Origin of the sequence: Rhizobium sp. B230/85, from assembly GCF_019355735.1 — a bacterium.
Taxonomy (GTDB): domain Bacteria; phylum Pseudomonadota; class Alphaproteobacteria; order Rhizobiales; family Rhizobiaceae; genus Rhizobium; species Rhizobium rhododendri.
This window is the reverse complement of record NZ_CP072157.1, coordinates 1095047-1325732: the sequence shown is the minus strand read 5'-3', so window position 1 is coordinate 1325732 and position 230686 is coordinate 1095047. Positions and strand designations below refer to the sequence as shown.

The window sequence follows — 230686 nt, the reverse complement described above, 5'->3', positions numbered from 1 at the left end:
CATGAGGACCAGCATGATCACGACGGGCACCGGCACCGGACCGAGATAGCCCTGGCCGAGAATGGAGAAAGCATCGGGCGGCGTCGGCGTGACAGGAACCCCGTGGGTGATCATGTACATAAGGCCACGCCCGATGCTGAGGGTTCCAAGCGTCGCGATGAATGGCGGCAGCCCGATCATGGTGATCAGTGCGCCATTGATAAACCCGAACGCCACGCCGACCGAAAGGCCGGCAGCGACACTGCCGCCGGTCGAAAAACCGGCTTCGAAGCACAGGGCGGTCACCAGCGAGGCGAGACCCATTGCCGAGCCGACCGATAGATCGATGCCGCCGGTGATGATGACCATAACCATGCCGATGCTCATGATCGCCGTCAGCGAGAATGCGCGAAATACGCCCATCAGATTATTGGTCGTCAGGAAATACGGCGTGTACAGGCTGATGAGCGCGCCGACGACCACGAGGGCGACGAGCACGTTGACCTCTCGCACATGACGCAATTTCGCCAACTGGGCAAGAAAGCCCGATGACGAGTTACGGGGCGACGGTTCGTCATTGACGAGTCCGGACATGAAATCTCCTCCCTATCGCCGCTGCTCGCGTGAGCTGTCAGCATATCCGTTGTCTATCGTCACCACAGATCGCAACCTCCAGATGCTTTCGGCGGTGATGGGGTACGCAAGGCCAGCTATTCAAAGACTACCTTGAAATGTTATGGCAGCGCTGCCATAACTTCTGCCAATTCCGCCATCTGTCAAGCTCGTTTTCGATTTAATGTAAGATGGAATGAATTTATCGGTATTATGGGGTCAGGGTTGAGTGTGCGCGGTTATTCCCTGCGTCTTCCGGGCCTGAAATCCGCAGAATTTATTGAATGAATGGCAGCGCTGTTAGTCAGCATGGTGGCTATTCACTGACTGCATCCCTAATGGCGAAAGGTCGCCAGCCATCCAAGGCCTTCGATCGTGCCGCGTGCCGGGCGGTACTCGCAGCCGACAAAACCGTCATATCCCAGCCGATCGAGTTCACGCAGGACGGTAAAGTCGTCGAGCTCTCCCGTTCCAGGCTCGTGGCGGAGGGGTACCGATGCGATCTGAACGTGGCCTATGATGGGAATCATCGTTCGCAGCCCAGAGAGCACATCGCCATGGATGATCTGGCGATGGTAGATATCGAACTGTAATTTCAGGTTTGGATAGCCAAGAGCTGCGATCAAATCCGCTGCGAAATTGAAATTATTGAGGAAATATCCGGGCATGTCGCGCCCGTTGATCGGCTCCAGAACAATATCCAGCCCGGTCTCGCCCGCCTTGTCGCATGCGTAGGCGATTGACTGGCGATACGCAGCGACAGCGGCCGGGTCCGACCGCTCGGCCAGACCGCTCATCACGTGCAACCGCTTCACGCCTGTTGCCGCAGCATATCTGAGCGCTGTCTCGACAGACGCGCGAAATTCATCTGTCCGGTCTGGCAGCGCTGCGAGACCTCTCTCGCCCGATGCCCAATCGCCCGGCGGCAAATTGAAAAGCGCCTGCGAGAGCTTGAGTCGATGCAATCGCTCGGCGATATCGGCTGGGTCGAAATCGTATGGGAACAGATATTCCACCGCATCGAATCCGGCAGCAGCAGCAGCAGCGAACCGGTCGAGGAAGCCTACTTCTGTGAACATCATGGTCAAATTGGCCGCAAAACGTGGCATATCAGGCCTCCAGGCCGGGAAGATCGAGCCCCGTCAGGTTCGCGATCATACGCGCGATCGATGCATCGTCGTCGCGCCCCATGCCGGCGGCAGCCGTCATGACGAACATCTGCAGGGCAGTCGATGCTATGGGCGTGGGAAATTTGAGTTTGCGGGCGATATCCGAGACGATGCCGAGATCCTTGGTGAAGATATCGACAGCACTGCGCGGACGGTAATCGCCCTCCAGGATATGCGGAACCCTGTTCTCAAACATCCAGGAATTGCCGGCGGAGGCCGAGATAACCTCGTAAACCTTGGCAATATCCAGGTCCATGGCCTTCGCGAAGGTCACGGCCTCGCAGGCAGCGGCGATATGCACGCCGGCCAGCAACTGGTTGACGATCTTGAACGCAGCACCGACCCCAGCGGCGTCGCCAAGTTCGTAGATCTTGGTGGCAATGCAGTCGAGGGCAGGACGTGCCGAGGCGAAGGCCTCTTTCGCACCGGATGCCATGATCGTCAGCTCACCAGCGGCAGCACGCGTGGCGCCGCCGCTGATCGGGGCATCGATGTAAAGTAAATTAAGAGCTTGGGCGCGACGCTCAAAATCCCGCGCAGCCTCCGGCGACATGGTGGCACAAGACAAAACGGTGCCGCGCTTGCCCATTTCGGTCACCGCGCCATTCTCACCGAATAGGACGGCATCGGTCTGCGCCGCGTTGACCACGACCGAAATCACGATCTGCGCGTCCCGCCCGGCATCGATCGGCAGTCCTGCAACCCTGCCGCCGAGCGCCTCGAACCGCGCCATCGCGTCCGCACTGACATCGCAGCCGACGACATCGAAGCCGCCGCGAAGAAGAGAGGCCGCTATCCCGAACCCCATGGATCCCAACCCGATCACGCAGGCAGTCTGTTGAGGTTTTGTCGTCATCTGAGCTTCCTTGCCGAATGGAGTGCGGCCGATACCGCAGGATTAAACACGCGCTTGTGCTCGTCAAATTCAAATGATAGCGTTGCCATAAACACAGTTAGCGCGCGTCGGAAAAGCAATGCAAGGGCTTTTTGCGCTGAAGCAACAACAGGGTCGGGCGCGAACAGGAAGGCGCGGAGGAAATTCGATGCTACCGTCGGATGTATCCTCGCTTACACCCTGGGAGCAGCATACCGGCTGGCAGAATGAGGAACGAACGTGCTGATAGGCGCAATTGCGGACGACATTACCGGTGCTACCGATCTCTGCCTGATGCTTTCGCGCGCGGGTCTGCGAACGGTGCAGCGCATCGGCGTACCCGCGCCGGGTGAAAAGTTCGCCGATGCGGATGCTGTCGTTGTTGCCCTCAAGTCACGATCGATTCCAGTCGATGAGGCGGTTGATATGTCTTGCGCAGCAGCCCGGGCCCTGCTTGCTGCGGGGGCGGAAAAGTTTCTATTCAAATACTGCTCGACCTTCGACAGCACGGACGAGGGAAATATCGGGCCGGTCACCGAAGCGCTGATGACGCTCCTCGATGTCGATTTCACAATCGCCTGTCCATCTTTTCCGGCAGCGGGCCGGACCGTTTACAAAGGCCACCTGTTCGTCGGAGATCAGCTGCTGTCGGACAGCCCCCTGAAAGATCATCCGCTGAACCCGATGACCGATGCGAATATCGTGCGGGTGTTGGGCCGTCAGACGTCGCTGGCCGTAGGACTGGTCGATATCAATATCGTAAGGTCCGGACAGGACGCGATATCAGGGGCCTTCGCAGCAGAAAAAGCAGCCGGGCGCCGGATCGTGATCGTGGACACCCTTGCAGACACCGATCTGCATGCCATCGGACAAGCGTGTGCGGAGATGCGGCTTGTAACAGGCGGCTCAGGCATCGGCTTGGGCCTTGCGGAAGATCTCGTTGCCAAGGGCCGCGTCGCACGCCGGCAGGAACAAGTGCAAATGGCGGCGCCAGCGGGTCGGGCAGCCATTCTGGCAGGATCCTGCTCGGTCGCAACCCGCGGCCAGATTGAGGCGGCGCGGCACAGCGGCATGCCGACGCTAGCGCTCGATGTAAACGCAATTTCGGACGGGAGGCAGACGGCTTCGGAGATAGCAGACTGGGCTCTTGCGCAGGACAGCTCTGCGCCGGTGCTTATCTATTCGAGCGCAGATCCGGCCGCCCTTGCAGACATTCAGGCATCGATGGGCAGGCACCAATCCGGCGCATTGGTCGAAACGACGCTGGCCGAAGTCGCAAACCATTTGAAGAACAGAGGATTTACGAAGTTTCTGGTTGCCGGTGGCGAAACATCCGGTGCTATCGTTGCTGGGCTGCAGGTGGCGATGCTCGAGATCGGGCCGGAGATCGATCCCGGCGTCCCCTGGACCCGCAGCATCAACGGCCCGGACTTGGCATTGGCGCTGAAATCGGGAAACTTCGGTGCAGAGGATTTCTTTCTGAAGGCTTGGCATCTGTTACGAGCGGAGCGCGGGAATGCGTGAGATCAACAAAGCGCGCGACGAAATCTGCCGCGTCGGCGCCTCGCTGTTCAATCGCGGCCTGACTGCCGGCTCAAGCGGAAACATCTCGGTGCGCCTTGCCGATGGCGGATGGTTGATGACGCCGACGAACGCCTCGCTGGGAAACCTCGAGCCAGATCGGCTTTCACATTTCGACGCATCCGGCCAGCTCTTGTCGGGGGACAAGCCGACCAAGGAAGCCTTCCTGCATTTTTCGATGTATGATGAACGGTCAGAAGCGGCAGCCGTCGTCCACCTGCATTCGAGCCATGCCACAGCCGTCAGCATCCTTGCCAACGTCGATCCCAACGATGTGCTTCCAGCGCTGACGGCATATTATGTGATGCGCATCGGCCGCTTGCCGCTGGTGCCCTATTTCGCGCCGGGAGATCCGGAATTGGCGCACGCCGTAAAGGCGCTGGCCGGCAAGCATCACGCGATGCTTCTGGCAAATCACGGTCCTGTCGTCGCCGGAACTTCGCTTGCCAACGCCCAGTATGCCACCGAGGAGCTTGAGGAAACAGCCAAGCTGTTCCTGATGCTGCAAAACCACGTGTTGCGCGCGCTGACGCCGCAGCAGGTAGACGAGCTGCGCAGCAAATTCAATTTGTCATGATCGCCGACCATTTACGTTCAGGGAGAGAGTAAAATGAGCAATACCACTGAGACCATCGGGTTTGTCGGCACCGGGCTGATGGGCCATGGCATGGCAAAGAATATCGTTGAAAAGGGCTACGCGCTGCAGGTCGTCGCCCATCGAAACCGGGTGCCGGTCGACGATCTGGTTTCAAGGGGAGCCACCGAGGCAAAGTCTCTCGAGGAACTGGCCCGTCACTCCACCATCGTCTTTCTTTGCCTGACCGGCTCGCCGGAAGTTGCCGCTGCCGTCGCGGCCATGAAACCGGGCCTTGGCGCCGGGACCGTCATCGTCGATTGCTCGACCGGCGAGCCCACGGTGACACAGACGCTGGCCGCAGAGATGGCCGAGATCGGCGTTCTCTACGCCGACGCCCCCTTGAGCCGCACGCCGAAAGAAGCGTGGGCGGGTACTCTCGATTGCATGGTCGGCGCCGATGCGGCGGTTTTTGAGCGCATCAAGCCGGTGATCTCGACATGGGCGGGCAAGATCGTCCACATCGGCGGCGTCGCCGACGGCCATCGGATGAAGCTCCTGAACAATTTCATCTCGCTCGGCTATGCCGCGCTCTATTCCGAGGCCCTAGCGCTGTCGAAAAAAATCGGCATCTCCATAGAGACATTCGACCAGGTGATCCGCGGAGGACGTATGGACTGCGGCTTCTATCAGACCTTCATGGGCTATGCGCTGGAAGGCAACCGGGAAGCCCACAAGTTCACTCTCAGCAATGCTTACAAAGACATGCGCTACGTGGAATCGATGGCAAATGCCGTGACCGTCACCACTACAATGTCGAGCGCAGTGAAGAACTCGTTCGCCGTGGCTATGGCAAATGGCGGTGCCGGGGCAGAAGACTATGTTCCGCACCTTACTGACTTCATAGCCAAGGCAAATGGCGCCAGCTAAGCCTGAAATGACAATGCTTCGGCGGCCGTGTGGTCGCCGGGCACTTGCTGGCGACGACGGGGTTAGTCGAGGCCATCGATAAACGCCAGGATCTCCGCCTCGGAGACGACGTCGGCATATTTTGCGTTCATATCGAAAAGATTGGCCTCGTGCGGAGCCGAATGACGGTCGCCACAGGCGTCGCGCACCACCGTCGTGATGAAGCCATGCGACATGGCATCCACGCAGGAAGCGCGCACGCAGCCGCTGGTGGTCAGCCCGGTGAGGATGACGTTGTCGACACCCATCGCGGTCAGCATCGGCGCCAGAGACGTGCCGAAGAACGCGCTGGGGTATTGCTTCGTGACAATAAACTCATCAGCCCGGGGCTCGAGCCCCTTCGGCCAGGCGCCGAGAGGATTGCCGGCGGTAAAGCTTGCCAGCGGCTTTGCCTTCTGGAAAAACCGGCCGCCATCCAGACCGCTCGGATGCAGGACGACGCCGGTCAGAATGACGGGAAGATTGTTGCCATGCGCTACAGCACGGATGCGCAGGGCACTTTCCAGCGCCGCATCGACACCTGCGAACAGCGGGCTGTCGGGCTCGAAATAGGCCTGGACGAAATCGACAAGCACCAGGGCAGGCTTCCTGCCGAAGCCGATGCGGTTATCATAGGCTTTGGCATAGTTTGCATGCAGGTCGGCTTCGCTCACGGACGGCTCCCTCGAAATTCATGGACAGTCTCGACGACAGAGGCTCTGGTACTCAGGACGGCGGCAATCCGGTCGGCATGAGCCAGAAGATGGCTGTCGGCAAAGCGCGGCGCGATCAGCGTGACCCCGATCGGCAGCGATGGTCCGTCGGAATATGCAGGCAGTAGCACTGGAATATTCACGCAGGGCACGCCGAGCAGCGTCCACGAGGCATTGAACACGGGATCGCCGGGTTTGCGGCCGACGGGTGCAAACCCGGCAGCACTCGGCGCGATCACCACATCGTAGTTGGCCGCGATCTCGTCGAAAGCGATCCGCGCCAGCGCCATCCCGTCATAGGCGTCTCTCAGTTCGGCGAGCGTCGTACCATCGCGATTTTCCACCCTGTGATGGAAATCGTCATGCAGCGCGGCGCCATTTCGACGGGCAAGATTGCGAAACGCTGCCTGGCCTTCGCGATGCAGAATGACCCGGTGATAGCGATCGAGCGCTTCGAAGGGCGGCGGAAGTTCGAGCTCATGGACCTGATGGCCGGCCTGTCGCAGGCTGTCCGCGGCTGATGTCATTGCCCGCAGGCTCTCGTCCTGCAGGCGGTCATGGTAGGGGCCTGTGGTCACTGCTATTCTCAGCGCAGCCGGGCGACTGTCCGACCCGCAAGGTTCGTCCAGACCGAAGACATTCGCCAGCAATGCGAGGTCCGCAACCGAACGGCCATACCAGCCCACGGTGTCAAAGCTGATGGAATAGAGCCTCACACCCTCCCGGCTGACACGAGCGTAGCTCGGCTTGAAGGCATAGACGCCGCAGAAGGAAGCCGGGCGAATGGTCGAACCGCCAGTCTGGGTGGCGAGCGCCAGCGGCACGTGAAAGTCGGCAACGGCTGCAGCCGAACCAGCAGACGAACCGCCGGGCGTGCGCGCAAGATCGTGCGGATTGCCGGTTCTGGCATCCTGCCCGGCGGCGGCAAATTCCGTCGTGTCGGTCTTGCCGAGAACGATGGCACCTTCCGCGCGCAGCAGATCGACAGCCGCAGCATCCGCCGCAGGCTGGAAGCCACCGTAAAGCGGCGAGTTGTAGGTTGTCGGCAGGTCGTGGGTGTCGAACACATCCTTGACAGCAATCGGCAGACCATGCAGCCGGCCACGCTTTTCCCTCGGCAAGGCATCCAGACGGGCAGCCTCGGCCAGCGCTTGCGGATTGATGGCGAGCCAAGCCTTAACATCGCCATCCCGTTCGCGGATGCGCTCAAGGCACGCGGCTACCACATCGCCCGCGCTCAACCTGTCATCGGCCAGCATCGCCAGCAAATCCGTGGCAGTCATCTGGTTCGGCAAGGCCACAAGCGGAGGATCAGCGCTCATATCGCCAATCCCGGCGGCATCAGGCGGTGGAACTCGGTCGCGCGCTGAAAAGCGGCCCCAAGGGAAAGGCACATCGCATCGGCCTGGGGCCTGCCGACGATCTGTATACCGGTCGGCAGGCCGCCGCGACCGAGGCCGGACGGCAGCATCAGGGCTGGCAGGCCGGTGATGTCGAAAATCATCGTATTTCGCGAAATCATCGACTGGAAGGTATGCGAGATCCCGTTCACGTCGACGGTCAGCCCATCGAGCACGCCAGCCTCGCCACCGATGCCGGGCGTAACGACCAGATCGACATCGGCCATGGCGTCGAGGAAGCCGGTTTGTGCCTCGGCGCGCATCTGGAGCGCACGCCCGTAATCGACCGCGGAATAGGTGAGGCCGTTCTTCAGCCTGTGAACAAGGCCCGCGTCGAACATCTCCACACGATCGAGACGGGGAGAATGCAGCGTTGCCAATTCACTTTGGAGGATGACCCAGCCGGCCTCATGCCAAGGGGCGATATCGATGGCAGGGAGCGGAATGCAGATGCATCCAAGCCTCTCCATCGTCTTCAGCGCAGCCTCCCAATTGGCGAGAACGGCGTCGTCAACCACATCCGTGAACCAGTTGACGGGCACGCCGATGCGAAGACCCTCTAAAGTCTCGCCCGCCAGAATGGCAGCACATTGCGCAGCCAAGGATGGCTCCCGCTGGGCGGTCATGAAAGACAATACGCGGGCGATGTCCCTTGCCGAGCGGGCCATCGGACCGACATGGTCGAGTGTCCAGGACAGGGGCGCGACACCTTTTCGGGACACGCGGTCCCGGCTCGGCTTCAGGCCCGTCGTGCCACACCAGCAGGATGGGACCCGGATTGATCCACCGGTGTCCGTGCCGAGCGCAAGCGGCATCAGCTGCGCGGCCAGTGCTGCAGCGGATCCCGTCGACGATCCACCCGTCCAGCGGCTTTGATCCCACGGATTGCGCACCGTACCGAAGCGCGGGTTGTGCGGTGAACCGGTGGCAAACTCGGTGGTCGCAGTCATGGCAAAGGGAATGGCGCCGGCGGCACGCAAGCCGGCCACGACATCGGCATCGGCCGGCGCGACGCGATCGCCTGTAAAATGGGAGCCGGATGTGGTGATCGTATCGGCGACATCGATGATGTCCTTGACGCCGAACGGAATGCCTTCCAGCGGCCGCACCGTTCCATTGCGCCAACGCTCGTCGCTTTCACAGGCGGCCTTTTCAGCCTGCGGCACGAAGCGAAGGATAGCCTCGCCACCTGCGGTGCAGGATCGCGACGCACTGATAAGCGAGCGCAGGGCGTGCGAAGGCAACAGTCTCCCACCGGCATACGCGGAAAGAAGCGCGTCCACGCCGGCGTTCCTTATTGGCAAATCTTCGATCGCGGGCTCGACATCAGGGCTTGGCAACGGCTCGCCTGAGGGTGCCAAACGGGCGTAGGGGCGATCTGCGACGCCGGGGTCGACCAGCGTCAGTGGATCGAGGAGGTCGCGGGGGCCGACAAGCGGTGCTGCGGCCCCGGCATCTGGCAGAAGGCGATGCACCTTATTCGGCCGCCATCTGGCTCGGCATGCGCGACGCCATCAACGGCTGGATGCGCTCGCCAAACTTGTCGAGACCGACCAGGAAGTCGTCGAAGGTCAGCATGATGCCCTTTGTACCGGGAACGCTGCCGGCCTCCTCCAGCATCCGGGCGACGCTGGCATAAGAGCCTACCAGGGTGCCCATGTTGAAATTGACAGCACCTTCCGGCAGGTTGATGTGCTTGGCGGTCGAGTTGCTGTCGGCAGTTGCATCCTTGCTGCCCTGGTCCGCCATCCACGCGAGGGCGTCGACATCGGCCCCTTCGCGGTAGCTCTCCCACTTTGCCTTTGCCAGTTCGTCGGTCTCTTCGGCGATCACCATGAACAGCACGTAGGCGCCGACATCGCGGCCGGTCTTGGCAGCCGCTTCAACCAGCTTGGCGTTGTTCGGCGCATAGGCGGTCGGCGTATTGATGCCCGAGCCCATGACGAAGTTGTAATCGGCGTACTCTGCCGCGAATTCCATGCCGCGCGGACTCTGACCTGCGGCCACGATCTCGATCTTGTTCGCCGGCATCGGCTTCATCATGCAATCCTTCATGGTGAAGTGCTTGCCTTCGAAGGAGCATTCGCCCTTGGCCCAAAGCTCTTTCATGATGTGGACGTATTCGGTCGAATAATCGTAGCGGTAGCCGAAATAGTCATTTCCCGGCCACATGCCCATCTGGTCATATTCCGCCATCTGCCAGCCCGACACGATATTGACCCCGAAACGGCCGGGCGCCACGCTGTCGATCGTCGTCGCCATGCGCGCGACAATGGCCGGCGGCAGAGTCAGCACGGCCGTCGAGGCAAACAGCTTGATGCGCTTGGTGACAGCCGCCAGGCTGGCCATAAGCGTGAAGCTCTCAAGATTGTAGTCCCAGAACTCGGCCTTGCCGCCGAAGCCTCTCAGCTTGATCATCGAGAGCGCAAACTCGAGCCCGTATCCCTCTGCTTTCTGGACGATCTGCTTGTTGAGCTCGAAGCTCGGCATGTACTGCGGCGAGGTAGTGGAGATCAGCCAGCCATTGTTTCCGATGGGAATGAAAACACCGATATCCATGTGGTTCCCCTTTTATCTGATGGACATGCAAGGCAGTATGTACGAACTAATGCAAAATTTTTCGGGCCTGTAAAGCCAAAAATGACGCATCTTTAGGCGCGCCTCTTTATTAATCAAAAGGCTGATTTGCACGCAGAAGTTTGGCGGCGGGAAATTATCCAAACGGCGAATGACGAGGCAGAAAGCCAATCAGAAAGGCAATTACAGGCGGAATGGGCAGACGAATCATGGCGCCGGCAAAGGCGGGAACCATTCACGCGGCTGTCAGCCTCAGCTCTCGGCGCGCAGGGTCGTGGTGAAGGTAAAGCGCTCTGCCGGCAGAACCTGGAAAGCATATTCCAGCAGGCGGCGACCGGAGCCGTAGTAGCGGCGCGTGACGACGAGCGCGAGATCGCCCGGGCTGACGCCGAGCTTGTCGGCAATCACCTCATCGAGCGCGATAGGCTTGATTTCCTGCTGGATTTCCTGGATTTTTTCGCCGGTAAACTGTTCGATATAGTGAAAAATAGCACTTCTCGCGACCGTGATGTCCTTCACGGCGCCAGCAAGCCTGGAATCGACGTAGACCTCGTTCCACGAAAACGGCCTGCTTCGATTGCCGGGATAACGGATACCGGCCATGTGGAAGAACTTTCGGCCAGGACGGCAACCCAGCTCGATCGCAAGTTTACCCTGCGCCGAGACCTCCTCCTTCGTGTCGATTACAAATTCGGTCTCGGCGGCGATTTCAAAAAGTTCGGAGCGCGAGTGAGCGATGAAGCGTTTGCGTTCCGGATCGAAGCCGGCCTCAACACGGGTGCCTACCCCCTTGCGCGCCGAAAGACGCCCCTTGTTGCGCAGGGTCCCGATTGCCTGACGCACGGTCTGGCGACTGACGCCCAGCGCTGCGGCAATCTCGTTCTCTGTTGGCAAAAGGGTGCCAACCGGGTAGTCGCCATTGCTGATGCGAGACTCCAGGTGATGGGCGACCTGCAGATAGAGCGGTGCCGTATCCAGCTCGGGCTTCCAATCATTGCTTTTCTGATCCAAGCACCCCACCCCTTGCCAGCTAAAATCACTGGCGCATCTCCGTTGTAAAGGTTTCAATCGTCTTTCCCGGCGAAAGGCAATCGAATTTCAGCATGTCCGCAAACGCATCCTGACCCGCTTGTGCCAGCAAAGCAAATCTATTAGTACGTACATATCCCAGCTATAATTTCCCAGGATATTGAGACGCATGTCGGACCTGATTGCCGGAGAGGCCACGCAAACGCGCCGCGCTTCTTCGCTTATGCAAACCCTTGTGGCAGCAACGCTGATCCAGATCGTGGCAACCGCGAGCGTCCTTGCACTCACGGCCATTGCGCCAACGGTGGCAGCAGATCTCGATATCGGCGCCTACTGGATCGGCTATCAGATCAGCCTGATCTATGCCTCTGGCATGTTCTCCTCCGCAATCGCCGGCACGCTGGTCCAGCGCTTCGGGCCGATCCGAATTGAACAGGCTGCACTTGTCTGCTGCGTGATCGGCTTTGCCGGCATTGCCACCGCCAGTATTCCGCTGATCGTCCTTGCGTCGCTTTTTATCGGTATCGGCTACGGCCTGAACAATCCGGCGTCTTCCGAAATGCTGAGCCGAGTCACCCCGCAGAACAAGCGGAACATCGTATTTTCGCTGAAGCAATCCGGCGTCCCGCTGGGCGGCATCCTCGCAAGCTTCGCCTTCCCCTATCTCTCCCGCTATGTCGACTGGAATATCGCACTGCTGATCGGGGCGGCCGCACCGCTGTTGACGATGGGGTTGCTGGCGATGACGCACGCGGCTGAACCCGTCGTAGTCAGCAAGCGCCGATCCCTGTTGCGCGGGTTGATCGAGGAACAATCGACGATCTGGCGCAGCCCGCGTCTGCTGACGCTGAGCGGCCTGGGCTTTGCATATTCCGCCATGCAACTGTCGGTTTCCGCCTTCGCTGTGGTCACGCTTGTGCACGACGCCGGCTGGTCCTTGCTCGCCGCAGGGTCCGTTGCCGCAGCCATGCAGTTCGCTGGCGCCTTCGGTCGCATCTTCTGGGGCGTGGTCGCCGATCGCATCGGCGGCGGCTTCATCACCCTGTCACTGCTTGGCCTACTCGGTGGCGCCGGCTATGCCTTGCTCTACTGGCTGCCCGGCCTGCCACCAGTCGCGCAGGTCGCCCTCTTTGTCTGCATGGGCGGCGTGACGATTGGATGGAACGGCGTGTTGCTCGCAGAGGTGGCCCACAATGCCCCGGAAGGCAGGGTCGGCGCGATCACCGGGGGCGTTCTGGTCTACACCTTCATCGGGGTCATCGTCGGTCCGTCGTCCTTTGCCAGTCTTTATGCTTTGACTGGCCACTATGGTGCGAGCTTCATGGTCTTTTCCCTGTTCGGTTTCGGCGGCATGATCATCGCATGGCGAGCCCATCGCTCAAGCCACTGACCTGAAAATCTCTCCATATGTACTGACATACTGATGACGCATGCGTGCGGCGCCGCTTGCTGCAGGCGCTCGCTATAGGCTGACGATTGGCTCCGATGTGCAATTGAACACGATTCAAGCGCCTATCTGATATGGTTTTTAGCAATCGCCGTATAAATGTGCAGTGCAAAAAAATAGGCAAAATCCGGTTGACGTTTCCTTGAGTATGTACGTACTTTAAGTTTAGATAGCTGATCGAAAGCTACGTTGTAGGACCCCGGGCAGACCGGGATCACAGAGGGGAATGTTGATCATGCGCCTGCTTTTCGTGAGTACAATGCTGGCGGTCTCCGCCTTCGCCGGCCTGTCCACAACCGCGATGGCCGACCCCATGGAGGATGCCAAGGCGATCATCACGCAGCACCGCGCCATGCCGGTATTCACGCCCCCGGGCGAACCGTTCAACGCCAAGCAGTGCATGGCCGGCAAGAAGGTTTTGTCGATCCCGATCTCGATGACCATCCCGTTCAATGTCGAATTGCAGAAGGCAATGGCATCGGCTGCAGCCGAAGTGGGCTTCACCTACACCACCTGGGACAACCAGTTGAAGATCGACCAGTGGGTGCAGGGTATCTCGCAGGCGATCAGCCAGAAATATGACGCTCTCGACCTGGCGGGCGGCCTGAACCCGCAAGTTCTCGGTCCGCAACTGGGCGAAGCGCGCGCCGCCGGCCTGAAGATATCGACGACGCATTTCTACGACGTGACCCAGCCGGCAATCGACACCGTCGACTATTCCGGCAAGATCGACTTTAGCGGCGCCGGCAAGCTGCTGGCAGCCTGGGCCTATGTCCAGACCGAAGGTAAACCAAATGTACTGATCATCGGCTCGTCCGACGTCCTCCCCTCGATCCCCTTCGTCAAATCGATCCAGGATGAACTCAAAACGCTTTGCCCGAGCTGCAAGATGAAGCATCTGGACGTGCCCGTTTCCGAATGGGCAACGAAGATCCAGTCGGGCACGCAATCCGCTCTGCTGGCCGATCCCTCGATCAACTACATCCTGCCGATCTACGACTCCATGTCGCAGTTCGTCATCCCGGCGCTCCGCATCACCGGCTCGGAAGGCAGCGTCAAGCTTGCCAGTTTCAATGGCACGCCATTCGTTCTCGACATGGTGCGCGGAGGCCAGGTGCAGATGGATGTTGGCGAAAGCCTCGGCTGGGCCGGCTATGCGGCGATCGACAACATCATGCGGATGCTGTGCGGCAAGCCTGAAGTCGCCAAGCTCAACGTGCCGCTGCTGGTCTTCGACGACACCAATATCCAGACCGCCGGCATACCTGCCAATTTCAACGACGGCTATGGCGACGCCCACCTCGACGGCTTCCGCAAACTCTGGATGATGAAGTAGGTCAACGCGAACGCAGCAGGAGCGCCTCATGGTCGAAAATGCCGTCCTCACCATGAACAACATCCGTATGCGCTTCGGCAGCTACTATGCGCTCAAGGGTGTTTCGCTGTCGATACGGCGGGGCGAGGTATTCGGCCTTCTCGGCCAGAACGGCTCCGGCAAATCCACCATGATCAAGGTGCTGGCCGGCTTTCACCAGCCGGAAGAGGGCAGCGAGGTCATCCTCTGGGGGCAGAAAATGTCTCTGCCGCTCGATCCGATGGAGATCAAGAAGCGAGGAGTAGCTTTCGTCCACCAGCACCTCGGTCTCGTGCCATCCCTGACGGTGCTCGAGAATATGCGGGTCACAGCGCTTGGCCAGAAGACGCCTTGGTTCGTCAACTGGAAGAAGGAAGCAGCCGCCATCTCCAGGCTGTTTTCCGAATTCGACCTGTCGATCGATCCGTTCCAGACGGTGGCGAACCTTGCGCCGGTGGAGCGGGCCTTTGTCGCCATCATCCGTGCGTTCGAGGACCTCAGGGCGTCCGATGCCGGCTATGGCGGCGAAGGCATCCTGGTCCTCGACGAACCGACGCCATTCCTGCCGGCCGACGACGTGCTGCGACTTTTTGCGCTGATCCGCTCCATCGTCAAGACCGGCGCCTCCGTCGTCATCGTCACGCATGATATCGACGAGGTCCGAGATATCACCGACCGTGTCGCGGTGCTGCGCGACGGAGAGCTGGTCGATATCCTCGATACCCGTACATCACAGCGGCAGTCTATCCTCGACACCATCGTCGGCTCGCGGATCGACGCGTTCGAAAAGAAGCGCATGGCCAGGACAGGCGTGCCGGCGGCGGTCAGCGTGCGCGGTATTTCCAATGGCACCAGCGCACCTTTCGATTTCGAGATCCGGGAGGGCGAGACGCTGGGTGTGACTGGCCTGATCGGCTCCGGCTTTGCAGCCCTCCCCTACCTGCTCTATGGTGCGAGACGGGGCAGCGGTGAAATCACCATCGGGGGCAAATCGGCGAAGGTCAGCGCGGTGACGCCGCTTGCTGCGCAGAAGCTGGGCATCGCCTTCCTGCCCGGAGATCGCCTGGGTGCTGCCGGCATCGGCACACTGTCGGTGACCGACAATATCACGCTCCCCATGCTGGATGGCCTCACCAGGCCTTACGGACTCGATCGTCCCGGAATGACGCGTGCAGCGGCAGCGCTCGTCCAGAGTTACGACGTCAGGCCAGACAATCCGCATCTCCCGCTCGGCTCGCTGTCCGGAGGTAATCAGCAAAAGGTGCTGCTGGCCAAATGGCTGCAGACTAAGCCGAAGCTTCTGATGCTCGACGAACCGACGCAGGGCGTCGATTTCGGCGCTCGCCAGCAGATTTTCAGGGCGCTGGACCGGGCGGCGGCGGATGGCACGGCGATACTTTGCGCCTCGACCGACAATGAACAACTCGAACAGATCTGCGACCGCATCATCGTCTTTTCGCGCGGTCGCCCGGTGATCGAACTCAAGGGCGCCGAGATCAGCCGCAAGGCAATCACCGAAGCCTGTTTCCACAGCCATGACGCGGAGGCCGCAGAATGACGACGCTGGATATGCCGACGACCAAGACCTCGATGCCGGCAAGGAGCCGCTTCACGATAAAAACCGAGGGCGAGCGCTTCGCCCTTGTGGGCGCATGGTTGCTGCTCATCGTGATTTTCGGAACGCTGATGCCGGATTCGTTCCTGAGCTGGCGAAGCTTCTCCACCCTGTTCGGCTCACAGGCCGTGCTCGTGGTGCTGACGCTTGCCATCATCATTCCGCTGACATCGGGCGATTTCGACCTGTCTGGGGCCTCGACCCTGACGATGAGCACCATGCTGATCGCCGTGCTCAACGTCAAATTCGGCTGGCCGATCGTCCCCGTGATCGTCATCGCGCTGGTGAGCGGTATCGTCATCGGCGCGGTCAATGCATTCTTCGTCCTCTATTTCCGCATCCATTCGCTGATCGTCACGCTCGGTGTCGGTACGTTCGTGAACGGGCTGATCCTCTGGGTCAGCAATTCGCAGACGATATCAGGCGTCTCCATGGGCCTGGTCAAATGGGTCATCATCAACCGGCTGTTCGGCATTCCCCTCGCCTTCTTCTATGCCCTGATCCTCGCCGTCATCCTTTGGTACGCGCTGGAATTCACCATTGCCGGCCGCAAGCTGCTGTTCGTCGGCCGCGGGCGCGAAGTGTCCCGGCTGAACGGCATCAATGTCGACAGGGTGCGCGCCACCTCCTTCGTGCTCTCCGGGCTGATCTCCGCCTTTGCCGGCATGCTCTATGCCGGCATGACGGGATCAGCCGATCCGCTGTCCGGCCTCAACCTTCTGCTTCCGGCGTTCGCCGCAGCATTCCTCGGCGCAACGACAATCTCGCCCGGCCGCTTCAATGCCTTCGGCGCGGTGATCAGCGTTTATTTCCTCGTGACCGGCATCACCGGCCTGACCATGCTCGGGGCGGATGCCTATGTGCAGAACCTATTCTACGGAGGCGCCCTGGTCATCGCCGTGTCGCTCAGCCAGCTCGTGCGCAATCGCCAGCCACAGGATTTCAGCTGATGGACCTGATGAAGATCATGGCTGCCCTTGCCGAGACCTATTGGGATCGCCCGGCCGACGAGGCGGAGCTTGTGGCCATGGCCGGTGAAGCCATGCGCGACAAGACCAGCATCGCCAAGCCACTTACCGATAAGGCAGGCGCGTTGTTCAACACCGAACCAGCCCATTTCGAAGCTGTCTTGCGCGTTGAGGCCGGACGATGAGCCTCGATAACCCGACCACGCTCAAGGAGGCTGCGGAGGCGATCCTCGCCGGCCGGATTACTTCCGTCGAGATGACAACCGCCGCACTCGCCCGCGCAAAGTCCAGCCACGAGCGGCTGAACGCCTTTATCGAGATCGAGGAAGGCCCCGTGCTCGAGGCAGCCCGTGCCGCCGATGTTGCGCTTGCCGCCGGCCGGACGGTAGGGCCGCTGCATGGTGTGCCACTCGCCCACAAGGATATGTATGACCGCGCCGGCTTCGTGACCGGTTGCGGCTCGAAGATCCGCAAGGGTCATGTGGCGACCTCGACGTCCACAGTCATGCAGCGTCTGCAAGCAGCGGGTGCGCTCTCCATCGGCCGGCTCAACATGAGCGAATTCGCCATGGGACCGACGGGGCACAATTTTCACCACGGCAGGGCGCTGAACCCGATCGATGCTGCGCGGATCACCGGCGGCTCTTCCTCCGGGTCCGGATCTGCCGTTGGCGGCGGGGTGGTGCTGGCGGCTCTCGGCTCAGACACGGGCGGCTCCATCCGTCTGCCGGCCGCCTGTTGTGGCACGGTCGGGATCAAGCCGACACAGGGACGCGTCAGCCGTCATGGGGCGATGCCGCTATCATTCTCGCAGGATTGCGTCGGCCCTCTGGCGCGCTCCGTCGCAGACGCCTACCTGCTGTTGCAGCTGATCGCCGGCCCGGACGGACACGACACGACCTGCATGGATGCAGACAAGCCCGGTGCGCTGCTTTCCGACCTGTCATCGCTGCGGATCGGAATTGCCGGCGGTCCGTTTGCCGACGGACTGGAAAGCGACGTTGCAGGCGGGATGGAGACGGCAATCAGGGCTTTGTCGCCAGATGTAGCCGGCATCGCTGCTGCACCCCTGCCCGATCTCTCCGCCATCGCTGAACTCGCCAATGCAGTGGCCATGGCAGAAGCGGGTACGGTGCATTTCGACTGGATGCGCGAGCGTCCGGAAGATTACGGCCCGCAGATCCGCATGCGACTTTCGCAGTCGCTGGCGATCCCGGCGCCGATCTATCTGCGTGCCCTGCAGATGAGGTCGGTGATGCTGAGAGAGTTTCTCGAGACAACCTTTGCCGGCATCGATGTCCTGATTGCGCCGACAATGCCGTTCATTCCACCGCTGTCCAGCGAGGTCGACGTCGGGACGAGCCCGACGATGAACGCTGTCGTCAGCGCGATGACCGCGTTCACGAGACCGTTCAGCTATCTCGGCCTGCCGGTGGTCACCGTGCCGGTTTCGATGTCCGCTGGCGGGCTACCCATTGCGCTGCAGATCGTCGCGCGTCCATGGCGCGAGGATCTGGCCGCCAGCGTCGCCCTGAGGCTCGAACGAGCAGTTGGCCTGACGGCCTTCACCGACCCATCGCTTGCGCGGCCGGCCGCCTGAGCAAAACATGCAACCCGCCGGAACGGGCGGACACCCCATGAAGGATCATACCGATGGACGCCACGACCCAGATCGAAACCATTGAAGACGTAAGCCCGCAGGTCTTTCGCGACGCAATGGCGAAGATGGGCGCGGCCGTGAACATCATCACGACGGATGGTCCGGCCGGCAAGGCAGGCTTTGCAGCGACCGCTGTCTGCAGCGTCACCGACAGCCCCGCCACCTTGCTCATCTGTCTCAACCGGACGGCGTCGGTATTCAATGCGGTCATGGGCAACAAGGCGCTCTGCGTCAATGTCCTGACCGCCGGGCACGAAGGGCTTTCAGGCCTGTTTGGCGGCAAGACCCCCGTCGAACAGCGCTTTGCCGCAGCCAACTGGCACTATGGGGTTACGGGCGCTCCGGTGCTGGAGGATGCCATGGTATCGTTCGAATGCGTGCTCACCGACATGGTCGATGTCGGCACCCACCGGGTGCTGTTCTGCTCGGTAAAGGCTATCCGCGAAAGCGCTGCGGAAAAGGCGCTGGTCTACTACAAGCGTGCCTACCACCATCTCGGCGCCTGACGATGGCAGGCCTTGCGTCAGCCCAGTTTCACTCCGTTCGCCGTCACGTAGACCGCGTATAGCGATGTTGTTCCGGTGATGAACAGCCGATTGCCTTTCGGACCGCCGAAGGTGAGGTTGGACACGCCTTCGGGGATCCGGACCTTGCCGATCAGGGTGCCGTCGGAATCGTAGACGTGAACGCCGTCACTCGCACTGGCCCAGATACGGCCCCTGCGATCGACCCTGAAGCCGTCGAACAGACCTGACGTGCACCCTGCAAAGACGCCGATATTTTCGAGCTTGCCATCGGCGGATACGGCAAGCTTACGGATATGACGCGGTCCGCCGCTGAGATGCGAAACGCCGGTGTCGGAAACGTAGAGAATGGATTCGTCCGGCGAGAATGCCAGCCCGTTCGGCTTGACGAAATCGGCGGCGACACGACGCGTTCCGGTCCGCGGATCATGGCAATAGACATGGCAACCGCCGATCTCCTCCTCGCCATAATCACCTTCGTAATCGGTCAGGATGCCGTAGGTCGGATCGGTGAACCAGATCGTGCCATCCGACTTCACGGTCACATCGTTCGGAGAATTCAGACGCTTGCCGTCGACCTGATCGGCGATGACAGTAATCTTGCCGTCGAAATCCGTCCGGGTGACCCGTCGCGTCAGATGCTCGCAGGTCACGAGCCGACCTTCGTTGTCGACGGTATTGCCGTTGGAATTGTTCGATGGCGACCGAAATACGGAGGTCTGACCGCTGGCTTCATCGTAGCGCATCATCCGATTGTTCGGAATGTCGGAGAACACCAGGTAACGTCCGGGGGCAAACCAGGCAGGCCCCTCCAGCCAGCGGCCTCCTGTCCAGAGCCGCTCAACCCGCGCATGGCCGACAAAGCAGGCCTCGAAACGAGGATCGATAACTTCAAAGCCGCTGCCTTCGATTTCACCAAACATCGTCACCTCCATCTGCATTTCGGTTATCGATATCATTTTCTCCCGTCCAGCCAAGACCCTGCCGTTGTTGGCGTCAAATTAGTTTGAGACAGATAACACAAGACCCTCAGAGATAGCCCTCTTGGCAATGCGCGCAGCGCGAGAGTGCGCAACTTTGCGATTGTGCGATGGTAGCGATAACTTTATTGTTGAACCTTGCTCGAAGCCGCGCGGTGTTTGGGGCAACCGATACGTATGGGGACACAGTGAAAAAACCAGCCGGGGGCAGGCCGAACGGCGCGCCGCGAGACATCCAGAAGCTGACGATGGCCGAGGTCGCCAAATATGTCGGCGTATCCGCGATGACAGTCTCGCGGGCTTTTCGGCAGGATGCCAGCGTCTCGGAGGAAACGCGCAAGCGGATCATGGATGCCGTCGATGCACTCGGCTACGTGCTTGACCAGTCGGCCGGCAGCCTGTCGTCCCGGCGCACCGGCTTCATTGCGGCGCTGGTGCCATCGATCAACAATTCCAACTTTTCCGACACCGCGCGGGGCATCACCGACGCGCTCGAAAATACCGGCCTGCAGCTGCTTCTCGGCTACACCGACTACGCGGCGGACAAGGAAGAAAAGCTTATCGAGGCGATGCTGCGCCGGCGCCCGGAAGGCATCATCCTGACCGGTGGATCGCACACGATGCGCGCGAGGCGCATGCTGGAAAATGCCAATATCCCGGTTGTCGAGACCTGGGAAATCCCGGAGAAGCCGCTCGGCCATGTCGTCGGTTTCTCGAATGGCGAGGCCATGTCGATGCTTGTGCGCGCGCTCGCCGACAAGGGTTACCGCAAGTTCGGCTATATCGGCGGCACCACGGCGCGCGACACGCGCGGCAGCCAGCGGCGCAGCGGATTCCTGAAGACGGTCGAGGAACTCGGGCTAGGACCTGGCCGCGTCATCTCCTTCGGCGTCCCGCCGATCACCATGCAGCAGGGCGCGCAGGCCATCGTCAGCATGCTCGAAAGCTGGCCCGACACGGAAGTCGTACTGTGCGTTTCCGACCTGTCGGCCTTCGGTGCGATGATGGAATGCCAGCGCCGCGGCATGCGCGTACCGGAAGACATTGCCATCGCCGGCTTCGGTGACTACGAGATCTCGTCGATCTGCCACCCGCGCATCACAACGATCAATGCCGATTGCTATGGCATCGGCAGCCAGGCGGCGGCAAAGCTGCTCGAAGCCATCCAGGGCGGAGAGCCGAAAGGCGACGAGATCACTCTCACCAGCTGCCGCGTCGTGTTGCGCGAAAGCGCCTGAGGCAAATCTAGAAGGCGATCTGCACCTTCATGGCCTTGCTTCGATCGTTCGCCGCCTCGAAGGCTGCCACCGCATCCTCGATCGGGAAAACCGCCGTCAGCAGCGGCTTCAGATCGACGCGCCCGCTGTTGATCAGATCGACCGCCAGAGCGAACTCCTCGTGGAACCGGAAGGTCCCGCGTATCTCGATTTCCTTGGCGACGATCATGTTCTGTGGCAGCGAGATGTCGCCGCCGAGGCCGAGCTGAACCAGCACGGCGCGCGGCGCCAACGCCTCCAGCCCCGCCCTGACCGCCCGTTCATTGCCGGACGCTTCGAACATCACATCGAAATAACCCTTGTCGGCACCATAGGCGGACAGATCTTGCGGGTTGGAAGCGACATTGATCGTCCGGTCAGCACCGATGGTCCGCGCCAGATTGAGAACATTGTCGACGACATCGGTGACGACGATTTCGCGGGCGCCGTGTGCCCGTGCCGCAATGATTGCGAGCGCGCCGATCGGTCCGCAGCCGGTCACCAGCACCCGCTTGCCGAGCAGCGAGCCTGCGCGGTTGACCGCATGCAGGACGACCGCGAACGGTTCGGCGAAGGCCGCTTCCTCGATGGAAACGCCGTCCTTGACCTTGTGGCACTGCCAGCCTTCCGCCACCAGTTGCTGGCGAAAGCCGCCCTGGATATGCGGCATCGGCATCGCGCTGCCGTAGAACTGCATGTTGAGGCATTGGTTCTGCTGCCCCTTGAGGCAATACCGGCAATGATTGCAAGGTCTGCTGGGCGAAACGGCGACGCGGTCGCCGACAGAGAGGCCAGTCACTCCTTCGCCGATGGCGTTGATGGTGCCGGCAATCTCATGCCCGAGGATCATCGGTTCGCGCAGCCGCACGGTGCCGAAGCCACCGTGATTGTAATAGTGCAGGTCGGAACCACAGATGCCGCCGGCCTGAATGGCAATGCCCACCTGTCCCGGCCCCGGCAATCCCGCCTGTACTTCCTCGATCCGAAGATCCTTGGCGGCGTGAATGACAAGTGCTTTCATCGTCTTACCTCAAACAATGGAGTAGGCCTCAAACAACCGGGGTGAGCAGTGTTGCGCCGGAGAAATGCGCCGCGAGATTGTCGCGAACGAGTTGGCCCATCGCCTGCCGCGTTTCCACCGTCCCGGACCCATGATGCGGATGCAGGACGATATTGTCGAGCGTCATGAAACGCGCGTCGATGTTGGGCTCGTTCCAGAACACATCGAGGCCCGCGGCCTGGATGGTTTTTTCCTGCAAGGCAGCAATCAAGGCCGCCTCATCGACGGTGGAACCCCTTGAGACATTAACAAGTATCCCTTGAGCTCCGAGGGCTGCCAGCACCGCGCCATCGACCAGATTTCGGGTAGCCTCCCCACCGGGAACGATGACCACCAGGAAATCGGCCCATTTCGCCAGCGCGATCAGGTCCGGTTCGAACGCGAAGGCAACGTCCGGGCGCTGGTTGCGGGAAAAGTATGCGATATCGCAGCCGAAGGCCGCGCCGCGCCGGGCGATGGCCTGGCCGATGCGCCCCATGCCGACGAGACCGAGCTTCTTGCCCGACACCCGCGTCACCAAAGGCATCGCGCCGTTGCGCCAGTCTCCGGCGCGCACGAACACATCTGCTTGCGCGATGCGCCTGGCTGCGGCCAGCAGCAATCCAATGGCAATATCGGCGACGTCATCGGTGAGAACATCGGGCGTATTGGTGACGCGAATGCCGCGGTCGCGGGCATAGGAAAGATCGATGGCGTCGGTGCCGACGCCGTAGCACGACACGATCTCGAGGTTCGGCAACGCCGCCATGAGTTCGGCGGAGGCGCCAAGCTCGCCCTTGGTGGCGATGGCACGAATGTCCTTGCCGACAGCCTTCAGCAGGGCCTGCCTGTCTTCGGCCTCCCACAGCCGATGGACGACATAATTTTCCTCCAGCGCCGTCATGTCCCAATCCGGATACACGCCGGTCATCAGGATATCTGCCTTCGGCATGTCTTGTCTCCCGTGAATTGTCGATTGATTATGTTATCGATAACATATAGTTCGGTTGGTCATGTCAAGGGATGATTTCTGCCCTGTCGATGCTAAACATTTCCAGATGACCGCAAGAATTGAAGGAGACGAGATGAGGAACCTGTTCGATCTGACCGGCCGGCGCGCGCTGATTACCGGGTCCAGCCAAGGCATCGGATACGCCCTGGCCGAGGGCCTCGCGAGCTATGGCGCGGAGGTGGTGATCAACGGCCGGACTTCATCGGCAGTGGCTGCCGCCGTCGAAACTCTGAGGGCAAAGGGCTTTGTTGCCCATGCATCCGTCTTCGACGTCACCAAAAAGGATGCGACGGATCAGGGCGTTGCGGAAATCGAGGCTGGCATCGGCGCCATCGACATCCTCATCAACAACGCCGGGATGCAGTTTCGCTCGCCACTGGAAGAGTTTCCGGCCGACAAGTGGGAGCTTTTGCTGGCAACAAACATTTCCAGCGTCTTCTACGTGGGCCAGGCGGTCGCCAAGGGCATGATCGCGCGCAAAGAGGGCAAGATCATCAACATCGCTTCGGTCCAGAGCGAGCTGGCAAGGCCCGGTATCGCGCCCTACACCGCAACCAAGGGCGCCGTGCGCAACCTGACGAGAGGGATGTGCGCCGACTGGGCAAAGCACGGCCTGCAGATCAACGCCATTGCCCCCGGCTACTTCAAGACACCGCTGAACCAGGCGCTGGTCGACAATCCGGAGTTCACATCGTGGCTCGAAAAGCGCACGCCGGCCGGACGCTGGGGCGATGTCGAGGAACTGATCGGCGCTGCCGTGTTCCTGTCCGGCAAAAGCTCTTCCTTCGTCAACGGCCACACGCTCTATGTCGATGGCGGCATCACCACTTGCCTTTGAGGTGAGGTATCGCCTGTAGAGGCAACGACGTTGGATTGCAAAGGAGGACATGATGGATAGTGACAGGGCAAGCGTTGCAATGATCGGCGCCGGCATCATGGGAACGGCGATCGCCACCCGCCTGCTCGAGACGGGCCATGCGACATCTGCTTTCGATCTCGATCCTGATAAAGTCGCGGCCCTCGCAGACAAGGGCGCAACTCCCGCAAAGTCTGTCCGGGCCGCCGTCGAGACGAGCGCATTCTGCATTCTCAGCCTCAACCACGCCGACATCGTGCGGTCCGTCGTGTTCGGCGAGGACGGCGTGGCTGCTGCCGCCAGTGCCGACAAACTGGTGATCGACATGTCGTCCATCGATCCCGCCGAGACGACCTCGATAGCAACCCGACTGCGAGATGAGACAGGCATGGGCTGGGTGGACTGCCCGCTGTCCGGGGGGGTGCCGGGCGCGCTATCGGGACGGCTGACGATCATGGCGGGCGGCAGCGAGACCGATTTCGAGCGGGCCCGCGTCGTCATGCAGCATCTGGCTGCCAACTATACGCTGATGGGCGGATCAGGAGCCGGCCAGACAACGAAGCTCATTAACCAGCTCTTCTGCGCAGTGCTTTTCCAGGCCGTCGCGGAGGCTGTGAAGCTCGCCGAAGCCGGCGGAGTCGATCCGGCGGCAATCCCTGCGGCGTTGGCAGGCGGCAGGGCGGACAGCCGCATTCTGCAGGAATTCATGGGCAAGTTTGCCCAGCGGGATTTCTCGCCGACCGGGCGGATCGACAATATGTTGAAAGACCTGGATTCGCTGCAGGCCTTCGCACTGAAGACGAAAACACCCCTTCCGATGACGGGCGCTGTGGTGGAGATTCACCGGCTGCTGTGTGCCGCCGGTCTCGGCAGCCGCGACTCCGCAGAGATGATCCGCCTGCTCGACGGCTTCTCCGCCGCACCGTAAATTTCCACGCCGCAGGACGTTTTCCGTCGAGAACGGATTTTCGCTTGACCGGTTATCGATGTTATCGATAACATAAAACTCTGCATACGCGTGGCTTTGGGAGGAGCATCGGTGGAAGCGAAAAAACTACTGGAGTTCCAGACGATCACCAAGACGTTTGGCGGAACCCAAGCGCTCTGTGACGTCTCCTTCGATTTGCGCGAAGGCGAGATCCTGGCCCTGCTGGGCGAAAACGGCGCCGGCAAGTCGACGCTGATCAAGACGCTCGCCGGCATCTACAAGCCCGATACCGGCGACATCCTCTTTCGTGGCGAAAGCTATCATCACCGTCCGTCGCGGCCCAACCAACGCCAGCCGGTCGCCTTCATCCACCAGGATCTCGGCTTGATCGAGTGGATGACGGTCGGCGAGAACATGGGCCTGGCGCAAGGGTTCTCCATGCGTCGCGGCGTGATCGACTGGAAGCGGACGCAGGCGCGCGCCGAGGATGCGCTGAAACTGGTGGGCTGCCACTTCGATCCGACGACCCGGGTCTCGTCCCTCAGCAGGACGGAGAAGTCCCTCGTGGCGATTGCCCGCGCCCTTGCCGTCGAAGCCGACGTCCTTGTGCTCGACGAACCCACGGCAAGCCTGCCGGCAGACGAGGTCGAGCGGCTGTTCGACGCCATCAGGCCCCTCAAGGAGCGCGGCGTCGGGATGATCTACGTCTCGCACCGGCTGGACGAGATTTTCCGCATTGCCGACCGCGTCGCCGTCCTTCGAGATGGCAAGATGGTCGGCCAGAAGGCTGTCGCCGACACGACGCCCGACGAGCTCGTAACGATGATCATCGGCCGCGCCAATCACGACCTGTTTGCCAAAAAGCCGGCCGTCGCCGGCAAGGCGATCGTCAAGGTCCGCGACCTCGCCTGCGCCGGCACCAGCCCGGTCTCTTTCGATATCCGTGAGGGCGAATTGCTCGGGCTGGTGGGATTGCGGGGCGGCGGACAGGAGTTGATCGGCCGCGCGCTGTTTGGCTGCGAGGGTTTTGCCGGCAGCGTGCTGCTGCATGACCAGACACCCGACCTGTCGAGCCCCCGAAGCGCCATGGCATCCGGAATCGGCCTGATCGCCCGCGACCGGACGGAGGAATCGGTCGCCATGCCGTTATCGGTGCGCGAAAACACCTACCTCAATCCCGGTGCATCCGGCCGGGGATTGCGGTCCTTTCTCTCCCCCCGACGCGAAGCCGATCTTGCCTCGGCCATCGGTCGTTCCGTCGGCCTGCGACCCAACGATCCCGACTTGCCTGTCGAAGCTCTATCCGGCGGCAATCAGCAGAAGGTCGTCGTCGCCCGCTGGCTGGCGACCGGGCGTAAGTTGCTGGTTGCCGAGGATCCGACCGCTGGTGTCGATGTCGGCGCCCGTGCCGATATCTACCGCCTTATCACCCAGGCGCTGGATGCCGGGCTTGCCGTCGTCGTCGTTTCCACCGATTTCGAGGAAATCGCCCACATCTGCCACAGAGCCCTTGTCTTTTCGCGCGGCAGGATCGTCAGCGAACTGGCCGGCAATGCGCTGACGACGGAAGCGGTCATCACAGCTGCGTCCGCGTCCGAAGCCGCATGAACATTCAGGAGGAAAGCCATGCAATCCATTGAATCAACCGCGCTGGAGCCGACGAAGGGCGAAATGGCGGGATTGTCGACCAGCCAGAAGATCGGCCGGCTTATCCCCGTCTACGGACTGGTAATCCTGACCGTCGTGCTGATCCTGCTGTTCTCGCTGCTGCTGCCGGCGACTTTCCCGACACTTCTCAACGTTCGCTCCATCGTGTCGGACAAGGCGATCATCGCGCTGCTGTCGCTGGCCGCGATGATCCCGATGGCGTCGGGCCGCATAGACCTGACCGTCGGTTACGGCATCGTGCTCTGGCACATCCTTGCCATCAGTCTGCAGACCGCCTACGGCCTTCCCTGGCCAGTGGCCGTCCTCATCGTGCTGGCGCTCGGCACCATCACGGGCTTCCTGAACGGACTGCTGGTGGAGGTCGCCAAGATCGACAGCTTTATCGCGACGCTCGGAACAGGCACCGTCCTCTACGCGCTGGCGCTTTGGCACACCGGCGGCCGCCAGGTTGTCGGCGTCCTGCCGCACGGCTTTTATGCACTGAACGGAACGATGCTGTTCGGCCTGCCGATCACTGGCTTTTACGTCCTCGGCATCGCCATCTGCATGTGGGTCGTGCTCGAATACCTGCCGGTCGGGCGATATCTCTACGCAATCGGTGCCAACCCGAAGGCCGCAGCCCTCAATGGCATTCCGGTGCGCAAGTTCGTGATCGGTGCCTTCGTGACGTCGGGACTGTTGGCGGCGCTCACCGGCGTACTTCTGGCCTCGAAGCTGCGCATCGGCCAGGCGAGCGTCGGGCTCGAATATCTGCTGCCGGCCCTCGTCGGCGCCTTCCTCGGCTCGACGACGATCAAGCCCGGACGCGTCAACGTCTGGGGGACGCTCATCGGCGTCATCATCCTGGCGGTCGGGATTTCCGGCATCCAGCAATTCGGCGGCTCCTTCTTCATCGAGCCGCTCTTCAACGGGGTCACCCTGCTTATTGCCATCGGCATAGCCGGTTACGCCCAGCGCAAGCGCGGCGCCGTGAGGAGGATCACGCCCGCGCCCAAGTAGACTACGCCGGGATCAACACCGGTACATCAAAACCAAAATGGAGGAGTGAACATGAAGCGTAGAACGATGTTGCAGGCGACGGTCGCAGCGCTTGCCCTGATGACCAGCCTGCCGGCGCTTGCCGACCCTATGTCCGATGCGAAAGCGGTCGTCGACAAATATGCATCCAAGGCGAGTGCATGGGATGGCCCGACCACCGGGCCCAAGGGCGCAGCCGGCAAGTCGATCGTCATCCTTGCCGGCGACATGAAGAACGGCGGCATTCTCGGCGTCGTCAACGGCGTCCAGGAGGCGGCAGGATCGCTCGGCTGGAAAGTGACCGCGCTCGACGGCGCCGGCTCGATCGGCGGCCGGACGGCAGCCTTCGGCCAGGCGATGGCGCTGAAGCCGGATGGCATCATCATCGACGGTTTCGACGCTATCGAGCAGAAGCCGGCGATGGAGCAGGCAAAGGCTGCCGGCATTCCGATGGTCTCCTGGCATGCGGCATCGAATGTCGGTCCCGTCCCGGAAGTCGGCGTGTTCGCCAATGTCACCACCGACGCCATGGAGGTCTCCAAGGCTGCGGCCGACTGGGCATTCGTCGATGCAGGCGGCAAGCCCGGCGTCGTCATCTTCACGGACAGCACCTATGCGATTGCCATCGCCAAGGCCGACCGGATGAAGAAGGAAATCGAGAGCCTCGGCGGCACCGTGCTCGAATATGTCGATACGCCGATCGCCGAAACCTCGCAACGCATGCCGCAGCTGACGACATCGCTGCTGCAGAAATACGGGGAGAAGTGGACGCATTCGCTGGCGATCAATGACCTTTATTTCGACTTCATGGGTCCCTCGCTGGCATCGGCCGGCATCGAGGGAGACGGCAAGCCGGTGAATGTCGCCGCCGGCGACGGCTCGGAAAGCGCCTACCAGCGCATTCGCGCCAAGCAATACCAGGCAGTCACGGTGGCCGAGCCGCTCACCCTGCAGGGATGGCAACTGGTCGACGAACTAAACCGCGCCTTCGCCGGGGTCGCATGGTCCGGCTACGTTTCGCCGCTGCATGTGGTCACGACAGCCAATGTCGAATTCGACGGAGGCCCGAAGAACAGCTTCGATCCCGACAACGGCTATCGGGATCACTACAAGGCAATCTGGGGCAAATAACGTCGCCATGCGGGGCGCGGCCGATGCCTGCGCCCCGCGCTCCGGGCACAGACGGAGCCGCGCCCTCACATCAACCAATTTGGAAAAGTCGATGATCGTTCGATATGCTTTGTTCGAAGGCGAAATCCATGCCGGCAAGGAGGCCGAATTCCGTGCCTTCGTGAAAGAAAAACTGGTGCCGCTCTGGACGCAATTCCCGGGCGCCAAGGAAGTTCGCGTCCTCGATGGCTTCGATCGCGATGAAGGGGCGCCGGTCTATGCAATGGCCCTTGCAGTTCGCTACCCCGACATGGATGCCGTTGATGCCGCACTTCGCTCGGATGTCCGCTACCAAAGCCGCGAGGTCAGTGGCGAACTTCTGAAGATGTTCACAGGCCGGGTACACCACCACCTGTTTACCGCAAACGATTATGCGCCGGCGAGCCTTTGAGCTAACATGACACATACCGCATCGTTTACAGGATGAAAGCATGATGGATGGCCGGGTTGCAGTTGTCACGGGCGCAGGTTCAGGGATCGGAAGAGCGGTAGCGCTGGCGCTCCTGGGGGATGGCTACGTCGTTGCGCTCGCCGGTCGCCGTGCGGAGCCGCTGGAAGAAACAGCCTCTCTGGCCATGGCGGGCATACCGTTGATCGTTCCGACAGATGTCACCGACCCGGCGTCGGTCGACGCGCTCTTTGCCGAACTGGAGGCTAAGGCAGGGCGGCTGGACGTGCTGTTCAACAATGCCGGCGTGGGTGCGCCCACGACGAATTTCGGCGACGTGACGTTCGAGCAATGGCAAGCCGTCATTTCCGTCAACATCAACGGAATGTTTCTCTGTGCCAACCGGGCCTACCGCATGATGCGCGACCAGACGCCACGGGGCGGACGCATCATCAACAACGGCTCGATCTCGGCCCACACGCCGCGGCCAGGCTCAGCACCCTATACGGCCTCCAAGCACGCTGTGACCGGCCTCACCAAATCGATCAGCCTCGACGGGCGCATCCACAACATCGTTGCCTCGCAGATCGATATCGGCAACGCCGCCACGGATATGACGACGCGCATGGCCAAGGGCGTGCCACAGGCGGATGGCACGATTGCTGTCGAACCCACCATGGACGTCGCAACCGTGGGTGCCACCGTCCTCAATATGGCGAAAATGAGCCTCGACGCCAACGTCCAGTTCATCACCATCATGGCCTCGAGCATGCCGTTCATAGGGCGGGGATAAGGCTCGGAACCCTCCGCACCTGGGTCGATGGTGACGGGATACGACTGCCAGCAAAAAAGATGGCGCCATGTTTTCACACAGGGCGCCATCGTGTTTTAGGTTGGTAATCTCGGGAGACCTAGCGCGCGGCGATTTGCTTCAGGAGCTTGCAGAGAGCAGCCAGACCGGGATCGGCATTTCCGGCTCCGAAGGTCTTGCAGCGGGTGAGGACGAGCTTCTGCTGAGTGGGCGACATCCCCTGGTACGCGATAGCAGCGCGTCGGGTTGCCGCCCGACCGCCCAGACCCGAGCCCACACCTGCATTGTTGCCAGATCCAAGACCAGTCCCGCTGGTGTTGCCGCCGCCGATGGATCCGGTGCTGCCACCGCCGGTGGATGCGTTGCCGCCGCCGCCGGTGGATGCGTTGCCGCCGCCGCCGGTGGATCCATTGCCGCCGCCGGTGGATCCGTTGCCGCCGCCGCCAGTGGATCCATTGCCGCCGCCGCCGGATCCACCAATTGACGCTCCGACACCCGCACTGACGCCATTGCCGCCTCCAACCGACGCACCGACACCAGCATTGACACCGCTTGACCCACCAATCGAGGCAGTTGCTCCCGCGTTCACGCCTTGCGCACCACCGATCGATGCTCCGGCTCCGGCATTAACACCGTTGGAACCGCCTACATTTGCGCCGACACCGGCATTCACACCGGTGGAGCCGCCGACGTTCGCACCGACGCCGGCATTAATGCCGCCGACGGAAGCGCCCACGCCGACGCCCAGTCCACGACCTCCGCCGAGTGATACCCCGCCGCCGAGGCCAAGGCCTCCGCGGTTGGAGCCGCCCTGTTGGGCCTGTACGGATACCACAGTTGCCGCAGATAGAAGAACGGCAAGCGAAATGCTCTTTCTGAGATTCTGCATGATTATCATCCTCGTTGGTTTAGCCCGTGACTGATGTCACTGGCGGGACTAGGTCGAGGAGCGCGCGCTTCCTGTTGAAACGGACTGATAGCGGGTGCTATCGATCCGTCACAATGTAAACGTGTTATGCATTACTAATGTTTCACTCTCTTATGGACCTGAGAGCGCTTCAGTCGATCATGGTGAACTCAGCATTAACAGTCCTTCGGAACGCTCCAGAGTGGGACGTTCTCAACACTTGGCCCTCGCGGCTCCTCTGTGGCGGTTGCCCCAGATACCGCCAGCTTTCCGGCCGTCATAACGTAGCACTGGTCGAAGACGCCCGACGGCGGCTTTGCGTGCGTGGCAAGGATGACCGTTTTTCCTGTCGCCAGATTGCAGAGATCCTCGAAAAACGCGCGCTCTGTCTCCGGATCGAGATTGGACGTCGGTTCGTCCAAAACGAGGATTTGAGCTTTCGAGAGAAGCGCGCGCGCAAGACACAGGCGACGCGCCTGTCCGGCGGACAGTGTCCAGCCCTTTTCGCCGACATAGCCATCCAGCTGGTCTGGCAGCCGCCGGACGACGTCGCCGAGGCGGACCGCGTCGAGCATGTGCCAGAGACGCTCGCTGCTTGCGCCGGGATCGCCCATCAGCAGATTGTCTCGCAGGCTTCCCATGAAGACTTGCGTATCCTGGGTCAGAAGCGCGATGCGCCGATGCAGTTCGTCCTGCCTCAGCCAACGAAGATCGACATCGCCGAGTGTGATCGTGCCAGCCTGCGGATCGAAGAGGCGAAGCAGCAGCGCCATCAACGTCGACTTGCCGGAGCCGCTGGCACCGAGGATCACGACGCGGGACCCTGTGGCGACCTTAAAACTGACATCCGCCAGGATCGTCTTGTCGGCATGATGCCCGAAACGCACGCCGTGGAAGGCGATGTCGTTGCCTTCCGGCATTGCCACCGGTCGCCCGGGATCAACCACCGCAGGCGGGCTGTCGGCGACTGCCCGTATCTGTTCGGCCGCAGCAATAGAGGAGCTCAGGCGCGAGACGCTGCGAACGATTGCACCGGTCGCCTCGAAGCTTGCAAGCGTCGCCAGCAGCAGACCGACCAGCAGCGGGCCGCCGATATCGCCACGCTGAAAGCTCTGGATGCCGAACCACAGCACGCCGACCAGCGCCGTGCCGGCCAGAAGCTGGACCATGGCGCTGGCAATGCTTCCCCGTAACGCGAGACGCCGCCGCGCCGATCCCACGGCGTTCGCGGCATCGTCGAACTGCTTCTCTGCCATGGCGATCTGGTCGAAGACGATGAAGTCCGCCAGCCCGTCCATGCTTTGCAGGGCGGCGCTGCGGACTGCAGCCGATGCCGCGATCACGGACCGCCCCTGCGCCAGTGTCGCTCCAACGAGGACGGCGGGCACCGCCAGGGTCGCAGTTGCAAGCGTCACCGCATAGACCACTGCCCCCGCGGGTATGTACCAGCCGAGGATCGCACTCATCGTCGCCCCGAGCACCAGCGCCGTCAGCATCGGGCCAATGGCCACCAGAAACGCCGTGTCGAGCGTATCGATGTCGGCCGTCAGCCGGCTGACGAGGTCGCCGTGGCTGATACCGGTGTCCTTGAGCGGCATACGGGGTATCAGCCGCGAAAACAGCCAACCCCGGAGATCGGCAAGCAGCCACAGCGTTGCATCGTGACCGACGAGCTTTTCTCCATAGCGGGCGCCGATGCGGATCAATGAAAAGCCGCGGATCAGCGACGACGGCCCGAACAGGTTGAAACTCGCAGCTGCGGTCGTCAGGGCAGCCGCAGTCAGGAACCATCCGGAAACGCCAAGCAGTGCCATGCCGGCAACGAGCGTCAGCGCACCAAGGCCGAAGGCGAGGCCGAACCGCAGTGCCCGGGTGCGAAACAGCGGCAGGAAGGACATGAGGGCTATCATGCGGCATTCTCCTCGAACGCGAGCAATACCTTCGGCCTTGGCTTTACGACCGGCACGATATCGCCGCCGGCGACGCGGAATACATGGAAGAAGCGCTCGGCCACGGCGAGCGAATGGGTGGCGACCAGCAGGGTTCGACCGCGTGCAAAGACCTGCAGCGCATCGAGAACGCGGCTCTCGGTTTCGCGGTCGAGATGCGCCGTCGGCTCATCGAGAACAATCAGGCCGGGGTCGCGCAGGAAAATCCTTGCCAGAGCGATCCGCTGCGCCTCGCCGCCGGACACGCCCCGCCCGCCCGCGCCGATTGCCGTATTGAGCCCGTCGGGCAGGGCGTTGGTGAATCCAAGGACGCCCGCGAGTTCTGCCGCGCGGGAAAGATCGCTTTCGCTTGCCAGTCGCGCGCCGAAACGAATGTTATCGGCGATTGTCCCCGCAAACAGCATAGGCCGCTGGCCAAGGAAGGCCACCGCATTGCGCAGCCCGGCGGGGTCAATAGACTGTAGCTCATGTCCTTCAAGACAGATGCGTCCCTCGAAGGCCCTGAGCCCGACAATGGCTTCCAGTAACGTCGACTTTCCGATGCCGCTCTCGCCGAGGAGCGCCGCATGGCTGCCGGCAGCAAGGGACAGGGTGGCATTTTCAAGCAGCCGCCGCCCGCCGTCCGGGGTGGCAAGCCCGAGATGGGAAGCGGCAACAGCGATCGCCCCTCCCCTCAGCGGCATCGAGGCCGGCCGGCTGGATGTTTCGACGCCGTTTTCCGGGAGATCGCCAAACAGCGCGGCGATCTCGACGATGGCCGCCTTGGCGGATTGCCGGTCGTGATAGTGGGCAGCGAGCAGCCGCAGCGGCTGATAGACCTCGGGCGCCATCAGCAGACAGAACAAACCTGCCTGCAGCGTAAAAGGCGCCACCCTGATATGGACGAAGCCGAGATAGCTGAGGCCGACATAGAGGGCGACGCCGGCGACGCCGAGCGCCGCAAAGAATTCCAGCACAGCCGACGAAAGGAACGCGATGCGCAGCACGCGCAAGGTCCGCAGCCGCAGGTCATGGCTAGCATCCAGCACCTTCGTCGTCTCACTCTCGGCCCGGCCGAACAGTTTGAGCGTCACGATACCGCGCAAACGGTCGGCGAAGAAGCCGGACAGGCGGGACATCGCCTGCGCCTGGGCATCGGTGGCTGCCTGCGCGCCCCATCCGACCAGTGCCATGAAGATGGGAATGAGCGGCGCAGTCAGCAGGAACAACAGTGCCACGGTCCAGTCGACCGGCATGACGGCCATGGCAAAGACGATGGGCAGCACAGCCGCCTGGATCATCGCCGGGACAAACCGGGCGAAATAGCCATCCAGCGCATCCGTCTGGTCGATGACTGCGGAACTGAGTGCACCCGAGGAGCGCAGCGCCATCCAGTCCGGCCGCTGATCGAAGATGTGGCGATGCAGCAGTCGGCGCAGATACAGCTTGATACGTTCGGCGGCGACGATACCGGCGCTCTCGGCGCCGAGCCCCAGCCCGATCCGCGCGATGAAGATGCCGATGAACAAGCCGACAGCCGGAAGCACCTCCGTGACAGACTGCCGCGACACGATGACCCGACCGAGGATCTCGGAAAGCAGCAGGGCCTGCCCCACCAGCAGCATCCCGGATAACATCGGCAGGGCACAGGCAACCACCATGGCCTTGCCGCCATGCCGCTGAAGCCGGGATAACCACTGTCTTTGATTGATACCGTGTTCTGCCGTCATCGCTGCCCTCAACCGCCGCAGCAGGCTCTCTATCCTGCGAAGGCCATGCCGTTTTCACTGTCACAGTCAGTGCCCGAGCCGCCGGGGGGAGGCATTGACATAAATCAATGCGTGTCCTCGGGGCTGGGCGTAGCAACCTGCAGGCCCGGCATCCGGCCGGCACACTGATAGGAACGCGCGCATGATCGACTTCACCGTTGTGGATTTGGCACGCCTGCAATTTGCGGCGACCGCACTTTACCATTTTCTCTTTGTCCCGCTGACGCTGGGACTGTCCTTCCTCATGGCGATCATGGAAAGCGTCTACGTGATGACCGGCCGTGAAGTCTGGCGGCGCATGACGCTCTTCTGGGGCACCCTGTTCGGCATCAACTTTGCAATGGGCGTCGCGACAGGCATAGTCATGGAGTTCCAGTTCGGCATGAACTGGAGCTATTACAGCCATTATGTCGGCGACGTCTTCGGTGCGCCGCTTGCCATCGAGGGGCTGATGGCCTTCTTCCTGGAGGCAACCTTTATCGGCCTCTTCTTCTTCGGCTGGGACCGTTTGCCGAAGGCCGGCCATCTGGTCGTCACCTGGCTGGTCGCGCTCGGCGCCAATTTCTCGGCCCTGTGGATCCTGATCGCCAACGGCTGGATGCAGAACCCGGTCGGCTCCACCTTCAATCCAGACACGATGCGCATGGAAGTGTCCGATTTCGCCGCCGTGCTGTTCAATCCGGTGGCACAGGCAAAATTCGTTCATACCGTTAGTGCCGGCTATACCACGGGGGCCATGTTCGTCATGGCTGTCAGCGCCTGGTTCATGCTGCGCGGCCGCCACCTCGACCTTGCCAAGCGCTCCATGGCCGTCGCCGCCAGCTTCGGCATCGCCTCGGCCTTATCGGTCGTCGTGCTCGGTGACGAAAGCGGCTATGTCGCCACAGAACACCAGAAGATGAAGATCGCCGCCATCGAGGCGATGTGGCACACCGAGCCTGCACCGGCCGGCCTCACCCTGTTCGCGATACCCGGCAAGGACGGCAACCGCTTCGAGGTCAAGATCCCCTGGGTGCTGGGACTCATGACGACGCGTAGCCTCAATACCGAAGTCCAGGGCATCCTGCCGCTGGTCGACCATGCCAAAGAGCGTATCCGCAACGGCCTGCTGGCGTCCGCCGATCTCGACGCGATCCGCAAGGATCCGAAGGACCAGGCCGCACGGGCAGCCTTTGCCAAGAACTGGCCGGATCTCGGCTATGCCCTGCTGCTCAAGCGCTACCGCGAGGACATCGTCAACGCCACGCCCGATGAGATCGACCAGGCCGCCCGCGATACCATCCCCGACGTCGGCACGCTGTTCTGGACGTTCCGCATCATGGTGGCGCTCGGCCTCTACATGATCGTGTTCTTCGCCACCGCTTTTGTGCTCAGCAGCCTCCACAAGCTTGGAAACAACAGGACGCTGCTCAGGATAGCGCTCTGGAGCATGCCGGTCCCGTGGCTCGCCATCGAATCCGGCTGGCTGGTGGCGGAATATGGCCGTCAGCCCTGGGCTATCGAGGGTGTGCTGCCGACATTCTATGCCGCCTCGGGTCTCAGCGTGATCGACATGCTGATCAGCCTCGGCTTCTTCCTGGTCCTCTATACCGCCCTTCTGGTCGTCATGATCATTCTGATGCTGAAGACCATCAAGGCCGGCCCCGGGGACTACGCCATGCTCGACGGATCCGCCGAACCAATTCAGATGCCTAAAAGCGCGGCCGCCTAACCTCAAGCGCAGAGAGAACGATGATGAACACGATTCCCCTCGACTATGAAATACTGCGAATGATCTGGTGGGCCCTGCTCGGCATCCTGTTGATGGGCTTTGCCATCATGGGCGGCAACGATCTCGGCGTCGGCGCCCTGCTCCCCTTCGTTGCCCGCACGGACGAAGAGCGGCGCGTCGTCATCAACCTTCTCGGCCCGACCTGGGAAGGCAACCAGGTCTGGTTGGTGCTGGGTGGCGGCGCCATCTTCGCCGCCTGGCCGGCCCTCTATGCCGTCTCCTTCTCCGGCTTCTATCTCGCCATGATCGCTATTCTTCTGGCACTCATCCTGCGTCCGGTCGCCTTCAAGTTCCGCGGCAAGATGAAAGATCCGACATGGCGGGCAACCTGGGACTGGGCTCTGTTCATCGGCGGCTTTGTGCCGGCGCTGATCTTCGGCGTGGCCGTAGGCAATGTCCTGCTCGGCGTCCCCTTCGACCTCGACGGAACCCTGCGCGCCAGCTACACCGGCAACTTCTTCGGGCTGCTGCGTCCCTTCGCGCTGCTCGCAGGCCTGCTTAGCGTCTCCATGCTGGTTGCCCATGGCGCAGCGCTCATCACGCTGAGGACAGAGGGCCAGGTTGCAGAGCGGGCGCGCCTCTATGGTCGTGCGGCTGCGCTGGCAAGCATTGTGCTGTTTGCTATGGGCGGTCTCTGGGTTGGCATTGGTATGGATGGCTATGTCGTATCCAGCGTCCAGGATGCGCTTGGCCCTTCCAATCCGCTGTCGAAGACGGTCGTCCTCGTCTCGGGCGGCTGGCTCAGCAACTACGGCACTCATCCCTGGATGATTGCGGCCCCCGCCCTTGGCTTCCTCGGCTCCCTGCTGGCACTCGTCTGCCTTTCCGGTGGAGCCTTGAAAACGGCATTGCTGGGCACGACAATCGCCATCGTCGGCATCATTTCGACGGCCGGCCTGTCGCTTTTTCCCTTCCTGCTGCCAAGCTCCATCCATCCGGCAGCCAGCCTGACGGTCTGGGATGCATCGTCGAGCCACCTGACGCTGTTCATCATGCTGATCGCCACGATTATCTTCCTGCCGATCATTCTCATCTACACGGGCTTCGTCTTCCGCGTCATGCGTGGCACGGTGACGACAGCCTCGCTCGGCCGCAACCCCAACGCCTACTAAGGAGACAACGATATGTGGTATTTCACCTGGATCCTCGGCGTCGGGCTGGCCTGTTCCTTCGCGATCCTCAATGCAATGTGGTTCGAGATGCGCGAGGATCGTCAGCTCGCGCTTGTCCCCGCCAAACCTGACCGGGACCGCGACGGGAAATGAGCAGCGGCGACGATATCGTACGGCGCTATGCAGCCCTTGCCGTGCCGCGCTATACATCCTACCCGACGGCTGCGGAATTTTCAGCGGCCGTCACTCCGGATCACCACGCCCGCTGGCTCGGGCGCGTGGGTGCCGGTCAACGAGTATCCGTCTACCTGCACGTCCCCTATTGCCGCGAGCTTTGTTTCTATTGCGGCTGCCATACCAAGCTTACCCGCCGCGAGGATGTCATCGACGCCTACAGGCGGGCGCTTGAGACGGAAATCGAGACGGTCGCCGGTCATCTCGGCGGCAGACCCAATGTTGTCCGGTTGCACTGGGGCGGCGGCACACCGAGCATTCTCGGTGCATCCGGCATGAAATCCGTGCTGGACGTCCTGCACAGGCACTTCACATTCGAGGAGGCCGGCGAACACGCTATCGAACTCGACCCACGCCATGTCGACCAAGCGCTGGCTGCCGACCTTCGTGCGATGGGCATCAACAGGGCCAGCCTCGGTGTCCAGGACACCGCCCCGCAGGTGCAGGCCGCGATCGGGCGCATCCAGCCGATCGAAACCGTGCAGTCCGCCGTCGCCCATCTGCGGACCGCTGGAATCGACCGACTGAATTTCGACCTTATCTACGGCCTCCCGAAGCAGACGGTATCCTCGTTGACGCGGACCTGTCAGGCAGTCGCCGAACTGCGTCCGGATCGCATCGCATGCTATGGTTACGCCCATATGCCGGACCGCCGGGCCAACCAGCGCCAGATAGACGGCAGCGCCCTCCCCACTTCGGCCGAGCGCATCGAGCAAGCGGCAACCGTCTTCTCGGAACTCCTGCGGCATGGCTATGAGGCAGTCGGGCTCGACCATTTCGCCAGGCCGGATGACAGCCTTGCCATCGCGTGCCACGGGCAGCGGCTGCACCGCAACTTCCAGGGCTATACCGATGACGACTGCCCGATGCTTCTCGGCTTCGGCGCCTCGGCGATATCGAGGCTTCCGGATGGATACGTCCAGAACATGGCGGACAATCCGCGCTATTGTCGAACGGTGGGAGAGAAAAAGCTGGCCAGCATCCGTGGCTGCCTGATGGACACCGATGACCAGGTACGGGCGCAAATCATCGAATCCCTGATGTGCAATTTTCGCGTCGACCTTGGCAAGGTCGCTGGCGGAAAGGATTTCGCGGACGAATTCACCGCACTTCAGCCAATGATCGACGACGGACTGGTCGTTGTGCAGGAGGGTGTTGTGGCAATGACCGCAGCAGGACGCGCTGTCGTTCGTGTCGCGGCAGCGATCTTCGACCGCCACCGATGGGACACAACCAGCCGCTTCAGTCTTGCAGTCTGAGGTCCGGGCACAGCATGCGGGTCTCTCGTCAGAATGGCTGGGCTGACGCTGTCTCTGCGGTCTGAGGGGTTTGGCCGCTCAGGCGGCCCATGCACTGGACGAACTCCGGATAAAGCGTCTGCACGCGCGACATTGGCACGGTCCAGTCCGGCTCATTTCCGGAAAACGTCAGCTGCACGTCGGGCCTGCCCTGAAACGCATCGGTGACCAGCCGCCTGATGGGACCGTCGCTGGTCTTGCCATCCTTGGTCCAGACCTGCAGCGTCCTGGCATCGAAAAAGGCGGCAGGCGCGACGATGCGTCGGGTGCCATCGACAATGGTGACGGTGGTCTTAGTTCCTGCGGGGATGGACCAGCCATCCCTGGAGACGAGCCAGCGCGTCGTATCGCGGCTTGCGCGGAATTCCACGGTCTTGCCGAGGTGACTGTCCCAGAGAAGCCGACAGTAAGGCGCATCCGTTCCGGCGTCGAAGCCGACGGACCACTGGTTGAGTTGCGCCGTCCACTGGGTCTCAGCGGCGGCGAGGCCCGGAAACACAAGCGACGCGATCATGACGGCATAACGGTAAAGGCGCATCGACATGTCCGGCTCCAGCGTGGTTTCGGGCAGGCTAGCGCAAAGGGGTCAACGTTTTGTCAATTCGCACCGAAAACGTCCGTCCAGCACCCCGCCGGTATCAGTCGAGCAATTCCCGCAGTCGCACCGCAAGTTCGCGTGCCGTGTAGGGCTTCTTCAGCCAGCTGGCGTCGTTCGACATTTCGCCCTCGGCGATTTGCGGCGACGCATAGCCGGAGGTGAACAGGATCCTGACGTCGGGCCGCAGCAGGCGCGCGCGCTCCGCCAGCTCGTCGCCCGTCATGCCACCCGGCATGGCGATATCGGTCAGGATCAGTGCGATATCGGGCGTCTTTTCGAACAGGGTGAGCGCATCCGGGCCGTTTGCAGCCTCCAGAACCCGGTAACCGGCCTCCTCCAGCCGCGCCACGACGATGCGGCGCACACGCGGATCGTCTTCGGCGACCAGGATAAGTTCGCTGCCGCGCGGGCCATCCCCGACCTCGGCCGCGACGGCCATCTCGGGAGGCTGCGCATCGCGCAATACGGGAAGGAATATCCGCACATTGGTGCCGGACCCCTCGATACTCTCAAGCTCTACATGCCCGCCCGACTGCTTGGCGAAACCATTGACCATGCTAAGGCCGAGACCCGTCCCTGCACCCATGGCCTTGGTCGTGAAAAACGGCTCGAATGCATGCTTGCGGATATCTTCTGGCATTCCCTCGCCGGTGTCAGCCACCGAGATCAGCACGTAATCGCCTGTGCGAACATGGGGATAGCGTGTGACGTAGTCTACATCCAGCCGGACGCGACTGATCTCGATCGTCAGCCGCCCGCCTTCGCTCATTGCATCCCGGGCGTTCAATGTCAGGTTCAAAAGCGCATTCTGCAGCTGCGATGTATCGACCCGCGCCAGATTGGAAGACCCGGAGACGACGGTGCGCAGTTCGACGGTTTCGCCGAGCGTCCTTCGCAAGAGGTCGGAAAAGCTGCCGACCAGCTTGCCGATGTCGGCGGGCTTTGGATGCAACGGCTGCCTTCGACCGAAGGCAAGCAGTTGCGCCGTGAGCTTCGCGCCGTCCTCGGCTGCATACTGCGCCTCGCGCAACAGCGACAGCTGCCCCTCGTCGTGCAGCTTGGCTTCCAGCATTTCGAGATTGCCGCTGATCACAGTCAGCAGATTGTTGAAATCGTGGGCAAGGCCGCCTGTCAGCTGCCCGACGGCTTCCATCTTCTGCGCCTGGCGCAATTCTTCCTCAATCCGGTGCCGGCTGGTCAGGTCGCGGATGAACCCGGTAAAAATCCGCTCGCCGTTCGAAATGGCCTCGCCAACGGAGAGCTCCATCGGAAACAGCGTTCCGTCCTTGCGCTGGCCGGTGACGACGCGCCCGTAGCCGATGATGCGCCGCTCGCCGGTGGTCATATAGTGAGACAGATATCCGTCATGGGCGTTGCGATCGGGCTGCGGCATGAGGTCGCGAACGTTCCGCCCGCAGATCTCTGCTGCTCCATAGCCGAAAAGGCGCTCGGCAGCGGCGCTGAAAGATGTGATCTTCCCGACGTCGTCGATGACCACCATGGCCTCCGGCACCGTCTCCAGAATGGAGCTGAGATGGACCTCCCGGCTTGCAAGCTCGCCCTGCGCATGGCGCAGGGCCGTAACGTCGTTGTTAGTCTGGAAAATGACGCGCGTGCCGTCTCCCTCCCGCACGGCGATCACGCAGCGACTTGCGACATGAAGCACCTGTCCGTCCTTGCGCCTCTGCCTGACTTCGCCGGTCCACACGCCGTTGGCGAGCAGGTCACGTTGCACCTTGTCGGCCGGGACTGCGAATTCCGTCGCCAGCAGTTCATGGACAAGCCGGCCGAGCGCCTCCTCGCGCTTCCAGCCGTATAGCTCCTCGCATCCGCCGGTCCAGCGGGTAACGACCCCATCCAGTCCGTGGACGATGATGGTCGCGCCGTCGAGGATGCGCTCGATCTCGCCTTTTCCCAGATCGTCGGAACCGCGATGTGCCGTGAAACTGTCTATCATGCCTCTATCCCGACGGTCAGCAATTGGCCAACTGGCGTCTCTTGTCATCCGGTGTGTTGTTATTGTCTGCATCGCAATCTCCCGCAAGCAAGGAAAGCCTGTTCAACCTCACTTCAATGCTGTGCCTGCCAACCGGACTGATGACGCCTGCTATCGTCAGTCTGGTGATGTTGCGCGAAACGGTCTCGATCGTCAGGCCCAGGAAGTCGGCTATGTCCTGGCGGCTCATGGGCAGGTCGACTGTCATTCTGGACTCTGCAGCGCGCTCGTGCCGGCGGGCCAGCATCAGGAAAAAGCTGCAAAGGCGCTCCTCGGCGGATTTCCGACCGAGCAGAACCATGTGATCCTGCGCTGCCGCCATTTCTTCGCACAACTTCGCAAACAGCTTCGGCTGCAGTCCGGCGTCCTCGTTGATTGCCTGCTGGAAATGGAGCCGCGAGCAGCGGCGTACCCTCGCCGATGTCACGGCCTCTGCCGTATACAGATAGAGATTGCGAAACGAGAGGCCGATGATGTCGCCGGGGAAGAGAAAGCCGGTAATGATGCGACGGCCATCGGCAATGATCTTGCAGACCCGAAACAGACCCTCGGTCACCTCGAAAATGTGGCTTGCCTTGTCACCCTCCCAGAACAGGGCATCGCCGGCATCGAGCATTTCCTGGGGCCGCCACTGGAAGGCGCAAGAGAGCGTCGAGGGGCCGCCCGGCGTCATTCGGACTACGTTGGTCGAAAGATGATGAGCACTTTCCGAAAACATGGGTCAAACCTCTGTTCATTTCACCAGAGCAATTGACCCGTCGCCCGTTACGTAGGAACGATGCCGCTGTGATAAACAGTGCCAAATTGTAACGGACTGTAACAGCCGCCCCGCGTTTACGATCGGCGACGCCATGCCTGATGATTTGATTTCGAAAATTCATATCCTTGTCGTCGATGACGACCCGCGAATTTGCCAGATGCTGCAGCGGTATTTCGAGGAAGAAGGCTACGGGGTCACCGTTGCCCATGACGGCAAATCGATGAAGCGGGCCATGACGACGATGGCATTCGACGCCATACTTCTCGACCTCGTGCTGCCCGGCGACGATGGACTGACGCTGGCGCGGGATATCCGGGCCGGCTCCGACATTCCGATCATCATGCTGACCGGCCGGGACGATGTCATCGACCGGATCGTCGGACTGGAGATCGGTGCCGACGATTACATCGCAAAACCCTTTCACCTGCGGGAAGTCCTTGCCCGCGTCCGGACGATCCTGCGCCGCCGTCGTCCAATGCCGGCAGCCCCGGTAGAGGTGAGGGAGCTGATCCGTTTCGACGGCTTTACACTGGACATCGACCGGCGCGTCCTGTCCTCGAGCGACCATGCCAACATCGAGTTGACGACGGGTGAGTTCGACATGCTCGCGGTTCTGGCGAGAAGCCCCCGACGGGTCCTGACGCGACAGGCCCTCATGGACATGACCCGGGGCCGCAATCTCGAAGCCTTCGACCGGACGATCGACGCCCAAATCGCCCGTCTGCGCAAGAAGATCGAGCGCGATCCGAAAAAGCCGGAAATTATCAAGTCGGTGCGGGGCATCGGCTACGTGTTCAGCGGCCGCGACGACAGCAGCGAATGAGGGCGACGGTCATTCGCTGCCATTATCTTGATGACTGCTAGTCCGACCAGACCCAATCCTTGATCTCGGGCAGGTCGTCGAAGTGCGCGCGGATATAGCGATCGTGCTCTTTTAGCATCTCGGTGCAGAGGGTCGCAATTTCTCCATGCTCGATCAGCGCGCCCGGCACATAGCGCAGGACATCCAGGCAGAGATGCAGCCTGCTGATCCTGTTCAGAACCACCATGTCGAATGGCGTCGTCGTCGTTCCCTCCTCGAGATAACCGCGAACGTGGAAGCGATCATGGGCGTCACGTCCATGCAGCAGATCGTGGATGACGCCGGGGTAGCCGTGGAAGGTGAAAATGACCGGCGCCGTCTGCGTGAAGATGTCGGTGAAATCGGCATCCGTCATGCCATGGGGATGGCGGTCAGCCGGTGACAGCCGCATCAGGTCGACCACGTTGACAACACGCACCTTGAGGCCGGGCGCGTGCTTCCGGAGCATCCAGGCAGCGGCTATCGTCTCCTGCGTCGGGATGTCGCCGGCGCAGGCCAGCACGACATCCGGTTCGTCCGGCTGGTTGCTGTACATGTCCCAGACGCTGGCGCCCTTGGCACAATGGACCTTGGCTTCGTCTATCGTCAGCCATTGCAACTGCGGCTGCTTGTCGATGACGATCAGGTTCAGGTAGTTGACGCTTCTGAGGCAATGATCGGCAATCGACAGCAGGCAATTGGCATCGGCCGGCAGATAGACGCGCGCTACGGTCGGCTTGCGGTGGATGACGGTATCGATGAAGCCGGGCCCCTGATGGCTGAAACCGTTATGATCGTTGCGCCAGCAGGTGGAGGTCAGCAAGTAATTGAGCGACGGAACGTCGGCGCGCCATGGTACCCGCTTTGCGTGTTCGAGCCACTTGCCGTGCTGCATCGACATGGAATCGACGATCATGGCGAAGGCCTCGTAAGTCGCAAACAGGCCGTGACGGCCGGTCAGCGTGTAGCCCTCCAGCCAGCCGTGGCAGCAGTGCTCGCTGAGTACTTCCATCACCCGCCCATCATGCGACACGTGATCGTCACCGGGCAGGATCTCGCTGACCAGGCATCGGTCGGAAACGTCGAAGATGGCGCCGAGCCGGTTCGAATTGGTCTCATCGGGGCAGAACAGCCGGAAATTATGCGGGTTGTCCTCGTAGATATCGCGCAGATAGTTGCCGAGAACGCTGGTAGAGCCGATGCGTTGGCGGGCACGCTCCTCGAACTTGAACTGATAGTTCTCGAAATCCCGTAGTTTCAAAGGCACCGTCAGCAGGCCGCCATTGGCGTTGGGGTTGGAACCCATGCGGCGATTGCCGGCAGGTGCAAGATCGGCAAATTCCGCGCGGAAGCATCCCGCGTCATCGAAAAGCTCCTCCGGCTTGTAGCTGCGAAGCCAATCATCGAGGATTTGAAGATGCTCCGGCTTGGTCAGGACGTCCGAAACGGGCACCTGATGGGCGCGGAACGTGCCTTCGATCTGCAGGCCGTCGACAACCTTCGGGCCCGTCCAGCCTTTTGGCGTCCGCAAGACGATCACCGGCCATTGCGGTCGCCCATGCGAGGCACCGCTGCGTGCCTTCGACTGGATCTCGCGGATCTCCAGCACTGCAGTTTCGAGCACCGACGCAAATGCCTGGTGGACTTTTTCTGGCACATCGCCCTCGACGAAATAGGGCTTGTAACCCTGGCCCTCGAAGAATTTGGTCAGGTCCTCGTCGCTGTGCCTGGCCCAGACCGTCGGCCCGGAAATCTTGTAGCCGTTGAGATGCAGGATCGGCAGCACCGCGCCGTCACGGGTGGGATTGATGAAATCGATGCTCTTCCAGCTGCCCGCAAGCGGCCCGGTCTCGGCTTCGCCATCGCCGACGACGGCGGCGACCAGCAGGTCCGGATTGTCCATGACGGCGCCAAAAGCGTGCACCAGCACATAGCCGAGTTCACCGCCCTCGTGGATCGAGCCGGGCGTCGGGACGCTGACATGGCTCGGAACGCCCCCGGGCGTCGAGAACTGCCGGAAGAGCCGCAGCATGCCTGCTTCGTTGCGGGTAATGTCAGGATAGAACTCCGTATAGCTGCCTTCCAGCCAGACGTTGGCGATCAAGGCAGGGCCCCCATGGCCGGGGCCTGCCATATAGATCGTGTCCAGATCGTATTTCTTGATCAGCCGATTGAGGTGGACATAGATCAGGTTGAGGCCGGGCGACGTTCCCCAGTGGCCGAGCAGCCGCGGCTTGATATGGTCTACGGTCAGCTCTTCGCGCAGCAGGGGATTTGCGGACAGGTAGATCTGACCGATGTTGAGGTAGTTCGCCGCCCGCCACCAGGCATCCATGCAGTGAAGTTCTTCGGCACTGAGCGGCATTGCTACCGACTTTGTGTTCCCGTCCATCTTGATCCCTCATGTCGATTGTACACATGGCCTGATAATGTCGACCGAAGCGGTGCAACTGCCGGGCCCACACGGCTAGGCTTCGTCCGCGATACTAACGCAACCGGACGTCAATAATCTGACATGGATCAAATTCGGCCGATAATCGACAGGGCTTCGTCGGCGATCACCTGCTCCTCGTTGGTGGCGACGACATGGATTGCGATCCGGCTTTCGGCTTTGCTTATGACGAAGACGTTCTCGGCATTGGCCGACGCATCGATCTGCGCTCCGAGCCAGGCAAGACGCGTGACGATTTTTTCCCGGATGGCCGCTTGATGCTCGCCGATGCCGGCCGTGAACACCAGCGTATCGACACCGCCGAGCGTCGAGGCCATCCTGCCGATCTCGCCGGCGATCCTCAGCGCAAAGAGATCGATGGCCTCGGCTGCCTGCGGCCGGTCGTCCGCCAGCAGCGCCCGCGTATCGGCACTGGTGCCAGACACACCGAGCAGGCCGGATCGATGATAAAGCAGATCCTCAACCTCGGCATAGGCCATCTTCTTCTGGCCGATCAGATGCAGCAGGACACCAGCGTCCAGCCATCCGGGCCGGGTTGCCATGGGAATGCCGTCGAGGGTGGAAAAGCCCATGCTGCAATCTCGGCTGACCCCATCTTCCAGCGCGCAGAGGCTCGCGCCACTGCCGAGATGGGCGATCACGGTTTTGCCGACCGACTTTTCGGCCCGACGGGAAAGTTCCGCGGCCACGAATTTGTAGGAGAGACCGTGGAACCCGTAACGCTTGATGCCCTCGTCATGCAGCGCGCGCGGAATGGCGAGGCGTCGCACAAGCTCGTCCTGCGTCCCGTGGAAGGCCGTGTCGAACGAGGCCGATTGCGCCAGGTCCGGGCGCAGATGCCGGACAGCGCGGATGAAGCGCAGTGCCTCCGGCTGGTGCAGCGGTGCCAGCGGGGTCAATGCCTCGATGGCATCGATGACGCTGTCGTCGAGCTTGACGGCTTCGAGGAACCTGTCTCCGCCATGCACGACGCGGTGGCCGGCGGCAACCATGGCATCCATCTCGAAATGGCCGGCCAGGATTTTAAAAGCTTCGTCGATGACTTCGTGCAGATCGGCCGTCACCGTGCTTTCCATTTCGGCCTCGAAGGGCTCGGGACCCTGGCTGACCTGGAACACCAGCGGTTTTGCCCTGAGGTCGATGACGGCCTTGCCGATCATCCTGGCGGTTGCGTCTTCGATCTCGAAAATGCCGATCTTGACGGACGACGAGCCCGCGTTGAACGTGAGGAGAATACTGGGTGACGCCATGTTCGACATGCTCCATTGTCGACCCGAGGCCGATGCTGTCGTGACGGTAGCAGATGAAAGGCCTGCGCGGTGAGAGATCGCGCATATCGGTATATCGGAAAATTGCGCGCCTTGCCCTGTGCGAGACACCCGACGTCGCAGGCCGGTGACCCGTGGAGCGCTGTTCGATGGAATAATGTCCACGCGACCTCGAACATTGGCAACCCAACGGACGAAAATCGCGCTACGATCACTTGCCTGCATCGAGAGGAGTCGATCAGGCAAACAATGGAGGAGATCATCATGAGCAAGAACAGAGGCGTGGTCTATCTGAACCCCGGCAAGGTCGAGGTCCGGGATATCGACGATCCCAAACTCGAGGCCCCGAACGGTCGGCGGATCGAGCACGGCGTCATCCTGAAAGTCATCTCGACCAATATCTGCGGCTCCGACCAGCATATGGTACGCGGTCGCACGACCGCCCTGCCTGGCCTGGTTCTCGGCCATGAAATCACCGGCGAGATCATCGAGAAGGGCATCGATGTCGAAATGCTCGAGATCGGCGACATCGTCTCGGTACCGTTCAATGTCGCCTGCGGTCGCTGCCGGTGCTGCAAGGCCCAGGACACCGGCGTCTGCCTGACCGTCAATCCGGCGCGCGCCGGCGGCGCTTACGGCTATGTCGACATGGGCGGCTGGATCGGCGGGCAGGCCCGTTACGTGACGATCCCCTATGCCGACTTCAACCTTCTGAAATTTCCGGACCGTGACAAGGCCATGGCCAAGATCCGCGATCTCACCATGTTATCCGACATTCTGCCGACCGGATTTCACGGTGCCGTCAAGGCGGGCGTCGGGGTCGGCTCGACCGTCTATGTCGCCGGCGCCGGACCGGTTGGCCTCGCAGCCGCAGCCTCTGCGCGTATTCTCGGCGCCGCCGTCGTGATGATTGGCGATTTCAACAAGGAGAGGCTGGCGCATGCCGCCAAGGTCGGCTTCGAGCCGATCGATCTGTCGGCCAGCGATAGGCTGGGCGACATGATCGCCGAGGTGACCGGCAGCAACGAGGTCGACAGCGCGATCGACGCCGTCGGTTTCGAAGCGCGCGGGCATGCCGGTGGCGAACAGCCGGCCATCGTCCTTAACCAGATGATGGAAATCACCCGCGCTGCAGGCTCCATCGGCATCCCCGGGCTTTACGTCACGGAAGACCCCGGCGCCGTCGATAGCGCCGCCAAGCTCGGCAACCTGTCGATGCGGTTCGGACTGGGCTGGGCGAAGGCGCAGTCCTTCCACACAGGCCAGACACCCGTCATCAAGTATAACAGGCAGCTGATGCAGGCGATCCTGCACGACCGACTGCCCATCGCCGATATCGTCAACGCAAAGATCATTTCGCTGGAAGAAGCAGCGCAGGGCTACGAGAGTTTCGATCAGGGGGCGGCACAGAAATTCGTGCTCGATCCCCACGGCATGCTTGCCGCCTGATCGGCATGTGAGGGACATGCGGGCAAAAATCGCGCGCATGTCCCGTTTGTCGGGCGAACTGTTTATCCTTTGCACCCGCCATGGGGGAATGTGGCTTCGCACCCACCTTACTGCCGCGAAATTGAAGCGCTGCACGCGACAGGGTCTAGCATCGGGGTCGGAAGGCGCCTAATAATCTGGCCGCCGATCGGGTCATCCTGCCGGTCTAATGTATTCAGATACACGCGGCGTCGTGCTCGAACAGTGCAGATGAACAAGTCCTTCGGCAACCCGGACAACAATCCGGACACATCCCCGCGATATCAGCGCGCTGCAATCCAGGCCCGTGCCCTCTCGACGCATGGCGGGCGGGTATGGCTCGCTGCGGCCGTCTTGCTCATTGCCAGTTGGGCAACCGGCGCATTTGCCCCCGCATCGATCTGGCCGACCTTCTTTGGCTGTAACGCCGCAGCCCTGATGCTGTTTGCGACCGGGCTGCGATCCGCCATCGAGGTGGCCGATTGGCGTCGGCGAAAGGCCGGGCTTTCGAGCCTGGCAGCACCGGCGTGGTCGCAGCATCTGCGCGGCCTGCTACTACGACCATGGAACACGACAGAGCCCGGCGACGGCCCGTCGCAGGATCGTATCGAGCGTCTCAGCGGCAAGATCGCCATGCTCGCCGCCTCCTCCATACACCGCCTCGGTGCACGCGCAGCATCGCTTGCAGCCCTTGCTATTCTTTCGATGCTCGTTGCCTTCGACACTCTTTCCTGGGTCGCCCAGCCGTTTTTCCTCGGCCCCATGGCCTACACGATCAGCGGCCTCTGCCTGGTTCTCGCCTTCGGACTGCTGGTGGTCGAGCGCGGCTTTGCCGCCGCCGATGCCGACGAATGGCCCGAAGCCCAATCGCTGATGCTCCTCGCGCGGCTGCCGATCGTCACACTGTCGCTTTCGGCATTTTCCCTGCTGCTGGTGGGCTCCGGCTATCTCTGGGCCGTCAAGGTGCCGGCCCTGCTTGCCTTCCTGTCGATACTGGTGGGACTGGAGTTTCTCGTGCGCGCCGTCGTTGCGATGTTCGGCCCGCAGAGCGATGAACGGCCGCCGCAATTGCTTGCCGAGAGCCTATTTGCCGGCATCTTGCGCTGGCCGCCACGCCCGCTGACAGCGTTGCAGGCGGAATTGCGCAGCCGGCATGGCATCGATCTGCGGCAGATCTGGGCATTGACCTTCATCGGCAGGACTTTCCCCGCCGTCGCGCTGGCCATTGCTGTCGTCGGCTGGCTTCTCAGCGGCGTCACTGCGGTGCCGATGAGCGGGCGCGGCATCTACGAGCGTTTCGGAAGACCCATCGCGGTCATCCATTCCGGCCTGCATGTCGGGCTACCCTGGCCCTTCGGACGGACCGTCTCTGTCGAAAACGGCATTGTCCACGAACTCGCAACCTCCTTCGTCAGCGACGGCAGCGATTTATCGGCGCCCGATGCCGAGGGACCCGCACCGAGCGGTGCCAACAGGCTGTGGGATGGAACCCATGTCAGCGAGAAGTCGCAGATTATCGCCAGCCGGTCCGAGGGCAAGCAGAGCTTCCAGATCGTCAATATGGACGTGCGCTTCGTCTACCGCATCGGTCTGTCCGACCGGGCAGCCCTCGACGCCACCTATCACACGGCCGATATCCCGGCGCTGATGGAGGCGACGGCCAGTCGCGTGCTGGTGCATGATTTCGCCGTCCGGACCCTCGACGATGTGCTGGGCTCAGGCCGGCTGGAGATGGCGGACGAAATTGCCGCTGCCATCCGGACTGACCTCGATCGTCTTCAGAGCGGCATAGAAGTGCTGGCGGTGGTGGTCGAAGCCATTCACCCGCCGGCAGGCGCCGCAAATGCCTACCACGCCGTCCAGGCCGCCGAAATCACAGCGCAGGCGCTGGTCGCCCGCGAGCGCGGTTTTGCCGCCCAATCGGCCAATGAGGCGCAGCGCATCGTCAGCCTCGGGCGCGACAAGGCAACAGCCACGGCACGTGAAAGCGTTGCTGCCGCAGACGTCGCCAGGCTGCGGTTCGAGGCCGAGCAGACCGCTTACCGCAACGTTGGCCGGGTCTTCCTCGACGAGGCCTATTTCACCCAGCTGACATCGGGGCTGGGCCAGGCCAAGGCGCTCATCCTCGACCATCGTATCGGCGGAGAGATAGCGCCGACCATCGATCTCAGAAGCATGACGATGCCGATTGACCCGGACGCGGCCCCCAAGGCCAGCGCCCCCGCAGGAAACGACGAGGTCGAGCCATGACCCATGTGCATCAGCACGAAGATCACGATCACAATCATCACCACGACCATCATGAGCACGGCAGCGAGGCGATGCCCTTCCGGTGGTATCGGGTCGTGCTCGCCGTCGGACTGGCGCTGATCGTCGTCGCTGCGGCCTGCGTCGTCCAGGTTCGCTCCGGCGCAGCCACGATCATCACGCGCTTCGGAAATCCGACCCGCGTCCTGATCGAGCCGGGTTTGGCGTTGCGCTATCCTCTGCCCTTCGAAACGACGATCGATGTCGACCTGCGCGCCAAGTCCACGTCGAGCGGGCTGCAGGATGTCGGCACCAGGGACGGGTTGCGTGTGATTGCCGAGGTCTACGCGATCTGGCAGGTCCCGCCGGATGCGGAAGACGTAAAGCGCTTCGTTCGCTCGGTGGAAAACCAGCCCGACCAGGCTGCAGCCCAGATCCGCACGTTTCTCGGTTCCTCGCTCGAAACCGTGGCTGCCAACTACGACCTCTCGGCGCTGATAAACCCAGATCCTTCAAAGCTACAGATTTCGGCTCTGGAATCGCGGCTGAAGGACCAGATTGCCCAATCATTGCTTGATACTTATGGCGTCCGCGTTGTCGAGGTCGGTATCGAGCGCCTGACGCTGCCATCGGTGACGCTGGATGCGACCGTCGACCGGATGCGCGCCGAGCGTGAAACGATTGCGACAGAGCGGGCTGCGGTTGGCAAGCGACAGGCGGCGGAAATCCGCTCTGCAGCCGAACGGGACGCGCGGGTGATGCAAGCCGACGCATCGGTCAAGGCCGCCGATATCGAAGCCAGGTCCCGTGTCGAGGCTGCCAAGATTTACGGGGCGGCCTACAAGACCGCGCCCGAACTCTACGAGATGCTCCGATCACTGGATACGCTGGCAACGATCGTCAACGCCAACACGCGGCTGATCCTGCGCACCGATGCTGCGCCGTTCCGGGCCCTGATAGACGGACCGCCGGTCTCGGCTCCACGCGCCCCGACACCGCCTTCGCCAGATCCCGGGAAGCAGTAACATGTCCGGCATGCGACAAAGCAAAGCGGCGCCGCATATACAGGCCGTGCGGCTCGCCTTCATGGCGATGTTCGGCATTATGCTGATAGCCGCGATCTCCTGGGCGACGTCGAATATCCGCCAGATCCCGCCCCAGAGCCGCGCTGTCGTGATGCGTTTCGGCGCCTTGAACCGCGTCCAGAACGCCGGCCTGACGCTCGCCTGGCCACAGCCTTTCGAGCGGGTTTTGCTGGTACCCGATGCTGCTCAGGTGATTGAGCGCAAGGTCGAAGGTCTGCTGAGGTCACCGACAGCCGACCTCGTGACTTCCAATACAGGTCTCCAGAGCGATGCGGAGGCCGGATCGGGCTATCTGCTGACCGCCGATGCCAGCGCCGTTCATCTCGATGTGAGGGTCTTCTATCGCGTCACCGATCCTGTGGCCTACGTCCTCCAGGGCGCTCATGTGATACCGGCGCTGGACCGGCTTGCGACACGCAGCGCGGTGATGGTCTGCGCCTCCCGCGATCTCGACAGCATTCTTGTCGCCAGGCCCGAGCTGGTCGCCGCCGACAGCGGGGTTGCCGAGAGGCGCGAACGGCTGCGGGCCGACCTGGTCATCGGCATCAACGACGGCCTTCGCGCGCTGGCAACGCAGGGCCTCGGGCTTGGCATCGAGGTTGAACGAGCAGACGTCCAGTCGTCATTGCCAGCTTCAGCCGTTGCAGCCTTCGACGGCGTACTGACCGCCAGCCAGCAGGCGGAGCAGGCCATCGCTGCCGCCCGTAACGATGCCGCAAAGCAGAACCAGGCGGCTGCGCAGGCCGCCGATCTCGTCGTCAAGCTGGCCCAGGCGCAGGCAACCGAGCGCGTCGGCAAGGCCCGCACCGACACAGCCACGATCACCGGTCTTGCGACCACGCAAGGCAGAAACAGCGACCCCGGCCTGCTGCAGCGCCTCTACCGCGCAAGGATCGCAACCATCCTGTCGCAGGCGGGCTCCGTCGTCACCGTCGATCCGCGCGACGATGCCCGCCTCATTCTGCAGGGAGTGGAAAAATGAGCGAGGCATCTGGACATTCGCATCATGGTCACGGGTCCCATCACGGCCACGGGCATTCGCACGCGCACAGCCAGATCTTCGGCACCGGCCTGCTGACGGCGAACGAAAAGAGAAGCGCCGGTTTCCAGCTGCTGCTGGCCATGGTAGCCGTCGGGCTGCTGGTGCTGGGCCTCGGCTGGCGATGGCTCCTGCCCGACGAGGCCGGCATCGGCCAGCTGTTGTTTGCCGCAGCATCGATCATCGTCTCCGTGCCTGTCATCCGTTCGGCATGGCACAGCCTGCGCCATCCAAGCCTGCACGGCATCACAGACCAGCTGATCGCGCTGGCGATGCTCGCCGCCTGGGCCACGGGCGACCTTCTGACCGCAGCATTGCTGCCGATCATCATGATCTTCGGCCACGTGCTGGAGGAGCGAAGTGTCATCGGGTCGAAGGAGGCGATGGACGCCCTGGCGCAGCTGACCCGCAGCCTCGCCCGCCGGGTAACTTCCGATGGCAACATCGAGGAGATCGACAATGCGTCGCTAAAGCCCGGCGACATCGTGGAAGTCAGGGCCGGCGACCGCGTTCCGGCGGATGGCCGCGTCGTCGAGGGCCAGGCCAGTCTCGACACCGCGCCGATCACCGGCGAAGCGGTGCCTCTCGAAGTCAGTCTCGGCATGGACATTTTCGGCGGCGCAATCAATCTCGATGGATTGCTGCGTCTCGAGGTGACGCGCACCGGCGAGCAGTCGACCCTCGGCAAGGTCATCGCCCTGATGCAACGCGCCGAAAATGCCAAGCCGCCGATCACGAGGCTGCTCGAGCGCTATGCCTACCAGTATCTTTCACTGGTGCTGATGATTGCGGCCCTTGCCTGGTTCCTCACCTATGACGACCAGATCATGCTTGCCGTGCTGGTTGCTGCCTGCCCTTGCGCCCTCGTCCTGTCCGCTCCGGCCACGGCCGTTGCCGGCATTGCGGTGGCGGCAAGGCACGGCATCCTCATTCGCGGCTCCGCCTTCCTTGAGGAACTGGCCGACCTGACATCGGTGGTAATCGACAAGACGGGAACACTGACCTACGGGCAACTGCGTCTGCAGCAGATGAATGCCGTTAGCGACGCGGAACGACCGGCCCTGCTGGCTCTTGCCGCCTCGCTCGGCGCTGCCAGCAGCCACCCTGTCAGTCGCGCCCTCGCCTCGCTCGTGCCGCAGGCCAGCTACCTACCGCTGACCGGCCTGCGCGAGGTCCAGGGGCTTGGTGTCGTAGCGATGACCGAAGGCGGCGAAGCGGCACTCGGCCGGGCGGAATTGTTTACCCGACTTTCGGTCGCGGCACCCTCGCCGCCCGATCACGACGGCCCGATAGCCGGCCTATCGCTCGATGGACGCTTTGCCTGCTGGCTGCTGCTGTCGGACACCATCAAGCCGGAGGCCTCGGTGGCGATGGCCGATCTGCGTGACCTTGGCCTAGCCCGGCAATTGCTGCTGACAGGCGACCTTCGGTCGGTGGCAGACACCCTGGCAGCCGAAGTCGGCATCACCGATATTGCGGCGCAGGCACTGCCGGAAGACAAGCTAATGCGGGTGTCGCGCGAAATCAGCAGCGGTTTCCGGCCGATGGTCGTCGGCGATGGCATCAACGATTCGCTTGCACTGAAGGCTGGCGTCGTCGGCGTGGCGATGGGGGTCGGCGGATCGGACATCGCGCTTGCCTCGGCGGATATCATCCTGATCGGCAGTGATCTGCGCAGGCTCGGCACGTCTGTCCGCCTCAGCCGCCTTTGCCGCCAGACCTTGCAGACCAATGTCGTCATCGGCCTTGGCTGGACCGTCACCATCGTCATCCTTGCAGCCCTCGGCCTTCTTGGCACGGAGGGCGCCCTGGTGGCGGCCATCCTGCACAATGTCAGCACCCTGCTGGTGCTCGGCAACGCCGCCCGGCTGATGCGGTACGACGAGCCGCTGGCGGCCATAGAGGCAGCCTGATCTCGCGGCCAGCGGCACGGCGCTGATGAATTAGTTGCAGAATTTCAGCGCAGGCGAATTGCAATGCAGTTACATTCGTTGTTTTTGTTCGTCCCGACGTGAACTGTGCAGAACCGAAGGACGAGCATCTCTTGGACGTCATCACCACAGCCCTCGTTTTGTTGCTGGCCATCGTCGTCAGCGGCCTGGTGTCGCGGGTTATCCCGATAACACTGCCTTTGCCGCTTATCCAGATCGTGCTTGGCGCAGCGATCGGCCTGTCGGCAAATCTCAGCGTCACGCTGGAACCGGATATCTTCTTTCTGCTGTTCCTGCCGCCGCTGCTGTTTCTCGACGGATGGCGCATTCCGCGCGAGGAGTTGATACGGGACCGGAACATCGTTCTTGAACTGGCGCTCGGGCTGGTCGTCTTTACGGTTCTTGGCGTCGGACTTTTTGTCCACTGGCTGATACCTGCCATGCCACTGGCCGTCTGCTTCGCGCTCGCAGCCGTTGTTTCTCCGACCGACCCGATTGCCGTATCGGCCATTGCCAAGCGCGTGAAGATCCCGCCGCGGATGATGCATATCCTCGAGGGCGAATCGCTTCTCAACGACGCATCCGGCCTCGTCTGCCTGCGCTTTGCCATCGCTGCCGCCCTGACCGGCACGTTTTCGCTCTATGACGCAACGTTGAATTTTCTCTGGGTAGCGATTGGCGGGCTGGTGATCGGCATCGCGGTCACCTGGACGATCAACGCGGTCAGTACGCGCCTTTCGCAGCGCTACGGCGAGGAGAGCGGCTCGCAGATCCTGGTGAGCCTGCTTATGCCGTTTGCCGCCTATCTGCTGGCGGAGCATCTGAAGTGCTCCGGGATCCTCGCGGCTGTCTCTGCCGGGGTAACGATGAGCATCGCGGAGAATTCGGGCCGGGCCATGGCCATCACCCGCGTTCGCCGCAGTGCCGTGTGGGACATGATCGCCTTTGCCTTGAACGGCACCATCTTCGTCCTTCTCGGCGAGCAACTGCCGGGCATCCTGTCGCGCGCCGACCAGACGGTAAAGCTGACCGGCCACGAAAACCCGTGGTGGCTGCTGGCCTATGTCCTCGCGCTGACGGTCAGTCTTGCCAGCCTGCGTTTCGTCTGGGTCTGGGTGTCGCTGCAACTGACGCTGCTTCGGGACAAGCGGCGACACGATTCGACGAGTTCGCGCATTGTCGCGGCCTTTTCCGTCGCCGGCGTGCGAGGCGCACTGACGCTGGCCGGCGTGCTGACCCTGCCCTTGACCATGAACGACGGATCGATTTTTCCGGGACGCGACCTTGCGATATTCCTCGCCATGGGGGTCATCGTCTTTTCGCTGATCGCCGCCACCGTGTTCCTACCGCCACTACTGCGCAACCTGGAGCTACCGAAGGAAACCAAGCGGGAAGAGGATGAGGACGCAGCCCGAATCGCTGCGGCGCAGGTCGCCATGAAGGAAGTCGAGGAGGTCCAGCACAATCTTGCCAAGGGCAAGGACGACACCGACCTCTATGTCGAGGCCGCAGCGCGGGTCACCGAATTCTATCGGCGGCGGCTGGAAATCCATACGGGTGCCGAAGATGAGGGCTCGACGTCGCGCGAGATCGCCAAGATCGAAATGCAGTTGCGGCTGGCGGCAGTCCGGGCCGAACGCAGCGAGATTTTCCGCAAGGTCCGCGCCCGCGAGCTCGGCAGCGCGACTGGCCGGAAACTGGTCCAGGAGTTGGATCTGCTCGAAGCGCGCTATCTCAGCTAGCAGCACCTCGCAAGGCGGCATCGGCGCTGCAGGCATTGCGAAGCCGGCCACGGCATTGCAAAAGAAGAGAGACAGAATCACCTAGGTCGGACCCAGCTTGGAAAAAACGCTTTATCTTCCCGTGAAGGCCTTTCTGGAAAGTGCCGGTTACCGGGTCAAGGGCGAGATCGGCGGCTGCGATATGGTGGGGCTCAGCGACGACGACCCCGGCATCGTCGTCATCTGCGAACTGAAGCTGACGTTCAACCTCGAACTCGTCCTGCAAGCAGTCGACCGGGCGTCCGTCTGCGACGAGGTGTGGATTGCGGCCCGTATTTCGGCCAGGGGCAAAGGTCGCGAATCCGACAGTCGCTATCGCGATCTCTGCCGGCGACTGGGCTTCGGCATGCTGGGCGTCTCGGATGCAGGCGTGGTCAGCGTCATCGTCCAGTCGGTAACGCCGATGCCTCGAACCAATTCCAAGCGGCGCTCGCGGCTCGTCCGGGAGCACCAGCGGCGGCGCGGCGATCCCATGCTCGGCGGCTCGACCAAAATTCCCGTCATGACCGCCTACCGCCAGCAGGCGCTTGCCATCGCTGCAGCGCTCGAGGCCGGGCCTCTTCGCCCGAAGGATATGAAACTGGTAGCACCGCAGGCAGGAACGATCCTGCTGCGCAACGTCTACGGCTGGTTCGAACGAGTGGAAAAAGGCGTCTACGCCCTGACCGAGGGCGGCAGGCAGGCGCTGAAACAATGGCCGCAAGTCACGGTCGTCGATTAGTTCTGGACAATGCATCCGCCAAAGTGATTGCCCTTTCGGCGACCGGTCTGCTATCAGCGTCCATGCCCGTATCGAAGAGGAGCTGGCCGATGACTGCAACGCCAAGCCCCGGGGGCAACCTGTGACGGATACAGCATCGCTTGCAGCACTCGGCTGGTCTGAGTTTTTCCAGTCGCAAATCGAGGATGCCGACGCCGGTCTGGAACCGCGCCGCATTTCCGGCGTTCACCGCACCCGTCTCGCTGGCATATCGGAGCATGGGCCGGAGCAGCTCATTCTTGGGCCGCACGCTAATACCGGCGAGTTCGCCGTCGGCGACTGGGTGCTAGCGGAACGCGAGACCGATCTCGTCGTCCGCCGCCTGGACCGCAAGGCGCTGCTGCAGCGCCGCACGGAAGGCAAGGACAACCAGCTGGCCGCTGCCAATGTCGACACCCTGTTCATCGTCACATCCTGCAATGCCGACTTCAATCCTTCGCGGCTCGAGCGCTACCTGGCGCTTGCCAACCAGGCGGGCACCGAGCCGGTGATCTTGCTCACCAAGGCCGACACCGTCGACGACGCCGAAAGCTACAGGCAGCAGGCGCAGGCGCTGCAGCGCGATCTCGCCGTCGTCGTGCTCAACGGCCGCTCTCCGGATGCAGTGGGTGCACTGGCACCGTGGTGCGGAGCTGGCCGCACGGTGGCGCTGGTTGGTTCTTCAGGCGTTGGCAAGTCGACCCTCGTCAATACGCTGGCGGGGCCTGATCGCGAGCAGACCCAGGAGACCGGCGGTATTCGAGAGCAGGATGCCAAAGGCCGTCACACCACCACTTCTCGCTCGCTGCACGCTATCGCCGGCGGCGGTTGGGTGATCGATACGCCCGGCATGCGGACGCTCTATGTCAGCGACGCCTCATTCGGCATCGAAACGCTGTTCGCCGAGATTACAGATCTGGCACCCTTCTGCCGGTTCCGCGATTGCACCCACGCGCACGAGCCCGGTTGCGCTGTCCAGAAGGCGGTCAAGGAAGGCACGCTTTCGGCCGAACGGCTGGATCGCTGGCGCAAGCTTTCCGAGGAAAATGTCCAGAACACCCCGGTGCAGACGGGGCCGCGCGGCAACAAGGTTCCGGGTCGCAAAAAGAAATACTAGGGCAATTCTGTTTTCACGGAGACGTGAAAGCCTCTATCCCTTTGTTTTTACGCATTCCGGACACCAAATCGCCAGGCACTTTTGCAGGAATTGCGCGGATGCGACGGATAGAAGCCCAACCCGGCTTGAGCCAGTCCCGACCCGGCGCTACTTGATCAACCTCAAGTGGACAAACGGGAGGCTGACATGACCGACACAACCGCGAGCACAGCAACGCCGACTGCCGAGGAAACGGTTTTCGGCATCATCATGGCGGTCAGCTTCTGCCATATGCTCAACGATACCATGCAGTCTCTCATCCCGGCACTCTATCCGATGATCAAGGATAGCTACGGGCTCGATTTCACCCAGATCGGCTTCCTCGGCCTGGTCTTCCAGGTAACGGCCTCGCTGCTGCAGCCGCTCATCGGCATCTATACCGACAAGCGGCCGCTGCCATATTCGCTGACGGTCGGCATGGGCTTTACACTGATCGGTCTGCTGCTGCTGGCGTTTGCCCGTGCCTACTGGGTACTGCTCGTCGGCGCCGGCGTGGTCGGGCTGGGTTCTGCCGTGTTCCACCCCGAATCCTCGCGCGTCGCGCGGCTTGCCTCCGGCGGACGTCACGGGCTGGCGCAATCGCTGTTTCAGGTCGGCGGCAATTTTGGCTCGGCCATGGGACCGCTGCTGGCAGCCTTCATCGTCCTGCCGCGCGGACAGGTCAGCGTTGCATGGTTTTCGCTGGTCGCCCTGCTCGGCATGATCGTCCTGTGGCGGGTCGGCGTCTGGTATTCCCGCCACCGCATTGCCAACGCCAAGCGAAAGGTGGTCGCGGCCGTCGTGGCCCTGCCGCGCGCAACCATCGTCAAGTCGATTATCGTGCTCGTATTCCTTGTCTTTTCCAAATTCATCTACATGAGCAGTCTGTCGAGCTACTACACTTTCTACATGATCGACCGCTTTGGCGTGTCGGTCCAGCATGCGCAGATTCTGCTGTTCGTGTTCCTCGGGGCTGTTGCGGTCGGCACCGTTGCCGGCGGCCCTGCCGTCGATTGGTTCGGCACCAAGTTCGTGATCTGGTTCTCCATCCTCGGCACCTTGCCGTTCACCCTCGCACTCCCCTATGCCAACTATGAGGTCACGGTGGTGCTCACCGTCATCATCGGCGTCATCCTCGCCTCGGCATTTTCAGCGATCATCGTCTTTGCGCAGGAACTGGTGCCCGGCAGGGTGGGTACGATCGCCGGACTATTTTTCGGCTTTGCCTTCGGCATCGGCGGGATCGGCGCTGCCGGGCTCGGCATTGTCGCCGACCACAAGGGCATCGCCTACGTCTATAGCATCTGCTCCTACCTGCCGCTCCTAGGGCTTCTCACCGTCTTCCTGCCAGATATAGGCAAAGGTCGCCGCCACCGCGCAAGGCAGGCGTAGGAGTTTAGTGCCGGCATTTGACGGATTGGATGAGATTGACCGTCAAACCCGGTTCCCTTATTCGCGCTGTGCGCCCTGTTCAACTTTCCCTATGGCGCTCGCCCGAGCGCCATAGGGCAGCATTCAGTCCGCCAATCACCTTGCCGCCCAATTCATGCCGCGATGGAAAATCGTTCTCATCTGCGACACCGAAAACTCCTTGGCCTGGTGCCCGAGCGACGAATAGAAGACCCGGCCTTTGCCATAGTGGCGTTTCCAGGCGACCGGCATAACGACACCGTTGATCCAGTAGGCATGCTCGCCGGTAAAGGTAGTCGTTGCCAACACCTCGTTCGATGGGTCGACATGCATGTAGTATTGCTCGGAGGTGTAAGGAAAGTCCTCGATCCCCTCCATGATCGGATCGTCCGGCTTGGTGATATTGACGGTGTAATCGATGATGTTACCGGGATGGGCCACCCACTGGCCGCCGATGATGAACTGGTAGTCGACGCTATCGCGAAAGCTGTCGCCCGCACCGCCGTGATAACCGGCGATACCAACACCGCTCTCGACAGCGGCGGCCAGGTTCTTTACCTCCTCCTTCTCGATCTTCGACATCGTGACGATCGGCACGATCAGGCTCAGGTCGTGGATGGATGGATCGGCAAACGCTTCCGTGCTGTTTTCCAGATAGACCTTGAAACCATCCTCTTCGAGAATGTCGCGGACGATATGGGCGCATTCCTGCGGCTCGTGACCGCTCCAGCCGCCCCAGACGATAAGTGCTTCGCGCATTGTACTGTTCTCCTGTTTCATTGCTCGATCAGCCCGTCCACAAGGGATTCGGACAGGGGAGCGGGACGCCCGGTCTCAGTGGCGATGCTGACCGTACGGCCGGTATCGGACGCGGTCTGGAAGGCTTCCATCACCTCCAGCACATGCAGCGCCAGGCTACCGCTGGCGCGATGCGGTCGGTTCGAGCGAATGGCATGTGCCATGTCAGCAACCCCAAGCGAGCGGTAGTTGCCGTCTGCATAAGGTCCTGTAACCTCGCGGGTCTCGAACTCGCCGCCCTTCTTCAGATATTCCACCGATCCGCCGAAGTGGTTCGGATCGGGCACGAGAAGCGTGCCTTCCGTCCCGTAGATTTCGATCGGAACATGTTTGTGGCCAGCGACATCGAAGCTCATGCCGATCTGTACGATGGCGCCATTTGCGAAAGCCATGACGCCGGCGACATGGGTCGCGACATGCACGGGGATATGCTGGCCGTTGCGCGGCGCGCTGGTGATGATGCGCTCCTTGCGCGGGGTCGTGGCGAAGCCGGCCACCTGCGAGACCGGACCGAGCAAATTGACAAGATCGGTGATATAATAGGGTCCCATATCGAGCATGGGGCCGCCGCCGACCTCGTAATAGAAATCCGGGTTTGGATGCCAGCGCTCGTGGCCGGGGCACATGAAGGTCGCGGTACCACCGACCGGCTGCCCGATGGCGCCCTCATCGATGATGGCACGCGCCGTCTGGTGGCCGCCGCCGAGGAATGTGTCCGGCGCAGCACCGATCCTCAGCCCCTTCGCCGCGGCAGCATTGGCAAGGCGTTTGCCCTCATTGAAGTTGATGCCGAGCGGTTTTTCCGAATAGGTGTGTTTTCCCGCATCGAGCGCTTGCAGGGCGACAGCCACATGGGCCTTCGGGATGGTCAGGTTGACGATGATCTCAACCGCCGGATCGGCGAAAAGCTCTGCGATGTCGACCGCTTTCAGGCCGAATTCCGCAGCCTTTGCCTCCGCCAGGTCGCGATTGAGGTCCGCCACGCCTTTGATATCGAGAATGGGGAACGATCTCATGGCTTTCAGGTAGGCGCCGGATATATTCCCGCAGCCGATAATGCCGATTCCAACTTTTTCCATAACTGCCTCCTCCAAGACCGGTTCGAATTTTTGTGGGTTAGTGCGCCGGCGCGGGCCCTGTCGTGCTCCAGGGCGATTCGTAGAGTTCGCGAAGTGCCACGACCGCTGCTCCCTGTGCCCAGGTCTCATCGGTCGATTGGTCGAAAACAAGTTCGGCGACGCCCCGGATGGAAGGCGGAATAGCCGCCGCATAGGCATGACGCAGGCTGTCGAGAAACGGCGCTCCCAGCGCAAGTGTCGATCCGACGACGATGACGCGGGGCGGTGCGAACAACGTGACGATATTGGCGACGGCCATGCCGCAGGCCTCGCCGGCGCGGGTGGCAGCGACGATCAGTCCATTGTCCTCGCCAGCAATGAGTGTTTGCGCGTGCGCCATGCCGCGCCCAAGCCGGACGGCTTCGGCAAAGCGTCCGCCACTCGAATGTGCACCGAAGATGGCGTTTTCCCCCGCCTGGCTGGAGAGACGGATGGCCCCTTCCGATCCCATGCCAATGACGAGATCTCCGAGGTTATGACTAAGACCGCCAGCGCCACGAAACAGCTGGCCACCATGCAGGACGCCGAGACCAAGAGTTTTCTCCAGCGAAACCACGACGACGTCATCGAGCTCGCGGGCGTGTCCAAACCAGTGATGCGCCAGAGTTATCGCATGGGCATCGCTCTCGACGATCGTGGTAATGCCCAGCCGCTCGGACATTTCCCGGGCGAAATCGACGCCGGTTTCGCGAAAAATCGGGCTGGTGCGGACATGCCCGGTGCGGTGTTCGATCAGCCCGGGCAAACCGAGGCAGACGAGATCGATATCATGGATCGACAGATCCGCATCGATAACGCAACGACGGACCCCGTCATCGATAAGGTCGGCAATGACGCTAATCGGCTGCCGATCGACGCGCAGCGCCATCGTCTGTCTCGACAGCACCTCGCCGCAAAAATCAGTCACCACGAAGATCATCCGATCGGCAGCAATCTTTGCGCCCACGACGCGCGCGGCAGCCGGATTGAGCTCCAGCGCCACCCTCGGGCGACCTCGCGCTGCGGGATTGCGAAGATCGCCCTCGTGTCGCGCTAGGATCAGACCATCGTCCAGCAGGGCTGCCGTGATGGCCGACACCGTCGTCGTCGACAATTGCGTGAGTTCGCTGATTTCGATCCGCGCGATTGGCCCCGCGCGCCGGATCGTATCAAGGATACTGAAACGGTTGATCGCCCGCATCAGCTCTGGGTCGGCAGTTTTCATTGAGACAAAGCAACCTGTTGGACCAACTATCCCGCCGTAGAATTTAGGCCGGATCATGAATTAAATAGAGACCCCACGTTGAAGACTGTCAAGCCTTGCTGCCTAAAAAACAAGTTTAGCGATTGACAACTGTGCAATTTTCCGATGACTTAATCCGCATAAGGGAAAAATGGTGAGGACTTGTCATTCCCTTGGGAGGAGAAATGATGTTTCAGATCGTCGGGGCGAAAGCCCTTCGCGGTAAGCGGACAGCTATGCTTGTCGCTACCACCGGACTTGCCATGATGCTCGGTGCGGCCAGTGCGATGGCCGATACCACCGTCAAGTGGCTGCACCTTGAGCTTGATCCTGGCTATGTCGCCATCTGGCGCAAGATAGCCGATACCTATGAGACCCAGCATCCCGGCGTCAAAATCCAGATGCAGTTTCTGGAAAACGAAGCATTCAAGGCCAAGCTGCCGACGCTGCTGCAATCGAGCGACGCCCCGGATTTTTTCTATAGCTGGGGTGGCGGCGTCCTGAAGCAGCAGATGGCAACTGGCGCTCTGCTGGATCTGACCACTGCAATGAAGGCCAATGACGGCGCGTGGCTGAAGAGCTTCAATCCTGCTGCCGTCGAGGGCCTGACCTTCAACGGCAAAATCAGCGCCGTACCCTTCAAGCTCGGCACGGTCTCGTTCTATTACAACAAGGCGCTGTTCGCCAAAGCCGGCGTCGACGCGACCGCCATCAAGAGTTGGGAAGACTATCTGGCAGCGGTCAAGAAGATCAAGGCTGCCGGTATCGTGCCGATCGCCGGGGGTGGCGGCGAAAAGTGGCCGATCCACTTCTACTGGAGCTACCTCGTCATGCGCGACGGCGGCCAGAAGGTGTTCGACGCCGCCAAGACCGGACAGGGTGAAGGCTTCAACGATCCCGCCGTCATCAAGGCCGGCGAGCAGCTTGCCGACCTCGGCAAACTCGAACCGTTCCAGCCGGGGTATCTCGGCGCGACATGGCCGCAGACCCTCGGCGTATTTGCCGACGGCAAGGCGGCGATGATCCTTGGCTTCGAGAATACCGAATCCAACCAGCGCACCAATGCCGGCGACGGCAAAGGCCTCGCCAGCGACAATATCGGTCGCTTTGCGTTTCCGGCAGTAACGGGGGGTGCTGGTGCCGCGACGGATACGCTCGGGGGACTGAATGCCTGGGCGGTGTCGAAAAAAGCGCCCCCGGAAGCGCTGGATTTCCTAGCCTATCTCAACAATGCCGACAACCAGCGGGCGATGGCGAAGGCCGGTATGATCATTCCCGTGGCGGTCGGCGCCGAGGATGGGGTCACCAATCCGCTGATGAGGCAGTCCGCCGAACAACTGGCCCATACCACCTGGCACCAGAACTTCTTCGACCAGGATCTGGGACCGTCCGTCGGGCGTGTAGTCAACGATGTTTCCGTTGGCATTGTCTCCGGCCAGCTGACGCCGAAGGATGGAGCTGCGCAGATCCAGGAGGCTTTCGAGCAGGATCAACTCTGAAGCCTGTGTCCGGCGGCAGCACGCGTTGCCCGCCGCCGGCCGCAACCTCGAATCTCGAGACAGGCAATCCCTATGACTGATATCAGCGTCACATCGACCGTCAGTGCGGCGGCACGGCCCAAGCCTGTTGTCCGGCGAAAGAGCTCGGCAAACCACGGCCGCCTGCCGGTGCTGCTCATCTTCCTGCCACCTGCCCTGCTGCTTTTCACGATCTTTGTCATCCTGCCGATGGGAGAAGCGGCTTGGTACAGCCTCTATAAATGGAGTGGCTACGGCGCACCGACGGATTTTGTCGGCCTGCGGAATTTCCAGGTCCTGTTCAACAACCAGGCCTTTCTGACATCTCTGAAAAACAACGCGTTGATCATTGTCGTCTCGATCATCGTGCAGATTCCGTTGGCGATCTGGCTGTCAACGATGCTCGCCAACAGGATTGCCGGCGTGGTGATGTTCCGGCTGATTTTCTTTCTGCCCTACGTGCTCGCCGAGGTGGCCGCCGGCCTGATCTGGCGCTTCGTCTACGATGGCGACTATGGCCTGTTCGCGTCGCTGGCGCACCTGTTCGGCGTTGCGACGCCCTATGTGCTTGCCGACAAGGACCTGGCGATCTACGCCGTCCTGGCGGTCATCGTCTGGAAGTATTTCGGCTTTCACATGATGTTGTTCATCGCCGGGCTGCAATCGCTCGACAAGAGCATTCTGGAAGCCGCCGAGATCGACGGTGCTACGGGCTGGCAGAAATTCCGTTATGTTACGCTACCCCTGCTTGCCTCCACACTGCGTCTTTCCGTCTTCTTCGCGATCGTCGGCTCGCTGCAACTGTTTGACCTGATCATGCCGCTGACCGGTGGCGGACCGTTCAACTCGACCCAGACGATGGTGACTTTCCTCTTCAATTTCGGCGTCACCAGGATGCAGGTCGGCCTCGGCAGCGCCGTCGGGGTGGTGCTGTTCGTGATCTGCGTCACCCTCGCCTTCGGTTACAAACGGATATTTATGCGCAATGACTGATATGGCCACATCCATTCGCGTCAGCCCCGGCACCAGGGCCTACCTGTACCTGTCGCTGACCATCATCGCAGCCATCGTCCTCGTGCCACTGCTGACAACCGCGCTCGGCGGCTTCAAGTCGCTCGGCGATCTCAGGGTCAATCCTTTCGGCCTGCCAGCGGAATGGCATGTCGAAAACTACACCGACATCCTGTTTGGCGATCGCTACTGGCGACAGATGATGAATTCGCTGATCATCGCCCTGCTGACGGTGTTCCTGACCGTCAGCGTCTCGGCGATGGCCGCCTTCACCTTTGCCCACGTGCGCTTCTTCGGCTCGGATTTTCTGCTGAATTACTTCCTGATCGGCCTGATGTTCCCGGCGGCAACAGCCATACTGCCGCTGTTCATCCGCATCCGCGATCTTGGCCTTCTCAATACCTATTGGGGCGTCGTTCTGCCGCAGGTCGCGTTCGGACTTGGAATGAGCATCCTGCTCCTGCGGAATTACTTCAAAAACCTGCCGGAGGAATTGTTCCAGGCAGCGCTGGTCGACGGCTGCGGCTACATGCGCTTCTTCTGGTACATCACCCTTCCGCTTTCGCGACCGATCATCGCCACTGTCAGCATCATTTCCTTCGTCGGCAGCTGGAATAGCTACATCCTGCCGCTGATCATGCTGAACTCGGAATCGATCTATCCCTGGCCACTCGGGATCATGGTCTATCGCGGCGAGTTCGGGACACAGTGGCAGCTGGTGCTGGCCTTCATCACGCTGACCATCCTGCCGACCATCATCGTCTTCTTCCTCGCGCAAAAACACATCATCGCTGGCCTGACAGCCGGTGCGGTGAAGTCCTGACAGGCGCAACTGGAGCATCCAAAGCATGGCATCCGTCGAACTTCAGAACCTCCGCAAATCCTATGGTGCGCTCGATGTCATTCATGACATCTCGCTCTCGATCAGCGACGGGGAATTCATCGCTCTGGTCGGTCCATCCGGTTGTGGCAAGTCGACATTGCTGAGGATGATCGCCGGGCTGGAGGAGGTTACCGGCGGCGATGTGCTGATCGGTGGCGACATCGTCAACGCGCTGACGCCCCGCGAGCGCAACATTGCCATGGTGTTCCAGTCATACGCGCTCTATCCGCACATGACAGTGGCGCAGAACATGGCATTCAATCTCAAATTGTCAGGGCAGCCGAAGACTGTGATCGACCAGCGCGTCAACGAGGCGGCACGGATGCTGGATCTGACCGCGCTTCTTGAGAGGAAACCGGCCCAGCTCTCCGGAGGCCAGCGCCAGCGGGTGGCCATGGGCAGGGCCGTCGTGCGAAATCCCTCCGTCTTCCTCTTCGACGAGCCCCTGTCCAATCTCGACGCCAAACTCCGTGTCCAGATGCGTGCCGAGATCAAGACGCTCCACCAGAAGGTCCAGACGACGTCCATCTACGTCACCCATGACCAGATCGAAGCCATGACGCTTGCCGACCGGATCGTCGTGCTTAACCAGGGCAGGATAGAGCAGCACGGCACGCCCCTGGAACTTTACCGAACCCCCGCCAACCTGTTCGTCGCGGGCTTTATTGGCTCGCCTGCCATGAATGTGCTCGACGGCGTGGTGGAGGGTCTGGCGGGCGAGCCAGTTGTCCGGCTGAAGGACGGGACTGCGCTGCGCATTGCCGCCGAGAGGCGGGTCACGTCGGGACAGGAGGTTACGATCGGCTTGCGTCCAGAGAACTTGAACCCGGCAGGAAAGGGATCACCACTCAGCGGTCGGACCCTGCTTGTTGAACCAACCGGTGCGCAGACACATGTGTTGTTCGAGATTGCCGGCCAACAAATGACAGCCGTTGTGGATGGCGAGTTCCCTGTCAGCTACGGCGCCGCGCTCAACGTCAACATCAACCCTGACCAGGTTTACGTCTTCGATCGCATCAGCGGGATCGCGCTTTAAGTCGTTGACACAGCAGCGCCTTCTCGGATTCCGGCATAACAGCCGATCAGGTCGCTCTGTTTCCTTCGCCGTCAAACACATGCAGATGCTGGGTCGGGAAGGCGACGGAGACTTTCGGGCCCATCGACATGGTTTCGCGATCGAGTGTGAAGATCTTGAATGGCAGGCCGTGCAGCTTCAGGTGGAGGATAATACCGAAACCGGTCGGCTCTATCAGGTCCACGTCGGCACTGATACCAGATCCATTCCGTGTCACGACCACGTGTTCCGGGCGGATGCCGAGCGTTGCCTTTTCGCCGGTCGTGACGATTGGTGTTGAGGCAAGCGGAACTGGAGTGCCATCCCCGAGGATCATCTGGTGCCCGTCGTAGCTGGCCTCGAGAAAATTCATGCCGGGAGAGCCGATAAAACCTGCGACGAAAAGATTGGCGGGGCGGTCATAGAGTTCGAGCGGGCTTCCGACCTGCTGGACAACGCCTCCATGCATGGCGACGATCCGGTCCGCCAGCGTCATCGCCTCGATCTGGTCATGGGTGACGTAAATCGAAGTCGCTTTCAGATCGGCATGCAGTTTCTTGATTTCGGCACGCATCTGTTCGCGCAGACGCGCATCGAGGTTGGAGAGCGGTTCGTCGAAGAGAAACGCCTTTGGCTCCCGCACGATTGCCCGACCCATGGCGACACGCTGCCTCTGTCCGCCGGACAGTGCCTTGGGGCGCCGCTCGAGGAGCGGATCGAGACCCAGCTTGGAAGACGCCAGCGACACCGCCGCGGCGATCTTCTCCTTGGCGATCTTCCGGATTTTCAGGCTGTAGCTCATGTTGCCGGCGACATTCATGTGCGGGTAGAGAGCATAGGACTGGAACACCATGGCGATGTCGCGGTCCTTCGGGTGCAATTCGTTGACCCGGCGACCGGCGATCCGGATTTCACCACCGGTGACGTCCTCGAGACCGGCGATCATGCGCAGCAGCGTGGACTTTCCGCATCCGGAGGGACCGACCAACACGATGAATTCGCCGTCCTCGATCTGCAGGTCTACGTCGTGCAGCACCTGCACATGGCCGTAGGCCTTCCTGACGTTCTGGATATCGATCGATGCCATGGTGACTATCCCTTGACCGCGCCGGCCGTCAGGCCCTGGACGAGGTAACGTTGAATGAGCAGGAAGAACAGCCCGGCCGGAATGAGTGCCATGACGCCCGCCGCCATCATCTGACCGAAATCGACCGAGAATTTGGAAACGAAGGTCAAGAGCCCCACCGGGAAGGTGGCCGCCTGGTTGCCGTTGATCAGCATCAGGGCAAAGAGCAGCTCGCTCCAGGCTGCGGTGAAAACGAAGCCGAGCGTTGCCGCAATGCCGGGCAAGGTCAGCGGCAGGATGATCTGCCGGAAGGCGATGAATTGCGTTGCGCCGTCGATCATCGCGGCTTCTTCTAGTTCCTTCGGAATGCCGTCGAAGAATGACTGCATCAGGAAGGTCGCGAAGGGCACGTTGAACGCCGTGTAGACAATCACCAGGCCGGTCAGGCTGTTTGTCAGGTGCAGAGGCGAGAGGATCTTGAAGATCGGCGCCACCAGCATGACCAGCGGAAACATCTGCGTCAGCAGCATGAGCGCCACGATCCAGTATTTGCCCCGAAAATCGAAGCGGGACAGCGCATAGCCGGCCAATGACGCGCAGATCGTCACGGCAATGGCGGTAGAGGCCGAGACGATCACGCTGTTTTTGAAGAACGTCGGAAAATCGCTGTGCTCCAGCACGAACGCGTAGTGCTCCCAGGTCGTGCGCGAAGGCCACATCCGCACCCCCTCGGTATAGAGGAGGTCGTTCGGCGTCAGCGAAACTTTCAACAGCCAGAACAGCGGAAACAGGGCGAATACGATGTAGACGAGGATAGCGAGCCGATGGGCGATGATGGGCAGGAAAGATCGTCTCATGGGCCTAGTCCTTGTTCAGCAATGTCTGCCGGAGCAGAATGATCACCATCGAATAGGCGAGCAACAGCACCAGCAGCACCAGCGCGATGGCCGACGCATAACCAAAATCCAGCCGCTTGAAGGCCTGGGTGAAGATGTAGCTGGCGACGATCTGCGTACGATCAGCAGGGCCACCGCCGGTCATGACGACGATGAGGTCAGCGAAATTGGAGACCCAGACCGTTCGCAGCAGGACGGTGATGGCGATGGTCGGTGCCAGGAATGGAAGCGTGATCGATTGGAACCGCTGGAACCAGCTGGCCCCATCGATGGAGGCCGCCTCGTAGAGATCGCGCGGGATTGCCTGCAGCGCGGCCAGAAGCGTGATCGCGAAAAACGGAATCCCCCACCAGACATTGGCAACGATCGGCCCCCACATCGCATAATGCGGGTTGGACAGGATGTTGTCGGGCTGATCCATCAGGCCGAGTGCGAACAGCCAATGCGGGATCGGTCCGATCACCGGATTGAAGAGCCAGGCCCAGTTGAGACCGGCCAGAAAGGAGGGCACGGCCCAGGGCAGGAACACCAGGGCCTGGACGAGGCCACGCCCCCAGAATGGCTTGTCCAGCAGCAGGGCAAGGATCAGCCCGAAGGCAAATTGCAGGACGACCGATGCGCCGGTCCACCACAGGGTGTTTCTCAGCGCGCCGTAAAAGGCTGCATCTTTGGAAAGATCGCGAAAGTGATCGAGGCCGATGAAGCCGCCGGAAAACGGTTTCAGCAGCTGGACATCCCGGAAGGCATAAGAGACGCCAATCACCAGCGGCACCAGCATGACGGCGACGATCAGGATCAGTGCCGGTGCACTGTAGAGATAGGGTTCCGAGGCATCGGCGAGCCGCTTTTTCCAGGGCCTGCGGTCTCGACGCCTGTCATCGGTATAGGCGGTCATGGTCATCGGCCAAAGGTCCGTTCAGGTTTGCAGCGGCAATGCGGCTAGCAACAGTGTGTGCGAAAACGGCGACGGATTGCTCCGTCGCCGCATCAAGCCCTATTTCTTGGAGAGAAATTTCTGCTGCGCCTTGGTCAGATAGTCGGCCCATTGATCGGCAAGATCCTTGGCGGAGATATCGCCCAGCAAAGCCTGCTGCGAGGTCTTGATGGCCAGCGAATCCTTGAAGAAGGCAAATTCCTCCAGATAGGTCGGCATGACAGTCGGCACCGTGTTCTTGTCGGCCAGTTCCTCGAACCAGCCCTTGAACTGGTCACCGGCATAGAACGGATCCTTCTCTGCCGATGTATAGGCCGGCAGCGCACCGATCTTCTTGTTCCATTCGAGGTTGCCTTCCTGGCCCTCGAGGGTGGCGATCAGCTTCCAGGACAGGTCCTTGTTCTGGGTTGTCGCAAACATCGACCAGCCAGCATAGCCGATCGTCGGGAAAGACTTGCCGGACGGTCCCTTCGGCAAGGGCGCGACGCCGAAATCGTCCTTGCTCATGCGCTCGGCAACGGCGATCAGTGCATCCGGATCCTGGTCGAGGAAGGCGCAGGTGCCCGAATAGAAGCCGGCTACGACCTCATTGAAGCCCCAGTTGACGCTATCCTTTGGCGCATATCCCTTCTTGTAGAGATCGACCATCCACTCGATGCCCTTGGCCCAGCCTTCGTCGTTCATGGTCGACGTGCCGTCCGGCTTGAAATACGTGTTGTCGCCCGCCATGGAGGCCGCAAAGATCATCCAGCCATTAAGGCCGCCGGGGCCGCCGCGCATGCAGTAGCCGTATTTTCCGGGGATCTTCGAGACCGCCGCGGAGGCTTTGACGAAATCGTCCATGGTCTTCGGTGGCTCGGAAATGCCGGCCTGTGCCAACAGCTTCTTGTTGTAGAACATCGCGCGCAGGTAGAAGCCGTAGGGTAGCATGTAGGCGGTGTTCTTGACGTCCCGGCCGAGTTCCAGCGCACGTGGCGTCAGTTCCTTGGTGTGCTCCCATTTCGCCAGATAGGGCTCGAGGCTTTCGAGCATACCGTTATTGCCATAGAGCGACAGCCAGGTATCCGGCATCTCCATGACATCGGGCGTATCGCCGGCCGAGACCATCGTTGCGAATTTCTGGAAGGCTTCGTTCCAGGGCAGCGAAATGATATCGACCTTTGTACCGGGGTTGGCCGCTTCGAACTTGCCAACGAGCGATTTGAGCGTCTCGGTACGCTCGGGGCTGGTGATGACTTCGACGAGCTTGAGTGTCGTATCGGCGAACGCGGTTCCCGCCATCATCGCGGTAAAGAGTGCCGCTGTTATCAGTCTTTTCATGCTATTCCCCCTTTTCGGTTTTTCTTCCTGTTGATGGTTCCTACGAGGCTGCAGCGATTGCTTCCTCGATATCTCTCCACAAGGCCTCGGTTCCTTCGAGACCGACATGCAGGCGGACGGACCGCGCGCTGATCCCGAAGGTGTGCGCGGAATTGGGCTGGGCCTTCTGCTGCAGGACGACTTGGCCGGGCACGATGAGGCTCTCGTGGCCACCCCAGCTCACGCCCAGCTTGAAAAGCCTGAGATGGTCGGAGAAGGCCCGGATATCGACGCCCTCGCGGAAAATGAAAGAGAACAGGCCGGACGTGCCGTTGAGGCCTGCCGGCAATCGGTTGGCAAGGCCGGGATGGCAGACCTCCTCGACGACGTCGAGGTTCTGCAGCCGTCTGGCGATCGTCATGGCTGCGGCTTCGTGCGCCTTCATGCGCAGCGGTAATGTGCGCATGCCGCGGATGAGCAACCAGGCATCGAAAGGCGAAAGCTTGCCGCCGAGATAGGGGTAGGCCTCGGCCTTTATCCTTGCGATCAGCGCCTTCGAGCCCGCGACAACGCCAGCGACGACATCGCTATGGCCGCCGAGATATTTGGAGGCGGAATGAATGACCAGATCGACGCCCAGCGTCAGCGGCTGCTGGAAAAAGGGGCTGGCCCAGCTGTTGTCGATCATCGAAACGACACCGTGCTGCCTGGCGAGCGTTGCAAGGGCGCCGACGTCGTGGGCTTCCATCACCCAGCTGGTCGGGCTTTCCATGTAGAATACCTTGGCGCCCGGAAGCGCCTTTGCGACGGCCTCCTCGTCGCGACCATCGACATAGGTCACCTCGACCTTCATGCGCTTGAGGATCGTGCCGAACAGGCGAAAGGCATCGGGGTAGATATGCTTGACGGCGACGATCCGGTCGCCCGGTTCGACGAATGTGAGCACGGCTGACGAGATCGCCGACATGCCGCTGGCAAATCCGAGCGCATCCTCGGCCGCCTCGAGCTTGGCCAGCATCTCCTCGAACATCCGGACCGTCGGGTTCAGGCCGCGGGTGTAGATGGGCCGGACCTTTTCGCCGCGATAGGAGGCGATCATATCGTCGTAATCGGAGAAGGTGAAAAGCGATGTCTGGAAGATCGGAGGCACCACCGCTTCGGCATAATTGCCTTCGTCATGAGCGGTAATCAGTGATGCGAGATCGAATGGCCCGAGCTCTGCGGTCATTTTGACATTTCCTTGATGTCTTCCTCGACGACGTCGAGAATCTTCAATGTTTCGAGGCGCGCTGCCTCCGGATCCTGTGCCACGATCGCGTTGAACAGGGTGCGGTGGAACGGAAACGACCGACGCGCAAAGTCTTCCCGGTCGAAAGGATGGGTCCAGAAGCGCTCGAAGGTGCCACGCATCTGCTCCAGCAACTGCTTGAATAGTGGATTGTGGGTGGCGTCATAGACGGCGAGGTGAAACGCCAGGTCTTCGGGGCCGGAGGCGCCCTTGGCGATGTGGACGCGCTCCATCTCGTCGAGCTTTTCCTCGATGATCGCAAGATCTTCCGGAGTGCGCTTCCTGGCAGCCACCATCCCAGCTTCGCATTCGATACCGCGCCGAACCTCGAGTGTCTGCAACAGGACGTCGCGCAAATGCGTGGTGTCCATTGACAGCGGCATATGGATCGTTGCCTTGGAAACCGGCTTCAGCAGGTAGGTGCCACTCCCCTTGCGCGTCTCTACGACCCCAAGCGCCTGGAAGTGGGTCATGACCTCGCGAATGGTCGAGCGACCGACGGACAAGGCACCCATCATCTCGCGCTCGGTCGGCAGTTGGTCGCCGGATTGGAGGTTGGTTTTCTCTATGAAATCGGACAACGCATCGATGACCTGGCGCGTCCGATCCTGAGTAGGCAATGGTGTCAGCAAACGTTCGTTCCCTCGTTGCGGATAGATTGGTCTGACATCTGCTATCAGGTCAATCTTTTTTTCGTGCGACCCGCGGAAAGCCACAGCAATAGAAATTCGTCGTCCGCTGAGAGGCGAACGCGGAAGTATTGCGGGATGAACGGTCGGCGCGATAATCGATCAGACAACGATCACGCCGATTGCCTCAGCTCTCCAGCCAGACGCGTGATGCGATGTATCCGTTGCTGAGATCGTTGCCGACGTCCGGTACGAAGCCCTTCAGGGCGGGGCTCGACGCATTCAGGTAGTTGTTGAACACGGGAATGATCGAACCCGACTCGTCGCGCACGAGGAGTGCCATATCACGGTACATCTCCTTGCGCTTCGCTTCGTCTGCTTCGGCCCGTGCGGCCAGCAGCAGCGTGTCGAATTTCGCATTGTCGAACTTCGACTCGTTGCTTGCTGATTTCGAATAGAATTCGAGCGAATAGATCAGGTCCTGCGTCAGGCGCGTTCCGAAAAACGAGACGCAGAAAGGCTTGTTGCGCCAGACGCCGCTCCAGTAGCCGTCCGTCGGAACGCGGTTGACGGCGACCTTGATGCCGGCCTTCGCCGCGCCATCCCGCAGGATGACCGCCATATCGACGCCGCCCTGCATGACGTCGGCAGCATAGATTGGAACGGCCCCGTCGAAACCGGATTTCTTGTAGTGGAAGGCAGCCTTCTCCGGATCGAATTCACGCTGCGGAATGTCGCCGGGAAACATGTCGAAGGCAGCATTCACAGGAAAGTCGTTGCCGAGCGTCCCGTATCCACCAAGGACCTGCTTCAGCAGAAATTTGCGATCGATGGCGTATTTCAAGGCAAGGCGAAGATCGACGTTGTCGAACGGTTTCTGGTCGACCAGCATGGGCATCGTATAGTGGCTGCGCCCGGGCGTGTTGTGAATGGTGATATTCTTCATTCGCCCCAGCAGTGGGATTGTATTGGGGTTGATTGCATTGATGAAATGAACCTGCCCCGAGGCCAGAGCGGCCGTTCGCGCCGATACGTCGGCAATCGCCAGGATCTCGACACTGTCGACCCAGCCACGGTTGGGATGCCAGTCGTCCTTGTTCTTCTCAAGCAGGATTTGGACGCCGGGATTGTTGCGGACGATCTTGAAGGGACCGGTGCCGATACCGGCATTGGGATCGCCCCTGCCACCGTTCGGCTGGATGACGAGGTTGTAGACGCTGAAGATCAGCGGCAGGTCGCGGTTTTGCTCGGTCAGCGTCACGACGACATTCTCGCCCGAAGCCTCTACGGACTTGATGCTGGCGAGGTAGCCGAGCGCGCCTGATTTGGAGGCTTTGTCGCTGTGGCGGCGCAGCGTCTCGACGACGTCCTCGACTTTCAGCGCATCGCCATTATGAAAGCGCACGTTCTTCCGGATCTTGAACGACCAGGTCGTTCCGCCATCGGTCGTCTCCCATGATTCAGCCAGAGCCGGAACCGCCTTGCCGGTCGTCGGGTCGGTCTCGACCAGGGTATCGCCCCAGCTGCGGGCCAGCACAAATTGCAGGGCGCTGATGTAGCTTGCGGGGTCGAGTGCATCGGTCGACGCGCCGCCGTTCATGGCGATCTTCAGATGGCCGCCGCTCTTGGGTGTTGCAGCCTGTGCAAATGCGCCGCTGCCCGTAAACATCAATGTGGCGCCTGCGAGCGAACCCTGCAAGACGGTACGCCTAGTCACGCCTTCGGCAGACTGAACCGTCGAAAGGGGGTCCCGGTTCTCATTTCCAAACTTCGACGTCATTCGGCATCCCCTTTTCGATAAAGTGCACAACGGACGGATCATCTCTAGACGAGCAGCTTCCATAGACACTAATGTCCATTATAACGGCTCGTCAATCCTGCATTTCGCCAGAACTTTATCCGGCGCATGGGCTATTTGATAATGAGCGAAGATGAAACTACGGGTGCAGGCATGAGTAGCAGCAACACCAGGGTAAAGGCCGATGCCCCAGAGAGGGTTGGCCGCACGACGAAGGAGGAATGGCTCGACCTGTCCATCCAGGCGCTGATCAGCGACGGGATAGATCGTGTCAAGGTTCAGATCATTGCCAAGACACTCGGCGTGTCCCGCTCGAGCTTCTATTTCTTCTTCAAGAACACCAAGGACCTTCACGCCCAGATGCTCGATTTGTGGCTCCGCAAGAACACGGGCCCCATCATCGAGCGTGCCATGCGACCGGCAGACACGATAACGCAGGCAATCCTCAACGTCTTCGAATGCTGGGTGGACGCCAGCCTTTTCGACTTCCAGCTCGATATGGCGGTGCGGTTTTGGGCTAAGCGTTCCTCGTCCGTGAACGCCGTGGTGGTACAGGCAGACGATCAGCGCGTAGACGCTTTACAGAAGATGTTCATTCGCCACGGCTACCCCGCCAAGGAAGCTCTTGTAAGGGCACGGGTCCTCTATTTCACGCAGATCGGTCACTATGCGCTCGATGTACCGGAGAGCATGAAGGTCAGGTTTACCTATGTGGAATCCTACGTCCTGGCGTTCAGCGGACAGCATGTGACGGAGGATGAGATGGAGGCCTTCAGGCGGTTCGCTCGTCGCTTTCACCCGGACGTCTGAGCAGCCGAGCGGCTAGGCAGAGAGAAATTCAAGCCTTGAAATTCATAGACATTAGTGTCCATTATTGGCAGGTTGGAAATAGAGAACGTTGCCCGCCAACATGGAAAGGACCGGACCCATGCAAAGCCATTACCGAGTTGCCATTATCGGTGGCGGGGTTGTCGGCGCCTCTGTGGCCTATCATCTGGCGAAGCTCGGCTGGACGGATGTGGCGCTCTTCGAGCGGAACGTACTGACGGCGGGATCGAGCTGGCATGCGGCGGGTGGCTTTCACGCCCTCAATGCCGATCCCAATATCGCTGCGCTGCAATCCTACACGATCGACCTTCTGTCGGAGATAGAGGCTGAATCGGGCCAGAATATCGGCATGCACATGACCGGCGGCATTTCCATTGCGTCCGCTCCCGAACGCTGGGAATGGCTGCAATCCACTTACCGCGTCTTCCAGACCATGGGCATATCCGACGTCCACCTCGTCGGCCCCGAAGAGATCAAGAAGCTTTGCCCGATCGTCAGTATCGAAGGCGTGCTGGGTGGCCTGTATGCCGGGCGCGAGGGGCATATCGACCCGTCGGGCGTTGTGCATGCCTATGCACGCAGCGCCAAAAAACGCGGCGCCACGATCATCGAGCACAACCGGGTGCTGGAACTGACGCAACGTCCCGACAAATCCTGGAACGTCGTCACGGAAAAAGGAACCGTGATCGCCGAGCATGTGGTGAATGCAGGCGGTCTCTGGGCCAAGCAGATCGGCCGCATGGCCGGCATCGACCTGCCGGTGACGCCGATGGAGCATCACTATCTGGTCACGGAGTCTATCCCGGAAATTGCGGCTCTCGACCACGAACTGCCGATGATCGTCGATCTCGAAGGCTTCACCTACATGCGACAGGAGCAGAAAGGCCTGCTACTGGGGATATACGAGACCGACTACCGGCACTGGAACATGGACGGCGCGCCATGGGATTTCGGCATTGCGCTTATTCAGGAGGATACGGACCGCATTGCCAGCGAGCTGACACTCGGCTTCGAGCGTTTCCCGTGCCTGCAGACGGCAGGCATCAAGCGATGGGTCAACGGCGCCTTCACCTTTTCTCCGGACGGCAACCCGCTTGTCGGGCCGGTGCGCGGCGTGCCGAACTACTGGGTTGCCTGCGGTGTGATGGCGGGCTTCCTGCAGGGCGGCGGCGTCGGCAAGTCGCTGGCCGAGTGGATGGTGCACGGCGAGCCCGAGGCGGACATCTTCGGTATGGATATCGCCCGGTACGGCGATTTCGCCTCCAACCGCGAATATATTCGCCAGACGACAGGACAGTTCTACTCGCGCCGCTTCGTCATGAGCTACCCGAACGAGCAATTGCCGGCCGGAAGACCGTTGCGCACGCCACCCGCGTTCGACGCGATGACTGCGGCCGGCGCCCGCTGGGGCAGCAGCTGGGGCCTTGAAATCCCGCTTTATTTCGCCGACCCCGACTTCGTCGAAAAACCAAGCCTCAAGCGCTCCAACGCAGATGCCATCATCGGCGCCGAAGTCGCTGCCGTCCGCCAGAAAGCGGGGCTCCTGGATACGTCTGCTTTCTCGCGCTACCGGGTATCGGGTCCGGGCGCGCAGGGCTGGCTCGACAGGACCTTCGCATGTCGCCTGCCCAAACCGGGGCAGGCAAGGCTTGCACCGATGCTCTCGGACAGCGGCAAGCTGAAGGGCGACCTGACGCTGTTCAACTGGGGCGATGGCAGCTGGTGGATCATGGGCTCCTATTACCTCAGGCACTGGCACATGCGCTGGTTCGAGAGCCATCTTTCCTGCGACGTTACCGTAGATGACATCTCGGACGACTTCACCGGTTTCGCGCTATCCGGTCCCGCCTCCCGGGAGATCCTGCAAAGTCTCACCCATCAAAATATAGCGCGCTCCGCGCTGCCTTTCATGGGCTGCGATACAATCGATATCGGCCTTATTCGGGCCCGGGTGGCAAGGCTCTCGATTACCGGCGAACTGGGCTACGAGATCAACTGCCGGGCCTTCGAACACGCCACGCTCCGCCGCATCCTGCTGGACGCTGGCAAAGATGCCGGCCTTCGCGAGATCGGCTATGGCGCGACAAATGCCCTGCGTCTGGAGAAAAGCTTCGGCATCTGGTCGCGCGAATTTACCCAGGCCTACACGCCTTCAATGACCGGGCTGGAGCGCTTCATAGCGTTCGACAAGGGTGATTTCGTCGGCCGGGAGGCGGCGCTGGCGGAGCGTAACGCCGGTGGAGCTGCCAGGGTGCTCGTCACGCTCGAAGTCGACGCGACCGATGCCGATGCCAGCGGCTACGAACCGGTCTGGAAGGAAGACAGCCTGATCGGCTACATCACCTCCGGCGGCTACGTCCATACACTTGGAAAGAGCATCGCCCTTGCCCTCGTCGATCGGCAGTTTGCAGCCGAAGGCATGAAGCTTGTGGTCCACGTCGTCGGGCAGCCCCGCGCGGCGCGGATCATTCCCAACTCGCCTTACGATCCAGCCGGGCGCGCGATGCGCAGCTGATGCACACACCCCGGCTAACGAGCGAATGACAGGCATATGTGAAGGTGGAGCAAAAAATGATGGACTGGTCGTCCTACCTCGATCAAGAGCAGTCTCGTTTTATCGACGAACTCACGGAGTTCGTGCGCATTCCGTCCGTTTCGGCCAAGCCGGAAAACACGAGCGATGTCTATCGCGCCGCCGAATGGGTCGTCTCCCGCCTCAAGGCGGCAGGTGTCGAAAAGGCCGAGGTGATGCCGACCAAAGGGCACCCCGTCGTCTATGGCGAATGGCTGGATGCGGGTCCGGGAAAGCCGACAGTATTGATCTACGGTCATTTCGACGTACAGCCTGCCGAACCGCTGGATCTCTGGGACAACCCTCCCTTCGAGCCGACGCTGAGAGACGGCAAGCTTTGGGGACGTGGCGTATCCGACGACAAGGGTGGCATGCTGACCCCGATCCTCGCGGTCGAAGCCATGCTGAAGACCACCAACACCCTGCCAGTGAATGTGAAATTCCTGTTCGAAGGCGAGGAAGAGGTCGGCTCGGCTTCGCTGCGGGCATTCATCGCGGAGAACGCTGCGCGTCTTGAGGCCGACATGGCGTTTTCGGCCGACGGCCTGCAATGGGCACCGGACCAGCCGCAGATCATGCAGGCGATGAAGGGAACGCTGGCTTTTGAAATTAAGGTCACCGGGCCGAAGGCAGACCAGCACTCCGGCTTGCACGGCGGCGGGATAGCCAACCCGGCCATGGCACTGGCGCAGATCCTGTCAACGATGAAATCACCGGATGGGCTGGTGACGGTCGAAGGTTTCTACGATGACGTCGTTCCCCTGACGCAGGAAATGCGGAACGCCATAGCCTTGTTGCCCTACGACGAGCATGACTATCTCGACGCAACGGGCGCCCCTTCGACCCACGGGGAGCCCGGCTACTCCGTGCTGGAGCGCATCGGTGCACGGCCTATGCTGGATGTGAATGGCCTGACATCCGGCTGGCAGGGCGAAGGCGCAAAGACCGTCCTGCCTGCCTCAGCCAGTGCCAAGCTCACCTGCCGGATCGTTCATGCACAATCGTCGGAGAAACTTACGGAGGCGATCCGCAAGCATGTCGAAGCCCATTGCCCGCCGGGGGTTGCCGTGGAGTTCTCCGCGACCGAGCGGGAAGCCCGCGCTTTCAGCATTCCGGACATCCACCCTGCAAGCGGACTAGCAAGGGAGGTGCTCGAGGAAGTCTATGGTAAGGCCCCCTACCGTATCTGGGCCGGTGGCTCGATCCCGGCATTCTCGCCATTTGTCGATATTCTGGGGCTACATGCGGTCATGCTCGGCTTTTCCCACGGCGACGAGAACCTGCATGCCCCTAATGAATTCTTCCGCCTCGACGTTTTTCGCCGAGGCCAGCAAGTCTATGGGCGGCTTTTTGAGAAAGCCCAGAACTGGACCCGATCTTCTTCGTAAAACAGGCAAACGTGGGGGCGAACTTGCATCGCCTTTGCCTACATGGCGGCGTCAAGTTTCTGCTTCCATGCTCCGCTCGCCAGTTCCTTGTTTACAAAAGCATCGACAGCCGCCTTCAACTCAGGATCTTTGCGCAACAAATAGGCGTTTTGAAAGTGCGTGAAAGGCTCCTTGACTGCCGCCGGGCAAAGGACGCCGCTGTGTAATTTCGATTGCAGGTCGGCTTCAATTCCGTCCGTTACCATGACATCGGCCTTGCCGGCAGCAATCTCATCGAAAATCATTTTGTTGTCGGGAAGAACGTCAATCGCGGCTTTGGTAAAGTGCTCATGGGCGAATTTGTCATTGGTGCCGCCGGCATTGACGATCACCCTCACCGAAGGCTGGTCGATGGCTTCGATCGTCGTGTATTTGTCCTTGTCGGCGCAACGAGCGATGGGTCGCTTGCCGTCGCTGACGTTTGGCAATGAAAAGTCGCCCACCTCGGCGCGTGCCGGATTGACGGTAATGCCGCCCACGGCAACGTCGAACTGGCCCGCCTTGAAGTCGTCCAGCATGGTTTTCCAGGTGGTAGTCACGAATTCCACCTTGACGCCGAGGCTTGCCGCCAGGTCCTTTGCCATGTTAATATCGGCACCGACCAGCGCGCCATCCGCACCCTTGTAGCTGAACGGCTTATAGTCGCCCGTCGTACCTACCTTGAGCACACCAGCCTGCCTGATGGCAGCCAATGCACCATCCTGCGCATGGCAAACAGGCGCCGCCGCCATCAGGCCGACAAAAGCCATCGCAATCGAAAACTTCATAAAATATCTCTTCCCATCAATTTTGGTGCTCGAGCAAAGAGGTCGGCACCTGATGACGGATAACGATGCAAGATTCATTCCAATCAATGAAGGGAATGGTCTGTCACCCTGTTGCATCACATGTAGGTAGCCCCCTACCCCACCCTCCTGCACTATCCCATCAAGACGGCCGCTTGGCGACGAGGTCGATCTCGATGCGGGCGTTGTAGGCGAGGCCCGTCACGCCGACGCATGTTCTGGCGGGAAGGCGGCCTTCTGGAAAATAGCTGCGATAAACCTCGTTCATGGCGGCATAGTCGTCGTCAAAATGCGTCAGGTAGATGCGCGCCATCGCAATGTGCTCCAGACCGAGGCCGAGTCCGGAGAGAACGGTGAGCAAATTTGCCATGACGTTGCGCGTCTGGGCTTCGATGCCCTCCGGTAGCTGGCCGGGCGTTTCCGGCGTGTCGGGCATCTGCCCTGTTACGTATACCGTGCCATCGACTTCGACGGCATGGCTAAACGGTGCAACGGGCTTGGGGCCGCCGGCTATCATGTGGAACTGCATGATCGATTTCCTTTATCCTTGAAGACTTTGAATTTTATACCCTGAAGAGGGATTTCCTGATGATTGCATGGACAGCCCAGTTGCCGTCGACGACCTGCGTCACGCCGAAATCGACCGCCGCAGACATCAGGGCGATCGCCTCGTCTTCCGTAAGTCCCTTGCTTTCCATGAGAAAACGCCGGGCTTTTCGAAACGCGTCCTTCATGGCCAGATCGAGCGAAGAGTTTGCGTAGACCTCTCCCTGTCCCTTCTTGCCGAATTCCGCGAGGTAGTTCGGGTGGCTGAAACCGATCAAAATCCATTCCGTCGGCGTTTCGAGCAAGGGATAGCTCAACTCCACAAAGAGCTCGCCCTTCTTGTGCAGGATGACGGTGACGTCGCCGGTCATCGAGCACTCGATGGCTGTCCCGCCGAGTTCGCCATCGCCCTGCGCCGCATGGGGATCGCCGATCGACAACAGCGCACCCGGCACCGATACCGGCAGGTAGACGGCGGATCCTTGGCCGAGCCGCCAATTGTCGAGATTGCCGCCGAAATAGGAGGGTGGCACGGAATCGACCAGCTCCGCTTCGCGTGGTGCCACTGCGATTACGCCGAAATGCGGCCTGAGCGGGATGCGGACGCCCTCCAGAACAGGCGAGCAAATCTCGACCGAGCTTCGATCGACCGGAACGCCCGGATAATCATAGGTTCGGTGAACGACCCCGAAGGGATCGGCCTGCGGCTGCCAGCGATAGGAATACAGCGCCTCGGCATAGCCTTCGTCTGCGAAGACTTCGTAGATCGTGATATTTTCACGCGCTTTGGGCTCCTGAATGAACTCGTTATAATGGTAACCCCACCAGGCAGCGACGCTGCTGCCGAAAGCTCGTCCTTCATAGCCGGGGCTGTTGGACGGTCGTGGCGAAATCGAATTGATGCGGACCTCGATGACGTCGCCCGGCTCCGCGTCCTTCATATAGATCGGCCCCGTGCAGATATGGACCCCGAAGCCTTCGCCCGCACCGCGGCCGTAAATCGAGGCGTCGATCGGACCCGCACCCCGGCGATCTACGGACTTTTTCTGGGCAGTCCAGTAAAACACGTCCTCGGCCCCCGCATCCCCGTGGATCATCAGTTCCGGCGCGTCGGAGGCGTGCTGCGTCAACGTCTGGATTTCAACGGTATCGCCCGAGCGGATCTCGAGGACAGGCGGCAGCGCCCGGCTGAAATAGCCCCAGTGCACGGTCGCAGCAGAGGCGGCAAGAACGTGATGGACCGATGAGCCTGCCTCGGCCTCGCTGCCATCGCTATCGGCAAATGCATCGCCCGTGTCGATAGATCGTTGCTGGAGCCGCTTGGCGACCAGCGCGCTCAACGGCCAGCCACGCTGCTCTGCATTCGTGTTGGCAGCCAGCTTCTCCAGGTGCCGGCTGCGAAATGCGCCCGGCGGCAAGCCGAAGCGCTCCTTGAACAGACGGTTGAAATTGGCTGCATCTCCGAAACCGCAGCTATAGGCGATTTCGGCAATCGGCAGACGGATCTCGCCGGGGGCGACGAGCGCTGCCCTCGCACGCTGGAGACGGCGTTCACGAATATAGTTGCTAACGCTTTCGCCGTTCTGCAAGAACAGCTTTTGCAGGTAGCGTTCCGAAATGCCTTCGAGGCGCGCAATGCGCAGTGCGGTCAATTCCGGCTCGTGAAGATGGCGCTCGATACCCAGCGTGACGCGATGAAATAGCGCCGCTGAACCGGGGCTTGCGGCGGCGTCATGTGTCTCGGCCTGCAGCACGATGGCGACAAACAGATCCGCAAGGGCGCCTTCGAGCGATCGCCATTCCAACTCCGAAACGCTATCCATCTCGCCAGCGGCCGTCTCGACAGTCTTTATGAATATTGCCGCAATCCCTGTGGCCACGTAATGCCGCGGCGCCTTCAAGGTCTGCAGGCCGGCCTTGTGGCCGGGAAACAGGCTGTCCGCAATGGAAAGAACGATCATCCGGGCGCTCTTGCGAAGGCATAGCTGCCACTCGCCGACAGCCGGCACGATCACCAGACTACCAGCCTCGATCAACAGCGTCTCGCTGCCGAGCCGCATCTCAAGGCTTTCGTCGAGGGAGATCAGTGCAATCGGGCCGCCGGGTCGCCGGACGAGCGGGGACAACGTCTGGTCGCCGGCGGTCAGGCGCGCCAGGAGCAACGACTGACGATCGCCCCTCAGCGAGGCCGTGGCAAAGCTTTCCAGCCCCTGATCGGCAGCATCGGATCTAAGGCCGAACTCGGACAGGATATCCTGCCACGCCCCTTTTCGAGAGCGTGTCGGATAGGCTTCGCTGAGAAATTGCCTAATGGTCATCCCTTGATCTGCAGTGGCGGCAGGGTCTGCAACAGCCCCCGCCTGGATCCCTTCGGATCCATATTGCACATGCGAAGAAGAGAATGCCAGCCTGCTCGTCATTTGCTGGCGAACACGCATTTCCGGATCGAACCGGTGACCCCCCAATTGGCATCGACGACCTGCGTCACCGAGAAATCCGCAGCCACCGACATCAGCGAAATTGCCTCGTCCTCCGACAGATTATGCGCCGTCATCAGGAAGCGGCGGAGCTTGCGAAAGGCATCGCGCATGGCGAGATCGAGGCTGGACCGCTTTAAAATTTCCTGTTGGTGATCGGGACCGAGCTCGGACAGATAGTTGGCGTAGCTGAAACCGTAGACCGACCAGACGTCGTCATTCTCCAGCAGCGGATGGTTCAGCCCCTCGAGCACGGTGCCGGGCAGGTCTGCCTTTTTATGCAGGATGAACTCGAACTCTCCCGTCAGCGATATCTCGACCGCGGTGCCACTCAACTCGCTATCGCCTTGTGAGGCATGGGCATCACCGACGGAGAACAGGCCGCCGGGCACCGCGACCGGATAATACATCCGAGCGCCTGAGGTAATCCGCCAATCGTCCATGTTGCCGCCGGTATAGTTCGGCGGGATCGTGCTGACGAAATCGGCTTCGGCCGGAGCCAGCCCCATCGTGCCGAAATGCAGGCGGGCCGGCACCTTGATACCTGCGAGAACCCCGTCTTTCTTGACAACGGTATTGTGGTCCACCCTGACGCCAGGATAATCGATCGTCGCATGGACAATGCCATCCGGATCGGTCTGCGGCGTCCAAAGGTAGGAGTATACGGCCGAGACGGTGGCGGGCTCCTTCATATCGAGCTCGTAGATCGTCACCACTTCCCGCTGCTTCGGCTCCTCGACCAAATCATTGTACTGAAAGCCCCAGTTTGCCGATGGGTTGGAGCCGAAATAGCGGCCTTCATAGGCGGGGTTGGCGCTGGGTCGTGGATAGGCATTCAGGATCCGGACTTCGATCACATCGCCGGGCTCTGCACCCTCGATGGCAATCGGACCCGTCAGCAGATGCACGCCGAGGCCTTCGCCGGCGCCATGGGTGAACGGACCCTCGGTAGCGCCGGCGCCACGACGGCCCATGGTCTTCTGCTCGCTCGTCCAGCGAAAAATCTTTTCTGCCTCAGCATCTCCGGCAATCATGCGATCATAGTCGTCATTGGCATGGTGGGTGATGGTTTCGATGGTGGCGCGGTCATGGGATTTCAGCGTCAGCACGGGGGCAAGCGTCTTGCTGAAATAGCCCCAGTGGACGGTGGAAGACGTCGCTGGCAAATGATGGTTCGTCATGGAAGACCTCTTTGAGAATACAGACTGGAAGGCAGGAACCGCAGGTTCACTCGCCTTCCATCTTACTAAGGAAGCGCGCCGTCAGCGGATGCCGGGGCCTGTTCAGTATTTCCTCGGCCGGTCCTTCCTCGACGATGGAGCCGCCGGAGAGAAAGACAACGCGATCTGCGACTTCGGCAGCAAAACGGAGCTGATGGGTGGAGATGATCATCGCCAGGCCGTCTTCGACAGCAAGGCGGCGAATGACTTCGAGCACTTCGTTGACCAGTTCCGGATCGAGTGCCGAAGTCGGTTCGTCCAGCAGAAGGACGGTCGGACCGGGAGCAACGGCGCGGGCAATGGCGACACGCTGTTGCTGGCCGCCGGACAGATGGCGCGGCAGGGCATCGGCTCGGTGTGACAGACCCACTCTCTGCAGCAGCGCTTCGGCCCGACGATTTGCGTCGAGGCGTGAAAGCCGCTGAACCCATTGCAGCGGATCGGCGACATTCTCCCTGGCTGTGAGATGGGCGAACAAATTGAACTGCTGGAACACCATGCCGACACCGACACTGGCCCGCATCTGCGCGATTGCCCGTGGCGACAGGGTCCTGCCGCTTTCATTCAACGCCAGAGACCTTCCCCCGACCTCGATGGAGCCCTCCTCCCAGCCTTCGAGACGGTTGATGCAGCGGAGCAAGGTGCTCTTGCCGGAGCCGCTTGGTCCGAGCAGGGCCACGACTTCGCCGGCCTTGACTGTCAGATTGATGCCGTCGAGAACAACATTCGGGCCATAGGCCTTGTGCAGGCCGCGCACGTCCACCGCGACCTGGTTTCCGGCCAGCCGTGCGGCGCGGGCCTGTCGATCGATGCCGCGCGCCGCCGCCGTCACTTTCGGCGAGGCCGGCGGCAGCGGATCGCGTTCCGCTGCCGGAATATCCGTGCCCACAGCAGCCGGCGTCGCGGTGGTGGCTATCACAGCGCGGCCCGGGGATAGCGCGCGGAAAAACCGTGCTATCTGTTCCTTGGGTTTGGGGCGATCGAGATCCAGAAGCATTTCGACGACAATCTGGATGATCGCAATTGCGCCGGTCAGTATGAGGTACATCAGCCCGGAGGCGCAGAAGATCGAAAAGAAGTCGAACGTTGCAGACGCCAGCTGTGTGCTTCGAAGCGTCAGTTCTTGCACGGAGACGACAGAGGCAAGCGACGAATTCTTCAGCGCGCTGACGGCTTCGTTGCCGAGCGCCGGCACCATTGATCGCATCGCCTGCGGCGCAATCACGCGCCACATGATGGCACCTGGCGTCATGCCCAAGGCCTGCGCGGCACTCACCTGGCCGCGATCGACGCCGATGACATTGGCCCTGATGATTTCGGCGATAAACGGCGCTTCATTTAGAGCAAGGGCAAGGCTGGCTGCCTCGATGGCCGTCAGCTTGATGCCGATCATCGGCAAAACGTTGTAGCAGAAGATCATCTGCAGAATGAGCGGCGTGCCGCGGAAAATGATGGCGTAGGTGCGGGAAAGCAGCGAAAGGGCGCGAAACCGGCTCAATTGCATGCCGGCCAGAAGAAGGCCCATGACCAAGCCGCCGGCGAGACCGAAAACCGTGATCAGGAGGGTGTAGACGATCCCGGTCATGAGGTAGGGCTGGCTGAGATAGTGGAGGAAAAGATCCATGATGGCCTTCGCAATGTCCAGGGAAAAGCGGCCGGGCCAATGAGCCCGGCCGGGAGAAGGTGCATTAGTCGGCCAGAATGAGCGAAGGCGCTTCGATCTGGTCTGCCGGCAGGCTCCACTTCTTCATCAGCTCCAGCTGCAGGCCCGACTTCTGGATCTCCGTCACGGCCGCAACGACTGCATCGCGAAATGCGACATTGTTGCGCGGCACAGCGATGCCGACCGAATAGGGCAGCGTCACTGCGGTGGCCTTGCTGAGCTTGTCCGGATAGGCCTTGACCGCGCCATCGACGGTGTTGGCGTCGTTGATGTAAGTATCGGCACGGCCGGCGAGGATCGCCTGGATGCAATTGTCGTTATTGTCGTAGAGCTGGATTTCAGGCGCCGGCTTGCCGGCAGCCTTGCATTCTGCTTCCAGCGCCTGGATGAGCGGCACCTCGACATAACCGGTGTTTTCAGCCGCGACCGCGCCGCACAGCGAGATATTGATGCCGGTGATCTTCTTCGGATTGTCCTTGGCGACGAGCACGCCGTCGACGACCTTCAGGTAAGTCACGAAGTCGGCGGCCTTGGCACGGTCCTTCGTTGCGTAGATGTCGGAGATGACGATATCAGCCTGGCCGGCCTGGACCGTGGTCAGCAACGCGGCAAAGGTCACCGGCTTGTAAGTCAGCTTGAAGCCGAGGCAATCACCGATGGCTTCGCCAAAATCGACGTCGAAGCCGATATAGGCGTCCGGATTGTTCGGGTCGATCGTCTCGTAGCCGGGCGTATGCGGATTGATGGCATTGACGAGCGTCTTGCCTTTCAGCGCCGGGTATTTGGCTTGCAGATCGGCGCAGGCGGCAGGCGTCGCGGAAGCCGCCTCGGCACCTCCCATTGAAACCAGCGTTGCGCCGGTCACCGTCGCTACAAACAACTGCGCCATGATGCACAGGCCCAGCCATGGCTTCAGTGCCTTGCGGCTCCCATTTTTCAGCTTCATCATTTCCCGCTCCGTTCTTGTGAGTGGTGCAGTGTTCTGCACTCGACGGAGGGAAGCTTAGCGATGTTGCCGATGGGAGCGATTGTCGCAAGCCACACGATTTATTGTAGATTTATGCCTAAAAAATCGCGCCTCTCATGTTGCGCATATTATTTAGGCGATGCATGGCCGCTAATTAGCCGTCCTGACGCCGTTTTACGCTCTTCGAATTTGCGGCTTCAAATCAGCGGGCAGGATGTGCGGGACAGGAGTGAGACCTGCCCCGCGTCTTCACTGGAGGGACGAGTGAGCAGCTAAGCGACCTGCTGCGGCTGTGACCTCTGCTCGGCAAGCTTCCGCGCGGACACGAAATCGACTTTTCCGGAGCCCAGCACCGGGACCACGCCGATGGTGACTTCGGCCGGAACCATCATGTCCATTGCTCCTTTGGACTTCGCGAACGCCGAGAAGGCCGATCGGCTGGCGGCAGGCGCATCTGTCAGCAAGACCAGCCGTTCTCCTTTCTTCTCGTCCGGCAGCGCCGAGACAACGGAAAGCGCGGTGGGCCACAATTCTCCGGCCAGTGCTTCGACAGCCGCCAGGGAAACCATTTCGCCGGCGATCTTTGCAAAGCGCTTGGCGCGGCCGCGGATCCTGACGAAACCGTCGTCGTCGATGGTGACGATATCGCCGGTATCGTGCCAGCCGTCCTTCAGGGGCTCGAGGACACCGGGGTTTTCAGCCCTGAGATAGCCGGCCATGACATTGGCGCCGCGCACGTGAAGACGGCCTCCCTCGTCGATGCCGGGAACAGGCTCCAGTTTCCATTCCATGCCGGGGAGGATTTTACCGACCGTTCCGGAGCGATTGTACATCGGGGTGTTCAGCGAAATCACCGGTGCAGTCTCGGTGACGCCGTAGCCTTCGAGAATCCGGAGCCCGAACTTCTCGGTATACGTATCGCGGGTCGAAGGCTTCACCGGTTCTGCCCCGGAGAAGATATAGCGAATGGACCGGAAATCGTAGGGATGCGCCGTTCTGGCATAGCCGTTGAGAAAGGTATCGGTGCCGAAGATGATCGTGGCGTTGGAGACGTAGACCAGTTCCGGCACGATCCTGTAGTGCAGCGGCGACGGGTAGAAGAACACCGGTACGCCGGAAATCAGCGGCAGCACGGTTCCCGCCGTCAGCCCGAACGAGTGGAACATAGGCAAGACATTGAAAACCTTGTCGCCCGGGTGGAAGTCGATGCGCGCTGCTGCCTGTGCTGCGTTCGACAGGATATTGCGGTGAGTGAGGACCACGCCCTTCGGCGAGCCCTCAGAGCCCGACGTGAACAGGATAACGGCGTGGTCTTCTGGCGAACGACGGACGAGCGGGCGATATTTGTTGAACAGCCCACGGATTTTTTCGAAGGTTGAAATCGTCGTGCGGAGTTCGTCCAGCCAGACGAACTTCACCTCGCGCTGCATTTCCTCGACGAGGGCGCCGAGCTTGCCCTGGGTTACGAAGGCCCGCGAACAGAGCACGTGCTTGACCTCCGCAGCCTTGCAGGCGGACAAGACATTAGCCGCACCCGCTGTAAAGTTCAGCATGGCCGGAACCTTGCCCGCTGACATGACGCCGAGCAGGGTGGCTGCTGTGCCGTTGGCGTTGGGCAGCATGATGCCCAGCGTAGTTTCATTCGGAAACATGGTCTTGAAGCGCGCACCGATGACGGCAGCCCCCGTCAAAAGCTTGGAATAGGAAAGCTTTCCAGCTATCGGATCCTCGACCGCCAGCGTCTTTCCGCCCATGGTGATTGCTGTCTGGATGACGCGTTCGATAAGCGTAGCATCCGTATTCGTCGTGCGAAAAATCAGCGTCGACATGATCTGATAGAGCGCCGCACCAGCAGCAACGCGGCGTTTCTTGCCTTTGAGATCAGCGGCGACTTCAAGCTTCACCGGCTCCAGAATGGTCACCTTGACCTTCGGGAAGAGACGGCGGCGGACGTGGTTGTCCTTCATGTAGGAGGCGTAGCTTTTTTCGAGGCCATCGATGCGCACGGGCACGATCATCGCCCCGGTCTTGTCGGCCACCATGGCGGCGCCGTCATAGACCTTCATCAGGCTACCGGTAACGGTCAGCCGACCTTCGGGGAAAATGCCGATCGGGTTGCCGTCCTGAACGACCTTGATGAGCGACCGCGTCGCCATTGGCTTGGTCGGGTCGAGCGGCAGGAACTTGCACATTTTGAGGAATGGCTTCACCCACCACACTTGGGCAATATTGGTATCGATAGCAAAGACAGGTTCCTCCTCGGTGATGGCAAGCGCCAGGGCGCCGTCGAGCAGGCTAACATGGTTCAAGGCGATGATCGGCGCGGGTCCAGCCTTCTTGATGTTCTCCAGCCCTTCGACCTCAAGGCGCATGAAGGCACGGAAGAGGATTGAGATCAAATCCCGAAAAGCGTTGGTGGGCAGCGTTCTAAGCATCACCCAGGCAACGCCGGCGTTGATGACCGACAGCGTCAGGATGATGGCCGGGATCGACATGCCGACCACCTGCAGGAGGGCAACGAGTCCAAGCCCGACGACGATGAACAGCGCGGACAGCACATTTGCAGCCCCTATGACGCGGGCACGGCGATGTTCGTCTGCCCAGCTCTGCATGGCGGCAAAGGTCGGAACAGCGAGGAAGGCACCGCCGATTGCCATGCCGGCAAGATCGATGGCCACGCGGATGGTGTGCGGCCCGGCGAAGAATGCGGAAATCGTCTCGGCCTGGGTGATGGAGGTGAGGCCCCAGAGGTTCCATGCGAGATCGAGGCCGAACAGAGCGATGATCAGCGTGCCGATCGGAGCCGGCAAAAGGACCACGCGGCCGGCCGACATCCAGCCGGCAATAGCGGAGCCGATGGCAATGGAGATTGCAAAGACGCCGAGATAGACCGGAACGATAATTTCCGACCCGCCGAGGATCTCCTTGATCATGACCGGCAGCATCGACATGACGAAGGCGCCGACAAACCAGAACCAGCAGTTCATCAGGGCGGAGCGCCAGATCCGTGTATCGGCGCGCAGTTCGTTGATCAGGCGGATGCTCGAGCGCAGGACATTCCGGTCGACAACCAGATCCGGCGCCTTTGCCCCTGTTGGCGGGATGAGGCGGGCGCAAAACCAGCAAAGCAACGACAGGCCCATCATCATCGGCCCGAACACCCAGACATTATCGCCCTTGGTAAAGGCGAGCGCCGCAACGATGGTGCCGGTCAGGATGGCGATAAAGGTGCCGCCCTCGATCCAGGCGTTGGCCTTGGGCAAATCGTTGCGATGAAGATGATCGGGCAGAATGCCGTACTTGATGGGCCCGAACAGAGCTGAGATGATGCCGAAGCCGAGAAGCGCGATCATCAGGATCGAGATCGAGGAGAACGCAATGCCGACGACCGAGATGGCAGCGACGGCAATCTCCCAGCGTTTCAGAAGCTCCGCCATTTTCGCCTTGTCGTATTTATCCGCCAGTTCGCCGGCAATGGCGGAAAGCAGCAGGAACGGCACGATGAAGATGCCGCCGGCCAGGGTGACCAGCGAGGCCCCCTCTGCCGCCATCTGCACGAGGATCACGAAAACCAGCGTCTGCTTGAGAAAATTGTCGTTGAACGCGGTCAGGAATTGCGTCCAAAAAAGTGGCGCGAATTTCCTTGAGGTCATCAGATTGCGTTGCATGTCGGTACTCCTGGAGATGAGTGGAGAGAGGGCCACAGAGTTGTTACGCAACGGTTTCCGCACCTAACAACTCTGTCGTGTAGTTAACGAAACTAGTTCTCGCCAGACCGGTTGAAATTGACCAGGAGCTTCTCGGTGCGGGCATCCTCGACCTTGCGGATCAGCTTTTCAGCTTCGGAATTGTCGCGGAGGGTCTTGGTGATGTTGACGGTTGTCTGGACCAGCATGACGATACCCATCGTCAGGTATCCCTTCCCCCAGAGATCGAGGGGCATCATGTAAAGCCCGACCGCCAGCATGATGGCAGCAGAAGCGAATGAGACATAAGAAAAGCTGATCCAGCTTGACGAGTGCTTCTGGAAACTGTCGTTCATTGTCGTCGTCCTTTGTCAGTTGATGTTGATTTAAGCGGCGGAGTTCATGCGAGTGCGCAGGCGGCCCAGTATCTCGTCAGCGGAAACACGCAGCGGCGCGCCGCAACCCGCATCCGCGAGTTTTTCGAGGACAGAAGCGGTGTTTCTCGTGCCATCCAATTCCCGCAGGACCGAGGTGGCGATGTCATTCCGCATCTGGCGCTCGCTGAGCCGGGCCAGCGTCTGTTCGGCCTCGTCGAGCGAGGCTGAGCCGACACCATGGATCAGGCTATTGAGTTTTTGCACTTGGCCTGTCGCACGTGTGATGCGCTGGCCGCGCTGCAGTTCCTGCAACCTCGCTTCTGCCGCCCGGACCAGGCTCTTTAATTTGCCGATAGAAGCTGTGAACTGGGCTTCGGCCTTTTCTGATGTATCCCTGTCCGCTTCCAGCTGGATGATCGCCTCGGCCGCTTCCCGGGCCAGCACATCATGCCCGGTTTCAAGAGCCGCCATGGTCCGCGCCTCGAGATCGGCGATCCGCGAGACGACAAGTGCGCGCCGGCTCTTCTCCTGCTCGTTCTGGGCGGTGGCAACCGCCACGGCCCGCCGTGCTGACTGTATGTCGCCTGCCGCATCCCTTATCTGCTGGTCCAGCAACACCGCTGCATTTCGGTCGACGACAGCCTCTTGTGCTTCGAAAAGCCTGCCGCGGATCAAGGTACGAATTTGTTTGATCATTTTCACGCTCCCGTTTATGAACAATGTTCATGAATACCTATGTGACACATACATGAACATTGTTCAAGAATAAAAATGAACGTCGTTCACTTTTACAGAGAGATAGTCGCTTGGCCGGCAAAAGAGAGATGAAGCGCGAGGATTTGAAGGTGCGGCTGATAGAGGCCGCAAGGCGCCGGATCGAAGCGGAAGGGCTTTCAAACCTGAGGGCCCGCGATGTCGCTCTCGATGCAGGCTGCGCGCTCGGTGGTTTATATACGGTCTTCAAGGATCTGGACGACCTGGTCATCCACGTGAACTCCGCGACCTTGCGGATGCTTGAGCAGACTTTGGTCCTTGGCGAAGTCGGGGATCGCTCTCCGACGGACCGGCTGCGCAACTTGGCGCGAGGCTATCTGAAGTTTGCCGTCGCCCATCGCAATCTCTGGAGCGCGCTCTTCGACCATGTTTTTGCCGATGGACGCCTTGCCCCGCAATGGCATCTCGACGAGCACCTGGCCCTGATGGAAGTCATCGCCGAACCGGTTGCCGGACTCCAGACCGGTTTGTCGGCGGAAGAAAGATCGATCCGGGCGAGGACACTCTTCGGCGCCGTTCACGGCGTCATCAGCATCAGCCTGGCAGGCCGCTTCGTCGGCCTCCCACTCGAACGCCTCGAACGCGAGGTCGACCAGTTCGTGCTTACCATCGCAGCGGGAACAATACGGACGAGTTGAATTTCCGAGCAACCCTGCAACTTCGCCGGCAGGCTTCCCACTGTTTGAACACGAGAACAGACGGGCCCGTAGTTTACAACGCTATCCGCCATCGCCCACGCGATTGCCTTTTTGGGGTCGAGCGAAATTGCTAGGATTTCGAGCGACGGGGCGGGCGTAGAGCGTCTATCAGGCGGTGGACCTTGTCAGTCGCGTAGACAATGTCTTCCTGCGGCAGGTGGACTGTGATCTCGACTTCGTTCCAGCGGCCGGCATTTTCCTTGGCATACCTGACGGCCGCCTTCAGGCCACGGAATTGCACGGCCGTCGCGCCCGGAACCCAGAACTGCACGGAGCAATCGGCCATGGCGTAGTCGTTCAGAACTTTGATCGGGTCCAGAGCCATCGCGGCCTCCTTGTTTTGGCGCCATGATATCGCACGGCTGACGGCGGCATCCAGCGTGGCGAACGGCATGACTGATCGGCGTCCCGACTTCAAGCTGCGATACACATCTGCGTGGCGCCCGAGATGCTATTTCGCATCCGCAAAGATAGCGCTGACCTTCCAGGGAAACTGCGCCCCCTTGTCCTCGATGTCGTCGACCTTCCAGCCGTCAGCCTGATGAACGAGGCTGTAGTGCAAGGTCACCGGCACACCGTTGATGAACTTGACCTCGACCATCGCCCTGTCGCCCTTGATGTCCGGCTTGCCGATCTTCAGGTGCTCGGCCTCCCCGTCCTGACCCGCAATGACGGGATCGAAGTCTAGAGACAGCGAATCCCCGGGGTCGGTCTTTGCCGCATCGGCCTTGAACAGACCGTTCAGATGATCCGAAAAGTAGTCCTGGTACCGGGTCACGGAGGCGGGATCGGACGAGCCGACCTTGTCGTCATAGAGCGCCTTCAAAAGCGCCTGCGGTGTTTCGAAACTGCTAGCAAAGGCTGGACCGGCGGCGACGGCAGCAAGAACGGCGAAAACGAAGGCAGGCAGGCGCATGAAGGACTCCTCTCGAGACAGGGAGCAGGCTAACGGAAGAGAAATCCGATATCCAGAGTTCATTCCTGGGCTGCTAACCTGCCGGCGATTGTCGCCCCCCCCAAGCCGCGCGGAGTAAAATTCGGACCTTGCTGCATCGCACCCCATACAGGAAGTAAAAATTTACTGATGGAAAAGGCTTCCCATTGCGGTGCCGCAAGCGCAAATATGAATATAATCTTGGGGCAGACTCGGCACTGCGGCGATGCAGTGATAGGCAATCAGTAGAATGGTGACGATCAAGGAAATAGCAAATGCGGTCGGCGTCTCCTCGGCTACGGTTTCCCGCGTCCTGAACTACGATGCGACCTTGTCGATTTCCGCGTCCAAGCGCCAGGCCGTCATCGAAACCGCCGAGGCATTGAACTACGCGACGCCGCGCAGCCGCAACCGGGCAAACGGCCTCAATGGCGCGCAAGCACTGGTCTCCGGTGCGGGGCGGATTGCCCTCGTCCACTTCCTGCGGCCGCCGCAGGAGCTGACAGATCCCTACTATATCGGCGTTCGCCTCGGCATCGAGAACCGCTGTCGCGCGCTGCAGATCGATGTGGTCAAGGTCTACCACGCCGACAGCCTGCCGGATGCCACACTCCTGCGCGAGGCCTCGGGCGTCATCGCCATCGGCCGCCACACCGACGAGGAGGTGGAATGGCTGCGCGAACACAGCCGTACGGTGGTTTTTGCGGACTTTTCACCGCAGATCGACCTCGAGGACAGTGTCGAGAGCAACATCCAGCTGGCCATGCGCAAGCTGCTTTCGGCACTCCGCGACCGCGGCTACCGGCGCATCGGCTTCATTGGCTGGCTCGAACATATCAACCAGGTCCCCAATCATTTCACCGAGCGGCGCTGCAGGACCTATATCGAGTGGATGAAGCAGCACGACCTTTTCGACCCGGAGCTTTGCGTTACCGAACACCTCACCCCCAACAGTGGCTACACCCTTGCGAAATCCCTGATGCAGATCGCGTCGCCGCCAGACATCATCGTCGCCTGTAACGACAACATGGCCATCGGCGCATACCGGGCAATGCTGGAACTCGGCCTCAAGATTCCGGACGATGTGGCTATTGCCAGCTTCAACGACATTCCGGTGGCGCAGCTGCTCAATCCGCCGCTGTCGACCGTGCGTATCCCGGCCGAACTGATCGGCGAGACCGCTGTCGACCTGCTGCTGGAGCGGTTTGCCGGCCGCGATATCGTCAAGACGGTGATCTTATCCACAGACATTATCTGGCGGGAAAGCACGCGTTGACGGGCCAAAACGGTGCCGACAAAGGGGCTCTTTGTGCAGCGCAGTAAAAATTTACTGAAAATATTGCTTCTTTTTCTTTTATGAGGAATACTGCGTTTCGGAGACAGGAGGCTTGTCTCGTCAACGTGACTTCTGGGAGGAAGCAATGGATAATTTTCTGCGCGCCCGCGCGCCGCGCATCATCGCTCTGGCTCTGGCCGGCGTCAGCCTTTTGGCGGTTACAGCCGCCGAGGCAAAAGAAATCACCGTCTGGTGCTGGGATCCGAACTTCAACGTCGCAATCATGAAGGAAGCCGGCGCCCGCTACACCAAGACACATCCGGACACCACCTTCAACGTCGTCGACTTTGCCAAGGCTGACGTCGAGCAGAAGCTGCAGACCGGCCTGTCGTCGGGTGCTGGCGGCGGCCTGCCGGATATCGTCCTCATCGAGGACTACGGCGCACAGAAATATCTCCAGTCCTTCCCGGGTGCATTTGCGCCGATGTCTGACAAGGTCGACTACAAGGCGTTCGCCCCCTACAAGGTCGAACTGATGACGGTCGACGGCAAGGTCTACGGCATGCCGTTCGATTCCGGCGTCACCGGCCTCTACTATCGCAAGGACTATCTGGAAGCCGCTGGCTTCAAGGCAGAAGATCTCAACAACATCACCTGGGACCGTTTCATCGAGATCGGCAAGCAGGTCGAAGCCAAGACCGGCAAGAAAATGATGGGCACCGACCCGAACGACGCCGGTCTCGTCCGCATCCTGATGCAGTCGGCTGGTGGCTGGTATTTCGACAAGGATGGCAACCCCAACATCCTCAACAATCCGGCGCTCAAGGCATCGCTTGAAACCTTCGGCAAGATCATGGCCTCGGGCATTGCCAAGCAGGCTGTCGGCTGGTCGAACTACGTCAACACGTTCACCTCGGGCGATGTTGCCTCGACAGTGACCGGGGTGTGGATTACCGGCACAATCAAGGCCCAGAAGGACCAGTCCGGCAAATGGGGTGTTGCCCCGATCCCGGCATTGAACGTCGAGGGCGCAACGCATGCATCGAACCTCGGTGGTTCCAGCTGGTACGTTCTGTCTGCGTCCAAGCAGAAGGACGAGGCGATAGATTTCCTCAATGCGGAATACGCAAAGGACATCGATTTCTACCAGAAGATCCTGACCGATCGTGGCGCTGTCGGTTCACTGACGGCCGCCCGCACCGGTGCTGCCTATGAACAGGCCGACGCGTTCTTCGGCGGCCAGAAGGTGTGGCAGAGCTTTGCCGATTGGCTGGCCAAGGTTCCCCCGGTCAATTACGGCATCTACACAAACGAAGTCGATGCGGCTGTAACGGCGCAGATCCCGGCGATTGCCAAGGGCGGTTCCGTCGACGAAGCGCTGAAGGCCATCGACGCCCAGGCAAAGACCCAGATCCAGTAGGACTTCCTCCCCGAAGGGGCGGCTTTCGAGCCGCCCCCATCTCTTTCTGCAGCTTCGAGGGCGATCGATGGCTTCTGCGCGTCCCAGCGGCGTTCGCCGCTTCTATAATGTCAACGGATGGCTCTTCATTGCCCCGGCGCTGGTGCTGATCGGCCTGTTCATGGTCTATCCGATCCTCTGGTCACTGTTCATGTCGTCCCAGTCCGGCCGCGGAGCGATGGTAAAATTCGTCGGTTTCGGCAATATCGTCCGCCTCGCCAACGATCCGGTCTTCCTGCACGCGCTGACCAATACGGTGACGTTCTTCATCATCCAGGTTCCCATCATGATCCTGCTGGCCCTGTCGCTGGCGGCCGTGCTGAACATGCCGAAGCTCGTCGGACGGGGCCTGTTCCGTACCGCGATCTTCTTGCCGTGCGTCACCTCGCTGGTGGCCTATTCCGCGCTTTTCAAAGGGATGTTCGCCGAGCAGGGCGTGGTCAACAGCACGCTGGAGGCCATCGGCATCATCGCGTCGCCGATCCCGTGGCTGACCGACGGTTTCTGGGCCAAGGTGCTGATCATTCTTGCCATCACCTGGCGGTGGACTGGCTACAACATGATTTTCTACCTCTCCGCCATGCAGAACATCGACAAGTCAATCTATGAGGCGGCGCGCATCGACGGAATCAATGCCTGGGGACGGTTCGTCTACATCACCATCCCGCTGCTGAAGCCGGTTATCCTGTTCACCTCAGTAATCTCGACCATCGGCACGCTGCAGCTGTTCGATGAGGTGATGAACATCACCCAGGGCGGTCCTTCGGATTCGACGCTGACCCTGTCGCTCTACATCTACAACCTGACCTTCAAGTTCATACCGAACCTCGGCTATGCCGCGACGGTCTCCTACGTCATCGTCGTGCTGGTGGCGATGCTGGCCTTCGTGCAGTTCTACGCGGCACGGGAGAAAGACCAATGAGCGGCGATCGTTTCAAGGCACTCGCCATCCAGGTTTTCACCTATGGCTTCATCGGCGTCATGTCGTTCATCTCGGTCTTCCCGTTTCTCTGGATGATCATTAGCACCAGCAATTCTTCGATCGACATCGTCAAGGGTAGCGTGACCATTGGTTCGGCTTTCTGGATCAACGTGCAGGGCTTCTTCTCGCAAGTCGACGTGCCGTTGATCTTCTGGAACTCGGCCAAGATCGCCATCCTCAGCACCGTGCTGACGCTCGCCATCTCTTCCTTTGCCGGCTATGGCTTCGAGATGTTCAAGTCAAAGGCTCGCGAGCGGGTCTACAGCGCCATCCTCCTGACGCTGATGATCCCGTTTGCCGCCCTTATGATCCCGCTCTTCGTGCTGATGGGCCATGCCGGTCTTATCAACAGCCATATCGCTGTTCTTCTGCCGACAATCAGCTCAGCCTTCATCATCTTCTATTTCCGCCAGAGCACGAAAGCCTTTCCGTCCGAACTGCGCGATGCCGCCAAGGTCGACGGGCTGAAGGAATGGCAGATCTTCCTGTTCATCTACGTGCCGGTGATGCGCTCGACCTATGCGGCCGCCTTCATCATCGTCTTCATGACGGCGTGGAACAACTATCTCTGGCCGCTGATCGTGCTGCAGTCGAACGACACCAAGACCATCACGCTGGTCGTCTCGTCACTGGCTTCCGCCTACTACCCCGATTTCGGTGTCGTCATGGTCGGCACCGTGCTTGCGACGCTGCCCACGCTCGTCGTCTTCTTTCTCATGCAACGTCAATTCGTCCAGGGCATGCTGGGCTCCGTCAAATAGGAATGAAAATGCGTTCTGTTGTTTCCTTCAACGATACCTGGACCTTTCACGAGGGTTTCGCCCCTGGTCTCACCGAGGCCCTGACCGCCGGCCAAATGGTCACCCTGCCGCACAATGCGGTAGACCTGCCGTTCAACTATTTCGACGAGAAATCCTATCAGCGCGCCTTCACCTACCAGGCCGTCCTGAAGTGGCAGCCGGAGTTCGAAGGTCGCGAAGTGTCGCTGGTATTCGACGGCGCCATGGCCGACTCCGTCGTTTATCTCAATGGCAAGGAGATTGTCGCCCACAAGGATGGCTATACGCCCTTCGAGGCGCCCCTGACCGACGGTCTGCATCAGGGCGACAACCTGATCACCGTCAAGATCGACGGCAGCGAAAACCCGGAAATCCCGCCCTTCGGTGGCCGAATCGATTATCTCACCTATGCCGGCATCTATCGCGATGTCTGGCTGAAGGTCACCGATACGGTGTCGATCGGCAACATCAAGATCGAGACCGGCCATGTGCTCAGCGAGGCAAAGTCGGCGACGGTGCGTTGCGACTTCTCCAATCCACAGGGTGTGGCGTTCAACGGCACCGTGACCGCCGTCATCACCGACGCCGCAGGCAAGGAAATTGCCACGGCCTCGTCCGAAACGACAGGCACAAGCGTGACGCTGGCCTTCGCCAACCTCACAGGCCTGTCGCTCTGGGATATCGACGACCCTGTCCTCTATACCGTCGCCGTCTCGCTCGAGAGCGACCAGGGCTCGGACCAGGTCGGCACGCATTTCGGCTTCCGCACGGCCGAGTTCACGACCGAAGGCTTCAAGCTCAATGGTCGCAAGCTAAAGATCCGCGGCCTCAACCGTCACCAGTCCTACCCCTATGTCGGCTATGCCGCCGGCCGCTCCGCCCAGGAGCTGGACGCCGACATCATGAAGAACACGCTGAAGTGCAATCTCGTCCGCACCTCACACTATCCGCAGTCCAAATGGTTTCTCGATCGGTGCGATCGCATTGGCCTCTTGGTGTTCGAGGAAATCCCCGGCTGGCAGCATATCGGCGGCGAGGAGTGGAAGCAGGAATCGATCCAGAACGTCCGCCGCATGATCGAGCGCGACTGGAACCATCCGTCGATCATCATCTGGGGCGTGCGCATCAACGAATCCAAGGATAGCCACGACTTCTATCTCGAGACCAACCGGCTCGCCCATGAGTTAGACAGCACGCGCCAGACCGGCGGCGTCCGATTCATCCTCGACAGCGAATTCCTCGAAGACGTCTTCACGATGAACGACTTTATCCTCGGCAACGAGGAGCTGCCGGGCAGCAACCGCCCGCGCACGGCGCTGAGAAGCCAGCAGGAATGCACGGGCCTGCAGAAGGTCGTGCCATACCTGATCACCGAATTCGGCGGCCATATGTATCCGACGAAAATCTACGACCAGGAACAGCGGCAGGCCGAGCATGTGCGGCGCCATCTGGAAGTGCTGAACGCTGCCTATGGTGATCCCAACATTTCCGGTGCCATCGGCTGGTGCATGTTCGACTACAACACCCACAAGGACTTCGGCTCCGGCGACCGGATCTGCTACCATGGCGTCATGGACATGTTCCGCGAACCGAAATTTGCAGCCCATGTCTATGCCAGCCAGTGCGAGCCATCAGAAGAAGTGGTGATGAAACCAGTCACCTTCTGGGCGCGTGGCGAGCGCAACATCGGCGGCGTGCTGCCACTGATCATCCTCAGCAACTGCGACGAGATCGAATTGCGTTACGGCTCGCTGGTCAAGCGCGTCGGTCCTGACCGCGAGACGTTTCCACACCTGCCGCACCCGCCCATCGTCGTCGACCATCGTCATTTCACCAAGGACGAACTCGGCGTCTGGGGCATGCAGTGGGAAGACGCCCATTTCACTGGATTTGTCGCCGGCGAAGCCGTCGCAAAACTGCACATGGTCGCCGATCCGCTGCCGACGACACTGCAGGTCGAAGCGGACAGCAAGACGATCCGTGCCGAAGGGCGCGACAGCACCCGCGTTATCGTCCGCGCGCTCGATCAGGTCGGCTCGCGCCTCCCGTTCATCAACGATGTCGTGACACTAAAGGTGTCTGGTCCGGCAAAGATCGTCGGCCCCCACGTCATTCCGTTCCAGGGCGGCACGACCGGCTTCTGGCTGGAATCGACAGGCAAGAGCGGCGATATTACCATAGAGGTCACCTCGCCCCGCTTTACCGGCACCACGGTAGAACTCACGGCGGTCAACTCGACCCAGCAGGAAGCGGTAACCCCATGAGCGAAGTCTCTCTCCGCAATATCCGCAAATCCTTCGGCAGCCTCGACGTCATCAAGGGCGTTGACCTTGACGTCCAGTCCGGCGAATTTGTCGTCTTCGTCGGGCCGTCGGGCTGCGGGAAGTCGACCCTGCTGCGGATGATCGCCGGCCTCGAGGATATCACCTCGGGGACGCTGTCGATTGCCGGCAAGGAAGTCAACGATGTCGATCCGTCAAAGCGCGGCATCGCCATGGTGTTTCAGTCCTACGCGCTTTATCCCCATATGACAGTGCGCGAAAACATGGGCTTTGCGCTGCGCTTCGCCGGCGTCGCCAAGGCCGAGGTTGCGCGTCAGGTGGAGGAAGCAGCCCGCATTCTCGAACTGGAGCCGTTGCTCGACCGCAAGCCGAAGCAGCTTTCGGGCGGCCAGCGCCAGCGCGTCGCCATCGGCCGTGCCATCGTCCGCCATCCCAAGGTGTTCCTGTTCGATGAACCGCTGTCGAACCTCGATGCAGAATTGCGCGTGCATATGCGCATCGAGATCGCCCGGCTGCACAAGAAGCTGGCGACGACCATCATCTATGTGACGCACGATCAGGTCGAGGCGATGACGCTGGCCGACAAGATCGTCGTCTTGCGCAGCGGCACGGTCGAGCAGGTCGGCGCGCCGCTCGATCTCTACGACGATCCGGCCAACCTGTTCGTCGCCGGCTTCATTGGCTCGCCAAAGATGAATTTTTTCAAGGGCGTGCTGGCTCGAAACGCCGATGGCCGCTGGTCTGCAAAGCTCCCGGAGCTTGGCGACACCACCATTCCGCTGGTGATCGGCGCCGACAAGGCAGCAGAGGGAACACCGGTGACGATCGGCGTCCGGCCTGAACATTTTGACGAGGTCGGGGATGCGTCACTCGATATGGTCGTCGACATGCTGGAACATCTGGGCGGCGAAACATACGCCTTTGCCCGCTATGGCGAAGGCGAACTCGTCACAGTGCTGACCCGCAACGGCCGCGGCCTGAAATCAGGCCAGACCATCACCGCCCGCTTCGATCCGGCTAAGGCATTGGTGTTCGACGCTGCCGGCGAGCGGTTGCGCTAGCCCCGCGCTATCGTCCGATTGGCATTGGCGCCCTGCCGTGCTATCTTACCTCCGTCTTACAAGGAGCTTGTGATGGCCGTGCCGGAAAAACTGACAACCGTCGTGTCCACCAAAGGGCAGGTCATCCTGCCCAAGGCGGTGCGTCTGCACCAGCAGTGGGAGCCGGGCACGCGCCTGGTGGTCGAGGAAACCGCCGACGGTGTGCTTTTACGCGCGGCACCGCATTTCGCAGCCACCGAGCCAGACGAGGTTTTCGGATCGCTTGCCTATGCCGGCACCTCGAAATCGATAGAGGATATGGACGCGGGCATCATCGCCGAGGCAAGGCGTCGCCATGCTGGCGATTGATACCAATATCATCATTCGCTACCTCACCGGCGATCATCCAGAGCAATCGACGAAAGCACGCAGCCTTGTCGAGAATAAGGATGTGTTCGTCGCAACAACTGTCATGCTCGAATGCGAATGGGTCCTGCGGAGCGTCTACAGTTATCAGCCGCAGCAGGTTTGTGCGGCGCTCCGGGCCTTCGCCGGCCTGCGTCGGGTGACGCTAGAAAGTCCAGCGCTGGTGGCGCGGGCGCTCGATCGCACCGAGCAAGGCATGGATTTCGCCGATGCCCTCCATCTGGGCAGAATCGGCAGCTGTGAAGCCATGATGACGTTCGACCGCAGGTTTATCAAGGCGGCCCAAGCTGCCGGCTCCCACGACGTCCGCGAACCCTGATCAGCCGTGCAGGCCGGGGGCCTCGTGGCCGGTGCGCGCCACATATTCCGTGTAGCCACCGCCATATTGCTGCACGCCATCGGGCGTGACTTCCAGCACGCGGTTCGACAGGGCGCCGAGGAAATGGCGGTCGTGCGAGACGAACAGCATCGTGCCCTCGTACTCGGACAATGCCTTGATCAGCATTTCCTTCGTGTCGAGGTCCAGATGGTTGGTGGGCTCGTCCAGCACCAGCAGGTTTGGCGGGTCGAACAGCATCGCTGCCATGACAAGGCGGGCCTTCTCGCCGCCTGACAGCACCCGGCATTTCTTTTCGACATCGTCGCCGGAAAAGCCGAAGCAGCCGGCCAGCGCCCGCAAAGGCCCCTGCCCCGCCTGCGGGAAGGAATCCTCGAGCCACTGGAACACGGTACGCTCGCCATCGAGCAGGTCCATGGCGTGCTGGGCGAAATAGCCCATCTTGACGCTGGCGCCGAGTGCAACCGCACCCTCGTCCGGATCGGTAGAGCCGGTAACCAGCTTCAGCAATGTCGATTTACCGGCACCGTTGATGCCCATGACACACCAGCGCTCGCGCCTGCGGACCATGAAATCGAGGCCGGCATAGATGCTGCGGCTACCGTAGCTCTTGTAGACGTTTTTCAGGTTCACCACGTCTTCACCGGAGCGGGGCGCCGGCGCGAAATCGAAGGAGACGACCTGCCGGCGCTTCGGCGGCTCGACACGGTCGATCTTTTCCAACTTTTTCACCCGGCTCTGCACCTGCGAAGCATGGGAAGCGCGCGCCTTGAAGCGTTCGATGAACTTGATTTCCTTGGCAAGCATCGCCTGCTGGCGTTCGAACTGCGCCATCTGGTGCTTTTCATTGAGCGCCCGCTGCTGCTCGTAGAAGGCATAGTCGCCGGAGAACGTCGTCAGCGTGCCGCCGTCGATCTCGATCAGCTTGGTGACGATGCGGTTCATGAACTCGCGGTCGTGCGAGGTCATCAACAATGCGCCCTCGTAGTTCTTGAGGAATTCCTCCAGCCAGATCAGACTTTCCAAATCCAGATGGTTGCTCGGCTCGTCGAGCAGCATCACGTCGGGGCGCATCAGCAGGATGCGACCGAGCGCCACGCGCATCTTCCAGCCGCCCGACAGCCCGCCGACATCGCCGTCCATCATTTCCTGGCTGAAGCTGAGGCCAGCCAGCACTTCCCGGGCGCGGCCTTCCAGCGCATAGCCGTCCAGCTCTTCGTAGCGCGCCTGGACTTCTCCGTAGCGTTCGATGATTTCATCCATCTCGTCGAGACGATCGGGATCGACCATGGCAGCTTCGAGTTCGCGCAGTTCGCCGGCGACGATGCTGACCGGGCCGGCACCTTCCATAACTTCGGCAACGGCACTGCGACCGTGCATCTCGCCGACATCCTGGTTGAAATAGCCGATGGTCACGCCCTTATCGACGGCGACCTGACCTTCGTCGGGATGTTCCTCGCCGGTGATCATACGGAAGACCGTGGTCTTGCCGGCGCCGTTCGGCCCAACCAGCCCAACCTTCTCACCCTTGTTGAGGGCGGCAGATGCCTCGATGAACAGGATGCGATGGCTGAGCTGCTTGCTGATATTCTCGATACGTATCATCGTCGGGCAAAGTCCAGAGAGTGCTGCGCCGGATGGCACGGTTGTGAAGAGGCTGTTGCAGGTTTTCAGTTTCCGCGTCAACCGGGAAGGGTGAGGCACACCATCCAGAAAACGCCGAGGCCACCGGCGCTGCATAGGAACTATGCTTTGCCGGTGGCCTCTTCGATGGTCATATATGAGATGCTCAGGCGATCGGATCCTTGTCCGACGGCTTGACGGTTTTGGCTTCGATACCGCCATTGCCAAACAGCGGCGTCACGTTTGAGCGCCCGGTCGAGGCATTCTTCTGCGACTTGCGACGGCGATCCGTGAAGTCCACGGCCAGTGCGACACCTTCCTCGAAGGTCGCGCGCGGATCGTAGTAGAGAGGACGCTCAGGCGCCTCGATGCCATATTCGGCACAGAGGGTGTCGATGATATCCATCGCACGCAGGCCGAGCTTCGAAAAATCCGCTTGCCGATGCAGGAAAAAGTCGTCGAATTCGGGCGCGTTGACGTCGAGCGATTCCAGCGCGTCGAGTATGTTGCGCAGGCGGTTCGGCATCCAGAGGACCTCCTCGGCCAGCTCTGGAGAAAGGAGGCTCCAGTCAACATCCTTCGGCAAGATCAGGCGTGGATCCTCCGTGTGCAGGACGAAATCGCCGGCATCAGACGGGTTGAATTCAGGTGCGTCTATTGCTGCACTGTGGCAGCCGCCGACCAGATCGTCCAATGCGAGCACGACCCGCATGGCCAGCATACGTTCCTCCCGCCTGCGGTTGACCCGCTGCGGGCGTCGGATACCCGCCCATAAGAGAGATCTGGAAAGCATGACGCCTGTTGCAATACTACCGGCGCCCAACAGGACACCGAGGATGATGCTGCCCTGCGTAGTCTGAAAGAACTGCCACAAATCAAACCTCATTCATTTCTTCCACCATATTACAACGAAGAACGACCGTTGGGTGACAATTTTTGTTTCAGCGCAGCCGTCAACAGGAAAGATTGAAAATCGTCTTCCGGAAGGCTCTGCTATTTATATAGTGCAATGCACCGCTGTCACAATATTCCCACTGAAGTCATCATATTCACTGCGAGCCTGTGCCGAGCTGTTCCTCTGCCTCCAGTGCGGCGCGCAAGGTTCGAACCTGCCGGTTCAGAGCGTGCACCTGCTCAAGCGTCATGCCCGACTTCCGCAGGAGCGTCTCCGCCAGACAGCTGCATCTTTTCAGCAGCGCCTGCCCCGCATGGGTGAACCAGACATGGACCTGACGCTCGTCAACCTTGCTGCGCCGGCGCTCCACAAGGCCTGCCGCCTCGAGGCGCTTGACGGGCGGGGTGATTGTGCTGGAATCCAGCCCCAGCCGCTCGGCGATCGCGCCCACCGTCAGGCCATCCTCTTGGCCGAGCGCGCTCAGCACCAGATATTGCGGGTATGTAATGCCCATAGAATCGAGCATCGGCTTGTAAGTGCGGTTGACAGCAATACTTGCCGCATACAGCGAGAAACACAGCTGGTCATCCAATGGCAGGAGCGCTTGGCTCAAAGTCGTCATCTCCCGTTTATAAGCAAATATCGATATCATTAAAAATAATGTCGCGATATCGATTTTGACTGGACTAGCCAAAATTTTTTATCTACGAATTCGTTATCGCGATAAATATTTTTGCGATCTCACTTATCAGGAGAGCAGAACGATGGCTTCGAATAATCACACGACACGCCGTGGCGTGATGACCGCCGGGTTGGGCCTTGCCGCTGCAGCAGCGACCATGCCATTGGTTGCAACTGCAGACGCAGCAACACCCAAAGCTTCACAACCGAAGGGAACGACCATGAGCAGCAGCATCTTCACGACCAAGGACGGCACGCAGATCTACTACAAGGACTGGGGCACGGGTCAGCCGATCGTGTTCCACCATGGTTGGCCCCTCAGCGCAGACGACTGGGATGCCCAGATGCTCTACTTCCTCGGCCAGGGCTACCGGGTCGTCGCCCATGATCGCCGCGGCCACGGCCGTTCCAGCCAGACGGATCACGGCAACGAAATGGACACCTACGCTGCCGACGTCGCAGCGCTGGTTGCACATCTCGACCTGAAGAACGCCATTCACATCGGTCACTCCACCGGCGGTGGCGAAGTCGCCCGCTATGTAGCAAAGCATGGCGGAAACGGCAGGGTCGCTAAGGCAGTGCTCGTCGGTGCCGTACCGCCGATCATGCTCAAGACCGAGAACAATCCCGGCGGCCTGCCGATGGAGGTCTTCGACGGCTTCCGCTCGGCACTCGTTGCCAACCGGGCCCAGTTTTACCGGGATGTTCCGACCGGCCCGTTCTACGGCTTCAATCGCGATGGCGCCAAGACCTATCCCGGCGTGATCGACAACTGGTGGCGTCAGGGCATGATGGGCGGGGCAAAGGCCCATTATGATTGCATCAAGGCCTTCTCCGAGACGGACTTCACCGATGACCTGAAGAATATCGACGTTCCCGTCCTCGTCATGCATGGTGACGACGACCAGATCGTGCCGATCGCCGATTCCGCCATGCTGTCGGTCAAGCTCCTGAAGAACGGTACGCTGAAGGTCTACAAGGGCTTTCCGCACGGCATGCTGACGACGCACGCCGACGTTCTCAACCCCGACCTGCTGGCCTTCTTCAAGGCCTGAGCCACCCCCCAAAAGGCCAGAAACGCCCACTGTCCGTGGGCGTTTCTCTCTGTGCTTTGCCTGCCACTGAGCTCTCATCCAGCGCTGGCGAGCGCGCCGGCGGGCCGGCGGCATTGGGAAAAAACATCCATCTTCGCATTGTAGACCTTGGTGGAGACATCCATAAGGCCGAGGATCGAATGGAAGAAATTGTCGTGCGAATACTGCCCGTCGGCGTGCTGCCCGAGGCATTTCATATCGAAGCCGGCAGATTTCGACAGGTCGTCCGATACCCAGGCCAGGAACGGCACGTGCGTCTGCTGCGTCGGCGCGATGAAGTAGGGCGTGCCGTGCAGGTAGATACCATTCTCGCCGAGTGACTCTCCGTGATCGGAGACATAGACGACGGCACCATCCAGCTTGGCAGCGCGCTGCTTGATCTTGTCGATGACGACCGAGACGACGTGGTCCGTATAGAGGATCGTATTGTCGTAGGCGTTGGTGATCTCCTCCGGCGTACAGGCACCGAAATCGTTGGCGCGGCAATCCGGTGTGAAGCGTCGGAACTCCTCGGGATAGCGCTGGAAATAGGCAGGTCCGTGGCTGCCGAGCTGGTGGAGAACCAGCACGCTGTCACCTTTGACGTGATCGAGCCAGGCATCGACCTTGTCCAGAAGGATCGCATCCAGGCATTCGCCATCCTTGCAGAAGCGCGGATCCTTGGAATTCGGCAGGTATTCGTAGGCCACCCTGTCGGTGACGTTGTAGCTGCCGGTGTCGTTGTCCAGCCAGGAGACGTCCACCTTGGCATGACTGAGGACATCCAGAAGATTCTGGGTCTGCAGCCCCTTGCGATGGGTGTAGTCGGCGCGCGGGTAGATCGAGTACATGCAGGGAATTGACGTCGCCGTCGCCGTGCCGCAGCTGGTCGTGTTGGGGAAATAGACGACGTCCTGCTTCTTCATCTCGGGATTGGTATCGCGGTTATATCCACCGAGCGAGAAATCCGAGGCGCGCGCGGTTTCGCCGGCAACGATGATCGTCACCCGAGGCTTGCCGGAGGGATCGATGTTGACCCGGTGGGCGTCCGTCCCCAGGGGCTCGGCGACGACATGCGCATCCTTCTGTGCCGACACGACGTAGCTGACGGCATTATTGATCGGCATGAACGGGTTGAGGGTAGCCAGGATATCGCGGTGGGCGCGCCCGACGCCGGCAAAGACCTTGTAATAGCTGATGCCGGCGCCGGCAAAGATAGCAAGGCAGCCGAGGATGATCGCCGTGTTCTGCGCCAGCTTCGGCAGGATTGTCCGGTGGCGGATACGCACCCAGATTATCAGCAGCGACGGCAGCAAGGCTGTCAGCAGTAGATGAAGGGCAAATCGGAAGGTAATGAGGTGCCCGGCCTCGGCGCCGGTCGAAACGGCCGCGTTGCGGATCATGTCCTTGTCGATGACGACCCCGAACTGGTCGTTGAACCAGGAACAGGCGGACGATACCAGGACAAAGAAGATCAGGATCGGCTTCGTGACATATTTCGCCGAGAACAATGTGACGACGGCCATGAAAAGCGCGGAGATGCCGATGACGAATGCGGTGAAGGCGAGCGCATTTCCGGTCAGGTAGCCATGGGCCTTTTGCCAGAACGTCCAGTTTGTGACGACCAGCAGATAGAGCGTCGTCAGGAAGCAAAGCGTCACGCTTCCCAGCACGGGCCGACCGAAGGGCCGCGCGTTTTCGGTGTTACGATCGTTCAAAGAAGGTCTCCAAAATGGCATGCCCGGGCGTGCGGCACGAGGCCGGCTGCACCCTGACAATGCAGCAGAAAACAATGTGCGATTTTCCTGACATCTACCTGAACGAAGGCATTCTTGGGACGAGCGCCCCGGTCCTATATACCTCGTAGCAGACGATGAAAACCGATGGGCACTGGTACGCCTGCCGAACGGTCAAGATGGCCGGAACGCTTGCCCCCGTGTTGCGGATCGCTCCAGGCTTCCTACATAGGGACTACCCTGATCCGGGCCCCTCTGGTGCAAGCTTTTGGCTGCTTGTGCGATGTCGGATCGCACGTCACGGCCAACTGGAAACCAAAATGCTCAGCGCCCTCGTTTTTTATTTCGTGCAGCTCCTTATCCTCGACCCGTTTCAAACCGAGATTACCAGCCGCCTTGCAAAGGCCAACGTGCCTTACGAGGTCGTTGCCAATGTCAGGGCCTGCACGACCAGCGCCGGTCAGGTGATCACCGACCACGCCACCACAAATCCTTTGCCGCTCGTATCCATGGCATTCGACATCTGGGTCCTCGGCACCGCACCCGATCGCATCCTGTCGGACGCAGTGCCAAGCTGCCGCCCGGCAATCGAAACTGCAAAATCCTTCCTGGCGCAGCAGTCGGCATAAGGCCTTCCAGCCTTAAGACCGGCGTGCGAAACGCCTGCTTCGGCATGCATTGACATACCTCGCGAAAAATGAGAACATAAAGAGAACAAATGGAGACGTGCAGATGGACAGTGCCAACCTCGTCATTCAGAAGACTCTCGAAATCGTCGCAAAATCAAGAGCTGCGCGCGAGCATGCCGCACGACAGCGCAAGGAAACCTACTCCCGCCTGCAATTCGGTCGTTCGCTCGAGCACTATCTTGAAAAGCCGGGACAGCAACTGAAGCTCCGGCTCGACTCCTGAAGCTGGAATGTCAGCCGGCGGCCAGCAGCTCCGGTTTGGCGCTACCCGGCATACTGTCGGCCAGTATGGCAGCGGAGACCACGCCACCGATATCGTTTGCACTGGTAATGCCCTGGACGAAGGGTAACTTGTGCAGCAGGAACGAGATTGCGGCGCAATAGAGCTTGTTCGATACCGGGCTTTCGAATTTCGGCCGGAAAGCGTCATCCAGGTCGATGCCGCCGGTCCGCACCACGGCCTGGTGACCGTCCGGCATGATGATCGATGACGCGGCACTGGTGGCTGCCTTGCGAATGACGCCCTGCTTCAGGAGGGTTGGAAACGGAATGTCCCGTACCGATAGCGGATGCTGCCCCGTCGCGTCGATGAAGGCGCCGAAGGTTAGTGTCTTGCCGTCGTAAGTGACCTCTGCACCGCGCTCGACCCGCTCGTTGTCGATTTCGTAGTCGTCGCCAAGGGCAACGATATCCAGCTTTCCCGCGCGCCGCAGCGCCAATATCCTCTTGATGGATTCATGCGGCACGGTGGCATAGTCATCGATAAAAATGCTTTTGAAGTGCTTGTGAAACCGCTTCAGGTCCTCGCTGTCCAGCTGCGGTACCGCGCGGGCAATCGCCTCGTGCATGCGCAGGATCGCATAGCGCCATGGCACGGTATGGCGCTGCTGCTTGTTGCGCGCCGCTTCGGCAAGGTTCAGTGCCGCCCAGGCGAAAGGATCGCGGGATTCGCGCTCTGCGAAATAAGCGGGTCCGATGGTCTCGATCGTCCGCAGCGACAGGCCGATACTCGCCGAATACTCCGGATCGTTGGCGAGCAGTTCGGCCTTGAACAGGTCGAAGATATCGTCGAGCAAGTTGCCACGGCCCGTCGCCAGCAAGGCGTCGATCGCTTCATTCGTGCAGAACTGCAAGGGAAGGTAGGGGATCTCGTGATAGAAGTCGGCTTCCGGCAGAAGCCCCTTGCGGGACATCATGGTGATGCTGAAGCCCTCTGAATCGGAGGCCTGCTGGTATTCGAGCAAACCGCTGGCATCGACATAGAATGCGCCATGCGCCGTCGCCACGGTCACCATTGCGTCGATTGCACTCAGCGATGTCCCGAGGATGCCAACGGCGCAATTGCCGATCGACTTCAGATTGACTGCCGGCCAGGGCGACATGAAATATCCCGGCTTGATCTCGATGTTGTCAGGCCAGTCGTGGCCGGTCGCCATGACGACGTGGTCGAACCCGTAATCGGCCTGCGTCCCATCCGGCCGCTGAGCCACGAGGGCAATGTCGTCAACCTGCAACGCGATGTCGATGACGCGGTGGCGCGGCTTGATGTCGATCCTATGCCCCCGCTCCTTCCCCGCCTGCACGAGCTGCGAGAACTGAGCCTGCAGATACTCACCAAGAACCACGCGCGGATAGAACTCGCGCTCGTCAATTGCGTCTCGCGACACGTGCAGTCTCTCCAGCCCAGCGTCGCTCTGACGCCGAAGCCAGGCAACCAGCGTCTCGCAGATCGGCGGCAGCTCGATGCTGGCGATATTCGACAGCATCGCTTGGTCGTTCAATGCCGGATGATAGGGCGTTCCCTTGCCCGGATCCGGCTCGATCTCGAAGATGGTGATGGACAGCGGCTCGGGCGAGCCTACCAGACCCTTCAGCGTATAGATGCCGGTCGGGCCGGAGCCGATAATAGCGATGCGCGTCATGGAAGCTTTCAACGGCGAACGCTGATAAAATGGTTCGCGAACTTGACGATATGGAACGACGACCGCCGTTAGCAAGATTGAAAATCAAATCCGTCCGCCACCGGACGTAGCCGTAAGATAGCCCGGACTCCGTTGACGCGTCAGATCGCCATCGCCGCCCCTCCATTGCCAACGGCCATGATCCGACCATATCAATCATCGCGCACGAACGGCGTGCGGAGGATCGAAAGTGAGCCAATCTCAAGTGACTGCAACCGGCACGGCCACCTGGCTGGGCTTTATCGTCATGTGTGTCGGCATGTTCATGGCGATCCTCGATGTCCAGGTGGTGGCGACATCCCTGCCGACCATCCAGAGCGCACTCGATATTCCTCAGGATCAGATGAGCTGGGTGCAGACCGCCTATCTCATCGCGGAGGTGATTGCGATCCCGCTGACCGGCGTGTTGACGCGTACCCTGACGATGCGCTGGCTGTTCGTGCTTGCCGTCACGGTGTTCACGCTCTCCTCGGCCGGTTGTGCCGCCAGCGACAGCTTTTCGGAGTTGATAGCCTGGCGGGTGCTGCAGGGTTTTTCCGGAGGCACGCTGATTCCGGCTGTTTTTTCTGCCGTCTTCATCCTGTTCCCGGTAGCGCGGCAGGGTATAGCCACCACCATCGCCGGCGTTCTTGCCGTTCTCGCCCCGACGGTCGGCCCGGTCGTCGGCGGCTGGATCACCGAAACATATTCCTGGCACTGGCTGTTTCTGATCAACATCATTCCAGGCATCCTGTCGGCCGGTATCGCCGGCTTCCTGCTGCCGAAGTCGACGATGCGCTTGGGCACGTTGAAAACTCTGGACCTCGTGTCGCTGCTCGCGATGGCCGTGGCACTCGCGGCCCTCGAAATTGCCCTCAAAGAAGCCCCGCAGCGCGGATGGCTGTCCGGCCTCGTGCTGGGCCTGCTGGTGCTCAGCCTCGCCAGCCTTTCGATGTTCGTGCGCCGGACATTGAAAGCCGGGGTGCCCATCGTCGACCTCGGAAACTTCGCCGACCGGTCGTTCCTGGTCGGCTGCATCCTGAGCTTCGTTCTCGGCATCGGACTGTTTGGATCGGTTTATCTGATGCCGGTTTTCCTGGCGTTCGTGCGCGGTCACAATGCGCTCGAAATCGGCACCATCATGCTGGTCACCGGTGTGGCCCAACTGCTGACAGCGCCGATCGCCGTCTTTCTCGAGCAGCGCGTCGGGGCGCGACTTCTCTCCGCAGCAGGGTTCACACTTTTTGCCGTCGGCCTCGGGATGAGCGCGTTCCAGACGCCGGACAGCGATTCCGCCGCGATGTTCTGGCCCCAGGTCATCCGTGGCGTGGCGATCATGTTCTGCCTGCTTCCACCGACGCGCCTTGCCCTCGGCAACCTGCCCGAAAGCCGAGTTCCCGACGCCAGCGGTCTTTTCAATCTGATGCGCAACCTCGGCGGTGCTATCGGCCTCGCCTTGATCGACACGGTGATCTACGGCCGCTCGCCGGGCCACGGTACGGCATTGATGGAAAAGCTTGCCGCCGGAGACGTAGCCACGGCGACCTATGTCGGCATACCGCTCGACATGTTCACCTCCCGCCCGTCAGGACCTATCGACGACGCCACGCGATCCATGCTGCAGCCATTGGTCGAGAAGGCAGCGCTCACCCAGTCCATCAATGAGGCATGGGCAATGGTGGCCATCCTGACCCTCGCCGCCCTGGCCTGCGTCCCATTTGCCATCAGGGTGCGCTCGGAGACAAAACGGAACTAGGAGCATGACCCCGTCATGCCCGTGAGATCGTACTCAGAAGTCAGCGGGAGGACGATGTCTGCGGCCGCTCGTTTGGGAGGATGAGGTTAGGCTGGGCTATCGCCTGCGGCTTGCCTAGCAGGTAGCCTTGGCCGATGTCACAGCCCAGGGCCTGCAGCCGCTGGAGCTGGCTCTCCTCCTCGATGCCTTCCGCCGTGATCTTGATGCCGAGCCCGCTGCCCAGCGAGATGATTGCCCTGACGACCTTGTCCTGCTTGTCGCTGTTTTCGAAGGTCGCGACGAAGCTCCTGTCGATCTTGATCTTGTCGAACTGGAATGCGGACAGTTGGGATAGGCTGGAATAGCCGGTGCCGAAATCATCCAGCGCGATTTTGATGCCGGCCTTGGTGAACTGATCGAGGACATAGCGGGCCGCCTCGGGATCCTGGATGAGCGCGCTTTCCGTCACCTCCAGTTCCAGCCGGTGGACGGGAAGGCCGACCTCTCCTAGAACTTGCATCAGGCGAAGCCCCAGCAGCCTGTCGCTGAGCTGGACGGGAGAGATGTTGAACGACAGCACGGTATCAACTGGCCAGGACAGAGCATCCCGGCAGGCCGTTCGAAAGAGACTGTCGGTCAGTTCGACAATCAGGCCGCTATCCTCGGCGAGCGGAATGAAGTCGCTGGGCGGAATGAATCGTCCCGGCGAGACCTCCCATCGCGCAAGCGCCTCGTAACCGACGATCTCCCGGGTCTTGAGATCGACCAGCGGCTGGTAGTGCGGACGGATGTCTCCCGCCTTCATGGCGCGCTTCAGGTCGGCTTCCATCTGGACGCGCTTTTCAAGCTCGGTCTGCATGGCGGGTACGAAGGTCCTGACGCCGTTGCGGCCTGTTTTCTTCGCGGCATACATCGCGCAGTCGGATTGCTGGATAGCCTCCGCCAAGGTGGCGCTATCCTCGGGGATCCGCGCGATGCCGACGCTGGCGCCCACGTCGACGTTTGCAGCGTTGATGGACATCGGCTTCGAGATATTGCTGACGATGCGGTTTCCCACCGCGACAAGATCGGGATTTCCCATCCTCTCCGTGATGACAAGGAACTCGTCGCCGCCCAGGCGATAGACGTTGGCATCCGGAAAAATGTAGCGAAGCCGCTCCGCCACGATCTTCAGCACCTGGTCACCGTAATCGTGGCCGAGAAGGTCGTTGATCTTCTTGAAGCCATCGAGGTCGATGCTGAAGACTGCGTATCCATCCTTGCAGGCAAGGTTTTCTCGTGTCGCCGCATCCGCGCCGAGAAAACGCCTGTTGGGGAGCTCGGTCAGGGGATCGTGGCAGGCAATCCAGTCGACATGTCTCTCGGCGGCATGTCTCCGGCGAATTTCTTCCGCCATGTCCTTTATGCGGACCAGCGAATAGATCAGACCCAGGGCGCCGCCGATATTCAGGGCCGTAAAGACCTCATCGAAATCGTATTTCTCGTTTTCGCGGAAAAATGTATCGAGGGCCTCGTGCCCGTTGTAATGAACGGCCAGCCCGTAGATCACCAGGAATGTCGCAATCCAGAGGATTGCTTCGACCTTGGCGCGATTTCGGCGCAGTGATTGCACAGAGCTACTCCCGGAAACGGAAAATGGCTTCATGCCGATCGTCGGAATACATCTCCCGCCGCTGTTTATGCATTTTGCCGAATATATATTGCAGCGGGGTTAAAGTGTTTCGTCGGAGAAAGATGGTCATTTCCGGCGCAAGCTGATCGCCGATAGCCAACATACCGTTGGAGGCAGCTTTGCAGAAGGCCCGAGGTTCACCCGGATCTAGCGGGGAGAAAGAGGCCTGGCCAGGGAGACCAGGCCTCCGCCATTGGAGGTCAATCCAATTGGTGTGCTACGTTGAGCGGCAGGGAATGTCGCGCGTAGCATCGTTACTGTTAGCCTAGCATAAGTTTTCGGCAACGCATTCCTGCGCTAGCAGCACGACCAGGATCACATCTTCTGCGAGACGTGGCTGCTTGTGCACATTAATAAAACGGCGTGCGTCATGCCGTTCAGCAAAGCCGCCGCGGTGGCACGCCGGTCATGCGTTGTGAACCACAAAAAACATGGCCCGACAAAAGCCGGGCCATGCTCAGACTGCTTTAAAGAAGCTGTCTATTAGAAGCTGCGCTGGAAACGCAGGATACCAGCCCAGGAGTGTTCGTTTGTCGAATCCCAGTTGGTGTATTCGACTTCAGGCTCGACGGTCAGGCCCTTGACTGGCTGGAACTTGACGTTTGCAGCAGCGGCAAAGATCTTCGAGTCTGTGTAGGCGACCTGAACGTTGGCCTTGAGCTTGTCGTTGATGGTTGCAGAACCACCGCCCCAGACTGCCCAGTCACCCCAGCCGCAAAGCTCTTCCTTGTTTGCAGGGCAAGCACCGTCGGTAACATAGCCCGAAGCGTACTTGTTGAGCTTGTCGCCGTCTGTGTTCCAGCCGCCCATCAGGAATGCCGAGAAGGTGCCGAAATCGGCATCGACGCGAGCCTTGATGGCGCCTTCTTTTACGATCGAGTCGTAGCCGCCGACAACCTTGATGCCCCATGCGCCCGACTTGAAGCCGAAGCCCAGAACGCCGTCTGGAACGTACTGGTCGTTCTTGGAGATCTGCCAGCTTTTGCCGTTGCTCTGGGTGAAGCTGGAGTCGTAGTAGGTGTCGCCGCTCGAATTGCTGTCTTCGATCGAAGCGAGAGCCGTGAAGCCATTGCCCGGATCAAACGTGTAGGTCAGCTGGTTGAGTTCGGTGTTCGTCGGTCCAGGGCCGTAGGAAACCACGTCGTCCTGGATGATGTCGCCAGCATAGCCCGGATAGGACGAGAACTGCGAGTCGGCCTTGCCGACGAGGAAGCCGCCGAGGCTGATGTTGGCAAACAGCAGCTTTGTGGAGTTGTCGCCTTCCTGCGAATCCCAACGCATGACCATGTCGGTCTTCAGCGCGCCGTATTCGGTGTCGCTGGCAGTGTCGAGGCTGAGTTCAGCGCGGGTGTGCCAAAGCGTGCCGATCTTGTGATCAGGCTGGTAGGCATCTTTCCACTCGCCTTCAGTACGAACCATGCCACCGATCTTCAGGCAGGTTTCCGTGCCTGGAATGTAGAAGTAACCGGCGCCGTAGGCATCGCAAATGCGAACATATTCGAGCGGTTCCGGCTCAGCTGCAACAATTGCGTCCGCTGCATTGGCAGCCGAGAATGCCGAGAGGGCGGCAGCCGATGCAAGGAGAAGACCCTTAATCATCATCTTTAAAATCCATTTCTTCGGTGCAGGTCGCTTGTATCGAGAGGGTCGATACGGTCTGAAGCCTGCTAGGTGGGAGCCTGTTTTATCCGGAGCTTTCGCCCGTGGACCAAGGCTATGGCGAAAGGGTGCGGCCGCACAACTTCCGTCTCGCCAAACGGGGCCGCTGGAAGAGCCGATTTCCGGCGACGCGGCTGTGAAAACACATTTAGAAAACGGCTAGCACGACTACGTTTTGTAATAGTCACCCGGAAGACGCATTTCGGGCCCTTGAGCCCTCCGACCGGACATGGGGGGAAGGCCGTCCTTGCGAATCGCGAACGAGCAGAGCGCGCGCTTTGAAACGCGGCGATCCGATCGTTCGTCAGCTCAGGCAGCCCGGACAAGGCTCGCGCAAGCGCTGGGAGCGAATATCGTGACAACATGTATCTGAAAGCGGAACCACGCCGGGCAAGGCGGGGCGCGCCGCATAGTGGAAGGCTTGAGAGTTTGATTGGTGCAGCGGCTCAGATCCAGACATTTGCGGACCCCAACCTGATCATCGGCAAGGCGCCGATCGTGCGGGCGATCTATGAGCAGAGAGACATCACGCCCCTCTGGAACCAGCTGCTGGAGCGGGCTTCTGCCGATCTCGGCGACGCTGCCGCCTTCATGGATGCCTCGATCGTCCTGCATACGGTGGGCGAGAAGGAAAAGGCCGTCATCAGCCAGAAGGCTGCCCTCGATATCAGCCGCCAGTACCGGATCCAGAATGGCAAGGGCACAGGCCTGGACATTCTGGTGTTCATGACGGCTGGCGATTTCATGGCAAATACGCCGATCGAGTTTCTGCTCGAGCATTCGGATACCAACCTCCTGCTCTATTACGTCGACGCGGAAACCCGGGATCTCTCCGATATCCCGGCACATGACGTCGCCTTCGTCGCGGTTGGTGAATCCACGGACAATCTCCCGGTCCTCGAAAACCTCAAGCGGCTTTTGCGCGACTGGTCGGGACCGATCCTGAACAATGCGCCGCAGTCCATCATGGATCTTTCCAGGGATGGCGTTTCCAATGCCTTCAGGGACGAGCGCTGGGTTCTCGCGCCTGCAACCGTTCGCGTCGATCGTCAAAAGCTTCAGCGGCTCGCTGCTGGCGAGATCGAACTAGGCTCCATCCTCGACGCAACGAGCTTTCCGATCATCGTCCGGCCACACGGCACGCATGCGGGCAAGGGCATGGAGAAAATCTCGGCCCGCTGGGAGCTTTCGGGCTATCTCGCCGCGCACGCCGACACCGAATTCTACCTGACGCCCTTCATCGACTACAGCGACGAGGACGGAAAGTTCCGCAAACAGCGCATCGCGTTCATCAATGGCAAGGCCTATGCCAGCCACCTGGCGATTTCCGACCACTGGATGGTCCATTACCTCAGCGCCGGCATGGCTGAGCATGCGGAGCGTCGCGAGGAAGAAGGCCGCTGGATGGCCAATTTCGACACCGACTTCGCCGTCCGCCACGCAGCAGCCTTCGACGCCCTGCATCGCCGCTTCGGGCTTGACTACTTCGCCATCGATTGCGCCGAGTTGTCGGACGGACGTCTGCTGATGTTCGAAGCCGACGTCGCCATGATCGTCCACTCGATGGATTCCGAAAAGGTCTTCCCCTACAAGAAGCAGGCGACGACCAAGCTATTCGCAGCCTTCGAAGGCGCCCTGAGAGATCGCATGCTGCGCGCGACCTCCGCCTCCGACGTCACCTGTGCCCATACGGGAAAACCGGCTGTCTACCAAAGGACTGACGACGACTGCCTGATCTGCGCGCTGGCGATGTTTACCGGCAGGACCTACGAAGACATCCAGGACATGGCGGTCAAAAGCGATTCCCGGTTCCCTCTGGGCGGCCCAATGAGCCACTCCATCATGCGCGGCGTCGCCAACGCATGCGGCCTCGTCCTGCTCAGCGGTATCTACATGCTGTGGGACAAGCCCGGGATCATCGGCGTCGTCTCACCGACGGTCCCCGACACCGGGCATGCGGTCTTCTGGGACGGCGAGAAGATCATCGACCCCGGCTCGAGCGCACGCGTCGACCGCGCATATGTCGACCGTTGCGGGCTGGAGTTCACCCAGCGCGCCCGTGATCTTGCGCCGCTGATCCAGCACGAAATGCAAATCTCCTATATCGCCGGCGCCGTGGCGGTCGACGAGCCGATCCTCTGAAGCCGTCGTTCGCAGCCAAATTCCGGAGACCATCATGGCTGCAAGTCAGCGTCTAATCCTACCGATGCCAGTCGACCCGTCATCGACGCCGGCTGAAACAGCGTTTCTCGGGCAATCGCTCGCCTCCGTTCCGCTGCTACTCGGGGCTGGCGGCGACCAGCGCATTTCGCCCGATCCCGTCCATCGACGGAACCGCTACGGCACACTGACGACGCCCGCCGAGCACGAAATTTCGTTCTCGTCGACGACGGCCAGCAACGTATCAGGCGACGGGTTCCGCGCGGCCGGGATCGCTCTCGAGCGGCTCGTCGATCGCCAGTCAGCAGATCCGGTTGCGATCGACCGATGGTTTGCCGATATCCGTAAGGGCATCGCCACCAGCCTTGGCTGTACCGACGCCACGATCATTCTGGCAGCCTCCGGGACAGACGCGGAGTTGATGGCCCTTTGCCTGTTTGCAGGGCTTTCCGCGCGGCCCCTCACCAATATTCTCGTTGCGCCGGAAGAGACCGGCAGCGGCGTGCCCCGGGCTGCATCCGGATGCCACTATTCGGATCTTGCTGCCCTCGGCAGCACCGTCGAAGCCGGAAAGCCGCTGGAAGGCCTGGATCCCGAGCGGATCGAGGTGTGCACCGTGGCCATCCGCAACGGCGAAGGCGAACCGCGTCGTCAGGAGGAGATCGACGATGCCATGATCGCCGCCGTCGAACGGGAGCTGAAACGCGACCGCGACGTGCTCGTCCATGTGCTCGATACATCGAAGACAGGCCTGTCCGGCGTGACGCGGCAGGCAGCCCGGCATGCGGCTTTGCTTGCCCCCGGCCGCGTGCATGTGATCGTCGATGCCTGCCAGTTCCGCTGCTCGGCGTCCGATATCCGGCAGGATCTTGCCGACGGTTTTCTCGTCGTACTGACTGGCTCGAAATTTGTCGGGGGCCCACCCTTTTCCGGCGCTCTCCTCGTGCCGACGTCTCTCGGGGAGACCCTCGCCACCTGCAGCGCTATTCCTTCCGGCCTCTCGGCCTATACGGCAGCCCATGACTGGCCATCGGCACTTCGGGAAAAGATGGATTTCACATTCGGCTCGCACTTCAATCTCGGTCTCGGCCTTCGATGGGTGGCGGCCTCTGCCGCCCTCGATCGCTACGCCGTCATCCAGGACGACGAGCAGGCGCTCATCAAGGCCCATTTCGTGAAACTGGTGCGCGCCCGTATCGACAGCGTCGCCGGTATCCGCCTGCATGCCAACGATGAGGGCGCCCATCTCGACGCAAGAACGATCGTGCCCTTCACGATCTCCAACCGCACCGGCGGCTTTGCCTCCTTCGAGCACTCGCAGATGATCCACCTGCTCATGCGCGAGCGCGACGACGGTCCGGTTTGCCATCTTGGCCAAGCCGTCCGGCTTGGATCTCGCACGGTCCTCAGGGTCGCTGCATCAGCGGGCGACGTGCTTGATGTCTCGGCCCGCATGGCAGCTGCTCTGCCGTTGCACCAGGCATTCCATCCGGTGGAATCGCGGCTCGACGCGGTGTTCGACAAGCTGGCGGCCGTCCTTCACCATGTCCGGGCTCTCTGATGCCGGAAGCGGATACGCGCGGCGATAGAACGGCTGAGCGCTCCAGCCTCGACCCGCTGGACTGGAGTGAATTTCGCGCGCTCGCCCACGGCATGCTGGACGACATGATCAGCCATATCGAGACCGTCCGGCAGCGACCGGTTTGGCAACCGCCGGCAGCCGAAACGCGCGCCCGGTTTGCCCGTCCGTTGCCTGCAGACCCTCGCGAACTCGGCGACATCCTCGATGACGTGCGCACCCACATCCTTCCCTTCGGCACCGGCAACCTGCATCCGCTGTTCATGGGCTGGGTCCATGGCGCGGGTACGCCCGTCGGTATGGTGGCCGAGATCGTCGCCGCCGGAATGAACCTCAATTGTGGCGGTCGCGACCATGTCGGACTGGAGGTCGAGCAACAGATCGTCCGCTGGATGAGCGAGGCCCTCGGCTATCCCCAAGGCGCCAGCGGCCTGTTTCTCACCGGCTCTTCCATGGCCAACTTCCTGGCTGTGATCATCGCCAGAACCGAGGCGCTCGGCCAGTCCGTCCGCCAAAACGGCTTGCGGAATCGCGACCTCCAACTCGTCGCCTATACCTCGAGCGAAGCCCATGGCTGCATTGCCCAGGCAATGGAGCTTTCCGGCATAGGCTCGGCCAATTTGCGAATGGTGGCTGTCGACGCTGACGGACGAATGCAGACCGGCGTTTTGCGTACCATGATCGACGCCGACCGGGCCGCCGGACACCTGCCGTTTCTCGTCGTCGGCACCGCCGGCACCGTTAATACCGGGGCCATCGATCCGCTCTCTGCCATTGCCGACATCGCTGTCCAGGAAAATCTATGGTTCCACGTCGACGGCGCTATCGGCGCTTTGGCAGTGCTTTCGCACGATCTGCGAGACCTGTTTGCGGGCATCGAGAAATCAAGCTCTGTGGCGCTGGACTTCCACAAATGGGGCCATGTTCCCTATGATGCCGGATTTTTGCTGGTCAGGGACGGCGCCGCCCATAAGCGGGCCTTTGCCCAGCCGGCGGCCTATCTCCAGCGCGCCGATCGCGGCCTTGCGGCCGGTGAGACCTGGCCCTGCGATCTCGGCCCCGATCTGTCGCGCGGCTTTCGGGCGCTCAAGACCTGGATGACGATCGAAATGCTCGGCACAGAGCGCATCGGCAGTTCCATTGCGCATACCTGCGAACTGGCATCCCATCTTGCCCATCATATCGAGCGGCACCCGCTGCTGGAACTCAGGGCACCGGTCGCCTTGAACATCGTCTGCTTCGGTGTTCGCGGGGCAGGTTCCGATTTTGTCCGGGATCTGGTGCTCGACCTCCAGCAATCCGGCCTGGCTGCCCCGTCCTGGACGACGGTCGGCGGCGAGCTGGCAGTGCGCTGCGCAATCGTCAACCACAGGACGACATCCGCCGATATCGACGCCTTCATCGACATCATCGACAGATACCTGGCCGGCAAAGGCTACTGAAGCGGCTGTCTGAGCGAGGTGGAATGCGGGGAAGTGCCCGCATTCCAGACCACGCCGCCTCGGCTTTTGGTAAACCTAAGCGTGGAGCCGGCTAAACGTGTTTACTTTTGCGGCTTCCAGGCGAAGTGATCGCCCACTGCCACGATGTGGCCGACACCGGGAAACGGGAAGTGGGGTGCAAAGATTAGCTCGTGATCCTTGGCGAGTTGCGACAGGACTTCCCGGCGGCTGACCTTGCCCTCGACTGCATCGTTGTCAAAGCCCATCGCCCAATCGGGCTCGGCTAACGATACAATGGAGCTATGGGCGGTGTCACCGATGTCCAGAAGCCGCTTCTTGCCGGAAACGATCTGATAGCCGACATGACCCGGGGTGTGTCCCTTGATCGGCACGGAGGTGATGCCCTCGGCAACGCTGTCTCCCGGTGCGAAGGTCTTCACCTTGGGCGTGATGGCGGTCACCAGCGCAGCCATCTTCGGCTGGGTCTGCAGCCACGTCCAGTCGGGCGCTGAAATGCGGATCGTCGCGTTGGCGAATGCAAGAGAACCGTCTGCCTTTACCAGTCCGCCGATGTGATCGCCGTGAACGTGGGTGATCAGTACGTCGGAAATGTCCTCGGGCTTGCTCCCGGCCTTGGCGAGGCTTTCCAGCAGAACACCGTGCGCCGATGGCCCAAGGCCGGTATCGATCAGGATTTTCTGGCTGCCGGACTGCACAAGAAGCCCGTCGACACTGAGCGTAACGCGGTCCGTCGGCTGTCCGGCTGCCTTCAGCACCTTGGAAACGGCCTCCGGTCCGATCCCGATGCCAAAAAGCTTGCCGTCATTGGCTGCAACGAACTGAGCATCCCGCAGCGCCGTCACCTTGATGCTGCCGATGGTGAATGTCTTGGCCGCAGGTTCGGCCGAAACCGGCCCGGTCTCTATCGCAAAGGCTTGTCCGGCAACGGAGGCGCTCAACATTGCCAGGAGTGAAAGTGCTTTCATCGGTGTTCTCCTCTTCACGAATGGCCTATTCAAGGCTTGCAGCGTGTGATTGCCCGACTGTGGTAGCCTCTGCCACCTCGCCGCGCAACCCGGGAAACGAGGCCCTAGCCGTCGAGGAAACCGGAGGCCACGTCGGCCGTGCTGCTGACGGCAACAGCCAGATCGACCTCTTTTACGACCGTTGCGCCGGCCGTCCTTAGATCGTTCGCTTGCTTGAGCGCTCCGGAAGTCGGTGCGGCAAGAGCGGTCACTGTCCCCGCAGCAAGATCCGCGATCCACAAGCCGTCTTCCCCTGGCAGTCCGAATACGACCACTTTCGCCATCGATGTTCCCCCTCGTGTCTGCCTAAAATCCAGCTTTTCGCAGGCCTTCGCGATACAGATCTTTCTGCCACTGTTCTTTCATGGCGATGACTGAAAGCCACTTATCCACATCGAAATCAGGATTGCTCTGCCGCGCCTTGCGCACGAAGGAACGCGCCTTCCTGATGTCGCCGAGCATCGCCCAGCAGGCCGCAGAGAGCCTATTGGTAAGGCTCTTGTCGTGCGTCATGGCGATATAGGCCAGGGCAGCCTCGAAATTCAAGAGGCAGTAGCTGGCACCGGCGGCAGTCCAAAGGTAGGTGTCAGGTGTCAGCGGGTTGAGGTCGATGGCATTGACTATTTTTTCCATCGCCGCCGCCGGCTGCGAATAATGAACCAGCGTATCGGCATGGTCGGCGATAATATCGGCATTGTGCGGGCTGAGCTTCTCGGCAAGCTTCATCGCCTCGACGCTCTCGTCGAGGTCCCCCTGCAGCAGCCTGACCACTCCCAACTCGCGATACCCTCCGCCGAGATCTGCACCGGCAGCAATCGCCTTGGTGGAAAACTCCGCAGCCGAGGCCAGCAATTCCTGGTCGCCGCGCGCCGTGAGCAACCACTCCTTGGAATAGGTGCGCGCTATACCGCTCAGCGCCGGAGCAAAATGCGGGTTGGTTTGCAGCGCGGACCGGAATTCCCGACGGGCCCGGCGCAGATTCGGCAATGTCAGATCCTTGAGATGACGCTGCCCAACCAGATAGCTGTGATAGGCCTCCGGGCTGGCCTCGAAATAAGCCCGTGACAGCTCGTCCCGCTCAATCTGCGAGGCAACGGTCACCGCGATACGCTTGGAAATTTCCCGCCTCTGGCGCGTCAGGTTGGAGGCATCGAGGCTGAAACGTTCAGCCCAGACGATCTCGTCATTGGCAAAGGAAATCAGCTGGGCAAAGAGCGAAACCTCCTCATCGTAGCTGATCCGGGTGTCGAGGATGTAGGAAATGGAATGGCGGGCGAATGTCGCAGCCTTGTCCGGATCGCGGGAAAACTGGCCAGCCGTATGGGGTGCGATCACGCGCACGCTTTTCAGGGCGCCGAAACCGATCGTGATGTCTTCGATCAGGGAGGCCGCAAGCAGCGTCGCGACAATATTTCCGCTGTCGAGTTGCGGCGGCAGAAGTGCCAGACGCGGCAGCTTGAGATGGCCGCCGCCGTAGGGAGACAGGAACGGCGACGGGCGAGCCAGCAGCAACGCGCGGGCCTCCGCAAACTGCTTGTTGAACATCCGGCCCGCCAGATCCAGCGAAAGCAGGTCTTGCCCCGCATCCGCAGAGCCGGATGGCGTCTCCTCCTTCAGGCTCGCGCCGGATGACAAACCCTCCAGGCTACCCTCGCTCCCCGAGCATTCGAGAAGGAAGCGCTGGACCTCTTCGTCCTGAGGGTAGAGCGTGAATAGGCGGAGCGCGGCTGTCCGCATCACGTCGTCGCAGCCCCGGGCCGAGAGCATCGGCAAGGCGCGTTTGAACGCCCGCAGCAACCGGTCTGAACAGCCCTTGCGTTTTTCCTCGACCCAGGCGTCGAGCAGTGTGTCCATGGGCACGAAGTCCTGGAGAAACTCCGGACCAATGACATTCAACATCCGGTGCAGGGAGCGGACCGCGTCCTCGTCTTCCAGAGTGTCGATGGATGTGAGGTCGAAATCGAGCGAGCCGATCTCCACGCGAATTGTCTTGTCGGTAAACGTCAGGAATTCGGCACCGAGTTCGAGCTGCCTGTCCTTGATCCGGGAGATGAGCTTGCGCATGTTGGCGAGCAGGCCGGATTGACTTGAGCCACTCCACAGTAACGCGGCCACATCTTCGCGCTTTGCTTCCATCTGCTTGGTATCAAGAAGATAACAGAGCGCTAAAAGAGCTTTTTCAGGAAAAGAAACATCACCGACGCGATCAACAAGTCTTAAGCGACCGAAGGTATGCAGTTTGAACTTCATGGTTGCTTTCCACAAGTCTCTGTCTGTCAGGATATATAACCTGTTCACACGATACGGCTTTCAAGGCAAGGTAATGATCGATCTCTTTTGTTTTAAATTATTGACGATAGAGATCGCTGCTACGGCAAAACCGCTGCAGCGACCTGCTAGGCGATGTCGGCAGTGAGCCTTACTGGATAGTCCTGATGGGATTCTTCGGCGCTGGATCGAAGCCGACGAGATCTGTCGTCAGCTTGGCATAGGTGCCGTCGGCAACCATCTCGGCCAGAGCCTTGTTGACGGCCTTGACGAATTCAGGCTTGCCTTTCTTGACCGCAAAACCCTTCTGGATATGGCTGATGGCTTCCGGAAGCACCTCGAGCGGCATCTTCGCCGACTTAATCATGTAGCCGGCCCCGATGGCGTCGGTGATCTCGGCGTCGATGTTGCCGTTGAGGAGATCCTGGATGCCGTCCGTCTCGGCCTTATAGGCCTTGACCGTGGCGCCCTTGTCTTCTGCCAGCTTGGCGAAGGTCGAGGATGCCAGCGCCCCGACGGATTTGCCCTTGAGATCGGCAGGCGTCTTGATGGCGGAGCCCTTCGGAACGACCACAGCCGCGCCGGATTCGAGCCAGCCATCGGCAAAGACGACCTGCTTCTGGCGCTCGGGCGTGATATCCATGGCGTCGCTGGTGATATCATACTGGTCGGCCTGCAACCCGATCAACAGCGATTCCCACTTGATGATGACCGGTGTGTATTCGAGACCGAGACGTTTGGAAATCTCCTTCATGACGCGGATTTCCAGGCCGTCGAGGCTGCCATCGGCACCACGCATGCTGAACGGCGGAAAGGTGCCCTCGGTAGCCACCAGCAATTTGCCGGGTTGCAGCAGTTCGAGATCGGCGGCCGAAGCCGGAGCGTGAGTGGAAAAGGCGGCCGCTGCGGCAAGCGCAAGGGCGATAAGCTGGCGTTTCATGACTGTTCCCTTCATTTTTCTTGATCGATATCCCCTGTCGTTTGCAACCGGGGTCAGTTTCTTCGGGCATGGCGCACGAGGAATAGGCAGGGTGCCTCAGCTGTTCACCGCGTAGTGGCGCTCCAGCCAGGCGGCAAGCTGGGTCAGGATCGTCGTCAGCAGCAGGTAGATGACCGCAACCGCAATGTAGAAATCGAACGGGCGGAAGGTCATCGCGATCAGCGTCTGGGCGTAGAGCGTCAATTCCACAACCGTAATTGTCGACAGCAACGAGGTATTCTTCAGCGTCGAGATCGCCTCGTTGGTGAGCGACGGCAGAACGATGCGGAAGACCTGCGGCAAGACGATCGTCCGCATCGTGGCAGCCTGGCTGAAGCCGATCGCCAGTGCGGATTCGGTCTGCCCGCGCGGGATCGCCATGAGGCCGCTGCGGATGATTTCAGCCACATACGCGCCGCTGTTTATGCCGAGCGCCAGCACGCCGGCGGTAAACGGCGACAACCGGATCCCGACCTGCGGAAAGCCGAAATAGACGATGAATATCTGGATGATCGTCGGCGTGCCGCGAATGAACCAGATGTAGAAGGCCGTGACCGAGCGAACGGCACGCCATTTCGACCGCTGGCCGAGGGCTGCGAGCAGACCGCAAATCCAGCTGACGACAATGGTGAGGATCGTCAGCCAGAAGACGGTCCAGGATGCCATCAGGAAGCCGGATCCGTAAAGACGGACATCCCCCAGGAAATCAGCCAGCATCATCATGCTCCCTCGATAGTTTCAGCAGGCGCGGAGCCATAGGCCAGGCCATCGTGAAGGATGCGATGGAGGAACTGCCGCAGCCGGTCGCTGCCGGGGTTGCGCAGAATATCGCGCGACCCCGTTTCGGCGATAACGCCCTTGTCGAAAAACAGGACGCGGGACGACACGTCGCGCGCAAAGGCAATCTCGTGGGTCACCAGGAGCATCGTCATGCCCTCGGCGGCAAGCGAAGCCATCAGCACGAGAACCTCGTGCACCAGTTCGGGATCGAGGGCCGAGGTCACCTCGTCGAACAGCATCAGACGCGGTTTCATCGCCAGCGCCCGGACGATGGCGACGCGCTGCTGCTGGCCGCCGGAAAGCCGGGACGGATAGCTGTGGCGCTTGTCGTAGAGACCGATGCGCGACAGCAGTGCCTCCGCCTCTTCGACGGCCTGTGCCTTGGGAAGCTTCAACAGTTTCATCGGCGCATGGATGACGTTTTCGAGCACCGTCATGTGCGGCCAGAGATTGTAGCTCTGGAAGACCATGCCGACGCGGGTCCGCAGCGACTGCATCTGCGCCGGAGTCGGAAGAAAACGCGATTCCGTGCGGAAATCGAAAGACAGTTCCTCGAACTTCAGGAAGCCGGATTGCGGCATCTCGAGGCCGTTGATCGAGCGCAGGAAAGTGCTTTTGCCGGAGCCGCTGGCGCCAATGATCGAAACCACCTCGCCGGGCTCGACCGCAAGCGAAACACCCTTCAGGACCTCGTTGTCGCCAAAGCTCTTTCGGATGTCCTTGAGGACCAGAAGCGGTGTCGTGGGGGGCGGTGTAGCTTGGCCAGCAATTGCCGTCTCGGAAATGTCTGTCATCGTTCGGTTACCCAATACTCTCACCCCGGGAATGGCTCTAAGCCTGTTGCCGGGATTGCCTTTGCCTTACCGCCCACAGGAAGGGTATTCAGTATACCGCTGGAATTCAAGAACTGATTTCATACATTTACCAGCCGGCCCGTCATCAGACTGTTCTGATTGATTAAAATTTCACCCGGCCCATTAAATAATCAATCGAAGAAGCTCCGAGGTTTGACTTGGGAACACGCTTGGTGTACCCAATTTCCGTGCCGGTGAAGTTTCGACGTTTTGCCAATCCGCCGCCGCCCTGAATGCGTAGGATCTGCGCACGCAGCCACTGGCGCCATGGTCCGCCGACAGGAGTTTGACGATGAGCCGCTATTTCCCGCTGCACGAATATCAAAGCCGGTGGGACAGGGTGCTGGAGGTTATGCGGGCGCACGACTTCGAGACGGCGGTCGTCTTCGGACGTGGCGGCGGGACCACGGATAATTGCGGCGACATCCTCTATCTTTCGAACCACTACGCTATCAGCGGCGGCACGGATTCGCTGATCTGGTCGGCGCGTTCGTTCTCGGGCATCATTCTTCAACAGGGCAAGGAGCCGCAGCTCCACATCGACGAACCCGAGGTTCGAACCGATCTCGTCTCCATCTCCGACGCGCATTGTTCGAACCATCCCTTCCGCAGCGTGGCGAAGGCGTTGAACGACAGGGGCATCACGGGCCGCGTGGCGCTGGTCGGTACACAGTTCATCCCGATGAAATTCTACCAGCAACTGCTCGAGGAAGCGCCCGGTATCGACTGGGTGCCCGCAGACGACCTGGTGCGCGCCGCGCGGCGGATCAAGAGCCCGCTTGAGCTGGAGTGCTATCGCATCGGCGGCGAGACGGCCACGGCCGGGCTCAATCGCCTGATGGAGGGTCTGACGTCGGGCCTTTCAGAGCGGGAAGCGGCCGGCGAGGCAGCCCGCGAAGTGGTGCGGCGAGGCGGCCGGCTGCAGATGATCGGCACCAACCACGGCGAAACCCTCGGCTTCGACCAGCGCTTTCCGTTAACAGGCTACAGCGCCGATACGCCGAAGCCGGGCGATATCGTCACCGGCACGCTGCACGGCGCCTTTTACCAGGGTTACTATCTCGACCCCGGCCGTACTGGCGTGCGCGGCAGGCCGACCGCCGACCAGCGGAGGCTGATCGAGGCAGCGGCAAACATCGTCCATCGCCTGTCCGACATGATGCGCCCCGGAACGAAGCTTCTGGACGTCGCTGCCGAAGGCGACCGCCTGACAGCTGCCTTTGGCGGATCGGTCTCGCCGATCATGAAGAATTTCCCGTTCTACGGGCACGGGATAGGCCTCGGCTTCGAACAGCCGCGGATCTCGACTGTCATGTCGCAGCCGGACGATGTCGTCGACGAAAACATGGTGTTCGGTGTCGAAGCATTCCTATCACTCGATGGGGTCGGGGCCGCGTTCTTCGAAGACATCCTGATTATCGGCGGACATGAAAATGAACTGCTGACCCGCTCGCCCGCATATTGGTGGTGAGCGCCTAATGCAATGACGGAAGAGCCGGCGGCCGGAGCCGCCGGTGGCTTGGCCTCAATGGGCGAAAACGCCGTCGAAATCCTTGAACCCCTTGACCTCGATCGGATTGCCGCTCGGATCGAAGAAGAACATCGTGCGCTGCTCGCCCGGCTCGCCTTCAAACCGTATGACCGGCGGTATGTCGAAAGCAATGCCCGCATGCTGCAGCCGTTCGGACAGCGCAAGCCAGGCATCGAGCGGCAGGACGACGCCGAGATGCGGCATCATTACCATGTGATCGCCCACCTTGCCGGTGCGGGTGACCTCGAACGGCTTGCCGAGATGCAGTGAAATCTGGTGTCCGAAAAAGTTGAAATCCACCCAGGTGTCGGTGGACCGGCCCTCTTCGCAGCCAAGCACGCCGCCATAGAACTGACGCGCCTCATCGAGATCGGTGACATGGTAGGCGAGATGGAAAAGCGAACGCATGGAGATGTCCTTTTCAGTGGTGCAACGGGGAGGAACCGGCTTTACCGGATGGTTAGATCGCGTGACAGGGTAGACAGAGGTTCGCAGCCTTCTTCGGTGACGATGACGGTTTCGGAAGCGCCGACCGTCCAGACGCCGTAGCTGCGCAAGGTCGCCGGCAGGTGAAACACCATGCCGGGCTCGATTATCCTATCCACGCCGGAAAACAGACTGAGCATGCCGCCCTCCCCCCAATCCGGAGCAAAGGCGACGCCCATGGAATAGCCGATCCGCTTACGGAATGCCGCGGTGTAGCCGCCATCGTCGATGACCCGCTGGGCTGCCTCGTGCGCCGCCGAGCACGGCACACCCGGCCTGACTTCATGCAGCGCAGCCTCGAGCGCATGAAGCGAGCAATCCATCATCCGCCGTGCTTCGACGGGTGGCCCGCCGATCCACACCATTCGCATCAGCGCGGCATGATAGCGGGCATGGCTGCCGGCTAGTTCGAGGAACACCGGATCGCCGACCTCGAGACGGCGGCGGCGCCACGTCATGTGCGGCAGGCCGCTGCGGGGCCCTGACGACACCAGCGGCTCCATCGCCATTGCCTCGGACCCTGCGCGCGTGGCCGCATCGAGCATGGCAGCGGCGATGGCATTTTCGTCAGTCCCGGCGCCGCAGGCCGCAATCCCGGCCGCAATCCCTGCCTGCGCGTAGGTGGCTGCCAGCCGGATGGCGGCAAGTTCCGCAGGCGACTTCACCGCCCGGAGAGGGGCAATGATGCCGGAACCGTCGATGAGCGCGTTCCCCCCCGTCCGGAGCGAGATCTCGTCTGCCAGGACCGGCGGCAGAAACCAGCCGCCGAGCTCGATAGCAGGCCGGTGAATGCCACGTTCGCGCAGGACCTCGGCCAGGACCGCCGCCGGCGCCTCGCCGTCCTGATAGACGACGATGTCGTTGAGCCAGGTATTGGCGATCGAGCCCACCAGTTCAAGCTGGCGAACCAGCAGTGTCGCCTCCCCCTCGACCGGCATGACCAGCGCCTGGAAGGCAAAATAGCCCGCAGTCTGGCGGCCGGTCAGCCAGAAGATGTTTTCGGGCGTCGTGACGATCAGCGCCCGGTGGCCGGCAGCAGCGATGGCCACCCGGGCGCGGTCCTGCCGCGCCTTGAACTCGCTCTCGGGGAACGAGGCCTCGCAACCTCGGAATTCGGCATAGTCAGGCATGTCACGGTACTCGGTTCAGGCATGTCGTCCCGGGATCGGGACGGAAGAACGGATGGTCAGACAGTGATGAACGCTCAGCGCGCGAGCCATTTCAGAAACCGGCTGCGGACGCTGTCGAAATGCGCCTCCATGGCAGCAGCGGCGGCATCCGCATCCTGCGCCTCGATGGCGTCGATGACGGCGATGTGCTCGGCAGCCTGTTCAGCGAACCGGTCATGGGTGCGCGTGATCGTGCAGCGGCGCGCGATGCTGCGCATTTCCTGCAGCATGCCGGGCAGAAGACGCAGACCGGCAGCTTCGGCGACGGCCTCGTGGAATGCGTCGTCGTCCATCCAGAAACGATCGAAGGCGACATCCTCGGCTTCGACATAGGCGCGCATGACCCGGCGCGCCTCGACAAGTGCCGCCGTCATCGGCCGCCCCGCCGCACGGGCTGCCGCCGCCCCTTCGAGGAGACGGCGGATCTGGATGATCTCCAGCAACTGCTCGACGGTGACCGGCAGGATCATCAGGGTGCCGTTGGTCAGGCGAGAGACCACGCCTTCCTTCTGGAGCCTCGAGATCGCGGCCCTGAGCGGCGTGCGGGAAATGCCGGATTCGACTGCCAGTGTCCGCTCGGTCAGCAGGTCGCCGGCCTTGATGGCACCTTCGAGGATGCGCTGCTTGATGTCCCGGTAGGCCTGCTGCGCCAGTGTTTCCTTGTCGCTCATCGGGATATCCTCAAGGGATCGTTGAGGGCGGTCGCCGGCCGCTCGCCGGAGAGAGCAGTCAACACGTTGCGGGCGGACCCTACGGCCACGCGGCGCAAGGCTTCTTCGGTCGCGCCACCGAGATGCGGCGTGAAAATCACTCGGCCGGTCGAGGCTAGCGGCCCCAAGGGCGCGTCATGGCTATAGACATCGAGACCGGCTGCCGACACGCGGCCGGTATCGAGGGCAGCGGCCAATGCTTCTTCGTCGACCAGTCCGGCGCGTGCGGTGTTGACCAGAATTGCACCATGCCTGATGAGCGAAAGCGCCCGTTCGCCGATGAGGTGCTTCGTCTCCGGGCGCAGCGGCGTATGGAGCGACACAAGGTCCGCCTGCTGCAATCCCGCCTCCAGCGTCGTCACGCGCTCGAAACCATCGATATCGGCGACGCGTGGCGAATAGACCAGCACCCGCATATCGAGTGCCGCCTTGAGCATATGTCCAAGACCGGCGCCGGTGGCGCCCCAGCCGACGATCAGCGCGGTCTTGCCGGAAAGTTCGGTGAACGTCTCGCGCTCGCGAAAACCATGGGCGCCGCCGCGTTCGCTACGGTCGGCGGCTGGAATACGCCGGGCCGCAGCCAGCGCCAGCGCCAATGCCAGTTCGGACACCGACCGCGCATTGGCGCCCGGTGTGTTGCAGACAAGGATGCCCTTCTCGGAGGCTGCATCCTTATCGACCGCATCGTGGCCGGCGCCGTGCACGACGATGACGCGCAGGATGTCGCTGGCACCGATGGCCTCAGCCGAAAGGCCGGCGTCACGCGTGATCGCCGCATCGCAGCCGGAGATCATCCGTGCGACCGTTTCCATGTCCGGCTTCGGGCAGAGCACGGGTTCGACGCCGGCGCGGCGCAACAAATCCAGTCCATCGGCATGGACCGGCTGAACGACAAGGCATCTCATGCGCCGGTTCCTCCGGGGGGTAGCGCGAGCTTCTCGAGAACCGCGTCGCGTGCGTGGGTGACATGCTCGGCCATCAGCAGAGCTGCACGGTCGCCATCGCCGCTGCGCAAGGCTGCAAGAATTCCCAGATGCTCCTCGCAGCTTTTCAGGAAGCGGTCCGGCAGATGGGTGTGGTCGAACATGCAGGTCCGGCGGCGCAGGTCGGCAATTGTGGACACCATCATCTCGCTGCGGCTGGCCTCGGCGATAACCCGGTGGAGGTCGTCATCCACCCGTCTCTGCTCGTCTTCTTCGCCGGGACCTTCGTCGTGCAGGCGGCGGACCCGCAATTCGAGCGCCTCCAGCACCGCCGGTGGCGCCGCGACCGCCTGCTGGGCACAATGGGATTCCAGCACCCGGCGCAGGAAGAAGATTTCCTCCACTTCGGCCGCCGTCAGCCTTCGCACCTTGAGGAAGCGACCATCCTGCACAGCCAGACCTTCGGCCTCGATACGCTTGATCGCTTCGCGCACCGGCGTCCGCGACATGTCGAGCGTTTCGCCCAGCTTCGCCTCCTGCAGCGCATCTCCCGGCGTCAGCGCGCCGGACAGGATCATTTCGATGATTTTGCCATAGGCCCGTTGGGCAAGCGGCTGGCTCATGACACTCTGCCTCCTGATCGATCGCTGCTTTCGGGCTTGACGGCGAGGTTGTCGAGGATGCCGCCTAGAAGATGTCTCTCGGCGACCAGCAATTCCTCGGCCTGTTCCTGCGCGATGCGGGCAAAGCGGATGGACCGGCCGCTGACCGCCTGCGCCAGGCGAGGCAGGTCGACGGAGGCCACCGTGGCAATCTTCGGATAGCCGCCGGTCGTCTGTCGCTCGGCCATCAGCACGATCAGCCTGCCGGACGACGGCACCTGGATCGAGCCGGCCGAGGTACCGTCCGAAACGATGTCATGCCCGCCGTCTGCTGCAATTGGCGGCCCGTCGAGCATCTGGGCCATGCGATCCCGCGCGGCCGACACCACGAACGATGCCTCGAGAAACGTCTCCACTGCGGCATTGGAAAAATAATCGTCCTGCGGCCCGCAGATGACGCGGATCGGGCCGCCACTGCGCCGAAAGGGCTGCCGAAGGGCAAGGTTGGGCAACGGGGCAGCGTCGCCGAGGGGCAACCGGTCGCCAATCTCCAGCCGCCGGCCTTCGTAGCCACCGAGCCCGGTGCGCAAATGGGTGGAACGCGATCCGAGAACCGGAACGGTATCGATGCCGCCCGAGATCGCCAGATATCCCCAGACGCAGTCGCGGAGCGCGTCGATGGCGAGCGTCATGCCGGGCAACAGGTGATGGCTTTCCCACGGGTGGACCTTGCTTCCATCGATCCTGACATCGACATCGCCACCGGTGACGGCAAAGCGAACCGGCCGGGTGACTGTAAAACGACCGCCGACGGCAGCAAACTCGAGCGCAGCCGATGTTGCGGGGTTGCCGACAAGGGCATTGGCGATACGAAACGACGGCCCGTCCATAGGGCCGGCACCGGAGACGCCGGCATGCTGCAGGCCTTTCCGCCCGAGATCCTGGACGGTCGTCATCGGTCCCGTGCCATGGATTTCGAGGAAGCTCATGACGTCGCCCCCTCCCCCGCAGCCGAGGTACGCTCGAACTGCGATGCCTCGTCTTCGCTGACGGGCCGGAAGCGGACCCGATCACCGGCACCGAGCAGGAAGGGCGTGGCGCGGGAGGGGTCGAACAGGCGAAGCAGCGTCCGGCCGATAAAGCGCCAGCCGCTCGGCCCGGGAACGGAATTGATGCTTGCCTGCTTGCCTCCGATACCGATGGCGCCGGCCTCGATCCTCTGGCGGGGCGTGGGCAGTCGCGGCGTGTGCAAAATCTCCGGCAGGCCGCCGAGATAGGCAAACCCTGGCGCAAAGCCTATCATGTAGACCCGGTATTCGACGGAGGAATGGAGCTCTATAAGCTGGGACACCGTCATCCCCTTCATGCCGGCAAGTTCCTGCAAATCCAGTCCCACCGCGCCGCCATAGACAACGGGGACGTCGAAGCGCTGCGGGTGGACGCTGCCAACTACCAGCGTATCCAGCCGCTGCTGCAGCGTCAGCGCCAGGCTGCGGCCTCGAACGACGGCGGGATCGTAGACCACCATCAGCGAGCGGTAGGTCGGCACCAGTTCCTCGACGCCATCCACCGGGCTGTCGGCCATGCTCGCGGCAAGCGCGATCACCCGTTCGCTGACGGCTTCGTCGATGGTATCCGCGAGCTCAACCGACAAGGCGCTATCGCCGCAAGCAAGAATGCGGGGAAACGTCCTCACCATTGTCTGCGGTCCCCTTCCGTCCATCCGAGTAAGGTGCGATTGTCGGTTGTCATATTATATTGCTATTTCAGTATACCAACTGTATGTCAACCGAAAGTGCTTTTTCGCGCGACCGCCCGGTCGTAAACTGCGCATGACATCAGTCTGCTGGCCTGACGCCTATCCTGCAAGGAGATCCCAGCCATGGCAACCGTAGACCTCAATTGCGACATGGGCGAAAGTTTCGGCGCCTACAAGATCGGCGACGACAGCGCTATGCTGGAGGTGATTTCGACCGCCAACATTGCCTGCGGCTTTCACGCCGGCGATCCCGTAGTGATGCGCGATACGATCCTTGCCGCCAAGGCGCGGGGCGTGGCCATCGGCGCCCATCCGTCCTTCATGGATCTCTACGGCTTCGGCCGCCGTCGCATCTCGGGCGAACGGCCGGAAGATCTGGAAGCCCAGATCATCTACCAGATCGCCGCGATGCAGGGGATGGCAAGAGCGCTCGGCTGGCCGATGACCCACGTCAAGACCCATGGCTCGCTCGGCAACATGGCGGCGGAAGATGCGGAGCTTGCGGACGTCTGCGTTCGCGCCATCAAGGCCGTCGACCCGTCTCTGGTGTTCGTCACCCTCCCCTATTCCGAGACGATGAAGGCGGCGGAATCCGTCGGCCTGCGGGTTGCCTGCGAGGTCTACGCGGACCGGACCTACGACGATACCGGCATGCTGACATCGCGGCAGAAGGAGGGCTCGGTCATCCACGACCTGCAACAGAGCGTCGACCAGGTCCTGTCTATGGTCCGGGATGGATTTATCCCCACCATCGGCGGCAGGATGCTGCCGGTCGAGGCTGCAACGATCTGCGTCCATGGCGACAATCCCAGCGCCGTCGCCATGGCCCGTGCCCTGCGTGCATCGCTTTCGGCACACGGCATCGATATCGCCCCTTTCGCAAAACCCGCTCTTTGACCGAGGACCCAAACTTGACCCGCATTGTTTATCTGAATGGCGACTGGCTTGCTGAAACCGACGCGAAAGTCTCCGTGTTCGACCGCGGCTTTCTGTTCGCCGATGCCATCTACGAGGTGACTGCCGTGATCGGTGGCAAGCTGATCGACTACCAGGGCCACTCCGCCCGCCTGCAGCGCTCGCTGTCCGAACTCGATATCGCCTGCCCGCTGTCCGAGACCGCACTGCTTTCCGTGCATCGGGAACTCGTCAGCCGGAATGGGCTCGACGAGGGGCTGATCTATCTGCAGATCAGCCGCGGTCCTGCCGACCGCGATTTCGCCTTTCCGGCAAAACCGGAGCCGACCGTCGTGCTCTTTACCCAGGCAAAACCGGTGCTCGCCAATCCCCGTAACGAGACGGGGATCGCGGTTGCCACTGTTCCGGACTGGCGGTGGGAGCGCCGCGATATCAAGACCGTCCAGCTGCTTTACCCTTCGATGGCAAAGATGGAAGCGATGCGGCGCGGCGCCGACGACGCCTGGCTGGTGGAGGACGGGCTCGTCACCGAGGCCAGCTCTGCAACGGCGCATATCGTCAAGACCGATGGCACGCTGGTAACTCGTGGCCTCTCCCACGCGATCCTGCACGGAATTACCCGGGCAAGCATCATCGACCTTGCGCGCGGCGCGGGCATTGCCGTCGAGGAACGCGGGTTCAGCGTCGAGGAAGCCAAGCAGGCTGCAGAGGCTTTCGTGACGTCCGCGACCAATTTCGCAACGCCGGTGGTCAGGATCGACGACACAACCATCGGCAATGGAAAACCCGGCCCGATCTGCCGGCAGCTGCGCGACCTCTACACGGCAAGCCGCCTTTCGTCGGCGATCTGACTGTCTCTAAATTGAAAAGGCTGCCGCGATCGCTCGCGGCAGCCTTTCGCATGTTTAAAGCGCTCAGTTCTTGACGGTGTCTTCGAGGAAGAAGCGGCCAAGCGGGTTCTGGTAGAAGTTGTCGATATTCTTGCGCGAGACGTTGATGTAGGGGCTGTAGTAAAGGTCGATCCAGTTGACATCGTCCTTGGCGATCTTCTGGAGATCGACATACATCTGCTCACGTTTTACCGGATCGAGTTCCAGGCGAGCGGCAGCCACCAACGCCTTCACCTTCTCGTTCTTGTAATGGGTCGAATAGTTGTTGTTCGAGTCGTGGCCGAGCACGAATGTCGTCTTCTGGTCCGGATCGAGGATGTCGTTTGTCCAATAATTGACCGACACATCGTAGTCGCCGGCAACGATCATGTCCCACTCCTGGCTGGCATCGACTTTCTGTAGGGTCGCGGTGATACCGGCCTTCTGCAACTGCTGCTGCAAGAGCACGGCAATCTGCTCGTCGACCTCGTCGCCGGCACGCACGAGATAATTAAGTTTCAGGTCCGAGGCTCCCGCAGCAGCCAGCATCTGCTTTGCCTTTTCCGGATCGTAAGGGCGCTGCATGTTGTCGGCGTAATAATAGAGTGCGCCCTTCGGAATGTACGAATTGGCGACGGTTCCCTGGCCGAAGGTCACAGCATCGACGATTGCCTTCTTGTCGATGGCCAGATCCAGCGCCTGCCGGACCTCCTTCTTGGCGAGGGCGCCATGCTCGTGGTTGATCAGCAAGTGGTCTTCACGGGTGGACGGGTCGATATCGACGTTGAGGTTGGCATCCTTCTTCAATTCGGCGACGCGGGAGAAGGGAACGAAGATCGCAGTGTCGAGCTGGCCGGCCTGCACGTTCAGCATGCGGGTGTTGTCGTCGGGAACCGAAATCCATTCCACGCCATCGAGCTTGACGCGATCGGCCTGCCAGAAATACGGGTTCTTCTTCAGGATGACGCGGTCGCCGCGACGCCATTCGTCGACGACGAAGGCACCGGAAGCAATTGGCTTCTCGGTGTAGCCATCCGATCCGAGCGCCTCCATGCCCTTCTTCGAAATCACGGAGGCGTTGGGCAGAGCCAGCGTCGACAGGAAGGGCGCGGACGGGTTCTTGAGCTTGATCGTCATGGTGCGGGGGTCGGTCGCGACTGCGGTGTCGATCACCTTGAACGAGTCGCCCCAGAGCGATGCCTTGTCGTCGCGGATACGCAACAGGCTGTAGGCAGCATCTTCAGCCGTCAGCGGCGAGCCGTCTGAGAACTTGGCGTCGCGGATCTTGAAGACGTAGGTCAGTCCGTCCTCTGAGATCGTCCAGCTTTCGGCCAGTCCCGGCTCCAGTTTCGTGCCGGTCTTGTCGACGCGGACAAGAACGTCGTAGACGTTGGAGAACACCCAGTTGTCGATATTCTGGGCCGTCTTGATCGGGTCGAAGGTGGTCGAGTCCTCGCGGCGGCCGATGGTCAGAACGCCGGCCGCTTCTGCAAAGCTGGCGCTGAGGGTGAGGCCCGCGACGATGAGCGCGAGGCCAGCAGTCTTCCATTTCCTGGTCATGATATCGTTCCCTTTTTTGTTATGACAGTCGTTCGAGTGAAGGTGGTAGCGTCAATCGCTGCTCGCAGGCGATGTCGGCAAGCAAGGGCTTGTCCGGATCGATATCGGGAATCGCCGCGATCAGGGCTGCGGTGTAGGGATGCTTCGGCCGGGCGAAAACCTCTGCGCAGAGCCCCTCCTCGACGATCTCGCCGCGATACATGACGACGACCCGGTCGCAAAGATTGCGCACGATGGCGAGGTCATGGGCGATGAAGATCAGCGTCAGGTTCATCTTCCGCTTCAGATCCCGGAACAGTTCGATGATCTGCGCCTGGATCGTCACGTCGAGGGCGGCGACGCATTCGTCTGCGATGATCAGTTTCGGATCGACGGCCAGCGCCCGGGCGATCCCCGCCCTCTGGCATTGCCCGCCGCTCATGCTGCGCGGCCTGCGGTTGGCAAACTCACGCTCCAAGCCGACAAGGTCCAGAAGCTCGGCGATCCGCGCCGGAATATCGGCGGCAGAGGTCTTGCCCTGCACGCGCAGCACTTCGGCAAGCATGTCGCCGATGCGCAGCCGGGGATTGAGTGCGTTGTAGGGATCCTGAAACACCATCGCCGCCTCATGGCGCAACTTGTCGAGGGCGGCGCGCCTCTGCTGGGCAAGATCGATACCCTCGAACGAGACATGGCCGGAGGAGATCGGTGTCAGGCCGAGAATGGCGCGGGCGAGCGTGCTCTTGCCGCTGCCGGATTCGCCGACCACCCCGACACTTTCGCCGGGCATGATCCGCAGGCTCACGCCGGAAACCGCAGTGACAGTTTTCGCGCCAGCCTTGAACAGCCCACCGCCCAGGGCAAAGCGCACATAGAGGTCGTCCACCTCGAGAAGCGGCCGCTCAACCGGCTTTGCGGCGCTGACGCATCCGACGGAGAACGGCGCCTCTTCGACGATAGAAGGATGGCTGGCGATCAGGCTGACAGTATAGGGATCGCGCGGCGCGGACAGGACCTGGCGCTTCGACCCCGTCTCGAGCAATCGTCCGCCACGCAGCACGGCGATCCGGTCGCAGGTCTGGGCAACGATGCCGAGGTCATGGGTGATGAGAATGATCGAAAGGCCGCGTTTGTCGCGGATGTCCATCAGCAGCCGCAGGATCTGCGCCTGGATGGTGACATCGAGGGCAGTCGTCGGCTCGTCGGCAATCAGGATCTTGGGATTGCAGGACAGCGCAACCCCGATCATTGCGCGCTGCCGCATTCCGCCGGAAAATTCGTGGGCGTAACTGTCGTACTGGCGGACTGGATCGGGCAGCCCGACCTGGCCCAGAATGTCGATGGCTGCGGCCTTCGCGTCACGCGGGCTTGCATCCTGATGATAGCGGATACCTTCGGCAATCTGATCGCCGATCCGCATGACGGGGTCGAGGTGGCTCGTCGGGTTCTGGAAGATCATGCCGATCTCGGCCCCGCGGACCTTCAGCATCTCGGCGTCGCTGATTTCGGTCAGGTCGCGGCCATCCAGCAGCACGGAGCCGCTGTCGATCTTCAGGCGCGACGACGGCATCAGACGCACCAGCGAGCTGCAGAACAGGCTCTTGCCGGAGCCGCTTTCGCCGACGAGCCCGACAATCTCGGCCTTGCCGACGTCGAGCGAGACAGCATCGATGAGCGTCCTCTCCTCGCCGAGGCCATGCAGCCTGACGGTCAGATCCCGGACAGAGAGAAGGGGACTGATCATTCCTGTACTCCGAAGAGTTCGCCAAGCGCATCGCCGAGCATGCTGAAACCGAAAGCCAGGAGGACGATGGACAAGCCTGGAAACAGCGTGATCCACCAGGCCGTCGTCAGGAAGCTCTGTCCCTCGGCCACCATGACACCCCATTCGGCAAGCGGCGGCTGCACGCCGAGGCCGAGATAGCTGACTGCGGCGCCGCTGAGGAGAACCAGCACTGCATCCGACATCGAAAACACCAGCGATCCGGCGATAGCATTGGGTAGCAGATGCCGGAACATGATGCGCGGGCGGCTGAAACCGAGGCTGACGGCCGCGACCGCGTAGTCGCTGCTTTTCAGCACCAGCATCTGCGCACGGATGAGCCGCGCATAGGACACCCATCCCACCAGCGCCATGGCGATATAGAAGCTGCCGAGCCCAGGTCCGAGGATGGCGATAATCGACAGCATCAGCACCAGAAAAGGGAAGGCAAGGATGATATCGACGAGCCGCATGAAAACCGCGTCGACCGGCCCACCGAAGAAACCGGCGATAGTGCCGACCGTCGTGCCGATCATGAAGGGAAAGAGAACCCCGATCACCGCAATCTGTAGATCGATCCGCGTACCCCAGATGACGCGGGACAGGATATCCCGCCCGAAATTGTCGGTGCCGAAGGCATGCAGCAACGTCGGTGCCTGCAGACGCACATCGGCGGCCTGGAGGACCGGGTCGTAGGGCGCAATCAACGGTGCGCCGACTGCCACGAGCACGAAGAAAAGCAGGATGCCCGCGCCGATGGCCAGGGTCAGCCGGCCCCCGAAGACGCGGCGCCAGCCGAACGCAGTGGAAAACGCCAATGGCACACTCATAGCCGCACCCGCGGATCGACCATCACCGTCGCGATATCGGCAATGAAGTTGATGAACACCGTGGCGCAGGCAAAGACCATGGCGACACCCTGGACCACCATGTAGTCGCGGGAGAAAATGGCGCGGACCAGCAGTTGCCCCATGCCGGGCAAGGCAAAGACGGTTTCGACGACCACGGTCCCGCCGATGAGCCATCCGATGTTGACGGCAAGCAGGTTGATGGTCGGCAAAAGAGAGTTAGGCAGGACGTGGCGCCAGAAGACGGTGCTTTCCGGCATGCCCCTCGCCCGCACCGCAGTTGCGACGTCGGATTTCAGGCCTTCGATCATCGCGGTGCGCAGGCTGCGGGTGAGAACGGTGGAGAGCGACAAGGCAATGGTCAGGCTCGGCAACAGCAGATGGGCGGCCTTATCGCCGAGCGTATTGCCGTAGCCGGAGACCGGCAGCCAACCGAGATCGACGCTGAAGAGGATGATTAGCATCAGCCCCAGCCAGAACGGCGGGAAGCCGATGCCGAACGTCGAGACGACGCGAATGATGTGGTCGGGCGCGCGCCCATTGCTGCGCGCCGCAATCGCTGCCAGCGGCACGGCAATCAGCACCGACAGGACGACGCTTGTCGCGACCAGTGCCAGCGTCGGCTCTATACGGGTGAGGATGAGCTTGAGCACGTCGATCTTGTAGAGGATGGATTTGCCCATTTCGCCATTGGCGAGATTGCGCAGGAAATAGAAGTACTGCACCCACATCGGCTCATCCAGGCCGTACTGGGCGCGGATATTGGCGATGGCACTGGGCGTCGCGCGGGTACCGAGAATATTGCGCACTGGATCGCCGGGAATGAGACGGACGAGGATGAAGGTGATGACACTGATGCCGAACAACACGGGCACGAACTGCAGCGGCCGGGTCAGGATGAACTTATAGCGATGCATCGTGGCGCACTCCCCCTCGCTCCAGCCGGACCTCTTTGCACTCACATGGCATCAGGCAGCCTTTTGCCGGGTCAGGAAATCGAGAAGCGCCGGGTAGTAGGCGCCAGGATTTTCGTAGAACGGCATGTGGCTGGCGTTGGAGAAAACCTTCAGCTCGGCATTCGGCAGGGCCAGCTTCATGCGCAGGGCACAGGCCGGCGTCAGTTCGTCGTGCTCGCCTACCGTGATCAGCACCGGCAGCGTCAGTCGCCCCAGATCCGGGATGCGGTTCCAATCCTTGAGATTGCCGATATAGAGGAACTCGTTCGGCCCCTGCATCGCCATGTAGGGTGCCATGTTCCAGTCATCGAGCGAGCGGCGGACAGGCGCCGGCCATTCGGCAAGCCGGCAGACATGGCGGTAGCTGAGGATGGTCAGCACCGCCTGGTATTCGGGATGGTCGTAGGTCCCTTGCGCCTCGTGCTTCTGCATCATCGCCACGGTCTCGGGCCCGAGCGCCGCCCGCAACCGGTCCAGTTCCTGGATCAGATGCGGCATGTCAGCGACAGTGTCTTCGAGAATGAGGCTAAGGAGATTGTCCGGGTAGCGCAATGCATAATCGATGGCGAGCCAGCCGCCCCAGGAGTGACCGAGCAAATGCACCTTGCCGAGGCCCAGCGCCTGGCGGACCGTCTCTGTCTCCTCGACATAGCGCTCGATTGTCCATAGCGCGGCGTCGTCCGGCCGATCCGATGCCCCCGTCCCCAGCTGGTCGAAAGTAACGACCCTATATCCCTTTGCGGCAAGGCAGCTGTGCGCTTCACGAAGATAGTCGCAGGCAAGCCCCGGTCCGCCATTCAGGCAAAACACCGTTTCACTGCCGCTGCCGAAGCTGTAAGCCACGACCTTGAAGCCGTCGACTTCGACCTCGTAGCGGGCGTCCGGCTGCATTTCATGCCACATCGATGGGGCTCCAGGAAGATTTCTCTTGCTCAACTTTTGGGCATGACTAAATTTTTACCGGAAACCGGCTGCGTTACCAGCTATAAGAAGTGATAGGTCGCGGTTCGACGACCGGGGAAACAGCGATGCTCGATGAGATTGGGACGATCCGACGGCAGTTCACTGCCCACAACACCCTTGACGGGCGCATCGACCACGCGTTCGAGGCGATCAAGAGGCTCGGCTTTGAGGCGCTGATCTACGACTACACGCCGGTGCCCTACGACCTCGACGGCGGCATCATGCTTCCCTCGCTGCTGAAGCTGCGCAATATCTCCGACGACATGCACGAATACTGGTTCGACCGCGGTTATTTCCGGCTCGACCCGGTACAGCAGGTAGCATTGCGCACCTCGACGCCGTTCTTTTGGGACTACGACCGGCGCGCCGGTACGGTCATCAACAGGTTCATGAGCGAAGCCAGCGAACCCGTTGCCCGCTATCTCAGCGAGCACGACATGTCGACGGGCGTCACCGTGCCGGTTCACATGCCGCGCGGCGACTATGCAACAGTTACCGGCATCAGGTTGGGGCAGAACGGCGACTTCAAGAAACATGCCCTGCGTTACATCGCCGACTTCGGGCTGCTTGCCCATGTCTTCCACGAGGCGGCCTTTTGCCTGTTCGACAATTCTGCCCTGACGGTCGCCAAGATGCGGTTGACAGAGCGGGAGCGGGAATGCCTGCGCTATTCCGCCGAGGGACTTTCGGCCAAGGAAATCTCGCGGATCATCGAGCGCTCCGTACCGACCGTCGTCATGCACCTGAATGCCGCTGCCCGGAAGCTCGGCGCCAGAAACCGCACCCAGGCCGTCGTCCGCGCCACCCATTACCGGCTGCTGGAAACCCTGCCATCCTATAACTTGTGATAGCTGCCAGTGGCACTCCTCCGCCTCTATGCTGCTCCCGATAGTTCATCGAGATGGAGACGCAGGTGGCCGACATGACCTCGAAAGAAGATTATCTGCCGTTCCGGACCTACCGGACCTGGTTCCGCATCACCGGATCGCTCGACAGCGACCGGCTACCGCTGGTGGTGGCCCATGGCGGTCCCGGCTGCACCCATGACTATGTCGACGCATTCAAGGAGATCGCGGCCCTGGATGGCCGGGCCGTCATCCACTACGACCAGCTTGGCAACGGCAACTCGACCCGCATGCCGGACAAGGGCCCGGACTTCTGGACGCCCGCCTTGTTTCTTGAGGAACTCGACGCTCTTCTCACCCATCTCGGCATCCAGCACCGCTATGCCTTTCTCGGGCAGTCCTGGGGCGGGATGCTCGGCGCGGAACACGCGGTGCGGCAACCAGACGGCCTGACGGCGCTCGTCATCGCCAATTCCCCGGCCAACATGCACACCTGGGTAACGGAGGCCAACCGCTTGCGCGAAGCATTGCCACAGGACGTCCAAGACACCCTGCTCCGCCACGAACGAGCAGGCACGCTTACCGACCCCGACTATATCGCCGCCTCACGCGTCTTCTACGACCGCCACGTCTGTCGGGTCACCCCCTGGCCTCCCGAAGTGGCCCGGACCTTCGAGATCATGGAAGAAGACAACACAGTCTACCGCAACATGAACGGACCGACCGAATTCCACGTCATCGGCACCATGAAAGACTGGACGATCGAGGAGCGGCTGGGCCGGATCACCGCCCCGACGCTGCTGATCTCCGGAAAATACGACGAAGCGACGCCGCTCGTGGTCAAGCCTTATGTCGACCGGGTGCCTGATTGCCGATGGGTGCTTTTCGAACATTCCAGCCATATGCCGCATGTCGAGGAAAAGAATCTCTGCATGCAGACGGTCTCCGCATTTCTCTGCGCGCACGATTGATCCCAAATTACAGGGCTTACGGCATCTGTCATCGAGACAAGCCGCCAGCCAGCGATGAACAAGGGGCAGACGGGCCGCAATTTGTGGGCCGCAGAGGAAAATCGGCCTGCAACGGCAATGCCGGCACATTTGCTGTTGCAGGCGGGGAGTGAATTGTGTATCCCCGCCTACACCAACGGTTCGGAGTGTAGCGCAGCCTGGTAGCGCATCTGGTTTGGGACCAGAGGGTCGGGAGTTCGAATCTCTCCACTCCGACCAATTTCAGCTTTTAAAGCTGACCTTTCCCCTTTTATAATTTGTGATGTTGTGGTGCGGCCCTTGCCGTAGGTGCTTTTGCGTTGTTGGCGCGAACCGCGAACCCTTCGTCGCTTGCCCGGCGTCTTGGGTGACGTTCCCACGCCTTTTGTCACCCCCTTCCCCATTCCGTCTTCCGACCAAGGCATACGGTCGACAATCCACATGCCGCCGCAAATTCGGCATCGACATTAAAATACAAACTGTATACAACGAAGCATCGCCGCGAGACCGCTGCTGACCGACACCATGATGGAGAGTGCAATGACTTCCAATATTTTCACCGGCTGCATTCCGGCCCTGATGACGCCATGCAATGCCGACCGCAGCCCCGACTTCGACGGTCTCGTGCGCAAGGGCAAGGAACTGGCCGCGGCCGGCATGTCTGCCGTGGTCTATTGTGGATCGATGGGCGACTGGCCACTGCTGACGGACGAGCAGCGGATGGAAGGCGTCGAGCGCCTGGTGAAGGCCGGTCTTCGCGTCATCGTCGGTACCGGCGCCGTCAACACCCGGATGGCAGCCGCTCACGCAGCCCACGCCCAGCGCGTCGGCGCCCACGGCCTGATGGTAATACCGCGCGTGCTGTCGCGCGGCACATCGGTTTCGGCCCAGCGCGCCCATTTCAAGACGGTTCTCTCGGCTGCCCCAGAACTTCCGGCTGTCATCTACAACAGCCCCTATTACGGCTTCGCCACACGCGCAGACCTGTTTTTCGAACTCCGCAACGAACACAAGAACCTCATCGGCTTCAAGGAATTCGGCGGTCCGTCCGACCTTCGCTATGCGGCTGAAAACATCACCAGCCGCGACGACGGCGTCACATTGATGGTCGGCGTCGATACCGCGGTCTTCCACGGTTTCGTCAATTGCGGCGCGGCTGGCGCCATCACCGGGATCGGCAATGTCCTGCCCCGCGAAGTCCTGCATCTTGTTTCCCTGTCCGAGGCCGCAGCCGCCGGCGATGCAAAGGCCCGCGCCCACGCCCTGGAACTCGAAGCGGCGCTTGGCGTGCTGTCCTCCTTCGACGAAGGCCCGGATTTGGTTCTCTACTACAAGCACATGCTCGTGCTCACCGGCCATCCCGAATTCACGCTGCACTTCAACGAAACGGACAGCCTGTCCGACAGCCAGCGCGGTTTCGTCGAAAAGCAGTTTGCTCTGTTCCAGACCTGGTATGCCGATTGGTCGAAGCAGTTTGCCGCAGTCGGCGAAAGCAAGGCCGCCTGAGGCTATAGAACTTCAAAACTCGTTGCCAAGGCTCAGCAAAAATTGCCGCGAGCCTTGGCGACCTCTTGACCGATGCCCGAACTATTTACCTCGAAAAAACCATTTTTACGAACGTTCAGCCATTTGCAGTAATGAGCAGTCGGTAGCTTATCGGTAGTAAAAAGGCACAACGCTTCCATTGCTCAGACCTTAGCGTGGCCGAATTGACAACGCGGGTATCATGTCTAGCAAATCGCCATCTACCATGCTCTCACCCTGTCTGCTCGCGTCTACCGGCATTGGCCCTTGCGAGCGACATCAGCATCGGGCCGATGGCGAACTCGCCGCGCTCCGTCCTGCAGGTGAGGTCGCGCAGATATCTGACGGCCGACGTGATGCTGCCGGCCCGTTCCAGCACGCAGGCCGTGACGGTCGCCGCATTCTCGGGCCCCATGATGGCGCAAGCCTCCTCGTAGGCGCTGGGGCTGACCCCCATCAGGTCTCGCCAATTGCCGATACTGCCGCCCGGGCCGCAGGACAGGATTTCCGGGCAGGCCTGCAACACAAGCCCGAGCGGAAACGCCTTTAGGCCCGGTTGATCTCTGCTCGCCGTCGTGGTTTCACCAAACGGCCATCCGTTAGGCTTTTGCGCTCGAAAGCCTCATCCGCCGCAGGGGCCTCATCGATCTCTTCGACAATAGGCGTGATGTCATGGATGTCGGGCGAGCGTGGGATCCGGGCTACGAGATCGCGGAAATGCCCTTGTACCATAGGCCAGTCACCCGGCACGCCCTCTTCCAGCGCCGTCGCGATCAGCTTGGCAATGTCACGCCGGCAGAGCGACAGGCGCTCGCGCATCGCCCTGAGCGGGCTGGTCGACGGTGACCTGCGCTGCCAGTGTCTGGATTCATCAGAGCGGGCAATCAGCGGGGCGATATTGAAGCCATAGGCCTGGTCGACCTCCCCCTCCCCGTCCCGGCGCGCAAAGCGCTTGCCGTTCGGGCTATCCTTGCGCACCAGCAATCCGGCGTCCATCAGCGCTGCCAGATGGCGGCGCAGCGTCGCTGGCGCAATGCCGTGGGCGCGGATCGACAGCTGGGCGTTGGAGGGAAAGACAGCGAGGCCGTGCTTTGCACTGAGCTCATTGCCCAGATAGAAGCTCAGCAGCGCGTTCAGCACCGCCAGCGCCCTGTCGGAAAGACCGAGCATTGGCTTGCCAGCAGGCCACGCGTCATATCCCGCCGACCAAAGGGCGTCGTCACACTTCCTGTCTGCATTTTCTCGTCACCTTCAATAAGGCAATAGAAATCTGCACGCCAAACGGAGCCAAGATTCTTGATGGTGTTTCCGGAAAATGCGATTCGCAAGCTGCGAGACTTAGAGAAAGCTTCCGTGACGGCAACGTTCGGGGGCTTTTTTCTTTTGCGGTACAGTCCTCTTTTGCTTCGTTAATACGGGTTCGCGATGCTGGGGCTTAATCTGCCTGTCGCTCCGCGAGATAGGATTGATGCAGCTGCGCTAGTCGTGCGGCGACGTAATCGGCAAAAGCCGGTGCCGTCTTTTCGTCGAACACCATATTGATCTTTGAACCTCCGCGCTCGAGCGTCGCCAGCTGGACACCGGCACTGCTTTTCACAGCTTCGGGCTTCTTGCGCGTCTTCTGGACAGCCAGACATTCCATCACCTGACCGAAACGGCTGTCGCTGTCGGCATCCTTGAATGCCCGGCTATCGAGCAGGCTTTGAAGCGCGGAACCCTGTTTTGCATCGGCGAGACGTTCTGCAAGTGCCACCCATCGCGGACGGCCGGCCCTCGGTGCCGAGCCTATCGCTTCGATAAGCGACCGCGGCACCGAATGGGCGACGCTCATCAGCCTCGACAGCTGCGTCTTCTCCATGCCGAGCGACGACATGATGACGCGACGGTCGAAGCCGCGTTCTTCCAGCGCAAGAGCAAACAGTCCGCGCTCGATATAGCTGAGGTCGGCACGTGCCGAATTTTCCTGCCCCTGGATAACCACCAGCTCTTCATCGCTGAGGTTCTGCACCACGGCCTTCACCGGCCGCTTGAGGGCCGCCATGACGCGTACGCGGCGATGACCGAAGGCGATCTGGTAGCTGTCCGGCTTGTCAGGGTGAGGGCGAACGAGGATGGGACTTTTCTGGCCGGATTCACGAATTGCATCGGTGAGACGGGCCAGATCGACACCATCGTCAGCGAGGCGATCCGAAATGAAGGAGGCTTCTATTTTATCCGTCGGTATTTCGACAACAGCAGCGCCAGCTGCGATCAGCGCTCTCGCCTGATCGGCAGCGCTGGCGATATTGCCGAGGGAGCGACCCATCGCACCAACGGCACCGGAACGGATGTGATGAAGCTTCTTTTCCGCTGGCAGTTCGACCTGCGGGGCAGGGTCACCAGCTGTGGAGTTGCCAGTTGGCAACTCCTGTTCACGGCGCGAAAGCATGGCCTTGAGAGTGTCTTTTCTGCTCATGTTGCCCTCCGCCACGCCTGCCTGATCAGGCTCTCGATTTCACCGTTGACTGCATCCAGAGATTCGATGGCGCGGTCATAGGTGTTCTTGGAAAAGTTCTCCCGGCCTACCTCGTAGAGCGTCTGCTTGGAGAGACCGGCATCCGACACCGCCGTCGACTTCAACATGACATTCGTAAGCACGCGTTCACGGAACAGCGACCGCATGAATCCGACCATCTGCGCCTGCGGCGCATCGGAGGGCTCATAGCGCGTCACCACATAGCGGATGAAATCATAGTCGAGATCCCCGCCGGACTCTTGCACGACACCGAGAAGATCGGATGCCATCAGCAGGAACTGGCACATGGACATCACATCGAGCATCTGCGGATGGGCCGTGATCAGCAGGCCGGTCGACGCACACAAGGCTCCGAGCGTCAAGAAACCGAGTTGGGGTGGGCAGTCGAGGACCATGACGTCGTAGTTGTCCGCGACTGTCCCCAGAGCCGATGCAACGCGCCCGAAAAACGGTTCTGCAGATCGCTCGGCAAGAGCGCGCGGTGTATCGTGTTCGAACTCCATCAGCTCCAAGTTACCCGGCACCAGATCGAGACCCGGTATATAGCTGCGGCGGATGATGTCGGTGAGCGGGCGCCGATCGCCATCGTAGCGGACGGCGCCGTACATCGTCTCGTTAGGGCCGATATCGTATTCCGGCTGATAGCCATGCAAGGCAGTCAGAGACGCTTGCGGATCGAGGTCGACAGCAAGGACACGGTATCCCTGCAGGGCGAGATATTGCCCAAGGTGCGCCGCAGTCGTTGTCTTGCCGCTGCCGCCCTTGAAATTGACCACTGCCATGACCTGGCAATGCTCGCCCTCGCGACGACGAGGCACGTAGTGCTTGCCCTTGGAGTTCTCATCCAGCACAACGCGAATCTCGTTGATCTGATCGAGCGTATAGGAGCGACGACCGCCGGCGGTTATTGTCGGCTGCGGGCCCTTGCCATTCAGCGAAAGCTGGCGAAGATAGGCGTCGGTAATGCCGATAAGCTTTGCCGACTCGACGGACGAAAATGACCGCAAGGTTTTCTGCGATACCGGCGGGAAAAGCGCCTGACGCATCGCCAGCAGCTCCTGCGACAAAGCAGCGCCATCGGCCGCAATGACTTCCGTCATTGGACGCCTCGGCTTCAGGGTATCCCCAAGCTGACTACGGGCCTTCGTCATAACTACGCATTTTCTCCAAGGTAAGAGGATTATCCGTAGGTGAGGATGCTCCGAGTCGCAATGCTTGGCAAGAAAATAAGGGTTAATGAGCAGTTAGCGCCGGAAAGGGTGTTGCTCTGCTCTTAACGAAGTTGCCACCTGGCAACTTATCGGCGCCATATCTTGAAACGACATGCACAAGGTCAGCGCATTGTTACGACAGTCTCTATGAATCGCCCATGCGGGCCACAACGGCAGCGGCGTCACTGCGGCCCCCATTGGCGAGATAGCGCTGCTCGAAGGCGTCGACAGTCATCGGCCTGCCGTAGAGATAGCCCTGCCCCTCGTCGCAGTTGTAGTGCCGCATCAGCATTTCCTGTTCCTCCGTCTCGATGCCCTCGGCAATCACCTCCAGGCTGAAGCCGTCGGCCAGTTTGACGACGGCCTCGATTATGGCACCATCCTTCTCGCTGCGATCGACACCGCTGACGAAGGAGCGGTCGATCTTCAGCCGGCTGACAGGATAGTCCTTCAGCAGGCTGAGCGATGCAAAGCCGGTCCCGAAGTCGTCGAAGGCAATCCCGACGCCGAGGGCACGAAGGCGGCGCAGGGGCTGCATGATCCTTTGCTCGTTCTGAAGAATGATGTTCTCTGTTATCTCCAGCTCGAGCGCTGCCGGCGGCAGATCGAACTCTTCGAGTATTGCCTCGACAACCTCGGCAAAATCCCGGGTCCGGAACTGGGCTGCAAAAAGGTTCACGCCGATGCGAAAATCCGCAATCCCGGCACGCCGCCAGCGGGCCGCCTGCCGGCAGGCGGAGCGCAGGATCCATTCGCCGACGGGCACCGCAAGAAGGCCGACCTCCAGCACCGGCAGGAAGGCAGACGGCGACACCACTCCGAGCGTCGGGTGGTTCCATCTTATCAGCGCTTCGGCGCCGGTCAGGCGCCCGTCGGCAAGGTTGACCTGGGGCTGATAGTAAAGTTCGAATTCCCGGCGCTGCCATGCCTGGCGCAACGACGAGCTGATCGCGCCCTTGCGCGAAGCGCTCTGGCGAAGTTCGGGCGTAAACACCCGGACCAGATGACGTCCGTCGCCTTTTGCCTGGTAGAGCGCTAGATCGGCGTTGCCGAGAAGTTCTTCGTAGTTGCAATCGCCGGCAATCGTCACGGCGATCCCGATGCTGGCACCGATGTGGATCGGCTGGTCCTCGAATTCGATCGGTTCCTCGATGAGGGCGATCAGCGACAGGCCGAGATTGGCAGCCTTGAGAGGATCGGCCGTGCCAGTGAGAAAGATCACAAACTCATCACCGCCGAGACGCGCCACCATCTGGTCGTCGGCAGTCGCCTTCCGCAGTCTTTCGGCAATGACCTGCAGCACGAAGTCTCCGGCCGAATGTCCAAGCATATCGTTGACGTCCTTAAAGCCGTCGAGATCGATCAGCACCACGGTTGCGTGGGCGCCGACCGAACAGGCACGGTTCATCTGACGGTTGAGGCTTGGGCGGTTGGAAAGGCCGGTGAGATGATCGAATTCTGCAGCGAGCTTCATCTGGCGTTCTGCCTCGGCCCGCAGCGTGATGTCGCGGATGATCGCGCCGAAGAAGCGCTCGCCGCTCTCGGACCACTGGGAGAGGGAGAGTTCAATCGGAAACTCGGAGCCGTCGCGCCTGCAGGCGGTGAGGTTCACCGACGTGCCGATGATGCGGGCAGGGCCGCCAGCCGCCACGCGCGCCAATCCGGCACCGTGTCTTGCATGCATAGCCTTCGGCACGATGATGTCGAGGGACCGCCCGAGCGCTTCCTCGACGGAGTAGCCGAACATGGCCTCAGCTGCGCCGTTCCACGACGTAATGCGATTGTTGCTATCAGCGCAGATAATGCCGTCCGGCGAGGTCGAGGCAATATTGCGGAAGCGGCTGCGGCTTTCCCGGTCGGAACACTCCAGACGGCGGAACTCCATCCGATCGAGCACCATGGAAGCCAGATCCTGAAGCACCCGCCTGTCCCGTTCGGAGAAATCGAGCCTCGGCTTGTTGTCGATCAGGCAAAGGCTACCGATACCGTGGCCCTCCTTGGTCAGCAGCGGCGCGCCGGCATAGAACCGGATACAGGGATAACCGGTGACCAGTGCATTGTCACTGAACCGTGGGTCCAGACTTGCGTCGGGAACGACGAAGACGTCTGCTGCCATGATAGCGTAAGTGCAGAACGACACGTTTCGTCCGGTCTCGCACACATCGAGGCCAACCCGCGCTTTGAAGAATTGCCGGTCGCGGTGCACCAGCGAGATCAGTGCGACCGGAACGTCGAATATCCGCGAGGCCATCTGCACGATCTGGTCGAAATCGGAATCCGGGGACGTATTCATCTGCCCGAATGAATCCAACGCCCTGATGCGCTCATCTTCGTTGTCGGCGAGGGGGTAATTCATCTGGATGCTCACGGCCATTCACGTCAGGGATCGCTTATAACACTAGACCCTTAATTAGCTGACAAAACGCAGCTACAATTTTACCGATAGTAATGTTTTTCCATGCCTGAGACTGTCGTGGAGAACTCCCTCGAAGGCGGCCAAGCGGCATTCGATCACATCGGGCGACAATGACACGGCAGCGAGGCGGGGAAACGTGCCGGCACAACAGCCGACGGTGCGCCAGTGATGGCGCGGAAGCGCAATTCAGCGCTTCGAACTATAGGATTGTGGAGGCGTGACAGCTACTGCAAGCCTCAGGCAGCGTGAAAAACTTCATCGGTTAAGAGCAAGAGGAAATCCTCGCCCTCGAGCTTGTTTGCCACCTGACCGTCCTCGGTCATATAGTCGAACACCGGCTCTATCGGTTGGTTGGCAAAGGCAAAACGCGGCCATTTCTTCTGCTCGATAATGACAATGTGGCGCCCGGCATCGTCCCGGCACCTTATTCTCCTCGTTTCTTCGAACCGCGTCATCTTTTTGCCCCTTATCTTTTGCAGCCAAGTTTAGAGAAGATGCAACCGGAGTCAATCCAGCTTGCGCGATTGTCGGAATCGACGTTAATTCACCGTTATATTACAGTAACTTCAGATTCCAGCGGCGGTGATCATTAACAAAGTTTGCGTTGCAGCGCGTGCTTCAGTTTAAACATGCTGCCAACACAAAATTGCCTTGGTGAACGACTTTGACTGCGGCCCGGAACCATGCAGTCAACAATTGGAAACATTGATGGAAAACGACGCCACGGAAGCCTTCGAGCATACCGAGCATGCACAGCACGCTGCCCATAGCGGCAACTCCTTCCTGTCGAGGGTTGCCGTCAGCATTGCCATTCTCGCCGTCCTCGCTGCCAGCGCCGGCAGTCTCGAAACCATCGAGAGCGGGGCTGCGACAGCGGCACGCTCCGAGGCGGTGCTCTTTCAGAACAAGGCAACCGACAACTGGAATTTCTTCGAGGCGAAGAGCCTCAAGAAGAACATGTACGACATCGCCGCCGCCCAGGGCGGGGCGCTCGCGCCCGATTGGCAGGTACAGGCAAGACGCAACGAGACCGAAAGCCAGGAAGCCGCCAAGACCGCGAAGGAATTCGAAGCCCGGTCGGAGCAATCGAACGTCGAAGCTACACGCCATGAGGGCCGTCATCATTTTCTGACGGTCGCCACCACCTTTCTCCACATTGCCATCGCCATCGCCACGATTGCCATCATCACCGGCGGCCAGCGCTGGCCATGGTATGCCTCGCTGGCGCTTGGCGTGGTGGGAACGGCGATCACCGCTATCGCCTACCTGCCGTAATCCCCGACGATGGTCACGGCATATTGCTTTTGCCTGATGCCTCACCGAGATATAGCGATAGTCCCGGACAACATTTGGGAAGCTGCAGATACAGGAAACAACGATGACGAAAACTAAGAGCCGCAGCGCAGACAAGCCGCAGGTCGTGCTGTCGGTCGATGTCGGCGGGTCGCATGTCAAGGTGATGACGAGCGCTGGCACGCCGGAGCGGAAAATTGAATCGGGAGCGTCCCTGACGGCGACCGCCATGGTCAGCGCTGTCGAGACGCTTGTCAGCGATTGGGAATTCGATGTGATCTCGATCGGCTTTCCCGGTCCTGTTCGTCGGAATTTCGCCATCGAGGAACCTGTCAACCTCGGTGACGGCTGGGTCGGCTTCGACTTCGCCCACAGCTTCGGCAAGCCGGTCAAGATCGTCAACGATGCGCTGATGCAGGCTATCGGCAGCTACGATGGCGGCCGCATGCTTTTCCTCGGACTCGGTACCGGGTTGGGCTCTGCCATGGTCATCGAGAATGTCGCGCAACCGATGGAGCTCGCCCATCTGTCGCACAAGAAAGGCAAGAGCTTTGAAGACTACCTCGGCGAGGCCGGGTTGAAAAAACGTGGCAAGAAGAAGTGGCGCGGACACGTCTTCGATGTGGTCGATCGGATGAAAGCAGCCTTGCTGCCGGACTACATCGTTATCGGCGGCGGCAATGTCGACAAGCTGGACGAGCTTCCAAAATCCTGCCGTCGTGGCGACAACACCCTCGCTTTCGAAGGCGGCTTCCGTCTTTGGCGCGATTCCACCTTGATCGTCTGAACCGCAAACGATCCGAAAACACAATATCAGGCGAAACGAAAACGGCCCCGGCATATTTGCCGGGGCCCTTTGAAGAAGCCTTTGATGTCCGAAATCGGATCTTAGAACTGCTTGCGGAGACCAAAGGTCACAGCGTTGCTGCGGAAATCAGTGCTGGACGACGTGCCGTCGCGGGCCGTGAAGTCGAAGTTGTCGGCTGCGGTGTAGCGATAACCGATGTCGAGCGTTGTCTTTTCGAACAGCGACGAACCGGAGAAAATCGGCTGCAGGTTGATGCCGACGCCGGCGTCGAGGTGGTAGGCGAATGCCGTGTTGCTGTCGTCCATGAGCGTGCCAACGCCACCAACGCCCTGCTTGCGCAGCTTGAGGTTCATCGCACCGACGCCGCCGCCGACGTAAGGCGTGAAGACCGACAGCATGCCGGTGTCGCCAGCCGGTGCCAGCGGAATGTCGAGGTAGCCGTTGACGAAGCCCTGGATGGTGTTTGCATCGCCGTAGGAATTGATCGAGCTGAAGCTGCCGATGCCGGTGACGCGGTGCTGGTCGACCGAGGCCGTGCCGTAGCCGACTTCAAGTTCGACGCGCGGAGCGACGAAACCCATCGAGCCAAAGTTATAGCCGCCGCGGAGCGCGCTGTAGAAGCCGGTGTCGTACTTCGTGTTGATGTTGACACCCAGGATGTCGAAGTCCGTGTGCTTCAGGAAGGAGACCGAGCTCAGCGAGCCGATGTAAAAACCCATGCCGTTGTCAACGGCAGCTGGTGGCTGCATCGGTGGCGTCATGTCAGCAGCGGCTGCGACGGAGACCAGCGAGGTTGAGACCAGGGCCGCGAGGAGGAGCTTCTTCATTTGATTTCCTTGGACATTTTTTAAGGTGTTCGGTTCAGACGTCTTCAATGAATATTGCATATAGGCGCATGTTAGCGATTTGCATTGCTTCTATTCATATTTCTAGGGTTTCTGCCTGAAGCTAATAACATACCGTTGCGAACTTGCCACAATGCCTGCACCGGCCTCAACCACAGCAACGTAACGCTACTTCAGCATGCAACTCCGGCAAGCGCTGATGCGTTTTGCGAGAGTACAAGCTGGTTATTAGCGGCTATCTTCGGGCTTTTCGGACAGCAGCTTTGCCACTTCTTCCAGCAATTCGTGCCGGTCCATGAGTCGGTGGTTGTGTTCGAGGCTGAGCGGATCCTCGGCTTCATCGCCACCCGCCACCTTTGCATTGACACTCAGTCTTTGCTTCAGCAGGTCCTGGTAGCGCTGCGCGATGTCGGACATTTTCAAACCGCCATCGACCCAGGCTTCCAGCCAGCCGCGCAGGATGGGATCGGCGTCGATGGGAACGCCGGCCCCACGGAATTTCTCGAGAGTGTTCGCCAATATGTCGGCACGTGTGTGCTGCGTAGTCATAGATGCGTTTCAAGCCTGTCATGAGATTTGCGGCAGATGGATAGAAGCAGTTCCGCCTAGGATGCGCGCGCGCGCCGCTTGCCCTGTATGATGGACAAGGACTTCAACAATGCCGCCTCTATCTTCCCAAGGCTCTGCGGTTTCGGCACGACGCAGACGGCGCCGGAGAAATCAGCGACCATCTCCGGATTCCCCGTCATGAAAATCACTTCGATCCCGTATCGATCGATCAGTTCGCGGGCAATTTTAGGACCTGTCGGACCATCCGCGAGCTGTATGTCGACAAGGGCAATGTCGGCTTTGGGAGCCAGAGCCAGCGCCTCGACCTGCGTGCGCGCCAGCCCAGCAATCTCGAATCCATTATCGAGGACGAGATTTTCGAGGTCGAACGCGATGATCGGTTCGTCCTCAACCACTAAAACTTTCATGTCTACTCCACCCTAACGATCGCTGCCGAAGTAGGCATCCTCAGGAACACTTCAAGAGTTGATAACGTCTTGTTTATGTGCAGCCGTCTGGGACGGTCCGAAAGCGGACGGTGGAGCGGCGGGCATCATCCGGCGTTCTGGTGCCGGCGCCAAAGCCCAGGCAATTGGGCTGCGGCGCCCCTCGTTCAACCCTTGTTTCGGGCCGCCGTGTAGCGGTTGACCGGCATCGACAGGCCGAGATTTTCGCGCAGCGTCGGGCCCTCATATTCCTCCCGGAACAGGCCGCGCCGGCGCAATTCCGGCAGCACCAGTTCGGTGAAGTCGGTGAGGCTGGACGGCAACGTCGGGAACATCAGGATGAAGCCATCGGCGGCACGTGTCTCGAACCATTCCTCCATGAAGTCGGCAATCTGGGTTGGCGTGCCCGTAATACCGTTGCCGGTATGTTTCTCGGCATAGTGCCGGACAAGTTCGCCGACGGTGTGGCCCTTGTTGACGAAATCCACCAGCTCGTCGAACAGCGCCTTGGAGCCGCGCGGCGTTGTCGGCAGCCGGTCCATGGGGAAGGGCTGGTCGAGCGGCACGCCGGTGAGATCGGCCTCGAGAAATTCGGACAGCATCAGCCGGCCGACATCGGGATGCAGCTTGTCGATCATGAAATCGACCTTGGCCTGCGCCTCGGCCATGGTCGCGCCGACATTCAGCACCACTCCCGGCATGATCTTCAGGTCGTCCTCGCTGCGTCCATAGGCGGCCATGCGTCCCTTGACGTTCTTGTAGAAGGCGCGGCTACGGTCGATATTGGAGGCAAGGCCGAACACCACCTCGGCGGTGCGGGCAGCGAGATCCATGCCGGCCTCGGAACCGCCGGCCTGTGCGATGACCGGACGACCCTGCGGCGAGCCGGCAATGTTGAGCGGCCCCCGGACCTGAAAATGCTTGCCCTTGTGGTCGAGCGTATGCAGCTTGTCCTTATCGTAGTAGATGCCGCTTTCCCGGTCGCGCAACAGCGCATCCCGCTCGAAACTGTCCCATAGGCCGAACACGACATCGACAAACTCCGTCCCGCGCTCGTAGCGCACCGCATGCGGATCGAGGCCCTCGCGGTTGAAATTATAACCCGTTTCGTTGTGGTCGGACGTAACGACGTTCCAGCAGGCGCGACCTTTCGACAACTGGTCGATGGAGGCGAAGATGCGGGCAACGTTGTAGGGCTCGTAATAGCTGGTGGAAACCGTTCCCACCAAGCCGAGATGGGTGGTGGTGACAGCCAACGCCGAAAGCAGCGATGTCGGCTCGAAGCGGTTCATCTTGGTCGGCTGGCGCGCCAGCGCATCGGCATCGCCGACGGCCGAGGCCGCGGAGTCGGCGAGGAACATAAAATCGAACTTCGCCTCTTCCGAGAGCCTCGCGATGTTGAGAAAATGACTAAACTCGTTCGCACCGTTGACATCACTGTCGGGATGCAACCATGCCGCGGGATGAAATCCAAACGTATAGACAAATGTCCCGAGCTTCAGCTTATCGTGACGCGCCATCGGTTCTGTTCCTTGCATGGTAAAGCCTGGCCTGCAGACCGCAGGGACCCCGATGCTATTGCTGCCCGCACCATTGAACAAGCCGCCAACCGCACCCCGCCCGCACTTTCCCGTACTTTCCCCTGGCAGGATGAGAGAGCAGGGGAGGGGCGAGTGTGACGGGTCAGGAACGAGGGAGCGGGACGCAAATCGGGCAACGCGCTGGAATATGATGCGTATCCAAGCGCCCGAACCCAATAAAACATATATCCATAATTGCCGAACCCTTGAAGGTCCGACCTCGCCTGGGGTGCCCCCCACTTTCCCTCGTCACAGGAATGGGGGAAGTCAGGAGGCAGATCAAGCAAGGCATTGGAAACTCGAATTTATCGCGGTGTCCAACTCTGTGAAAGAAGGATCACTGCTGCCACGTATTCTAAGATCCAACCTTGCCTGGGATGCTCCCCAGACCCTAATCCTGTGCTCGTCACGGGGATCCAGTCACGGCGCGTCTGCGCCGTGACTGGATCCCCGTTGGTGGAGAAAGTGCTTATCGCCTAGGGACTTGGGCGGCTGGATTCCTATGACGGGCACAGGAATGAGGGTAGGCGGCGGTGGTTCTTTGCGGTTGATCTTTCTCACCGACACACACTCCTCTCTCGCTTCCCTCCATCGCCCCTGCTCGCAGCACCTCATGGGGATAAACCGTTGGGATTTTCGTTTGGAAAGAATGCCGGCATCATATTTTCATCCCCGTGCTTTCGTCCCGCTCTATAATCACTCGTTCCGCCATCGGATACACCGGTCTGCGTTGCCGGCGAGGTGGGGACGGATCTTGAAGGGGTTGCCGTCTACGCAGGCACTCCTTCAAGGGTCCGCAGAAAGTGGATCCCTTTGGGCCCCTAAGCTCGGCGTGCCTGTGTGGCATAACTCCGGCAGCTTTTCCCTCAACGGGACCTGGGTCGGAAACAGAGGATCCGGAGTTGCGGATAAAAAGTGTCGAACGGGGCACATCGCGTGTCACTTCACTAAAAAATCATCAGGCACACGGTGTGCCCCGGCCATCAGAATTTCATGACACGGACCGAAAGGCCTCGTGAACGGGGAGGCGTGGGCCAATCTACGAGAAGCCATGCAGACGACAATTGCAGGTAACCAAGCCCTTGGATCAAACCGATGCCATCACGCGGAACTGCGCAGCATGAGTTCGGCATTGAGCAGGATGCGTTCCTCGACGGTAGCCGACGGCGTGGAGGCTGTGGATTCGCCGAGCTTGTTGAGTAGGAGTTCGATGGCGAGCTTGCCGATCTCGTTGTAGTTCTGCGCAACCGTGGTGATCGGCGGACAGGCGTAGCGCGACAGCGGATGATCGTCATGGCCGGCAACGCGCAGGTCGCAATCGGCGCCGTGCCCGACCCGCATTCCCTTCTGATAAGCGGCGGAAATAACGCCGAAGGCGACGCGGTCGTTGGCGCAAAGGATGGTCCTGGAGGGAAAGCCGCATGTCGACGCCAGGATACGGTTTGCCTCCTCGAAACCAAAACGCTCGAAATCCCAGCTTGCAACGGGGGACAGCCCCACGAGTTCGGGGGTGAGGCGGAACTGCTCCATTGCCTCGATATAGGCAAGGCGCCTGGTCGCGGCATTGGTGTTGACGTCAGGCATTCCGAAATAGCAGGGCGGCTCGCCGGAGCGGCAGAGGTAATCGACGATGAGGCTGAAGCTCTGGCGGTTGTTGGTGCCGACGAAAGCAGAGGTCTCGTCGAGCGGCGAGTCCACATAGACGAGGGGAATGCTCTGGCCGAGCTGCTGCAGCGTCGCGTGGTGCGATTCTATCCCGAGCGGCGCGATGATGGCGCCGGCAACATTCAGCGACTTGAAGGTCTTGATCGCCTCGTCCTCCATTCCGGCCTTGCCATCCGAGGACAGCACGAAAGCCAGAAAGCCGGCCTCGTTGGCGATGAGTTCGATCCGACGGGTGAGCGCCATGTAGAACGGATCGGTCGAATTCGGGATGATGACGCCGATGATATTGCTGCGCCGGCGGTTGAGGTTGACGGCGAACATGTTGGGACGAAAGCCGGATTTCTTCAGCGCATCCTCGATGAGATCCCGCGTCTTGCGACGCACCGAGCTCGGATCGTTGAAGTATTTCGACACGGTCGGACGGGACAGGCCGACGAGTTCGGAAAAATCCTCCATCGTCCTTATCGGTTTCGCCACATTGTCTCTCCCATCGATCAGGAGTTCACCTGTAGATCACTCGTAACCGGGCGAAAAGCCGGAATCGGCAAGCAATCGAGGCCAGAAAGTCACTTAGTCGGCGACATATTGTACCTTCATGGTCGCCGCGTCCTTCGAGTTGCTGGTTAGGTACGACAGCACCTCGGCGAGGGGCAGTCGGTGCGACACAAGCCGCCCCATCCGATCCGCATCCCGCTTCAGAATCGCAAGTGCATCGGGAATGGTCCTGTTCAGCGAATGGGAACCGACAAGCTTCAACTGCCGCCTGAAAATCTCGAACGGTGCGATCGACACCCGGGCATCCGGCGCGCAGACGCCGAACACCAGCATGGTGCCGCCATCGGCGGTAAAATCGGCCATGCCCTCGACGACAGCGGGAATTCCCGTGGCATCGGCGACAAAATCGAATTGGCGTCGGGAGCGGGCCAGATCCGCCGACCCAGAGACGGCGGTGGCAAGTCCGAGGCTACCGGCAAAGTCGAGACGACGTTCGTTGATGTCGGCAACCGTCACGGCGGCGACGCCCTCGGCCTTCAGCGAGAGGGCGAGCAGCAGCCCGATCGGCCCGGCACCGAACACCAGTGCCGTCTGCGTGCCGTGGGCACCGGTGACAAGGTTGGCACTGCGGAGACCGTTGAGGACGCAGCCGAGCGGCTCGGCAAGTGCTGCGAGCTCGAAGGGCATGTCGCCGATCTGGTGCAGGTGCCCGGCGTCGACGGCGCTGTAGGCTGCAAAACCGCCATTGTGGGTGACCCCGTAGGCCTTCAGCGTCCGGCAGAGATTGCCGAGCCCCTTCAGGCAGGCGTCACAATGCCCGCAGGTGAGGTTGGGATCGACGACCACGCGGGCGCCGACCTTGACCGACCGCACATCGTCCGCGACAGCCTCGACGACGCCGGCATATTCATGGCCAGGTACCACTGGAAAATGCCCCTCGCCATAGCGGCCGTAGAGAACGTCGATATCCGTGTGGCACAATCCGGATGCCTTGACCCGGATCAGCGCCTGGCCGGGCAAGAGCGTCGGCATCGGCAGGTCGGCGATATCGGCAACGCCGAGGGCCGTATAATTGATGGCTTCCAAGACGTCCTCCCGCACGCTTTCAGACGATGGCCGACCGTAAGGTCAGCTCATCCAGTTTCCGCCGTCGACATTGTAGGTCTGGGCGAGAATGTAGTCGCTTTCGGAGGATGCGAGAAAGACAGCGATACCCTTGAGATCGTCGGGTGTCGCGAAGCGGCCGATCGGCACGGACTTGGCGACGGCTGCCTTTTTCTCGCCGGGCTGCAGGCCTTCCCACTTGGCGAAGCTGGCGTCGACGACATCCCACATTTCGCTGTCGACGACACCGGGGGCGATGGCGTTGACGTTGATGCCGTGCTTGACGAGGGCGAGCGCCGCAGACTGGGTGGCCGAGATGATCGCCGCCTTGGAGGCGCAATAGAGGGTCACCAGCGCTTCGCCGCGACGACCTGCCTGGCTCGCCATATTGATGATCTTGCCGCCGCGACCGCGTGCGATCATGGCGTTGGAGACCGCTTTCATCATGAACAGCGGCGCCTTGAGATTGATGTCGAAGATGCGCTCATAGCTCTGCTCGGTAATCTCGTTGATCGGCGCCATGTCGAAGATGGCGGCATTGTTGACGAGGATGTCGATGCCGCCGAACTCCTCATCGACCGACTTGACGACGCTCTCGATGGCCGAAAGATCGGTGACATCGAGCTTCACGGCGCTGGCGCGATCGCCGATGACAGCGGCGGCCTTGGTGGCACGGTCGATGTCGATGTCGGCGATAACGACCCGCGCTCCTTCCTTGACGAAGGCTTCTGCAAAACCAAGGCCGATACCGCGGGCACCGCCGGTAATCAGCGCGACTTTGTCCTTCAATCTCATAACACGCTCCAAATTCTAGATACTAACGAATGTCTGCCGGAAAGCCCTGGCTTTGGGAAGGTTAAACTTCCAGCGCCCGGGAAGGTGCTCGCGGCGGCAAGCCGCGAGCACTATCGATCATTTCGGATAGCCAGCCTTCTTCATATCGCGCTCGACCTGTTTCTGGGCATTGTCGAGGGCGGCGGTGACGGTCTGCTGACCGGCAAGCGCGGACGATATCTGCTGGCCGACGATGGTGCCGATGCCCTGGAACTCAGGAATGGCGACGAACTGGACGCCGGTGTAGGGCACCGGATCCTTCGTGGCCTTGGTCGGATCGGCCGACAGGATGGCCTTCAGCACGGCGGCGGCAAATGGCGCTGCCTTCTGGTACTCCGGCAGGTCATAGGTCGATTTGCGCGTGCCCGGCGGCACGGCGACCCAACCTTCCTTCTCTCCCACCAGCTTCACATAGTCCTTGGAGGTCGCCCATTTGACGAACGACTTGGCGGCCTCGACCTTGGTCGATGTTGCCGGGATCGCCAGGTTCCACGACCACGACCAGCTGGCGCCGTTCGGGGTGACCGCTATCGGGGCGGCCGTGAAAGCGATCTTGTCGGCGACTTTGCTCTGTTTCGGATCGAACACGCGGCCGGCGGCCGACGTCGCGTCGATCCACATGGCGCAATGGCCGGTCGCAAACAGCGCCTGGTTTTCATTGAAGCCATTCGATGTCACACCGGGAGGACCGTATTTGGTCAGCAGCTCGACGTAGTCGGTGACGGCCTTCTTCCAGGGTGCCGAATTGATCTGCGGCTTCCATTTCATGTCGAACCAGCTGCCGCCATAGGTGTTGATCATGGTTCCGAGGAACGCCATGTTCTCGCCCCAGCCCGGCTTGCCGCGAAGGCAGATACCGTACTGCTCCTTCGACTTGTCGGTGAGCTTGGCCGCGTATTCCTTGATCTGGTCGTAGGTCGGCTGCTCCGGCATCTTGAGACCGGCCGCATCAAACAGGTCCTTGCGGTACAGCGTGAACGAGCTTTCGGTGTAGAACGGTACTGCGTAGAGCTTGCCGTCGACTGTCAGGCCGGCCTTGATCGGTGCCAGAAGGTCGTCGTAGTCATAGTCGCTGCCGAGATCGCCAACCGGCTCCAGCCAGCCGGACTTGCCCCAGATCGGCGCCTCGTAGCCACCGATGGTCATGATGTCAAACTGGCCGCTCTTCGTGGCAATGTCGGTGGTCAGCTTCTGGCGAAGGACATTTTCCTCGAGCACCACCCAGTTCAGCTTGTTGCCCGTCTTCTTCTCCCACTCGGGCGCCAGCTTCTGCATGATGATCATGTCACCGTTGTTGACGGTGGCAATCGTCAGTTCCTCGGCCTGGGCCATTCCCGCCATCAGGCCGATGCCGACGGCGGATGCGGTCAGCGTGCGAATAATTGTTGTCATGACTGCGTTTCTCCTCCCGAAAGAAAACCTACACATAAAATTACATGCGTAAAGTTTTATCGCAACGAAGCGCGCTGCTGTCAATCGACCGGAGATGGCCGCTGCCGAATTTTCGGTCATATGTTGAAAATCACTTAGCATAATGGCTGTTTCGTTTGTTTGATTGCGCTTACCTGCACAGGCGATAGGCAATTCGTAAGGCGTGCTTTAATTTACTCGCGTCAAATTCTGTTGACTCGCGATTTCCCTTTCTTTAGCCAAGACGGACCGCCGCATTGCATTATCCGTCCTTGGCGGGGCGAGGGAGGTAAGATGTCTGCTTTACAGACCGGAGGGCTTGCGCCTGAAGCGCTCGGGCCGACGATCACGATCGGCGAAATCCTGGTGGAGATCATGGCAACGACGGTCGGCCACGGTTTTCTGGAGCCGCAGGCCCTGATCGGCCCCTTTGCCAGCGGCGCGCCCGCGATCTTCATCGACCAGGTCGCGCGCATGGGCGGATCGGCTGGCATCATCGCCAGCGTCGGTAACGACGATTTCGGCAAGCTCAATATCGACAGGCTGCGGCGCGACGGTGTCGACGTCTCAGCCATATCTGTCATCGGCGATCTCCCAACGGGGAGCGCTTTCGTACGTTACCGGCCGGATGGTGCCCGCGATTTCGTGTTCAATATCGCCAGCTCCGCTGCCGGCCGGATCCAGCTGACGGCGCCTGCAACGGCGCTGATCGAGCGCAGCGGCCACTTGCATGTCATGGGATCGGCTTTCGCCATTCCGGGCGCCTCCGACATCATCCATTTTGCTGTCTCGGCGATAAAGGCCCGCGGCGGCTCGGTATCCTTCGACCCTAATGTTCGCAAGGAACTGGCGAATGGCGGGGAGGGCAGGCAGCTGCTCGACGATATGCTCGCCGTCACCGACCTCCTGCTCCCGTCCGACGACGAACTGCTGATCGCAGCCGATACCAGCGACGAACCGACGGCCATCGACAAGCTCCTTGGTATTGGCATTGGCGAGATCGTGCTGAAGCGCGGCCGCCATGGGTCTTCCTGTTTCGCACCCGGCTCGCCGCCGCTTCATGCAGCCGCCTTCGCGGTTTCCGAAGTCGATCCGACCGGCGCCGGCGATTGTTTCGGCGCCACCTATCTTACTGCCCGGCGAATGGGCTCGACGCCGGAGCGTGCGCTGTTGCTGGCCAACGCCGCCGGCGCCCGCAACGTCACGCGGCAAGGGCCGATGGAAGGTGTCTCCAGCCTTGAGGAACTGCAGGAATTTGCGCGAACCACACCGAGGGTGATCTGATGAACCAGCTGCTGACACGCCTCGCTTCTTCCCGGCAAGAGGGCTCGCCGTTCGGCATCACCTCTGTCTGCTCCGCCCACCCGACGGTGCTGCGGGCAGCGTTGCGCCGCGCCAGAAACAACGGCCGGCAGGTGCTGATCGAGGCAACGTGCAACCAGGTCAACCAGTTTGGCGGCTACACCGGCATGACGCCGGCAGACTTCATCGGCTTCGTCTGCGGGATCGCCGCAGACGAAGGCCTCGAGCGCTCCCGCATCCTTTTCGGCGGCGATCATCTCGGTCCAAACCCCTGGAAGAAAGAGACTGCCGAGGCGGCCATGTCGAAATCTGAGACGCTGGTCCGACACTACGTTCTGGCAGGCTTCAGCAAGATCCATCTGGATACGTCAATGGCTTGCGCCGGCGAGCCAGCGAGCCTCGGCGACCGGATCATCGCCGAGCGGGCAGCCCGCCTTGCCGCAGTCGCCGAGCAGGCCGCCCGGGCCAACGGCCTCGCCATGCCGGTCTACGTGCTCGGCACCGAGGTACCGACACCCGGCGGCGCCGACCACGCCCTCGATACAGTGGCGCCGACTTCAGCCCTTGACGCACGTTCGACCATCGAGATCCACCGCGAGGTATTCGAGCGGGCAGGACTTGCCGATGCCTTCTCCCGGGTAATCGCCTTCGTCGTCCAGCCCGGCGTCGAATTCGGCAATGCCAACGTCATAGCCTACAGGCCAGAAGCGGCATTCGATCTCGGCGCTGTCCTCGACGCGGTCCCGCAATTTGTCTTCGAGGCCCATTCCACTGACTACCAGACCGTCGAGGCGCTGTCGGCTTTGGTGCGCGATGGCTATCCGATCCTGAAGGTCGGACCGGGCCTGACTTTTGCCTACCGCGAATCGCTGTACGGGCTCGACCTGATCGCGTCGGAACTGGTCCCGGGCTATGGCGACCGGTCGCTTATGCAAGCCATGGAAGACACGATGCTCGCCGATCCCACGAACTGGCTTGGCCATTATCATGGGAAGGGGAATGCGCTGAGAGTGGAGCGGCATTACAGTTACAGCGACCGGATCCGCTATTACTGGGGCAAGCCGCAAGCGACGGAAGCAGTGGAAAATCTGCTGCTGGCGTTGCGGGGGGTCGTCATCCCGGAAACCGTCGCCAGGCAGTTCCTACCGAGCCTTGTCATTCCGTCGGGGCGGCCGATAGATGCCGAACTCGTTCTCATCCAGTCTGTCGATGCCGTCCTTGAGACGTACGACGCCGCGTGCCTGGAGCAACCGACGTCGGCTCGATGCGGCGGAGACATCGCTTAGCGCATCGGCGGATAGGTGATTTTCAGGGGGGGGGCATGGCGATCGAGGTGCGAGCGCCATGCCGAAGATCATTAGATGCCTGGGATCACTCTGCGGCCTGCAACGCGGGGATCTCGGGGGTACCCGAAAGCTCCCCCCTCATCGCGGCCGCAAACTGGACTTCGTCCAGCTCGTTTTCCCAACGTGCCACGACCACAGTCGCGACCGCATTGCCGACCAGATTGGTCAGCGCACGGCATTCCGACATGAAGCGGTCAATACCGAGGATAAGCGCCATGCCGGCGATCGGCACAGAGGGGACAACCGACAGTGTTGCGGCCAGCGTGATGAAGCCCGCGCCGGTGATGCCTGCAGCGCCCTTGGAGCTCAGCATCGCCACTGCCAGGAGCAGGAGCTGGTCGCCGAGCGTCAGCGGTGTGTCGGTTGCCTGGGCAATGAACAGTGCCGCCAGCGTCATATAGATATTGGTGCCATCGAGATTGAACGAATAACCGGTCGGAATGACCAGCCCGACGACCGACCGCTTGACGCCGGCCCGCTCCATCTTGTTCATCAGGCCCGGCAAAGCAGCCTCCGAGGACGACGTGCCGAGCACGAGCAGAAGCTCTTCCTTGATATAACGGATCAGGTTGAGGATCGAGAATCCGTTGTACCAGCCGACGGCCCCGAGCACGACCAGCACGAACAGGAGCGACGTCAGGTAGAACGTCCCGATCAGGAAGGCGAGATTGGCAATGGAGCCGATCCCGTATTTGCCGATGGTAAAGGCCATGGCACCGAAGGCGCCGATGGGCGCAAAGCGCATCAGGATGGCAACGAGACGAAAGATCGGGGCCGTAAGGGCCTGAAGGAAATCCGAAACCACGCGTCCACGCTCACCGACGGCACCGAGCGCGATGCCAAAGAACACCGAGAAGAACAGCACCTGCAAGATATCGCCCTTGGCAAAGGCGCCGACGATGGTATCGGGGATGATGTTCATCAGGAAGCCGATGATCGTCGCATCGTGCGCCTGGGCGGCATAGGTGTTGACCGCCTTGGTGTCGAGAGTGGCCGCATTGATATGCATGCCCGCGCCGGGCTGCAGGACATTCGACACCACGAGGCCGACGACGAGAGCAAGCGTCGAGAAGATGAGAAAGTAGAGCAGCGCCTTGCCGACGACGCGACCGAACTTCTTCAGGTCCGACATGCCGGCGATACCCGTCGTCACCGTCAGGAAGATGACGGGGGCGATGACCATGCGTACAAGCTTGATGAAGGCATCGCCAAGCGGCTGCATGGAAGCGCCGACCTGGGGATAGAAATGGCCGAGCAGAATACCGGCGGCAATGGCCGTCAGTACCTGCACGTACATCTGTCGATAAAAGGGAAGTTTGCCCTTGGTCGGGCTACCAGCGTCAGGAATTATCACAAGATCCTCCTCTTCGCCCAAACCGATCACTCGGCCCTCCGGGCTGCAAATGACAAGCAGCCCTCCGACTGCAAGCTACATGACTTGCAACATCCATGCCAAACTCCGCAAGCGTCATAAGTGTTTGCGTAAAATAGACTTTGGTGAAAGCCGTTCGGCCAATTGGGCGCTTGTAGTGCGGAAATCCGCACAAAACCGTTGAGGTCTGGCCGGGATTATGCACAGATGCAGCATGCTTCATCGCCCCCAACCTCCCAACCAGACGCCTCTGGACCTTGCCAAGCGACACCGCCGCGTATGGCTTGCCTTTGCTGCTACCAGCGCGCTGGTCCTGACCGTTGTCCTTTATACGGCCGGCGTCTATGGACGGTCGGTTGCAGTACATGCGCTGGCAGACCAGGGGCGGACCGATGCCAATCTGAAAATCGCCTTGCTGCGGGCAGTCCTCGAGCGGCCACGCGCCCTGCCGTTGCTGCTGGCCGACGACCTGCAGGTGCGCGACGCCCTTGCTACCGCCGACGACCAGCCCGTGCGGCTACTGGATCGCAAACTTGAAAGCCTGGTCTCCGGCACCAAGGCCTCCGTGCTCTATGTCATCGACCGAAACGGCATCGCGATTGCCTCCAGCAACTGGCAGGACCAGCTGACATTCGTCGGCAAGGATTACTCCTTCCGCGACTATTTTCGCCGCGCCATTCTCGACGGAACGGCCGAACATTTTGCCCTCGGCAACACCAGCAATCGGCCCGGCCTCTATATCTCCCGCCGCGTCGGAGACCCTCGGTCACCCATCGGCGTGGTCGTCGTCAAGATGGAGTTCGATCAGCTGGAAGCCGACTGGCGCGAGACGGCGCGCCCTGCCTATGTCACCGACGACCGGGGCATCGTCCTTGTGACCAGCATCCCGTCCTGGCGTTTCATGACGGATGCACCGCTGGCAAGCGACCGCCTGTCGGCCATCCGCCGAAGCCTGCAGTTTGGCGACGCGACGCTCACTCCCCTGCCGATCACCGCGCCGGTGGCGCTCGATGCGGATGCCTCGATCGTCCACGCCGTGCTGCCTGGCACCAACGCTGGAGAATATCTGCGCCTGAAAGCGCCGGTGCCCTCGACGCCGTGGACGTTGAACTATCTCGTGCCGACGGACGCTGCGATTGCGACCAATATCCGCGAGGATCGCTTCATCGCGCTTGCCATAGTCCTGCCGGTGCTGGCGCTTGCCGCCTTCCTGTTGCGTCGCCGGCATGTCTCGGCGATGGAGCTTGCCGTCGGTCGTGTGGCCCGCGAGGAGCTGGAGCGGCGTGTGCTGGAGCGCACCGACGATCTCAGCCGCGCGCGAGACCGTCTCGAGGCAGAGATTTCCGGCCACCGAACGACGGAGGCCAAGCTGCAGGTGGTTCAGCAGGAACTCGTCCAGGCGAACCGGCTGGCGATCCTCGGCCAGGTCGCGGCCGGCGTCGCCCATGAAATCAACCAGCCGGTTGCCACCATCCGTGCCTATGCCGACAACGCCCAGATCTTTCTGGAACGCCATCAACCCGGGCCCGCCAGGGAAAACCTCAGCCTGATCGCCTCGCTGACCGAGCGGATCGGCACGATCACGGAGGAACTGAAAGCCTTTGCCCGCAAAGGCCGGACGTCGCCGGTGCCGGTCGATGTCCGCGGCATCATTGAAGGTGCCGTAGTGCTGCTCCGCAGCCGTTTTGCCGGACAAATCGAGGCCCTGGCGATCGACCTGCCGCCACGGGGCATGATGGTCATGGGCACCCGCGTCCGCCTCGAGCAGGTGCTGATCAACCTCTTCCAGAATGCGCTGGAAGCGCTCGAGGGGCGCAACGACGCGCGGGTTGCGGTATCGGTCTGCGAGACAGCGCACGAAATCGCCATCAGCATCGCCGACAACGGGCCGGGCATCGCGCCGGAAATTCTCGATTCGCTGTTTACCCCGTTCAACACCTCGAAGCCCGGGGGCCTTGGTCTTGGCCTCGTCATCTCCAAGGACATCGCGGCCGATTTCGGCGGTCGCATCGATGTCGACAGCGGCGAGACCGGCACGCGCTTCGTCCTCCATCTGCCAAAGGCAACCTCATGAAAGAAGCGCCGCTCATCCTGCTCGTCGACGACGATGCCGACCTGCTGCGGGCAACGGCCCAGACACTTGAACTTGCCGGCTTTTCCGTCAGCGCATTTTCGCGGCCACGCGATGCGGTCGAGGCCCTCGACATCGCTGCCGTCAGCGTCGTCGTTTCGGATATCCGGATGCCGCAGATGGACGGGCTGGAGCTTTTTGCCCGCGTCCAGCAACAGGACGACGACCTGCCGGTGATCCTGATGACCGGCCACGGCGATATCCCGATGGCGGTGCAGGCCATCAAGGACGGCGTCTACGACTTCATTCCGAAACCCTTCGCGGCGGACAGGCTGGTGCAGAGCGTGCGGCGGGCCATCGAGAAACGGCGGCTCGTTCTCGACAACAGGAGGCTGCGCGAAGCAACGGACCAGGCGCAGGACGGCCTGCCGCTGATCGGCCAGACACCGGCGATGGAGCGGCTGCGGCGCACCCTGCGCCAGATTGCCGATACCGATGTCGACGTGCTCGTGACAGGCGAGACGGGTAGCGGCAAGGAGGTCGTGGCAAGCCTGCTGCATCGCTGGAGCCGCCGCTCGAAGGGAAATTTCGTCGCGCTCAATTGCGGCGCGCTGCCGGAAAGCGTGATCGAGAGCGAGCTGTTCGGCCACGAAGCCGGCGCTTTCACCGGCGCCCAGAAGAAGCGCATCGGCCGCATCGAACACTCCGGCGAGGGCACGCTGTTTCTGGACGAGATCGAGAGCATGCCGCAGTCGGCGCAGGTCAAGATGCTGCGGGTGCTGGAGATGCGCGAAGTCACACCGCTCGGCACCAATGACATCCGGCCGGTCGATCTTCGTGTCGTCGCGGCCGCCAAGGTCGACCTGAGCGATCCTGGTCAGCGGCAAGGCTTTCGCGAGGATTTGTTCTATCGGCTCAACGTGGTGACCATCTCCATTCCGCCGCTGCGCGACCGGCGCGCCGACATCCCGCTTCTTTTCGGCCATTTCGTCGATCGCGCCGCCGTCCGGTTCAACAAGCCGCCACCGGCCGTGCCGCCGGACGTACACCGCTATCTCCAGGCGCACCAATGGCCGGGCAACGTCCGAGAACTGGCGCATTTCGCTGAGCGCTTCGTCCTCGGCCTCGCCGACACCGGCCCTGCGGCGCCTGGAACCCATGACGGGTCCAGCCCAATCCTATCGCTGCCTGCGCGGATGGAGCAATACGAAGCCGATCTGATCCGAAGCACTCTCCGGGATCATGACGGCGACATCAGGCTGACGATCGAAGCACTCGGTATCCCCCGTAAGACGTTCTACGACAAGCTGCAAAGGCACGGTATTACGCGCGGAGACTATGTGAAGTAGGGGCTGGCGCCTCAGGCACGCTCGGCGCTGCCACCACCCGGACGCTGGAGGTAGCGGCCCATCTGCTTGGTGCCTTCCAGACTATCGCCGTTGACGATGGTCTTGCCCCGGAGGATGACACGCACCGGCCAGCCGGTGACCTCGAGGCCCTCATAGGGCGTGTAGTCGGCGCCGTGATGCAGGATATCGTTGGTGATGGTTACGGACCGCAGGGGATCCCAGAGAGCGATATCGGCATCCGAGCCGATGGCGATGGTGCCCTTCTGCGGATAGAGGCCGTATTGTTTCGCATGGTTTGTGGACGACAGCGCGACAAAGCGGTTGAGATCGATCCGCCCCTTGCCGACACCCTCGGAGAACAGGATCGGCAACCGCGTCTCGACGCCCGGAATGCCGTTCGGTATCCAGCGGAAATTGCGCTTTCCCTTCTCATTGAGCTTGCCCTGGTCGTCGTCGTAGCGGAACGGGCAATGGTCAGACGAGAACAATTCGAACGTACCGTTCTGCAAGCCTTCCCAGCAGGCGATCTGGCTTTCCGCATCGCGCGGCGGCGGCGAGCAGACGAACTTGGCGCCTTCCAGCTCGGCCGCATCGAGATCGTCAGCGGTCAGCATGAGATATTGCGGGCAGGTTTCGCCGGCGACATTGACGCCGCGTGAGCGCGCCCGCTGGATCTCTTCCATCGCCTGACGATTGGAGACATGCACGATAACGATCGCCGTCTCGACGATTTCGGCAAGCGACAGGGCGCGATGGGTGGCTTCCCGCTCGGCGGCAATCGGCCGGCTGCAGGCGTGGTATTTCGGCGCGAGATCGCCTTGCGCCTCGTGCTTGCCGATCAGAAACTGGATGGCGTCTTCGTTCTCGCAATGGACCATAACGACAGCACCGGACCGTCTTGCGGCGTCGAGCGTATCGAGGATCTGGTCATCGCGAAGCCGCAGGCTTTCATACGTCATAAACACCTTGATCGAGGTGTAGCCGTCATTGACCAGCGCCGGAAGCTCCTGGCCGAGCACGGCCGCGGTCGGGTCGGTGACGACGAGATGAAAGGCGACATCGACGTAGCACTCCCCATCGGCCTTGGCGTGATAGACTTTCAGGCCTTCGCGCAGGCTGGTGCCCTTCTCCTGCATACAGAAAGGCAGCACCGTCGTGTTGCCGCCAAAGGCCGCTGACAACGTGCCGCTGGCAAAATCGTCGGCCATGACGATACCGTCGCCGGAAGGCTGGGCAAGATGTACGTGGCTGTCGATGCCTCCCGGCATGACATAGAGCCCTGTCGCGTCGATAATCTCGGCGGCATCAGCGAGACCAGTCTCAATCGCCGCGATCCGGCCATCGACAATGCCGACGTCGCATTCGAACGTTTCGCTATCGGTTACGACAGTTCCGTTCCTGATGATCGTATCGAACCGCATGCTGCACTCTCTCTTTTTCAGGCTCTTCTTCAGGCTGTCGCGCTGAGCATGCCGACGTTACTGCCAAGGATCGCGTCAAGCGACGCAATCAACCGGTCGACTTCCTCCAGCGTGTTGTAGTGGACCATGGAGACGCGCACCGCCCCATGATATTGCGGCAAGCCGATGTGATCGCCAAGCCGTCGCGCGTGGAAATCTCCGAAGCGGATGGCGATCTTGTGGGCATCCATGGCCTTGCAGATGCTTTCGGAATTGCGCCCCTCGAAGGCAAAGCTGATGGTCGGTATGCGGCTTCCGCGCGCATTATCGCGTTCGCCGAAAATACGGCAGTCGTTGCGGCTGCCGAGATAGCCGAGCAGCCGGTCCGCCAACGCTTTTTCCTGCTTCGCGATGACGTCGAAGGCCGCGACGATCTTTTCACGGAGACTGCCGCTTGCGCCAGCGCGTTCACCGAGTTCGGCAAGATAATCGACGATGCCGGTCAGCGAATAAGCGAGCTCGTAGTTGGCATTGCCGGGCTCGAGCTTTCCGGGTACTTTGTCCCGCCCGTAGAAGAAATGATAGAGCGGATCCAGCTCGAGCAGATGATCGTATTTGCCGTACATCATCGCGTAGTGGGGGCCGTAGGTCTTGTAGAGGCTGAAGACGTAATAATCGACATCCCATGCCTGCACGTCGATGGCGCGGTGTGGCGCGTAGGCGACGGCGTCGACGCAGATGCGGGCGCCGCGTGCATGGACGAAAGCGGCGATCTCGGCGATTGGATTGATCGATCCGAGAATATTCGAGACATGGGTGACGCAGACGAGCTTCGTCCGCTCCGTCATCAACGGCGCGAGATCGGCCATGTCGAGCACGTAGGTCTCGGTATCGAGCGGCCAGAACTTGAGGACGATACCGGCATCCGTCAGACCTTCCCAAGGGCCGATGTTCGATTCGTGGTCGGAGATCGTGACGATGATCTCATCGCCCGGCTTCAGCTGGCTGCGCATGCCCTTCGCCAGGTTCTGCAGCAGGACAGTCGTCGAGCCGCCGAAGACGATTTCCTCGGGACGCGACGCATTGACCAGCAGCATTGCCGCCATACGCCCGTCCGCAAGCGCCTTTGCCGCCTGCAGCGAGACGTCATAGCTGCCACCGATCTGGACGTTCTTGTCATAGAGGAAGCTGGTCATGCGATCGACCGCCGGCTTCAGGATTTGCGAACCACCGGCGTTGTCGAAAAATGTCCATCCGTTGCCGAGCCCTGGAAACTGGCTTCTGGCAAAATCGATGTCGAGGGGGCGTTGCATGAGGTGATCTCTCCCGGAATATTTTGTTTTTCAGTGATTGAGAACGGCGCGCAGGAAGCTTTTGGTGCGCTCCTGTTGCGGCGCGTCGAATATCTCCGCCGGCGTGCCGGCCTCGATGATGCGCCCGCCATCCATGAAGATCACCCTGTCGGCTACCTGGCGGGCAAAGCCCATCTCGTGGGTGACGACGATCATCGTCACGCCGGTGCCGGCGAGCTTGCGCATGACGTCAAGCACCTCGCCGACCATTTCCGGATCGAGCGATGAGGTCGGTTCGTCGAACAACAGCACCCGCGGCTCCATGGCCAGCGCCCGGGCAATGGCGACGCGCTGCTGCTGGCCGCCGGAAAGCTGCTCCGGATATTTGTCAGACTGCTCGGAAATGCCGACACGGGTCAGCAACTCGCGCGCCTTGCGGGCGGCATCCGCAGTTGTCGTGCCGCGCACCCGCATTGGCGCCAGCATGACGTTTTTCAGCACGGTCAGGTGCGGAAACAGGTTGAACGACTGAAACACCATGCCGACTTCGGCGCGGACCTGCGCCAGCGCCTTGCCGCGCTCGACCTTGATGCCGTCAACATGGATTGTGCTCTCCGGTGAAAATCCCTCGAGATGGTTGATGCAGCGGATCAGCGTCGACTTGCCGGAGCCGGATGGCCCAATGACGCAGACCACCTCGCCTTCGCCGATCTCGAGATCGATGCCGTGTAGAACCTCGAAATCGCCGTATGACTTCTTGAGGCCCTGGATGCTGATGATCGGTCTCATGAGCGCCTCCCGACATTGAAGCGTTTCTCAAGCCGGGCAACGATGGTCACCAGCGGCCAGAGGAAGGCGACATAGATAATGGCAGCGCCGATCAACGGAGAGGGGTTGGCCATCAGCGCCTGCGCCTGTGTCGCCTGCTTCAGCAGATCCGGCATGGCGACGACGGAGGCGAGCGCCGTGTCCTTGATGACGTTGATGCAGTTGTTGGTCAGCGGCGGGATGACGATCTTGATCGCCTGCGGCAGGATGACGTCGATCATCATCGGCCGGTAGGAAAGACCCAGCGCCTCCGAAGCCTCGAACTGGCCACGAGGGATAGCCTCGATGCCGGCCCGGAAAATCTCCGCAGTATAGGCAATCGACACGAGTGTCAGGGCTGCCACCGCCGAGAAGAACGGCGAAAAGCGGATGCCGACGAAGGGCAGGGCATAGTAGACGATGATCAACAAAACGAGCAGCGGGATGGACCGAAAGAAATCCGTATAGATCTTGGCGATCGCCCGCACCGGTGCCGGCGCGTAGAGGCGAAGCAGCGCCAGGAACATGCCGCCGACAAGGCCGGCGAAAATGCTGGTGATACCGATCTCCAGCGTCACCCAGAGCCCCGATATCAAAAGTGGAAACGCCCTGATGAGGACAGGAACGTTGAAGAATGTCGTGAAAATATCCATGAAACCGCCGGTCAGATCGTCGGGAAAAGGATGGCGACATCAGCCGCCATCCCCGTCGGGCTAGCCGGTTACTTGGCGGCCGGCATATCCATGACCTTGACCGTCGAGGTGGTGTCTTCGGCCTTTGCGCCGAACCATGTCTGGTGCAGCTTGGCGATATAGCCTTCGCCCTTCAGCGTGGTGATGACGTCGTTGACCTGCTTGGCAAGAGCATCGCCCTTGTTGAACATGATCGAATACTTCTCGCCCGTCGGAATACGCTCGACGACTTTCAGGTTCGGCTTGTCCTTGACGTAATACTGCAGAGCCGGGATGTCGCTGATGTAGCCGTCGATGCGGCCGGCAACGAGATCGAGCATCGCAGGCTGCAAGCCTTCGAAGCGGCGGATTTCGCCGAGCCCGTATTTGCCGGTGTTCTCGGTCGCCCACATGTCGCCGGTGGAACCGGTATCGACACCCACGACCTTGCCCTTCATCCCGGCAAGATCGGCAATGCCGCTGGCTGCCGTCACCGTCAGCGACTGGTCGCTATCGTAGTAGGGCTGGGCGAAGGTGACGGATTCGAGGCGCTTGGGCGTGATGGTGATCGACGAAACGGCCATGTTAATGCGGCCGGATTGCACCGCTGAGAATAGCCCGTTGAACGGGATGTTGACGAACTCGACAGACTTGCCGAGACGCTTGGCAATCTCGGTGACAAGATCGACTTCAAAGCCGACAGTCTTGCCGGTATCGTCCTGGAACTCCCAGGGGACATTGCCGATGTTGGCACCGACCGAGAGATCGGCTGCGAAAGAGATCGAAGATCTGGCAAAGGCCAGGATTGCTGTGAGAATGGTTGTTTTCAGAAATGACGGAGTGCGCATGGGTTCCCCTTGATTTATTTTACCCATCAGTTTTATGTGGTCGAACTGGTCAGACCAGTTCGACCAATCAAGCATGGCGGCCTGGCATTTGCAAGACGGCAATAAAGTAAAATAGAGTTCACGACATTAGTGGCACGACATCATCGGCCGCGCCGGCACAAAGAAGACGTTGAATGCTCACCAGAACACTCGTTCCCCAATCGGCCGCCCGGCTTATCCAGGATATGATCAAGGCCGGGGAGTTGAAGGCAGGACAAAAGATCCCCTCGCAGCGGGAGTTTTCCGTTCGACTTGGCATCAGCCGGGCATCGCTGCGCGAGGCGCTGCTGACGCTCGAAACGCTGGGCCTGCTCAAGACAGAGGCGGGCAGGGGCACCTTCGTGGCCGGCAACCGCCCGTCGGCGACCAACGCCATGGCACCGTGGCGCTACGCCGACAGCTATTCGGTGTTCGATGTCTTCCAGACGCGCATCATGCTCGAAGGCAACATTGCGGCCCTTGCGGCCGGACGGTTGACGGGAGGCCAGCTGCAGGCAATGGAGGACGCGACGAGGACCATGGAGGAGTGCTGGGCCAGCGAGGATCTGCTGACGAATGTCGAAGCCGATCTCGAATTCCATGGCATCATCGCCTCCGGCTGCAGCAATGCAATGCTGCGGGCACTCTACCAGACGGTCCGCGAGCAGCTGACCGAAACGCAGCGACAGCCAATCCCGATCACCGAACCCTCGCGCATGCTGGCATCGGTGGCCGAGCATCGCGCCATCATCGCGGCGCTGAAATCCAACGATGTCGAACGCGCCAGGCTGGCCATGGAAACCCATGTGCGCAACACCGCGCGCTGCGCCGGTCTGTTTCCATGACACGCCACATGACCAGGTTTATTGCGCCGGCTATACAATAGAACGACCAAAACAGCTATTCCGGTTGATCTTTGTCAAAGCCAAGCCGAGGGTGGAAGGTCCAAGTGATCTTGGACGGATCAACTCTCTCTCGGTGGTAAAGACAGCATGTATTCCAGGATAATTTGCGCCATAGGACTAGGCCCGCGTGAAAAGGCGGAACACATGTTGCGTCGCGCATCCGCGCTGCTCGACAGTGATGGCGAGATCATTGCGCTGCACGTCGTGGAATCAGTTCCGCATTACACACCCCAATCCGCGCCATCGAGCGCCGATATGGACTGGATGAGCGACGTCGAGGCAAAGTTAAAATCCCTCTGCTCGCGCCTCAACATCGAAGCCACCTACATGATCAAGGCCGGCCGCGTTGCCCCGACGATCCTCGATGCAGCCCGTGAGCGCAATGCCGACCTCGTCATCGTCGGCACCCATGTGCAGGACATCACGGATGCCCTGTTCGGGTCGATCGTCGACCGCGTCACGCGCGCGGCCAGTTGCTCGGTACTTGTTGATCGCCACTGAAACGACGACCTGAGTTGCCTGCCGTCAGGAGACGGAAATCCCGCGGCAGAATATTGTTACGAACTCCCTGAGGTAGGGCACCCGCGTCAGGGGTCCGACCACAGCCTCGGATCGGTTTGGCGGATAGCCGAGGGCGACGTTCATGAGCATCTGGGCGATCATCGTTGCATCGTCGATGATCAGCCGTCCTTGCGCCTGCTGCTTCAGCAGCCAGGCCGTCAGCCGCTCGGACTCCTTGCTAGTCGTGCACCGGTAGATCTCCCAGAGCTCGGGATGGTCCTGCCCTTGGGTGTATACGATCCGTAGGATGGCATCCCGGTCGTCCAGCTCCGACTCATGACCGTCGGACGGTGGCAGAAGGATCGTCTCGAGGGTCTTGGCAACCGAGCCACCTTCGATTTCATCCGGAATTTCCAGGCGGACGGCAACCTCAACCACCGATGTGAAAAGGTCGCGCTTGCTGGAGAACGCACTGTAGAGCGTGGCCTTGGAGATTGCGCAGCGTGCGGCGATCATTTCCATCGTCGCGTCGACGAAACCCACCTCGATGAAAACCCTGAGGGCGGTCTCGACGATACTTGTCTTGCGGAGATCGGGGTCCAGGCGGGGTCGGCCGCGAGGCAACCGGTGAACCGTTTCATTTTCAGTGACAGACATATCTGTGCCGCTTAAATCTTTATAGCGTGAACGCCGTCACGCCGACGGAGCCGAACAAGCCTGCAAATGCAATGACTGACAAAAGTCATACAGCTAAATATCGAACCGAACCGTACAGTTCGATATACCATAGCGGCGGGCGTTGCAAGTCACATCCTTTCGCGGTGCAGCATGGAGACGGATGCCTCTATGATCGTATGGCGCGACCTCCCATGTGTCAGCGGACTTGCATCGACCCGCAAATTCCGCTGTAGCTTTCCAGATATCGCCGTCAAGGAAAGAATCTCCATGAGGAACTGGACGAGAGCAAGGCGCAACGCATGTGCAGGAGAGCATCTGGCGACGGTCGCGCGCGCATCGTTGATCCGACCGGCTCGACGTCTGGCAATCTGGGGAGCAGTTTCCACCAGCCTTCTGATTTTCGGTCCTGCGCCTGCAGAGGCGGCCAAAAGCTCGCTCGATCTCGGCATGACGATCGAGCCTTCGGGCCTCGACCCGACCATCGCCGCTCCCGTCGCCATCGGCCAGGTCAGCTGGCAGAACATTTTCGAGGGACTGGTCGCGATAGACGAGGCCGGCAAGGTGCAGCCGCAGCTGGCCAAAGGCTGGGAAATCTCGCCGGACGGCCTGACCTATACGTTCCATCTGCAATCCGGCGTCAAATTCCACGACGGCCAGCCATTTGATTCGACAACCGCCAAATTCACCCTGGATCGCGCCCGTGGCAGCAGCTCGGTCAATCCGCAAAAGCGGTTTTTCACCACCATCGCCTCCATCGACACGCCGGATCCGCAAACCCTTGTGCTGCATCTGTCGGCACCGACGGGCAGCCTGCTCTCTTGGCTCGGCTGGCCGGCGGCCGTCATGGTGTCACCCAATTCGGCCGCCGACGACAAGACCAGACCGATCGGCACCGGCCCGTTCAGGTTCGTCAGCTGGGCGAAAGGCGACAGGGTCGAGCTAGAAAGGAACGACAACTACTGGAACAAGACCGTGTCTGTCAGGCTGGACAAGGTGACGTTCCGGTTCATCTCCGATCCGCAGGCCCAGGCCGCGGCGTTGAAGTCCGGCGGCGTGGATGCCATTCCGGAATTTGCGGCACCGGAGCTGATGGCTTCCTTCGCAGGCGACGAGGCGCTTGTGACGAGGATCGGCAACACCGAACTCAAGGTCGTGGCCGGCATGAACAACAGCCAGAAGCCCTTCGACGACAAGCGCGTCCGGCAGGCGCTGATGATGGCGATCGACCGCAAGACGCTCGTCGACGGCGCCTGGTCTGGCCTCGGCACACCCATCGGTAGCCACTACACGCCGAACGATCCGGGCTTTCTCGACCTGACCGCCAGGTGGCCCTACGATCCGCAGAAGGCCAGGGCGCTTCTCGCCGATGCCGGCTACCCCCAAGGCCTTTCCTTCACCATCAAGTCGCCGCAGATGGCGTACGCTTCGCGCAGTGCGGAGATCATCCAGGCGATGCTGGCGGACATCGGCGTGACTGTCACCATCGAGACCACCGAATTTCCGGCCAAGTGGGTGCAGGATGTCATGCAGGACCAAAACTACCAGATGACCATCGTCGCCCATGCGGAGCCGATGGACATCGACATCTATTCGCGCGATCCCTACTACTTCAACTATCGCAACCCGGCCTTCGACGCCTTGATGAAGAAGGTGCAGGAAACCACGGATCCCGCCGAGCAGGCCGCGATCTACGGCAAGGCCCAGACCGTTCTCGCAGACGATGTGCCGGCGCTCTTTCTCTTCGTCATGCCGAAGCTCGGCGTCTGGAGCCGGAAATTGAAGGGGCTCTGGGAAAACGAGCCTGTCCCGTCGAACGTTCTCACCAATGTCTTCTGGGAAGAGTGAGAGCAAGCGTGGCCAAAACCGGAATCAGGACGCTTGAACAGCCGATGGTATTGCCATCCTCCTCGCCGAGCGTATCGGGGCTAGATGGCACACCGTTGCTCGCCCGCTCACGCCGACCGGGAGTGACACCTTGATCGCACTCATTGCGCGGCGCCTTGCCGGCCTCCTCGCGACCCTGATGATTGTCTCGCTGCTGCTCTTCACCGTGGTCGACCTCATGCCGGGCGACCAGGCCTCGATCATGCTCGGCACCTCTGCCTCGCCGCAAACCCTTGCCTCGCTGCGCCACCAGCTTGGCCTCGACCAGCCTCTGCCGCTGCGCTACGGCCATTGGCTGGCCGGCGTTGCAACGGGGGATCTTGGCCAGTCCTCGACCTACGCTGTCCCCGTCGCCGGCCTCATCGTCGAACGGCTGGCCGTCACGCTGCCGCTGGCGCTTGGTGCCGTCCTCATCTCCATGGCCATCGCCATTCCGCTCGGCGCGCTCGCCGCATCGCGCCGGGGTGGGCTGTTCGATTGGATCGCCTCTGTTATCGCCGAGGTCAGCATCGCCGTACCTGCCTTCTGGGTGGCGCTGTTGCTGATCATGCTGTTTTCCACCACGCTCGGGCTGATGCCGTCGGGCGGCTTTCCCGGCTGGAGCGGCGGCTTCTGGCCTGCCGTCAAGGCACTGCTGATGCCGGCCGTTGCCCTGGCGCTGCCGCAGGCGGGGGTGCTAACCCGCGTCACCAGAGCAGCTGTGGTCGATACCACGCACGAGGACTTCACCCGCACGGCAAAGGCAAAGGGCCTCTCCGACAGCGCCGTGCTCTGGCGACATTCCGTGCCGAATGCGATGATCCCCATCCTGACGGTGCTCGGGTTGCAGTTCACCTTCCTGGTGGCGGGTGCCGTTCTCGTCGAAAACGTCTTCAACCTGCCGGGCCTCGGAAGGCTGGCGTTACAGGCTCTATCGCAACGCGACGTCATCGTGCTGCAGGATGTCGTGCTGTTCTTTGCAACGCTCGTGATCGTCATGAACTTCCTCGTTGACCTCTCCTATCTGGCGATCGATCCTCGCCTGCAAAAAGGAGGTTGAGATGGTGGCCGCCTTTTTGCCGGACACAGGCCCCTCCCGCCGGCGAAAAGCTCTCGTTGCCGGCGCCACCCTTGTTGTGCTGCTGATTGCGGTGGCGCTCTTGTCGCTTGCCTGGACACCGGCGTTGCCAGCCAAAATGCAGATCGCCCACAAGCTGCAGCCGCCACTCGCCTTTGGCCTGCTCGGCACGGACCAGTTCGGACGCGACGTGCTGTCGATGCTGATGGTCGGCTGCTGGAACTCCCTGTCGATCGCCATCGTCTCGGTCGCCATCGGCGGCACGCTCGGCTCTATCATCGGCATTACCTCGGCGGCCCTGCGCGGCGCCTTCGAATTCGTGACGATGCGGGTGTGCGACGTGGTCTTCGCCCTGCCGCCGATCCTGTCGGCGATGCTGCTCGGGGCTTTTCTCGGACCCGGTCGTTTGACAGCGATCCTGGCGATCGCCACCTTCATGATCCCGGTCTTTGCCCGCGTCAGCATGGCAAGCGCCCTGCAGGCCTGGAGCCGGGATTACGTTCTCGCCGCCCACGCGCTCGGCAATACCCGCCTGTCCATCTCCCTCCGGCACGTGCTGCCGAATATCGCAAGCCAGATCATCGTCCAGGTAACCATCCAGCTGGGCCTTGCGATCCTGACCGAGGCAGGGCTCAGTTTCCTGGGGCTGGGACTTTCCCCGCCGGCTCCGACGTGGGGGCGGATGCTGGCCGACGCGCAGACCTATCTGGCGCTGGCCCCATGGCTTGCCATCCTGCCCGGCCTTGCCATCGCCCTATCTGTAGTCGGCTTCAACATGCTCGGCGACGGCCTGCGCGACCTGCTCGATCCACGCAACGCAAGCCGCTGATGCACGAGAAAGCGCCTTTCTTCTGCCTCGCTACCACGGGATAGAGCTGACATAATTTGCCAACAATGTCTCGGCTATGGTCCGCCGACGAGCTTGACGGCAGAATGGGGCTTTGATTTCATGAAGCAAATACGCGCACCAAGTTCCTGGAACGCTAAACGGCAGTCGAAAAAGGAACGCATGGCATGACGTCAGGGACCCCGAGGGCGGTCAGTCTGAAGAACGTGGCGATTTCGTTTGGCCACATCGGGAAGAAGCAATACCAAGCCGTCGCTCCGACCAATCTCGATATCGATGAACATGAATTCCTGGCCATCGTCGGACCGACGGGATGCGGCAAGTCCACGCTTCTCAACGCTGTGGCCGGCCTTCTCGCGCCTGCCTCGGGATCGGTGGAGATATTCGGAAAACCACTGAAGGGCCTGAACCGCGAAGCAGGCTATCTCTTCCAGCAAGATGCCCTTATGCCATGGAAGACGGTTCTCGAAAACGTCGCGATCGGCCTGGAGGTTGCAGGTATGTCCTCGAGCGACGCCCGGCGAATGTCGCTCGAATGGCTGGAGCGCGTCGGGCTCGGTGCTTTCGCCGACCGCTTCCCGGCAACACTCTCCGGCGGCCAGCGCAAGCGCACCGGCCTGGCGCAGGTCCTGATCCGCAACCCGAAGATCCTGCTGATGGACGAGCCCTTCGGCCCGCTCGATGCCCAGACACGCCAGATCATGGGAGATCTGCTGCTGAGACTCTGGTCTGAGGATCGCAAGGCTGTCCTGTTTGTCACCCACGATCTGGATGAGGCGATTGCTCTTGCCGACAGGGTGTTGATCATGTCGGCCGGCCCACGGTCGCGGATTATCGGTGATTTCAGGGTGCCGCTCGCCCGCCCGCGCGAGATTGCCGATATCCGCCACGACGCGACGTTCAATGAGCTTCATCGCGAGATCTGGGAGGCGCTGCGCGACGAGGTCATGACTGCCTACCGGCAGACGAGCGGGGCTGGCCGATGAACCGCGTGCTTCTCTTTTCCCTGCGGGTGCTGGTCGCCGCCCTCATCCTGGCGACCTGGCACGTGGCAACCACCACAACGCTGTTCGGAAACCCAAAAACCATGGCATTTTTCTTCGCAGATCCATGGAAAGTGTTGTTGCGCATAGTTGACTGGTTTGCGAGCGGCTCGATCTGGTACCATCTCTGGATCACCCTATCGGAAGCCACGCTTGCCTTTCTGCTCGGCTCTTTCGGCGGTGTTTTTCTGGGCTTCTGGTTTGCCCGACAACCGATGCTCGCTGCGGTCTTCGATCCCTATGTCAAGGCTGCGAACGCCTTGCCCCGCGTCGTGCTGGCGCCGATTTTCGCATTATGGTTCGGTCTCGGCATCTGGTCCAAGGTGGCGCTTGGCTTCACCCTGGTGTTCTTCATCGTGTTTTTTAACGTCTACCAGGGTGTCAAGGAGGTGAGCCAGCCTATCCTCGCCAATGCCCGAATGCTCGGCATGAACGAACGGCAATTGCTTCGCCACGTCTACCTGCCCTCCGCCCTATCATGGATGTTCTCCAGCCTGCACACCTCGGTGGGCTTCGCAGTGGTTGGCGCAGTTGTCGGTGAATATCTCGGTTCATCCGCCGGTCTTGGATATCTGATCCAACAGGCCGAGGGGGTGTTCGACGTGACCGGCGTCTTTGCCGGCATGTTCGTGCTGATGGCGTTCGTCTTGATCGTCGACGGTCTGGTGACTGTCGTCGAACGCCGGCTTTTGGCCTGGCGGGGCCAATAAGTTCAATTTCCGCCTACCGCTGTAGCGAAACCGAAACCAAGGAGCAGACATGAAACGCAGGACTTTTCTGATCGGAACGACGGGTGCGATATTCGGCGCATCTCTCAACGGCATCCCGTCGGCGATGGCACAGGACGCCAAGCCTGAAAAGACCGACGTGTCTATCGGAGTGGGCGGCAAGCCCCTGTTGTACTACCTGCCGCTGACAATCGCGGAACGCAAAGGCTTCTTCAAGGAGGAGGGCCTGAACGTCACGATCAATGATTTTTCGGGTGGTTCGAAGTCACTCGAAGGTCTGGTCGGCGGTTCGCTCGATATTGTCGCTGGTGCCTACGAGCACACGATCCGCATGCAGACCAAGGGACAGGATATCGTCGGGATATGCAATCTCGGCCGCTTCCCCGGTATCGTCATTGCCGTGCGCAAGGATCTCGCCGGCGAGATCAAGTCTATGGCCGACATGAAGGGGCGCAAGGTCGGCATCACCGCGCCCGGCTCCTCGACAGCGCTGATGTTCCAGTACGCGATGCTGAAGAGCGGATTGAAGGCCGACGATGCCTCGCTGATCGGGATCGGCGGAGGTGCAGCCGCACTCGCAGCCTTCAAGAGCGGTCAGATCGATGCCCTATCGCATGTCGATCCTGTCATCGCGCAGCTGCAATACGACAACGACATCGCCATTCTCCTCGATACGCGCACAGAGGCCGGCACCCGGTCCCTCTTCGGCGGCCCTAATCCAGCTGCGACGGTCTATATCAAGAAGGAGTTCACTGTCGCCAATCCGGTGACCACGCAGCGCACCGTCAACGCATTCATGAAGGCGTTGAAGTGGATTGGGCAGGCCAGCCCCGAGGATGTGGCCAGCGTGGTGCCAACGGAATACCAGCTGGGTAACCGCGATCTGTACATGCAGGCGTTCAAGAACTCGAAAGAGATGTACTCGCTGGATGGTCTGGTCACCAAGGAAGGCTACGACTCGATGATGGGCGTGCTGAAGACGCTCGATCCAGGACTTGCCAATGCCGATGTTCCCTTCAGCAAGACCTTCGATCCGACGTTTGCCAAAGCGGCGAAGACTTGACCGGCCCGGAGATCATGGAACGTTAGCCTGACGTGAATGCCAGAGTGGAGCAGAAACCTACCGCCCACTCTGGCAACAGCTATGGGATCACGCAGCTTTCAGCGCGATCCGCCGGCGGTGCAGGACAGGCTCGGTGTAGCCGTTGGGCTGATTGCGGCCTTCGAGCACCAGTTCAAGCGCCGCCTGGAACGCGATGGAGGCATCGTAGTCCTTTGCCATCGGCCGGTAGAGCGGATCGCCTGCATTCTGACGATCGACGACTTCAGCCATCCGCCGGATGGTCTCAATGATCTGGCTCTCGCTCACCACCTTGTGGTGCAGCCAGTTGGCCATGTGCTGGGCGGAGATGCGCAGCGTCGCGCGATCTTCCATCAGGCCGACATTGTTGATGTCGGGCACCTTCGAGCAGCCGATGCCCTGGTCGACCCAGCGCACGACATAGCCGAGGATGCCTTGAGCATTGTTGTCGAGCTCGTGCTGGATTTCCTCCGGCGTCCAGTTCGGCCTGACGGCGACCGGAACGGAAAGAATATCGGACAGCTTGGCGCGGGCGCGGTCCTTTAGCCCTTGCTGGACGGTTGCGACATTGACGCGATGGTAATGCGTGGCATGCAGGGTTGCGGCTGTCGGCGATGGCACCCAGGCTGTGTTGGCGCCGGCCTTGGGATGGGCGATCTTCTGCTCCAGCATCGCCGCCATCAGGTCCGGCATGGCCCACATGCCCTTGCCGATCTGCGCATGGCCGGACAGGCCGCAGGCAAGGCCGATATCGACATTCCAGTTCTCGTAAGCGGCGATCCAGGCGGCCTGCTTCATGTCGCCCTTGCGGATCATCGGGCCTGCTTCCATCGAGGTGTGGATCTCGTCGCCGGTGCGGTCGAGGAAGCCTGTGTTGATGAACACCACGCGCTCCCGGGCAGCGCGAATACACTCCTTCAGATTGATGGTGGTGCGGCGCTCCTCGTCCATGATGCCCATTTTGATGGTGTTGCGGGGCATGCCGAGCACGTCCTCGACGCGCGAGAAGATCTCGGCTGCGAAGGCCACTTCTTCCGGCCCGTGCATCTTCGGCTTGACGACGTACATGGAATCCTCGCGCGAATTCTGGTGCCGACCGTTGGGGCCGATGTCGTGAAGGGCGATCAGCGCTGTGATGGCGGCATCCATGATGCCCTCCGGCACCTCGAGCCCGTCGCGGTCGAGAATAGCCGGATTGGTCATGAGGTGGCCGACATTGCGGATCAGCATCAGCGAGCGGGCGTGCACGAGGACGCCTGTTCCATCCGGCGCCGTGTAGGAGACATCCGGGTTGAGGTGCCGCGTGAAGGTCTTGCCGCCCTTTTCCACCTCTTCCGTGAGATCGCCCTTCATCAGCCCAAGCCAGTTGCGGTAGACAGCCGTCTTGTCCTCGGCGTCGACTGCGGCGATAGAATCTTCGCAATCCATGATCGTGGTGATCGCCGATTCCAGCCGGACATCGGAGATGTGGCCGGCGTTGCTCTTGCCGATCGCCGTCGTCGCATCGATGACTATCTCGATATGGATGCCGTTGTTCTTCAAAAGCAGATGGGTCGGCGCGGCGCTGTCGCCGAGATAGCCGGCAAACTGCGCAGCGCTGGTCAGCTCAACCGGCTTTCCAATAGCCGCAGTAACGTCGAGCTTTCCGTCGACGACGGCGAACCCCGTAACATCCTTCCAGCTGGCACCGGAGAGCGGCACGGCCGCATCGAGGAAGTCGCGGACCCAGGCGATCACCTTGGCACCGCGCGTTGGATTGTAGCCCTTACCCTTGTCAGCCCCGTCGCTCTCCGGGATGGCATCGGTGCCGTAGAGAGCATCGTAGAGCGAGCCCCAGCGGGCGTTGGCAGCATTCAGCGCATAGCGTGCGTTCATGACCGGCACGACTAGCTGCGGCCCGGCGATGGTGGCGATCTCAGCGTCGACGTGGGCGGTGGAGACGGTGAAATCCGGACCTTCCGGGAGCAAGTAGCCGATCTCGCGCAGGAAAGCCTGGTAGGCCTCCATATCAGTGGGCGCGCCGTTCTTGCGATACCAGTCATCGATCTGAAGCTGCAGTTCGTCGCGGCGGGCAAGCAGTGCCCGGTTCTTCGGGGCAAGGTCATGGACGATAGCGGAAAAGCCGGCAAAGAACGCATCGGCCGCAACGCTTGAGCCGGGCAAGGCCTCGTCGACCAGGAAATCGTGCAGCGCTGCATCGATCTGCAGTCCGTTCTTGTCAATACGCTTCATGTCGCTCGCTCCTGAAATTCGCATGGAGCGTAGTTAGCGGCGACGAACTCACCTAGTCAATTCGGCGATAGTGAATAACATTTATGCCATCTGAGAAATAACGGCCTGGGCTAAAGCTCCCAGTAGGGGACGGGGCCATAGAGGTCGGCGAGAAAGTCGATGAACAGGCGCACCTTGGACGGAAGATGCTGGCGGCTGGGGTAGACGGCTGAAAGCGCCACATTCTGCGATCCCTCGAACTGCTGCAGGACCTGCACGAGCCTGCCCTGCTTCAGCTCGGGACCGACATCCCATGTCGAGCGCAGGGCAATGCCCAGGCCGGCGATCACCGCCTCGCGGATCACCTCGCTGGAGTTTGTATTGAGCATGCCCTCGGGCCTCAGCGTCACATGCCCGCTCGGCCCCTCGAGCCGCCAGGCATCGTTGTTATGGGCGGGAATGCAGGTATGGCGGTCGAGATCGTCGATATTGGATGGCGCGCCGTGTTCGGCGATGTAGGCCGGCGAGGCGCACAGCACTCGCCGCACCGGTGCCAGCCGGCGTGCTACGAGGCTGGAATCGATCAGCTCCGCGATGCGGATGGCAACATCGAAACCGCCACCGACGATATCCGTCATCTCGTCGGTCAGGACGAGGTTGATCGCCAGATTGGGGTGTCGGGCCATGAAGACCTTCAGGTTCGGCGCGACATGCATGCGGCCGAAGGAGGTCGGCGCCGAAATCTTGAGGATGCCCTGTGTTTCCGCAGAACGACCGGCGATGTAGGACTCGGCATCCTCCAGCCCCGCCAGGATTGCGAGCCCCCGGTCGTAGAAGCCCTGGCCTATCTCCGTCAGCGACAGCTGCCGCGTTGTCCGCTGCAGCAGCCGCGTTCCAAGCTGGTCTTCCAGCCGTTTGATGCGTTTCGAAACCACTGCCGGCGAAAGCCCATGCGCGCGCCCGGCATCGGACATGCTGCCGCTCGAGACGACTGCAATGAAGATCTGAAGGTCATGGAAATTGATCATTCGGAGATCTCCGTCCTATCCTGTTCGTGCCCCGACGAGCCGGAATTTCCGGGCGTGCCAGGGCTTTTTCGATAGGACATTTGTTCCGGCTTTGCAAAAGTCCTTTGCACTATTCACCGCTTGGCAAGAATGCCGGATATGCTAGACATGAAGCTTCTGGGTGTCGCTGAGGAGGGCGCCATGACTGATGCGATCGAGTTCCTGACGCTGCGGCCGGATGTACTGGCCCGACGCGCGGAGATCGTTGCCGACCTCGTCGGTCTCCTGCCGTCGGAGTGCCTCATCCACGAGCCGCGCGAACTCATGCCGTTCGAGACGGACGCCTTCGTTTCCTACAGGCGCATGCCGCTGGCGGTGGCTTTGCCGCGCACGACTGACGATGTGGCCGTCGTGCTCGACTACTGCCACCGAAACGGTATCCCGGTCGTGCCGCGCGGCGCGGGCACCTCGCTCTCCGGCGGGGCCATTCCGCAGGAAGACGCCGTCGTCATCGGCCTGTCGAAGATGAACACCATCCTCGATATCGATTTTGACAACCGCACCGCCACCGTTCAGGCCGGCGTCACCAATCTCAGCATTTCCGAACGCGTCTCCGGCGACGGCTTCTTCTACGCCCCGGACCCGAGCTCGCAACTCGCCTGCACCATCGGCGGCAATATCGCCATGAATTCCGGCGGCGCGCACTGTCTGAAATACGGCGTGACGACCAACAACCTGCTCGGCGTCACCATGGTGCTCGTCGATGGCACCGTCATCACACTCGGCGGCAAGGCGCTCGATGCGTCCGGCTACGATCTCCTCGGCCTCATCTGCGGCTCTGAAGGCCAGCTAGGAATCGTCACCGAGGCGACGGTGCGGCTGATCGCCAAGCCTGAGGGAGCCCGCCCGGTGCTTTTCGGCTTCGACACGTCGGAGCATGCAGGCGCCTGCGTTTCCGAGGTCATCGCGTCAGGCATCATCCCCGTTGCCATGGAATTCATGGACAAACAGGCGATCGAGATCTGCGAGGCCTTTGCCCATGCCGGCTATCCGCTCGATGTCGGCGCGCTGCTGATCGTCGAGGTCGAGGGATCGGAGGCCGAGATGGACCTGATGCTGAAGAGCATCGTCGAGATCGCCGGCCGGCACCAGGTGAAGACCGTCCGCGAATGCCAGTCGGCCACAGAGGCGGCACTGATCTGGAAGGGCCGTAAATCGGCTTTCGGCGCCACCGGACGCATTGCCGACTATATCTGCATGGACGGCACGGTGCCACTCAGCCAGTTGTCCTACGTGCTGCAGAAGACCGGCGAAATCGTTGCGCGCTACGGCCTGCGGGTCGCCAACGTCTTCCATGCCGGAGATGGCAACATGCATCCGCTGATCCTGTTCAATGCCAACGACCCGAAGGAATCCGCCGACGCCGAGGCGGCCGGCATGGACATCCTGAGGCTCTGCGTCGATGCAGGCGGCTGTCTGACCGGCGAGCACGGGGTCGGCATCGAGAAACGCGACCTTATGCGGCATCAATATGCCGAGGTCGACCTCGCCCAGATGATGGCAGCCCGCAGCGCCTTCGACGAAGGCTGGCTTCTCAACCCCTCCAAGGTCTTCCCCCTCGATGGACGCGCCGCCCGATGACGCTGATCCCGACCACGGAAGAGGAAGCGGCCACTATCATCCGCGATCACGCCTCCAAAGGCCACGCGCTGTCGATCGTTGGCGGCAACAGTCGCGCCGGTTTCGGCAATGCAGTTTCCACCCATTCGGAGCTGACGTCGCGCGGAATGACGGGCATCGTCGCCTATAATCCCGGCGAGATGGTAATGACGGCGCGTGCAGGCACGCCAGTCGAGGAAATCGAGGCGGCGCTGGCGGCCAGCCACCAGATGATGGCCTTCGAGCCCATGAACCATTCTCCCCTGATGGCAACTTCCGGGGTTCCGACCATCGGCGGCATTTTCGCCGCCAATGCGTCCGGCCCGCGTCGCATCCTCGCAGGGGCTGCCCGCGACAGCCTGCTCGGCGTGCGTTTCGTCAACGGTCGCGGCGAGATCGTCAAGGCGGGCGGGCGGGTGATGAAGAATGTCACCGGGCTGGATCTTCCCAAACTGATGGCCGGGTCGCACGGCACGCTTGGCCTGCTCACCGAGGTCACTTTCCGCGTACCGCCGAGCCCCAAGACGGAGCAGACGCTCGTGATCTCCGATCTTACGGATGAAGCTGCGACCAAGGCGATGGCCGCCGCCATGGCGCTGTCGGTAGAGGTATCGGGTGCCGCGCACCTGCCGGTCACGGTCGCCTCGACATTCGCGCCCGCCGCCTGGTCCGCTCATTGCGCCATGGTCCTGCGCATCGAAGGTCTTGCCGCATCGGTTGACGTGCGGATGGAGAAACTCAGTCGCGCCATGGCAGGCATCGGCCCCGTCGGCCAGCTGCCGGATGCCGAAAGCAAAGCCGTGTGGCGCGCGATACGCGATGTCGTGCCCTTTGCCGACGGCACGATGCGGCCGGTCTGGCGTGTCTCCGTCGCCCCCGGCGCCGGCCATCGGCTGGTCGCCGCCCTTAGGCAGGAGGCCGGAGTCGATGCCTTCTACGACTGGCAGGGCGGCCTTGTATGGCTGCGGATGGAAGCCGAGCCGGATGGCGCCGTGCTGCGCCGTCACATCGCCAATGCCGGCGGCGGTCACGCGACATTGCTGCGCGCCACGCCGGACGCCCGCGCGCAAAACGACGCCTTCGAGCCGCAACAGCCAGCGGTGGCGCTTCTCTCGGCGCGTATCAAACAGAAATTCGATCCGGCAGGCATATTCAATCCAGGGAAGATGGGATGAGCGGTGACGTTCCCCATCAGCGAAAGATCCGATGCAGACCAATTTCACCGCCGAACAGCTGACCGATCCGAGCGTTGCTTTTTCGGAGCAGATCCTGCGAAAATGCGTCCATTGCGGCTTCTGCACCGCCACCTGTCCGACCTATGTGACGCTCGGCAACGAGCTCGATAGCCCGCGCGGCAGGATCTACCTGATCAAGGACATGCTGGAAAACGGCCGGGCCGCCGACGCCGAAGTGGTGACCCACATCGACCGCTGCCTGTCGTGCCTTGCCTGCGTCACCACCTGTCCGTCCGGTGTCGACTATACCCACCTCATCGACCACGCCCGCGCCCATATCGAGGAAACCTACAAGCGGCCGCTGATGGACCGCATGATCCGCAATCTGCTGGCATCGGTCCTGCCTTACCCCCGCCGCTTCCGACTGGCGCTCGGTCTCGCCAGGCTGGGGCGGCCGTTTGCCTCGCTGCTTCGGCGCGTGCCGGCGCTGCTGCCTTTTGCAACGATGCTCGACCTCGCACCCCGCGCCATCCCGCCGTCCTCGCCATTCGCAAAACCCGGCACCCATGCCCCGAAGGCTGAAAAGCGCGGCCGCGTGGCGATCCTGACGGGATGTGCGCAACCGGTGCTCGATCCGGCGATCAACGCGGCGACGATCCGGCTGCTGACGCGGCTCGGCGTCGAGGTCGTGGTACCAGCCGGCGAGGTATGCTGCGGCTCGCTTGTCCACCATATGGGCCGCGAGCATCAGGCGCTGGTGCAGGCGCGCGCCAATGTCGACGTCTGGGTCGGCGAAATCGACCGGGGTGGCCTCGATGCCATCATCATCACCGCCTCCGGCTGCGGCACGACGATCAAGGACTACGGCCATATGCTGCGGCTCGACCCGGCCTACGCAGAAAAGGCGGCCCGGGTCTCGGCGCTGACCAAGGACATCACCGAATATCTGTCAGGGCTGGATCTCCCGCGACAGCAGCCAAAGGGCATCGCCGTCGCCTATCATTCCGCCTGCTCGATGCAGCATGGCCAGAAGATCACCACCGCGCCGAAGCTGCTGCTGAAAGCTGCTGGCTTTACCGTGAAGGATCCCGCCGAAGGTCATCTCTGCTGCGGCTCGGCCGGCACCTACAACATCATGCAGCCCGTCATTTCCGGCCAGCTCAAGGCCCGCAAGGTGCGCAATCTCGAAGCCACCCGCGCCGATATCATCGCCACCGGCAACATCGGCTGCATCACCCAGATCGCCACCGGCACCGCAACCCCGATCCTGCACACGATAGAACTGCTGGATTGGGCCTATGGCGGCGATGTCCCGCAAAAGCTGCGAGGGTTGGCTGGACTTGTAGATCAGGTTCAAGGGCCGCTTTCGTCATAGGTTTCTGGCGCAATCGCGTGAAAGGTCACACGCGAGGACCGACAGCAGGGCCACTTTGGATCACATGGTAGATATTGGGCGCTTCTACGCGCGTCACTCGACCGTCTTAATCTCGGGATAATTCATCGGTTTGCCGTCGGTTGGCTAAATGAGTAACTGCATGATCGAGATCCAAGGTCACTTTAGGAAGATTTCCGGACGCTTCTTCCGTTCTGTTTTGTTGGATCATGTTGACCACGTGCTGGAACCTCCCATTGCGACGCATGCAGGTCGTTATCACCGGCACGGAGAGCCAACACTTTATACGAGCGCGACCTTCGAATGGGCCGTTATGGCGATAGCCGGATACATGCGTCAGGACAGTCGGCCACGCGTCGTTGTCCCGCTTCACGTCGGCCAAGCTCTTGTGCTCGATCAACATGACGAGAACGCTTGCAGTCAGCTTGGTATCGATCGAGAATCGTCAAATGAGTCCTGGCAAACTGCGTTGTCGGAGGGTCGGGAGCCACCCTCCTGGCACAACGCAGACATAGCCCGGCGCGCCGGCGCTGATGGAATTATCGACAGATCGCGCCTTATCCCGGGCGGGTGGCACCTCAACCTGTTCCGCTGGAATCAACTCGGCGGCCCCACTGTTGACGTCTGTGGTCCGCCGGTGCCTATTGAGCTCACTGCCGATGGACCCGTTTGGGGTCTTTGATCACAAGCGGATGCCCCGTTGATGTCCTCGACCCGCCGCTAGGGCCTGGGAGCGATCATTCGCCTGTCGGCAAAGATAAACTCAGTTTGCGCAAGGTTCTACGCCGGCTCTTCCGCCCTTGCCGGCAGCGGTACCTTTGCCGGCTTTCCCGTCCTTGCCATTTCGTCCGGAGACACCGCACCTGATACCGATGTGCGCCGACTGATCCCGGGACGCAGCGGCGGACGTGCTCGCGGCACCTTGCTTTGGCGGTCGTGGAATTACTTTGACCTCGTTAGCAGCGGCGATACCCCAACTTACGAGAAATAATGCCGAGATAGCTACGAACGTCATCAGGCGCGAATTGGAAGCAAACATGTCGCAAACTCCTCGCCATCGGTCGTGCACCGCGTGACGGCGGTCTGCGTTAGCAGGTCTTTCAGCTGCTAACGCCAGCAAATCCTCAGACCGGATCTGCGCCGATGGCGGCGAGCGCGGCGCGGGCGACTTCGAAATCCTGGTCGCCGCTGCCGGAACCGATGCCGATGGCGCCTGCAAGCTTGCCGGCGAAACGGATCGGCAGGCCGCCCGGCAGGTGGGTGACGCCGCCCTGGGAGGCGATGCCGGCGGCGGCCCCGAATTCAAAGGCCATGCCGCCCGTCGGCGCGTTGATCGACGCCGCGGTGCGGGCCTTGGCGCGGGCGGTGTGCATGCTGAGATATTTGGCGCCGTCCATGCGCAGGCTGGCGATCGTCTCGCCGCTGGCATCGACGATGTGGATGCACTGGGGCACGCCCATCGCGACGGCCTTGTCGACTGCGGCCGATACGGCCTGCAACGCGCCGGCATGGCTGAGGGTCAGGGTTTCGCGTGTGAATGTCATGTCTCTTACCTCGATTTCGAAGGAATGACCGATCGCATGGCGAGCGGTCCTTGTCAGTTCAACTTGGCGAGAGCCTTCCCGGCCTTGTCGAAGAGATGGCAGTTGTGCGGCTCTATGCCGAGCTTGATCGGGGCATGGAGGGCGGTTTTGTCAGCGCCATCCGTCTGTACCACAAGTGATATGTCAGGCGAGATGTCGACGTGAAAGACCGTCAATCCGCCAAGCCGTTCGGCAAGGATAGCCTTGCCGTCGAACTGACCGGTCTCGCCGATACGGATATGCTCCGGCCGGATCCCGAGCGTGATTTCATCGCCGACCTTGATCTCGCCAGGGGCGACAGCGACGGGTATCTCAACACCGTCCAAAGCAACCACTGTCACGCCAACCGGACCAATGGCATCGACGCGGACCGGCAGCAGGTTCATCTTCGGCGAGCCGATGAAGCCGGCAACAAAGATATTGGCCGGGTGATTGTAGAGATCGAGCGGCGATCCCACCTGCTCGATGCGGCCGGCATTCAGCACGACGATCTTGTCGGCCATGGTCATCGCCTCTATCTGGTCATGGGTGACATAGATCATCGTCGCTTCCAGCGTCTGGTGCAGACGCATCAGTTCGAGACGCATGTTGACGCGCAAGGCGGCGTCGAGATTGGACAGCGGCTCGTCGAACAGGAAGATCTTCGGGTTGCGGACGATGGCCCGGCCGATGGCAACGCGCTGGCGCTGCCCGCCGGACAGATCTTTGGGTCGCCGGTCGAGCAGGTGCGAGAGCTCCAGGACCTTGGCTGCCGCGTTGACCTTGGCGTCGCGCTCACTGACCGGGATGCCGGCGATCCGGAGTGCAAAGCCCATGTTTTCCGCCACCGTCATGTGCGGGTATAGCGCATAGGACTGGAACACCATGGCCAGCCCACGCTCGGAGGGATCGATATCGTTCGCCCGGACACCATCGATGACAAGATCGCCGCCGGTGATATTCTCGAGACCGGCGATCATCCGCAGCAGGGTGGACTTGCCACAGCCCGATGGCCCAACGAACACCACGAATTCGCGGTCGACGACGTCGAGGTCGATGCCCTTGATGACTTCGACCGCACCATAGGCCTTGCGGGCATCGCGCAGTTTAAGATTGGCCATGACGAGCCTCCGTTGTGCTGGCGGGACTGTCCCCGCCTGAATTGTTCGGGTGGGCCGCGGACGTTGCGGCATCCCTGTCGTCGCTGTGCAGGACCAGGCTCGCCGCCCCGATCAGCCCGGCGTGACGACCGAGTTGGGCCGCGACAATCGGAACGTCGCGGTAGGCGGACATGGCACGCTCGGCGACCGTGGCCTTGATCTGTGCATGCAGCATATCAAAGCCGTGGGAGATGCCACCGCCGACGACAATGATGTCTGGCGAATAGAGGTGCAGCAGATTGGTGAGACCGATGCCAAGCCAGCGAGCTTCGACCGCCAGCATCTCCAGCGCCTGCCGATCACCCCGGCGTGCCGCATCGACGACATGCCGGCCGGTGACATCGCCATCGGCCGACAGCGCCCGCATCATCGATCCGTCGAAAGGCCGCGTGCCGGTGGTCGCCCTTCGGCCAAGCGCGGTGCCCGAGGCCAAGGCTTCGAAGCAGCCGATCGCGCCGCAAAAGCAGCGCTCTCCCTCGTTGGTGATCGTCATATGGCCGATTTCAGCCGCAAGCCCCCGTCGCCCGTGCAGGATACGGCCTTCGGCGATGACGCCGCCACCGATACCGGTCGAAACGGTGGCAAAGACCATGGAGGCCGCACCTCTGCCGGCGCCGTATCGCCACTCGCCGAGAGCGGCGGCGTTGGCGTCGTTCTCGAGCCAGACCGGCAGCTTGAAGTGCTCCAGCAGGATGTCTGCGAGCGGAACGTCATGCCAGCCGGTGAGCGTCGGCGGCGCAATGACAATGCCGGAAACGGGATCGAGCGGCCCGGGAGCACCGACGCCGACGCCGACCGGTTCGATGTTTGGCGTTTGCCCCCTGATCTCGGCGGCTAGCGCCTGCATCTGTCCGATGACGGCACGCGGCCCGTCCGCTGCCAGCGTTGGCACCGACAGGAATGACAGCAGGTCGCCCGCGCGGTTCACCATCGCGGCCCGCAGCTCCGTTCCACCGAGGTCGAATGCGAGGGCGGCGTCTGTCACTGGGCGTGGCTTTCCAGGGCATGCAGCCATTTCATCCGGGCGGCCAGATCCTTGTCGCCAAAGGCCAGCGACCCCAGGACGACTGTCTCGGCGCCAGCAGCGCGCAGAAGCGGCACGGTCTGTTCGCGAATGCCACCATCTGCGGCAAGGACGATTTCGGCTTCACGGCCGGCAGCGCGGATGAGCGCGCGCGCCTCGATCAGCCGATCACATGCCTTTTCCGACAGGCTCTGACCTTTCACGCCGATGGACGTTCCGAGCAACGTCACGAAGGCAACATGCGGCAGGAACGGCTTGACCGCTTCCACCGACGTCTCCAGCCGCAGGACAACACCGCCGGCTGCGCCCATTTCCTTGGCGATCGCCAATGCCCGAAGACCGGCCTCGCCGTTTTCCGCATGGACGCTGATGAGGTCGGCACCGGCCTCGATGAACTGACGGGTCTGCTCCTCGACGATCTCGGCTTCGACCATCAGGTGAACGTGGATGGGCTTTGCGGTGGACTTGGCAATGCGGGCCACGAGATCGGGGAAGAACAGGAAGCCCGGGGTAAAGCGCGCATCCGCAACGTCGATATGATGCAGGTCGACGTGATCCTCGATCCGTTTGAGATCGGTTTCCATGTTTATAAGATCGGCCGACCAGAGTGAGAATTCGCCGAGCAGGCGGTCGCGGGGGAGGGCGGCGATGGCGGCGGGGCCAGAGAGGGTCTTCGTGATCATGATGCGAAACGGCTCCGGAGGGTTTCAGAGGAGAGGAATTGCGAGATGGCGCTTTGGGTCTCTGCGAAATGACGGGCCTTGTCGGCAGCCTTGGCGGCGATCTCGACGAAGGCGGCGCCTGGAATTGTGGCCGCAAGCGTTTCGGCTGATGACAGCGGATGGATAGCGTCCTGGCGGTTGCCGATGACAAGCGTCGGAACGTCAAGCGCAGCGGCCGAGGTCTTGGTCACGTCCGGTCCGTCGCTTGCGATATCGACGAGTACCTTTGCGAAGGCGGCAGCGTCAGGTCGATCGAAATAGCCGAGCAGGGATGCGAAATTGTCCGGCGCGTCCCGTTGAAGGTCGGACCCCGTCTCTGAGGCGACAAATAGGTCGCGTGCTTGCTCGAGCGGATGAGTAAGGATGAGTTTGCCGACAGTGCGGATCGGCGCCATGTTTTCGGGCGCGGCATCGAAGGTCCAGGCTGGCCGCACCAACACCAGAGCTGCGATGCGGTCCTTGTGGAAATGGGCCAGATGGAGCGCGATGGCGGCGCCCATGGAAATACCGCCGACGGCGAGGCGCTCGATGCCGCACCGATCGGCAGCCGCGAGAACGTCGTCGGCAAACATGGCGATTGAAAACGGCCGCCGGCTGCCGAGCGACGAGCTGCCATGGCCGCGACATTCCACAGTCAGGCGCCTGAAGCCGCGGCCGTCGGGAAAGGCCTGCGCCACCTGCGCGTCATTGCCTCCCAGCCCGTGCTGGAAGAGCACCGGCGGACCGTTGCCGAAGTCGAAGACGGCAAGCTCGGCATCGTCGCGGGTGAGATAGACTGGCTCGCTCATCCGACCATTCCCTTCAGGAAGGCTGCAACGCCGGAGGCCTCATCGGCCGCGAGCCCATGGGTAACGAGGGCGCCGTCGAAGCCGGAGGCTTTAAGGCGGGCGAGGAAATCGCCGAAATCCACGACGCCCTTGCCGGCAGTGGCAAAGCTACCATCCGCATGGCGGTCCTTGGCGTGCGCCATGGCGACGTGTCCGGCAGCCGTATCGACCGCTCGCGCCACGATGGATCGCGCCTCGTCAGGCGTGGCAGCCTCGAAGAGGTTGGCGGGGTCGAGGACGATGCGCAGCTTGCGCGATCCCATCTCGGCGATCAGTCGCATGGCATCTTCTGCCGAGGTCACGATGTTCGCCTGCTCAGGCTCGATGCCGAGCATGACGCCATAGCCTTCGGCCAGTGCCAAGGCCTTGGCCATCTCCAGGGCCATGTCGGCCCAGGCGGAAGGATCGGCATTGTCCGGGTGGTGCGCCCACTGATCGACAGGGTTGCGGCTGCCTGTGCAGAGCGTGACCAGCGGAATGGCAAGCGCCGCAGCAGTTCTGATCACGACCTCCAGCTGCCTCAGCCCGGCCTGTCTGACGGCAGGGTCCGGATGGGCCATGTTATAGGTCCCGGACAGCGCCACCAGCGAGACGCCACTCGTCTCGGCAGCCGTCCGGATGGCGGTGATAGTGCTCTCCGGCACGGCGTCCGGCATCGATGGCAGGCCGCAGCAGGCAAGATTGAACTGCGTCGCTGAATAGCCGTTGCCGGCGACCGCCGACAGGACGGCAAGCGGATCTGTCCCCGGAAAGGTCTTGGCGAAGATACCGACCTGCATCAGACCGATCCCGTCACGGATGCGATTTTGACGCGTTCGCCGGTTTCAACCGAACGGGCAATGGCGACCATGGCACGGATCGAGGCAATGCCGTCATCGACATTGGCGCCGCGCATCGGAGCCCCGGTCAGAACCGTATCGGCGAGACCCTCCAGCTGGCGGCGGAAGAAATGCCCATCGGCGCCCAGAGGCCTGCGGGTGGTCGCGTCCTTCTCGTGGAAGATATCGACCTCGCTGGCGCGGAAATACCAGGGATTGAAGGTCTTGGCGAGAACGGACCCGTGCTCGCCATAGAGCTGGAAGCCCTCGTGCCAATCCATCCTGGCGGCAACGGTCAGATCGAGATGGCCGAGCGCTCCGTTGGCAAATTCGGTTTCGACGAACCAGCAATAGGCACCGGCTCGCTCCAGCAGGCGTGCCCGGACCGCGACCAGTTCGCCGCAGAAAAAGCGCGCCGTATCGACCAGATGAGAGCCGTGCGCCAGCATGAAATACTGCCGAAGATCGGCCTTCGGATTACCGCCCGGCTTGCGTGCCAGCTTGCTGGTTACCGGCAGCGGCTGGACGGCGTCGGTGTTGGTGTAGCGGTGCGTGGAATCGCAGTACCAGGCCTTGAGCGCGAAGATCTGGCCGATATCGTCGCGCACGAAGTCGCGCGCCGCTTCCAGAGCCGGATCGAAGCGCTTCATGTGGCCGACCTGCAGGATCTTGCCCGAGCGCTTCACCGCATCGGCCAGCTGCTGGCCTTCCTCGACGGAAACGCCGATCGGTTTTTCGCAGAGAACATGCTTGCCTGCGTCGAGAGCCTTGATCGACATCGGCACATGGTAGGCATCGGAGGTGGCGACGATCACGGCTTCGAGCTCGGGATCGGCCAGCATGGCGTCGTAGTCGCCGTACATCTTCTGCGGCTCGTAGGTCGCACCCATGCGCGCCAGGAGATCCGGTGCTGCATCGCAGATTGCGTAGAGATCGGCGTTACGCGCTTTCACACAAGATTCGAGATGGGCAAATTGGGCAATCGGCCCACAGCCGAGAACGCCCACCCGCAATCGACGCTGTTCTTTCTCGATCATTGCACTTCTTCCTTATGCACCATAGCCGCGCATTGTCTGGCGGTTGAGTTTCACGGCAGCAGCGGGATCGCGCCCCGCCGTCTCCGATTCTTCCTCGAGCACCAGCCAGCCGTTGAAGTTCGGCGCCTTGCCGACGATGTCGAGCACGGCCGGCGTGTCGAGCACGCCCTCGCCAAGCATCGCCCACTGGTCGTTGGCATCGACATCCTTGAGGTGAAGGTAGCGGATGCGGGCCTGGTAGGTTTTGAGAGTGTCGAGGATGTCGTCGTGACCGCGCAGGATGTGCCCGGTATCCGGGATCCAGCCGACCAGCGCGGGATCCAGCAGCCCAAAGATCGTGTCGTAATCGGCCCGGTCGAACAGCAGAGTGTTATGATGCGAACTCGGATGCACCGCCACCGTGACGCCCGATGCCTGGCCGAGGGCCGCAGCACGATTGTAGAACTCGGCGGCGACTTTGAATTTCTCCCCGCGTGGGCCGTCCGATACGACCGTGGCAGAGCCGATCGACACCAGTGCGCCCTCGAAATGGGAAGCGAAATCGACCCAGCGCTGCGCGACGACCAGATCGGCGTCAATGCGGTCGGCAACCGTGAACCCCGTCTGCGAGCCGAAGGCGAAGGACACCAGGTGCAGTCCGTGGTTGGCCAGCGCCTTCTTGAAATCGGCAGGCTTGTCAGCATAGCGGCCGATCATCGTATCGGTGATTTCGATGCCCTCGTAACCGCCGGCGGCGATTGCTGCCAACAGGTCATCGGCGGTCCCGCTCCAGCCGGCGCCCAGCATCTCCCATGTAAACGTCTGGCAGCCGACCTTGAAATCCGTGGTCATTGTCTATTCCTTGATTCCGCCTTGCGTCAGGCCTTCGATGATGTGTCGCTGGAAGACCAGCACGAGTATGATGAGCGGCACGGTGACGACAGCCGACGCAGCCGCGATATCTCCCCAGGGCACGTAGTACTGGTTCGTGAAGTTGGCGATGCCGACGGGAATGGTCTGGCTGTCGGGATCGGAGGTGAAGGCCAGCGCGAACAGGAACTCGTTCCAGGCGGTAATGAAGGCCAGCAGCCCTGTCGTCACAAGGCTCGGCAGCGACATCGGCAGGATGATGTGCCAGAGGAGGCCGACGACACCGACGCCATCCATCCGCGCCGCCTCGTCGATTTCGCGCGGCAGGGTTTCGAAATAGCCAAACAGCACCCAGGTCACCAACGGCAGACCCAGCGCAAGATAGGTGATGATCAGAGCGGTATGGGTGTCGAGGAGACCGAGATCCGAGGCCAGCAGATAAAGCGGGCCGACAAGCGCGATCTGCGGGAACATCGACACCGACAGGATCACCATCAGGATCCCAAACCGGCCCTTCACATCGAGCCGCGACAGCGCAAAGGCCGACAGGGAACCGACGATCAGGCAGAGCGCCGTGGTCGACAGCGAGACGATCAGCGAGTTCAGCACATAGTGATGCAGGCCCTTCTCGACGAACGCATTGTAGTAATGCTCCAGCGTGAAGGGATGCGGAATGAGAGACGGCGTGCCTTCGGTCAGCGCCTTGTCGAGCTGCAGCGAGGTCGAGAACTGCCAGAGGAACGGCCCGGCCGACCATATCAGGATAAACAGCGCACCGGCATAGATCACAGTACTCTGGAGAATGGAGCGGCCCTGGGTCATGTCGTCTTCCTTATCTGCCGGACGAGGAAGAGGCAGAACACCACCGCGATCACGCCTTCAGTCAGGAACATCGCCGTGGAGACTGCCGAGCCGTAGCCGAACTGCAGGGTCGAAAAGAGGATCTTGTAGGACAGCGTCGACAGCGTTTCGGTGGAATCGGCGGGGCCGCCGCCGGTCAGCACGTAGACAAGGTCGAAGATGCGGAACGCGTCCAGCGCACGGAACAGTCCGGCGATCAGCAGCGTTGGCAGCAGCAGCGGCAGGCGGATGTTCCAGAAGATCACCCAGGCCTTGGCGCCGTCCATCCGCGCCGCCTCGATCAGAGACTTCGGAACGGTCTGCAATCCGGTCAGAAGCAGCAGCGCCATGAACGGCGTGGTCTTCCAGACGTCGGCAAGGATGATGGTGAGGAGGGCGGTGTTCGGCGATCCGTACCAGTTGACGTTCTGGTCGATCAGCCCGAGATGCAGGAGAATGAAATTGATGATGCCGTGCTGGCCATCGAACAGCCATCCGAACATCTTGGAGGTGACCACGGTCGGCATTGCCCAAGGCACGAGCATGGCCGCCCGGATAATCCCGCGTCCCCCGAAGGTTTCACAGAGAATGAGGGCCATGCCGAGACCGATCAGCGTTTCCAGCACAGTGGATGCGACGGTAAACCACATCGTATGGCGCCAGGCATTCCAGAACGCCGGATCGTTGAACAGTTGCACGTAGTTGGCAAAGCCGACGAAATCATTGTCCTGGGTGATCAGCGAGCGGTTTGTCAGCGACAGATAGAGGCCGTTGACGATCGGATAGAAGGACACAGATGCAAGCGACAGGAAAGCCGGCAACAGCAGGAGCCATGGCCAGAGGGCGCGTGGCAGCGCCCTCCTTGCTTTGCGTGACTGCCCCGTTGCCGGGACTGTGGCTGAAACCGCCATGTCAGGCGACGATCTTGTTGATTTGCGCAGCGGCAGCTGCGAGCTCGGTCTTCACGTCGCCGCTGACCAGGGCTTTGGAGATACTCGACTGCAGCGCCAGCGTGACCTTGGCATATTGTGGCGTGATCGGCCGTGGTGTGGCGCCGGTGAAGACGCTTTGCAGGCTCGCCATGAAGGGCTGCTCGGCCTTGAGCTTGGCATCCTCGAAGATCGCCGGACGCGAAGGCGCCAGACCGAAATTCAGTGCCAGCCGGGTCTGGGTTGCCGGCGACGACATCCAGGTCAAGAACTCGATCGCGGCTTCGCGCTTCTTGGAGTTGGCGTTGACACCCAGCTGGTAGCCGCCGAGGCAGGCCGCGCTCTTGCCGCCGGCAAAATGCGGCAAGGGCGCAACCGCCACCTTGTCGACAACCTGCGAGGCCTTAGGATCCTGGGCAATCGGATAGACGTAGGACCAGTTGCGCATGAACATCGCTTCGCCGGACGTGAATGGCTGGCGCGAAGGCTCTTCGTCCCAGGAAAGAACGTTTTGCGGGCTGATCTTGGTCTTGTCGATCGTGTCGTGGAGGAACTGGATGGCCTCGACCGCGGCCTTGTCTCCGACCACGGAGGATTTCCCGTCCGGCGCCAGTATGGAGCCCCCGTTCGAGGTGATGATCTCGACTGCATCGCAGATCAGCACTTCGGCCTGCTTGCCCTGCCAGAGGTAGCCGAACTTGGCATCGCCGGCCTTCTGGGCGGCCGCCGCCATCGTTGCCATCTCGTCCCAGGTTTCAGGGACCTTGCCGCCGTGCTTTTCGACGAGGTCCTTGCGATAATAGAACATGCCGGAATCGACGAACCAAGGCAGCGCCGTCAGCTTCTCATTATAAGTGCAGGCAGCCACCGTGCCGGGGAAATAGTCGGTGCGCTTTTCCTTGGGGAAATACTCGTCGAGGGGCAGCGCCCAGCCTGCGGCGGCAAAACCTGCAATCCAGACGACGTCCTGCGTGAAGACGTCGGGCGTCCCGTTGCGGCGGGCCAGTTGCTGGATCAGCCCTTGATAGACTTCGGTCGACGAACTCGGTGGTGGCAGTTCGATGAACTTCACCATGATGCGGTCCTGCGACTCGTTGAACGCCTTGACGAGATCGCCGAGGCCTTCCTTGCCGAAGAAGCTGGCGCTGGCAAAGCTGATCTCTGTCCGGTCGGCGGCTCGGGCCGAGCGCACGCCCAGGCTCGAGGTGACGCCAAGGGCAGCGGCACCGACCGCAGCCCCGGCCGCCCCGATAAGAAGCCGGCGGCGATCAATCATGTGCGAATTTAAAGTCGAATTCGAGCGCGAAGGCTCGTCCTTAACATCAGACATGTTTTCCCTCCCAGGAAGACTGGCAACCTCCAAAACTCCGCGCCAGCATTTCCGCATGATTTATAAAAATTTGTCGCGCGTCAAGAAATAAAATGGTTTAATCCGGCAATCAGTCGCTGGTGAGGAGGCCGTATCGAGGTGCGGCAACCAGCGAAAGCAATGGGAGGAGTTGGCTTTATGACCAGAAAGAACAACGCAAAAATCGGCCTCGGCGTAATTGGTTGCGGCAATATTTCGATGACCTATTTGCGCAACGCAGCCCTGTTTGCCGGTGTCGAGTTGAGAGCCTGCGCCGATATCTCGCCCGATATGGCAGCCTTGCGGGCCGGCCAATACAATATCCGCGCGCTCACCGTCGACCAGCTGCTGGCCGACCCGGAAATCGATCTTGTCCTCAATCTCACGATCCCGGCAGTGCATTTCGATGTGACGATGTCAGCGCTTTCGGCCGGCAAACACGTCTTCACCGAAAAGCCGCTGACCACATCGGCGGCGGACGGACGCACTCTGGTGGCAGAGGCACGGCAGCGTGGACTTCTGCTCGGATCTGCACCCGACACATTTCTCGGTGCGGCCGGCCGGCGGGCGCGGCGCCTGATGGAGGAAGGAGCCATAGGCCGTCCCGTCAGCGGCACCGCCTTCATGATGGGCCGCGGCATGGAGCACTGGCATCCCAATCCGCAATTCTACTACCAGCCGGGCGGCGGCCCCGTTTTCGACATGGGACCCTATTACCTGACGATGATGGTCAACCTGCTGGGCCCTGTGGTCCGCGTCATGGCGATGGCCACCAAGGGGCAGGAGGAGCGACTGATCACCGCTGAAGGCCCGTTCCAGAACACGACCTTCACCGTTGGCACGCCGACCAATGTCCTCTCGCTTCTGGAATTCAAATCCGGCGCGACGGTGAATTTCGGCGCCTCCTGGGATGTCTTCCGCCACTCCAATCATCCGATCGAGTTGCACGGCACGGAAGGTTCGCTGCGTCTGCCGGATCCCGACACATTCGGCGGCACTGTGTCCCTGTCCGAGCACGGCGCCGAGTGGCGGGACTTCGATAGCGACGGCGAACTCTATGGCGCCAGAAACTGGCCATATGCCGCACCGGACAGGGCAAATTACCGGATGCTTGGCGTCGCCGACCTCGTCCGGGCGCTCGAGGAAGGCAGGGCGCCGCGCGCCTCCGGCGATCTTGCGTTGCATGTTCTCGTCATCATGGAAGCCATCCTTGCATCCGGAGAGAGCCAGCAATCGATCACAATCGACGGGACTTTCCAGCAGCCACCATTGCTCGGCGAGGATGAAGCGCGCAGCTTGCTCGCATGACAGGAGAGGGGACGATGACTGGCAGAATCGATGCCGGAGCCCAGCGGGTGCTCGATCTCGGCAGGGCCGCAAGATCGAGGCCTTTCGAGGACGGCACGCCGGAACAGGCCCGTAAAGATTACAACGCGGGAGCGCCCGCATTAAAAGGCGATCTGCAGCCTGTCGCCTCTATTGAAAACCGCACGATCACGGGACCGAATGGCCCTATCGACATCCGGATCTATCGCGGCCTCGGTGCACCGGAGAGCGGCGGGCGCGGGCTGCTGTATCTTCACGGCGGCGGATGGGTGATCGGCAACCTCGAGTCCCATGATGACATCTGCAGGTGGTTTGCCGACAGCGCGGCCTGCACGGTCGTCTGCCCCAACTATCGCCTGGCGCCTGAACACAAATTCCCCGCCGGGCTTGAAGATTGCCTCGCGGCGCTGGCATTTATGACCGGAGAGGCCGATACGCTCGGCATCGACCGAGAAAAAATCGCCGTGGCCGGAGACAGCGCCGGCGGCAACCTCGCTGCGGTGGTGGCACTGATGTCCCGGGTATCTGATCGGCCGCCATTGACAGCGCAACTGCTGCTCTATCCGAATACCGACGCTGCCCAGACCGCAGACAGCTACCGGCGCTATGCAAAGGGCTTCGGCTTGCCGGCCTCGACCATGCACTGGTTTCGCGATCATTATATTCGCACGCCGGACGATATCGACGATTGGCGCGTCTCGCCGCTTAAGGCAGAGAGCCTCTCAGGTGCCGCCCCGGCATTTATAGCCATCGCCGGCCACGACATCCTCGCTGACGAAGGTGTCGCCTATGCCGATCGCCTCAAGGAAGACGCCGTTCCCGTGGTCCTGCGCCATTGGCCGACGCAGATCCACGGCTTCGCTTCCATGGGCAAGTACATCCCGGAAGCACGCGCGGCCATCGATGAGGCGGTGATTGCGTGGAACAGCTTCGAGACATCAACTCCATAGTAAGTGGACGGTGGATCAGGCGGACTGGCGCATCACAAGGGTGCCGTCCGAGCGCATGGCATGGACGATAGCGCCTGTCGTCGTCTCTCCTTCGCCGAGAAGGGCGAGCAATGTGTCGACGCTGTTGGCCGTCATTGCCGCGAAATCCTGCGCCATTGTCGTCAGCGGCGGCGATGCATATCGGCTGAGGGGATGGTCGTCATGGGCGGCGATCCTGAGATGAGCGCCCTTTCGGCGTCCGACCTTCTGGTTGTTGGCAAAGGCTGCCGCCATCACACCGAAGGCCAGGCGATCGTTAGCACAGAGGATCGTCTTGCTCGGCAGGGACTTCCTGCGCAGCATATCGTCCATCTGTTCATAGCCGATCCGCTCGAAATCCCAGGTATAGTCCGCGCTCGTCTTGATCACCCGCGGCTCGAACCCGGCCGCCTTGACGGTGGCGACATAACTTGCCAGCCTTTCCGGCGAATTGTGATTGATATGCGGAATGTCGAGATAGGCCGGCGCGTCGCCGGACCGGCAGAGATAGTCGACGATCGTCGCGACGCTCTGGCTGTTGTTGTTGCCGACAAATGGCGTGCTGCCTTCGATGAAGGTGTCGAAATAGACCATCGCCAGGTTCTGGCCGAGTTTCTCGAAGACGCGCGGATCGGACTTGAAGCCGAGGGGTGCCACCAACGCCCCGGCCACCTTCAGCGACAGCATCGTTTTGACGGCCTCGGCCTCCAGTTCCGGCAAACCATGCGATGAAATCACGATCGGCCAGTAGCCGCTGGTGCGCAGGCGGAGTTCCAGCCGGTTGACCATTTCAGCATAGAAGGGGTCGCCGAGAGCAGGCACGAGAATGCCGATGTTGCGGGTGCGCTTGCGGTTGAGATTGCGCGCATAGAGATTGGGCTGGTAGTCCGAAGACCGCAACGCCGCCTCGATCAGAGCACGGGTGGCTGGCTTTACGCTGGTCGGATCGTCGAAGAACTTGGACAGGGTCGGACGCGATATCCCGCTGGATTTCGCAAAATCCTCCATCGTCCGGTGCGTCAGCTTTTTCATCGATATGCGACGTTCCTGTCTGCCAGAATGTGCAGAGGTGGAATTATGCGTTGTTAATCAACGAAGTGCAACCGCTGACCGGAAATTCGCACAACCGTCCCGGCCCGCCAAAAAGATCGCCGGTGACAACTTTTAAAATGACGTACGACTATAGAGCTTCCGGCTGAAGATCGTGCTCGCAACGTCGAACGAATCCGACTGAGCACGGCGCAAGTAAAACGGGAATAAGGCCGCAGGTTTCCAGTATGCTTAACGGCAATTTTATAAACTCGTGGCACCTTGAGCGACAATGAGACGGGGACGGTCGGGAAAATGAAAAATATGATGGACAAAATGATGTCGCGGGTGCGGATCCAGACAAAAGTTCTGGTGCTCGTGACACCGTTCATTCTGTGTATCGGCGCGGTCGGCCTGACGGGCTATTATGCCTCTCGGTTGCTCGAAGGCAGGATGGAGGTCTCGAACAGCGTCCTGCAGTCGCTCAGCGGCTTCAAGCATGTGTTCGCCAGCATGAGCACCTTCCTGATGCAGCCTTCGCAGGAAACGCACGACGGTGCTGCGGCCCAGGCCCGCGACCAGCTCGGCCTCCTGAAGCAGACCACCGAAGGTTTGCGCGCTGGAACGGATGTCTCCCTGCTGGACCAGTCTCTTTCGGAATCCGCAGCAATTCCCGACAAGATCGAGGCAATCTGGCAGCTCCAGCTCAACCAGCAGAAGATCTGGGATGACATCGTTGCGAACTCGGCAGCGCTGCTCGATCTGCAGGGACAGATCGGCAAGCGCTCCTTCATGCTGATGGCGGCGGCGAAGAAAAAGGACAACACCAACAAGGCCGGCTTGAAGACTTCGGTGACATTGGGAACGGCAGCCTCGATGATTGCCGACCTCGAAAAGGCCTATGCCGAGGCAGCGCTTCCCGATGCCAAGATTGCGGCGCTGAAGAAGCTCGTGCCGGACCTGGTCACCGCGGTCTCGCTGCTTGCCGACGCACTGCCGGATGACCAGAAGAGTGTTGCAAGCGACATCCAGGCATCTGTCGCTGTTCTCGATCAACAGAGCAAGGCGACAAGCCCGGACGCCGCAGTCGCGCTTGCCGACCAGGCACTCCTCGCCCTCCAGGCGCCGACCGCGAAACTGAAGGCGACCGGTGACGCATTGATGCGCCGTTCGGTGCTCGATCTCGCCACCTCCGACAAGGAAATCTCCATGGCAGAAGCCGTCGGCAACAAGCTGCGCGGCATCGTCAACATCAACAATGAAATCCGCGTCGTCTTCGCCGAGCTCGTTTCCAAGCCCGACGAAGAGAGCGTCAAGAAGGTCCAGCAGTCGCTCTATATGTACGCCAACGAGGTTGCAGCCCTTGCCGCGCTGATGAGCGACGACCCGGTCCTCTCGGTGCTTCCGGCCAAGGTCAAGCCGGTGCTCGACACGCTTGCCTCCAAGGCTGCCGACATCGCTGCCAACTCCCTGGAAAAGCAGGCGCAATTTTCCGCCGCCGCCAAGTTAATCGACAGCACCTGGAACCTGCTTACGCAGTTTGCGGAAAGCCAGAAGGCAAATGCCGGTGTCGAACGCCAGCAGGCAAACACGATCTCCATCGGCGCCATGACCATAGGCGTCCTCGTCGCGATGTTGGCTGGCGCAGCCCTCGTGATGACGCTGAAGGGACCGATCGCCCAGATCACCATAGCGATGCGCAAGCTCGCCGAAGGCAAGCTCGACACCGCCATTGCCGGCGAGGGTCGTCCTGACGAGATCGGCGACATGGCGCGCGCGCTGATGGTCTTCAAGGACAACGCCACATCCCGCTTGGTCATGGAAAAGGAGGCCCAGAGCGCGAGAGAGCTCTCCGAGGCCGAGCGCGTCAGAAATGACCGCGAGCGCCGTGAGGCACGCGTCCAGGTCGACGGAGCGATCGAGGCTCTCGGACTGGCGTTGAAAAGGCTCTCCAAGGGCGAACTCGATTTTGCGATCGACGTGCCTTTTGCAACCCATCTCGATGGGCTGCGCGACGATTTCAACCAGTCCATCGAAGGCCTCAGGGCGACGCTGGTCGACATCCGCGGCACAGCCGAGATGATCTATGACAATGGCCGGCAAATGGGGGAAGCCGTCAACGATCTGGCAATGCGCACCGAAAAGCAGGCCGCATCGCTGGAGGAGGCCGCTGCCGCCGTCGAACAGATCGCCGCCACTGTGGATACCTCTTCGGATCGCTCCGGCCTTGCGCTGAAACTGGTGCAGAATACCAAGCAGCGCGCGGAAAACTCGGCCATGGTCGTGCAGAACGCCGTCTCGGCTATGGCAAGAATCAAGGAATCCTCCGACAGGATCTCGAACATCGTCACCGTCATCGACGGCATCGCGTTCCAGACGAACCTGCTGGCGCTCAATGCCGGCGTCGAGGCTGCAAGGGCAGGCGAGGCCGGCAAGGGATTTGCCGTCGTCGCCCAGGAAGTCCGTGAACTCGCGCAACGCTCGGCAAAGGCCGCCAAGGAGATCGCCCAGCTTATCAATACCTCGGTCAACGAAGTCGCCATCGGATCGCAATATGTCGAGGAAACCGGCGGCGCCCTTATCGGAATCTCGGGAGATATCGTCGATATCTTCGGTCACGTCGAGCGGATCGCCTCTTCCGCCCAGGAGCAGGCGCAGTCCCTGCGGTCAGTCACCTCGTCGGTCAACGAAATCGACCGCATGACCCAGCAGAATGCCGCCATGGTCGAGGAAACCAGCGCCGCGACACGCCAGCTCTCGGACGAAACCCACGCCTTGACCGAACTCATCGGCCGCTTCAGCCTGGAAAAGAACCCCAGCTTCACCAAACCCGCCAGCCGCGCCGCCTGACCAGGCGTTGCGCCTGGATGGGTGAGATGAACCTCGGCTGACGTTTTGCAGCCGAGGGGACACGCGAAGCATTTTGAATTTACGGTATTGTTATTTTCTCTTTTCCCGGACGGCGTCGCCTGAAAGTGCCGTGCAACCCCTATCTGCCCTAATCCATCCCGTCCGCCATCGCATTGTATCGATAGGGGCGATATCCTGGCGTCGGTGTGAACTAACGGTGGTGCGCCTCGAGATGCGGCATGAGGGCGTTTATCGCCTCCCAGGCTTGGCTCTCGCTTGGCGTTTCCGGACGCTGCAGCCGCTCGCCGATCTCGGCGAGAACCGCGTCGCGATCGATGGTTGTGACCTTTCCCTCGTCGACCACCAGACGACCGCCGACGAAGACCTGGCTGATCGCGTGGCGTCCACCCCGGTGCAGGACGCTTTCGACGACGGGAGTGCGCGCGCTCACATGCGGCCGGCCGATCTTTCGCCTGTCCATCAGGACGATATCGGCCTGTAGTCCGGGTTCGAGCCTGCCGGTAAAGCCACCGAAACCGACAGTTTTCGCGCCATGTTCGGTGGCCATCTGCAGCACCGCGCCGGCATCCGGCCGTTCGTTCCAAAACCCGGTTTCGCGATGCAGCGCCCAGACCAGCTTCATTTCGAGCGTCATGTCGCGGTCGTCGGCAATGTTGGACTGGTCGATGCCAAGCGCCACCGGAATGCCGCGACCGCGCATTTCGTTGACTGGGGCGATGCCACTCCCGAGCCTGAGGCCCGAGGAGGCGTTATGGCACAGGCTGCAGCCGCATTCTGCTACGATGTCCATATCCTCGCGGCTCATCCAGTTGCCGTGCCCGAGCGTCACATTTGGCCCGAGGCATTCGAGCGCTTTCAGATGCTGGACGGCGCTGTGGCCGAATTTGTCGTGCGCGAAATGCGACTGCCGTTCGGTTTCGAGAAGATGCATGTGAACCTGGGCGTCGGTTTGCCGCGCCGTCTCGAAAATCGCCTGCAGGCATGCGTCCGAGCACCAGTGCAGGTTGGCCGGGGCTAGATTGATGCGCACATGATCCGGGCGGTCCGCAAGCCAGGCTTGCCGCAGCTCGCGGTAGAAGCCGAGAAGCTCCGGGACCGGTATGTTCGATGCCGCAAGCCTCGGCGCGATCCAGCTGCGAACGGTATCCGGAAGGGCGGCCAGCACCTTGGCGTCGTCATCGTAAGTCAGAATATTGCGGTCACGGATCATGAAGGAAAAGCCGGCCCGCATGCCGATCTCGCCATAGGCGTTGAGCGTCGCATTCGCAGCAGCCATCCAGGCGTCCGGCGCGCCGGCCATTCCGCTGTTGATATGCTGCACCGTCGTGGTGCCGCTCTCCAGCATCTCGATGGCGGAATAGAGCGTATCCAGCCGCGTATCGACCTGGCGCATCGCCCGAAACTGCGGCAGCCATAATTCCAGCGGCGCTAAGGGCACGCCCTGCATCAGCGGCGTGACGCCGAAATGATGATGGCTATTGACGAGCCCCGGCATGGCAATCATCTCGGCAGATCCGAAACGGGGCAGATGGTCGTTGCCGTATGTGACGGCTTCCATCGCCCCGATCTGCGCGATCATCCCGCGATCCACCCGGATGCCGACGTCATGGCGCATCGACATGCTGCCATCCGGCATAAGCCCCGACAACACTGTCCCGGCCTCAATGATGCAATCGCCTGTGATGGATGCGTCCGGGCTCATTTGGTATAGTCTCCGATAAGCCCGAGTCGACGGGCGACAACAACGCGATAGAGCGGATCCCCGTAGACCTTCATTTCTTCGCTGGCCGAAAAAGCAACACTGATATCGTGTTCGTCGTAACTGCGCGCGGCGATCGCATGCAGTTCGGGCCAATCCGGCACTTCGATATGACGCCAGCGATCAAGCTGGCTCGCCTCCGGAATTTCCGGAAAACCAAGCTCACCCATGAGCGCGGCGATCCCTTGCCAGAACACCCGCAACATCCGGTGGAACGCGGCCTCGTCGCAATGAGGCTCGAGGAGACGGATCCAGTGCAACCCGGTGATGATGTGAAGTGCCGCAAAATGCTGGGTTGCCGCAAAGACGGAAAGCGCCGTGGCCGCCATTTTTTGCAGTGTGCCAGGCCCGATATCAAGCCAGTCCACCACGGGTGCAAACTCGGGAACGCTGCTGGCATCGCGCATATTTTGCCACAACAGGTCGTGAAGCTGCATCCCGTGTAATGGCGTGAGACTTGCTGTCAGAACGAGAACTTCGGCTGGATCGGTCGTGATTGGGTGCGCTCCCCTGGCCGCCGGAAGAGGCAGATAGGTTGCCGCCCAGTAGGCAAGCGCAATTGCGATATCGGTGTTGTCGTCCCGAAGCACGCCGTAAGCCGTTCGCATCAATGCGTGAAAGGCGCTGGCTGCGATGCCGTCGGCAAGATCCGGTAGATAGAGCTGCAAAGCCTCATGAATGCCCAGGCGCGCCAGTTCGCCGGTAAAGAAAATTCGCAGATCCGGTTCCCGTTCGCGTATCCCGATCGCAGTCTTCCAGCTGTCGCGGTTGAGTGGCTTCAGAGGCAACGCGAATGGCAGCAGTTGCTTTGTATCTCTGTAGTGGTTGAAGAAGCGCCGAAGCTGAGACGGCGTGCCGCCTATCCGGTCCAGTGCGACGAGTACCATGGGAGCATGATTGGCGAAGGTGCGTGAGAACTCCGAGCCCCATGCCGGCATGTCGCCCATGACAGCCTCCAGTCCTTCGGATAGGTTTTCTGTTGCAGTCATTGATCAAACTTCTCTTTTACGATGCTGTACCGCCGGCAGTGGCCTGCGACAGCATCGGTAAGCGCAAGACGGAGGGGTAGCCGTCGCCTGAGCGGAGCATGAGGGTCGTGACAAGCCGATCCGTGACGCTCGCGTCCTGGGGGCGTGCGCCGGTGCCCGGATTGACGGGGAAGGCGGGGAAAGAGGCTGACTGGATCGACAGGCGCAGGCAATATCCCGCCGGGATCGTCAGATACGTCGGCCGTAACCTCAACAGAACGGCCAGTCCATCTTTATTCGCCGTTATTGTCTTATGTGTCGACGTCAAGCAAATTACGGCTCCATCCGGGGCCACTGTGCTCAACGTGCAATCGAGGTCGAAACTCGGCCTGTCGGCAGTGACGAAAAGATCGACTTCCGCCACTCCACTCAGCAGAACCGGGAGAACGAAAGGTTTCGAGGTATAGACGAGCACATCGGCCCTATCGTCGACGTCCGACCTGTCGGCAAAATCGGCAGGCGTTCCGAGATGAAGGCCTACGCTCGGTGCTGGCCGCCATGGATCGTGCACGAGGTGGTCAATTCTCGAAGGCCCTGGCGTTTCAACAAGCGATCCATCCGTGCTCGTTGCCGCTGCACGACCGTCAGATGCGAGATGAAGCACAAGTGTCTGTGCGTCCGGAAGCCGCTCGAAGCCGGCCCAGGCCTTGTCGAAGACGTCATAAAGCTTGATCTTCGGTTCGATATTCTCGCGGCCTTTGAGCACTTCGTCGAAGAAGCCGACGATCTGGCGGTCTATGCCGTCTGCAGCCTCCGCCCCGGCATCGAGAGCGCCGACCCGTCGGCCCCAGGGAATGTGCGACCAGGGTCCAACACACAGTCGCTGCAGACTGCCGCCAACGGAAAACTCCTCGAAGGCTGCGAATGTGCCTTCGAGCATAATGTCGTTCCATCCACCGACATGCAGCACAGGCACATCCAGCGTCATACCTTCAAGAAGCGATTTTGGCGACCTTGAACCCCAATAGGAGGGATCGTCGGTCAGCCAGTCCTGGTAATGCGTGTAGCGTGCTGCCTGCTGCAAAGCCTCAGGCTTTCCCGAGAGAACACCGGAATGCAGGGACGGCTTTGCGGCATGTAACATGTGAGCGGTGGCAAGATCGCCGGCCCGCCTGGCGTTTTCGACGGCCATCTGGCACGCCCACATCTGGTTGGACTGAAGCCGAAACCCATCGCCTTCGAATGCCCAGTGATTGCGGACATCGAAAGCCGCCATGGCGATAGCCATGGCATCGGGCAATTTTCCGCCGGTCTTCTTGGCGCCGGCAAGGGCTAGGAACTGGTTCATGCCGTGGTAGCTGAAGCCGTAGCTCGCCACCATGCCGTTGCAACCGTCGAGATCGGCCGCCAGCGACAGCGTCTGCGCGCCGTCGGCAACATCGTCTTCGAGTACCCTGAATACACCCTCGGAATCACCCCGGCCACGAACATCCTGCACCAGCACGATGTAGCCTTGCGCCGCATACCATGCGGGATGGGCAAGGACGACAGTCGAGGCAACTTTACGCCCATAGGGAAGGCGCATGACCAGAACAGGATAGCGTTCGGGGCCCACAGGACGATAAACGTCGGCCGCCAGGTAAAGACCGTCCGCCATAGGCATCCGAAGATTTTCGATGTCGCGAAGTGCCAGCATGGTTATCTCCCGGCCGAAAAGCGGGTTTCGGACGTAAGCCTCTCCATGTCAAAATCGCCCGTTGCCGCAATCAGGCGCACCAACCCCGCGGCCGCCCGGTCAAGCACGAGAGCGCCCTTGGTGGCGTCGGCATTGGCGGCATTCCCGCTGACACCTGCCGGGTGAAGGTCCTGCGCCTGCCAGCCAAAGCCGACCGCGCCTTCAGCAGTCAACGGGCTGCCGGACTTTTCGATTTCCACGGTCAAGGGTACGAAATCCTCTGCCTTGTCCATGGCCACCAGCTCTGGCGCGATGGCTAGCATCATACTGGTCTCGATATCGCCGCCGTGAATGCCGTGCGTGATTTCCGCGGCCGAAAACAGGTCATGGACCTCTGCGATCCTGAACCAGGAGCAAGCGACCGCAAGCATATCGAGCTCTACACGGATATCCCGGCAGGTCATTTCCATGAGGGAAATCTGGCCGCCATGCGAATTGAACAGGATGATTTTGCGCGCACCGGCGCGTTTTACGCTTCTGGCCACATCGAGCCAGACGAGGCGAAGTGTCTGGGCCGATACGGTAAGCGTACCGGGATATGCCAAATGCTCGTCGGACTTGCCGATGCCGATCGACGGCAGGATCAGGACGTCTGCGTTCGTGTCGAGCAACCGCACCATGCGGTCCAGGATGGCAGCGTTTATGGCCGCATCCACCTGCACGGGAAGATGCGGCCCATGTTGCTCGACAGCTGCGATCGGCAGGATAACGACAGTCTCGCTCAAATCGCGGGCTGCAAAGTCGGCGGTCGAATGATCCGCCCAATAAAAGGATTGGGTCACGTGCCACTCCGCAAATCGGATCTGCCGGTTTCAAGCAAGCTAGCCGCTTGCCGATTGGCCTCGGCTACCGCTGTTTCGAAGTCATCCGGTACAGGGAGGTCCGCCGAGACGTAGGAGACCAGCTCCGGCAATATCTCCTTTTCGCGATCGAGAAGCAGCCGGCGCAGAACGCCGCGCACCAGCCTTGGCACCGCATGCTTGTGCCCACTGATGGAGGTGGAGTGAGGGCCGTGACTGACAAAGCTGCTGCTGTTGAACGCGAACACCCGGCTGACCCATGTCTCATCTGGATCCCTCGGGATGAATCCGTAGAAGCCGTCGAGGTAGGGGAAACGCGCAAGTCGGGCATCGGCGCTGCCGTCTTGCGGGGTATAGCGGTCGCCCCAGAGAGCAACCCGGTCGTGAAGGGTTTTAAGTTCAGGCCTTGCGGCGAGATCGACATCCATGCCCGTGGCAAGAAGCAGGTGATCGAACTCCAGGATACCGTCGGGGGTCGTTACATGGATTGCATCGGCCTGCTGAGAGACGTCCAGCCAGGGCGTGGCGGGACGCAGCCGGAAATTGTCGAGGCTCATCGCCGTCTCGAAACTACGCACCGGCGGTGGTTGATCGGCACTGCGGAAGAACCTGGCTATATTCCAGCGCGTGGTTTCGGAGAGATCGGGGTAATGCGTCATCATTCCGGGCGTCTCGACAGCGCGGTGAGGATTGGTGCGGGGCAGTCGCGCACGCCGGAAGCAGAGATCGACGGAGGCAGCACCTGCTTCCAGTGCCTTGATGGCATTATCGAATGCAGAGGCCCCATGGCCAAGCACGCCGACGCGCCGGCCCTTCAATGCTCCGAAATCGACCGGACCGTTGGTGTGATCGAACCTGTCTGGCGCAAGCGAGCCAGAGACGATTGCCGGCACCCTCCATGCGCCGGCGCCATCGTATCCGGTGGCCAGCACGACAGTTCTCGCCAGGCATTTTTCAACCCTGCCGCTAATGCTGGTGGTTACCGCGATGAGGTCGCCGTCCGGCGCAACATCCAGAACCGTGCAATGGTTGGTGATGGCGATCTCGAATACGTCGGCATACCAGTCGAGATAGGCCTTCCAGTCCGTGCGCGGAATGCGCGGCAGTTCCGCCCAAGCTTGCTGCCCGTAGCGTGTTTCGAACCAGCGGCGTACGGACAGGTTGACGACGTTGAACTCGTTGCCGACCTGAGTTTTCGGCGTGCGCAACTCTTCCATGCGCGCAAACGTCAGCCACGGACCCTCTGCGCCCGGTGCACTGCTATCCAGCACGCGGATACGCCTGAGCCCGTCCCATTTCAGGGCGGCCGCTATCGTGACGCCGGACTGGCCACCGCCGACAACGATGACATCGGCAATCTCTGCGGCGTCGGGCCTTGGTAGATCGCTGAGCCACGGCGCGCTCGGATAGCCAAGTGCTGCAAGATCGGCAAGCGCTGCCTGCTTCAAGTCGTCAAGGGCCGTCCCTGGGATATCGACGGGGGAAATCATCATAGCTGGTCTCGCAAATGCGCCATACGGCCACGCAAGCGGCGGCGGCGATTGAGTTCGGTCAGCGCCACGATCAGAGCCGTCAGCACGAGTACCGCAACTTGCATGGCATTGAGGTCGGGTTTGAGTTCGCGCCGGAACTCCGATGCGACGATCAGCGACAGGGGCTGCGTTCGTCCGGCAAGGAACATGGAGATGGTAAGATCGGCCAGGGAGAGGATGACGCCGATGGAATAGGCCGCACTCAGCGCGACGCTCAGCTGCGGCAGCAGGACACGCCGGAAACTTTGCCACGGCGTTGCGCCGAGATCTCGCGCTGCTTCCTCAAGACGCGGGTCGAGACGAACCATCACAGCGGCAAGTATGGTGGTGGTGAAGGGAACGACGACCAGAGTCTCAGCCAGGATCAGCGCAGTCGCACCGCGACCCAGCCCCACCCAGCTCATGAGCATGGCCTGCGCGATCGAAAGGACCGTCTTCGGCACCAGAAAGGGCACGAGAACCAGGATAGCAAATGCTGCCCGAAACTTCATGCGTGGCGATGTCAGGGCCAGTGCGGCCATGAGGCCAAGGAGAGCACCCAGCAAGCCCACAGGCTGAGCGATCAAGAAGCTGGTGGCAAAGCCGCCCCGAAAGGCGTCATTCCCCAAAAGACTGCCGTACCAGGAGAGGGTGAAGCCGCTCAAGGGGAAAGCCATGGTGCTTGCGGCGTTGAAAGAGAATATTCCGAGAACGACGATCGGAAGATAGAAGAAGCATCCGGCGAGCGCGAGCGTGAGAATGACCATACGGTTCATCTTGCACCCCATCGAAACACTGCCTTGGCGCCACTAACCCGCAGAAGGATTGTTAAAAAGCCGCTGGCAAGCACGAAAAGAACGATGAGAAGGCTGAGGGATAGCGCCGATGCCAGCGGCCAGTCGAAGGCGGTTCCGAACAAATTGTCGATCATGGCCATCGGAGTAGCACCAGACGTTCCCCCGAGAAGACTTGGCGTCATCATGTCACCTGCGGCAAGTGCAAAGACGGTAAACACGCCGACAGCCAGTCCGGGCGTCGTCAGGGGAAGGATAACCTTGAAAAACGCGTCCAGAGGGCGGGCACCCAGATCCCTTGCCGCTTCTATCAGGCGATGGTCGATCAGTTCAGCCGAAATCCAGATTGCCAGCACCATGAAGGGCAGGTTGTTGTAGAGCAGCACAAGATGCGTGGTGAACGGTGTAAACAACAGGAACTTCAACGGTTCACCGATAATGCCGACCCATTGCAGAGCGGCGTTGATCAGGCCTTCCGAGCCGAGAACAACCCGCCAGGCATAAATGCGGACAATTTCGCCGGTATAAAGCGGCGTCAGAAGAACGATGCTACCGATCCCTTTCCAGAGAACCGGGAGGCGCGTCATCGAAATAGCGATCGGGTAGCCGACAGTGGCGGCCAGCACGGCGGTGCCTGCGCCTGAGACAACAGCCTTGCCGATCAGAAACGCAAAGACCGGATTGCTAAACATCTGCGCCCAGCTTTTCCCGGAAAAGGCCGGAACGAGCGTGAAAGCATCGAGATCCACCTCGAAGACGCTGAACACCGCCAGCAAGGCGAGCGGCAAAATGCATCCAACGATCAAGAGGCAGGCGACCGGCACGGCAAGCTGCGCCCGATGAAATACCGGATCCATCAGTCGATCCTCGTGATGAAGGCGCGCTGCCGATCGATGACCAGGGCGACATCGGCTCCCGGCATCATCGGGTGATCGGCCATGTATCGCACCGCAACGCCGTTCACGATGGCTTCGACGAGGTATCGGTCACCCTTGAAGACCACGTGCTGGATGGTCGCGCTCAACCCGTCTGCGCCGACAAGGACGTGCTCCGGCCTGATCGCCAGAATTGCCGTGTCGCCCTGCGACAGGCCATCGATTGCCGGACATTCGAAAACACCGATCGCCGTGCTGATCGCGGCCGATCCGGGAACTGAACCGTTCCCGACGATCTCGCCGGGAACAAGTGTCGCTGCGCCGATGAAGTCAGCAACGAATGCGTTTGCTGGGCGGGTGTAGATCGTCAACGGTGGTGCCTTCTGAACGATGCGGCCCTTGTTCATCACGACGACGATATCGGAGAGCGCAAACGCCTCCTCCTGATCGTGGGTGACATAGACAAAGGCGATGCCGAGGCGCCGCTGCAGGTCTTTCAGCTCGATCTGGAGATGTCCGCGCATCTTCTTGTCCAGCGCCGACAGGGGTTCGTCGAGGAGAAGCAGGTGAGGTTCGGCAATGATGGCCCGCGCCACGGCGACCCGCTGCTGCTGGCCACCCGAAAGCTGGTGCGGATATCGGTCCGCAAATTCTGCCATGTGGACGGCGTCAAGAGCGCGTTTCACGCGGGCTGCCACATCGATATTGCTTCGACGCAGCGTCAGCGAGAAGGCCACGTTTCCGAATACCGTCAGATGCGGAAACAAGGCGTAACTCTGGAAGACCGTGTTGACCGGGCGCCGCTCCGGCGGAACGCCGGAAAGCGACCTGCCATCCAGCACGATGGAACCTGCATCCGGCTTCTCGAAACCTGCAATCATCCGCAGGATTGTCGTTTTGCCGCAACCGGAAGGGCCGAGGAAGGTGGTGAACGCCCTTTCCGGGATGTCGAGATCGATGCCATCGACCACCCGCTGCCTGCCGTAAGTCTTGGTCAGGCCGCGGGCCGAGAGCAACAACCCCGCTCCCGGCAGATCAGGCGCCCTGTCAGGCGTATTCACCATGATCAGCTTGCCTTGACTTCATTCCAGACCTTCAGCCACTCTGAGTAATTCTCAGGGGCAACCGGCCACATGAAGGACTTCATCACGTCCATGTCGTCTACGAAGATCGCTTCCTGCTGTTCCTTGGACAAGGTGTCACGGATGACGGAGGAGGTCGTGGCGTAATTGCCGATCTTGGCGATCTGCGTTGCGAATTCCGGACCGAGCAAATAATCGATGAACTTGTAGCCGATCTCCGTCTTTTCGGGAGACAGGGTCGCCGGCATGGCAAAGCAGTCGCACCATCCCATGATGCCAGCCTTGGGCTTTGCCATGCCCAACGGCAACTTGTCCTTCAGGGTATCGTAGGGAACACGCCATGAAAATGCGCAGGAAACCTCGCCCGTGGCGAACAGGTTGGTGAGATCTCCGATCGTCTGCCAGTAAGTCCGTAGTAGCGGCTTTTGGGCAATCAGCAGCTTCTTGGCTTCCGCAAGCTCCTTGGTCTCCATGAAAAACACCTTGTCGCGCGGGATGCCGGCAACCAGGCCCGCGATACCGATCGATTCCAGCGCATAGTCGCGCATGGCGAGCTGGCCCTTGTACTTTTCGTTGAAAAGCGTCGTGTAGTCTGGCTCGCTTTCGAATTTGTCCTTGCGGTAGACGATCGGGTTTAGACCCCAGAGGTAGGGAACTGCAAACTGCTTGCCGGAGGCATCGAGGACCTTGGGTGTGGTCTTGAAGACATCGTACATCTTGGCGGAGTTGGGGATCTTGGCCATGTCGATTTGTTCGAGCAGCCCCGCTTTGATATAGCGCCAGCTTCCGTTCAGCGATGGGTTGATCATATCCCAATCCGAGGCAGTGCCGGTTTTCAGCGCCGCAAACTGCGCGTCTTCGCTGGAGAGATAGGACAACTTTACCTTGACACCGGTCTGCGCTTCGAAGGCTGCGATGTATTCAGGATGGCCGTTGGAATCCCAGGTTGCCCAGACCATCTCCGACACGGCAGCCCGCGCGCTGCTCAACGAGCCGAAAGTTCCTGCCGCCGCGCCAGCGGCGATACCTGCAAGTATTTCACGTCGGGTAATTCCTGAACCTGCCATCGTGCTCTCATCTCGTTGCGAGGAAACTGGGAGGAGTGTGGTCTGTTTGGTCAGGAAAGCCTATAACCGATACACAATAGACTATATTGCGCTTTGCCAGTTTTGTGCGGCCGGACATTCTGAACGGAAGCGGTCCTTTCAATTGTAGAGCGATGCGTGAGGAAGAAGGGCTTTGGGTGACAAGGGGCCCGTCGGATCGCAGGCGCGAATGTCGGCTGCAACCGACTTGATCATCTGTCTCAGCCAGAGGTGATCGGGCGACTGATGCTTGCACTCGTGCCACAGCATATAGAACTGCATCTGCCCGAGGTCCCTTGGAGCCTCCCTGACGACCAACGGAAACGACTGGGCGATCTGCTCGGCAAAAATACGACCCGTGGTAAAGACAAGGTCGGATTGGGTCAGCACGTAAGGTGTGATCGCATATTCGGGAACCGAGACGGCTATATTGCGCTTCAGGCCGAGTTCTATCAGCCGGCCGTCGATCGGGCTGAGATGCGCACGTTTGTCCGATGTCGGCGACAGATGCTTCTCTTTCAGAAACTCGTCCATGGTGATCGGCTTGTGCTGGCTGGCAAGCCGGTGGCTTGGGCGGAAGACGCAGACGATGTCGGTCGTCAGCAACGGGGACATCCGCAGGTATTCTGGCGGGTGTGGCCAGTTGCCAATGACCGCGTCGATGGAGCCGTCTGCCAACTGGCTTATCAGATCCTCGTAGCTCGGCATATGAGATGCATCGACACCCACATTGGGCGCCTTTTGCGCAATTCTGCCGACGAGTTGAGGCAGAAACACTGCTCCAAGGCAATTATCGGCAATGATGCGGAAGTTCCGCGCTGCGGTTTTCGGGTCGAAGGTTGCATCTGGAGAAAGATGAGCGTCGATCTGGCCGAGAATGTCGCGCAACGTCTGCTTCAGCGCAAGGCCCCGTTCCGTCGGCACAAGTGTGCTGCCAGACCTCACCAGCAGCGGGTCGTCCAGCATTTCCCGCAGCCTTTTCAGCGTTAAACTTACCGTTGGCTGAGCCTGGCCCAGAATATCGGCCGTTCGAGAGACACTGCATTCCGTCAACAAGGTCAACAGCGTCCTCATCAGGCGCACATCCATCATACCGTTTGCCTGTCGCGTCATGACTAGCCTTCTTCCCATTTGGAATGTGACAGGCTGGTGAGAAGCATGTTTTATGCCAAGCAGTGTGCCGCAACCTGGCGAGACGTTCGCCGCATCGTCTTCGATATTGATGCTGCAGACCATTATCCGACGTAACGCCGACCCCACTGACCGGGTGAGACGATACGGTTCACTTCAGTTTTTAGAGTTAGAAATGCGGTCCGCTCATCCGATTGTCCCAGCCGTAGTATCATCAACAAGGGTGCTTCGGCATTCGCCCGCACGGAAACTCCCGATATTCGGCATCATTCTTGCATAACCCCAAGCCTTCGTGAAAATCGGAAAGGGCCCGCCATCATGCAGACTGAAACTATGCCACTGGAAGCTGGCGGAGATGTTGCTCTGTCCGTCCGGCAACTGACCGTCAGTCTTCCGAAGAACATGGAGCGCGCGCATGCGGTGAGTGACATTTCCTTCGATCTGAGATCGGGGGAAATTCTCTGCATCATCGGCGAGTCCGGGTCAGGAAAGTCGGTGACGGCCAATGCAATCATGGGGCTGTTGTCACCGGCCATCACCGTCACGCATGGCAGCATCTGGTTCAAGGGGCGGGACCTGATCCAGGCGGATGAAAAGACTTTGCGGGCGTTGCGCGGCCGCGCCGTCTCGATCATTTTTCAAGATCCGCTTTCGGCCCTCAATCCGCTGATGACGATCGGCGATCAGATCGCCGAGGTGATGGAAGCGCACAAGGTGGGGACGCCGGAAAGCCGTGCTGCCAAGGTTCTCGGTCTTCTCGACGAGGTTGGTCTTCCCGACCCAGGCCTGCTTCAGCATCAGTATCCGTTCCGTCTCTCCGGCGGACAGCGTCAGCGTGTGATGATCGCCATGGCGCTCGCGCTTGATCCCGATGTCTTGATCGCCGACGAGCCGACAACGGCGCTGGATGTCACGACCCAGGCGCAAATTCTCGAATTGATCCGCAAGATCCAGCGTCGGAAGAACATGAGCGTGATGTTCATCACCCATGATTTCGGCGTCGTCGCGGAGATTGCCGATCGGGTGATCGTCATGGAGAAAGGACATCTTGTGGAGCAGGGGCCTGCCGATATCGTCTTGAACGCGCCCGAGCATCCCTACACGAAACGCCTAATTGCCGCCGTTCCGCGCATGACCGCGCAGGATCGGCTGGGAGCAGCGGATACGCCCGTCGTGCTTGAGGTATCTCATCTCAGCAAGACCTACCACACGTCCGGCGGGTTCTTTACCAAGGGTCGAACTGTGCGCGCCGTCAACGATGTCAGTTTTTCGATCCGCAAGGCGCGAACCCTCGGCATCGTCGGCGAATCCGGTTCCGGAAAGTCGTCGCTCGGCCGGGTTCTGGTGAAGCTTATGAATTCGGATAGCGGCCAGATCCTGTTCGACGGTCGCGATATCGCACCGATGTCAAACGACACATTCCGCTCGATTCGACCCTATATCCAGATGATCTTCCAGGATCCGTTTGCCTCCCTCAATCCGCGTCATACCATCGGCAGGGTCCTGACCGTCGGGCCCGTGGCGCATGGGATGTCCATCTCGGAGGCGAAGGCCAAGGCGCTTCGAACGTTGAAGCTGGTCGGGTTGGACGAGGGTGCCTATGACAGGTTTCCGCATGAATTTTCCGGCGGCCAGCGGCAGCGGATCGGCATCGCCAGGGCGCTGATGTTCGACCCTGTGCTGTTGGTGGCCGATGAAGCGGTGTCGGCCCTCGACGTGTCGATCCAGGCGCAGATTCTCGAGTTGCTGACGCGAATCCAGAAAGAGACAAAGGTGGCAATGATTTTCATCACCCATGATCTGAGGGTCGCGAGCCTGATCTGCGACGAGGTCGCCGTCATGTACCGGGGGGAAATCGTCGAGTATGGGCCACCCTCGCAGATTTTCCGCGCGCCGGGCCACGATTATACCCGCAAGCTTGTCGCGGCGATCCCCGGTGCCGAGTGGGAGCCGGCCGCCTGAGGCGCCCATAAACTGATCCCGTATAGCGTGGCCGCCCTGAACCCCTGTCAGGGCGGCTTTTTTGTCGTTTTGCCTCATATGAATATGCGTATCCGCCCAATAAACGGGCAATTCAGAACGGTGAATAAAATATCGGCGAACTCATCAGAAAATAGTTGCAATTATCCACTATCTGGCAAATCATGACCTTGGAAGACTACTCCTATGTCTCTCGTTCCGAGATCGTAATAGCTATCCTTATCAGAAAGGACAGCTTGGTATCGCTTTGCTTTTTTGAGGCTTTCGACTGTGCCAGAACGAAGAAAGACGCCACCCGTTTCGCTTGAGGACATCGATCTTGATGTGCTGGAAGATACGCTGAGCTTCTACATCCGCACGGTCAATATTGCAGTCTCGCGCGATCTGGATGAGCGCCTTGAGGGATACGATGTCGCCAAGGGGACCGGAAAGATCACTACCTTGCTCATGGTCGACAGTCATCCGGGAATTCGCCCGTCTGTGATCGCCCAACTCATTCTCAAGGATCGTTCCGCCATGGGCCGCCTTGTCGAGCAGATGGAAAGCCAGGGGCTTCTGACCCGCGAGACGTCGGTAGACGACAACCGCGCACAGGAACTTTACATCACCGAGAGAGGCGCAGAGCTGGCTGTCGAGGTGCGCGCCATCGTTACCCGGCAATCCAGGGACTTCTTCGACTTCGTGCCGGAGGGCGACCGGCAGCTGTTGATGGACATTCTGCGCAGAACCTACCGGCGGATCGCCGGCCTGTCCTGATCGTTGTTTTCGAAGGATCATGCCATGACGGCAGAGCGTGTAGCGTTGATATCGGGTGCCAATCGTGGCATCGGCGCGGCAGTCGCAGTTTTTCTGCATGAGCAGGGATGGCGCCTGTCGCTTGGCATGCGCACGCCGGCGCTACCTGCCTGGGCCGATCCACGGCGCGTTCATGTTCACACCTACGATGCATTTGAAGACACTGCCGAGCAGACCTGGGTCGATGCGGCAGTCGACCGTTTCGGCCGCATCGATGCTATCGTCGCCAATGCCGGGATCATGATTGCGAAATCGGTCATAGAGGCCGATGAGGTGGACATCGACGCGATGCTTGCTGTCAATGTCAAGGCGCCGCGCCGGCTTGCCCGGGCTGCATGGCCGGCTCTCAGCGAAAGTGGCCGGGGCAGGGTTATCATTCTCGGTTCGTTGTCCGGCAAGCGCGTGAAGTCGGCCGGCGCCGGTTCGTATTCGATCTCCAAGTTTGCAGCTGTTGCCCTTGCCCACGGCATCCGCCATGCGGGCTTTGATCTTGGTATACGCGCTACCGCCGTCTGCCCGGGTTTCGTTGCGACAGACATGGCGCTCGGTATCACCGACCGCGCCGCCGAAACGATGACCGACCCGCGCGATCTTGCCCGGATCATATCCATGCTGCTGGACTTGCCAAACGAAGCCAGCGTCGCCGAATTCAACATCAATTGCCAGCTCGAGGAATCCTACTGAAATGCCCGGACCCTATGTCGTTCCCGTTCACGGCGATGCCGACCTGCCTGCCGAAGTCGATATCGTCGTCATCGGTGGCGGCATCATCGGCACATCAACAGCGCTCGAACTTGCCGAGCGCGGCCTGCGCGTTGCCCTTTGTGAAAAAGGTGGGATCGGTCACGAGCAGTCGAGCCGCAACTGGGGCTGGGTGCGTATTTCCAGGCGAGATCCGCGCGAAGTGCCTCTGATGGCGGAAGCCCTGCGGCTGTGGAGCAATCTCGACCAGAGGATCGGTCGTGCGACCGGCTACAAACGCGCCGGCATCCTGTTCACCTGCGCCAGCGATCAGGAGTTTGCCGATCACGAGCGCTGGAACCGTAACCTCGAAGGCTACCAGCTGGATTCCAGGATGCTGAGTGCCGGCGAGTTCCGTGCGATGTTCCCAAATGCGGATATGGACATCAAGGGTGCGCTCTACACCTCCGCGGACGGACGTGCCGAACCGCAGGTCGCAGCCCCCGCAGTTGCCGAAGCCGCCCGCGACAAGGGAGCGACGATCCTGACGGAATGCGCAGTGCGCGGCATCGAAACGTCGGGCGGCCGGATCTCGGGCGTTGTGACCGAGCGTGGCCCGATCGCCTGTTCGGCAGTGGTGCTCGCCGGCGGGGCCTGGTCCAGCCTGTTTTCCGGAAATTTCGGCATCGACCTGCCGCAGTTGAAGGTGATGAACTCGGTCCTGCGGACAAAACCGCTGGAAGGTGGGCCGGAGCAGGCAATCTGGTCGCAGGGTTTCGCCGTGCGCAAGCGCCAGGATGGCGGCTATACGATTGCCTCCGGACATGAGAACGTCGTCGATATCGTGCCGAAATCCTTCCGCTATGCCCGCGACTTCATGCCTGCTTTTGGAAAGGAATGGCGCTCGCTGAAATTCCGGCTGGGCGGGCGCTTCCTCGACGAGGCGCGTATCCCCAATCGCTGGTCCATGGATGAGGCAAGCCCGTTCGAATACAATCGCGTACTCGACCCGAAGCCCGCCAACAAACTGTCCGACCTGGCGCTTGCCAACCTCAAAAAGGCATTTCCGGTATTCGAAAAGGCAGAGATTGCCCAGCGTTGGGCGGGTTATATCGATGTGACGCCGGACGCCGTGCCGGTGATTTCAGCTGTCGATCAAATCCCCGGCTTCCATATCGCGACCGGTTTTTCCGGCCATGGCTTCGGCATCGGTCCTGCCGCAGGCAAGTTGATGGCCGACATCGTTACCAGCAGAACGCCAGTGGTCGACCCCACGGCTTTCCGCCTTTCCCGCTTTTCCGACGGCTCGAAAATCGAGCTGATCAGCGGTTTCTAATTCTGCCCGGGCAAAGAAGGCAGATGACATGACGTGCCGAAAAACAAAGTGGAACAGTGACTGAGCAACATCAAAGGGGAAAAGCCGATGTCTGACGAAACCAAGCATGCAGTCTTCAATCCGACGCGCCGCCAGGCGCTCACCATGATGGCTTTGGCCGGTGCATCCGGCTTGATCATGCCCGGCCTTCTCGGCCGCGACCAGGCCCTTGCAGCGACGCCGCCGGCAAAGCCGACAGGCCAGATGATCGTCGGCTTCTCACAGGAGCCGACCGTCTTCAATCCGCATATGCTGCATATCGAAGTCGACGAAGGTATCCATTTCAGCCTGTTCGACCCGCTTTTTGCCATCGACCCCCAAGGCAAGTTCACTCCGGCGCTGGCTGTCGAGGTTCCCAGCGTTGAAAATGGCGGCATCTCTGCCGATGGTCTTTCCTGGAAGGTCAAGCTGCGCGACGACGTCAAGTGGCATGACGGGTCGCCTTTCACTGCCGAAGACGTCAAGTTCACATTGGAACTGATGGTCGATCCAACCTTCCTCAGCTGGCGCAAGACCGGCCATGAACTGGTTCGGGACCTGACTGTCGTGTCGCCGACCGAAATTACCTGGAAGATGGAAAAACCGTTCGCCCCCTATCCCTCGATCCTCGCCTCGACCTTCATAGTGCCCAAGCACATCCTCGGCGCAGAGAAGGACAAAAACAACGCTCCGTTCAACCATGCGCCCATCGGCACCGGTCCGTTCAAGTGGGTGGAGCGGGTCCCAGGCGATCACATCACCCTTGAAGCCAATACCGGTTATTTCGGTGACGGCCCCTACCTCGAGCGCATCATCTACAAATACATTCCTGACCTGACGGTTCTCTACACCCAGTTCAAGACCGGCGATATCGATGTCGCGGGCCTGCAGTGGATCACGCCGGACCACTATGAAGAAGCCAAGGCGCTGGATGGCAAGACTGTGCTCGTCGTGCCGGGCTCGACAGTCGAATCCGTGACCTTCAACATGGAGAGGCCGCAGTTCAAGGATCTTGCGGTTCGACAGGCGCTCTATCATGCGCTGGACAAGACGACGATCATCGACACGCTCTATTATGGCCTGCCGACACCCACGGAAAGCTATATGCCGCAGCAATCCTTCTATGCCAATCCGGATCTGCCCAAGCATGAATACGATCCCGAAAAGGCCAAGAAGCTCCTGGACGATGCAGGCTGGGTGCCCGGCAGCGACGGCATCCGCGCTAAGGGTGGCGTCAAGCTTTCCTTCTCGAATTCGACCACAGCCGGCAATCATATCCGCGAACAGGTGCAGCAGTTCATGCAGCAGTCCTTCAAGGATCTCGGCATCGAAATGACCATCTCGAACCTGCCGCCCGCCGTGATGTGGGGCGAATACTGGTCGAATTCGAAGTTCGACAGCGTCGTCGTCGGCCTCGACTTCCTAACAGGCGCCGATCCCGATACGTCTGACTATTTCAAGTCGACATCCATTGTTGCCAAGGGCGGCTCTGGCCAGAACACCTGGCAGTATGCCAATCCCGAGGTGGACAAGCTGCTGACCGAGGGCGGCCAGACCTTTGTGCCGGAAGAGCGCAAGAAGATCTACCTTAAGATCCAGGACATCATACGCGCCGATCTGCCGTTACTGCCCATCTTCCAGTACGCCACAGTGCGCGGCTACAAGAAGGGTGCCGAAGGCATCGCCTACAATGTCAACGTCCGCATCGACAGCTGGAACCCCGGGAGCTGGTACTGGGCATCCTAACGCCGATCCCTTACCCGCCCTTTCCTTTTGCGGGAGGGGCGGGAGAGGCATTCGACGTCCGGGACTATGCGTCCCGCAATCATCGGAGAGACCGCGATGCTGCACTATCTTATGGGCCGTTTATGGCAGAGCCTGATCCTTCTGGTTCTGGTGTCGATGATCGGCTTCGCCGTCCTCAATCTTGCGCCTGGAGGGCCGTTGTCGCAATACGCGCTCACCCCCGGGATGACCAAGGAAACGCTCGACCGCATCTCCGAGCAGATGGGCCTGAACCGGCCGCTGCCGATCCAGTATCTCGATTGGCTCTGGCATCTTCTGCAGGGTGACTGGGGTCACTCCTATCGCGACAGCCAGCCGGTGCTCGGCATCATCACCGGGCATCTCTTTGCCACGCTGCTGCTGATGGGCTCATCGACCGTGTTGTCGATTGCCGTCGGGACCTGGGTCGGCATCAAGGGCGCGACCAAGCGCTATTCGATCTTCGATTATTCCGCCACCGTGGGTGCCATGGTCGCCCTGTCGATCCCGACGTTCTGGTTCGGACTTGTCGCGATCTATCTGTTTGCCCTTAAATTGCGATGGCTGCCAGCGGGCAACATGTACACGATCGGCAACGGCTCGGTCAGTGACTATGCCATCCACCTGATCATGCCGACGGTGGTTCTGGCGCTCGTCAACGTCGCCGTCTGGAGCCGCTACATGCGCACCGCGACGCTTGACGTCATCCACCAGGACTTTGTTCGCACCGCAAAGGCCAAGGGGCTGTCGGAACGGCGGGTCCTGATGAAACACGTCATCGGCAATGCACTCCTGCCGATGATCACCCTGGCGGGGCTGCAGCTTCCGACCATTCTCGGCGGAGCGCTGGTGACCGAGACCGTCTTCACATGGCCTGGCATGGGGCGGCTGTTTCTGGATAGTCTCGGGTACAACGACTATCCGGTTGTCATGGGTCTCCTGATGTTTTCGGCGATACTCGTGCTGTTCGGTAGTCTGATCGCCGATCTCCTCGTTGCCTTCGTCGATCCGCGCATCCGGCTGAGTTAGGAAAAAGATCATGTCAGCAATCGCTTCCATACCCCGCTCCAGCAAATCCCATTGGTGGCAGAGCCGCACCTTCCGTCGGTTCGCGCGCCACAGGCTTGCCATGATCGGCCTGATCATGATCACGCTGCTGACGCTTGCCTGCGTCATCGGTCCCTATCTGCTGCCGTTCAACGAACTCTACATCGACCTTCGCGCCCGCTTTGCCCCACCGCTGACCGGCTACCATATCTTCGGAACCGATCCGCTTGGCCGCGATCTCGCTGCCCGCCTGTTCATGGCCGGACGCATTTCGCTGCTCGTCGGTTTTTTCGCCATGGTGCTCAGCACGATCTTCGGCACCGTCATCGGTGTCTGTGCCGGCTATTACGGCGGACGTATCGGTGCGGCGCTGATGCGGTTCGTCGATGCCTTCCTGTCGTTTCCCAGTATCTTCCTGCTTCTGGCGCTGGCGGCCTTCATCAAGCCCAGCCCGTTCATGATCACCGTTATCATTGCAGTCACAAGCTGGATGGAGATCGCCCGTATCGTCGAAGCCGAGGTGCGCTCGCTGCGCGAGCGAGATTTCGTGCTGGCTGCCCGGATGCTCGGCCTTTCCAACCGCTGGATCATGTTTCGCGAACTCCTGCCGAACGCCATCGGCCCGATCATCGTCGCCGCCACACTGACCGTCGCGCGCGCCATCCTGCTCGAAGCCTATGTCAGTTTCCTCGGTTACGGCATCCAGCCGCCGCTGCCGAGCTGGGGCAATATGCTGAACGGTGCGCAGCAATATCTCGACCGCGCCCCGTGGCTCGCGATCGTACCGGGCGTGGCGATCACACTGGCGGTAACAAGCTTCAACTTCATCGGAGACGGCCTGCGCGACGCACTTGACGCGCGCAGCGATGCAAACTGAAGGGCGCGATATGACCCGGTTTTCTCCGTTCAAGACGACCTTGTGGTACGAAACCGCAGCGCCTGCTGTCGAAACGAAAGAGCTGGAGGGCACGCTCAAAGCCGATGTCTGCATCGTTGGCGGGGGCTACACCGGGCTGACCACGGCGCTCGACCTTGTCAGCGACGGCATCAGCGTAGTGCTTCTGGAGAGGGAAGAGATCGGCTTTGGCGGTTCTGGGCGCAACGCCGGCCATTGCACGCCGACGTTCACTCATTACAGCCTGCCGGAGTTGCGCCGGATGCTCGGCGAGCCTTGGGCAGAACGGCTGATCGCCAGGCAGACTCGCGCCAACGACCGCGTATCCGCCATGATCGAGCGCTACCAGATCCAGTGCGAATGGCAGCAGCACGGCTATGTCATGGGTGCCGCCTATCCCGGCATGATGAAGACAATCGAAGAGAAGGTGCGCACTTACAACGCCGTCGGCGCGAAAACCCGGGCCCTGGACAGGGACGAGGTGGCGACGATTACCGGTAGCCCGCGCTTTCACGGCGGCTGGCTGCATGAGGAGGCTGGGCACCTCAACCCTCTCGGTTATTCCCGCGGCCTTGCCCGAGCGGTCATCCAGGAGGGCGGAATTATTCATACGCAATCGCCGGTGACCGGTTGCGAGCGCGACGGAACCGCCTGGGCGATCCGCACGCCCAAGGGAAAAGTCGTTGCAGACAAGGTGATCTTCGCCACCGGGGCCTATACGGTTGGCGGATGGCCGAAGCTCGACCGGACCTTCAGGATCCAGAAGGTCTTTGTCGCGGCAACGCAGCCGCTATCGGAAGACGAGCGCCGCTCGATCCTGCCACGTAATACCACCGTCCACGATGGTCGCGGCGATATCTATGTCTACAAGTACAATGCCGAGGGGCGGATCGTCGCGTCGATGTTTCCGATGGGGCGGCGCGGCCGAGACATGGAGTATACCCGCAGGGTGATGAGCGACAGGTTGAAATGGCTGCATCCGCAAATCAGGCAGGAGATCCGATGGGAGTATTTCTGGTTCGGCGAGCTCGACATGCAGTACCGCACCGTGCCGCGTCTTTACGATCTGGCACCGGGCGTCGTTGCGCTGACCGGCCTTTCGGGTCGTGGCGTGCCGACCGGCAGCATGCTGGGCGGCATCCTGTCTGACTGGGCAAAA

At 61.0% G+C, this 230686-nt stretch carries 198 protein-coding genes, 1 tRNA gene and 1 pseudogene (2 of these 200 cut by a window edge); 91 read left to right on the top strand and 109 right to left on the bottom strand.

The window, feature by feature from the left end; all coding sequences use genetic code 11:
* From J5289_RS24080 to ltnD, 3 genes are all read right to left on the bottom strand, one after another.
* Positions 1-573 carry the 5' portion of an ABC transporter permease gene (locus J5289_RS24080; protein ID WP_142830984.1) on the bottom strand. The gene continues 438 nt to the left of window position 1, outside the view, so only the first 573 of its 1011 coding nucleotides appear in the window; its start codon is at positions 571-573; the stop codon falls past the left edge of the window.
* A 353-nt stretch (positions 574-926) separates the two neighbouring features.
* Entirely contained in the window at positions 927-1700 is a 774-nt protein-coding gene (gene otnI, locus J5289_RS24075; RefSeq protein WP_209186475.1) for a 2-oxo-tetronate isomerase, read from the bottom strand.
* 1 nt (position 1701) lies between these two features.
* Positions 1702-2616, bottom strand: coding sequence for an L-threonate dehydrogenase (gene ltnD, locus J5289_RS24070; RefSeq protein ID WP_209207108.1), 915 nt, complete (start codon positions 2614-2616; stop codon positions 1702-1704).
* Between the two features lie 258 nt (positions 2617-2874).
* Between ltnD and otnK the strand changes: the two genes are divergently transcribed.
* The 3 genes from otnK to J5289_RS24055 are packed head-to-tail and all read left to right on the top strand — an operon-like array spanning position 2875 to position 5719.
* Complete coding sequence (gene otnK / locus J5289_RS24065) at positions 2875-4158, top strand: 3-oxo-tetronate kinase (RefSeq protein WP_209207109.1); 1284 nt, start codon at positions 2875-2877, stop codon at positions 4156-4158.
* Positions 4151-4792, top strand: coding sequence for a 3-oxo-tetronate 4-phosphate decarboxylase (gene otnC, locus J5289_RS24060; RefSeq protein WP_209187770.1), 642 nt, complete (start codon positions 4151-4153; stop codon positions 4790-4792). Before otnK ends, otnC begins: the two co-directional genes overlap by 8 nt.
* Positions 4793-4825: 33 nt before the next feature.
* On the top strand, positions 4826-5719 hold the full coding sequence (locus J5289_RS24055) for an NAD(P)-dependent oxidoreductase (RefSeq protein ID WP_209187769.1): 894 nt from the start codon (positions 4826-4828) through the stop codon (positions 5717-5719).
* Positions 5720-5781: 62 nt separating this feature from the next.
* Here J5289_RS24055 and J5289_RS24050 read toward each other — a convergent pair whose 3' ends face one another.
* The 5 genes from J5289_RS24050 to J5289_RS24030 form a co-directional block, all read right to left on the bottom strand.
* Positions 5782-6411 carry an isochorismatase family protein gene (locus J5289_RS24050; protein ID WP_209187768.1) on the bottom strand — a complete coding sequence of 210 codons (630 nt, stop codon included), beginning with the start codon at positions 6409-6411 and terminating at the stop codon, positions 5782-5784.
* Positions 6408-7772 carry an amidase gene (locus J5289_RS24045; protein WP_209187767.1) on the bottom strand — a complete coding sequence of 455 codons (1365 nt, stop codon included), beginning with the start codon at positions 7770-7772 and terminating at the stop codon, positions 6408-6410. Before J5289_RS24045 ends, J5289_RS24050 begins: the two co-directional genes overlap by 4 nt.
* Positions 7769-9325, bottom strand: coding sequence for an amidase (locus J5289_RS24040; protein WP_209207110.1), 1557 nt, complete (start codon positions 9323-9325; stop codon positions 7769-7771). Before J5289_RS24040 ends, J5289_RS24045 begins: the two co-directional genes overlap by 4 nt.
* Before the next feature lies 1 nt (position 9326).
* Positions 9327-10409 carry a pyrimidine utilization protein A gene (gene rutA, locus J5289_RS24035; RefSeq protein WP_142830975.1) on the bottom strand — a complete coding sequence of 361 codons (1083 nt, stop codon included), beginning with the start codon at positions 10407-10409 and terminating at the stop codon, positions 9327-9329.
* 270 nt (positions 10410-10679) lie between these two features.
* Positions 10680-11495, bottom strand: a complete 816-nt coding sequence (locus tag J5289_RS24030) for a GntR family transcriptional regulator (protein WP_209207111.1) — start codon at positions 11493-11495, stop codon at positions 10680-10682.
* 130 nt (positions 11496-11625) lie between these two features.
* Between J5289_RS24030 and J5289_RS24025 the strand changes: the two genes are divergently transcribed.
* From J5289_RS24025 to J5289_RS23995, 7 genes are all read left to right on the top strand, one after another.
* On the top strand, positions 11626-12846 hold the full coding sequence (locus J5289_RS24025; RefSeq protein ID WP_209207112.1) for an MFS transporter: 1221 nt from the start codon (positions 11626-11628) through the stop codon (positions 12844-12846).
* A gap of 292 nt (positions 12847-13138) precedes the next feature.
* Positions 13139-14239, top strand: a complete 1101-nt coding sequence (locus tag J5289_RS24020; protein WP_209207113.1) for a sugar ABC transporter substrate-binding protein — start codon at positions 13139-13141, stop codon at positions 14237-14239.
* Positions 14240-14267: 28 nt separating this feature from the next.
* Positions 14268-15815: a sugar ABC transporter ATP-binding protein gene (locus J5289_RS24015; protein ID WP_209207114.1), complete on the top strand. Its 1548-nt coding sequence runs from the start codon at positions 14268-14270 to the stop codon at positions 15813-15815.
* A complete protein-coding gene (locus J5289_RS24010; RefSeq protein ID WP_142830970.1) occupies positions 15812-16822 on the top strand; it encodes an ABC transporter permease in 1011 nt (336 codons plus the stop codon). Before J5289_RS24015 ends, J5289_RS24010 begins: the two co-directional genes overlap by 4 nt.
* Entirely contained in the window at positions 16822-17025 is a 204-nt protein-coding gene (locus J5289_RS24005) for a hypothetical protein (RefSeq protein WP_143123110.1), read from the top strand. Before J5289_RS24010 ends, J5289_RS24005 begins: the two co-directional genes overlap by 1 nt.
* Positions 17022-18440, top strand: coding sequence for an amidase (locus J5289_RS24000; RefSeq protein WP_142830968.1), 1419 nt, complete (start codon positions 17022-17024; stop codon positions 18438-18440). The genes J5289_RS24005 and J5289_RS24000 overlap by 4 nt, the downstream gene beginning before the upstream one ends.
* A 53-nt stretch (positions 18441-18493) precedes the next feature.
* On the top strand, positions 18494-19006 hold the full coding sequence (locus J5289_RS23995) for a flavin reductase (RefSeq protein ID WP_142830967.1): 513 nt from the start codon (positions 18494-18496) through the stop codon (positions 19004-19006).
* A 17-nt stretch (positions 19007-19023) separates the two neighbouring features.
* Here J5289_RS23995 and J5289_RS23990 read toward each other — a convergent pair whose 3' ends face one another.
* A complete protein-coding gene (locus tag J5289_RS23990) occupies positions 19024-19947 on the bottom strand; it encodes an SMP-30/gluconolactonase/LRE family protein (protein WP_209207150.1) in 924 nt (307 codons plus the stop codon).
* A 305-nt stretch (positions 19948-20252) separates the two neighbouring features.
* On the opposite strand from J5289_RS23990, the gene J5289_RS23985 reads away from it, so the two are divergent.
* Entirely contained in the window at positions 20253-21242 is a 990-nt protein-coding gene (locus J5289_RS23985; RefSeq protein ID WP_142831010.1) for a LacI family DNA-binding transcriptional regulator, read from the top strand.
* Positions 21243-21249: 7 nt separating this feature from the next.
* Here the strand turns inward: J5289_RS23985 and J5289_RS23980 are convergent, their stop codons facing one another.
* Together J5289_RS23980 and J5289_RS23975 are read right to left on the bottom strand one after the other, a co-directional pair.
* Entirely contained in the window at positions 21250-22281 is a 1032-nt protein-coding gene (locus J5289_RS23980; protein WP_142830966.1) for an L-idonate 5-dehydrogenase, read from the bottom strand.
* Between the two features lie 28 nt (positions 22282-22309).
* On the bottom strand, positions 22310-23251 hold the full coding sequence (locus tag J5289_RS23975; protein WP_142830965.1) for a 2-hydroxyacid dehydrogenase: 942 nt from the start codon (positions 23249-23251) through the stop codon (positions 22310-22312).
* Positions 23252-23384: 133 nt separating this feature from the next.
* Between J5289_RS23975 and J5289_RS23970 the strand changes: the two genes are divergently transcribed.
* The 7 genes from J5289_RS23970 (at position 23385) to J5289_RS23940 (ending at position 30131) form a co-directional block, all read left to right on the top strand.
* On the top strand, positions 23385-24149 hold the full coding sequence (locus tag J5289_RS23970; protein ID WP_142830964.1) for an SDR family oxidoreductase: 765 nt from the start codon (positions 23385-23387) through the stop codon (positions 24147-24149).
* 49 nt (positions 24150-24198) lie between these two features.
* Complete coding sequence (locus J5289_RS23965) at positions 24199-25095, top strand: NAD(P)-dependent oxidoreductase (RefSeq protein WP_209207115.1); 897 nt, start codon at positions 24199-24201, stop codon at positions 25093-25095.
* A gap of 111 nt (positions 25096-25206) precedes the next feature.
* Complete coding sequence (locus tag J5289_RS23960) at positions 25207-26703, top strand: sugar ABC transporter ATP-binding protein (RefSeq protein WP_209207116.1); 1497 nt, start codon at positions 25207-25209, stop codon at positions 26701-26703.
* Between the two features lie 18 nt (positions 26704-26721).
* Complete coding sequence (locus J5289_RS23955) at positions 26722-27762, top strand: ABC transporter permease (RefSeq protein WP_142830961.1); 1041 nt, start codon at positions 26722-26724, stop codon at positions 27760-27762.
* A gap of 51 nt (positions 27763-27813) precedes the next feature.
* Positions 27814-28911, top strand: coding sequence for a substrate-binding domain-containing protein (locus tag J5289_RS23950; protein WP_142830960.1), 1098 nt, complete (start codon positions 27814-27816; stop codon positions 28909-28911).
* Between the two features lie 91 nt (positions 28912-29002).
* Positions 29003-29341 (top strand): hypothetical protein, encoded by a 339-nt coding sequence (locus J5289_RS23945; protein ID WP_142830959.1) that lies wholly within the window; start codon positions 29003-29005, stop codon positions 29339-29341.
* A 43-nt stretch (positions 29342-29384) separates the two neighbouring features.
* The gene (locus J5289_RS23940) at positions 29385-30131 is read left to right on the top strand and encodes an SDR family oxidoreductase (protein ID WP_143123181.1); all 747 of its coding nucleotides are present in this window, start codon (positions 29385-29387) and stop codon (positions 30129-30131) included.
* A 118-nt stretch (positions 30132-30249) separates the two neighbouring features.
* On the opposite strand, the gene J5289_RS23935 is transcribed toward J5289_RS23940, so the two are convergent.
* From J5289_RS23935 to cydD, 3 genes are all read right to left on the bottom strand, one after another.
* Positions 30250-31038, bottom strand: a complete 789-nt coding sequence (locus tag J5289_RS23935; RefSeq protein ID WP_247750704.1) for a hypothetical protein — start codon at positions 31036-31038, stop codon at positions 30250-30252.
* Positions 31039-31232: 194 nt separating this feature from the next.
* Positions 31233-32966 (bottom strand): thiol reductant ABC exporter subunit CydC, encoded by a 1734-nt coding sequence (gene cydC, locus J5289_RS23930; RefSeq protein WP_209207117.1) that lies wholly within the window; start codon positions 32964-32966, stop codon positions 31233-31235.
* Positions 32963-34714 (bottom strand): thiol reductant ABC exporter subunit CydD, encoded by a 1752-nt coding sequence (gene cydD, locus J5289_RS23925; protein WP_209186439.1) that lies wholly within the window; start codon positions 34712-34714, stop codon positions 32963-32965. Before cydD ends, cydC begins: the two co-directional genes overlap by 4 nt.
* A 184-nt stretch (positions 34715-34898) precedes the next feature.
* On the opposite strand from cydD, the gene J5289_RS23920 reads away from it, so the two are divergent.
* Genes J5289_RS23920 through hemN form a run of 4 tightly spaced genes read left to right on the top strand, consistent with a single transcriptional unit; the run spans position 34899 to position 39129 of the window.
* On the top strand, positions 34899-36464 hold the full coding sequence (locus tag J5289_RS23920) for a cytochrome ubiquinol oxidase subunit I (RefSeq protein ID WP_202617192.1): 1566 nt from the start codon (positions 34899-34901) through the stop codon (positions 36462-36464).
* A gap of 23 nt (positions 36465-36487) precedes the next feature.
* Complete coding sequence (gene cydB / locus J5289_RS23915; RefSeq protein ID WP_142830955.1) at positions 36488-37636, top strand: cytochrome d ubiquinol oxidase subunit II; 1149 nt, start codon at positions 36488-36490, stop codon at positions 37634-37636.
* A gap of 12 nt (positions 37637-37648) precedes the next feature.
* On the top strand, positions 37649-37789 hold the full coding sequence (cydX, locus tag J5289_RS23910) for a cytochrome bd-I oxidase subunit CydX (protein WP_142830954.1): 141 nt from the start codon (positions 37649-37651) through the stop codon (positions 37787-37789).
* Positions 37786-39129: an oxygen-independent coproporphyrinogen III oxidase gene (hemN, locus tag J5289_RS23905; RefSeq protein ID WP_209207118.1), complete on the top strand. Its 1344-nt coding sequence runs from the start codon at positions 37786-37788 to the stop codon at positions 39127-39129. Before cydX ends, hemN begins: the two co-directional genes overlap by 4 nt.
* A gap of 28 nt (positions 39130-39157) precedes the next feature.
* Here hemN and J5289_RS23900 read toward each other — a convergent pair whose 3' ends face one another.
* From J5289_RS23900 to J5289_RS23890, 3 genes are all read right to left on the bottom strand, one after another.
* Complete coding sequence (locus J5289_RS23900; RefSeq protein WP_143123121.1) at positions 39158-39712, bottom strand: hypothetical protein; 555 nt, start codon at positions 39710-39712, stop codon at positions 39158-39160.
* A gap of 94 nt (positions 39713-39806) precedes the next feature.
* Positions 39807-41723 carry a PAS domain-containing sensor histidine kinase gene (locus J5289_RS23895; RefSeq protein WP_219276577.1) on the bottom strand — a complete coding sequence of 639 codons (1917 nt, stop codon included), beginning with the start codon at positions 41721-41723 and terminating at the stop codon, positions 39807-39809.
* Between the two features lie 16 nt (positions 41724-41739).
* Positions 41740-42480, bottom strand: coding sequence for a helix-turn-helix domain-containing protein (locus J5289_RS23890; RefSeq protein ID WP_224128394.1), 741 nt, complete (start codon positions 42478-42480; stop codon positions 41740-41742).
* Between the two features lie 133 nt (positions 42481-42613).
* Here J5289_RS23890 and J5289_RS23885 point away from each other — a divergent pair, with 133 nt between their 5' ends.
* Entirely contained in the window at positions 42614-43345 is a 732-nt protein-coding gene (locus tag J5289_RS23885; RefSeq protein WP_142830950.1) for a response regulator, read from the top strand.
* 37 nt (positions 43346-43382) lie between these two features.
* Here the strand turns inward: J5289_RS23885 and J5289_RS23880 are convergent, their stop codons facing one another.
* Positions 43383-45755 (bottom strand): phosphoketolase, encoded by a 2373-nt coding sequence (locus J5289_RS23880; protein WP_247750705.1) that lies wholly within the window; start codon positions 45753-45755, stop codon positions 43383-43385.
* A gap of 128 nt (positions 45756-45883) precedes the next feature.
* Entirely contained in the window at positions 45884-47065 is a 1182-nt protein-coding gene (locus J5289_RS23875; protein ID WP_209207120.1) for an acetate/propionate family kinase, read from the bottom strand.
* A gap of 282 nt (positions 47066-47347) precedes the next feature.
* On the opposite strand from J5289_RS23875, the gene fdhA reads away from it, so the two are divergent.
* The 9 genes from fdhA to J5289_RS23830 all read left to right on the top strand — a co-directional run bounded on the left by fdhA (position 47348) and on the right by J5289_RS23830 (position 59899).
* Positions 47348-48532, top strand: a complete 1185-nt coding sequence (gene fdhA, locus J5289_RS23870; protein ID WP_142830947.1) for a formaldehyde dehydrogenase, glutathione-independent — start codon at positions 47348-47350, stop codon at positions 48530-48532.
* A gap of 249 nt (positions 48533-48781) precedes the next feature.
* Complete coding sequence (hflK, locus tag J5289_RS23865; RefSeq protein ID WP_209207121.1) at positions 48782-50800, top strand: protease modulator HflK; 2019 nt, start codon at positions 48782-48784, stop codon at positions 50798-50800.
* Positions 50797-51822 (top strand): protease modulator HflC, encoded by a 1026-nt coding sequence (gene hflC, locus J5289_RS23860; RefSeq protein WP_209207122.1) that lies wholly within the window; start codon positions 50797-50799, stop codon positions 51820-51822. The genes hflK and hflC overlap by 4 nt, the downstream gene beginning before the upstream one ends.
* A 1-nt stretch (position 51823) precedes the next feature.
* Positions 51824-52864: an SPFH domain-containing protein gene (locus J5289_RS23855; RefSeq protein ID WP_209207123.1), complete on the top strand. Its 1041-nt coding sequence runs from the start codon at positions 51824-51826 to the stop codon at positions 52862-52864.
* Positions 52861-54834: a heavy metal translocating P-type ATPase gene (locus tag J5289_RS23850; RefSeq protein ID WP_209207124.1), complete on the top strand. Its 1974-nt coding sequence runs from the start codon at positions 52861-52863 to the stop codon at positions 54832-54834. The genes J5289_RS23855 and J5289_RS23850 overlap by 4 nt, the downstream gene beginning before the upstream one ends.
* Before the next feature lie 131 nt (positions 54835-54965).
* Entirely contained in the window at positions 54966-56594 is a 1629-nt protein-coding gene (locus J5289_RS23845; protein ID WP_142830943.1) for a Na+/H+ antiporter, read from the top strand.
* 97 nt (positions 56595-56691) lie between these two features.
* A complete protein-coding gene (locus J5289_RS23840; protein ID WP_143123131.1) occupies positions 56692-57354 on the top strand; it encodes a DUF2161 domain-containing phosphodiesterase in 663 nt (220 codons plus the stop codon).
* Positions 57355-57475: 121 nt separating this feature from the next.
* Complete coding sequence (gene rsgA, locus J5289_RS23835) at positions 57476-58489, top strand: ribosome small subunit-dependent GTPase A (protein ID WP_244615393.1); 1014 nt, start codon at positions 57476-57478, stop codon at positions 58487-58489.
* A 186-nt stretch (positions 58490-58675) separates the two neighbouring features.
* Entirely contained in the window at positions 58676-59899 is a 1224-nt protein-coding gene (locus J5289_RS23830; protein ID WP_209207125.1) for an MFS transporter, read from the top strand.
* Between the two features lie 135 nt (positions 59900-60034).
* Here J5289_RS23830 and J5289_RS23825 read toward each other — a convergent pair whose 3' ends face one another.
* Genes J5289_RS23825 through J5289_RS23815 form a run of 3 tightly spaced genes read right to left on the bottom strand, consistent with a single transcriptional unit; the run spans position 60035 to position 63037 of the window.
* Positions 60035-60676 (bottom strand): ThuA domain-containing protein, encoded by a 642-nt coding sequence (locus J5289_RS23825; RefSeq protein ID WP_142830939.1) that lies wholly within the window; start codon positions 60674-60676, stop codon positions 60035-60037.
* Between the two features lie 17 nt (positions 60677-60693).
* Positions 60694-61794: a Gfo/Idh/MocA family protein gene (locus tag J5289_RS23820; RefSeq protein WP_209207126.1), complete on the bottom strand. Its 1101-nt coding sequence runs from the start codon at positions 61792-61794 to the stop codon at positions 60694-60696.
* Between the two features lie 37 nt (positions 61795-61831).
* On the bottom strand, positions 61832-63037 hold the full coding sequence (locus tag J5289_RS23815) for an ROK family transcriptional regulator (RefSeq protein ID WP_142830937.1): 1206 nt from the start codon (positions 63035-63037) through the stop codon (positions 61832-61834).
* A 206-nt stretch (positions 63038-63243) separates the two neighbouring features.
* Here J5289_RS23815 and J5289_RS23810 point away from each other — a divergent pair, with 206 nt between their 5' ends.
* From J5289_RS23810 to J5289_RS23795, 4 genes are all read left to right on the top strand, one after another.
* Positions 63244-64554, top strand: coding sequence for an ABC transporter substrate-binding protein (locus tag J5289_RS23810; RefSeq protein ID WP_374108605.1), 1311 nt, complete (start codon positions 63244-63246; stop codon positions 64552-64554).
* Positions 64555-64626: 72 nt separating this feature from the next.
* A complete protein-coding gene (locus J5289_RS23805; RefSeq protein ID WP_209186416.1) occupies positions 64627-65565 on the top strand; it encodes a carbohydrate ABC transporter permease in 939 nt (312 codons plus the stop codon).
* Complete coding sequence (locus tag J5289_RS23800; RefSeq protein ID WP_142830934.1) at positions 65558-66406, top strand: carbohydrate ABC transporter permease; 849 nt, start codon at positions 65558-65560, stop codon at positions 66404-66406. Before J5289_RS23805 ends, J5289_RS23800 begins: the two co-directional genes overlap by 8 nt.
* Before the next feature lie 25 nt (positions 66407-66431).
* A complete protein-coding gene (locus J5289_RS23795; protein WP_142830933.1) occupies positions 66432-67502 on the top strand; it encodes an ABC transporter ATP-binding protein in 1071 nt (356 codons plus the stop codon).
* Positions 67503-67548: 46 nt separating this feature from the next.
* Here the strand turns inward: J5289_RS23795 and J5289_RS23790 are convergent, their stop codons facing one another.
* The 7 genes from J5289_RS23790 to J5289_RS23760 all read right to left on the bottom strand — a co-directional run bounded on the left by J5289_RS23790 (position 67549) and on the right by J5289_RS23760 (position 75412).
* The gene (locus J5289_RS23790) at positions 67549-68607 is read right to left on the bottom strand and encodes an ABC transporter ATP-binding protein (RefSeq protein ID WP_142830931.1); all 1059 of its coding nucleotides are present in this window, start codon (positions 68605-68607) and stop codon (positions 67549-67551) included.
* 5 nt (positions 68608-68612) lie between these two features.
* The gene (locus tag J5289_RS23785) at positions 68613-69443 is read right to left on the bottom strand and encodes a carbohydrate ABC transporter permease (protein WP_142830929.1); all 831 of its coding nucleotides are present in this window, start codon (positions 69441-69443) and stop codon (positions 68613-68615) included.
* Between the two features lie 4 nt (positions 69444-69447).
* Positions 69448-70383 carry a carbohydrate ABC transporter permease gene (locus tag J5289_RS23780; protein ID WP_142830927.1) on the bottom strand — a complete coding sequence of 312 codons (936 nt, stop codon included), beginning with the start codon at positions 70381-70383 and terminating at the stop codon, positions 69448-69450.
* Positions 70384-70476: 93 nt separating this feature from the next.
* Entirely contained in the window at positions 70477-71736 is a 1260-nt protein-coding gene (locus J5289_RS23775; RefSeq protein ID WP_143123138.1) for a sugar ABC transporter substrate-binding protein, read from the bottom strand.
* A 40-nt stretch (positions 71737-71776) separates the two neighbouring features.
* Positions 71777-72943 carry a PLP-dependent transferase gene (locus tag J5289_RS23770; RefSeq protein WP_143123139.1) on the bottom strand — a complete coding sequence of 389 codons (1167 nt, stop codon included), beginning with the start codon at positions 72941-72943 and terminating at the stop codon, positions 71777-71779.
* Complete coding sequence (locus J5289_RS23765) at positions 72940-73635, bottom strand: FadR/GntR family transcriptional regulator (protein ID WP_143123140.1); 696 nt, start codon at positions 73633-73635, stop codon at positions 72940-72942. The genes J5289_RS23770 and J5289_RS23765 overlap by 4 nt, the downstream gene beginning before the upstream one ends.
* Before the next feature lie 184 nt (positions 73636-73819).
* Positions 73820-75412, bottom strand: coding sequence for an ABC transporter substrate-binding protein (locus J5289_RS23760; RefSeq protein ID WP_209207128.1), 1593 nt, complete (start codon positions 75410-75412; stop codon positions 73820-73822).
* A gap of 171 nt (positions 75413-75583) precedes the next feature.
* Here J5289_RS23760 and J5289_RS23755 point away from each other — a divergent pair, with 171 nt between their 5' ends.
* The 3 genes from J5289_RS23755 to J5289_RS23745 all read left to right on the top strand — a co-directional run bounded on the left by J5289_RS23755 (position 75584) and on the right by J5289_RS23745 (position 80218).
* Entirely contained in the window at positions 75584-76240 is a 657-nt protein-coding gene (locus J5289_RS23755) for a TetR/AcrR family transcriptional regulator (protein ID WP_142830917.1), read from the top strand.
* 118 nt (positions 76241-76358) lie between these two features.
* Positions 76359-78773, top strand: a complete 2415-nt coding sequence (locus tag J5289_RS23750) for an FAD-dependent oxidoreductase (RefSeq protein ID WP_209207129.1) — start codon at positions 76359-76361, stop codon at positions 78771-78773.
* Between the two features lie 56 nt (positions 78774-78829).
* The gene (locus J5289_RS23745; protein WP_209207130.1) at positions 78830-80218 is read left to right on the top strand and encodes a dipeptidase; all 1389 of its coding nucleotides are present in this window, start codon (positions 78830-78832) and stop codon (positions 80216-80218) included.
* Positions 80219-80256: 38 nt separating this feature from the next.
* On the opposite strand, the gene J5289_RS23740 is transcribed toward J5289_RS23745, so the two are convergent.
* The 9 genes from J5289_RS23740 to J5289_RS23700 all read right to left on the bottom strand — a co-directional run bounded on the left by J5289_RS23740 (position 80257) and on the right by J5289_RS23700 (position 92674).
* Complete coding sequence (locus J5289_RS23740; RefSeq protein WP_374108314.1) at positions 80257-81024, bottom strand: transporter substrate-binding domain-containing protein; 768 nt, start codon at positions 81022-81024, stop codon at positions 80257-80259.
* Positions 81025-81184: 160 nt separating this feature from the next.
* Positions 81185-81571 carry a RidA family protein gene (locus J5289_RS23735; protein ID WP_209187743.1) on the bottom strand — a complete coding sequence of 129 codons (387 nt, stop codon included), beginning with the start codon at positions 81569-81571 and terminating at the stop codon, positions 81185-81187.
* 34 nt (positions 81572-81605) lie between these two features.
* On the bottom strand, positions 81606-83906 hold the full coding sequence (locus J5289_RS23730; RefSeq protein ID WP_209187742.1) for an acetamidase/formamidase family protein: 2301 nt from the start codon (positions 83904-83906) through the stop codon (positions 81606-81608).
* Positions 83907-84004: 98 nt separating this feature from the next.
* Positions 84005-85246 (bottom strand): acetamidase/formamidase family protein, encoded by a 1242-nt coding sequence (locus J5289_RS23725; RefSeq protein WP_209186407.1) that lies wholly within the window; start codon positions 85244-85246, stop codon positions 84005-84007.
* Positions 85247-85292: 46 nt separating this feature from the next.
* Positions 85293-86909, bottom strand: a complete 1617-nt coding sequence (locus tag J5289_RS23720; protein ID WP_143123147.1) for an ABC transporter permease subunit — start codon at positions 86907-86909, stop codon at positions 85293-85295.
* 64 nt (positions 86910-86973) lie between these two features.
* Positions 86974-87837, bottom strand: coding sequence for an ABC transporter substrate-binding protein (locus tag J5289_RS23715; protein ID WP_161990976.1), 864 nt, complete (start codon positions 87835-87837; stop codon positions 86974-86976).
* Positions 87838-88187: 350 nt separating this feature from the next.
* Complete coding sequence (locus J5289_RS23710; protein WP_209207131.1) at positions 88188-91583, bottom strand: acyl-[ACP]--phospholipid O-acyltransferase; 3396 nt, start codon at positions 91581-91583, stop codon at positions 88188-88190.
* Positions 91584-91675: 92 nt separating this feature from the next.
* Positions 91676-91957: a YiaA/YiaB family inner membrane protein gene (locus J5289_RS23705; RefSeq protein WP_142830901.1), complete on the bottom strand. Its 282-nt coding sequence runs from the start codon at positions 91955-91957 to the stop codon at positions 91676-91678.
* 30 nt (positions 91958-91987) lie between these two features.
* Positions 91988-92674, bottom strand: coding sequence for a PspA/IM30 family protein (locus J5289_RS23700; RefSeq protein WP_209207153.1), 687 nt, complete (start codon positions 92672-92674; stop codon positions 91988-91990).
* 110 nt (positions 92675-92784) lie between these two features.
* Between J5289_RS23700 and J5289_RS23695 the strand changes: the two genes are divergently transcribed.
* Positions 92785-93390, top strand: a complete 606-nt coding sequence (locus J5289_RS23695; RefSeq protein ID WP_142830898.1) for a TetR/AcrR family transcriptional regulator — start codon at positions 92785-92787, stop codon at positions 93388-93390.
* A gap of 130 nt (positions 93391-93520) precedes the next feature.
* On the opposite strand, the gene J5289_RS23690 is transcribed toward J5289_RS23695, so the two are convergent.
* The gene (locus J5289_RS23690) at positions 93521-93775 is read right to left on the bottom strand and encodes a hypothetical protein (protein ID WP_142830897.1); all 255 of its coding nucleotides are present in this window, start codon (positions 93773-93775) and stop codon (positions 93521-93523) included.
* Between the two features lie 126 nt (positions 93776-93901).
* On the bottom strand, positions 93902-94366 hold the full coding sequence (locus J5289_RS23685; RefSeq protein WP_142830895.1) for a DUF3828 domain-containing protein: 465 nt from the start codon (positions 94364-94366) through the stop codon (positions 93902-93904).
* Positions 94367-94634: 268 nt separating this feature from the next.
* Here J5289_RS23685 and J5289_RS23680 point away from each other — a divergent pair, with 268 nt between their 5' ends.
* The 8 genes from J5289_RS23680 (at position 94635) to J5289_RS23645 (ending at position 102947) form a co-directional block, all read left to right on the top strand.
* A complete protein-coding gene (locus tag J5289_RS23680) occupies positions 94635-95660 on the top strand; it encodes a LacI family DNA-binding transcriptional regulator (protein ID WP_142830893.1) in 1026 nt (341 codons plus the stop codon).
* Positions 95661-95805: 145 nt separating this feature from the next.
* Entirely contained in the window at positions 95806-97080 is a 1275-nt protein-coding gene (locus J5289_RS23675) for a sugar ABC transporter substrate-binding protein (RefSeq protein ID WP_142830891.1), read from the top strand.
* Between the two features lie 67 nt (positions 97081-97147).
* Positions 97148-98041, top strand: a complete 894-nt coding sequence (locus J5289_RS23670; RefSeq protein WP_142830889.1) for a carbohydrate ABC transporter permease — start codon at positions 97148-97150, stop codon at positions 98039-98041.
* Complete coding sequence (locus J5289_RS23665; protein WP_142830887.1) at positions 98038-98862, top strand: carbohydrate ABC transporter permease; 825 nt, start codon at positions 98038-98040, stop codon at positions 98860-98862. Before J5289_RS23670 ends, J5289_RS23665 begins: the two co-directional genes overlap by 4 nt.
* A gap of 8 nt (positions 98863-98870) precedes the next feature.
* Positions 98871-101144: a glycoside hydrolase family 2 protein gene (locus J5289_RS23660; protein WP_209207132.1), complete on the top strand. Its 2274-nt coding sequence runs from the start codon at positions 98871-98873 to the stop codon at positions 101142-101144.
* Positions 101141-102223, top strand: coding sequence for an ABC transporter ATP-binding protein (locus J5289_RS23655; RefSeq protein WP_142830883.1), 1083 nt, complete (start codon positions 101141-101143; stop codon positions 102221-102223). The genes J5289_RS23660 and J5289_RS23655 overlap by 4 nt, the downstream gene beginning before the upstream one ends.
* Before the next feature lie 72 nt (positions 102224-102295).
* Entirely contained in the window at positions 102296-102571 is a 276-nt protein-coding gene (locus J5289_RS23650) for an AbrB/MazE/SpoVT family DNA-binding domain-containing protein (protein WP_111218560.1), read from the top strand.
* Positions 102558-102947 (top strand): type II toxin-antitoxin system VapC family toxin, encoded by a 390-nt coding sequence (locus tag J5289_RS23645; RefSeq protein ID WP_209186397.1) that lies wholly within the window; start codon positions 102558-102560, stop codon positions 102945-102947. The genes J5289_RS23650 and J5289_RS23645 overlap by 14 nt, the downstream gene beginning before the upstream one ends.
* On the opposite strand, the gene J5289_RS23640 is transcribed toward J5289_RS23645, so the two are convergent.
* The 3 genes from J5289_RS23640 to J5289_RS23630 form a co-directional block, all read right to left on the bottom strand.
* Positions 102948-104570: an ABC-F family ATP-binding cassette domain-containing protein gene (locus J5289_RS23640; RefSeq protein WP_111218564.1), complete on the bottom strand. Its 1623-nt coding sequence runs from the start codon at positions 104568-104570 to the stop codon at positions 102948-102950.
* Between the two features lie 184 nt (positions 104571-104754).
* A complete protein-coding gene (locus J5289_RS23635) occupies positions 104755-105474 on the bottom strand; it encodes a hypothetical protein (protein WP_142830877.1) in 720 nt (239 codons plus the stop codon).
* A gap of 163 nt (positions 105475-105637) precedes the next feature.
* A complete protein-coding gene (locus J5289_RS23630; RefSeq protein WP_209186497.1) occupies positions 105638-106105 on the bottom strand; it encodes a MarR family winged helix-turn-helix transcriptional regulator in 468 nt (155 codons plus the stop codon).
* A 280-nt stretch (positions 106106-106385) separates the two neighbouring features.
* Here J5289_RS23630 and J5289_RS23625 point away from each other — a divergent pair, with 280 nt between their 5' ends.
* Entirely contained in the window at positions 106386-107219 is an 834-nt protein-coding gene (locus tag J5289_RS23625) for an alpha/beta fold hydrolase (protein ID WP_224128462.1), read from the top strand.
* 74 nt (positions 107220-107293) lie between these two features.
* Here J5289_RS23625 and J5289_RS23620 read toward each other — a convergent pair whose 3' ends face one another.
* Positions 107294-108976 (bottom strand): phosphoethanolamine transferase, encoded by a 1683-nt coding sequence (locus tag J5289_RS23620; protein ID WP_142830873.1) that lies wholly within the window; start codon positions 108974-108976, stop codon positions 107294-107296.
* 317 nt (positions 108977-109293) lie between these two features.
* On the opposite strand from J5289_RS23620, the gene J5289_RS23615 reads away from it, so the two are divergent.
* Both J5289_RS23615 and J5289_RS23610 read left to right on the top strand, forming a co-directional pair.
* Positions 109294-109602, top strand: coding sequence for a hypothetical protein (locus J5289_RS23615; RefSeq protein ID WP_209187737.1), 309 nt, complete (start codon positions 109294-109296; stop codon positions 109600-109602).
* A gap of 103 nt (positions 109603-109705) precedes the next feature.
* Positions 109706-109885, top strand: coding sequence for a hypothetical protein (locus J5289_RS23610; RefSeq protein ID WP_209187736.1), 180 nt, complete (start codon positions 109706-109708; stop codon positions 109883-109885).
* A gap of 10 nt (positions 109886-109895) precedes the next feature.
* On the opposite strand, the gene J5289_RS23605 is transcribed toward J5289_RS23610, so the two are convergent.
* Positions 109896-111584 (bottom strand): FAD/NAD(P)-binding protein, encoded by a 1689-nt coding sequence (locus J5289_RS23605; RefSeq protein ID WP_209207133.1) that lies wholly within the window; start codon positions 111582-111584, stop codon positions 109896-109898.
* A 229-nt stretch (positions 111585-111813) separates the two neighbouring features.
* On the opposite strand from J5289_RS23605, the gene J5289_RS23600 reads away from it, so the two are divergent.
* On the top strand, positions 111814-113358 hold the full coding sequence (locus J5289_RS23600; protein ID WP_374108313.1) for a DHA2 family efflux MFS transporter permease subunit: 1545 nt from the start codon (positions 111814-111816) through the stop codon (positions 113356-113358).
* A 40-nt stretch (positions 113359-113398) separates the two neighbouring features.
* Here J5289_RS23600 and J5289_RS23595 read toward each other — a convergent pair whose 3' ends face one another.
* Together J5289_RS23595 and J5289_RS23590 are read right to left on the bottom strand one after the other, a co-directional pair.
* Positions 113399-114949, bottom strand: coding sequence for a bifunctional diguanylate cyclase/phosphodiesterase (locus tag J5289_RS23595; RefSeq protein WP_143123156.1), 1551 nt, complete (start codon positions 114947-114949; stop codon positions 113399-113401).
* A gap of 543 nt (positions 114950-115492) precedes the next feature.
* Positions 115493-116611, bottom strand: a complete 1119-nt coding sequence (locus J5289_RS23590; protein WP_142830867.1) for a porin — start codon at positions 116609-116611, stop codon at positions 115493-115495.
* Positions 116612-117097: 486 nt separating this feature from the next.
* Here J5289_RS23590 and J5289_RS23585 point away from each other — a divergent pair, with 486 nt between their 5' ends.
* The 3 genes from J5289_RS23585 to J5289_RS23575 are packed head-to-tail and all read left to right on the top strand — an operon-like array spanning position 117098 to position 121849.
* On the top strand, positions 117098-118810 hold the full coding sequence (locus J5289_RS23585; protein ID WP_209207134.1) for a RimK family alpha-L-glutamate ligase: 1713 nt from the start codon (positions 117098-117100) through the stop codon (positions 118808-118810).
* Positions 118811-118844: 34 nt separating this feature from the next.
* Positions 118845-120389, top strand: a complete 1545-nt coding sequence (locus tag J5289_RS23580) for a hypothetical protein (protein WP_209207135.1) — start codon at positions 118845-118847, stop codon at positions 120387-120389.
* Positions 120389-121849 carry a pyridoxal-dependent decarboxylase gene (locus tag J5289_RS23575; protein WP_209207136.1) on the top strand — a complete coding sequence of 487 codons (1461 nt, stop codon included), beginning with the start codon at positions 120389-120391 and terminating at the stop codon, positions 121847-121849. Before J5289_RS23580 ends, J5289_RS23575 begins: the two co-directional genes overlap by 1 nt.
* Positions 121850-121950: 101 nt before the next feature.
* Here the strand turns inward: J5289_RS23575 and J5289_RS23570 are convergent, their stop codons facing one another.
* From J5289_RS23570 to J5289_RS23545, 6 genes are all read right to left on the bottom strand, one after another.
* Entirely contained in the window at positions 121951-122835 is an 885-nt protein-coding gene (locus tag J5289_RS23570) for an MBL fold metallo-hydrolase (protein ID WP_209207137.1), read from the bottom strand.
* A gap of 104 nt (positions 122836-122939) precedes the next feature.
* On the bottom strand, positions 122940-123158 hold the full coding sequence (locus J5289_RS23565; protein ID WP_142830859.1) for a hypothetical protein: 219 nt from the start codon (positions 123156-123158) through the stop codon (positions 122940-122942).
* A gap of 22 nt (positions 123159-123180) precedes the next feature.
* A complete protein-coding gene (locus J5289_RS23560; RefSeq protein ID WP_209207138.1) occupies positions 123181-125124 on the bottom strand; it encodes a hypothetical protein in 1944 nt (647 codons plus the stop codon).
* 169 nt (positions 125125-125293) lie between these two features.
* Complete coding sequence (locus J5289_RS23555) at positions 125294-126082, bottom strand: transporter substrate-binding domain-containing protein (RefSeq protein WP_209207139.1); 789 nt, start codon at positions 126080-126082, stop codon at positions 125294-125296.
* A 96-nt stretch (positions 126083-126178) separates the two neighbouring features.
* Positions 126179-126844 (bottom strand): amino acid ABC transporter permease, encoded by a 666-nt coding sequence (locus J5289_RS23550; protein ID WP_374108596.1) that lies wholly within the window; start codon positions 126842-126844, stop codon positions 126179-126181.
* A complete protein-coding gene (locus tag J5289_RS23545; protein ID WP_142830851.1) occupies positions 126841-127695 on the bottom strand; it encodes an amino acid ABC transporter ATP-binding protein in 855 nt (284 codons plus the stop codon). The genes J5289_RS23550 and J5289_RS23545 overlap by 4 nt, the downstream gene beginning before the upstream one ends.
* Positions 127696-128047: 352 nt before the next feature.
* Between J5289_RS23545 and J5289_RS23540 the strand changes: the two genes are divergently transcribed.
* Positions 128048-129226, top strand: coding sequence for a M24 family metallopeptidase (locus J5289_RS23540; protein ID WP_143123163.1), 1179 nt, complete (start codon positions 128048-128050; stop codon positions 129224-129226).
* Positions 129227-129280: 54 nt separating this feature from the next.
* Here J5289_RS23540 and J5289_RS23535 read toward each other — a convergent pair whose 3' ends face one another.
* The 7 genes from J5289_RS23535 to pxpB form a co-directional block, all read right to left on the bottom strand.
* Positions 129281-129694, bottom strand: a complete 414-nt coding sequence (locus J5289_RS23535) for a VOC family protein (RefSeq protein WP_142830847.1) — start codon at positions 129692-129694, stop codon at positions 129281-129283.
* Between the two features lie 41 nt (positions 129695-129735).
* Complete coding sequence (locus tag J5289_RS23530; RefSeq protein WP_142830845.1) at positions 129736-130902, bottom strand: Xaa-Pro peptidase family protein; 1167 nt, start codon at positions 130900-130902, stop codon at positions 129736-129738.
* A 74-nt stretch (positions 130903-130976) separates the two neighbouring features.
* Entirely contained in the window at positions 130977-131612 is a 636-nt protein-coding gene (locus J5289_RS23525) for a GntR family transcriptional regulator (protein WP_142830843.1), read from the bottom strand.
* Positions 131609-132556 (bottom strand): NAD(P)-dependent oxidoreductase, encoded by a 948-nt coding sequence (locus J5289_RS23520; protein ID WP_209207141.1) that lies wholly within the window; start codon positions 132554-132556, stop codon positions 131609-131611. The genes J5289_RS23525 and J5289_RS23520 overlap by 4 nt, the downstream gene beginning before the upstream one ends.
* Complete coding sequence (locus tag J5289_RS23515) at positions 132553-133197, bottom strand: GntR family transcriptional regulator (RefSeq protein WP_209207142.1); 645 nt, start codon at positions 133195-133197, stop codon at positions 132553-132555. Before J5289_RS23515 ends, J5289_RS23520 begins: the two co-directional genes overlap by 4 nt.
* Positions 133194-134165 carry a biotin-dependent carboxyltransferase family protein gene (locus J5289_RS23510; RefSeq protein ID WP_209207143.1) on the bottom strand — a complete coding sequence of 324 codons (972 nt, stop codon included), beginning with the start codon at positions 134163-134165 and terminating at the stop codon, positions 133194-133196. The genes J5289_RS23515 and J5289_RS23510 overlap by 4 nt, the downstream gene beginning before the upstream one ends.
* On the bottom strand, positions 134162-134875 hold the full coding sequence (gene pxpB / locus J5289_RS23505; RefSeq protein ID WP_209186364.1) for a 5-oxoprolinase subunit PxpB: 714 nt from the start codon (positions 134873-134875) through the stop codon (positions 134162-134164). The genes J5289_RS23510 and pxpB overlap by 4 nt, the downstream gene beginning before the upstream one ends.
* Positions 134876-135058: 183 nt before the next feature.
* Between pxpB and J5289_RS23500 the strand changes: the two genes are divergently transcribed.
* Positions 135059-135832 (top strand): LamB/YcsF family protein, encoded by a 774-nt coding sequence (locus J5289_RS23500; protein WP_209207144.1) that lies wholly within the window; start codon positions 135059-135061, stop codon positions 135830-135832.
* Between the two features lie 14 nt (positions 135833-135846).
* Positions 135847-136701 (top strand): D-amino-acid transaminase, encoded by an 855-nt coding sequence (locus tag J5289_RS23495; protein ID WP_209207145.1) that lies wholly within the window; start codon positions 135847-135849, stop codon positions 136699-136701.
* Positions 136702-136764: 63 nt separating this feature from the next.
* Here the strand turns inward: J5289_RS23495 and J5289_RS23490 are convergent, their stop codons facing one another.
* Genes J5289_RS23490 through J5289_RS23470 form a run of 5 tightly spaced genes read right to left on the bottom strand, consistent with a single transcriptional unit; the run spans position 136765 to position 142727 of the window.
* Complete coding sequence (locus J5289_RS23490) at positions 136765-138279, bottom strand: ABC transporter substrate-binding protein (RefSeq protein WP_209207146.1); 1515 nt, start codon at positions 138277-138279, stop codon at positions 136765-136767.
* Positions 138280-138298: 19 nt separating this feature from the next.
* On the bottom strand, positions 138299-140002 hold the full coding sequence (locus J5289_RS23485; RefSeq protein WP_209207147.1) for an ABC transporter ATP-binding protein: 1704 nt from the start codon (positions 140000-140002) through the stop codon (positions 138299-138301).
* Positions 139999-140838, bottom strand: a complete 840-nt coding sequence (locus J5289_RS23480) for an ABC transporter permease (protein ID WP_374108595.1) — start codon at positions 140836-140838, stop codon at positions 139999-140001. The genes J5289_RS23485 and J5289_RS23480 overlap by 4 nt, the downstream gene beginning before the upstream one ends.
* 8 nt (positions 140839-140846) lie before the next feature.
* A complete protein-coding gene (locus J5289_RS23475) occupies positions 140847-141785 on the bottom strand; it encodes an ABC transporter permease (protein ID WP_143123175.1) in 939 nt (312 codons plus the stop codon).
* Between the two features lie 51 nt (positions 141786-141836).
* Complete coding sequence (locus J5289_RS23470; protein WP_143123176.1) at positions 141837-142727, bottom strand: proline iminopeptidase-family hydrolase; 891 nt, start codon at positions 142725-142727, stop codon at positions 141837-141839.
* Positions 142728-142852: 125 nt separating this feature from the next.
* On the opposite strand from J5289_RS23470, the gene J5289_RS23465 reads away from it, so the two are divergent.
* From J5289_RS23465 to J5289_RS23450, 4 genes are all read left to right on the top strand, one after another.
* On the top strand, positions 142853-143635 hold the full coding sequence (locus J5289_RS23465) for a LuxR family transcriptional regulator (RefSeq protein WP_143123177.1): 783 nt from the start codon (positions 142853-142855) through the stop codon (positions 143633-143635).
* Positions 143636-143688: 53 nt separating this feature from the next.
* On the top strand, positions 143689-144603 hold the full coding sequence (locus J5289_RS23460) for a proline iminopeptidase-family hydrolase (RefSeq protein ID WP_161991071.1): 915 nt from the start codon (positions 143689-143691) through the stop codon (positions 144601-144603).
* A 181-nt stretch (positions 144604-144784) separates the two neighbouring features.
* Positions 144785-144861: transfer RNA gene (locus tag J5289_RS23455), tRNA-Pro, on the top strand.
* Positions 144862-145161: 300 nt separating this feature from the next.
* Positions 145162-146127, top strand: coding sequence for a dihydrodipicolinate synthase family protein (locus tag J5289_RS23450; RefSeq protein ID WP_143123179.1), 966 nt, complete (start codon positions 145162-145164; stop codon positions 146125-146127).
* A 250-nt stretch (positions 146128-146377) separates the two neighbouring features.
* Here the strand turns inward: J5289_RS23450 and repC are convergent.
* From repC to J5289_RS23425, 5 genes and pseudogenes are all read right to left on the bottom strand, one after another.
* A pseudogene (repC, locus tag J5289_RS23445) lies at positions 146378-147383 on the bottom strand (plasmid replication protein RepC).
* A gap of 197 nt (positions 147384-147580) precedes the next feature.
* Positions 147581-148600 carry a plasmid partitioning protein RepB gene (repB, locus tag J5289_RS23440; RefSeq protein ID WP_143123391.1) on the bottom strand — a complete coding sequence of 340 codons (1020 nt, stop codon included), beginning with the start codon at positions 148598-148600 and terminating at the stop codon, positions 147581-147583.
* Positions 148597-149760, bottom strand: a complete 1164-nt coding sequence (gene repA, locus J5289_RS23435; RefSeq protein WP_143123395.1) for a plasmid partitioning protein RepA — start codon at positions 149758-149760, stop codon at positions 148597-148599. Before repA ends, repB begins: the two co-directional genes overlap by 4 nt.
* 256 nt (positions 149761-150016) lie before the next feature.
* On the bottom strand, positions 150017-152227 hold the full coding sequence (locus J5289_RS23430; protein ID WP_143123390.1) for a bifunctional diguanylate cyclase/phosphodiesterase: 2211 nt from the start codon (positions 152225-152227) through the stop codon (positions 150017-150019).
* 296 nt (positions 152228-152523) lie between these two features.
* Complete coding sequence (locus J5289_RS23425) at positions 152524-152742, bottom strand: hypothetical protein (protein ID WP_142832177.1); 219 nt, start codon at positions 152740-152742, stop codon at positions 152524-152526.
* A 253-nt stretch (positions 152743-152995) separates the two neighbouring features.
* Between J5289_RS23425 and J5289_RS23420 the strand changes: the two genes are divergently transcribed.
* Positions 152996-153562, top strand: a complete 567-nt coding sequence (locus tag J5289_RS23420; RefSeq protein WP_143123389.1) for a DUF4337 family protein — start codon at positions 152996-152998, stop codon at positions 153560-153562.
* A gap of 103 nt (positions 153563-153665) precedes the next feature.
* A complete protein-coding gene (locus J5289_RS23415; protein WP_142832179.1) occupies positions 153666-154367 on the top strand; it encodes an ROK family protein in 702 nt (233 codons plus the stop codon).
* A gap of 101 nt (positions 154368-154468) precedes the next feature.
* Here the strand turns inward: J5289_RS23415 and J5289_RS23410 are convergent, their stop codons facing one another.
* From J5289_RS23410 to J5289_RS23375, 8 genes are all read right to left on the bottom strand, one after another.
* A complete protein-coding gene (locus tag J5289_RS23410; protein ID WP_143123387.1) occupies positions 154469-155215 on the bottom strand; it encodes an outer membrane protein in 747 nt (248 codons plus the stop codon).
* 246 nt (positions 155216-155461) lie between these two features.
* A complete protein-coding gene (locus J5289_RS23405) occupies positions 155462-155782 on the bottom strand; it encodes a hypothetical protein (RefSeq protein WP_142832181.1) in 321 nt (106 codons plus the stop codon).
* Between the two features lie 56 nt (positions 155783-155838).
* Positions 155839-156210 (bottom strand): response regulator, encoded by a 372-nt coding sequence (locus J5289_RS23400; protein ID WP_142832182.1) that lies wholly within the window; start codon positions 156208-156210, stop codon positions 155839-155841.
* A gap of 185 nt (positions 156211-156395) precedes the next feature.
* Complete coding sequence (locus J5289_RS23395; RefSeq protein ID WP_142832183.1) at positions 156396-157748, bottom strand: LLM class flavin-dependent oxidoreductase; 1353 nt, start codon at positions 157746-157748, stop codon at positions 156396-156398.
* Between the two features lie 1161 nt (positions 157749-158909).
* Entirely contained in the window at positions 158910-159929 is a 1020-nt protein-coding gene (locus J5289_RS23390; RefSeq protein WP_209186496.1) for a LacI family DNA-binding transcriptional regulator, read from the bottom strand.
* A gap of 114 nt (positions 159930-160043) precedes the next feature.
* Positions 160044-161054, bottom strand: a complete 1011-nt coding sequence (locus tag J5289_RS23385) for a zinc-dependent alcohol dehydrogenase family protein (RefSeq protein ID WP_374108311.1) — start codon at positions 161052-161054, stop codon at positions 160044-160046.
* A 42-nt stretch (positions 161055-161096) separates the two neighbouring features.
* The gene (locus tag J5289_RS23380) at positions 161097-161867 is read right to left on the bottom strand and encodes an L-iditol 2-dehydrogenase (RefSeq protein WP_142832184.1); all 771 of its coding nucleotides are present in this window, start codon (positions 161865-161867) and stop codon (positions 161097-161099) included.
* Between the two features lie 117 nt (positions 161868-161984).
* On the bottom strand, positions 161985-163298 hold the full coding sequence (locus tag J5289_RS23375) for a sugar ABC transporter substrate-binding protein (protein WP_161991023.1): 1314 nt from the start codon (positions 163296-163298) through the stop codon (positions 161985-161987).
* A 312-nt stretch (positions 163299-163610) separates the two neighbouring features.
* Here J5289_RS23375 and J5289_RS23370 point away from each other — a divergent pair, with 312 nt between their 5' ends.
* Both J5289_RS23370 and J5289_RS23365 read left to right on the top strand, forming a co-directional pair.
* On the top strand, positions 163611-164600 hold the full coding sequence (locus J5289_RS23370) for a sugar kinase (protein ID WP_209207154.1): 990 nt from the start codon (positions 163611-163613) through the stop codon (positions 164598-164600).
* Entirely contained in the window at positions 164600-165904 is a 1305-nt protein-coding gene (locus tag J5289_RS23365; protein WP_209207155.1) for a D-tagatose-bisphosphate aldolase, class II, non-catalytic subunit, read from the top strand. Before J5289_RS23370 ends, J5289_RS23365 begins: the two co-directional genes overlap by 1 nt.
* A gap of 85 nt (positions 165905-165989) precedes the next feature.
* Here the strand turns inward: J5289_RS23365 and J5289_RS23360 are convergent, their stop codons facing one another.
* Positions 165990-167318 carry a dicarboxylate/amino acid:cation symporter gene (locus J5289_RS23360; RefSeq protein ID WP_142832187.1) on the bottom strand — a complete coding sequence of 443 codons (1329 nt, stop codon included), beginning with the start codon at positions 167316-167318 and terminating at the stop codon, positions 165990-165992.
* Between the two features lie 232 nt (positions 167319-167550).
* On the opposite strand from J5289_RS23360, the gene J5289_RS23355 reads away from it, so the two are divergent.
* Both J5289_RS23355 and J5289_RS23350 read left to right on the top strand, forming a co-directional pair.
* Positions 167551-169410: an ATP-binding protein gene (locus J5289_RS23355; protein ID WP_247750710.1), complete on the top strand. Its 1860-nt coding sequence runs from the start codon at positions 167551-167553 to the stop codon at positions 169408-169410.
* Positions 169407-170756, top strand: coding sequence for a sigma-54 dependent transcriptional regulator (locus J5289_RS23350; protein WP_142832189.1), 1350 nt, complete (start codon positions 169407-169409; stop codon positions 170754-170756). The genes J5289_RS23355 and J5289_RS23350 overlap by 4 nt, the downstream gene beginning before the upstream one ends.
* 11 nt (positions 170757-170767) lie before the next feature.
* On the opposite strand, the gene hydA is transcribed toward J5289_RS23350, so the two are convergent.
* The 5 genes from hydA to J5289_RS23325 all read right to left on the bottom strand — a co-directional run bounded on the left by hydA (position 170768) and on the right by J5289_RS23325 (position 175774).
* Entirely contained in the window at positions 170768-172177 is a 1410-nt protein-coding gene (gene hydA, locus J5289_RS23345) for a dihydropyrimidinase (RefSeq protein WP_209207157.1), read from the bottom strand.
* A gap of 29 nt (positions 172178-172206) precedes the next feature.
* Positions 172207-173469, bottom strand: a complete 1263-nt coding sequence (locus J5289_RS23340) for a cysteine desulfurase-like protein (protein WP_209207158.1) — start codon at positions 173467-173469, stop codon at positions 172207-172209.
* A 30-nt stretch (positions 173470-173499) separates the two neighbouring features.
* Positions 173500-174237: an amino acid ABC transporter ATP-binding protein gene (locus tag J5289_RS23335; RefSeq protein WP_142832192.1), complete on the bottom strand. Its 738-nt coding sequence runs from the start codon at positions 174235-174237 to the stop codon at positions 173500-173502.
* Positions 174234-174908, bottom strand: a complete 675-nt coding sequence (locus J5289_RS23330) for an amino acid ABC transporter permease (RefSeq protein WP_143123379.1) — start codon at positions 174906-174908, stop codon at positions 174234-174236. The genes J5289_RS23335 and J5289_RS23330 overlap by 4 nt, the downstream gene beginning before the upstream one ends.
* Positions 174909-174976: 68 nt before the next feature.
* Positions 174977-175774, bottom strand: a complete 798-nt coding sequence (locus tag J5289_RS23325; RefSeq protein ID WP_209207159.1) for an ABC transporter substrate-binding protein — start codon at positions 175772-175774, stop codon at positions 174977-174979.
* 173 nt (positions 175775-175947) lie between these two features.
* Between J5289_RS23325 and J5289_RS23320 the strand changes: the two genes are divergently transcribed.
* Both J5289_RS23320 and J5289_RS23315 read left to right on the top strand, forming a co-directional pair.
* Positions 175948-176637 carry a FadR/GntR family transcriptional regulator gene (locus J5289_RS23320; RefSeq protein WP_142832195.1) on the top strand — a complete coding sequence of 230 codons (690 nt, stop codon included), beginning with the start codon at positions 175948-175950 and terminating at the stop codon, positions 176635-176637.
* A gap of 147 nt (positions 176638-176784) precedes the next feature.
* Positions 176785-177198, top strand: coding sequence for a universal stress protein (locus tag J5289_RS23315; protein WP_142832196.1), 414 nt, complete (start codon positions 176785-176787; stop codon positions 177196-177198).
* Positions 177199-177222: 24 nt separating this feature from the next.
* Here J5289_RS23315 and J5289_RS23310 read toward each other — a convergent pair whose 3' ends face one another.
* On the bottom strand, positions 177223-177855 hold the full coding sequence (locus J5289_RS23310) for a TetR/AcrR family transcriptional regulator (protein ID WP_142832197.1): 633 nt from the start codon (positions 177853-177855) through the stop codon (positions 177223-177225).
* 288 nt (positions 177856-178143) lie between these two features.
* On the opposite strand from J5289_RS23310, the gene J5289_RS23305 reads away from it, so the two are divergent.
* The 6 genes from J5289_RS23305 (at position 178144) to J5289_RS23280 (ending at position 184498) form a co-directional block, all read left to right on the top strand.
* Positions 178144-179721, top strand: a complete 1578-nt coding sequence (locus J5289_RS23305; RefSeq protein WP_143123378.1) for an ABC transporter substrate-binding protein — start codon at positions 178144-178146, stop codon at positions 179719-179721.
* A gap of 130 nt (positions 179722-179851) precedes the next feature.
* Entirely contained in the window at positions 179852-180799 is a 948-nt protein-coding gene (locus tag J5289_RS23300) for an ABC transporter permease (protein ID WP_142832199.1), read from the top strand.
* Position 180800: 1 nt separating this feature from the next.
* Positions 180801-181646 (top strand): ABC transporter permease, encoded by an 846-nt coding sequence (locus J5289_RS23295; protein WP_142832200.1) that lies wholly within the window; start codon positions 180801-180803, stop codon positions 181644-181646.
* A gap of 185 nt (positions 181647-181831) precedes the next feature.
* The gene (locus tag J5289_RS23290) at positions 181832-182650 is read left to right on the top strand and encodes an ABC transporter ATP-binding protein (RefSeq protein ID WP_142832201.1); all 819 of its coding nucleotides are present in this window, start codon (positions 181832-181834) and stop codon (positions 182648-182650) included.
* Positions 182647-183417 (top strand): ABC transporter permease, encoded by a 771-nt coding sequence (locus tag J5289_RS23285; protein WP_142832202.1) that lies wholly within the window; start codon positions 182647-182649, stop codon positions 183415-183417. Before J5289_RS23290 ends, J5289_RS23285 begins: the two co-directional genes overlap by 4 nt.
* 49 nt (positions 183418-183466) lie before the next feature.
* Positions 183467-184498, top strand: coding sequence for an ABC transporter substrate-binding protein (locus J5289_RS23280; protein WP_209207160.1), 1032 nt, complete (start codon positions 183467-183469; stop codon positions 184496-184498).
* 87 nt (positions 184499-184585) lie between these two features.
* Here J5289_RS23280 and J5289_RS23275 read toward each other — a convergent pair whose 3' ends face one another.
* Entirely contained in the window at positions 184586-186748 is a 2163-nt protein-coding gene (locus tag J5289_RS23275) for a malate synthase G (protein WP_209207161.1), read from the bottom strand.
* 110 nt (positions 186749-186858) lie between these two features.
* Positions 186859-187755 (bottom strand): LysR family transcriptional regulator, encoded by an 897-nt coding sequence (locus J5289_RS23270; protein ID WP_209186313.1) that lies wholly within the window; start codon positions 187753-187755, stop codon positions 186859-186861.
* A gap of 180 nt (positions 187756-187935) precedes the next feature.
* On the opposite strand from J5289_RS23270, the gene J5289_RS23265 reads away from it, so the two are divergent.
* From J5289_RS23265 to J5289_RS23250, 4 genes are all read left to right on the top strand, one after another.
* A complete protein-coding gene (locus J5289_RS23265) occupies positions 187936-189375 on the top strand; it encodes an FAD-linked oxidase C-terminal domain-containing protein (protein WP_209207162.1) in 1440 nt (479 codons plus the stop codon).
* The gene (locus J5289_RS23260; RefSeq protein WP_209207163.1) at positions 189372-190568 is read left to right on the top strand and encodes an FAD-binding protein; all 1197 of its coding nucleotides are present in this window, start codon (positions 189372-189374) and stop codon (positions 190566-190568) included. The genes J5289_RS23265 and J5289_RS23260 overlap by 4 nt, the downstream gene beginning before the upstream one ends.
* A gap of 31 nt (positions 190569-190599) precedes the next feature.
* Positions 190600-191943 carry a glycolate oxidase subunit GlcF gene (gene glcF / locus J5289_RS23255; protein ID WP_142832235.1) on the top strand — a complete coding sequence of 448 codons (1344 nt, stop codon included), beginning with the start codon at positions 190600-190602 and terminating at the stop codon, positions 191941-191943.
* Positions 191944-192103: 160 nt separating this feature from the next.
* Positions 192104-192643 carry an RES family NAD+ phosphorylase gene (locus J5289_RS23250; protein ID WP_247749414.1) on the top strand — a complete coding sequence of 180 codons (540 nt, stop codon included), beginning with the start codon at positions 192104-192106 and terminating at the stop codon, positions 192641-192643.
* A gap of 442 nt (positions 192644-193085) precedes the next feature.
* Here the strand turns inward: J5289_RS23250 and J5289_RS23245 are convergent, their stop codons facing one another.
* The 11 genes from J5289_RS23245 to J5289_RS23195 are packed head-to-tail and all read right to left on the bottom strand — an operon-like array spanning position 193086 to position 203059.
* Complete coding sequence (locus tag J5289_RS23245; RefSeq protein WP_142832233.1) at positions 193086-193505, bottom strand: heme-binding protein; 420 nt, start codon at positions 193503-193505, stop codon at positions 193086-193088.
* A 53-nt stretch (positions 193506-193558) separates the two neighbouring features.
* The gene (locus J5289_RS23240; RefSeq protein WP_209186308.1) at positions 193559-194644 is read right to left on the bottom strand and encodes an ABC transporter ATP-binding protein; all 1086 of its coding nucleotides are present in this window, start codon (positions 194642-194644) and stop codon (positions 193559-193561) included.
* The gene (locus J5289_RS23235) at positions 194631-195668 is read right to left on the bottom strand and encodes an ROK family protein (protein ID WP_209188184.1); all 1038 of its coding nucleotides are present in this window, start codon (positions 195666-195668) and stop codon (positions 194631-194633) included. The genes J5289_RS23240 and J5289_RS23235 overlap by 14 nt, the downstream gene beginning before the upstream one ends.
* Positions 195665-196390 (bottom strand): ribulose-phosphate 3-epimerase, encoded by a 726-nt coding sequence (locus J5289_RS23230; RefSeq protein WP_209186306.1) that lies wholly within the window; start codon positions 196388-196390, stop codon positions 195665-195667. The genes J5289_RS23235 and J5289_RS23230 overlap by 4 nt, the downstream gene beginning before the upstream one ends.
* Positions 196387-197217 carry an alpha/beta fold hydrolase gene (locus J5289_RS23225; RefSeq protein WP_209186305.1) on the bottom strand — a complete coding sequence of 277 codons (831 nt, stop codon included), beginning with the start codon at positions 197215-197217 and terminating at the stop codon, positions 196387-196389. The genes J5289_RS23230 and J5289_RS23225 overlap by 4 nt, the downstream gene beginning before the upstream one ends.
* Positions 197214-198035: a sugar phosphate isomerase/epimerase gene (locus tag J5289_RS23220; protein WP_209186304.1), complete on the bottom strand. Its 822-nt coding sequence runs from the start codon at positions 198033-198035 to the stop codon at positions 197214-197216. The genes J5289_RS23225 and J5289_RS23220 overlap by 4 nt, the downstream gene beginning before the upstream one ends.
* A complete protein-coding gene (locus J5289_RS23215) occupies positions 198035-199111 on the bottom strand; it encodes a Gfo/Idh/MocA family protein (RefSeq protein WP_209207164.1) in 1077 nt (358 codons plus the stop codon). The genes J5289_RS23220 and J5289_RS23215 overlap by 1 nt, the downstream gene beginning before the upstream one ends.
* Positions 199112-199123: 12 nt before the next feature.
* Positions 199124-199942, bottom strand: a complete 819-nt coding sequence (locus J5289_RS23210; RefSeq protein WP_209207165.1) for a sugar phosphate isomerase/epimerase — start codon at positions 199940-199942, stop codon at positions 199124-199126.
* Between the two features lie 3 nt (positions 199943-199945).
* The gene (locus J5289_RS23205) at positions 199946-200782 is read right to left on the bottom strand and encodes a carbohydrate ABC transporter permease (protein ID WP_209188181.1); all 837 of its coding nucleotides are present in this window, start codon (positions 200780-200782) and stop codon (positions 199946-199948) included.
* On the bottom strand, positions 200779-201711 hold the full coding sequence (locus J5289_RS23200) for a carbohydrate ABC transporter permease (protein ID WP_142832224.1): 933 nt from the start codon (positions 201709-201711) through the stop codon (positions 200779-200781). The genes J5289_RS23205 and J5289_RS23200 overlap by 4 nt, the downstream gene beginning before the upstream one ends.
* Position 201712: 1 nt before the next feature.
* Positions 201713-203059, bottom strand: a complete 1347-nt coding sequence (locus tag J5289_RS23195) for an ABC transporter substrate-binding protein (RefSeq protein WP_209207166.1) — start codon at positions 203057-203059, stop codon at positions 201713-201715.
* 177 nt (positions 203060-203236) lie between these two features.
* On the opposite strand from J5289_RS23195, the gene J5289_RS23190 reads away from it, so the two are divergent.
* The gene (locus tag J5289_RS23190; RefSeq protein ID WP_209207167.1) at positions 203237-204385 is read left to right on the top strand and encodes a Gfo/Idh/MocA family protein; all 1149 of its coding nucleotides are present in this window, start codon (positions 203237-203239) and stop codon (positions 204383-204385) included.
* Between the two features lie 14 nt (positions 204386-204399).
* Positions 204400-205353, top strand: a complete 954-nt coding sequence (locus tag J5289_RS23185; protein WP_209207168.1) for an alpha/beta hydrolase — start codon at positions 204400-204402, stop codon at positions 205351-205353.
* 15 nt (positions 205354-205368) lie between these two features.
* Here the strand turns inward: J5289_RS23185 and J5289_RS23180 are convergent, their stop codons facing one another.
* The gene (locus tag J5289_RS23180) at positions 205369-206403 is read right to left on the bottom strand and encodes a LacI family DNA-binding transcriptional regulator (protein WP_209186299.1); all 1035 of its coding nucleotides are present in this window, start codon (positions 206401-206403) and stop codon (positions 205369-205371) included.
* A gap of 321 nt (positions 206404-206724) precedes the next feature.
* Between J5289_RS23180 and J5289_RS23175 the strand changes: the two genes are divergently transcribed.
* Positions 206725-209250 (top strand): HAMP domain-containing methyl-accepting chemotaxis protein, encoded by a 2526-nt coding sequence (locus J5289_RS23175; RefSeq protein ID WP_209207169.1) that lies wholly within the window; start codon positions 206725-206727, stop codon positions 209248-209250.
* 211 nt (positions 209251-209461) lie between these two features.
* Here the strand turns inward: J5289_RS23175 and J5289_RS23170 are convergent, their stop codons facing one another.
* The 10 genes from J5289_RS23170 to J5289_RS23125 form a co-directional block, all read right to left on the bottom strand.
* Positions 209462-210973 carry an amidohydrolase family protein gene (locus J5289_RS23170; RefSeq protein WP_209207170.1) on the bottom strand — a complete coding sequence of 504 codons (1512 nt, stop codon included), beginning with the start codon at positions 210971-210973 and terminating at the stop codon, positions 209462-209464.
* Positions 210970-212019 carry a questin oxidase family protein gene (locus tag J5289_RS23165; protein ID WP_209207171.1) on the bottom strand — a complete coding sequence of 350 codons (1050 nt, stop codon included), beginning with the start codon at positions 212017-212019 and terminating at the stop codon, positions 210970-210972. The genes J5289_RS23170 and J5289_RS23165 overlap by 4 nt, the downstream gene beginning before the upstream one ends.
* A gap of 16 nt (positions 212020-212035) precedes the next feature.
* Positions 212036-213694, bottom strand: coding sequence for a CocE/NonD family hydrolase (locus tag J5289_RS23160; RefSeq protein WP_209207172.1), 1659 nt, complete (start codon positions 213692-213694; stop codon positions 212036-212038).
* Positions 213695-213696: 2 nt separating this feature from the next.
* Positions 213697-214515, bottom strand: coding sequence for a creatininase family protein (locus tag J5289_RS23155; RefSeq protein ID WP_219276575.1), 819 nt, complete (start codon positions 214513-214515; stop codon positions 213697-213699).
* Positions 214512-216026, bottom strand: coding sequence for an NAD(P)-binding domain-containing protein (locus J5289_RS23150; RefSeq protein WP_209207174.1), 1515 nt, complete (start codon positions 216024-216026; stop codon positions 214512-214514). Before J5289_RS23150 ends, J5289_RS23155 begins: the two co-directional genes overlap by 4 nt.
* The gene (locus tag J5289_RS23145) at positions 216023-216820 is read right to left on the bottom strand and encodes an ABC transporter permease (RefSeq protein ID WP_142832213.1); all 798 of its coding nucleotides are present in this window, start codon (positions 216818-216820) and stop codon (positions 216023-216025) included. The genes J5289_RS23150 and J5289_RS23145 overlap by 4 nt, the downstream gene beginning before the upstream one ends.
* Positions 216817-217695: an ABC transporter permease gene (locus J5289_RS23140; protein WP_209207175.1), complete on the bottom strand. Its 879-nt coding sequence runs from the start codon at positions 217693-217695 to the stop codon at positions 216817-216819. The genes J5289_RS23145 and J5289_RS23140 overlap by 4 nt, the downstream gene beginning before the upstream one ends.
* Positions 217695-218777, bottom strand: a complete 1083-nt coding sequence (locus tag J5289_RS23135) for an ABC transporter ATP-binding protein (RefSeq protein WP_209186291.1) — start codon at positions 218775-218777, stop codon at positions 217695-217697. The genes J5289_RS23140 and J5289_RS23135 overlap by 1 nt, the downstream gene beginning before the upstream one ends.
* Before the next feature lie 2 nt (positions 218778-218779).
* On the bottom strand, positions 218780-219862 hold the full coding sequence (locus J5289_RS23130) for a PotD/PotF family extracellular solute-binding protein (protein ID WP_224129452.1): 1083 nt from the start codon (positions 219860-219862) through the stop codon (positions 218780-218782).
* A gap of 138 nt (positions 219863-220000) precedes the next feature.
* The gene (locus tag J5289_RS23125) at positions 220001-220993 is read right to left on the bottom strand and encodes a LysR family transcriptional regulator (protein ID WP_224129450.1); all 993 of its coding nucleotides are present in this window, start codon (positions 220991-220993) and stop codon (positions 220001-220003) included.
* Positions 220994-221329: 336 nt separating this feature from the next.
* On the opposite strand from J5289_RS23125, the gene J5289_RS23120 reads away from it, so the two are divergent.
* The 8 genes from J5289_RS23120 to J5289_RS23085 all read left to right on the top strand — a co-directional run.
* The gene (locus J5289_RS23120) at positions 221330-222973 is read left to right on the top strand and encodes an ABC transporter ATP-binding protein (protein ID WP_247750711.1); all 1644 of its coding nucleotides are present in this window, start codon (positions 221330-221332) and stop codon (positions 222971-222973) included.
* Positions 222974-223261: 288 nt separating this feature from the next.
* Complete coding sequence (locus J5289_RS23115; RefSeq protein ID WP_142832293.1) at positions 223262-223747, top strand: MarR family winged helix-turn-helix transcriptional regulator; 486 nt, start codon at positions 223262-223264, stop codon at positions 223745-223747.
* Between the two features lie 24 nt (positions 223748-223771).
* Entirely contained in the window at positions 223772-224470 is a 699-nt protein-coding gene (locus tag J5289_RS23110) for an SDR family NAD(P)-dependent oxidoreductase (protein ID WP_209207176.1), read from the top strand.
* Between the two features lies 1 nt (position 224471).
* On the top strand, positions 224472-225803 hold the full coding sequence (locus J5289_RS23105) for an FAD-binding oxidoreductase (protein ID WP_142832295.1): 1332 nt from the start codon (positions 224472-224474) through the stop codon (positions 225801-225803).
* Positions 225804-225890: 87 nt separating this feature from the next.
* Positions 225891-227567 (top strand): peptide ABC transporter substrate-binding protein, encoded by a 1677-nt coding sequence (locus J5289_RS23100; protein ID WP_209186288.1) that lies wholly within the window; start codon positions 225891-225893, stop codon positions 227565-227567.
* A 96-nt stretch (positions 227568-227663) separates the two neighbouring features.
* On the top strand, positions 227664-228614 hold the full coding sequence (locus tag J5289_RS23095) for an ABC transporter permease (RefSeq protein ID WP_142832297.1): 951 nt from the start codon (positions 227664-227666) through the stop codon (positions 228612-228614).
* A 10-nt stretch (positions 228615-228624) separates the two neighbouring features.
* Positions 228625-229509, top strand: a complete 885-nt coding sequence (locus tag J5289_RS23090) for an ABC transporter permease (RefSeq protein WP_142832298.1) — start codon at positions 228625-228627, stop codon at positions 229507-229509.
* A 10-nt stretch (positions 229510-229519) separates the two neighbouring features.
* A protein-coding gene (locus J5289_RS23085) for an FAD-binding oxidoreductase (protein WP_143123358.1) crosses the window boundary here: on the top strand, positions 229520-230686 show its 5' portion. Its footprint extends 156 nt past the window's final position; 1167 of the gene's 1323 nt are visible here — the first part of the coding sequence; the start codon lies at positions 229520-229522; the stop codon falls past the right edge of the window.

Coding starts and splice junctions, on each gene's coding strand:
- hemN (WP_209207118.1), top strand. CDS start 37,786: ATGAGCAGCGGCGACGATATCGTACGGCGCTATGCAGCCCTTGCCGTG.
- J5289_RS23290 (WP_142832201.1), top strand. CDS start 181,832: ATGACGTCAGGGACCCCGAGGGCGGTCAGTCTGAAGAACGTGGCGATT.
- J5289_RS23555 (WP_209207139.1), bottom strand. CDS start 126,082: ATGAAACGCCAGCTTATCGCCCTTGCGCTTGCCGCAGCGGCCGCCTTT.
- J5289_RS23795 (WP_142830933.1), top strand. CDS start 66,432: ATGGCATCCGTCGAACTTCAGAACCTCCGCAAATCCTATGGTGCGCTC.
- J5289_RS23390 (WP_209186496.1), bottom strand. CDS start 159,929: ATGGAGGATTTTTCCGAACTCGTCGGCCTGTCCCGTCCGACCGTGTCG.
- J5289_RS23135 (WP_209186291.1), bottom strand. CDS start 218,777: ATGGTGAATACGCCTGACAGGGCGCCTGATCTGCCGGGAGCGGGGTTG.
- J5289_RS23975 (WP_142830965.1), bottom strand. CDS start 23,251: ATGCCGAAGGCAGATATCCTGATGACCGGCGTGTATCCGGATTGGGAC.
- J5289_RS23995 (WP_142830967.1), top strand. CDS start 18,494: ATGGACGCCACGACCCAGATCGAAACCATTGAAGACGTAAGCCCGCAG.
- J5289_RS23890 (WP_224128394.1), bottom strand. CDS start 42,480: ATGTTTTCGGAAAGTGCTCATCATCTTTCGACCAACGTAGTCCGAATG.
- J5289_RS23540 (WP_143123163.1), top strand. CDS start 128,048: ATGAGCCGCTATTTCCCGCTGCACGAATATCAAAGCCGGTGGGACAGG.
- J5289_RS23220 (WP_209186304.1), bottom strand. CDS start 198,035: ATGCAGGTCGGTATCTTCGCCAAGACCTTTCCGGGGACAGATCCGCTT.
- J5289_RS23740 (WP_374108314.1), bottom strand. CDS start 81,024: ATGAAGTTTTCGATTGCGATGGCTTTTGTCGGCCTGATGGCGGCGGCG.
- otnI (WP_209186475.1), bottom strand. CDS start 1,700: ATGCCACGTTTTGCGGCCAATTTGACCATGATGTTCACAGAAGTAGGC.
- J5289_RS23240 (WP_209186308.1), bottom strand. CDS start 194,644: ATGGCCAATCTTAAACTGCGCGATGCCCGCAAGGCCTATGGTGCGGTC.
- J5289_RS23180 (WP_209186299.1), bottom strand. CDS start 206,403: ATGAAAAAGCTGACGCACCGGACGATGGAGGATTTTGCGAAATCCAGC.
- J5289_RS23100 (WP_209186288.1), top strand. CDS start 225,891: ATGTCTGACGAAACCAAGCATGCAGTCTTCAATCCGACGCGCCGCCAG.
- J5289_RS23470 (WP_143123176.1), bottom strand. CDS start 142,727: ATGTGGCATGAAATGCAGCCGGACGCCCGCTACGAGGTCGAAGTCGAC.
- J5289_RS23120 (WP_247750711.1), top strand. CDS start 221,330: ATGCAGACTGAAACTATGCCACTGGAAGCTGGCGGAGATGTTGCTCTG.
- J5289_RS24015 (WP_209207114.1), top strand. CDS start 14,268: ATGGTCGAAAATGCCGTCCTCACCATGAACAACATCCGTATGCGCTTC.
- J5289_RS23320 (WP_142832195.1), top strand. CDS start 175,948: ATGCTCACCAGAACACTCGTTCCCCAATCGGCCGCCCGGCTTATCCAG.
- J5289_RS23565 (WP_142830859.1), bottom strand. CDS start 123,158: ATGGCGAAAGTGGTCGTATTCGGACTGCCAGGGGAAGACGGCTTGTGG.
- J5289_RS23735 (WP_209187743.1), bottom strand. CDS start 81,571: ATGCAGTTCCACATGATAGCCGGCGGCCCCAAGCCCGTTGCACCGTTT.
- J5289_RS23225 (WP_209186305.1), bottom strand. CDS start 197,217: ATGAGCGAGCCAGTCTATCTCACCCGCGACGATGCCGAGCTTGCCGTC.
- J5289_RS23230 (WP_209186306.1), bottom strand. CDS start 196,390: ATGATCACGAAGACCCTCTCTGGCCCCGCCGCCATCGCCGCCCTCCCC.
- J5289_RS24055 (WP_209187769.1), top strand. CDS start 4,826: ATGAGCAATACCACTGAGACCATCGGGTTTGTCGGCACCGGGCTGATG.
- J5289_RS23515 (WP_209207142.1), bottom strand. CDS start 133,197: ATGAGCCAGCCGCTTGCCCAACGGGCCTATGGCAAAATCATCGAAATG.
- J5289_RS23985 (WP_142831010.1), top strand. CDS start 20,253: ATGGCCGAGGTCGCCAAATATGTCGGCGTATCCGCGATGACAGTCTCG.
- J5289_RS23665 (WP_142830887.1), top strand. CDS start 98,038: ATGAGCGGCGATCGTTTCAAGGCACTCGCCATCCAGGTTTTCACCTAT.
- J5289_RS23685 (WP_142830895.1), bottom strand. CDS start 94,366: ATGCGCCTGCCTGCCTTCGTTTTCGCCGTTCTTGCTGCCGTCGCCGCC.
- J5289_RS23525 (WP_142830843.1), bottom strand. CDS start 131,612: ATGAGCGACAAGGAAACACTGGCGCAGCAGGCCTACCGGGACATCAAG.
- J5289_RS23770 (WP_143123139.1), bottom strand. CDS start 72,943: ATGACCGCAGAGCTCGGGCCATTCGATCTCGCATCACTGATTACCGCT.
- J5289_RS23855 (WP_209207123.1), top strand. CDS start 51,824: ATGTCCGGCATGCGACAAAGCAAAGCGGCGCCGCATATACAGGCCGTG.
- J5289_RS23680 (WP_142830893.1), top strand. CDS start 94,635: ATGGTGACGATCAAGGAAATAGCAAATGCGGTCGGCGTCTCCTCGGCT.
- J5289_RS23260 (WP_209207163.1), top strand. CDS start 189,372: ATGACGCTGATCCCGACCACGGAAGAGGAAGCGGCCACTATCATCCGC.
- J5289_RS23090 (WP_142832298.1), top strand. CDS start 228,625: ATGTCAGCAATCGCTTCCATACCCCGCTCCAGCAAATCCCATTGGTGG.
- glcF (WP_142832235.1), top strand. CDS start 190,600: ATGCAGACCAATTTCACCGCCGAACAGCTGACCGATCCGAGCGTTGCT.
- J5289_RS23590 (WP_142830867.1), bottom strand. CDS start 116,611: ATGATGATTAAGGGTCTTCTCCTTGCATCGGCTGCCGCCCTCTCGGCA.
- J5289_RS23275 (WP_209207161.1), bottom strand. CDS start 186,748: ATGAAGCGTATTGACAAGAACGGACTGCAGATCGATGCAGCGCTGCAC.
- J5289_RS23570 (WP_209207137.1), bottom strand. CDS start 122,835: ATGAAAGCACTTTCACTCCTGGCAATGTTGAGCGCCTCCGTTGCCGGA.
- J5289_RS23295 (WP_142832200.1), top strand. CDS start 180,801: ATGGTGGCCGCCTTTTTGCCGGACACAGGCCCCTCCCGCCGGCGAAAA.
- J5289_RS24045 (WP_209187767.1), bottom strand. CDS start 7,772: ATGAGCGCTGATCCTCCGCTTGTGGCCTTGCCGAACCAGATGACTGCC.
- J5289_RS23165 (WP_209207171.1), bottom strand. CDS start 212,019: ATGACTGCAACAGAAAACCTATCCGAAGGACTGGAGGCTGTCATGGGC.
- J5289_RS23340 (WP_209207158.1), bottom strand. CDS start 173,469: ATGCAACGCCCCCTCGACATCGATTTTGCCAGAAGCCAGTTTCCAGGG.
- J5289_RS23710 (WP_209207131.1), bottom strand. CDS start 91,583: ATGCAACGCAATCTGATGACCTCAAGGAAATTCGCGCCACTTTTTTGG.
- J5289_RS23965 (WP_209207115.1), top strand. CDS start 24,199: ATGATGGATAGTGACAGGGCAAGCGTTGCAATGATCGGCGCCGGCATC.
- J5289_RS23395 (WP_142832183.1), bottom strand. CDS start 157,748: ATGGCGCGTCACGATAAGCTGAAGCTCGGGACATTTGTCTATACGTTT.
- J5289_RS23850 (WP_209207124.1), top strand. CDS start 52,861: ATGAGCGAGGCATCTGGACATTCGCATCATGGTCACGGGTCCCATCAC.
- J5289_RS23475 (WP_143123175.1), bottom strand. CDS start 141,785: ATGCATCGCTATAAGTTCATCCTGACCCGGCCGCTGCAGTTCGTGCCC.
- J5289_RS23380 (WP_142832184.1), bottom strand. CDS start 161,867: ATGAGATTGAAGGACAAAGTCGCGCTGATTACCGGCGGTGCCCGCGGT.
- J5289_RS23095 (WP_142832297.1), top strand. CDS start 227,664: ATGCTGCACTATCTTATGGGCCGTTTATGGCAGAGCCTGATCCTTCTG.
- J5289_RS23370 (WP_209207154.1), top strand. CDS start 163,611: ATGTCTGCTTTACAGACCGGAGGGCTTGCGCCTGAAGCGCTCGGGCCG.
- J5289_RS23640 (WP_111218564.1), bottom strand. CDS start 104,570: ATGATACGTATCGAGAATATCAGCAAGCAGCTCAGCCATCGCATCCTG.
- J5289_RS23745 (WP_209207130.1), top strand. CDS start 78,830: ATGATGGACTGGTCGTCCTACCTCGATCAAGAGCAGTCTCGTTTTATC.
- ltnD (WP_209207108.1), bottom strand. CDS start 2,616: ATGACGACAAAACCTCAACAGACTGCCTGCGTGATCGGGTTGGGATCC.
- J5289_RS23285 (WP_142832202.1), top strand. CDS start 182,647: ATGAACCGCGTGCTTCTCTTTTCCCTGCGGGTGCTGGTCGCCGCCCTC.
- J5289_RS23140 (WP_209207175.1), bottom strand. CDS start 217,695: ATGGATCCGGTATTTCATCGGGCGCAGCTTGCCGTGCCGGTCGCCTGC.
- J5289_RS23130 (WP_224129452.1), bottom strand. CDS start 219,862: ATGGCAGGTTCAGGAATTACCCGACGTGAAATACTTGCAGGTATCGCC.
- J5289_RS23830 (WP_209207125.1), top strand. CDS start 58,676: ATGACCGACACAACCGCGAGCACAGCAACGCCGACTGCCGAGGAAACG.
- J5289_RS23815 (WP_142830937.1), bottom strand. CDS start 63,037: ATGAAAACTGCCGACCCAGAGCTGATGCGGGCGATCAACCGTTTCAGT.
- J5289_RS23625 (WP_224128462.1), top strand. CDS start 106,386: ATGAGCAGCAGCATCTTCACGACCAAGGACGGCACGCAGATCTACTAC.
- J5289_RS23825 (WP_142830939.1), bottom strand. CDS start 60,676: ATGCGCGAAGCACTTATCGTCTGGGGCGGCTGGAGCGGTCACGAGCCG.
- J5289_RS23675 (WP_142830891.1), top strand. CDS start 95,806: ATGGATAATTTTCTGCGCGCCCGCGCGCCGCGCATCATCGCTCTGGCT.
- J5289_RS23660 (WP_209207132.1), top strand. CDS start 98,871: ATGCGTTCTGTTGTTTCCTTCAACGATACCTGGACCTTTCACGAGGGT.
- J5289_RS23545 (WP_142830851.1), bottom strand. CDS start 127,695: ATGACAGACATTTCCGAGACGGCAATTGCTGGCCAAGCTACACCGCCC.
- J5289_RS23205 (WP_209188181.1), bottom strand. CDS start 200,782: ATGACCCAGGGCCGCTCCATTCTCCAGAGTACTGTGATCTATGCCGGT.
- J5289_RS24010 (WP_142830970.1), top strand. CDS start 15,812: ATGACGACGCTGGATATGCCGACGACCAAGACCTCGATGCCGGCAAGG.
- J5289_RS23305 (WP_143123378.1), top strand. CDS start 178,144: ATGAGGAACTGGACGAGAGCAAGGCGCAACGCATGTGCAGGAGAGCAT.
- J5289_RS23970 (WP_142830964.1), top strand. CDS start 23,385: ATGAGGAACCTGTTCGATCTGACCGGCCGGCGCGCGCTGATTACCGGG.
- J5289_RS23775 (WP_143123138.1), bottom strand. CDS start 71,736: ATGAAAAGACTGATAACAGCGGCACTCTTTACCGCGATGATGGCGGGA.
- J5289_RS23160 (WP_209207172.1), bottom strand. CDS start 213,694: ATGCTGGCACTTCGCGACATCGAAAATCTTCGGATGCCTATGGCGGAC.
- J5289_RS23270 (WP_209186313.1), bottom strand. CDS start 187,755: ATGATCAATTTCCATGACCTTCAGATCTTCATTGCAGTCGTCTCGAGC.
- J5289_RS23195 (WP_209207166.1), bottom strand. CDS start 203,059: ATGTCTGATGTTAAGGACGAGCCTTCGCGCTCGAATTCGACTTTAAAT.
- J5289_RS23310 (WP_142832197.1), bottom strand. CDS start 177,855: ATGTCTGTCACTGAAAATGAAACGGTTCACCGGTTGCCTCGCGGCCGA.
- otnC (WP_209187770.1), top strand. CDS start 4,151: ATGCGTGAGATCAACAAAGCGCGCGACGAAATCTGCCGCGTCGGCGCC.
- J5289_RS23990 (WP_209207150.1), bottom strand. CDS start 19,947: ATGTTTGGTGAAATCGAAGGCAGCGGCTTTGAAGTTATCGATCCTCGT.
- J5289_RS23610 (WP_209187736.1), top strand. CDS start 109,706: ATGGACAGTGCCAACCTCGTCATTCAGAAGACTCTCGAAATCGTCGCA.
- cydB (WP_142830955.1), top strand. CDS start 36,488: ATGAACACGATTCCCCTCGACTATGAAATACTGCGAATGATCTGGTGG.
- J5289_RS23575 (WP_209207136.1), top strand. CDS start 120,389: ATGCCGGAAGCGGATACGCGCGGCGATAGAACGGCTGAGCGCTCCAGC.
- J5289_RS23620 (WP_142830873.1), bottom strand. CDS start 108,976: ATGCCATTTTGGAGACCTTCTTTGAACGATCGTAACACCGAAAACGCG.
- J5289_RS23465 (WP_143123177.1), top strand. CDS start 142,853: ATGCTCGATGAGATTGGGACGATCCGACGGCAGTTCACTGCCCACAAC.
- J5289_RS23250 (WP_247749414.1), top strand. CDS start 192,104: ATGATCGAGATCCAAGGTCACTTTAGGAAGATTTCCGGACGCTTCTTC.
- repB (WP_143123391.1), bottom strand. CDS start 148,600: ATGAGCAGAAAAGACACTCTCAAGGCCATGCTTTCGCGCCGTGAACAG.
- J5289_RS23935 (WP_247750704.1), bottom strand. CDS start 31,038: ATGCAGAATCTCAGAAAGAGCATTTCGCTTGCCGTTCTTCTATCTGCG.
- J5289_RS23500 (WP_209207144.1), top strand. CDS start 135,059: ATGGCAACCGTAGACCTCAATTGCGACATGGGCGAAAGTTTCGGCGCC.
- J5289_RS23520 (WP_209207141.1), bottom strand. CDS start 132,556: ATGAGATGCCTTGTCGTTCAGCCGGTCCATGCCGATGGACTGGATTTG.
- J5289_RS23755 (WP_142830917.1), top strand. CDS start 75,584: ATGAGTAGCAGCAACACCAGGGTAAAGGCCGATGCCCCAGAGAGGGTT.
- J5289_RS23375 (WP_161991023.1), bottom strand. CDS start 163,298: ATGACAACAATTATTCGCACGCTGACCGCATCCGCCGTCGGCATCGGC.
- J5289_RS23550 (WP_374108596.1), bottom strand. CDS start 126,844: ATGATGATGCTGGCTGATTTCCTGGGGGATGTCCGTCTTTACGGATCC.
- J5289_RS23700 (WP_209207153.1), bottom strand. CDS start 92,674: ATGATCAAACAAATTCGTACCTTGATCCGCGGCAGGCTTTTCGAAGCA.
- J5289_RS23245 (WP_142832233.1), bottom strand. CDS start 193,505: ATGACATTCACACGCGAAACCCTGACCCTCAGCCATGCCGGCGCGTTG.
- rutA (WP_142830975.1), bottom strand. CDS start 10,409: ATGGATATCGGTGTTTTCATTCCCATCGGAAACAATGGCTGGCTGATC.
- J5289_RS23980 (WP_142830966.1), bottom strand. CDS start 22,281: ATGAAAGCACTTGTCATTCACGCCGCCAAGGATCTTCGGATCGAGGAA.
- J5289_RS23895 (WP_219276577.1), bottom strand. CDS start 41,723: ATGATAGACAGTTTCACGGCACATCGCGGTTCCGACGATCTGGGAAAA.
- J5289_RS23645 (WP_209186397.1), top strand. CDS start 102,558: ATGCTGGCGATTGATACCAATATCATCATTCGCTACCTCACCGGCGAT.
- J5289_RS23560 (WP_209207138.1), bottom strand. CDS start 125,124: ATGAAGTTCAAACTGCATACCTTCGGTCGCTTAAGACTTGTTGATCGC.
- J5289_RS23725 (WP_209186407.1), bottom strand. CDS start 85,246: ATGACGAACCATCATTTGCCAGCGACGTCTTCCACCGTCCACTGGGGC.
- fdhA (WP_142830947.1), top strand. CDS start 47,348: ATGAGCAAGAACAGAGGCGTGGTCTATCTGAACCCCGGCAAGGTCGAG.
- J5289_RS23650 (WP_111218560.1), top strand. CDS start 102,296: ATGGCCGTGCCGGAAAAACTGACAACCGTCGTGTCCACCAAAGGGCAG.
- J5289_RS23105 (WP_142832295.1), top strand. CDS start 224,472: ATGCCCGGACCCTATGTCGTTCCCGTTCACGGCGATGCCGACCTGCCT.
- J5289_RS23415 (WP_142832179.1), top strand. CDS start 153,666: ATGACGAAAACTAAGAGCCGCAGCGCAGACAAGCCGCAGGTCGTGCTG.
- J5289_RS23800 (WP_142830934.1), top strand. CDS start 65,558: ATGACTGATATGGCCACATCCATTCGCGTCAGCCCCGGCACCAGGGCC.
- J5289_RS23945 (WP_142830959.1), top strand. CDS start 29,003: ATGATCGTTCGATATGCTTTGTTCGAAGGCGAAATCCATGCCGGCAAG.
- J5289_RS23460 (WP_161991071.1), top strand. CDS start 143,689: ATGGAGACGCAGGTGGCCGACATGACCTCGAAAGAAGATTATCTGCCG.
- repA (WP_143123395.1), bottom strand. CDS start 149,760: ATGACGGAAGTCATTGCGGCCGATGGCGCTGCTTTGTCGCAGGAGCTG.
- cydD (WP_209186439.1), bottom strand. CDS start 34,714: ATGACGGCAGAACACGGTATCAATCAAAGACAGTGGTTATCCCGGCTT.
- J5289_RS23420 (WP_143123389.1), top strand. CDS start 152,996: ATGGAAAACGACGCCACGGAAGCCTTCGAGCATACCGAGCATGCACAG.
- J5289_RS23535 (WP_142830847.1), bottom strand. CDS start 129,694: ATGCGTTCGCTTTTCCATCTCGCCTACCATGTCACCGATCTCGATGAG.
- J5289_RS23715 (WP_161990976.1), bottom strand. CDS start 87,837: ATGGCGCAGTTGTTTGTAGCGACGGTGACCGGCGCAACGCTGGTTTCA.
- J5289_RS23400 (WP_142832182.1), bottom strand. CDS start 156,210: ATGAAAGTTTTAGTGGTTGAGGACGAACCGATCATCGCGTTCGACCTC.
- J5289_RS23450 (WP_143123179.1), top strand. CDS start 145,162: ATGACTTCCAATATTTTCACCGGCTGCATTCCGGCCCTGATGACGCCA.
- J5289_RS23315 (WP_142832196.1), top strand. CDS start 176,785: ATGTATTCCAGGATAATTTGCGCCATAGGACTAGGCCCGCGTGAAAAG.
- J5289_RS23730 (WP_209187742.1), bottom strand. CDS start 83,906: ATGACCATTAGGCAATTTCTCAGCGAAGCCTATCCGACACGCTCTCGA.
- J5289_RS23485 (WP_209207147.1), bottom strand. CDS start 140,002: ATGATCAGTCCCCTTCTCTCTGTCCGGGATCTGACCGTCAGGCTGCAT.
- J5289_RS23760 (WP_209207128.1), bottom strand. CDS start 75,412: ATGACGTCGAAGTTTGGAAATGAGAACCGGGACCCCCTTTCGACGGTT.
- J5289_RS23215 (WP_209207164.1), bottom strand. CDS start 199,111: ATGATCGAGAAAGAACAGCGTCGATTGCGGGTGGGCGTTCTCGGCTGT.
- J5289_RS23330 (WP_143123379.1), bottom strand. CDS start 174,908: ATGGATATTTTCACGACATTCTTCAACGTTCCTGTCCTCATCAGGGCG.
- J5289_RS23110 (WP_209207176.1), top strand. CDS start 223,772: ATGACGGCAGAGCGTGTAGCGTTGATATCGGGTGCCAATCGTGGCATC.
- J5289_RS23820 (WP_209207126.1), bottom strand. CDS start 61,794: ATGGAAAAAGTTGGAATCGGCATTATCGGCTGCGGGAATATATCCGGC.
- J5289_RS23425 (WP_142832177.1), bottom strand. CDS start 152,742: ATGACGCGGTTCGAAGAAACGAGGAGAATAAGGTGCCGGGACGATGCC.
- J5289_RS23690 (WP_142830897.1), bottom strand. CDS start 93,775: ATGGCTCTGGACCCGATCAAAGTTCTGAACGACTACGCCATGGCCGAT.
- J5289_RS23705 (WP_142830901.1), bottom strand. CDS start 91,957: ATGAACGACAGTTTCCAGAAGCACTCGTCAAGCTGGATCAGCTTTTCT.
- J5289_RS23875 (WP_209207120.1), bottom strand. CDS start 47,065: ATGGCGTCACCCAGTATTCTCCTCACGTTCAACGCGGGCTCGTCGTCC.
- J5289_RS23175 (WP_209207169.1), top strand. CDS start 206,725: ATGATGGACAAAATGATGTCGCGGGTGCGGATCCAGACAAAAGTTCTG.
- J5289_RS23510 (WP_209207143.1), bottom strand. CDS start 134,165: ATGAGCTTCCTCGAAATCCATGGCACGGGACCGATGACGACCGTCCAG.
- J5289_RS23630 (WP_209186497.1), bottom strand. CDS start 106,105: ATGACGACTTTGAGCCAAGCGCTCCTGCCATTGGATGACCAGCTGTGT.
- J5289_RS23635 (WP_142830877.1), bottom strand. CDS start 105,474: ATGAGGTTTGATTTGTGGCAGTTCTTTCAGACTACGCAGGGCAGCATC.
- J5289_RS24005 (WP_143123110.1), top strand. CDS start 16,822: ATGGACCTGATGAAGATCATGGCTGCCCTTGCCGAGACCTATTGGGAT.
- cydC (WP_209207117.1), bottom strand. CDS start 32,966: ATGATAGCCCTCATGTCCTTCCTGCCGCTGTTTCGCACCCGGGCACTG.
- J5289_RS23335 (WP_142832192.1), bottom strand. CDS start 174,237: ATGAGACCGATCATCAGCATCCAGGGCCTCAAGAAGTCATACGGCGAT.
- J5289_RS23580 (WP_209207135.1), top strand. CDS start 118,845: ATGGCTGCAAGTCAGCGTCTAATCCTACCGATGCCAGTCGACCCGTCA.
- J5289_RS23170 (WP_209207170.1), bottom strand. CDS start 210,973: ATGAGCCCGGACGCATCCATCACAGGCGATTGCATCATTGAGGCCGGG.
- J5289_RS23200 (WP_142832224.1), bottom strand. CDS start 201,711: ATGGCGGTTTCAGCCACAGTCCCGGCAACGGGGCAGTCACGCAAAGCA.
- J5289_RS23605 (WP_209207133.1), bottom strand. CDS start 111,584: ATGACGCGCATCGCTATTATCGGCTCCGGCCCGACCGGCATCTATACG.
- J5289_RS23615 (WP_209187737.1), top strand. CDS start 109,294: ATGCTCAGCGCCCTCGTTTTTTATTTCGTGCAGCTCCTTATCCTCGAC.
- J5289_RS23145 (WP_142832213.1), bottom strand. CDS start 216,820: ATGAACCGTATGGTCATTCTCACGCTCGCGCTCGCCGGATGCTTCTTC.
- J5289_RS23655 (WP_142830883.1), top strand. CDS start 101,141: ATGAGCGAAGTCTCTCTCCGCAATATCCGCAAATCCTTCGGCAGCCTC.
- J5289_RS23785 (WP_142830929.1), bottom strand. CDS start 69,443: ATGAGACGATCTTTCCTGCCCATCATCGCCCATCGGCTCGCTATCCTC.
- J5289_RS23810 (WP_374108605.1), top strand. CDS start 63,244: ATGTTTCAGATCGTCGGGGCGAAAGCCCTTCGCGGTAAGCGGACAGCT.
- hydA (WP_209207157.1), bottom strand. CDS start 172,177: ATGCGGTTCGATACGATCATCAGGAACGGAACTGTCGTAACCGATAGC.
- J5289_RS23265 (WP_209207162.1), top strand. CDS start 187,936: ATGACTGATGCGATCGAGTTCCTGACGCTGCGGCCGGATGTACTGGCC.
- J5289_RS23670 (WP_142830889.1), top strand. CDS start 97,148: ATGGCTTCTGCGCGTCCCAGCGGCGTTCGCCGCTTCTATAATGTCAAC.
- J5289_RS23355 (WP_247750710.1), top strand. CDS start 167,551: ATGCTTCATCGCCCCCAACCTCCCAACCAGACGCCTCTGGACCTTGCC.
- J5289_RS24020 (WP_209207113.1), top strand. CDS start 13,139: ATGCGCCTGCTTTTCGTGAGTACAATGCTGGCGGTCTCCGCCTTCGCC.
- J5289_RS23750 (WP_209207129.1), top strand. CDS start 76,359: ATGCAAAGCCATTACCGAGTTGCCATTATCGGTGGCGGGGTTGTCGGC.
- J5289_RS23190 (WP_209207167.1), top strand. CDS start 203,237: ATGACCAGAAAGAACAACGCAAAAATCGGCCTCGGCGTAATTGGTTGC.
- J5289_RS24000 (WP_142830968.1), top strand. CDS start 17,022: ATGAGCCTCGATAACCCGACCACGCTCAAGGAGGCTGCGGAGGCGATC.
- J5289_RS23490 (WP_209207146.1), bottom strand. CDS start 138,279: ATGACCAGGAAATGGAAGACTGCTGGCCTCGCGCTCATCGTCGCGGGC.
- J5289_RS23885 (WP_142830950.1), top strand. CDS start 42,614: ATGCCTGATGATTTGATTTCGAAAATTCATATCCTTGTCGTCGATGAC.
- J5289_RS23410 (WP_143123387.1), bottom strand. CDS start 155,215: ATGAAGAAGCTCCTCCTCGCGGCCCTGGTCTCAACCTCGCTGGTCTCC.
- J5289_RS23940 (WP_143123181.1), top strand. CDS start 29,385: ATGGATGGCCGGGTTGCAGTTGTCACGGGCGCAGGTTCAGGGATCGGA.
- J5289_RS23805 (WP_209186416.1), top strand. CDS start 64,627: ATGACTGATATCAGCGTCACATCGACCGTCAGTGCGGCGGCACGGCCC.
- J5289_RS23280 (WP_209207160.1), top strand. CDS start 183,467: ATGAAACGCAGGACTTTTCTGATCGGAACGACGGGTGCGATATTCGGC.
- J5289_RS23530 (WP_142830845.1), bottom strand. CDS start 130,902: ATGCCTGACTATGCCGAATTCCGAGGTTGCGAGGCCTCGTTCCCCGAG.
- J5289_RS23790 (WP_142830931.1), bottom strand. CDS start 68,607: ATGGCATCGATCGATATCCAGAACGTCAGGAAGGCCTACGGCCATGTG.
- J5289_RS23405 (WP_142832181.1), bottom strand. CDS start 155,782: ATGACTACGCAGCACACACGTGCCGACATATTGGCGAACACTCTCGAG.
- J5289_RS23210 (WP_209207165.1), bottom strand. CDS start 199,942: ATGACCACGGATTTCAAGGTCGGCTGCCAGACGTTTACATGGGAGATG.
- J5289_RS23900 (WP_143123121.1), bottom strand. CDS start 39,712: ATGTCGATGCGCCTTTACCGTTATGCCGTCATGATCGCGTCGCTTGTG.
- J5289_RS23780 (WP_142830927.1), bottom strand. CDS start 70,383: ATGACCATGACCGCCTATACCGATGACAGGCGTCGAGACCGCAGGCCC.
- J5289_RS23325 (WP_209207159.1), bottom strand. CDS start 175,774: ATGCGCACTCCGTCATTTCTGAAAACAACCATTCTCACAGCAATCCTG.
- J5289_RS23365 (WP_209207155.1), top strand. CDS start 164,600: ATGAACCAGCTGCTGACACGCCTCGCTTCTTCCCGGCAAGAGGGCTCG.
- J5289_RS23430 (WP_143123390.1), bottom strand. CDS start 152,227: ATGAATTACCCCCTCGCCGACAACGAAGATGAGCGCATCAGGGCGTTG.
- hflC (WP_209207122.1), top strand. CDS start 50,797: ATGACCCATGTGCATCAGCACGAAGATCACGATCACAATCATCACCAC.
- hflK (WP_209207121.1), top strand. CDS start 48,782: ATGAACAAGTCCTTCGGCAACCCGGACAACAATCCGGACACATCCCCG.
- J5289_RS23955 (WP_142830961.1), top strand. CDS start 26,722: ATGCAATCCATTGAATCAACCGCGCTGGAGCCGACGAAGGGCGAAATG.
- J5289_RS24025 (WP_209207112.1), top strand. CDS start 11,626: ATGTCGGACCTGATTGCCGGAGAGGCCACGCAAACGCGCCGCGCTTCT.
- J5289_RS23185 (WP_209207168.1), top strand. CDS start 204,400: ATGACTGGCAGAATCGATGCCGGAGCCCAGCGGGTGCTCGATCTCGGC.
- J5289_RS23350 (WP_142832189.1), top strand. CDS start 169,407: ATGAAAGAAGCGCCGCTCATCCTGCTCGTCGACGACGATGCCGACCTG.
- cydX (WP_142830954.1), top strand. CDS start 37,649: ATGTGGTATTTCACCTGGATCCTCGGCGTCGGGCTGGCCTGTTCCTTC.
- J5289_RS23950 (WP_142830960.1), top strand. CDS start 27,814: ATGAAGCGTAGAACGATGTTGCAGGCGACGGTCGCAGCGCTTGCCCTG.
- J5289_RS23720 (WP_143123147.1), bottom strand. CDS start 86,909: ATGGATCTTTTCCTCCACTATCTCAGCCAGCCCTACCTCATGACCGGG.
- J5289_RS23150 (WP_209207174.1), bottom strand. CDS start 216,026: ATGATGATTTCCCCCGTCGATATCCCAGGGACGGCCCTTGACGACTTG.
- pxpB (WP_209186364.1), bottom strand. CDS start 134,875: ATGGTGAGGACGTTTCCCCGCATTCTTGCTTGCGGCGATAGCGCCTTG.
- J5289_RS23125 (WP_224129450.1), bottom strand. CDS start 220,993: ATGACGCGACAGGCAAACGGTATGATGGATGTGCGCCTGATGAGGACG.
- J5289_RS23880 (WP_247750705.1), bottom strand. CDS start 45,755: ATGGACGGGAACACAAAGTCGGTAGCAATGCCGCTCAGTGCCGAAGAA.